This is a genomic window from Bradyrhizobium mercantei (genome assembly GCF_001982635.1).
Taxonomy (GTDB): domain Bacteria; phylum Pseudomonadota; class Alphaproteobacteria; order Rhizobiales; family Xanthobacteraceae; genus Bradyrhizobium; species Bradyrhizobium mercantei.
Map to the genome: position 1 here is coordinate 630860 of NZ_MKFI01000004.1, position 230686 is coordinate 861545.

Sequence of the window (230686 nt, forward strand, 5' to 3'; positions counted from 1 at the left end):
CCGGCACCATGCTCGGCGGCTCGGTCGTGGTGGAGAGCGTGTTCTCCCTGCCCGGCCTCGGCCGCCTTGCTTATGAGTCGGTGGTGCAGCGCGACCTCAACACCCTGCTCGGCATCGTGTTCGTGTCGGCGCTGCTCGTCATATCAGTGAACTTCGTCGTCGACCTGCTCTACGCGCGGCTCGATCCACGCATCGCGGCGGAGGGCTGACGATGGACGCGGTGAAACGCTATTTCCGCAGCCCGGCCGCGGTGATCGGTCTGATCCTGCTGCTGCTCGTGATCGCGATGGCGATCAGCGCCGGCTTGCTCTATCCGCGCGATCCGCTCGCGCTGGCCGGCCGCCCGCTGATCTGGCCGTTCTCCAACCCGCGCTTCCTGCTCGGCACCGATAATTCCGGCCGCGACATCGCCGCGCAGATCTTCTACGGCGCGCGGATTTCGCTGCTGATCGGCGGGGTCGCCACCGTGATCGCGATCCTGATCGGCATCCTGGTCGGCGCCTTCGCCGGCTATTACGGCGGCTGGGTCGACAACGTCCTGATGCGGATCACCGAGGCGTTCCAAACCCTGCCGAACTTCGTGCTGCTGCTGGTGCTGGTCGCGGTGTTCGGCTCGACCCTGACCACGGTGACGATTGCGGTCGGTGTGGTGTCGTGGCCGGCGCCGGCGCGGCTGACCCGCGCCGAGTTCCTGTCGCTGCGCAACCGCGAATTCGTGCAGGCCGGCAAGACGCTCGGCATGAAGGACGTCCAGCTCATCCTCGGCGAGATCCTGCCCAACGCGCTGCCGCCCGTCATCGTCTATGCCAGCGTGGTGATGGCGGTCGCGATCCTCTTGGAGAGCGCGCTCGCATTCCTGAGGCTGTCAGATCCCAACGTCGCCTCCTGGGGCAATCTGATCGGGCTCGGCCGCGATGTGCTGCGGGTGCAATGGTACGTCTCGGCGATCCCCGGCATTGCGATCCTCGTCACGGTGCTCGCGGTGTCGCTGGTCGGCCAGGGCCTCAACGATGCGCTCAATCCGAGGCTGAAGAGCCGATGAGCGAGACCGTCCTTTCCCTCGACGCCCTGACGGTGCGCCTGCCCAAGGGTGCCGACCGGCCGCATGCGCTGTCCGACGTTTCGCTTTCAGTCGCGTCGAACGAAATCCTCTGCGTGGTCGGCGAATCCGGCTCCGGCAAGTCGATGATGGCCAACGCCATCATGCGGCTGCTGCCGAACGAGGTGACGATCGAACGCGGCCGGATGATGTTCGACGGCCGCGACCTCTGCGCCGCCGATCCGGCCGAGATGCGCGAGGTGCGCGGCGCCGGGATCGCGATGATCTTCCAGGAGCCGATGACCGCGCTCAACCCGCTGCGCACCATCGGCGACCAGATCGGCGAGATGTTTGCGATCCACACCGGCCTGTCGAAGGCCGAGATCAATGCGCGGGTGCAGGCCCTGCTCGAGGACGTCCGCATCCCCGACCCGAAGGCCGCGGCAAAGGCCTATCCGCACGAGCTGTCCGGCGGCCAGCGCCAGCGCGCCATGATCGCGATGGCGCTCGCGCTCGACCCGAAGCTTTTGATCGCGGACGAGCCGACCACCGCGCTCGACGTCACGACGCAGGCGCAGATCCTGAAGCTGATCCGCGATCTGCAGCAGCGCAAGAAGACGGCGGTGCTGTTCATCACCCATGATTTCGGCGTGGTCGCCAAGATCGCCGACCGCGTCGTGGTGATGCAGCACGGCGCGATCGTCGAGCAGGGCACGGCCGACGCGGTGCTGAACGATCCGCAGCATGCCTACACCAGGCAGCTGATCGCAGCCGTGCCGCCGCTGACGGCGCCGCCGCCGCGCATCCTGTCCGGCAAGGACATCCTGACTATCGACGGGGTTTCAAAAACCTACCGCACCGGCGGCTTCCTCGGCCGCGGCGCGCGGATCACCGAAGCGGTCAAGAACGTCTCGCTGCATTTGCCGCGCGGCGCGACGCTCGGCATCGTCGGCGAATCCGGTTCGGGCAAATCGACGCTGGCACGCTGCATCGTGCGGCTGATCGATCCCGACACCGGCTCGATCGTGCTCAACGGCAAGGACTGGGCGAAGCTCGGCCGCGACGATGTCAGGCGCGAGACCCGCCACATCCAGATGGTGTTCCAGGATCCGTTCGCCTCGCTCAATCCGCGCCGCAAGGCGGCCGAGTTGGTGGCGCAGGGACCGATCGTGCACGGCGCCGACCGCGCGACCGCGATCGCGGAAGCACGAAAACTGTTCGAGCTGGTCGGGCTCGACCCGTCCGCCGGCGACCGCTACCCGCACGAATTCTCCGGCGGCCAGCGCCAGCGCATCGGGCTGGCGCGAGCGCTGGCGTTGAAACCGGACGTGCTGGTCGCGGACGAGCCGGTCTCGGCGCTCGACGTCTCGGTGCAGGCGCAGGTCTTGAGGCTGCTCGCCGAACTGCGCCAGCAGCTCGGCCTCTCCATCATCTTCATCACCCACGACCTGCGCGTGGCCGCGCAGATCTGCGATGTCGTCGCCGTGATGAAGGACGGCGCCGTGGTCGAGCAAGGGCTGACCGCCGAGGTGTTCGGCAAGCCGCAGCATCCCTACACGCAGGCGCTGCTGTCGGCGATTCCCGGCGGCAAGTTCGCGCGCGAGCACTCCACAGCCGCCGAGTAGCCGGGGACGTGGGGCACGCAAAGCGCCATACTCCGCCGCTTGCGGCTTGGCTCACCGCGCAGCCGGAAACGCTTCAGCAAGCCTGACACCGTATCGCGGAAGCCGATCATACCACGGTCCGGTTCCCGGGTCTCGTGCTAGACTTAGAGACGCGTTACGATCTCCGACCGCGCGGGCGGTGCGTTGGGAAGCGGTTTGGCGGTTGCCGGAGCGGTCGTCCGGCCGACTGGCTCCCTCTCGAACGGGGACTTAGGCTCGCCGGGTCAAGTTGATATTCGCTCCGGCGCGCCCAAAAGGTGATTAATTTTATCCTGAAGGTGTCGTTCCGGCTTTCGCTTGCTCGACTGGCTGTTGGCGATTCAGCCCATGCAGAGGAGCAACGAAAATGCAGTATCTGTTGAAGCAACGAATTATCGAAAGTAACGGTATCCACCTCAATATCGCTGAGCAGGGCGAAGGACCGGTCGCATTGCTGGCCCATGGCTGGCCCGAATCCTGGTACTCGTGGCGACATCAATTGGGCGCCCTTGCCGCAGCGGGCTTCCACGCCGTAGCCCCGGATATGCGCGGCTATGGCAAGAGCGACGCGCCCGAGGCGATCGACAAATACACGCTGTTTCATCTCATCGGCGATATGGTCGGCGTTCTCGACGCTCTCGAGGCAGAGAAGGCGGTAATTGTCGGTCACGACTGGGGGGCTATCGTCGCTTGGCAGGCGGCGCTGCTGCGGCCAGACCGCTTCAGGGCTGTGGCGGCTATGAGCGTCCCGTTCTATCCACGGGGCATATCGCTTCGAACCGCGCTCATGCCGCGCACGGAACACGCGCGGTTCTACATGCTTTACTTCCAGGAGCCAGGACTCGCCGAAGCGGAGTTCGGACGCGATCCGCGGACCACTTTACGCAACCTGCTGTTTGCTGGGTCGGGCGATGGTGTGGCACTCGCACGAGCCGTCCAGGCAAGCGGCGGGCCGTCAGAAAATTTCGCTATGGTCCCGAACGGCGGTGAATCCCTGCGAGGTTCCGGCGCACCGGCAGCATTGCCGTCTTGGATCACCGAAACGGACATCGACTTTTATGGACAGGAATTCAGGCGAACCGGCTTCCGCGGAGGCCTGAACTATTATCGCAACATCGATCGAAACTGGGAACTGCTCGGCGCGATGGCGGGCCTGCGGGTTTCGGTGCCAGCGTTATTTATGGCCGGCGATCACGACCTGGTGATTTCCTTTCCCGGCACCGAACAGGTGCTCGCCAACCTCAAAAACCTCGTTCCCGGTTTGCGCGGTATTAAGCTGCTGGCAGGCTGCGGCCATTGGACCCAACAGGAGCGGCCTGAAGAGGTCAATGCCGCGCTCTTGGAATTTCTTAAATCGCTGCCGGATCACGGATGACGGAGCATGATCCGGACCGAGTTAGCGCAAAGTGTATGGCGGTTTTCCGAAAAGCATGCCCTCGGGCCCGACCCGAGGGATCATGCTCCGACAAAAACATGGAGCGGGATGACGATTCAAAGAAACGTCATCCCGCTCTAGGACGCGCGGGTGAGAAAAATCGGCAATCCCCGCTTGTTGCCATAGCTGGGCCGGTAGCGCGTCGTGTTGTATGTGCTGGCGACGTCCAGTTTGCGCGGCCCAAGCCTGGCGTCGGGGATGGGCACGAGGTCGTAGCGGCCATCGACCAGCGCCGACATGAGGCCGGACTTGCCTTCCAGGATGGCATCGTAGGCCATGTTGCCGAACGTCAGGGCGACAAGCTTGTCGATGAAGTCGGGATCACCCGATCGCAGATCGTAGGTGAGGTCGGAAACGATGGTCTCCTCGCCCGCGCGACGCTTGATCTCGTCGGCAAGCGCTTCGGCCACGCTCGCCTTCTTGCGGTGACCGTAGGCGTCAGGCTCGCCGTATTCCTGCACCTTGTAACCTTCCCACTCGGCCCCCTCGCTGAGGACGATCAGCGCATAATTGCTCGGGTTACCGCGCTTGTCCTCAATCAGCAACTGGATCAGTCTATCGAGATTGACCTTGAATTCGGGTATGGCGCATCGGATCGAGGTCGCGTACGCGGTGTAGAGCGCGGTAAATCCGGCATCGCGGCCGAAGATCCGGAAAATGCCGATCCGTTCGTGCGACCCGACCGTGGTGCGTTGTCGCTGGATGGCATCGCTGGCGCGGGTGATCGCGGTCGAAAATCCGATGCAATACTCGGTGTTGCGGACGTCGTTGTCCATCGTCTTCGGAATGGCGATGATCTTGACGCCGAGTCCGTTCAGCTTGTCCGCGTAGCTCAGCGTATCATCGCCGCCGATCGCGATCAGGTGCTCGATACCAAGCTCCGAGAGGTTCGTCAGCACCTGCTTGGTGAGGTCCCATGTCCCGGTTGCGGTACCGTCCTTGCTACTTGCCGAGAGTGGCAGGTCCTGGCCCGCGAGATGATCGGGTAGCTTTTTCATCTTGGATGGGTTGGTGCGGCTCGAGTGGAGCACGGTGCCGCCGCGCCGGTCGATGACGCGGGTATTTTCGCGGTTCAGCGGGATGATGTAGTGGGACTTGCTCGCCGGGTCGTCGAGGTTCAGGTGTGTGAGGGCCTCCCAGCCGCGGCGGAGACCGACAACCTCGATGTCGTCCTCGCTGCCGCGATATGTCACGCTCTTGATCACCGCGTTGAGGCCGGGCACGTCACCGCCGCCCGTGAGAATACCAATGCGCTTCCTCGCCATGCCCACCTCCCAGGACTCGGTATATGGCAATAACGCCTGCGTCGCGTCGGGGTTTCCACAACACTATCCGCCAACGGCGGAATCCTCGTGATCGCGGCGCTCCACCGGACCAGTTTGGGCTCCCATTCTTCGAAGCGCAACGTTGGTCCGCGCTCACCTTGACCGGCGCGAGGCGAGGAGACGCTCCGCCCAGCGCAGCAACTCGAAGCGATCGCCCCTGACCAGGTCCTGCGCATCGCGCTGCCGGTACAGCACCAGCATCCAGGGCGCGAGCTTGCGCAGCAATCCATGCGCCACGTACTGCACCGGCTCGGTGAACGGCAACGCCAGCTCGCTGTCCGGCACGCCCTGCACGGCCTTCGCCAATTCGCGGCCGAGCGGGATCGTCAGCGCGACGGCGCGGCCGTTGCATCCGGTCCAGCCGTAAGCGTTCGGTCCCAGCTTGTGCATGCGGGGCAGGAAATCCGCGGTCATCCCGACATAGCCGTTCCAGACATAGTCGAAGGAGACATCACCGATCTGCGGCCACAGCCGCTGCAACCGCTCGGTCACCCGCGCCTTCAGCCGCCCGGTCTTGTCGCCCGGGCCGAGCACGGCGCCGCCGGTGACGAGGCGATTGCGGGCGTCGTAACGCGCAAAATACAGCTCGCCATGGGTGTCCGACATCGCCTGCCGGCCGGGGATGATGGTCTTGCGGACATTGTCCGACAGCGGCTGCGTCGCCATCTGCCAGGACAGCACCGGCATCACCTCGGTCGCGATCTCGGGCACCAGCGATTTTGCGAACTCACCGCTATAGGCGTTGGTGGCGACGACCAGCGCACGGCCGGAGATCTCGCCCTTCCCGGTCTTCACCACCCAGCGATCGCCGCGGCGCTCGAAGGCGAGCGCAGGCGAACGGGCATAAATCCGCGCACCGAGGCCGAGCACGGTGCGCGCAAGGCCGCGCGCCAGCGCCAACGGATTGACGTGACCGCCGGTCCTGTTCCAGAAACCGCCGTACCAGGCGTCAGAGCCGAGCATGTCCCTCGTCTGATCGCGCGACAGCAACTCGACCGGTGCGCCGAATTTGGACCATTGCTGCACCCGCCGCTCGGCGATCTTGATCCGGCCCGGCGAATGCACCGGCTGCACCCAGCCGGCCTGCTCCTGTTCGGCCTCGATATTGTAGCGCTTGACGACCTCGAACAGCATGGACGCGCTGTCGCGCAGCATCGCGACGAAGCGCTCGCCGGCCGCGCCGTGCCGCTTGATGATGTCGTCGGGATCGGGGCGCGACAGCGTCGGGATCACCTGGCCGTTGTTGCGGCCCGAGGCGCCCCAGCCCGGCTCCGCAGCCTCGACGATCGCGACGTCGACATTGGCCTCGCGCAGATGCAGTGCAGTCGACAGGCCCGTGAAGCCGCCGCCGATGATGACGACGTCGGCCTGCTGCGCGCCGGTCAGTTCAGGGCAGTCAGGGCCGGATGGCGTCGCTGCGGCCCAGAGCGAATTGGGCCAGCGCACGGCATTGCTGCTCATCATGATCCTTTCTTGCGGGTGCCCGGTCATTCTGCTTAGCTTTAGAGCATGATCCGGAAAAGTGCGTAGCGGTTTTCCGAAAGAGATCATGCTCGAGCAACGTCTCTTATTCCAGCCGGGAAGACAACACGTGGCACTCAAGAACGTCATCGGAATCGATCACGCCGTGGTCATGGTCAAGGACCTCGACAAGGCCGCCGAGAATTACAAGCGGCTCGGCTTCACCGTATCGCCGCGCGGCACCCATAGCGCGCACATGGGATCGGGCAACTACACCATCATGTTCGACCCCGACTACATGGAATTGCTCGGCGTGCTGACGCCGACCGAACACAATGCGCCGGCGCGCGCCTTCCTCGAGAAGCGCGGCGAGGGCATCGAACGGATCGCGTTCACCGCGGTGGATTCCGCCGCCGGTGCCGAGGAGATCCGCGCGCGCGGCTATGCGCCGATCGGGCCGACCGATTTCGAGCGCCCGGTGACGCTCCCGAACGGCACGGTCTCCGCAGCGAAATTCCGCACCTTCCAGTGGCCGACCGCGGAGGCGCCCGGCGGCGTGCGCATCTTCGCCTGCCAGCACAAGACCCGCGAGACGGTGTGGATCCCTGAACTGATGACGCACGCCAATGGGGCAAAACGTCTCAAGCAGGTGCTGATCGTCTCGCCCGATCCCGCAACCGACGCCGGCCATCTGTCGAAGATGATCGACATCGCAATCAGGAACGACGCCGATGGCGCGGTTGTGGTGCCGTCCGGCGGCGACCGCGCCGACTTCGTGTTCCTGACCAGGGAGCAACTCGGCAAGCGGTATCCCGGCGTATCGCTGGATGGCCTGTCCGAGCGCGGTGGCGCCGGCCTCGTGATCGCGGCCGATCTTGCCTTAACCGAGAAGGCGCTCGGCGCAACCGGCGTGAAGAGCAGTGGCGGCATCACCGTGCCGCCGGCTGCCGCGAACGGCACCCTGCTCGCCTTCGTCAAGGCATAGTTGCCATTTTCCCGTCATCCTGAGGAGCGCGTCTCGAAGGATAGACGGCCCGGCTGATGGCCGTACATCCTTCGAGGCTCGCTCCGCTCGCACCTCAGGATGACGGGTTTAGGAGGATGCGCGCCGCTGCATTATGCAGCGGCGCCGTGCGTGCCGGCTTTGGCGCACGCGTTGAGCCGCTTGAGCATCGATGCGATTTTCGATCGCATCAATGCTGTTACTGCATCGATTGACGTACGATCCGTCCGCAAAACCGCTGTTCACTTTTCCGGATCATGCTCTAGTATCTCTTCCAAACAAGAAAATCGTCCTGGGGAGAGCAACATGTCGCATCACCTGATCTCGCGCCGGCAGATGCTGGCGGGCACGGCCGCCGCGGGTGCGGTCGGATTGACCGGATTTCCGGCGCGCGCCGAGGTCAACTGGAAGAAATATTCCGGCACCACGCTCGAAGTCAGCCTCGCCAAGGGACCGCGCGGCGACAATCTGCAAAAATACATCAAGGAATTCACCGAGCTCACCGGCATCAAGGTCGAATCGGAACAGGTCCCCGAGCAGCAGCAGCGCCAGAAATGCGTGATCGAGCTGTCGTCGGGCAGACCGAGCTTCGACGTCGTGCACCTCAGTTATCACGTGCAGAAGCGGCAATTCGAGAAGGCCGGCTGGCTCGCCGACATGTCGCCCTATCTCAGGGATCCGAGCATGACGTTGCCGGACCTCGTCGAGAGCGATTTCTCCGCGGCCGGCCTGCAATATGCGCGCAACGACAAGGGCCAGATGCTGTCGCTGCCGTGGTCGGTCGACTATTTCATCCTCTACTACAACAAGGAGCAGTTCCAGAAGAAGGGCGTTGAGGTCCCCAAGACGCTGGACGAGATGGTGGTCGCCGCCGAGAAGCTGACCGACCCGAAGGAAGGCGTCTACGGCTTCGTCGGCCGCGGCCTGCGCAACGCCAACATGGCGATGTGGACCAACTTCTATCTGAACTATGGCGGCGAATTCCTCGATGCCAAGGGCAACATCCTGACCGATGGCCCCGAGGCGATTGAGGCCACCAAGCTCTATCAGCGGCTGCTGACGAAATGCGCGCCGCCCGGCGTCGCCGGCTTCAACTGGATGGAGTCGATGGCCTCCTTCACCCAAGGCAGGTCGGCGATGTGGATCGACGCCGACGGCTGGGCGCCGCCGCTGGAAGACCCGGCCGCCTCGCGCGTCGTCGGCAAGGTCGGATATACGCTGGTGCCGGCCGGCCCGAAGGGCAAGTTCTCGTCGACCTATGGCGACGGCGTCGGCATCGCGGCCGCGAGCAAGAACAAGGAAGCCGCCTATCTGCTCTGCCAATGGGTGGTCTCGCGCGGACAGGGCGCGCGCCTGCTGCAAGCCGGCGGCGGCGTGCCGTTCCGCAACTCGATCGTCGACGATGCCGAGGTCGCCAAGGGCGTCAAGACCAAGGAATGGCTGCAGTCGGTGGTGGACTCGGCCAAGATCTCCAAGCTCGGCCTGCCCGTCATCATCCCGGTCGCCGAATTCCGCGACATCGTCGGTGCCGCGCTGACCGCGACGCTGTCGGGCGCCGATCCCGCCACCGAGCTGAAGAAGGCGCACGAGCAGTTCCGCCCCATCCTGGAGCGTAGCGAAAAAGCGTGAGCGTGGTGACACAAGCCTCGCCGGCCGCAACCGAGGATGTTGCGCCGGCGCGTGAATGGCGTCCGCCGTCCTATTGGCCGTTCGTGATCCCGGCGCTCGTCGTGGTGCTGGCGGTGATCGTGTTTCCGTGGGTGTTCACGATCTGGATGAGCCTGCAGGAATGGAAGGTCGGCTCGCCGACCGTCTTCGTAGGCCTCGCCAACTATCTGCGGCTGCCGACCGATCCGCGCTTCGTCGAGGCGGTCGGGCATACGCTGTCCTACACCGCGCTGTCGGTGCTGCTGCCGCTGGTGTTCGGCACGCTGGCGGCGGTGGTGTTTCACCAGAAATTCGCCGCGCGCGGTTTCCTGCGTGGCATCTTCATCATGCCGATGATGGCCACTCCCGTGGCGATCGCGCTGGTGTGGACCATGATGTTCCACCCGCAGCTCGGCGTGCTGAACTATCTGCTCTCGCTGGTCGGCCTGCCGCCGCAGCTCTGGGTGTTCAACCCGACGACGGTGATTCCGTCGCTGGTGCTGGTCGAGACCTGGCAATGGACGCCGCTGGTGATGCTGATCGTGCTCGGCGGCCTCGCCGCGATCCCGACCGAGCCGTATGAGAGCGCGCAGATCGACGGCGCCAATTTCTGGCAGGTATTCCGCTTCATCACGCTGCCGCTGATCATGCCGTTCCTGTTCATCGCCGGCATGATCCGCATGATCGACGCGGTGAAGAGCTTCGACATCATCTTCGCGATCACCCAGGGCGGACCGGGCTCGGCGTCGGAAACCATCAACGTCTATCTCTACAGCGTCGCCTTCGTCTATTACGACCTCGGCTACGGCTCGGCAATCGCGGTGGTGTTCTTCCTGCTGATCGTGGCGCTGGCGGCGCTGCTGCTCTACTTGCGCAAGCGCCTGCTGTGGACGTCGGAGCTCGGGGGCGAGGCATGAACCCGCGTCAGATCCTCGGCCAGATCGGACTGTGGCTGTCGGTGTTCGTCATCGTCTCGCCGGCGATCCTGTTCTTCCTCTGGATGGCCTCGCTGTCGCTGAAATTCGAAATCGACAACGCCTCCTATCCGCCGGTGTTCTTCCCGGAGCATATCGCCTGGAAAAACTACGCCGACGTGTTCGCCTCCAACCGCTTCCTGACCTATTTCACCAACAGCCTCGTCGTCACCGGCTGCGCCACGGCGCTTGCGATGCTGGTCGGCGTGCCCGCCGGCTACGGCATTGCGCGGATGGCCGCGCACAAATCGGCGATCGTGATCCTGATCGCGCGCATCACGCCGGGCCTGTCGTATCTGATCCCGCTGTTCCTGCTGTTCCAGTGGCTCGGCCTGCTCGGCACGCTGGTGCCGCAGATCATCATCCACCTCGTGGTCACGGTGCCGATCGTGATCTGGATCATGATCGGCTATTTCGAGACCACGCCGCTGGAGCTGGAGGAAGCCGCGCTGATCGACGGCGCGACGCGCTGGCAGGTGTTCCGCCATGTCGCGCTGCCGATCGCGAGGCCCGGCCTTGCGGTCGCCTTCATCCTCGCGGTGATCTTCTCATGGAACAACTTCGTCTTCGGCATCGTGCTGGCCGGGCGCGAGACCCGCACGCTGCCGGTCGCGGTCTACAACATGATCTCGTTCGACCAACTGAGCTGGGGCCCGCTCGCCGCCGCCGCATTGATCGTGACGGCGCCTGTGCTGCTGCTCACCGTGCTGGCGCAGCGGCAGATCGTCGCCGGGCTTACCGCCGGCGCGGTGAAGGGCGGCTAGGCACGCCTGCCGAACGACGTCCGCATCATCGTCAGAAGCGGACAAGAGAGGCGCACTTGGTCATGTCGCCAAGGGGCCAAAAGCGGAAGAACCTGGTTGGGACCTAGGTCGGGGCACCGCACGAGCTCGACCTGCACATCTCCTCTTCATCGTCCCTGCTTTGCTCGGCCATTCCAGATCGCGACCGCACCCGCGAGCAACACAGCGGCCGATATCACCAGCGAGACATGTGCGCCTGCAATGAACGCGTCGTCCCCTCCGACCAGCGAGCCGAACAGGGCAACACCAAGCACGCTGCCTGTTTGCCGCGTCGCGTTCAGCACGCCCGCGGCGATGCCGGATCGCGACTTCTCGACACTGCCGAGCAACGTGGAGGTCAAGGACGGCACGAGCAGGCCGAGCCCGCCGCCGAGGACCATGAGCTGAGCGCCGATCGCGGCGTAGCTCGTGCCTGCGGCGATGGGCAGCAGTGCAACGCAGCCCGCGGCCGTGATCACGCAAGCCAGCGCAATGGTTTGCGGCGCGCCGAGGCGCTCGCTGACCGACGCGGTGATGAGGTTGGCGGGCAGCACCATGCCCATCATGGGCACGAAGGCGAGGCCCGTTGCGAACGGCGACCAGCCATTGACCTCCTGGAAGTAGAGACTGAGCACGAAGATCAGGCCGTAGAAGGCGATGTTGAAGAGGAGCCCGACCAGCGCGGTCAGCGCGAACATGCGATGGCGGAACAGCGATAGCGGCAGCATCGGTTGTGGCGCGCGCGCCTCACGCCATACGAACAGGAGTCCGATCACGGCCGCTGCCGCGAAGCCCATAATGACGAGCGGATGGCTCCAGCCGAGAGCGCCGCCTTCGATCAGAGCGCCGGCAAGCGTGCCGAGGGTTGCGATCGCCGCGATCTGTCCCGGCAGATCGATCTCGCGCTGCGCCAGCCGCGGCGTCTCCTCGGCATAGCGCCAGGCGAGCCAGAGGCCGGCGGCGCCAATCGGCAGGTTGACGAGAAAGATCGCGCGCCATCCGACCAGCGCGATCAGCGCCCCGCCGACGAACGGCCCCGAAGTCAGTGCGACGCTCGCACCTGCAGCCCAGAAGCCGACCGCGCGGCCGCGCGCCCTCGGATCGGTATAGGCGTGATTGAGCAGCGTCAGCGAGTTCGGTACCAGGATCGCCGCCGCCAGGCCCTGCACGGAGCGTGCGGCGATCAGGAACATCGCCGACGGGGCCAGTGCGCAGGCCAGCGAAGCCAACGTAAAGATTGCAAAGCCACCTATGAATATCCGTTTGGCGCCAACGCGGTCACCGAGCGCGCCGGAGGTCAGAATGAAGGCGGCGAACGCGATGGTATAGGCCGTCACCACCCATTGCAGTTCGGCGACGCTACCGCCGAGCGAGGTGCCGATGCTGCTCAGCGCAGTATTGACGATGGTGATATCGAGCTGCACCACGCCAAGGCCGAGGCTCGTCGCGGCAAGCGCCAGCGCCGTCGCGAGAGGCGAACGGGACGACGTGTTGCCGGTGCCGGCCTGTTCCGGCCGCCTCGTGTCGAGCGAAGTTGTTTGCATTGATCATACTCAGTTTTCTGTGAGAATTTGGCGGCTCGGAAAAGCCCGCTTTGCGATCATCATTCGATGCCGATCGAATATTCGGAGCCGCGGGGGACGATATCCTTCGCCTATCGCGGCACTTGCTTTCGCCGGGCCTATCGGCGTCGAGGCAACTTATGTCCGGTGATCGAACCAGTCTCGCGGAAACACTACGGTCTTGGCCGAAGTATTCGTGCTTGGCGCTGCGTCCTCGTCGAGGTAGGAGAAACACATGGACACGGGACCCAAAATCGCCCAAGTCGCGGCACTCATCGGCGATCCGGCGCGCGCCAATATGCTTAGCGCGCTGATGGATGGTCGAACGTTGACCGCCTCGGAACTCGCCTATGTATCTGGCGTGGCGCCGCAGACAGCGAGCGGCCATCTTGCCAAACTCAGCGACGCCGGATTGCTCGGGCTCGAAAAGCGGGGCCGCCGACGATATTTTCGCCTGGCCTCTCCGGCCGTCGCGCGCGTGCTGGAAGGTCTCATGGTGGTGGCGCAGGAAGGCCCTGCCCGGCAGCGCAATCTCTGGCGCGGCGGAGAGACGCTCCGACACGCGCGCACGTGCTACGACCACATGGCCGGCCGCATCGCCGTCGCAATCGCCGATCGACTGGTCCAACAGTCGTTCATTCTGCTCGATGAGGATGGCGGACAACTCACCGATGCTGGTCGGTCATTCTTCGATGAGGTCGGCGTCGATCTTCGCCTCACCTCCAAGCGCCGAGTGTTCTGCCGACCTTGTCTCGACTGGAGCGAGCGTCGGCCGCATCTGGCCGGGGCGGTGGGCGCTGCTATTCTTCGTCACGCCTTCGAGCACGATTGGGTCGAGCATGTCCGGGATAGCCGCGCGCTCGTCGTGACTCCTGCTGGCGTTAGAGAACTCGCCACAGCGTTCGGCATTAGGGGCGCGCCCCCAACGGACGGCCGCGATGGGCCCGTAGCATCACTGTCCCGAAGCCGGGTAACGGTTATCCCGGTTGAGTCGGCGTCCCTTGGACGGAGGTAGCATCAGCCGCTTCGACCGCGGTTACTGTCCGTGTCTCTGCGGCTTGGAGAACTGTTTGAACTACGTGATCGAATTCGACATCTCCGGGCTCGCAAGGCGAGCCGACGCGGCCTCCGAGAACAACCGCACCCGGCGCCATCACGTCTGAGGACGCTGAAATCTACATCTTGTCGATGATCGACGAAACGCCGGCTTCGGACGCGCTATCCTTGGCCGCCGCAGCAACAATCGCGGGGATGACGTCCTCGGCACGATCAACGACAATCGGTTGAAGCAGGTGGTCTCTGTGAAGGAAGCCTGCGCTGCGTATGTGGTCCAGCATAGCCATCATCGGCGTCCAAAAACCTTTGATGTTCACCAGGACCATCGGCTTGCGGTGCTGCCCAAGCTGGGCCCACGTCATGATTTCCACGATTTCTTCGACGGTGCCGATGCCGCCCGGAAGCGCCACGAAGGCATCAGAACGCTCGAACATTCTGTGCTTGCGCTCGTGCATGGTGTCGGTGATCGTCAAGTCTTCGAACATCTCGAGCGCATCGGTCGTCGTTTCCCAGTTTGTGAGAAATCTCGGAATGATCGCGCCGACCTTGCCGCCGTTATTCAGTGTGCCGCGCGCGACCGCGCCCATCACACCATGGGTTCCGCCGCCGTAGATCAGCGTCAATCCCGATGCGGCAAGGGCGTGTCCCAAGCGTTCGCCTGCCTCAACGTAGGCAGCATCGTGACCGGGCGAGGAACCGCAATAGACGCAGACTGCTTTGATCTTGTTCATGTGGCGGATAAACGCGAAGCACAGCCATAGCGTCAAGCTTGTTCTTGCTCGCCAGGGTCCGCCTTGGGACACCGCCACGTCGCAGGAACGCGCCCTATTGGCGGCCGCAGCCGGGTCGTGTACCCATAGAATGAGAGGCCGAGAAAGGCGCGGGTGATGTTCCGCTCATCCTCCAACCGTTGCCCAAAGCGTGCATCGCGGAAGCTCCAGCCGGGTCATGAGCCGACGGACGTCCGGACCAAAGTCATTCGGCAACTTCTGCTTCCTGAACGTCCCCTCGCCTTCCTCCGCCGTCAGATCGTCGAGCCGCTCGATACCGGCCGGGCGACAGGCCGTGGCGCCGATGGAACAGTTTCGAAAACGCCGCCGCTGTCTCGTAACCGACCCGGCTCGCAATTCGTGCGATCGGCTCGTCGCTGGTCTCAAGCAGGAACGCCGCTTCTGCCATCCTGCGTTCGATGACGTAACGATGCATGGACTGGCCGACGAGCCTGGTGAAACGGGCTGAAAATGCCGAACGGCCGAGCCCCACGCGCTGGCCGAGGTCGCTCAGCGTCCAGGGCCGCTCCGGGTTTTCGTGAATCAGCTTGAGCGCTGGTCCGATATGCGGATCAGAGATGGCCCCGAGCCAGCCGCCTTGTCCGGGACTGAGAGACGCGATCCAGCTTCGGAGCACCTCGACAAAGAGGACTTCCGTCAATCGCGAAAGCGCGACGCGTTGACCGGGACGCTCGGTCGCGGACTCGGTCATCAAGCGGCGCAGGATTGCTTCAAGCCAACCACTGTCCGCCGATGGCTTCAGCAAGAGCACGGGTGGAAGCAACTCCAGCACGTTGCCAAACAGCGGCCGCGACACCGTGAAATTGCCGCAGAGCATGGCCGAGAGCGGCTTTGCACGGCCACCGTGACGAACGAAGCCAAGACGCGGTGACGATCGATCGATATCGATAATCCGCAGAGGCTCGGCCCGGCGATCCGAATAAAACACATGGGGCTCTCCGCGCGTGACGACGACAAAGTCGCCCCCCGTCATCTGGATGTCCTGCCCCTGTCCGACCGCAAGGGTCGCTGAGCCCTGGCTGAGATAGTGAAACAGAGCGTAGGGACGCTCCGGCAGCTCAAGACGCCAGGGATGGCCCAGCTCGAAGTGAAAGAGCAGCGTCCCGCTGAGACGAACGCGATCCAGCACCTGGGCGAGGATGTCCATGCCGCCGAGATTAGACCTGCGGACGATCGGACACAACATCCGGACGATTGATCTCTATCGTCCGAAAGGGCCGTGGAATAGGTCATGTCACCGCGGGCCGACGTCACGTGCGGCAACCATTTCGCCAGCGGCAGATGGAGAACCGCGACCTTGCTGGAAACGCCTGCCCATCCCCCCGGACCATGTTCGTCCGATACGCCAACAGGAACAATCGATGCGAAATCTCCTCCTCTCAGCCGCCACCATCCTCCTGGCCGGATCGACAATGGTCGGCGCGGCCAATTCCGCCGAACTGCCCAAGGGGGCGGCCCACAACATCGTGCTCGTGCACGGCGCTTTCGTGGACCAGACGAGCTGGCAGCCGGTTGCCGATATTCTCACGAAGAAGGGCTACAACGTCACGCTCGTCGAAAATCCGCTCACCTCCCTTGCCGCCGACGTCGATGCGACCAAACAGGCGCTCGCGAAGCAGGACGGCAAGACCGTTCTGGTCGGCCACTCATGGGGCGGCGTGGTGATCACGCAAGCCGGCAACGATCCCAAGGTGTCGGCGCTGGTCTATGTTTCCGCCTTCGCGCCGGAGGTCGGCGAATCCCTGGCGTCACTGGCAAAGGCGGGCCCGTCGACGGAAGGCGGCAATGCGATCCATCCCGACGCGAAGGGCAATCTGTACATCGATCCCAAGGTGTTTCCGTCGGCTGTCGCGGCCGACCTGCCGCCGGAAATCGCTGCGCACCTGGCCAACTCGCAGCTTCCGTTGAACCACGTTGCGTTCGAAGCCCCCGTCGACATTGCGGCCTGGCACGACAAGCCGACGTTCTACGTCATCAGCACGAAGGACAAAGTCATCGCGCCGCAGGCCCAGAAGTCGTTCGCAGCCAGGATGAAGGCGCAGACGACGGAAGTCGCCGGCAGCCATGCCTCGCTCGTCGTCCATGCGAAGCAAGTCGCTGAGGTCATCGAAAAGGCAGCGCTCGCGAAGTGAGGGTACCGCTCCCGGCGCTTTCGCGCCGGGAGCACGCCTGCTCGCTCACGGGAATGCAGAACGCATCGGACCGCGATAGCGCAAGCCAGCCGACGCCGCCGAAGCGCCAGCGACCTCTTGGAGGAAAGTCCCGGTCGCTGCGCCACACCGGTCTCCCCACTCGATCATCTTATGCCAGGCATCCGGAGGATGACATGACTCAACTCGACATCGCGAGCCAACACGCCGCCACGCTCGAAGCCGCGCCGACCCGTTACATCGAAGGCCACGGAATACGCTTCGCCTATCGCCGCCTCGGCCCGGCTACCGGAACGCCGCTGGTTCTCCTGCAGCACTTCTCGGGCAACATCGATGCATGGGATCCCTCAGTCGTCAACGCTCTCGCCACGGATCGCCCGGTCATCGCGTTCGACAACGCCGGCGTCGGTCGCTCGACCGGCCAAACGCCTGACAATATCGCAGCGATGGCGAAGGATGCAGTTGCTTTCATCGATCTGCTCGGCATTTCCGAGGTCGACCTGCTGGGCTTTTCTCTCGGCGGCTGCGTCGCCCAACAGATCGCCGCCGATCACGGACGGCTGGTCCGCAAGCTCATTCTCGTGGGCACCGCGCCGAAAGGCGGAGAGGAACATCTGCTAGCTGTCCTGCATCAAGCGTTTTCCCAAGCCGATGCGCCGGACCCCCGCCTGCCGCTGTTCTTCACGAATTCGTCGGCCAGCCGGTCGTCGGGCCTGTCATTCCTGGCGCGGACGAAGCTACGTAAAGACGATCGGGACACCGATAACGGCAGCGCGGTAACCGATCCGCAGGCCAAGGCGTTGATCACCTGGTGCGCCACGCCTGATCCTGAGCACGCCATTCTGCGCGCCATCCGTCAGCCCGCTCTTGTGGTCAGCGGCAGCCACGACACCATGCTGCCCGCAAGCAACGCCTACGCAATGTTCAAGGAACTCAGCAACGCTCAGCTGATCCTCTATCCCGATTCAGGGCACGGCGCCCTGTTTCAGTACCACGAGATGTTCGTCAGCCACGTCCGCACTTTCCTGGATGCACAGCCGGCGGCTGCATGACACCCCGCGCGTTTCGACGCGATGGGACGCGCTTATCCCAGAAAGCTGTTACGGAGGGACAAATGACAATCGCTAAAATCGAGGTGGAGCGTTTTAGCCTGACGAGCCCAAAACCATTCGACGCTGTTGTGGCCGCGTTCAAGTCGGCGATCGGGCAACCCAACATGGTCGACTTCTTCAAGGAGACGAGGGCGACAAATTCCTTCCCGGATTTGGCGCGCGTTGTACAAAGCGGTCTCGGCCGAACGGACCTTATGCTCTTCGCTGAGTTCGACCTAGGCGACATTCTGCGCCGCGAAACTGGGTCCAAGTCGCCGAAGATCATGCGTTTTGTGGTCGGCAACCCGCTCATCATGAAAGAAATGGTCAAGCACGTGCCCGATGCCGGATCTTACGCTCCAGTCACAGTGCTTATCGATGAGCGTCCCGATGGCGTGCACGTCTCCTATGACAAGATGGAAAGTTATTTGCGGCCCTATGGCAACGCGGAAGCACTTGTCGTCGCCCAAGATCTCGATGCGAAAGTCACGACCTTGCTACGCGAATGTGCAGGCTAAAACGTCCCGGACGTCTTCGGCGAACGGAATTGAGCAACTGGTACGAACGCGGGTGTTGTCATGACGAGAGCCGGACGTTGGAAGGGAAATTTCCGCATGTATAGGGCACTTCTTATCACTGCCTTGGCTCTGTCCAACGGAGATGTCACGGCCGCTCCCGCCGTCGGCAGAGAGCCGCTGGATGCTGCGACCCTCGGCGCGATAAGATCGAAGTTCGGCAGGCTGATGGAATTGGCCAACAGGCACGATTTCAAGGCGCTGCATGGGATGTTCTGGCAATCGCCCTCGACTCTGTTGGTGGCCAAGAGCGCGATCCAGTCCGAGGGGAACTGGGCCGGTTTTTGGGGCAACGAGGCGATTGATCAAAAGCTTCATGATATCGGCACCTCCGGCCCGGTCGTGCTTGAGCCGGATTATTCGAAGCTCAGAGTCGTCGGCCTGACGCGCGATGTCGCCGAGTCCTACGTGCCGATGAACATCACGGTCTCTTATGCGGGGCAGGATGGAACGCCCAGGCCGTTTCTGATGATCATCAATTGGCTTCGCGTCGGAAAGGATTGGAAGATCGCTTCCGAAATCATTCTGCCAGTGCCCCCTGCCCCCGCCGCGAAGGGCTAGGCACTTCGACCCGGCCACGGCTGCGCGCCAATGAGTCCTCCTCATCAGCTCGGTCGTTTACCCAAAACTCCGCTCGCCGAACGACGTCCGCATTTTCGTCAGAAGCGGACAACAGAGGCGCGCTTGGTCATGTCGGCTTTGCGCCACGAGCCGACATTCAGGTGCGTTGCGCTCTGCTATGCAGCGGGCACGCCCGCAATCTCAAGTCCATCTCCGAGGCATGACATGAATCTAGGAGTAAATGGCCATGCGCGCCTCGCCTGCGACGCGGTCAAATTGGGTTCCTTCCGCGTGAGCTGCCGACCCATGCGGCGCGCTTCTGCACGGGCGCCGGTCAAGGCAACGGATGCCACGGCAATCCGCTGCGCCCAGTGAGAGTCCGGATAAGCCTCAACACCGCTCCGGACCCATAGCGCTGCGCGATCGTAGCGCTCGGCAGCGAAATGAGCGCAGCCCATACCGATACAGGTAATGTGCCGCAGGGGCTCAAACGGCATGAGATGAAGCGCGATCCTGAGTTCACGGATAGCTCCATCGCTGTCCCCAAAATAAGCCGACATCCAGCCGCGACGAATCCAGGCGTAAGCCAACCACGGATCAACTGCCAACGCGCGTTCCAATCGCCGGTCCGCCGCTTCAAGCTCGTGGAGTAGAACGAGCGCGCCGCTGCTGAGCGTCAACGTCAAGCCATCATCCGGAGCAAGTTCATAGGCCTCCGCGGCGAGTCGGGATGCACGATTACGATCGACCTCGGGAGTCGCCGCAAAATCATGGGCCGCACGCTGCGCCCAACACCAACCGGCGATCGCCTTGGCCAATCCATAGTTGGGCGCGAGCTCTTGGGGACGGCTCAGCTTTTCGAGCGCCGTGTTGCATTGCGCCTGTTCGACCGCGAAAGCGAAAGGCAGGGCATCCAACGTCAAGCGGATCGCCTCGTCAACGTCGTGGTCGAAGGTCGTTGTTGACGATTTCTTTCCACGCTGGATAGTTGCTGAAGGCAGCTCACCAAAAGCCTTGCGATATTCGGCCGCAAACCGTCCGAGCTGACTGAAACCATTGCCAAGCGCAACGGCCGTGACCGTAACGTCCGGTCCCCGACGAATGAATTCCTGGCGCGCCCTTGCCAGCCGCATGCGGCGCACCCAACCGAGCGGCGTCGTACCGAGAAACATCTTGAAATGTGTCTCCAGAGTCCGAGGGCGAGCGTCGGCGACCTGGGCAAGAAGATCGAGTTGGACAGGTTCGGAAAGGTGACCGCGAAGCCAGCTTAGCGCGCGCACGAGGTCCGCCGGCAAAGCACTGGAGAATGCCCGCACGTGCGACATTCCGAAATCGTCGTCACCTCCGGTCATTGGATCGACTACTCTCGAGCAGGACCGCTTCACGAACCGAACGATAATGCGTTTTCGGCGATTTTTGAATATCGACGCGGAAACCGCATAGCCGAGCAGCGCGACGTGCCACAGTCTTTCCGTGCGTCGAGTTCCTATCGCCAGCACTGCGGCGAAAAAGCCCTCGGAGAAGCGCTATGATGCCCAATTGGTCCAATTCGAGACATGCGACTTTGGTGTGTGCTGCTGCCATCGTGTGGGTGGCACTGACATCATCGCCGGCCTCAACACAGCAATTTGAAGTCAAGCCAATCGCTGAGAAGAAAATTCAGCAATTGCCACCCGGCCCATTGTTCTGGCGAGTTTATAATTTCCCCACACTTGACGATGCAAAGGCTGCGGCTGGCCCGACCGGACTTGCAGCCGAAGCGGACGGAAAGGCTTGGCTGTTCACGCTCGGTGCGAAGGGCGGATCGTCACCAGCAGGCGCCAAACCTGTTGCGGAGATTGGGCCAGTGCCGTCCATTTCTGCGCCAGAATACCTGCTGCGCATTGTTAGTTCCAGGGGACCGCCCGGAGCCAAGACGCCGATCCATACGCATCCGGGATCCGAAACATTCTATGTGTTATCTGGTGAACTCAGCCAAAGATCTCCTCAAGGCATGAGCCGTGTTGAAGCCGGACGGTCAATGCCCGGACACGGCCCCGGTATGCCAATGGAGGTCTCCAGCAGTGGCAGTAGCGATCTGCGGGCTCTGGTGATGTTCGTGCTGGATGCCACTAGGCCGTTCTCGTCGCCGGCCAAGCTCCCGGAATCTGCTGACGAGGCTCCGCCCGCCACACAGCAGGCTGAAGCCGTAAAGACCGTGACTGCAAGGGACATGGTCGGGAGTTGGTTGCTTGAATCGGATATCAGCACCACCCCCGATGGCCGCGAACTTTTGCCTTTTGGCCCGACACCAAGAGGCATCGCGATGTTTAACTCGGATGCTCGTTTCGCAATCGTGCTCTCACGCCCTGACCTTCCGAGATTCGCTTCCGACAACCGCATGCGGGGAACGGCTGAGGAGAACGAGGCCGTCGTACACGGAAGCTTCGCTTTCTTCGGCACCTACTCGGTAGCAGACGGCATCATCATTCAGCATATTGAAGGCGGAACGTGGCCGGGGTGGGTTGGAACCGATCAAAAGCGAACGATCACCTCTTTTGTGAAGGACGAACAGACATGGACGACTGTTCCGTCCTTCGGGGGAAGGAGCGAACTTCATTGGAGCCGCACGAAATAACCTGCAAAAAGCTGCCGCCGGACGTTTGCGCGATGTCACCTTTGGGTCACAAGGCGATATCCCCGACGTCGGGTCGTGTGTCTGCTCGTCCCTGAAAGCGGTCGCCCCAAAGTTATGAGTGCGACGCAAGAGGCAACGCGCCTTGTTCGCAGCCGCAGCCTGATTTCATCTTGCCTTAGCCAGCGAGCGCCTCCAGCACCGCCGCAGCCTCGGCAACCCAGCCGAAAATGCCGCCCTGGGCCTTGATCATCTTCAGGCCCATCTCGTGGAATTCCGGGAAGTAGGACGCGCAGCCGTCCGAGATCACGACGCAGCGGTAGCCGCGGTCATTGGCCTCGCGCACCGTGGTGTTGACGCAGACTTCGGTGGTGACGCCGCAGACCAGCAGATTCTCGATGCCGAATTTTTGCAGGATGTCACCGAACTCGGTAGCGTAGAACGCGCCCTTTCCGGGCTTGTCGATCACGATCTCGCTGTCGAGCGGATAGAGCTCGGGAATGATGTCGTGCCCCGCTTCGCCGCGGATCAGGATCCGTCCCATCGGCCCGGGATCGCCGATCCGCAAGGACGGCGCGCCGCGCTCGAGCTTCGCCGCCGGCGCGTCCGAAAGATCGGGCAGATGGCCCTCGCGGGTATGGACCACGAGCAGGCCTGCGTCGCGCACCGCCGCGAGCACCGCGGCGATCGGCTGTACCGCGCGGGCAAGCCGGCTGACGTCGTTGCCGAGCGTCTCGCCGAAGCCCCCTCGCTCCATGAAATCGCGCTGCATGTCGATGATGACGAGCGCGGTCTTGCTCCAGTCGAGCGTGATCGGCTCCGGCTCCGCCGCGATTGTTCCCGTGCTCGCCATCCCGCTCCCCTGCCAAACTCCGCCGGTTCAGTAAAGCAAGCGATGTGCCGGCGCACAATCGGCTGAGCAGGATGCTACTTGAAGAAGTGCACGAGACCGATGCTCAAGCCGAGCAGCAACATGAGCGACAGCGTGACGGCCGCCGTCACCCGGCCGCCGACGGTCGAGAGCACCCGCACATCGACGCCGAGCCCGAGGGCCGCCATCGAGACGACGGTGAGGATCGCCGCCGTCTTGGTCACCGGCGCGATCGCGATGTCGGGCACGAGCTGGAACGAGCGCAGCGCGGCCAGTACCAGGAAGCCGATGATGAACCAGGGCACCAGCTTGAACGGGCTGAGCGAGGCAGCCTTCGTCGCACCTTCCTTGCGCCGGCGCGCCACGAACAGCGAAAGCGCGACCACGATCGGGCCCAGCATCAACACCCGCACCAGCTTCACCAGGGTGCCGATCTGGGTCGAGACAATGCCGGCCGGCACGGTCGCGGCCAGCACCTGCGGCACGGCATAGACCGTGAGGCCGGCGAGGATGCCGTATTGCGTCGCGGTCAGCTTCAGGAGCGGAATCAGCAGCGGCAGACCGAGCACCATCAGCACGCCGAGAATGGCGGTGAACGAGATCGACGAGGCGATGTCGTCGCCATCGGCCTCGATCACGGGCGCCACCGCCGCGATCGCGGAATTGCCGCAGATCGAGTTGCCGCAGGCGATCAGGATCGCGAGCTTGGTCTTGAGCCCGAGGATCCGGCTGAGACCATAGCTCACCGCCAGCATGATCACGACGGTCACGGCGATGGCGCCGATCAGGAGCCAGCCCGACGCCAGGATCGCGGCGAAACTGATGGATGCGCCGAGCAGCATCACCGCGACCTCGAGCAGCTGCTTGGCACTGAAGGCGATCCCCGAACGCCAGCGCTCCGACGGTTCCCAGGCGGTCCGAACCGCCATGCCGAGCAGGATCGCGACGACCAGGGCCTCGATATAGGGGTGGTCGAAAATCCGCTCTTCGGCGGCCTGGATGCCGAGCGAAATGACCGTAACCACTCCGCAGAGCAGAATGCCGGGAATGAGCAAGATGATGCGCTTCAGCGCCCCCTGCCTCTCGCCCTGGTCTTGTTCTTGTTCCGGCACGAAATCCTCTTTTCGGAGAAGATTTTATGCGCCAGAGCGCGCCTCTTGGCTAATATCTTTTCGGACTGCCCCGATAGAGAGAAGTTATGTCCCTCAACCTGCATCTGCTCCGCCTGTTCGCGGCCGTGGCGAGAACTGGAAGCTTCTCCCGCGCCGCCGACCTCCTGCACATCAGCCAGCCGGCGATCTCCAAGGGGGTGCGGGATTTCGAGCTCCAGGTCGGCTGCCGGCTGCTGGACCGCACGCCGAAGGGGGTGCGGCCGACCCGGGAGGGTGCGGCGCTGGCGCGGCATGCCGAGACCCTGTTCGCGGCCGAGCGCGCCGCCGAGGACGAATTGCAGGCGCTGCGCAACCTCGACAGCGGCTCGCTGCGGATCGGCGCCAGCACCACGATCGCGACCTACATGATCCCGGAATATCTCGGCGTGTTTCACCGCGCCTTTCCCGGCATCGACCTGCACGTCGTGAGCGCCAACACCAGCGACATCGCCACGCTGATGCTGGGGCATGAGATCGAGATCGCCCTGGTCGAAGGGCCGGTCGAGGACGAGAACCTGAGCAGCGAAGCCTGGCGCACCGATGTGATGGTGCTGATCACGGGCCCGGATCACCGCTTCGCGGCCACTGCCGCCCCGATCGACGTCCGGCTGCTCAATGACGAGATCCTGATCGTGCGCGAGCCCGGTTCCGGCACCCGCGAGGTGGTGGCGCAGGCGCTCACCGCCCACCGCGTCGAGCCGCAGCGGACGCTGGAGATCGGCAGCACCGAGGCGATCAAGCAGGCGGTGGCGGCCGGTGTCGGCGTCGCCATCGTGTCGATCGCGACGATCGACGATCAGGTGAAGCTCGGAAAGCTGAAGGTGATCCCGATCAAGGGCGTCCATATCGAGCGCACGCTGTGGCAGCTGAAATCGCCCGGCCGGCTGGACGTGCCGGCGGCGGTCGCATTCGAGGGGATCATTCGGGAAGCGCGAGCCGTGAAGACGGCGCCGCGGTTGCCGGCGGCTAGAGCGCGGCGAACAGACCCTGCGCCCAGGCAACGGCATGCTCGAAGCTGAACACGCCGGGCTCGAAATAGACGGCGCGCGCCAGCACGATGCCGACCACCAGCACCCAGAACACGCTGGTGCCCGCGGTCTTCAGCCATTTCGACACGCCCTCGTTCGCGGCCGAAGGATCGACCGCGGGGACCGGCTCGCCGAAGGGATCAAAAGCGGATTGGCTCATCGTCGTGACCATCAGGGAATACCGTGACAATGTCGCGACGACGGGGGCAGAAGCAAGGGTCATGGAGTGCCTTTTGCGCCGGTTGCGTGGAAGGACGTTTTCCGGCCCCCCTGGCCAGGGAGTATTTCCTTCTCGACGCCCGAATCCGGCCCTCAACTATCGGTCGCGCGCTGCGGCGCCAGGCGTGGCAGCGTGATCCGCACGCTGGTCCCCATCCCCGGGGCGCTCTCGAGATGGAGCTCGCCGCCCAGCCGGTTCGTGACGATGTTGTGGACGATGTGGAGGCCGAGCCCGATCCGGCCGATGTCGCGGCGCGTGGTGAAGAACGGATCGAAGGCCTGCCGCAGCACGTCGCGGTCCATCCCGCAGCCATCATCGGCGAACAGGATTTCCACCTGGTCCGCGCCTAAGGCCCGCAGCCGGATCGTGATGGTGCCGCCCTTGCCGTCCGGAAAGGCGTGTACGATCGAATTGACGAACAAATTGGTCAGCGCCTGGCCGTAGGGCCCGGGATAGCTGTTCATCGCCAGACCGGACGGGCAATCGACCTCGAGCGCCAGATTGTTCTTCGGCAAGGCCGGGCGCAGGTTCGAAAGAACCTGCTCGGTCACCTCGCCGAGATCGAACCGGCTGCGATCGAAATAGCTCGGATCGACCGCCACCTGCTTGAACGACTGCACCAGATCCGCCGCGCGCTTGAGGTTGCCGACCAAGAGCGACGACGCGCTTTCGACGACCTCGATGAAGTCACTGAGGCTTGACCGCTTCAGCTTGCCGCGCGCCGCCTCGGCGGCGAAGTCGGCGCATTTCTGCTCCAGCACCGAGGCGACCGTGAGGCTGGTGCCGACCGGGCTGTTGATCTCGTGCGCGACACCGGCCACCAGCCGGCCGAGCGCCGCGAGCTTTTCCGCCTCGATCAGCGACGCCTGGGTCTCCTGCAGATGATGCAAGGCCTGCTCGGCGGCGTCGCGCGCGGCGCGGATCTCGCGCTCGCTGCGCTTGCGATCGGTGATCTCCTCCGCCGCCACGTTGACGCCGACGATGCTGCCGTTCGGTTCGCGTTGTGGGTGCCAATGCGTGATCCAGCAGCGCTCGTCATTGTGGCCCGGGCGCTGGCCGTAAACCTCGACGCCGGTCACGGGCTCGCCGGTCTCCATGATCGAGCGAACGATATCCTCGACCGCGGTGGCCAGCGCGGGCACGCAATCATGCACGGTGCGTCCGAGATGGCCTTCGACCGAAATGCCGCAGATCTCGGTGAGCCGCTGGTTGATCTGAAGATAGCGGCAATCGGGAGAGAGGTAGGCGAGACCGATCGGTGCAGTGTCGTAGATCAGCTGCAGCGCCGGTTGTTTTGGGAACTGAACGTCGTGGACGACGGACGACCTCATGTCCTTTCCCCCCGTAGCGGCCAAGTCTAGCCGCTCACGATGTTCCCGCAATAGCTGAGCCGAGCCGGCAGCGACGGTCAGCTCTGTCCGAATTCGGCACGGGTCGGCGGCGACGGGCGGACTTAAAGCCGGCGCGACGTCGCTGCCAGGCACGGCAGCTTCAGCTATTCACTGTATCGTGCGGTCGGAAATTCTCGACCAGGCGCAGCAGCACCCGCGCGCCGGTGTCGGCGTCGGCGAGTTCGACGTGCTCGGCGGGATTGTGGCTGATGCCGCCGCGGCAGCGCACGAAGATCATGCCGATATCGGCGACGTCGACCATCGCCATGCCGTCATGCCCTGCCCCGCTCGGCAGTTCGAACACGGCGTATCCCTCGCCAGCTACCGCCTCGGCGATCTGCGCTTTCAGCCACGGCGCGCAGGGCACGCTGCGGTTCTCGTGGGTGACGTCGATCTGAAGTGCGACCTCGCGTCGCGTTGCGATCGCCTCGATCTGCCGCACGATGTCGGCGACGGCGCGCTTGCGATGCATGTCGCTCTGCGAGCGGATGTCCATCGTGAAGGACACCTTGCCGGGGATCACGTTGGTGGCGCCCGGCATCGCGTTGACATAGCCGACGGTGCCGACGAGGCCGGCTTCGTCGCTCTTGCAGAACTGCTCGATCGCAACGATGCATTCCGCGGCACCGGTCAGCGCGTCGCGCCGCAACGGCATCGGCACGGTGCCGGCATGGCCGGCCATGCCGGTGAGGTTGGCGGCGAGCCTTGTAGCACCTGAAATCGCGGTGACGACGCCGACCGGCAGCGCCTTCTCCTCCAGCACGGGCCCCTGCTCGATGTGCAGCTCGACATAGCCGAGCAGCTCGCGACGAGCGCGCGCCGCCTTGCCGATATGATCGGGATCGAGGCCGAACTGGATCAGCGCGTCGCGCATCGAGGTGCCGGCGCGATCACGGGTGTTGAGCACGCTCTCGTCGAAGGTGCCGGCCACCGCGCGACTGCCGAGCAAGGTCGAGGCGAAGCGCACGCCCTCCTCGTCCGCGAAACCGACGATCTCGATTGCGAATGGCAATCGCTTGCCGCGCCGGTTCAGATCGGCGACGCAGGCAATCGCGGTGATGACGCCGAGCGGGCCGTCCCATCGGCCGGCATCGCGCACGGTGTCGTAATGCGAGCCGAGCATCAGCGCCGGCAGGCCCGGCCGCTCGCCCTCGTAGCGGCCGCAGACATTGCCGATCGCATCGAGATGCGCGCTCATACCGGCCTCGCGCATCCAGGACAGGATGAGATCGGCCGCCTTGCGATGCTCGTCGGTGAGGAAGACACGCGCCAGGTGCTCCGGCGTCTCGGAGATCGCCGCGAGCTGATTGATCCGCGCCACGATCTCGTCGCCAAGGGGAGACGGATTCGAAGACGGATTCTTCTCGCTCATGCTGTTTCCCATCAGTCCAACCCGGCGCCGCAGCCCGCTTCACTCGTAGCAGGCCCGATCCGATTCACCAGCCGGCAATCGCGCCTGGTGCGCCAAACCCTGATCGGCGCCCAGCCCGCTCCCGGCCGGTTAGCGACTGCTTAACGGTATTGCATACAACAGCGAATGATCGCACACAAATTAGGCAAATCTAATCTGCGCGGGTTCCGAACCCGATCATGTCTGTTGTCATTCTCATTCATATTCAGATAGTTAGGGAATGGTGACTGCCAAGCACGCTCTGGCACGAAGCTTGCGACACTCCCTTCAAGCGCCGCTGCCGGGCGGCTGCGACAAGGACAGGCGGGCCGGCCCGCCGGAGGGAGCAGGCGATGGATTTTGGCAGGATTTCAAGACGGCATTTATTGCAGGGAAGCGCGGCGCTGGCGCTCGGCAGCACGCTCGGCATTCGCGGCGCGGCGGCGGCGGAAACCACGGTCGGCTTCATCTATGTCGGGTCGCGCGACGACTACGGGTACAACCAGGCCCACGCCCAGGGCGCTGCCGCGGTGAAGAAGCTGCCCGGCATCAAGGTGGTCGAGGAAGAGAAGGTGGCGGAGACCGATGCGGTCGAGAAGACCATAGAGTCCATGGTCAATCTCGATGGCGCCACGCTGCTGTTTCCGACCTCGTTCGGCTACTACAACCCGCATGTCGTCAAGATGGCGACCAAGTTTCCCAAGCTGCACTTCGAGCATTGCGGCGGGCTCTGGTCGGACAAGGACCCGAAGAACGCCGGCAGCTATTTCGGCTATATCGACGAGGCGCAATACATCTCCGGCATCGTCGCCGGCTATTCGACCAAGAGCGGCAAGCTCGGCTTCGTCGCCGCCAAGCCGATCCCGCAGGTGCTGCGCAACATCAACGCCTTCACGCTCGGCGCCCGCCTCGCCAATCCGAAGGCGACGACGCAGGTGATCTTCACCGGCGACTGGTCGATGCCGGTCAAGGAAGCCGAGGCGACCAACAGCCTGATCGACCAGGGAGTCGACGTACTGACCTGCCATGTCGACGGCCCCAAGACGATGGTCGAGAACGCCGCGCGGCGCGGCGCGATGGTGTGCGGCTATCACGTCAACCAGTCACCGCTGGCGCCGAAGGCCTATCTCACCGGCGCCGAATGGAATTGGGAGGCGCTGTATCCGAAATTCGTCAAGATGATCACCGCGGGCGAGGCGATCCCGAATTTCTATCGCGGCGGCCTGAAGGAGGAGATCGTCAAGGTCTCGCCCTATGGCGAGATGGTCTCGGCGGAAGCGCGCAAGCATGCCGACGACGTCAAGGCCAAGTTCATGTCCGGCGAGTACACGATCTTCAAGGGCCCGCTCGTCGACAACAAGGGCAAGACGGTGATTGCGTCCGGCACCGATCGCGGCCAGCAGGATCCCGAACTCGAGAAGATGGACTATCTCGTCGAGGGCGTGATCGGAGCCACCGCGTGACGACCGAGGCGGCGGAATCGGTGGGGGCGGCCGGCGTTGCTCCGGCCGCCGATGCCGGGTTCGTCCAGCGCTACGGCGCGAGCATCGAATACATCCTGATCCCCGCCGCCGCGCTGATCGGCGCGCTCGCGGTGTTCGGCGGCTTCATTGCGCTCTACGGCAAGAACCCGCTCGACCTCTATTTCTACATGTATTACGGCGCGTTCGGCACCGCCTTCTCCTGGCAGAACACGCTGACCCGCGCCGCACCCTTGATCCTGACCGCGCTGTGCACGGCATTGCCGGCGCAGCTCGGCATGGTGATCATCGGCGGTGAAGGCGCGCTCCTGATCGGCGCGCTGTCGGCGACATCGGCTGCGCTGGCGCTGCAAGGCGCGGCGCCGATCGTGGTGCAAATCGCGATGGTGATCGCGGGCATGATCGGCGGCGGCCTCTGGATCACGCTGTCGGGCGGCTTGCGTCAGTATCGCGGGGTCAACGAGACGATCTCGAGCCTGCTGCTGGTCTATATCGCGCTCGCGATCCTCAACCATCTGGTCGAGGGGCCGATGCGCGATCCGGCGAGCCTCAACAAGCCGTCGACACGCGAGATCGGCGCCGCCAACATGATCGGCAGCATTCCCGGCACCGACGTGCATTGGGGGCTGGTGTTCGGCCTCGTCGCGGCGGTGGCCGCCTACATCCTGATCTATCATACCACGTTCGGTTTCGCGGCGCGGGTCGCCGGCGGCAACATCCGCGCCGCCAAGATCGTCGGCCTTTCCGTCGGCAAGCTGATCCTGACCGTCTGCTTCCTCGCCGGCAGCTGTGCCGGGCTCGCCGGCATGATCGAGGTCGCGGCGGTGCAGGGCCGCACCAACGCCAACCTCGCGGCAGGCTACGGCTTCACCGGCATCCTCGTTGCGTTCCTGGCGCGGCAGAATCCGCTTGCGATCATTCCGGTCGCGATCCTGCTCGGCGGCATCTCGGCCTCCGGCGGCCTGTTGCAGCGGCGGCTCGGCCTGCCCGACGCCTCGGTGCTGGTGCTGCAAGGCATCATCTTCGTGTTCGTGCTGGCAAGCGACGCGCTCTACGGGCGCATCGGCTTCCCCAGGGGAAAGTCCTGACATGGCGGACGCATCGCTCGGGCTCTGGACCGTCCCGCTCGCCGTGTTCGGCGGCGCCATCCGCGTCTCGACGCCGTTTTTGTTCGTCAGCCTCGGCGAATGCATCACCGAGCGAAGTGGCCGCATCAATCTCGGCCTCGAAGGCACGCTGGTGATGGGCGCAATGAGTGCCTACGGCATCTCCTACCTCTCCGGCTCGCCATGGCTCGGCGTGCTCGCGGCCGGGATCACCGGTGCCTTGTTCGGCGCGCTGCATGCCGGGATCTGCTCGCTGCCGCGCGTCAACGACATCGCGGTCGGCATCGCCCTGATGCTGCTCGGCACCGGTTTGGCCTTCTTCCTCGGCAAGCCGCTGATCGAGCCGACCGCGGCACGGCTGCCGGCGATCGATTTCGGCTGGTGGAGCGACATCCCGCAGGTGCGCGCGGCGCTGCGCATCAACGTTCTGTTCCTGATCGGCGTCGCGATCGCGCCGCTGCTGTACTGGGCGTTCAGGAGCACGCGCTGGGGCCTGTTGATCCGCACCGCCGGCGAAAGCGCGGATGCGGCGCGCGCGATGGGCCATTCCGTGCTGCTGATCCGGCTGCGCGCCACCATGGTCGGCGGCTTCCTCGCCGGCATCGGCGGCTCGTTCCTGTCGCTGTTCTATCCCGGCAGCTGGAACGAAGGCCTCTCCTCCGGACAGGGTATCACGGCCGTGGCGCTCGTCATCTTCGCGCGCTGGGACCCGATGCTGTGCCTGTGGGCCTCGCTCGCCTTCGGCGGCGCCGCCGCCCTCGGGCCCGCGCTGCAATCGGTCGGCATCACCTCCGGCTATCATCTGTTCAACGCCGCGCCCTACATCCTGACCTTGGCGATCATGATCATCACCTGCTCGCCGAAGCGCACGCTGACCGGCGCGCCCGCCGAATTGTCCATCACCCGATAGCCAGCGAGATCATTCATGCCCGAGCGCTTCATCAAGTCCGAGCCCTACGCCTGGCCCTACAATGGCGACCTGCGGCCGCAAAACACCGCGCTCATCATCATCGACATGCAGACCGATTTCTGCGGCGTCGGCGGCTATGTCGACAAGATGGGCTATGACCTCTCGCTGACTCGGGCGCCGATCGAGCCGATCAGGAAGCTGCTTGCAGTAATGCGCGCGCAGGGCTTTCACATCATCCACACCCGCGAAGGCCACCGTCCTGATTTGGCCGACCTGCCCGCCAACAAGCGCTGGCGCTCGCGCCAGATCGGCGCCGGGATCGGCGATCCCGGCCCGTGCGGCCGCATCCTGGTGCGCGGCGAGCCGGGCTGGGAGATCATTCCCGATCTCGCGCCGCTGCCGGGCGAACCCATCATCGACAAGCCCGGCAAGGGCTCGTTCTGCGCCACCGATCTCGAACTGATGCTGCGGCTGCGTGGGATCGAGAACATCGTGCTGACCGGCATCACCACCGACGTCTGCGTCCACACCACGATGCGCGAGGCCAACGATCGCGGCTTCGAATGCGTGCTGGTCGAGGATTGCTGCGGCGCGACCGACAAAGGCAACCACGATCACGCGCTGAAGATGATCAAGATGCAGGGCGGCGTGTTCGGCGCGGTGACCAAATCCGCCGACCTGATCGGGGCGCTGTCGTGATCATCGGCGAGCCGCCGGCACCGTCAGGCGCGTTCGGCGTCGACGCCATCGCTATGACGATGCGGTTCGGCGACTTCCTCGCGCTCGACAATGTCGAGCTCAAGGTGCGCCCCGGCTCGTTCCACGCCCTGCTCGGCGAGAACGGCGCCGGCAAGAGCACGCTCGTCAAATGCATCATGGGCTATTACCACGCCACCGAAGGCGACATCCTGGTCGGCGGCCGCCAGCAGAGCATCGCCAATCCGAAGGACGCGCATGCGCTCGGGCTCGGCATGGTCTACCAGCATTTTACACTCGTACCCGCGATGACGGTCGCGGAGAACCTGGTATTGGCACGCGACGACGTGCCGGCCGTCGTTGACTGGCGCAAGGAGAAGAAGGAGCTCGAGGCCTTCCTTTCGCGGATGCCGTTCAAGGTGCCGCTCGACGCCAAGGTCTCGGACATCTCCGCCGGCGAACGGCAGAAGTGCGAGATCCTCAAGCAGCTCTACCTGAAGCGCCGCTTCCTGATCCTGGACGAACCGACCTCGGTGCTGACCCCAGGCGAAGCCGACGAGGTGCTCGGCATGCTGCGTGCGATGGTGGTCGCGGGCGAGCTCACCATCCTGATGATCACGCACAAGTTCCGCGAGGTGATGGCCTTTGCCGACGAAGTGACGATCCTGCGCCGCGGCAAGCTCGCCGGCACCGGCAGGGTCGCCGATCTGACGCCCGACGAGATGGCCCGCACCATGATCGGCGCCGAGCAGCTGACGGTGCAGCCGCCACGCACCGGCGAGACCGGTGCGCCGCGGCTCGAGCTCGACAAGCTCACTGCGCTTGACGATGCCGGCGCGATTGCCGTGCACGGCGTGTCGCTGACGGTGAAGAGCGGCGAGATCGTCGGCATCGCCGGCGTGTCCGGCAACGGCCAGCGCCAGCTCGTCGAGGTGCTGGCCGGCCAGCGCGAAGCCGAGGGCGGCGTGATCCGCGTCCAGGGCGAGACCTATGCGGCGAGCCGCGAGGAGATGCGCCGCCACAGGATGTCGTTGCTGCCGGAGGAGCCGCTGAAGAACGCCTGCGTCGGCGGCATGAGCGTCGCCGACAACATCGCGTTCCGCGAGTTCGATCGCGCCCCGTTCGCCCGCGGCGGCTGGTGGCTGAACCGCGCGGCCTTCGGCGCCGACGCCGAGCGCAAGATCAACCGCTACAAGATCAAGACCCGAACGCCGGAGACGCCGATCGCGGCGCTATCGGGCGGCAATGTGCAGCGCGCAGTGCTGGCGCGCGAGCTCTCGGGCGACGTCGAGGTGCTGATTGCCGCCAATCCCTGCTTCGGGCTCGACTTCGCGGCCGTAGCGCAGATCCACGCCGAGATCATGGCCGCCCGCAACCGCGGCGCCGCGGTGCTGCTGGTCAGCGAAGACCTCGACGAACTGCTGGAGCTGTCGGACCGGCTGGTCGTGATGTTCCATGGCGCCTTTGTGCACGAAGCCCGCGCCAGCGAGGCCGACCTCACCGAGATCGGCCGGCACATGGCAGGTCACTAGGACGCGGACTCTTGCGCTATGACGGCCCGATCAACCTCTCCTGGCCGGACGGCGCTTCTTGCCGAGCATCTTCACGTCGGCCGCGGCCGTGGTCGCGCTCGTTAATTCGCCGCTCGGAAGCCGCGACAGCAAGCGGCGCGCGTTGTCCTCGCAATCGACACCGTCGGGCTTGGTCTCGATGTCCTTGATGAGCTCGACGAGTCCCGCCTTGCTCTGCGCGAGCCGAGCCTGCAGCGCCTCGATCTCCTTCACCTTGCCGTGAAGGCTTTCGAGGAGTGCGTCGTGCTCCCACGTGACCAGGTCGGGCGGCACCAGCGCCCGGATCTCGTCGAGGCTAAATCCGGCCTGCTGCGCGGTGGCGATCAGGGCGAGCATCACCACCGCCTCGGGCGGATAGCTTCTATACCCGTTCGGCTGCCGATCGACGGTCTTCAGCAGGCCAACCCGTTCGTAGAACCGGATGCGCGAGTGACTGAGGCCGCTGCGCGTCGCCAACTCCCCGATGTTCATCTTTGAAATCTCCCCCAAGAAGGGCTTGACCCTAAACTTAACTTAAAGGTTATGGTTTGTCCAAATCTTTCCAAGGAGATCCCTCATGTCGTTGTTTTCACCGCTCACGCTGCCCGGCGGCGCCGAGATTCCCAACCGCATCGCCAAGGCTGCGATGGAAGAAAATATGGCCGATCACGACCACGCACCCTCCGAGGGGCTGCTGCGGCTCTACCAGGCGTGGGCCGAGGGCGAAGCCGGGCTGATCATCACGGGGAACGTGATGGTCGATGCCCGCGCCATGACCGGCCCCGGCGGGGTCGTGCTGGAGAGCGACCGGCACCTCGATCGCTTCGCGGCTTGGGCAAAGGCCGGACGCTCGCGAGGCGCGCAGTTCTGGATGCAGATCAACCATCCGGGACGACAGACACCGGCCGCACTTGGCCAGAACACGCTCGCGCCGTCCCCGATCGCCCTCGACCTCGGCGCACAGTCGAAGCGCTTCCCGGTGCCGCGCGAGATGACAGCCGCCGACATCGCCGACGTCGAGCGCCGCTTCGTCGTCACTGCGACGCTTGCCGAGCGCGCCGGCTTCACCGGTGTGGAAATCCATGCCGCGCACGGCTATCTGCTCAGCCAGTTCCTCTCACCCCTCTCTAACCGGCGGCAGGATCGTTGGGGCGGCAGCCTGGATAACCGCGCGCGACTGCTGCTCGACATCGTGCGCGGCGTCCGCGCCGCGGTAGCCCCCGGCTTTGCGGTCGCCGTCAAGCTCAATTCGGCGGACTTCCAGCGCGGCGGCTTCTCGCCGGATGATGCCAAGGCCGTTGTCGCCATGCTCGCGCCCCTCGGCGTCGACCTTGTCGAGCTGTCCGGCGGAAGCTACGAGGCGCCCGCGATGATGGGCTCCTCGCGCGACGAACGCACGCTCGCGCGCGAGGCCTACTTCCTGGAGTTCGCCCGCGACATCGCCGCCGTCGCGACGATGCCGCTGATGGTCACCGGCGGCATCCGCCGGCGCGAGGTCGCCGAGAAGGTCATCGACAGCGGCGTCGCGATGGCCGGCATCGCAACCGCGCTCGCCATCGAGCCGGATCTGCCTCGCAACTGGCGTCTCGGTCGGGTCGACGTGCCGTCACTCAAGCCGATCGCATGGAAGAACAAGCCCCTTGCCGCCACGGCGCACATGGCGGCGGTCAAGTACCAGTTGACCCGTCTCAGCCACCGGCGCCGCACGGTTCCCGGCGTTTCGCCGATCTGGGCGCTTATCGTCTCGCAAATCGACGCCAAGCGGCGGGCCAAGCAGTACCGTCACTGGATGCAGGCGATGGCCGCCGCTTAACGAGCACGCGGCCTCAAGCAAGTCACTGATTGCGCGCCGGCGCGGCCGTTCGCTGCCGTGCTGGCGCGCCGCGCAGGAACGCCCGGCCGAAATCATCGACGGCGGGCGCCAGGATCGCCCGATCCCGCGGCAGCGCTTCCGGCATCTCGTCCCGAATGAACGCCAGCAGCTTCTCGCGGATCTCGCAGCGCAGGTCCCAGGACTGCGGCGCGTTCCGCGCGCTGACCAGCGCGCGCAGCTCGATGGTGCGCGGATGGGTATCGATCACCTGCAGATTGACGACCGCGCCATCCCAGAGCCGCGAGTCCTTGGCCACCTGCTCCAGCCTTTTGCGAATGGCCGGCACGTCGGCGCTGTAATCCACATGCAGCGCGATCGCGCCGATCAGAGATTGCGCGTCGCGCGTCCAGTTCTGGAACGGGCGCTCGATGAAATAGGACAGCGGCACCACCATGCGCCGCCAGTCCCACAGCCGGATCACGACATAGGTCGAGGCGATGTCCTCGACCCAGCCCCATTCGTTCTCGATGATGACGGCATCCTCGATCCGGATCGGCTGGGTGACGGCGATCTGCACGCCGGCGATCAGATTGCTGAGCAAAGGTCTTGCCGCAAGGCCGACGATCAGGCCGGCGGCGCCGGCCGAGGCGAACAGGCTGACGCCATATTGCCTGACCGAGTCGAACGTCATCAGCGCGGTGGAGACCGCGATGATGACGATCAGCGTATCGGTGACCCGCTTGAAGACGCGCACCTGGGTGACGTGCTTGCGCGCCAGAAAATTCTCGGCAACGTCGAGACGAAATTTATCGAGATATCGGGCCGACGCCATATCGACGGCGCGGATCGAGATCCAGCCGACCAGCGCGATCACGGCGACACCGAAGAGATGGCTGAGCGTCTGCCGCAGCAGATCGTCGAGCGGGGCCAGCGGCAACACCAACGCAGCGGCAACCAGACAGAGCGCCAGCCGTGACGGCCCCGACGTCCGGTCAAGCAGCTGCGGCGCGACCGAGTTCTGCGATCCGACCATACGGTGGACGAGACGCTGCGCGATCGAGTGAACGACCAGCGCCGCGGCGATCGCAGCCGTGATCAGGACAAGACCAAACACCCAATCCGGAACCCAACGAAACGTGTGTTCCAGTTCGACCAGGACATCGCGCATGAAACCCGCCTGCTCCCGCATTGCAGGCCGCTAACGCACGGAACCCGGGATCGCTTCTGACATCCGTGCAATGCAGCAATTCATCCGATGCAACTCGCTCGGATGTCCGGGATATCGGCGTCAAATCGGTGGACGTGGAACCGTCGCTAGCAGATCTCGAACGCGTCCGCGGCGAGATGCTTCAGATTGGCGTGCCAATGCTCGGCGATCTGAAGCCTCGTCGGCACCCAGACGTGCTCGTGCTTGCCGATGTAGTCGAGGAAGCGCATCAGCGCGGCGGCGCGGCCGGGACGGCCGACCACGCGGCAATGCAGGCCGACCGACATCATCTTGGGAGACGTCGCGCCTTCGGCATAGAGCACGTCGAAACTGTCCTTCAGATAGGTGTAGAACTCGTCGCCGCCGCCGAAGCCCTGGGCGTTGATGAAGCGCATGTCGTTGGCATCGAGCGTGTAGGGGATCACGAGGTGTGGTTCGGTGCCGGCTGCCTTGATCCAGTACGGTAGATCGTCGGCATAGGAATCGCAGAGATAGCGCAGGCCGCCGGCCTCCATCAAAAGCCGCAGCGTGTTGATCGAGGAGCGGCCGGTGTACCAGCCGAGCGGCCGCGCGCCGGTCGCTTCGGTATGGACGGCGATGGCACGCGCGATCTCCGCGCGCTCCTCGTCCTCCGACATGTCCTTGTGCTCGACCCAGCGCAGGCTGTGGCTCGCGATATCCCAGCCCGCCTCCTGCATCGCGGCCACCACATCCGGATTGCGCTTCAGCGCCATCGCGACGCCGAACACCGTGGCCGGCAGCTTCCGCTCGGTGAACATCCGCCACAACCGCCAGAAGCCGGCGCGCGAGCCATATTCGAACATGGTCTCGATGTTGGCGTGGCGCTGACCGACCCAGGGCTGCGCGCCCAGCACATCGGACAGGAACGCTTCCGAGGCGCGATCGCCATGCAGGATGTTGTTCTCGCCGCCCTCCTCGAAATTGACCACGAACTGCACGGCGACGCGCGCAGCGTCGGGCCATTTCGGATCGGGCGGCGTACGGCCGTAGCCGCGGAGATCGCGCGGATAGCGGGCCTCGGTCACATCAGACTTCCTCGAAGCGGATGTTCTGCGCGCCCTTCCACAGCACGGTCTTGCCGAAAGCGGTGAGGTTCTCCAGCCCCGAGGTCAGCGTTATGAAATGATTGCCGGCGAGCTGGCCCATCTTGCTCGCGAAATGCACGCCGCCATAGGCGAGCAGGATCTCGGTCTCGCTGATGCCGCCGGGATAGAGGATGATCTGGCCCGGCGCCGGATAGCTGGTGTGGTTCTCGTAGGAGACACCGAAATCGAGATCGCCGAGCGGCATCCAGACGCCCTCGCCGCTCCAGCGCACATGGATCGCCTGGCTCTCGAACGGCATCGCCTTGCGGAAGGCGGCGACCGTCTTCGGCGCGAGCTGTTCCTCGAAGCGGGCGTCAAAGGTGAAATCGCCGGCGCGGACAATCAGTTTGCTCATCGAACTCTCGTGGGCTGGAAGAAGTGACGCCCCAACCATTGCCGCCGGCCCGCGCCGGACGCAAGGCCGATTCCGGCGGGAGACGGCGGTTTTTCGCCGCTTGACGGTCCCGCAACGCAGATTTGAGCAAAGTTGCGTTGCGGCTCGCGTGCCCGTTTGCGAGCCTCCGAGGATACGACAAGGATACGTCAAACAGGGTGACTAGATGACAACAAGCAGTCTGCACGGACATGTGGCGCTGGTGACCGGCGGCTCGCGCGGCATCGGCGCCGCGATCGTCAAGATGCTGGCGGACGCCGGCGCCGCCGTCGCGATCAATTATCGCGAGCGATCGGCCGAAGCGGAGACGCTGGCGAAAGGCATCACGGCCGCCGGCGGCCGGGCCGTCGCGATCGCCGCCGACGTCTCGGAAGCGGCCGCCGTCACGGGCCTCGTCGAGCGCGCCAAATCCGAGCTCGGCCCGGTCGACATCCTCGTCAACAATGCCGGGATCGCGATCGTCCGGGGCGTCGACGACCTCACCGAAGAGGATTTCGACCGCACCATCACGGTCAATCTCAAATCGGCATTCCTGTGCACCCAAGCCGTGCTGCCGATGATGCGCACAAGGAAATGGGGCCGCATCGTCAACATCTCCTCGGGTGCTGCGCGCGGCGGCGGCTCGATCGGCCCGCATTACAACGCATCCAAGGCGGCCATGGAGGGCATGACCCGCGGCTATGCCGCGCGCCTCGTCAAGGAAGGCATCACCGTCAATGCCGTGGCGCCGTCGCTGATCGAGACCGACATGATGAAGGGGCAGAGTGGCCTGGTCAGCCGGATCCCGGTCGGCCGTTTCGGCACCGCCGAGGAGGTCGCGCAGGCCGTGATGCTGCTGGTCAACAATCCCTATATGACCGGCCAGACCATCGCGATGAGCGGTGGCATGGCGTTCAACTAAAGCGTTTTCAAGCGAAGTGGAGGCCGGTTCGCGTGAAGAAAACGCCTCAAACAACAAGGCTCATTGTCTTGACCGGATCGCAGGTTTGCCCTACGGCTTGCCGCATGAACCGCTCGATCCTGACCGCCAATTTCTGGTGGCTCGCCGACTGACAGGCGGGCCGAACGCGTTCATGCATTTTCGGGGCCGCCGCATCGGGCGGCCTTTTTCATGTCATCAACCCGCATGTGGCGTCCCCATTCAACCGAATGGAGACAACCCATGTCCAAACCGATCATCCTCACCGGCGACCGCACCACCGGCCCGCTGCATCTCGGCCACTACGCCGGCTCGCTCCGCAGCCGCCTTCAGTTTCAGGACAGCCACACGCAATTCCTGCTGCTCGCCGACATGCAGGCGCTGACCGACAATGCGCACGACATCGGCAAGGTCCGCCGCAACGTCATCGAGGTTGCGCTGGATTATCTCGCCGTCGGGATCGATCCCGGGCGAACGTCGATCTGCCTGCAATCGCAGCTTCCCGCGCTCGCGGAATTGTCGATGCTCTATCTCAACCTCGTTACCGTCGCGCGGCTGGAGCGCAATCCCACCATCAAGGACGAGATCCGCGCGCGCGGCTTCGGGCGCGACATCCCGGCGGGCTTCCTGTGCTATCCTGTGGCGCAGGCCGCCGACATCACGGCGTTTCGGGCGACCGTCGTCCCGGTCGGCGAAGACCAGGCACCGCTGATCGAGCAGACCAACGAGATCATCCGGCGCGTCAATGCGCTCGCCGGCCGGCCGCTGCTGCCGGAGGCCGAGGCCATCATTCCGCGCGCGGGACGGCTGCCCGGTGTCGACGGGCGCGCGAAGATGAGCAAGTCCGCCGGCAATGCGATCCCGCTTTCGGCCTCGCCCGATGAAATCTCGGCCGCGGTGCGTGCGATGTTCACCGATCGCGATCATCTGCGCGTCACCGATCCCGGCAAGGTCGAGGGCAATGTCGTCTTCACGTATCTCGACGCGTTCGACGACGATCACCAGGCCGTCGAGGAAATGAAGACCCGCTATCGGCGCGGCGGTCTCGGCGACGTGACCGTCAAGCGGCGGCTTGAAGACATCCTGCAAGCCCTGATCGCGCCGATCCGGACCCGGCGTGCCGAGCTCGCGACCAATCGCGACTATGTCGCCGATGTGATCCGGCATGGAACCCTGCAAGCACGGGAGATCACCGAACGCACCAGGAGCGATGTGATGGCAGGACTGGGCTTGTTCCAGCTCTGAATCCTGTCATCAAACCATGGCAGGAACTGTGCTTGGCTGGAGCAGTTGTCCGTTTGAGCATGATCTCCGCGCAAGCGCCTTTGGCGTTTGTCGCGAGGGAAAACCGCTTCGCACTTTTCCGGATCATGCTGTGGCGAAACCGGATTTGGAGCTTGTCGTGATCGATCCGAAAACGCTTCTCGAACGCGCCGCGCAGCTGACCGATCAGGCCAAGGGCGAGGAAGATGCCGGCATCCGCGAGCGGCTGCTGCGCATGGCCGAGCATTACCGCGATCTCGCCGCGCACGAGGCCTGGGCGCATGAAAACCCGCCATCGGTCGGCGCGCTCACGGATGCGCTCGGCGGTCGCGCGCATTGATCGCGCAAAGCGACGTTCTCCGTCAGCTCACGCGAATGCGATAGCCGAGCGACTGACGCGCGCCGGGCGCGACATGCATCAGGCCGGGCTTGTCGGCGAACTCGCCGTCGAACTCCCCAGGGCTGGCAAAACCGTACCATGGTTCGATGCAAAGGAACGGAGCCCCGCCAACCTTCGACCAGACGCCAAGCTCGCGGAAGCCGCGCCAGGAGATTTCGATCGCCGGGCCTTGCGTGGCTGCTGCCGGGCCCAGGGTCGCCGTGAAGAGGACCGATGTACTTGCGATCTGATCGAAGATCATCGCGTCGTCATCGAACAGCTCCTCCAACAGCGCAAGCGTTCTGCCCTTGACCGGATTGGGTTCAGGCTGCCGCCGCATCAATCCATCCTTCAACCGCCGGATCGGCGCGGATTCAGTCTTGCCGAAGGTCAGCGTGTAAGCCTCCTTCGGCAGCCCCGGCACCAGCGGCCAATTGAACGCGGGATGACCGCCGAGTGAGGCGGGCAACATCTCGTCGCCGGTGTTGATGATCTCGAAGCCGACCTCGAGATCGGCGCCATCAACGGTGTAGGTGACCTCTAGCCTGAACGCGAAAGGATAGCGCGCCCGGGTTTCCGCATCGTCTGACAGCGCGAGCTTGCAGGATCGCGGCCCCTGCTCCAGCCAGGCAAAGCGGCGGTCCCGCGCAAAGCCGTGCTGCGTCATCGGATAGGTCTTGCCACCGTGGCGCAGCGTGTCGTTTTTCAGCCGGCCGACGATCGGGAACAGGATCGGCGCATGGCGCGGCCATTGCGGGCCGGCCTGCCACAACAGTTCCCTCCCCTCGGCGTTGCTGAGCGACGACAATTCAGCGCCCTGGGCCAGGATGGTCGCGGCGATTCCATCGCCGCGCAGGGTGTGACTGTCGCTCATGTTTCGCCTCGCCGGGTTGCGCTCTGCCCTGACACGAGATGTTCGATCATGGTGAAGCCGTCAACCCCGAAGCGATGGGGCCGCCCGCGTGCGGCGGCCCCAAACCTCAAGCCTACCCGGCGATCTTGGAGAAATCCGGCGGGCGTCGCTCGGCGAAGGCGGCAAACGCCTCGCGAGCTTCCGCGCTCTTCAATCGCTCCTGGAAGATTTCGCCCTCGCGCGCCATCTGCGCGCTGATCCTGGCGGGGTCGCGCATCAGCGCCTTGGTGTGCTGGAGCGAGCCGAACGGCCGCTTCGCGAGTGCATCCGCCGCTGCGCGCGCCTTGGCGCGGAGATCCGCGAGCGGCACCAAGGCATTGGCGAGACCGATCGAGACCGCAGTCTCCGCCTCGACCGGCTCGCCGAGCGCGAACATCGCATAGGCCCGCGCATAGCCGATGCGCTGCGGCAGCAGATAGGTCGAGGCCGCCTCCGGCACCAGCGCCAGATTGACGAACGGCGTGATCAGCCGCGCGGTCGGCGCGAGATAGACGAGGTCGCAATGCAGCAGCATGGTGGTGCCGATGCCGACCGCATTGCCCTGCACGGCCGCAACCAGCGGCCGCGTCGCCTTGGCAAGGGCGGCAAGGAATCGCGACACGTGGCGTTCGCCCTGCACGCCGCGCGATACCGCGGCAAAATCGGCGAGATCATTGCCTGCGGTGAAGCTGTCGCCATCGCCCTGGAGCAGCACGGCGCGGATCGAGGAATCGCTTTCCGCGCTCTCGAGCGCGTCAGCCATCGCGCCATACATCGCGTTGGTAATCGCGTTCTTCTTGTCCGGACGCGCCATCGTCACGGTCAGAACGCCATTGTCCAGCGCCACAATCACTTCACTCATGTCTCACTCCTCTGATTGCTACTCGTTTGACGCGTTTTCTTCACGCGAACCGGAATTCGCTTCGCTTGAAAACGCCCTAGACATCTTTCGGAAATTTCTCTTGCAGGCTGGTCAGCCAGCGCGACACCACGTCGATCTCCGCTTCCGAAAATCCGTCCATCAGGCGGTTGTTGATCACCCTGGTCCGCGTCGCGGCGCGCTTGCCGAGCTCCTGCCCCGCCACGGTCAGATGAAGCCGCTGGCTGCGCCCATCCTCGCCATCGCGCCGGCGCTTCACCAGGCCCGCACGTTCCATCCGGTCGGCGAGTCCGGACATCGCCGACGGCACGATGTCGAGCGCCTGCGAGACGTCGCCGATCAGCGCGCCGTCGTTGCGCCCGAGAAAGAACAGCACGCCGGCCTGCGCGGACGTCAGATCGTGCGTCGCCGTTTCCTGATCGATGGCGCGCTGCAGCCGCCGATAGGCCACGGTCAGGAGGAAGATCAGCCGGTGTTCCGCTCTCATGCTGCTGTTATATATTTCGCACGCGAAATATCAAGATAATTCGTACGCGAAATATCCGGCGGTCCGGCGCCTGCGGCGGAGCAAACCCCGCAGATTGACCGGAATGGGCCCGCCGGTTGCGACATTTTGATCGCGTCGCCGGATCGTTGCACTGGGGCGCAGCAAAAAACCCTTGATCGATATCGATCAAACGGGAAATCTTTCCGCCCGGGAGCCGCCGGTTGCGGCGCGACTCCGGCGGGGTCACGAGAGTGTCATGACGTCAGCGGCAAGTCCGGACAGGGAGCGCGTTGTCCGCCCGAAGCGGCCGCGCCATCTCAGCGAGGCCATGCGTTGTGAGACCGCGTTTCGGCTGATCCTGTCGGAATGCCTCGAGGAAGTCTCGACCAACCACGAGGCCATGAGCTCCGGCGATCCGGCCGCGCTCCACCAGACCCGCATCGCACTGACGCGGCTGAAGGCCGCGATCGCCTTCTACGGCCCGATGGTCGCGGACAGTGAATGGACGCGGTTGAAATCCGAGCTGAAATGGCTGCGTGCCCATCTCGGCGCAGCGCGCGACCTCGACGTCGCGATCGACAACAGCAAGGGCCTGCCCGAGGAGCACATGCTCCAGACCGCGCGAACCGACGCGTTCGAGGCGCTCAGGGAGGCGCTGCAAAGCGACCGCTACTGGCAATGGTTCGACGGCATGTGGGACTGGATCGGCAGCGGCCCCTGGACCACGCGGCAGAACCGCCGTGCCGCGCAACGGCGGGCCGTGCCGGTCGCGGTGTTTCACGCACGCCGGCTGGCGCGGTGGCACGGAAAACTGTGCCAGAAGAGCCGCGGGCTGCAGGGTATGGGCAAGAACAAGCGCCACCGGGTTCGCCTCGCCAGCAAGCGGCTGCGCTACGCCATCGAGTTCTCGGAAGGCGGATTGCCCGCCGACGTCTATGCATCGTGGCGGACCGTGCTGAAGCATCTGCGCAAGGGCCAGCAGCTGCTCGGCGAATTGAACGATGACGAGGTCCGTCGCAAGCTGTTCGAGACTGCCGATGCGATTGCGCAGCGCGCCCAGGAGCGCAAGGCCAAGCACCAGCGCGTGCACGAGCGCAAGCGCAAGAGCCGGCTGCTGCGCCGCGCCGCGGACGTCTACCGGAAGATTGCCGAATGAACGCAACTCTTCCCTCTTTCGCAGACAGCGTCCTCGCTGGTTTTCTTCATCTCGTTCCCGGTGGTCATCACCATGCCTGACGGCTCCTCTACGGCGCACCTGTATCGTCCCAAACTCGTGACCACGCTGACCGAAGGTTACGGGCTTGGCGCCTTCCGCCACGACGTGATGGCCGGGCTGACGGTGGCAGTGGTGGCGCTGCCGCTATCGATGGCGATCGCGGTGGCCTCCGGCGTGACGCCGGAGCGCGGACTGTTCACGGCGATCGTCGGCGGCTTCCTGGTCTCGGCACTGGGCGGCAGCCGCTTTCAGATCGGCGGCCCGGCCGGCGCCTTCATCGTGCTCGTCGCGGCAACGACCGCGAAGTTCGGCGTCGAGGGCCTGCTGCTCACCGTGCTGGTGTCCGGCTTGATGCTGACGCTGATCGGCGCGTCGGGACTTGGCTCGCTGATCCGCTACATCCCGCATCCCGTCACTGTCGGCTTCACCTGCGGAATTGCGGTCACCATCCTGGCGAGCCAGCTGCGTGATCTCGGCGGGCTGACGCTTGCAGGTGCCGAGCCCGGGCCGTTCCTGCCGAAGCTCGCGGCGCTCGGCCACGCACTACCGACCCTGAACTGGTCCGCGCTTGCGGTCGGCGCCGGCTCGGCGGCAGTGATCTTCGTGCTGCGCGCCTGGCGGCCGAACTGGCCGGCGATGCTGATCGCGATTGCGATCGCGTCGGTCGCGGCGCTGCTGCTGCACCTGCCGATTGAGACCATCGGCAGCCGGTTTGGCGAAATACCGCGCGGCCTGCCGGTGCCGCATCTGCCGGCCTTCTCATGGGACCTGCTGCTGCAAATCCTGCCGGCATCGCTGTCCTTCACGCTGCTCGGCGGCGTCGAGAGCCTGCTCTCGGCGAAAGTCGCCGACGGCATGACCGGCCGCAAGCACCGCTCCAACATGGAGCTGGTGGCGCAGGGCATCGCCAACGTCGCCTCCGCGTTTTTCGGCGGCATCAGCGTCACCGGCACGATCGCGCGCACCGCGACCAACATCCGGGCCGGCGCGCGCAGCCCGCTATCCGGCATGCTGCATGCGGCGTTCCTGCTCTCATTCATGATCGTGGCCGCGCCGCTTGCGAGCTACATTCCGCTGTCGGCGCTGGCCGGCGTCCTCGTCGTCGTGTGCTGGTACATGGCGGAGAAAGAAGCGTTCGTGCAGCTGATCACGAACCGGCGCGCGGCCGCGGTGCTGCTTCCGACCTTTGGCCTGACGGTTTTCGAGGACCTGACGTTCGGCATCATCTCGGGATGCGTGATCGCGGCGCTATTCGCCGTCTTCGATCGCTGGCGGCGGCGCGACACCAATTAGCCGCTGTCGCGCAGCACCAGCTCGAAGCCGAGATCGATCCGGCGCTCGCCGCCGCGCTCCAGCGTCAAGGTCGCCGCGGTGCGGCCGATGGCGTCGCCATGCACGCTGATCGTGCTCAATGTCGGCGAGATCAGCCGGCCCATTTCGAGATCGCCGAGGCCGATCACGGCGACCGGCTGCGCCGATGCCGGCCCGTCGCGCAGCAGCCCGGCCTTACGCAGCCCCGACATGAAGCCGATCGCATGCGCATCATTGGCGGCGAACACCGCGTCGACGCCGGGCAGGCGTGCATGCGCCGCCACACTGCCGGAATCTTTGCGGTCCAGGATCAATCTGCGCGGCTCGGCAAGACCGCTCGCCAGCGCCTCGTCCCTGTAGCCGAGCCAGCGGCGCGTGCCGCGCGGATCGTCGCCGCCGATGAAGGCGAGCTGCGCGCGTCCCTGCGCAACCAGATGCTTCGCGACGGCGACACCGGCTTTGTAATTGTCGAAGCCCGCGACCGCGTCGATCGGGTTTGCCGGCAGATCCCAGGTCTCGACGATCGGGACGCGCGCGTTGCGCAGCAGGCGACTGCCCTCCTCCGTCGCCGGCGAGCCGACCATGATGATCGCCTCGGGGCGCCGCGACAGCAGCGCCGCCAGCATGCGGTCCTCGCGCGCCGCGTCATAGCGCGACTGCGCCAGGATCACGGAGAAGCCGAGCGGCTCGAGCTTGTCGGACAGGCCCTGCACCGTGTCGGCGAAGATCGAGTTGGCGATGGTCGGCACCAGCACGCCGACCGAATTGGTCCGCGCGCTCGCCAGCGCACCGGCCACCAGGTTCGGGATGTAGCCGAGATCGCGCATCGCCTGCTCGACCCGCGCCCGGGTCTCCGGCGCAACCAGGTCGGGCATCCGCACCACCCGGCTCACCGTGATCGAGGAGACGCCGGCGCGCTTGGCCACCTCTGACAGGGTGGGCGCGGCACCGGGCGGGCCGGTCGCGGGATCGGTCAGTTCGGAGCTCATGACGGGAGCCTGCACGATTCCAGGTTGCCAAGCCATGATGTTAGCGCTAGCATTACCTCATGTTAGCGCTAACATGGAACAAAAAGGGAGAAACGGCATGATTTCGGACGAGCAGGCCCAGGCATACAAACGCGACGGGGTGATCGTGGTCCCCGAGGTGCTCAACCAGGAGACCCTCGCCAAGGTGCGCACGGTGCTCGCGGAGCTGGTGGCCGGCGCCGCCAGCGTGACCGAGCACACCGACGTCTACGACCTCGAGCCGGGCCATACGCCGGAGACCCCGCGGGTCCGCCGCATCAAGGCGCCGCACAAGGTGCACCCGATCTTCGACGAGATCGTCCGCAGCCCCGCCGTGATCTCGATCCTGACCAGGCTGATCGGCCCCGGGCTTCGCCTGCACGGCTCCAAGCTCAACATGAAGTCGGCACAATACGGCTCACCGGTCGAGTGGCATCAGGACTGGGCGTTCTATCCGCACACCAATGACGACATCCTCGCGATCGGCGTCTTGCTCGACGATTGCGATATCGAGAACGGCCCGATGCTGGTGACGCCGGGCACGCACACCGGCGACACGATGTGGGATCATCACGGCGAGGACGGCCACTTCGCCGGCCTGATCGATCCGGACCAGATCGAGGGCGACATCAAGCGCGCGGTGCCCTGCATGGGCAAGGCTGGCAGCATGTCGTTCCATCACGTCCGCGCGCTGCACGGCTCGGCGACCAACACCTCGAACCGGCCGCGCAACCTGCTGCTCTATGAAGTCGCCGCCAGCGACGCCTGGCCGCTGATGGGCGTGAAGGATTTCGACGAGTTCAACAGCCGCCTGCTGGCGGGTCCGCCGGTGGTCGCGCCGCGGCTGACCGACGTGCCGGTGCGGATGCCGCTGCCGCCGGCCAAGCGGCAGGGATCGATCTACGAGACCCAGTCGGCGTCGAAGAAATCCTACTTCACGCGCGCTGCCTGAAGACGACGACAATGCCCGCGGCCACGCCGCGGGCATTGCTGCTTTCACGAGCATGATCCGGAAAAGTGGGCACCGGTTTTCCGAAAGATCATGCTCAAGAGAAGACCATAAAAACAGACACAACGGGGAAACGAATGACCAAGATGGCAGATGGCGCCAGCAAATCGCGCCTGCGTGTGATTCTTGCAGCCAGCATCGGCTCCGCGCTCGAATGGTACGACTTCTTCCTGTACGGCACCGCCGCCGCGCTGGTGTTCGGCGAATTGTTCTTTCCAAAGAGCGATCCTGTGGTCGGCACGCTGCTGTCGTTCCTGACCTTCGGTGTCGGCTTCGTGGTGCGGCCGTTCGGCGGCCTGTTGTTCGGCATCCTCGGCGACCGCTATGGCCGCAAGCCGGTGCTGGTTGCCACGCTGCTGATGATCGGCATCGGCACCACCGCGATCGGCTTCCTGCCGACCTATGCGCAGATCGGCATCTGGGCGCCGGTGCTGCTGGTCGCGATGCGCGTCATCCAGGGGCTCGGCGCCGGCGCCGAGTATGGCGGCGCGGTGATCTATCTGGTCGAGAACGCGCCGCCGAAGCATCGCGGCTTCTGGGGCGGCTTCGCGCCGCTCGGCGTCTCCGTCGGCAATCTGCTCGCCGCCGGCGCCTTCGCGCTGGTGACGATGCTGCCGCGCGAGGATCTGATGAGCTGGGGCTGGCGCTTGCCCTTCCTGGCGAGCTTCCTGTTGATCGTCGTCGGCATCTTCGTCCGCATGCGCATCACCGAGACGCCGGTTTATACCGAGGCGGTGGTGGCGCGCGGCAAGGTCGAGAGCAATCCCGCGATGGAAGCGTTGCGCCAGCACCCGCGCAACTTCCTCGTCGTGCTCGGCGCACGGATGGCCGAAAACGGGCTCGGCTATTTCTTCCCGGTGTTCGGTCTGAGCTACGTCATCACGACGCTCGGCGTGCCGAAAGCCGAGGCGCTCAGCGCGCTGATGCTGGCGTTCACGGTCGAGCTGTTCGCGATCCTCGGCTTTGCGGCCTTGTCTGACAGGATCGGACGGCGGCCGGTCTACATGTTCGGCGCGCTGGCCGGCGTGGCGCTCGCCTTCCCGTTCTTCTGGATGGTCGGCACCAAGGAATGGATCATGATCGCGCTCGCCTTCATCCTGGCGCGCGCCGTGGTGACGGCGGCAATGTTCGGGCCGCAGGCGGCGTACTTCGCCGAGCTGTTCCCGCCGCAGCGCCGTTTCGCCGGCTTCGCCTTCGCCCGCGAACTCGGCTCGCTGCTGTCGGGCGGCCCGGCGCCGTTCGTCGCCACCGCGCTGGTGGCGGCTTACGGCACCTGGTGGCCGGTCGCCTGCTACGCGATGTTCCTATCGGCCTGCACCGTGGTCGCGATCTGGATCGGGCCCGAGACCTATCAGGAGAACATCGCCTCCGACGCAAGCGAACATGCCGAGCTGCCCGCGGCGATCCCGGCGCGGGCCTGATCGGTGGCGCAGCAACTGCGTGTCCTGCAGTCGCTCTGGGCAATGGAGCGGCGGCTGGAAGATGAGGACGAATGGCCGCTGCAAACCCAGCTCGCGATGATCCGCGATGCCGGGTTTGACGGCGCCGGCGTGCGCTTCATCGATCCGGCCTTTGCGCACGAGGTGACGAGCTTCCTTCGCGCGCATGGCATGATCTGGCAGGCGCAATGCTACCCGAAGAGCGTCGACGACCTGAAGCCGGTGCTCGAGCTGGTTGCCCGGCTCGGCGCCGATCATGTCAATTTGCAGCCGGACGTCCGACCGCGCCGGCTCGCCGATTGTATTCCCCTGCTCGAGGGCTGGCGTCGGCTCGCGGCCGAGGCCGGCGTCGCCGTGCATGTCGAGACCCATCGCGACCGCATGACGACCGACCTGTTCTTTATGCTCGACCTGCTCGATTGCTTCCCCGATCTGCGGCTGACCGCCGATCCCTCGCATTACCAGGTCGGTCGCGAATTCGCCTGGCCGGTCGACGACGCCAACCACGCGATGATCCATCGCATCCTCGACCATGCCTGGGGCATCCATGGCCGCATTGCGAGCCGCGAGCAGGTGCAGATCTCGCTCGGCTTCCCGCAGCACCAGGGCTGGGTGTCGCTGTTTATGGATTGGTGGGACTACGGCATGCGTTCCTGGCGCAAGCGCGCCGGGCCCGATGCGACCCTGACCTTCCTGTGCGAGCTCGGTCCGCCGCCCTATGCGATCACCGGTCCCGACGGGCGGGAATTGTCCGACCGCTGGCAAGACGCGCTGGTCATGAAGGACATGATCCGCACGCTGTGGGATCGCATTGCAAGCGAGCCGCAAGGCCCGCTCCAGCGTTGATTCAGACGAGCCGCGGCGGCATTCTGACGTGACATGCCGCTCAGACCTCCGCGAGGACCCCTGCGCAACCACCGGGCCGATCCGCTTCGACGCCTCGCGCGCGTCGTCGTGCCGGCTATTGCCACCCTCCTCTGCACGACGGTGATCGCAGCGGAACGGACGCTCGATGTCGCGACCATGCCGCGCGTCGCGACCATCGACCCACGCTTCCAGTCCTACAACATCGAAATGGTCGAGGTGACCGGCGGGCGGTTCTGGAAGCCCTATGGAGCCGGCGGCGCAAAGGTGGACCGGTTCGCCGCGCGCCCGCCGATCGATCTACACGACGGCAGGCTGCGCAAGCTCGCAGCCGCCCTCTCGCCTGCATATCTGCGCGTCAGCGGAACCTGGGCCAACAGCACCTTCTTTGCGGATTCCGGGACGCCACCGGCTGCCCCGCCGGACGGCTTCAAGGGCGTGCTGACGCGACAGCAATGGCTTGACGTGATCGACTTCGCGCACGCCGTCGGCAGTCTCATCGTCACCTCCTTTGCGATCAGCGCGGGCGCGCGTGACGCTGCGGGGCGATGGAATCCCGACCAGGCGCGGCGCCTTCTCACCTTCACGCGATCGGCAGGCGGCCAGATTGCCGCGGCCGAGTTCATGAACGAGCCCGATCTGCCGGCGATCGGCGGCGCGCCCGACCGTTACAGTGCGGCGGCCTATGGCCGGGATTTTGCCGCGTTTCGTGCCTTCATGCAGGCAACCGCGCCCGACGTGAAAATCCTCGGCCCAGGCACGATCGGCACCGGCGCGGAGGCTCGCGCGCGCTTCGCCGTATCGGCGGAAGGTGTCGGCGCGGTCTCCTATCATCATTACGGCGCCCTCTCGGCGCGATGCGGCGGCGATCGCACGGCGAAGCAGGCCTTGTCGGACGAATGGCTGGCGCGAACCGGCAAGACACTCGCCTTCTACCAATCGCTGCGCGACCGGCTTGCGCCGGGCAGGCCGGTCTGGCTGACCGAGACCGCGGAGACCGCATGCGGCGGCAACCGTTGGGCGGCGACCTTCACCGATACGTTCCGCTACCTCGATCAACTCGGGCGGCTCGCCAAGGCCGGCGTACAGGTGGTGATGCACAACACGCTGGCCGCGAGCGACTATGGGCTGCTCGACGAGCGAACGCATCTGCCGCGGCCGAACTACTGGGCCGCGCTGCTATGGCGACGCTTGATGGGAACCACCGTGCTCGATGCCGGCGTGCCCGGGCAGCCCGGCTTCCATGTCTATGCGCATTGCGCGCGCGACATCCCTGATGGAATAGCCCTGCTCGTCATCAACAATGATCGGCTAGCGGAGCACAAGCTGACGCTGTCAGACACTTCGCAACGCTACACGCTGGCAAGCGCATCGCCTGCCGACGGCAACGTGCAGCTCAATGGCGGCACGCTGGCGCTTGGGGCTTCCGACCAGATTCCCACCCTGAATGGCGACGCAGCCGCGGCAGGAACGGTCGTCTTCGCGCCCGCAACGATCACGTTCCTGACCGTTGCCAACGCGGGCAACGCCAACTGCCGGTAGCGAGACGACGTCGCCTTACGCCGCGTCGCGGCTGGCGTCGGAGGACGCCGCCGGGCGTACTACCAGATGGCCGAGCATGATCGCGGTCATCAGCCGCTCCATCTCGAGCCATGCAGTGACATGCGACATGGTCGGCCGGCCACCGAGCGCGAGCTGATTGACGTCGTCGACCGCCGTCAGACCGCGCGGATAGAATTCGCGAAAGATCACGCGCTCGGCCAGGCCGTCGACCAGGCGGAAATTCAGCGTCTTCGACAGCTCGCTGAGGGCTTCGCCGACCAGGCGCTTGTTGCGCGAACCGAGCGTGGAGAGACGGTTGCGCAGCACCACCCATTCGAATGCCGGCTGATCGTTTGCGCTGCGCTGGCGCCGCGCCTCCTCCACCATCTTCGAATAGTGGCTGATGCCGGTGACCTTGAATTCGTTCGGATCGACGGTGCCGAGCACGTCGAAGTCGATGAAGCTGTCGTTCAGCGGCGTGATCAGCGTGTTCGCCAGCGAATGCGTGAATGTCGTCAGATAGGTGTCATGGCCAGGGCAATCGATGACGACGAAGTCGTGCGACCTACCGAGCCGCTCGACGATCTCGGCAAGCGCGCTGCGCCCGAGCGTCTCGACCTCGCTGCTCCTGCCGCTCACCGTCTCGAAGCACATATGCGTCGGAACGCCGAGCTCGAGCGAGGACTCCCGCGCCCAGTCGCGGCGATTCTCGACGTAGTGCGTCAGCGATTTCTGCTTGTTGTCGAGATCGATGGTGGCGACACGCTGACCCGCCTTGATCAGCGCGACGGCGACGTGCATGGCAATTGTCGACTTGCCAGAGCCGCCCTTGTTGTTTCCTACAACGATTACGCGTGCGTTTGTCATGGGAATCCCTATCGGACGCTTGAGTCAACGCAGGACGAAATGGAATTTAATGAATGATTCGAATCTCCCTGATTCGACGAATCTCGACAAGAGTCGTCGCAACATCGACGTGATCGAAATTCAGCCGGTTGCGACAACATTGTCACAACCGTACTGGGTGCACGTATCGTGAACGCAATGCACGTTTCAGGGACTAGCGCCCCGGGGACTAGCGCCCCTGAAACACGGCCGCGCGGCGTTCCACGAACGACTTGATGCCCTCGGCCGCATCCGACGTGTTGAGCACGCGTTCGCGGATTTGCGGAATGATCGCAATTGCCGCCTGCTCACCGGCTTCGATGAACTTGCGGCCCGCCTCCTTCGTCACCTGGATTCCAAGCGGCGCATTGCGCGCGATGATCGCCGCGAGCGCCATCGCGCGTTCGATCTGCTGACCGGCCGGCACGACCTCCTGCACGAGGCCGATCCGATGCGCCTCAGCCGCGGAGAACTCGTCGCACAGCAGCAGGTGATACATCGCATCGCCCCACCCGGCGCGGCTGATGTAGCGGAAATGCGCGCCCGCCAGCGGCGCGATGCCGCGCTTGGCTTCCATCTGGCAGAAGCGGCTGTCGTCCGCGGCAATGACGATGTCACCGGCCAGCATCATCTCGATGCCGACGGTGAACACGATGCCCTGCACCGCCGTGACGATCGGCTTCCGGCACCGCTTCGACAATCCAAAGGGATCGACGTTGCCCTCCGGCAGCGGCTTGCGGCTCGCCGTCGGGCCGAAGAATTTCGGCATGTCGAGACCGGCCGTGAAGCTGCCGCCGGCGGCACAGAGCACGCCGACCCAGAGGCCATCGTCATTGTCGAGCAGCGTCAGCGCGTCGGACAGTTCGGCCATCATCTCCGGGCTGAAGGCGTTCTTCTTCGCGGGATTGTCGATGATGATCTTCAGGATGCGGTCGTGCCGCTCGTGGCGGACCCGCCCTTCGCTCGCGCTGCCGGACATCTGTTCCTCCCTGCTTTGTGACTGAATATTTTCTGGATGATAGTTGTCATCCAGATGCATGATGGTCATAATCCAGAACGAGAGTCAAACAGGGGCACTGTGAGATGGGCCATTCCCAGGCCGACAAGGCCAGGAGCCGTGAGCGCATTCTGAACGAGGCGGCAACGCAGATCCGCGACAAGGGGCTCGAGGCGCTCAGCATCGGCGGCCTGATGCAGCAGGTGAAGCTGACCCATGGCGGCTTCTACGGACACTTCGCCTCGCGTTCCGAGCTGATCGCCGCGGCGCTGGAACAGGCGCTGAATGCAGGCGAAGCGTCGGCGCACGCCGCGCGCGATCCCGACAAGCCGGTCAGCATCAACGCGCTGGTGCGGAGCTATCTCAGCCGCAGCCATCGCGACCAGCCGAAGTCGGGCTGCGCGATCGGCGCACTGATCTCGGATGTCGGCCGCGCCGACGCGCAGTGCCGCGCGGTGATGGAGCCGCACATCGAAGCCTTCATCGCCAAGGTCGCCGAGACGCTCGGCGACGATGACGACAGCAACGCGGTCGTCGCCGTCAGCGCGATGGTCGGCGCACTCGCGATCTCGCGGGTCCTCACCGATCAGAAGCGGTCCGACGCGGTCTTGCGCACGGTGCGCGACGGCATCGTCGCGATGGCGTCAGACGAATGATTGCGCCCGCGCCGCGGGCACCTTGATGGAGCGAGCCATGAACGACCGATCCACCCTCGAGCCGACGGCTGTGCAGGGCAGCGTGCTGATATCAGGCGTCGGCGCATCGAACGGCCTCGGTGCCGCGATCGCGCGACGCTTTGCGGCCGGCGGCTATCCCGTCGCGATCGCCGGGCGCAACGCCGAGAAACTGGCTGCAACCGCCGCGGAGCTCGCGGCTGACGGCGCCAGGGTCACTCACGTCGTCGGCGATGCCTCCAGCGCAGCCGACGTTGCGCGTTTCGTCGAGGCTGCGCAAAAGCTCGCGCCGCTCGCGATGGCCGTGCACAATGCGGGCTCCAACCGGCCCGCCCCGTTCCTCAAGGTCAGCGAGCAGCGCTTCGAGGAGCACTGGCGCGAACACGCGCTCGGCGGTTTCCAGCTCGCGCAGGCCGCGATCCCTGCCCTGCTGGCGCGCGGCGGCGGCACGCTGGTGTTCACCGGCGCCAGCGGCTCGCTGCGCGGCAAGGCCAACTATTCACCCTTCGCCGCCGCCAAGGCCGCGCTGCGCGCGCTGGCGCAGAGCGTGGCGCGGGAATTCGGGCCGCAGGGCATTCATGTCGGTCACGTCGTGGTCGACGGCGGCATCGAGGGCGATCGTCTGCTGAGCATACGCCCGCAATTGAAAGACGATCGCGGGCCGGATGGCATGCTGAACATCGCGGCGATCGCCGAGGCCTATTGGGTCCTGCATCACCAGCATCGCAGCGCCTGGACGCTGGAGCTCGACCTGCGGCCATGGGCGGAGCAGTTCTGACGGGCACCGCGCCGCCGTCATTCTCCGAGGGAAATGGGTTGCGATCCGCCGAAATCTTGTCAGGCTATGCGACAAGATCCGAGACGATCGCACCCCGTCCCAGGAAAAGGCCATGTCGCAGCCCACGCCGATCCTGCATCATTTCGATCAGTCGCCGTTCTCCGAGAAGATCCGCATCATCTTCGGATTCAAGAAGCTCGCCTGGAATTCGGTGCGGATTTCCCGGATCATGCCGCGGCCGGACCTGATGCCGATGACCGGCGGCTATCGCCGCACGCCGACGATGCAGATCGGCGCGGACATCTATTGCGATACCCAGATCATCATCCGCGAGCTGGAGCGGCGCTATCCGGCGCCGACACTGTTTCCCGCAGGCAATGCCGGCATGCCCTGGGCACTCGGCATGTGGACCGACCGGCCGTTCTTCCAGAACGCGGTCAACCTGGTGTTCGGCTTCATCGGCGACAAGGTGCCACGGGATTTCATCGAGGATCGCGAGAAGCTGCGCGGCGGCAAGTTCGACGTCGCTGCGATGACCGCGGCGCTGCCGCAGATGCGCGACCAGTTCCGCGCCAATATCGACTGGATCGAGGCGCAACTCGGCGACAACAGGCCGTGGCTGTTCGGCGAGTTCAGCCTGGCCGATGTCAGCGCTTATATGAACGTGTGGTACGCGCGGCAGAGCCTCGCCACGATGGACGAGCTCATGAAGCCGTTCCCACACGTCGCGGCGTGGGAGCAGCGCATCCGCGCCATCGGCCACGGAATGCGCACCGAGATGTCGTCGGCCGACGCACTCGAGATCGCGGCGAAGGCGCGGCCGGAATCGCCCGTTGCCGCCGACCCCGCGGATCCGAACGGTCGCAAGCCCGGCGACATCGTCGCCGTGATGCCGGACGACTACGGCAAGATCCCGGTGCGCGGCGAGATCGTCTCGCTGTCGGCGCAGCACATCGCGATCCGCCGGTCCGACGAACGCGCCGGCGAGGTCGTGGTGCATTTCCCGCGCGCCGGCTTCCTGGTCGTCCCGGGCTGATCGCCACAGGCACGGCCACCGGCTGCACCCGGGCGGGTCTGGAAACCCAGCGTTTCGCGGCGTGACCTTGCCGGGCCACCGAACCGGCAATACCTCACGGCTATCTCCAACCCAAGGCTCCACAGCGCAGGCTTGCGGACATCTCCGCAGCAACACGACCTCTCGGCCTGCGTGCGATGGGTGGCCCGTGGCGGATGCTCCGCCACGCCGACAAACTGGACTATGTGATGACGACCTCCGTCGAATTCGGGCTCGATACATTTGGCGACGTCACCAACGACGCCGCCGGCGCGCCGCTTTCCCACGCCCAGGTAATCCGCAACGTCGTCGACGAGGCGGTGCTGGCCGATCAGCTCGGGATCGATTTCATCGGGCTTGGCGAGCACCACCGGGCCGATTTTGCGATTTCCTCCCCCGAGACCGTGCTGGCGGCGATCGCCGCGCGTACCAAGGACATCCGCCTCGGCTCGGCGGTGACCGTGCTGAGCTCGGACGACCCGATCCGCGTTTTCCAGCGCTTCGCCACCGTCGACGCGGTCTCGAACGGCCGCGCCGAGGTGATCCTCGGCCGCGGCTCGTTCACCGAATCGTTCCCGCTGTTCGGCTTCGACCTCAGGCAATACAGCGAGCTGTTCGAGGAGAAGCTCGATCTGTTCACCGAGCTCCTGAAGCAGGAGCCGGTGACCTGGCAGGGCAAGTTGCGGCCGCCGCTCAAGGGCCAGTCGGTCTATCCGCCGGTCGAGCACGGCCGGCTGAAGACCTGGATCGGCGTCGGCGGCAGCCCCGAATCGGTGGTGCGCGCGGCGCATTACGACCTGCCGCTGATGCTTGCCATCATCGGCGGCGATCCAAAGCGCTTTGCGCCCTATGTCGACCTGCACCAGCGCGCCTACCAGCAGTTCGGCCGGACGCCGCAGCCGATCGGCGTGCATTCGCCGGGCTATGTCGCCGAGACCGACGCGCAGGCCCGCGAGGAGCTGTGGCCGGACTACAAGGTGATGCGTGACCGGATCGGCAAGGAGCGCGGCTGGCCGCCGATGAGCCGCGACGAGTTCGTGGCTGAGGCCGAGCACGGCTCGCTCTATGTCGGCGCGCCGGAAACCGTGGCCCGCAAGATCGCGGCGACGGTGAAGGCGCTCGGCGCGGCACGCTTCCAGCTGAAATACTCGGCCGGCCCGCTGCCGCACGAGAAGCTGATGAAGAGCATCGAGCTCTACGGCAGCAAGGTGGTGCCGATGGTGCGCGACATGCTCGCCGCCTGACGGCGCGCGGTCGCATCACAAAGCAAAACCCCCGGCGTTTTGGCGCCGGGGGCTCTGTTAGATCACAATCAGATCAACCGGAATTACCAGTTGCGCTGAGCGCGGAGCAGAAGGGTGTAGGTGTTCTGATCCTTCAGCTCGTACACAGTGCCCGGCTTGCCGATGCCGGCGCTGCCGGGATAGGTGATCGTGCCGCCGAAGCTCTGATCCAAGCGGGTGTAGGTGAAGTCTGCCGAGAAGGTCAGGTTCTTAACCGGGGTCCACTGGGTCTGCGTGCCGATCTGGGCGATGTTGTAGTCCGGGTTGCACGAGGTCAGGCCGGCGGTGCCGAACACGGCGCCGAACGAACCGCCAACACCATTGCCGGCCGGGCCGCAGATGTAGCCCTTGGCAGTGCTGTTGTAGTTAACCTGGGCCCAGGCACCGTAGATGCTGGTGTTCCAGTTCGGGTTCCAGTTGTGCACGTAGGCACCGCGGAAGCCGTAGGTCGTGATCAACTGCTGCGAACCACCGTTGATGAACACGGAGTCGGGCGCAATGCCGAGGCCGATGCTCTGGTAGGCGCCGGGAACGTTGGTTCCGCCGAACACAGTGGCCGCACCAGCCAGGCCCGCGAGGTCCTGAATGTTGTAGCGGGTCGCACCGTTGGTGTAGACACCCTGCAAGTTGATGGTGTCGCCAGGTCCGGTCGGGATGTTCTTGATCGACAAGGCCAATTGACCAGCCCAGCCCCACTTGTCGTCCGGATGACCGGTCAACTCAGTGCCGCCGTAGTAGGCCGCGTGGTTGTCATGCGCCGCGAACGACGCCTGGAACAGACCCCAAGCCTGATCGACGCGCAGCATCGCGACGAGGTCCGGAGCGATCGTGCCGGCATAGTCGGCGGTGCCGAACGGGCCGAGCGCGCCCGGAGCGACGCCGAGGTTGTTGACGCCAGCCTGATAGTACTGGGTCTGATCCTGAGCCGACAGTGACAGCGACACGCCGTTGCCGAACTGCGCGGTGTAGGTGAACTGGTTCACACCAGTGACCGAGCCGCCGCCGCCGACGAGACCGTCGAAGCTGTTGCCCGGATAGGCCGTCCACGGAGCCGAGAACTGCGAGACCGCCTTACCGATGGTGAAGCCGGCGAACTGGATGAAGGCGTAGTAGACGCCGACCGTACCAGCCGCAACCGCGCCAGCGTTGGCGTTGTTCGGTGCCGAAGCCGCGCCGATCGCCGAGTAGATGGACGTGCCGTTGCCCTGACCGACGTAGCTGTCCGTGGTCCAGCTGAAGGTCGCATCGAAGAAGGTGCGGACCACGCCGTACTCGGTCGCGGTGCGCGTATCGATGTTCAGGTCTTCACGAGAGCGCCAGGTGTAGCCGTTGGTGAAACGGTTGTTCGCACCGGCGGGGCCGCCCGTGTTGCCGATCGCGTCGACGTTGCCGTTCGCCACGACGTCCACGCGCAAGTAGCCGCCCAGCTTGATACAGGTGTCGGTGCCCGGGATGTAGTAGAAACCGGGACCATACAGGGAGCAAACCTTCACGTACTCGACCGCTTTGGCCTTGACGGGAAGATCGGCCGCCTGAGCTCCGCCGACCGCGACGAGAGCCGCCGCCGAGCCGAGGATAAGGCTCTTAACCATCTTCATGTTAAACCTCCAAGTTGCTCTATCTCAGGGAAGGTTCCGGATCCGCCGGGTAAAACACCCTCAGGTTGGTTCCCTTTGTCCCTTAAATCCCCGCTCAGTCGCTTCGCGCCTTCGGACACACCCGCATGAACGCGAGGGACTTAAGCGAACCACCTAAAACGGGACGACCTTGGGATGCCCCCCTCCGTCGCAGTTCCATATGAGACAGAAGGCCCCCGATCACGCAACAAAAGACCGCTCGGTTTGGGTCGAGTTGCGGCTGTTTTCGGGCAAATGTTGCACAAATATCACGGGCAATTGAACCGCGACGCGCCCGCAAGCTGTTGAAATATATGTAGAATATTTAAGTTACCGTTGGCGGGCACAAGTTTGGGCAACACCGGGCGGAACGGTGTGCAAAACGGGTAGTCCTACGGATAAAGCGAAATTCGCAGCCGGTTTCGGCGCCGCTGATTCCGGCTCCTTCGGCCAGATTCTGGTCAGAAAATACCGTTATCTGAACGACATAGCCTGCCCCGGATACCGCCGACTCGCGCCTGGAAGGGGGCATTCCGATGGCTCGGACGAGGCCAGGAGACGGCGGGCGGACCGCGCGATGTGAGTAGCGAAGCTACATGTCAGAGAGATGTCAGCGCGTCTGATCGGACCCGAGCCGCCGGCGCAGCGTCGCACTCACTCGTCCAAAATATCCAGGAGATCATCGATCCGCTCGAAGGGCGGCTCGTGCGTCTTGTCGGAGTAGAAGACGCGATCGCCGTCGCGCTGGAGCGATCGTGCCCTGGATTTCGGCAACCTCCCGGGCAGGAACGTCGCCGCGACCGCCTCCGGCCCGACGTCGAGCCTCACGATGCCACGCCGCTTGCAATCGATCCTGAGTCTTGCCGCCGCGAAGAAATCGCGGGCCGCCGCTGGCAGTCTGCCGAAGCGGCGCGAGGTCTCTTCCTCCAGATCTTCCAGATCGTCTTCGCTGCGGCACCGGGCGGCGCGGCCATAGATTTCCAGCCGCATCGATTCCGACTGCACATAGCTCCTGGGCAACAGATCCTCGAGCGGAAGGTTGAGATCGGGCACCCACAGATCGGCGGCCCGGTCGTTGGTCTTCTCCGAGGCCTGTTTGAGAAGGTGGCTGTAAAGCACGGGACCGAACACCTGGACGTGACCGGTTTGCCGCTCGGACAGCAGATCGCCGGCGCCCCGGAGATCAAGATCGCGCTCGCTGATGGCGAAGCCGGCGCCCGGCCTGCTGAACTCCTCGAGAACCGCGAGACGCTTGCCGGATTGCTCCGAGCTGGATTCGGTCAGCATGTAGGCGAAGGCGCGCGTTCCGCCGCGCCCCACCCGCCCCCTGAGCTGGTGGAGCTGCGCCAGACCAAACTTTTCCGGCCAGCAGACCACGATGGTGTTGGCCCGGGGAATGTCGAGGCCGCTTTCGACGATGTTGGTCGCCAGCAGCACGTCCGCCTCGCCTTCGACGAAGCTCATCATCCGGTCGTCGAGTTCGTCGGCAGGCAGCCTGCCGTGCAGGCACACGATGCGAAGCTCCGGGGCGACCGCCTGCACGCGCGCCAATAGCGGTTCGAGATCCTGGATCCGCGGGCAGATCAGGAAGCTCTGCCCGTGCCGTCGCTGCTCGCGCAGCAATGCTGCGGCAATCGCGGCGTCCGACAGCGGCGCGATCTTGGTCACGACCGGCAGCCGATGAACCGGGGGCGAAGCGATCACGCTGAGATCCCGGAAGCCCGCAAGACCTGCCGCAAGCGTGCGCGGGATCGGCGTGGCGCTCATCCAGAGCGTATGGACACCCTTGGCCAGGCCCGAGAGCTTCGCCTTCTCCGCCGCGCCGAAATGCTGCTCTTCGTCGACAATGACCAGACTCAGCTTGGCGAATTTCACGTCCTTCGCCGCGATCGCCTGCGTGCCGACCACGATCTTTATCTTGCCGCTGCGCAGGCCTTCCTTGGTTTCCCTCATTTCCTGCGCCGACGTCGCGCGCGACAGGCTTCCCACCTCGATGCCAAGCGGCGCGAAGCGCTTGCGGAACGTCGCGACATGCTGCCTCGCCAGAACGGTCGTCGGCACGACGACGGCAATCTGCTTGCCCGACAGGGCAACCGCGGCCGCCGCGCGCAGAGCAACCTCGGTCTTGCCGAAGCCGACGTCGCCGCAGACCACTCGATCCATCGGATGCCCCGAGGCGAGATCACCCAGCACGTCCCGTATTGCCTTCGCCTGATCGGCGGTCGTGAAATATGGGAAGCGTGCGACGAACCGCTCGTATGCGGGACCGGGAGCGACCAGCCTCGGCGCGCGCCGGCGGCGGCGCTGCGCGATATGCTTGGCAAGCGCCTTGGCGGCGGTCTGAATCTCCTGCTCCGCCTTGGTGCGCCGCGCCCACCACGTGCTGCCATCGGCCCTGTCCAATGCCAGCCTGCCGAGCTCCGCCGCATACGGCCAGATCAGCGCAAGATCGGCGGGCGGCACGAGCACGGCGTCGTCCCCTGCAAATGTCAGCCTGATCATCTCGCGAGATGATCCCTTCGCCATGTCGAAGGTCTGCAAGCCATCGAGCACGGCGAGACCGCGCTGCAGATGAACGACGACCGCGCCGCGCTCCGGCACGTCCGGATGATCGAACGCCGCACTCCAGGCCCTGGCCATCGGCTGCGGATGATGCGCCCGGCTGCCGAGCACGTCGGTCGCCGTCACCACGACAAGCGGCTTGCGGCCGGCACCGATGAAGCCGGTGTCGAAATCGGCCAACAGCGCCGCTTCGCCGCCCCGCCCCTTCGCCGCCTCGTTCCAGTCGGTGAAGCGCTCCGCCTTGATCCCGCTCATGCGCTCCATTGCGCGCAGGTCGTCCTCCACCGCCGCGACGAAAAGCAGCCGCGATCCGGCGCGCTCGGTGTCGGCGACAAAGGCGCGAAGCGCTTTTCGCGACGAGGTGACCTTGGAGAAATCAGGCGTAGCGATGAACGCCGCCTTTCGCGGAAGCACGCTCATGCGCTTGGTCAGCCGCTTCCAGTCGGCGGGCGCAAAATACTCGCGCTCGATCTCCCGGCGGCCGGCAGCCTCCCTGATCGTGCTCAGCCAGCTATCGGCGTGGCCCGACACGCCAGCGTCCGCGATCCAGCGCGCGCGCTCACAATAATCCGGCAGTGCCGCGCGCTGCGCCCGCTTGCCTCCGAGCGCGATCCGTTCGGACATCGGATCGATCAGCAGTTCCTGCGTATCGAAGACGACGTCGTGTTCATTCGGATCGACGCCCGCGATCCTGCGGATCACGCCACCGGAATGCTCGATCCTGAACGGCCCGAGCGCGCCGGCGGGAAACACCTCGAACGTCATGCCGTGGAACAGGACGCTCCCCGGAAAATCCGCCTCTTCGTCGAGATCGTATCCGAGCGCTTCCAGGCGATCCTTGAGATCCTGCTCGGCATAGCGCGCGCCCACCTTCAAGCTGATGCTGAGGCGCGCCCAGCTCGCGGGCAACGGCAACCGCTCCATGATCGCCTCCGCCGTCGACACCAGGAAGACCGGCTTCCTGCTCTTCGCCAGACGCCGCAGCACCGAACTGCGCCGGCCGGCGATCTCGCGCGACGGCTCCAGCCCGTCAAACGGCAAGGTGTTCAGCCGCGGGAATACCAGCACCTCGAGCGAAGGATCGAGCGAATGCAGCACGCTGCCGAGGCGCTCGGCCCTGTTCTCGCTGTCGGCAAGGAAGACGATGCCGTCGCGCCCGGACTTGTTCCATTGCTCGACGAGATGCAGCGCCAGCATGCCGAGCGGCGCGGACGATGAAATCCCGGAACGCGTTACTCCCTTGCTTGTCTTCTTCGCGCCAACCTTGGCACGGGCCTTCTTGGTATTCGCCACGTCAAATCCATCGCTAGTCGTGAGTCCGATCGCCCGGTGACAAGCGTCCCAGGTCGATCGCGGCCCGGTGGCGCCCCCCGACGCACGCGGCCAACGCCCTCCTTACAGTCTCGCAGTCGCGTTGAATAGCGGCGGGGGCGGTATCAATTGCGGCATCGGCATGGCTTGCGCCGGACCGTCGGAGGCGGATCCTTGGATCGTAGCGTTGGCGCATCGCTTCGATGAGACGCCAGAGCGATCGCGTCCGAGAATTCATCCGCCCGAAAAATCACCACGGGCCGACTGCGCATCGCACCAATTCAGATTGTCTAAGGGGTGTGAGCCACATCGGCGCCGATGCCGACGACGACGCGCAGGGCTGTTCGCCTTGCGCGGCGAACAGCTTCGATTGTCTTGAGACGTTCCTGCAGGGTCTTCTTCATCGCCGTCCCATTCCAAAGCCATCGAACAAGACGTTCTGGACATCACGAGGCCGTCAGGCGGTCGCGCGGCGCTGCTGTGTCACGCAACAAAAACAGGGAAGGTTATCATGAAGACGAAATCGTTCGCCGAACGCGTGCTGGGCACGACCTCGCTGGTCGTGTTGTCGGCCGCCGCCATGATCGGAGCCCAGCAACCGGCTGCGGCCCAAACCGGCATCTACGGCGGCGGCAGCACGCTGTCGTCGCTGGCGCTGCGGCAGATCTTCGACTGCTATGCGGGCATGACGCTGGCCAATGACGGCCAGGCATTCTCGCCGAGCTTCTCGACGGGAACGCCGAGCCCGAACCTGCTGCCGACGAGCTGCACCCTGGTCTCGACCTCGGTCGAGGGCCTGTTTGCCGCCGTCGGTTCCGGCAACGGCCAGCGCGCCTACATCGCCGACGATGCGCGCCAGCTGTTCCGCGGCAGCCCGGACTCCGCGCCGGCCATTGTGCGCAAGCCCTCGGCCAAGCCGCCGTTCCGCGACACGGCCAATGCGGCCTTCAAGAGCTATCCCTATCCGCGGCTCGACTTCGCCGCCAGCGACGCGCCGCTCGCCAGTTCGGTTGCAAGCCTGACCACCATCTCGTTCAGCAATTTCCTGCCGTCGACCAATTGGCAGAACACGCTGCTGATCGCCGCCCTGAGCAAATCGGCCACGAGCTTCAACACCACGGCGGTCGGCGCGCCGATCCAGGTCCCGGCCATGGAAGTCCCGGTCGCGATTGCAGTCAACACCGCGAACTCCGCCTCGGGCGTGACCTGGACCAACCAGTCGGCGCTGTCGCCGAACAGCCAGGCCGGCGGAGCGATCCAGCTCTCCGCCGCGCAGCTCTGCGCGATCTTCTCGGCGACCGTGACGGACTGGCACGACACCTCGACGCTGATCCCCGCGCTCGACGCCAACGGCGTGCAGCAGTTCCAGCACTTCTACGACGCCAACACCAACGGCTCGCTGACCCCGGTCGCCTATACCAGCGGCCGGCTGCCGATCAAGGTAGTCTACCGTGCGGATGATGCCGGCGCGAGTTTCATCCTCACCAATTACCTCGCCAACCTCTGCCCGCTGCTCGATCCGACCGGCACCTACAACTACAAGAAGATCTTCACCGGCGTCGGCGTCGGCGGCAGCACCACGGCGAACCTGCCCTCGGGCAAGTTTGTCCGCCTGCTCGACAACATCAAGGCGGTGAAGACCTCCGACCAGAGCGACCCCTATGACGTGGATGACGACGAGGAACGTCCGGATCCGCACTGGATCAGCGCCTCGGGCAGCAACCACGAAGCGCTGAAGATCGGCACGGATCCGCGCTTCGCCGGCCGGATCGGCTATCTCAGCGCCGACTTCACCCAGCCCTATGCGCAGACCGTGACCGAGGAGATCGCCGGCACCACGATATCAGCCGCGGCACCGCTCTCTGCCAGCATCCAGAACGAACGCCAGCGCCTGCTCGGCGTCTATCATCCCGGCCAGGTCGGCAGCAACGGCAAGGCGCAGAACTTCGTCCCGCCGACGCCGACCAATGCCCAGCAGGCGTTCGCCAATCTGAACGCCCCGGACATCTCGAGCAGCTATGATGCCTGGAACCTGTATGCCCAGGTCTATCCCGCCGGCACCGTGCTCGGCGGCGTGACCTATGACGGCCTGTCCGTCATCGGCATCCCGCTGCAGTCGCAGACCGACTATCCGGTCACCGGCGCGAGCTTCCTCAACGTCTATAGCTGCTACAGCGACAGCGCCGGAACGCGGGTGCCTGCCGTGAAGAACTGGCTCGCCTGGTTCTTCGGCGGATCGATCACCGGGCTGCCGAACTACAATCCGGCGACCTCGAACTCAGACGATCCCGGCTATGATCCGAACGTCGCCAAGATCATCCGCAACAACGGCTTCCACGAACTCGACGGCGTGTGGGCCACCAACATCCTGAATGCGTACCTGACCTCGAGCGCGGCCGGCGGTTCGTCGACCGCGATCGCGGCCTACAGCACCTCGGGCACGCAGACCGACGGCTGCACCGGTGTCACCGGCGGCGCGAAGTAACGCCAACAGGAGATCGTGATCCGGGGCGATCCGGGTCACGATCTCCGCGAACAGATCAGCAGCCGGGCACTCGATCGGGGCCCGGCTGTTTTGTTGAGGTGTCAGCTGGCTTTGGCGCTAAAGCGCGATGGGATTAGATTGAATCATCATCGCGCATCAGGCTTTTGTTTGAGCATGATCTCCGCGCAAACGCTCCGCGTTTGTCGCGAGGGAAAACCGCTTCGCACTTTTCCGGATCATGCTTTGGCGGCGCGATGCGCCGCGGCGAGCTCGAAATAGCGGCTGCCCGCCTCGGGGACGATCGCATTCCGGTTGAGCAGATGCTGGATACAGATCGCCGCGAGATCGTAGGAGCCGTAGCAGTGATGCGCGACCAGCGCGAGATGCCTGAGCTGCTCGGCGCTCATCGCGTCGGCCCTGGTGAAATCGCGGACATAGACGGCGTCGGCCTCGAGCAATTGATTGAACGCCTCGTAGGGATTGACGCCGCGCATCGGCCAGATCATGCGCTTGTTGATCCCGATCAGGGCATGCGGAATGAAGCCGTGGCTGCGCAGTTCGAGGTCGATCTCGCCGAACACCGGCTGGTTCTTGTACAGCGGCAGGAACGAGACCTCGGTCTGGATGACGACCGCATCCGCGAGCCGCCGCGGCCCATTCTGGAAGATCGCAAGCTCCGAGCCCTGCACGTCGATCTTGAGATAGTCCATCGCATCGATCTCGCCGATATCGTCGAGCCGGTGGGTCGCGACCCTGGTGTCGGCGATGATGCGGCCCCATTCGTTGAAGCCCTGGAAGTGCTTCAGCATCAACGGATCGGGCTCGAGCAGGCTCGTCATCCCGGGCGCGGCGCAGACACGAAGGCGGGCCTGCTCGCCGTTGCCGACGACATAGGGCAGATAGGTTTCGAGCTCGCTCTTGCGGGCATTCAGTTCGGCCAGCGCCTCGCGCTGCGGCTCGAAGCCGAACAACCGGCACAGGCGCTTCTTCAGCAGCGGCATGTACGGCGGATCTTCGGTCGGGTTCGCCCCAATGTCGACGACAGCCGTGAGGCGCTCAGACACAAGGAGTGCGGCCAGCGGGTCGCGCTCCGCAGACGAAGCTGACGGCGGAGGCGCGGCCGACTGAAGGGACGTCATCAGGGTTGCTGCTGTTCGCCGCGGCGACGGCGCTCGTCGTCGCTGCTGTTGGGATTCTGGCTGCCGCCGCCTGCCGGCGCCGCGTCATCGCCGCCGCTGCCGCCATAGCCCAGCACCTCGACGATCACGATCGACGGCTGGTCGTTGGGCTTGCTCGGCGCCGGTTGGCCGGCCTGCTGGGTCGCCGCGGTCGCGTTGGTGGTGACGGCGGCAAGCGTGGTGCTCGGCGTCGGCGTGAAGGCGAGGCCCGTCACCGTGCCGGTGGCCTGGACGTTGAACGCGTTGAGCACGACCAGCGCCACCAGCGTGATGTCGTTGCCGCGGATACCTGCGGCGCCGAGGTCGATGGTGCCGCGCGGCGCCACCAGCGTGACGTTGCTCTTGGTCGGGTCCTGGCCGGGCAGCGTCACCAGCGCGGCGATGCCGGCGCCCGTCACGAGGCCCTGCGGATTGACGTAGCAGTAGCCGCCAACGGTGCAGATCTCGCTGAGCGCGGGGCTCGAGACATAGGTCTTCGGTCCGGCGCCGGCGCTGATGTCGCCGTTGGCGGTGAACAGGCCGATGTCGCCGCCCTGCTGGGTCATGATGCGGCTCTGGTTCACCAGGATCGAGTCATTGGCGAAGGCACGGATGCTGCCGCCGCCGAGCGTCAGGATGCCCTCCTGATTGGGACTCAACACATCGAGCGAGGAGTGACCGACGGTGATGCCGCCGCCAGGCCCGACGATGTTGATGTCGCCGCCCATCTGGGTCTCGAGCACGGAGGCCGCGACATTGAACTTGCCGGTCGCGATCTTCGGCGCGGCCTTGCCGTCGACGCTCAGGCTGTTGTCGGTGTAGCCGTAGCCGGCCGGGAACAGAGTCGAGATCGCGGTATAGGCGCGGGCGTATTGACCGAAATACGGACTCGCCGAATTCTTGTAGTCCTTGCCCACCTGGATCAGGAAATCGAGGAAGGCGCGATTGACGAGCAGCTGCTGCCGCGCCGGCGACAGGCCCTGGAAGGTGGCCCAGGCCTGATCGCGCGGCTGGCCGAGGATAGCCGCGATATCGGTGAGGAAATCGATGCCGCCGGTGCCGGCATGCGCCGGATCGACATAGTCGGCGATCGCCGCCGCATAGTTGATGCCGGGCTTGACGCCGAACAGCAGGTCGAGCTCGGCGCCCTGGGACGGCAGATAGGGCTTGAGGGGATTGTTCAGCGTGAACGCACCACCGACCGCACTGCCGTTGCCGATCGTCGCGACGCCGCGCGTCGTGGCGCTTGGCGGAGAATCCGATGGCGCGAACGGACCCAAATCATGCCCGGCCTGCAGCACGAAGGTGCCGGGGCCGTAGAGAAGATAGGAGCCGCCGACCAGATCATTGCCGGCGGCGATGCTGGTGACATCGGTCGCGTTGTTGTTCTGGCCAATGAAACTGAAGCTGACATTCGGAAGCGGCGTGCCGTTGCTGGTCGTCGAAACGCCGCCACCGGGCGCGATCCCCGCATAGATGTTGTTGCCGGCCTCGATCCGGGCCGGCTTGATCAGCGTGAGCGTGGAGCCAAAACCGGCGTCGGCGTTGACGCCATAGATATCCTTACCCGCCGCGATGACGGCCTGGACCGGATCATTCGCATGTAGTGCTTGGGTGAGGGTCGCCCACGGCAGCCCGAGCGGATTGATGGAGTTGGAAGCTAACGTGGTTTGATCACTGATAGTGGATGAGCCGATGTATCGCGCGATGCTGGGATCAAGATCAGGCATCGCAAGACCCGCCCCTAGGTCGATGGTTCCTGCGGCGACGAGGTTGACGGTGCCGGTGTTGGTGGGCACCAGGTTACCCACGTCTGTTTTGCTAAGTGTCAGATTTCCGGTGAGGGCGGCCAGATCGAGGGTAGCGGGAAGCAGCAGCCCGACGATCGAGGGGTTCGCAGTTCCTCCGAGCACGACATTGCTAGGGTCGGCATTGTGCACAAAGAGTCCGGGGACAGAGGCTTGTGCAACAGTTGGAGCCGTCACATCGCCGGTGAGACTCGTCAGCGAAACGCCGCTGTTCGGGCCATAGCTGGTAAAAAAGTTACTCCAGGCGAAGTTGTTCTGCTGAGAGTCCACGCCAGGCAAGAATCGCGTAGGATCGACCTGTATCCCGAGATTTAGTGGCAATGAGGCGGGATCGTAGACGTTGCCGAGCGTCACCGAGCCACGCGCGGCTACGGTAATGAAACCGTCCTGCACCGCTAGCAGCAAGGGTAGCGCGTACGTGCCGGCAACGGTGTTCCCAGAGAGTGCAATGCCAAGTGTCGGAAGTCCCTGGTTCAACGGATTGCTGGTTGTTGCCTGGACCGAACCACCCACCCGGATCAGGCCAGCACCGCGGCCGACCAGGAAATCGCTGCTCAGAAGGTCGCCGCCGGCTGTCACGCTGAGATTGCCGCCGCCGTAATAGGTCGCCTTCGGCGGATTGGCCGCAGTGAAACCGCCACCGACCACCAGCGTCTCCGGCAACGACGCGCCGATATCGATGATGTCGGCGCCGGCCGACAGCGTGATGTTGCCACCGCCCAGCGCACCGAAGCCCTGGTGGAAGGTGGCGTAGTTGACCCAGGCCGCGGTCTGGCAGGCAACCGAGCCCGCCGCCGCGCAAGCCGCGAACGGCGTCGCCGTGCCATTGGAAACACCGTAATGGATGTACCAGTCGCTCCACATCTGGCCAGTCGAGCCGCCGGCGACGCCGAACTGGCTGCCGTCGAGATCGATCGGCATCTCGATGCCGATGATCGAGCCGCCTGCGGTGATCGTGATCGCGCCACCGCCCGTTGGCCACGTCGGCGTGCTGACAAGACCATTCGGATTGAGGATGTAGCCAAGAGGCAGTGTGGGAGCACTGAAATCCGCCGGTGTGGCCGTGGCAGCGCCGGCCGTATAGACTGCCCCCGGTGCCAACTGGTCGCGCAGTTCGACATTGCCGGCGGCCGCGATCGCAATGGAGCCTGTTCCGGTGCGCACGATCGTTGGGATGTAGATCGTGCCTCCACCTGCAAGGTTTGTTTGGGAGTTCAGATAAGAGGTGTGGCCGTCGACGGAGACATTGCCCGTAACCGTCGGGGGCAACGACGACAAGGCGATCACGGTGTTGGGATCGACCGGCGGTGTATTCCCGGTGAAGGCCGTGCCAGCAACGATGCCGTACGAGAAGCTGCCCTTGCCGCTCACAGCCGTCGACATCAATTGCGACGCCGCTGTGGTGTTGTAGACGATGCTAGGATTCCCACCAGGTGGATTGTAGGCCGCCGGATTGTTGGCAATGCGGTCGGCTGGAGGCGTCGGGTCTCCCGAAGGCACATAGGTCCCCTGCACACTGGTGTAGGCCGGGGGCGGCGCTGGTGGCGTCACCGCGATGGCGGCAAGCGCGCCGTTACTGAAGTCAATTCCCGCCGCATAGTCCAGGCCCGCCGCCAGGCTCGTTCGGGGAACGAAAATGGACAATCGATCCTTACCGCTGTTCACCAGATCGATATTGATGACACTGAGAAAATAGGCCGTCCACTTTGTCGCATAGTCTCCCGTCAAGGCGATTATGTTGCCGGTCCCCGTATTGGGCAGCAATCTAACAACGCCGTTGGTTAGATCGTAGTACTGCGTCGATGTGGTGGGTGCAGCCGGGATCAAATTAGCTGACGGATTCAGCTGCGTGTTGCCCACTTTGGGCGTGATCGTGTTGGTGTAGGATACAAAGTCAGCATAGGACAGCACGATCCCGCCAGACGCCGAGACGCCGGTGGACGGGTTGATCCCGTTGACGTTGACCCCGAGCAACTCGGTTTCGTAGGCACGGAACATCCTCAGGTACTGCGAATAGTACAGGTTGTACTGATCGATCACCGCCGGATCGCTCGACGAAATGACGACCGGCTGCGCCAGCTTGAACTGCAGCGCGAGCGCGTCATAGGCGGCATCCGACAGGCCGAAGAACGCCGCGCTCGGCGAGGCCGTGGGCGCTGAGGGGCCCGACCACGAGCCGCCCGTCTTCACCAGATAATCGGCGATCCCGCTTGAGCTGTAGACCAGATTGGTGCCGTCCGGGAACATGCCGAGATAGGCTTGATAGAGACTCGAATTGATCTCGCTCGCATAGAGCGCGGACGCGTCGCCGCCGCCGGGCGTGTAGTTGACAAAGAAGCCGTCGCTCACCGTTGCGTTGATGTTGACGTTGTTCCTCGCTTGCAGCACCAGCGAGCCGGGTTCGCCGCCGGCCGCCGTGCGATAGACCAGCGAGACGTGGCCGGATGCATCGACGCTGCCGGCGCCGAGATTCCAGTTGCTGGCGACCGTGATGTTGCCGTTGTTGATGTCGAGGCTCGGATTGATCAGGTCGATCTCGGGCCGCACATGCATGCCGCCGAAGCCCGCGCCGCTTCCCGCAGGGGTCACGGCGAGGTTCTGGACGAAGCTCGCCAGCGTGTTCTGATAGAACCCGACGTGATCGTCATTGGCCAGCGAGACGATGAAGATATTTCCGGTCGCGAGCGGCGCCTGCGGCGTCGGCGCCACGATCGGATTGCCGTTCGGATCGGTGGTGCTGCCGTCCTGATAGGTGCCCGGCAGCGGATTGCCGGCCGCGTCGAACCATCCGGCCGGATCGATGATGCCGTCGAAATGCTTCGTGCCGGTCGAGCTGTCGGTGGTGCTCCACACCGCGTAGGGATTGAGCACGACGCCCTTGCCGATCGGATTGCCGCCGCCATCGACCACGCCGACGACGGTGCCGCGGAAATCGACGTTGACGGTGTTGTTGGCAAGGATCGGCGCGCGGATGATGACCGAGCCGCCGGAATTGTTGATGTTCGCCCCGCCCGGCCCGCCGCTGACGTTGAACAGCGCGCCCGCCGCGACGCTGATCGCGCCCGAGCTCGACATGTTCTGATAGCCGTAGGTGGCGTTGACCGTGCCATCCGGCGTGCCGGTGGTGCCAAGCGTGATGGTGCCACCGGTCTGCACCAGGCTGGCAGCGGCGTAAGCAGGATCGGACGGATCGCCTGCGGCGTAGGACGCGTTGAGCACTGCGCTGCCGCCGATGCTGACGCCGCCGGTGATGACAGTGCCTGTGGCGACGCCAGCGCCATACAGCGCGATCTGGCCGCCGCTCGGCCCGCTCGCATCGATGGTGCCGTTGACGATTACGCTGCCATTGTTCGCAACCAGCAGCACCTTGCCGGAGTTGAGCGTCTGGCCGGCCTCGATGCGGATGTCGCCAGTGCCGAGACGCACCGAGAAGCCGCCGGTGAACGCCGTGAGCGGCAGGCCGGCGGCGCCGCCGATGCTTGCTGCCTGCAGCGTGAAATTGCCGCCGAGATCCTTGAATGCCGCGCTGCCGTCGAGCGCGCCGTCGAGCGTCGCGGCGTTTGCAGCCAGGATCGACACCGAGCCGGCAAAGCCGCGCCCGGCCCCGGCAACACTGACGGTGGCGCCCTGCCCAACGATCACGTTGCCGGCTGTCGAGGCGAGTTGGACATCGCCGCCCGGTGCGTCCTGCACCACGTCGAGGATCGTGATGCGCGAGCCGGACGCATCGATGACAGCGCCGCTCCCCAGCACCACGTCGCCGGCGGTCGCGGTCAGACTGACCTTGCCGGACAGCGCCTGGATCGTCGCACTGTCGGTGATCGACGCGCCCGCGATGGCGAGCACACCGCCGATGTTGCTGGCGACGCTGGCCGGCTTGGTGCCCGCGCCGGTGACCAGGCTGACATTGCCGAGCGTGCTCAGCGATTGCGTCGCGCCGCTGTTGACCACGATGGCCGGCGCGGTCAGCACCATGTTCGCGGCGCCACCGCCGCCGCCCGAGAACGTCACCGTGGGCAGGCTCGAATAGCCGGTGCCCGCATTGGTCAACGTCACCCCGGTGACGACGCCGCCCGACACCGTCGCCGTGGCCGCCGTGGTCGTGCCCGTCGTATTGGTGCCGCTGATCTTGATGGTCGGGGTGCTCAGGTAACCGTCACCCGGATTGGTCACGTTGATGCCCGTCACATTGACGACGGCCTGCGCCGTCGTGCCTGCGCCGCCTGCATTGGCGAACGAGAACGTCGGCATGCTGGTATAGCCGGATCCCGGATTGGTTACGGTCACGCCGACCACGCCCAGCGACGCGGTAAAGTCCGCACCGCCATCGCCCGTGGCGCTATCGATCGAGATGAAGTCGACATAGCCGGGGAAGCCCGACCCGGACGAGGTGAGCTTGACGCCGGTGACCGCGCCGCTGGAATTGACGACGGCGGTGCCGGTCGCAGTGATCGGGTTGCCGTTATTGTCGGTTCCGAACACCGTGACCGGATCGCCGTTGCTGTAGCCCGAACCGCCGCTGACGACGGCAACACTGACCACGCCGAGCGATGCGACCGCCGCGGCGCCGGATCCGCCGCCGCCCGAGATGATCACGTCGGGGATGCCGAAGTAGCCACTGCCGGGGTTCGCGATCGTCACGCCGCCGATATTGACCGTCAGTGCGCCCGTCGCGACCGCCCCCGAATCCAGCGTGCCATTGCCGTTGAACGCCACCGCCGTGCCGGCATTGAAATAGATCTGGCTGAAGCCGCCGAGATGCTTGGTGCCGACATCCTCGGTGATGACCTGCGATGCATTGAGCGTGAGCGTGCCGCCCGCGCCGCTGATGCCGGTTCCGGTAGCGCCACGGGTGTTGGCGAGATCGATGTTGGTGGCGTTGACCGTGGTGTTGCCGCCCTGCCCGTACAGACCGGCGCTGTCGAAGGTCAGCGTGCCGATCGGATGCGCGGCATCGCCGATCTGCAAACCGCTCGCGTCATAGAGATTGATCACGGTCGCGCTGCGCAGACGGACCGAGACGGCGTCGTTGAAGTTCGCGAGCACCGCCGAGTTCAGCACGATCCCGCTGGTGCCGCCGCCGATGTTGATGACCGATCCGGCGATGTCGTAATTCCTGGCGTTCAGGCTGGCATCGGAGGCAAGCGCGCCGCTGCCGCTGGTGTCGAGCGTCAGCGCGTTGCCACCGTCGATGACCGCGCCGGCACCGACCGAGAATGCCCCCAGCGGCGTCGGGCTGCTCGGCGGCGGGGCGTCGCCCGTGTACTGTCCCGGCACATAGAGCCGGCTGACCTTCACCGTGCCGCCGTTGGAGACACGCAGCAGCGCGCCGTCGCCGCTAGTGAAGAGATAGCTGCCATCGGACTGCTTGACCGGCAGCGCGCCGATCGTGATGTCGCGGTCGGTGCCGGTGGGCACTGCGCCGACCGCCCTGACCACGCTGCCGTCACCGATGACAAGCCCCCTGCCGGTGACAAGGCCACCGTCGCCGGCAAGCGAGACGAGGACCAGTTCGGGCCCGGTCAACGGATGCGCCGCGTCGGTCAGGATCTCGAGATTGAGCGCGCTGGCGGTGATGTTCTGCACGCCATCGACGATCTTCGCCGTGCCGCCGATCAGCACCGATGACGCCCCGAGCCCGCTGATCTGGTCGGCATTGAGCACGAGATAGTTCACCGCACCGGTACAGCCGGGCGCGCTGCCGCTGAGGCAGTCATCCGCCGGCACGGTCTTGTCGGCAGCGAGCACCAGGATGTTGCTGCCGCCGATCTGGACCTGGCCGCCGCCGCCGACGAGGCCCGGCGCGAGAGCGCTGGTGCCCGGCGCGAAGCGGTTGGTGCCGGCAAGGTCGAGCGAGTTGATGGCGCCGAGCACCAGCACACCGCCGTCGATCGGCAGCGGGGGCGGCGCCTTGCCCGCGGCGAGCGCCTGGTTGCGGAAATAGGTCGTGCCCGAGGTGATATCGATCCGGGAATATTGCGACCACACCGCTTGCGACTGCAGCTGGAACACCGCCGATTGCGACGAGCGCGCGCCGGTCAAACTGTTGCCGAGCGTGCCGGTGACGTATTGCGAGCCGTCCGCAGCGGAGCTGTTGGCAGTCGCATTCGGATTGACGTTGTTCGCAACCTGGACGACGCGGTAGGCGCCAGGCAGCGTTGCGTACATTCCCGGCAGCAGCGTGTAGGTGCCGGCGGGGATGCCGCTGCCGGCGCCGATCGTCACCGACTGGCCTGGCGCGATCGCGTTGGCGAACGGCTGCCTGGATCCGGCCGGGGCCGTCGCATTGGTGCCGGCCGGAATCACCAGGCCGGAATAATATGGAGCGAAGGCGAGATTGGAATCGTAGGCCGCAACACTCGCCGAATAGGTCGGGACCAGGGCATAGACCTGACGACCGTCGGCATAGGTCGATGTGATGCTGCCGTTGGCGAGATTCTGCTGGTAGGTCGCGAGCACGTTGCGGCTGCCGCCGGTGCCCGCGACGAACTCCGTCGCATAGATATCGCCGCCGCCGTTGAGGTCGAGCACGGCGCCGGATTGGGTCGCCACATCCGTGCCGAACAGGCTGATCGATTTGCCGGGCGGCGCGGCGAGCACCGGCGGCACGATGGCTGTGCCGTTGGTATTGCCCTGATACCAGGTGGTGCCGTCGATGGTGTAGCCGTCGGGGATCACGAGGTCCGCCGCCGAGACGGAGGTCAGGCTGCCCGAGGTCAACGTCACGCGCTCCGTCGGCGTGAACGTATCCGGCGCAAAGGAAACGCCGGATGCATTCTTGATGGCCCGCGCGAGGTCGGCCGGGAGGTCGGCGCTGGTCCGTACGCCGACCACGATGTTGCCAAGCGGCGCCCACAGCGTGCCACCCTGCACAATGGTCTGCGCACTCAGCACGATACTGCCGCCGGCCGAGAGTGGCGGCGTAGCCACCCCGTTCTGGGCGGTAGTGATGATGCCGGTGGGGCCGGTCGACATCAGCAGGAACCCAGTGTTGCTGACCGGATAGATCTCCGCCGCCCGCAGCGTGAGATTGCCTGGAACGACCAGCGCCCCGCCGAAGATCGTCTCTCCTGAGCCAGGACCGCCATCGATGAAGCCATAGTAGTTCGGCAGCAACCGGATGGCGCCGGCGCTGGTGAGATTGGTGTCCGCAGCACCGTCGACGAAGATTGCTCTCTCGAGGTCGATCCATTGCGCCGTAACGTTCAACGTGCTGGTACCAGTCGCGACAACCGGCGGACCGCCGTCCGTTCCAAACCCGACCAGACGAACGTAGCCAGCGTTCAGATTGACCGTGGATGCGTCGGCTAGCCCGAAGTGTCCGCTGCGCGAGTAAAGGGTCAGGGCGCCAGGGATCGTGATGTTGACCGAACCGTCGAATGCAATCGTGCCCGCATTGAGCGTCACGGAATCAAAGCCGCTGTTGCTCAGCGTATCGGCGCCGATGAAGGCGCCCGGCGCCGCCGACGCGCCCGAAGCCGGCAGGTTGGATGCGACCACGCCGGGCCGCTCCACCACGATCGTATCCGGCGTCGGCGGAGCGCCCGGCACGGTGTTGTTGATGACACCGATGGTCAAACTGCCTCCGGCCGCCAGCGGCGCGCCGCCGGCTGCATCGACGGTGCCCGCAAAATAGATCGTCGTGCCCGACAATTGCAGGCTGCCGCCATTGCTCCACGCCGCCTGCCCGGCGAAGTGCGGCCCGAAACCGCCCTGCGGCAACTGGATCAGGTTGCTCTCCGCGGTCACGGCAGCGCCCTGCAAATTGAACTGAGCGCCCGGCTCCGCCACCAAGGTCGTAGCCAAGAGCGTGATGGTGCCGCCGTCGCGCACCGTGCCCGTCGAGTAGGTGACGACCTGCGGATTGGGCACGAACACGCCGCTGACATCGAGCACGGCGGTCGCAGCGACGCGCACCTCCGTGCCTGTCGCGGTGATGCTGCCTGCGGGCGCAACGATGCTGCCGAGAATATCGGCCGTCGCAACCGGATTCAGCGAGACCGTGGCCAGCGGATCGGTAACGATGGCAGCACCGCGATCGATCAGGACATTCGTCCCGCCCAGCGACAGGCTGACCGGCTGGCGCAAACCATCGGGCAGTACTGCCAGCGACGCGAAGTCGCGCACCCGCGCGCCGGTCGGAATCTGCACCTCTCGGCCCGACAGCACCGCGGTCGGCTGCTGTTGCAACAGCAGCTGCGTGCCGGCGGTCACCGTGGTGCCGCCATAGATGTCGGTCAGGGTGTATTGGGAGAAGCCGCCACTGGTGAAGAATGACGGCGGAAGAACCAGCCGACCGGCCTTCGCGTCCGATACGACCATGCCCGCGACGGGCGTTCCGCCTTGGAGGGCGATGGCGTTTGCCGTATTCGTGGAAACATACGACGTCACGTCCGCGGTCGCGCCGTCGACCACAATGGTCGAGGCCTGCAATGTCAGCGTGCCACCGCCATCGAAGCCGCCTGCGTAGATGGTGCCGCCGAGCAGCACACTGGCCTGGTTGGGATGGTTGACGGTGCCATCAGGATTGGTGCCGTGCGGGAGGACGTTGAAGTCGGCCGACTTGCCGTTATCGCTGCCCAGGTTGCCAGAGAAGGCGCCAGCATAGGTCATCAAGGTCAGACTGCCGCCCTTGCCGACCGGTAGTCCATCGGCGCCGGTTTTGACTTTGCCGGTGGTATCGACATAACCGCCACCAGAAATGTCGATCACACTGCCGGGCGAAAGCACAATGCTCTGAGTGATGTCGACAAAGGCTCCATCCCCTAGAGTCGGTCCGTTGCTAGCGGAAATGGTCGAGATGCTCACGCTGCCGCCGTTGACGTAGGCGCGCCCCTCGAGCTGATCCGCCGACAGGCCGCTGTCGTTGACCCAGCGACCGCGCACGTCGAGCACCGCATGTGGTCCGATGACCACGGCCGGAACCGGCGGCTGCGCCGGCTGCTGCTTGGTGGGATAGGTGAAGCCGGTGAGGCTGATCTGGCCGGCGGGCGCGCTGAGCGTGCCGTCGATGGTGGCGACGTTGTCCAGCGTGATGCTGCCGCCGGGCCGAACCGACAGGGTGGCATTCGTCGCCATGTCGAGCCGTTGCGCGCCCTTGATCGAGATCGCGCCGAGCGATGCATTGGAGAGCACGTCGGTGAAGATCGGAAACACGCTGTTGGCGAGCACCGGCGACCAGTTCGACGCGTTGGCGAAGTTCAAGCCGCTGGCGCCATACGGATCCGGGCCGGCATCTGCCTGTGGCAGGAGCACCACGTTGTTCTGGTTGCCGGTCCCTGTCTGAGCCGTGAAGGTGACGCTCAGCGAGGCGCCCTTCGGCATCTGGTCGGCGGGCGCCAGATTCGACGATCCCGCCAGCGCGCGCTGGCGGCTGCCCGCCACGACATTGCCGATGATGTCATTGACGATCGGATTGATCGCCGCGACGGTGACCGAGCCGGCATTGGCGCCGGTGATGTAGCTCGCCTCATAGTGCGTATTGCTGCCGCCGCCCCACGGACTGAGATAAATCTCGGTCAGCTTCGTATCGACGACGCCGTTGACCTTGTGCAGCACCGTGAAGCCATTGCCGATACCGACATAGGCGATGCTGGGATCGGCGCGGCCGATGTCGTAGAGGCGCCCGTCGGCACCGAGCAGGCGCGTGGTGCTGATCGTGCCGCCGGTATACTGCACATAGCCGGCCGACACGTTGATGGCCGCGCCCGGCTGCTGCACGACATTCTTTCCCGACGTCGTGAAGTTGCCGCCCGCGGTCAGGATCTGGTCGATGCTCTGCGGGATCAGGCCGACATAGCCGGCAGCATTGAGCAGCGGCGAGCCGACCCACTGCACACCGTCGGCGCGGGTGCCGCTGAGCCGCGCATCGATGGTCACGGTCTTGCCGATCAGGCTCTGGGCGAGCGGGCTGTCCGCCACCTCGGCCGCGGTGACGAGGATGCTGATCTGGTTGATCGACATCGGCAGCGTGACGCCGGCGATGCCGGAGAGATCGATGGTGCTGCCCTGCTCGAGCAGGACCGTGCCGCTCGTGGCGACGGCACTGGAATTTGCGACGGCGCCGGCTTGAATGTTCAGCGCCGCGCTCGGCGCCTTGATCAGGGCGCCGGCGCCGCCCGCGCCGCTGCCCTGCACGTCGACGCTGCCCGCCGCAGTGATATTGATCTGCGGCTGCAGCACGGCCTGGAAGTACGGCGCGTTGCTGGCGCCATTCGCCGATGTGGTGGAGTTGAGCGTCGCCGTCGGCAGCGTTCCACTGGTCTCATCCGGCAGGATCGCCGTGAGGCTCGCCGACCCCAGCACGATATTGCCGTCGGTTCCGGGTATGCATGCGCCCTGCACGCAAACCGTCGTCAATTTGATCGAGCCGGTGCGCGTGGTCGCCGTGCTGGCGACGATGCCCCCGAGTTGGTTGATCGACCCGCCGACCAGCGTGATTGCACCGGAGTTGGACACCAGCAGCCCAGTGGCCTGGTTGGTGACCACTCCGGACTCTGGGCCAGTGGGTTGCGCGCCGGAGACCGCGCCGGCGGTGCCGGTGAGGACTTGCATCGCCGTCTGGGTGCCGACCGCAGTCGACAACGGCGTCGCCAGGGTGACTGAACTGTCGGAAGCAAGAATGATCTGGCCATTCCTTGTGGTGATTGCACCTGCGTTATTGACGCCGCCGTCAGCGAGCAACGCTACATAACCGCCGTCGCCATTCGTGCTCAGCTTGCCCGTCGTGTCGATGATCGCACCGGCCTGGACCGTGACCTTTCCACCACTGCCCTGGTTGAAGATCGTGGCTCCCGAAGCCGAGTTGGCGGGAACGCCGGCGGTCAGCGGGTCGCCGAGCAGCGAGAACAGCCCGCTCTGCAGGAACCCCTGATAGTTGCTGCCGCTCAGCTTGGACGGCAGATCCAGCGACGAGGCGATCAGCGTGTGCACGTTGATCTGGCTGGTGCCGCCGAAGATGATGCCGCTCTGGTTGATCAGATAGACCGCGCCGTCGGCCTTGATCGATCCCAGGATCTGGCTCGGCACCCCGGTCGATGCGATCTTGTTAAGCGCCGCCCAGTTCGCGTTGCCCTGCTGGTTGAAATTGACCGTCGTGTTCCTGCCGACATTGAACGATTGCCAGTTCAACACCGCCTGAGCCTGGGTCTGGTCGATGTTGACCGTAGTCTGGCCGCCGCTGCTGGTTTGCGTCGGCGTGTTGGCGCCGACCCAGTTGCTGACGGGATTGGCAACGCCGGACGCCGCAAGGCCGCTGTTCGGCACCAGGCCACCGGCGTTGAGACCGTTCGGCACCGCGCTCGGCGCGCTCGCCGCAAGCCCGCGCGCCACGCTCTGGGCCGCCTGCAATGCCTGGATCGCCTGCGCCGCGCGCGTCATCGACGCTTGCGTGTTCTGCGCCGCCTCCTGCGCCTGCTGGGCGGCAGCCTGCGCCGCGCTTTGCGCGGCCTGCGTGGCCGCCGGACTCACACCGCCCCATATGCCGAACGGGCGCGCCGCCACAGGTGAGGTCATTGCGATTGCGATCGAACTGACGCCTGCGAGCAACAGGCCACGGCGCGAGGTCGAGCGAGGGAGCAAATCCATGCGGGCCTTCCAATGCAGTTGGTGATGCGAAACGATCATCACGCAACAACGCACCGGCCAGCCTGCAACCAGTTGGCCCGATGCCGACAACTCGATGAAAAGCGCGCAACCCAACTGGCGCGGCCGCCCGGGGCGGACACGCCCGACAGTTCGGGACGCCTCTCCTGTTCTTAAGACAGTTTGAGCCGGGCTAACGCGAAGCAATTTCGCAAAAAAGTTTTAACCTCGCGATGGAACTCAACCTCGGCGCGAACCGGCAAACTCACCCGCCCGGCCAAAAGCAACGGCGAGTCAATTGCTTGGCGATGCGGCCTTGGTCTGCCGGAGCGGCCGCTCGACGGGCTTCGAGGGCTTCGCCGTGGTGGTGAACAAGGCGAAATCCACCGAGCGTTCGCCCTGCTTGAGCACCAGCCGGCGCGGCTCGATCCGCTCGACCTTCCAGCCGCTGACGTCGTCCCCCGCACGCACACGCACCACCTTGTCGCCCTTACCCGCGGCGCGGATGGCGGCTTGGCCGTCGCCGTTCTCGCTGACGATGCCGAGCACCACCACACTCGGCGGCGGTGGCGGAGGAGGCGGCGGTTCCTGCCGCGCCACCGGCGCGACCGGTTTGGCAGGCAGCCGCCGCAGCGGCGAGAACAGCGGCTTGTCCCTGGTTGCGCTCAGCTGTTCCAGCGGCTGGAGCTCCACCGGATTGTCGACGACGACCTCGTTCCCCGCCAGCTGCTCCGCAGCGCGAGCAAGCTGCGCACAAACAAGGAGCACAACGATCATCAACATCCGCAATGCGATCGACATATGCTGCTGTCCATTTATCCGCGCCGTCCGCGCGCACCAGCGTCGACTGATCGTCATCACCGCGTGCGACAATCAAACTGCGCCAGGCGCGCGCGCGTTGCAAGCCTCCTCGGCATCCGGCACGCAAAGTGCGACGCATCGCAACCTGTATGCGTCAACTCTGTGAAGGTGAATCACAGCCGGGCATTGTCGCCATGCGTCGCAGCAGAGCTGCTGTTACGACCGCGTCATCCAAGCCGCACACACTCGCGGCGTGCAGTAGACGGCTTGTTGCCGACGCTGCGGCTTCCAATCGACACCAAGTCCGTCGAGACGAAACACATCGGTATCAAAGACGTGGCGTCATGCGTTCGAGTCGCATCCGTGCCGGCCTCACGCCGTTGCTGCTCGGCGCCCTGTTCCTGGCGCTGGATTGTATTTTGACGTGCAGCACCGGGGCCGGCCAGGCGCTCGCTGCGTGCGAGCTGCGCTCGCGCGGCGGCGCGATCAAGCGCGTGGTGCAGATCGAGCTCGACAACGTTCACCTGCGCCGCGACAACCCGAACGTACCTTCGGACCTCGAGCAGATGCCGCATCTGCGCGACTTCCTCGCGCGTGACGGCCTCATCGCAAGCAACCATCAGACCTCGCCGCTGGCACAGACGGCGCCCGACGCTCTCACTATCCTGACCGGCTTGCACGGCGACCGCATGGGCGTACCGATCGGCAACAGCAGCGCCGCGTTCCGCAGCGACGGCAGCGTCGGCCTTGCCAGCGCCTTTTCCTATTGGACTGCGAGCAGCGGCGACGGCAAGCCACTGATGCTGGCTGACACCGGCAAAACCGTGCCCGCGCCGTGGGTGCCGTTCACCGCCGTCGGCTGCGACGTCGGCGCGTTCGCAACGACCGGCCTGACGCTGCAGCAGATCGGCCCCGAGATCGTGGCCACACTCGGCGCCTCCGACGCGCTCGCCGCTGTCAGCGATCCGCGCAAGGCACGCAGCGATCTCCTTGGCATTGCCATTCATTGCGCCCGCGGCAGCGCGTTGTGCAGCAACGGCCACGCGCGTTCCGATCTGCTGCCCGATGAGCCCGGCGGCTATGCCGGCTTCAGCGCGCTGCTCGGCAACCGTCATGTGCAGCCGGTGATCTCGCCTGATGGACCGGTCATGGATCTGGACGGCGATGTCATTGACGACGACGCAGGCCGTCCAGGCTTTCCCGGCGCATCGGAGACGACGGCCGCCCAGTCGCTCGGCTATGCCGCGGCGATGCTGGAGGCCGGCGTAGCGGTGGTCTATGTCGGGATCGGTGACGCACACAGGCCGTCCACGGCGCGACGGCGCGCCTTCGGCCCCGGCGAACGCGACCATGTCGCAAGGCTCGCCGCGGATGACGCGGCCTTCAAGGCCTTTCTCGACCGGCTCGCCGCAAGCGGGATCACCACGCGCAACACGCTGTTCATCATCGTGCCCACGGGCAACGACCGCTTTGTCGGCGGGCCGCCCAGCCCCGCCGCGTGCGATGGCCTCGCGGTGCCTTGCAGCTACGGGCCGATCGGCGCGATCGGCATCGCCGTCGATCGACTGCTCGCCACCGAGCGGCGCAACGTCACCGCATTCGATGTCCAGGCCGGCAACGCGCCGCCGTTCTACATCCGCGGCAATCCGCTTCCCGCCGATCCGCTGACGCGCACGCTCGCCCAGGACATCGGCAAGCTCGGCGCCATCAACCCGGTGACCGGCAAGAGCGATCGCCTGACATCGATGGTCGCCGATCGCGCGCAGATGCAGCTCATGCACATGGTCACCGCGAGCCCCGCGCGCACACCGCACATCATCATGTTCGCCGATCCCGATTACCTCATCCGGACCGCCGCCAGCCGGACCGACTGCGCACAGCCGCCGGCCTGCGTCGCGGTAGATCCCGATACGGCGTGGGTGCGCGGCTACATCGCGCAGATTCTGGGCGGCAGCTGGTTCGGCATGGCCGGGCCTGGTGTCGCGCACCTTGGCGAGACGGCGGACATTGCCTCGCACCAGGCGGACCTGCGGCCCACTTTGCTGGCACTGCTCGGGCTGACCGATCGCTACGTCCACGACGGCACCGTGCTCGTGGACACACTCGAGGCGGGGGCGCTGCCAACGGAGCTCGCGAACGATCGTGCGACCTACGTGGCACTGGCACGCGCCGGCAAGACCATCAATGATCCGCTCGGCCAGCTCGGACGCAACAGCCTTGCCTTTGCGACCCAGGCCATCAAGGGCGGCGATGCCGGCTACCAGCGCTATCTTGAGACGATCGGCGCGATCACCACCAGGCGCGACGCACTGACACGCGAGATCAACGCGCAGCTCGACGGCGCAGCTTTCGCGCATCGGCCGATCAATCCGTCCTACGCCCGGGCGCTGATCGGTCGCACCGAGGCACTGGTCAACGAGGTCGAGGAGCTCGCCGGCAACAGCCTGGCTCCCGCCGATCGTCCCTGGAAGGCGGCAAGCGATGCGCATTGACAATCGGACTGCCGCCGGCACCGCCACGTTCCGGCACCGCGGACAAGGGAGAACCATCGTGCAACGTCTTCAACGGCTCCGTCTCCCACGCACGGCATCGATTTCCGCAGTCACCGGCACATGGCTTGCGCTCGCCGGCCTGCTCGGCGGCTGCATGATGGACAAGAGCATCGATCTGCCTGGCCGCGATCAGGTCACGGACCCGATCCGCGATGCCGATCTGCGCGCCCGCTGGAGCGGGCCGGTCGGCGGGACGTCCGGCGCAACGGCATCCACGCGGACGCAGCCCATGGTGTTTCCCGGCGCCGATCAGGATCTCGCGCCGTCGCCCACGCAGCGAGACGTCAGCACGACGGCAACGACGCGCGTGGCGAGCGCGGTCGACGGCGACGTCGTCAGCGAGAGCGGCGGTATCGAGCTGAACTTCGACAACGCCGATATTCCGACAGTGGTGAAATCGGTGATCGGTGACAGCCTCGGGATGAACTACGTCGTCGACCCGCGTGTCCAGGGCGTGATCACGCTGGCCTCCGCGCAGCGGATTCCGCGCAAGGACGTGTTGCCGATCTTCGAGAGCGTGCTGCGGATGTCGAATGCGGCGCTGCTGCGCGAAGACAATCTGATCCGCATCGTGCCGTTGCCGGAAGCCGCCGGCGCCGGTGTCTCGGTCGTCGGCGCGGGACAACCCGGCTACGGCGTCTCGATCGTGCCACTGCGCTTCGTCTCCGCCGCGGCGATCGGCAAGACGGCGGAAAGCTTCCTGTCGCGGCCCGGCGCCGTGCGGGTCGATCAGGCCCGCAACGTGCTGTTGATCCAGGGGACCGCGTCCGAGCGCCAGGCCGCGCTCGCCGTCATCGGCACGCTCGACGTGGAATGGCTGCGCAACCAGTCGGTCGGGCTCTATCCGCTGAAGTCGACCGCGCCGGAGACCATGATCCGCGAGCTCGAGAAAGTGTTCGACACCGCCGATGGCGGACAGGGCCAGGGCGTGATCAAGTTTCAGCCGGTGTCGCGCATGAATGCGGTGCTGGCGGTGAGCAAGAACAGCAAGGTGCTGGAACGCGCCACCCAATGGGTGCGGCGGCTGGACCGCTCCGACCCGACCGGCACGACGGTGCGGGTCTACAGCCTGCGCTTCGGCAACGCGCGCAGCATCGCCCGCATCCTCAACGAGATGTTCGTCGGCCGCAGCTCGCAATCGGCCGGTGACAGCCAGACCAGCGCGACTGCGCCCGGGCAGAGCGGCACGACGTCGCGGATCGACTCGCTCGGCAGCGGTACGCTCAGCAGCAACAATAACAACACGCAGGGCACCACCGGCGCGACGGGCGGCAGCACCGATGCTTCGGGTAATGCCAACAAGACCCAGGTTGGATTTGGCGATCGCAAGGACGACGACCAGGACGCGCCAGGCCCCGGCGGCGGGACGGGCCTGGGCTCGCTGCCACGCGGCGTCTTCCAGAATGTCCGCATCACCGCCGACAAGTCGACCAACGCGATCATGGTCTACTCCAACCAGGAGGATTACGTCGTGATCGAGCGCGCGCTGGAGCAGCTCGACCGGCCGCGGCTGCAGGTCGCCGTCGACGCGATGGTTGCCGAGGTCACGCTGACGAACCAGCTGCAATATGGCGTCCAGGCCTATCTGACCAGCGCGAATGCCGGCGCCGGCCCCGACAAGGGATCGGTCGGCCTGTTCACCGCCGCGCAATCGGCGACACAAACCGCCCTGCTCTCGCGCGTGCTGCCCGGGTTCAACGCGCTGCTCGGCGCCGAAGCGAATCCCAAGCTGGTGCTGAATGCACTGTCCACCCTGACCACCGTCAAGGTGCTCTCGGCACCCTCGCTGGTGGTCGCCGACAACGAGCCCGCGATCCTCGAGGTCGGCGATCAGGTACCGATCTCGACCGGCAGCACCGTCACCGGGCTCAACGTGGTGAGCAGCATCAGCCGGCAGAACACCGGCATCATCCTGAAAGTGCTGCCGCATGTGCACCCGAACGGATCGATCGAGCTCGAGATCGAGCAGGAAGTCTCCAACGTCGTCAATCCCGCCGGCGCTAGCGCCCAGAACCTGACGCCCACCATCTCGCAGCGGCGCATCCACTCCACGATTGCCACCAGCAGCGGCCAGACCGCGCTGCTTGGCGGCCTCATCAAGGAGGACGACGAGCGCACGGTGTCCGGCCTGCCCGGCCTCAACGAGATCAAATATCTCGGCGATCTGCTCAGCCAGAAGAGCGACAGCAAGACCCGCTCGGAGATCATCGTCTTCGTCACCACCAAGATCGTGCGCAATCCTCACGATGCCCAGGTCGTTGCAGAAGAGTTCCGCGAGCGCCTCGACAGCATGCGGCGCGCACCGACGACCTTCGATGCGCAGGCGGCGCCGCCGGCCGGCACGCGCAAATGAGCCGAGGCCGCCGATGGCGATGGTTTCATCCATACTGAGGGCCCTGGGAGCAGCGCTCTTCAGCACGGCTGCGACCGCCGCCGAGCTGAGCAGCGTCACACTGCAGGGCGACGTCACCATCGTCGTGCTCAGCGGCGACGTCGCGCAGGGCGACACCGAGGCCGCGGAAGCACTGATCAAGGCCGCCAATGACGGCAACCGCCTGATCTCGGCGATCCGGCTCGATTCACCGGGCGGCAGCCTCGCCGAGGCGGTGAAGCTCGCCGGCCTGATCCGCCGGGCGAAGCTGCCGACCATCGTCGCGGCCGGATCGCGCTGTGCATCGGCCTGCTTCATCGTGTTCGCGGCGGGAAACGAGAAATTCGCGAGCTATGAAGCCGCGATCGGCGTGCACGGCGTGTCCGACAAATTCGGCCACGAGACCGCGCAAACCGAAGAGGCCACGATCGCCATGGCCCGCATCGCCAGCGGGTTCGGCGTGCCGCCGCGTGTCATCGGACAGATGGTGACGACGCACGCCCACGAGATTGCATGGCTGACGCCCGATGATCTGCGCGCCATGGGCGCCATCATGACCGATCGGCCGGGACGCCGCGTCCCGCCGCCGGCATCGCCCGACGATCGATGGCTTGCGGGGCTGGACACTCAATCGGAAGACAGAACGAATTCGCAACCGGCCGATCAACGCCCAACCGAGCCCGCCGGCAAACCCGGCCGGCACGCATTGCCTGGGCAAAGAAGATAAGCCGCGCCCTCGCCGCAGCATCACTCGTTGCTGGCAGCGCTCGTCAGCTTGTCCAGGGAGATGTCGCCGGCGGTCCCGCTGCCGCCCTCCTGACCATCCGAGCCGTAGGAGAGGATGTCGTACGCCTCGTGTTCACCGGGGGCCCGATAGATATAGGGATGGCTCCATGGGTCATTGGGAAGCGTGCCGCCCTTCAGGTAAGGACCATTCCAATTGGCCGCGCCCGAGGTCCGCTGCACCAGCGCTGTGAGCCCCTCCGCGGTCGATGGATAACGGCCGGTATCGAGCTGGAACAGATCGAGCGCGCTCGCGAAGCTGCGCATCTGGATCTTGGCCGCCTTGACCTTCGATTCACTCAGGTAGCTCAGCACGCGTGGGCCGACCAGTCCCATGATCAAGCCGATGATGGCGATGACGACCAGCATTTCGACGAGCGTAAATCCCCGCTCGCTTTGCCGCGTCTTGTCCCGGTCGATACGCCCGGAGGTAAGGATGGAGTTTTGCTTCGACATCGCTGTTGGTCCAATGAGTCACAAGGCCGAGAGCCGTCACGCGTCTCGTCGACGCTCTGCGAATAGTTCCGGGCGCCTCGATTGAGGCGCCCGGCCGTGTCATGTGCTTGATGCGATCGGGCTACGACGCCGTTGGGATTGCGCCGTCCGCGACTGCGCAAGCTTACTTGGCGCCGCCGCTGGCGCCGTTGGCGACATTCAAGCAGCCGTTTGCCTGAGTAGCGGCCGCAGCAGCGATGTTGGTCGTGTTGCTGCCCCAGTACTGCTTCTGGATGTTGCGCACATAGGTCACCGGCAGCAGGTGGAAGCCGGCGTTCTCGGCCACCTGCGCGACGTCCGGATCGCCCGCGTCCGCACCCGCGAAGTACCAGGTCAGGAAGTTGACGAGGTTGGTGACGCGGTTGGTATCGGCCTGCACGTTGTAGCAGCTGTACAGGTCGAGGAAGGTGGTGCCGCTGAGCGGATAGGCATTCAGCCTGTTCGTGAGGGGCAGCACCGGCAGGCCGGTCACCGTCACGCCGGACTGGGTGACAGTACCGAACACGTTGGCGTAGATGTTGTAGTCGTTCCAGGTCCAGGTCGTGGCCGGCGTCTTGAGGCGGGTGTCACCCCACGCGGCGGCGGCAGCGTCCGGCGTCGGTGCGATGAACTCGAGGGTCGTCGGCGTCGCGTTGTTCGGAACATAGGTGCCGGCACCGCGCAACTGCTCGTTCTGCAGAGCCGCCGAACGGGGAGCAGCGATCGTCCCAACCTGGGTGGTGTAGGGCTGGGTGAAATCGGCGCTGACGTATCCGATGCGGCCCGCATTGCCGCTGCTGGTGCTGATCGCCGATGCCACGCCGCCGCTTCCGGTTGCGCTGATCCAGGTGTTCGTCGTCACCGTCGTCGACGCAGACCACGGACCGGAGCCGCGGACGGCGTCGATGCGGGCGATCAGGTTGGCGAAGGTGGTGCTCGGCAGGGTCGTGGTGTTGAAGATCGACTTGTAGCCGAACGCGCCGGTGGAATCGAGCAGCGGGCAGACCGCCTTGAGATAGTTGGTCAGGATGAAGCTCGTGCCGCTGCCATCGCCGCGATAGACGATGCGGATCGGCAGCGAGGAGCTCGAGTAGGCCTGCAGCGTGCCGCTGCTGTTGGCGTTCGCGTAGTTGAAGGCCGCGAGCACCTGCGTGCCGGCGTTGTTGAGGTACGGGATCTTGTTGGCGGTGACATCGTTCCAGTCGGTCACGAGGCCGGTGAAGATCGCGCACATCTGCGCCGTGGTGAGCTGGATGGCCGCGCCCTGGTTGGCCTGGGTGCCCGGCGTGGCACCGGTGCCGGCGACCGCCGAGTTCACGGTCATCGTGCTGGTGTTGACACCGATCGCGACGTTGACTTCGAAGGCCGGGACCTGGATCGGGTTGCCGTACACCGTGGTGTTGTAGGCGACCGAGGCGGTCGAGGTGCTGTTCAGCGTGATCTGGGTCGGCGCGCCGCCGGTGGTGGTCCAGCTTTGCGTCGGGTTGAAGCTGACCGACGACGTGGTGAGCGCGGCCAGCGTGGTGCCGAGCGGCGAGTCCGACAGGCCGATATCGACGCGCGGATACGGATAGCTGCCGAACTTGGTCGCCGGGCTGCCCGGATTGGCGAGGTCGATCATCGCGGGCTGGTTCGCCGGCAGCGGGTTCGCGATCAGGATGTTGGCCGACGCGTTCGGCGTCACCGTGCCGTTGTACCACTGCTGCGGATTGTTGGTGAGGAAGCCACGGACGCCGTTGCCGCTACCGACGCCGGCATACATGCCCTGAACCGGCACGCTCACCAGCGTGCAGGTGGTCGGCAACTTGCCCGGTCCCGTGGAGGACGAGAACGCGAAGCCGTCGGGATAGCTGGTGCCGGAGCCGACGATGCCGCCCATGTAGCAGTCGAAGATCTGGCGGAAGGCTTCCGAGGCGAGCGTGCTGCCGCCCGCGTAGATGCCGGCAGTGGCGGTGGAGGCCTGCGCGTTCGCGGGCGTGATGGTCGAGGACGCAAGCAGGGCCAGCACCGAAGCGGTGCCGAGCATGTATTTGGACGATTGCATTTTCATTGCGCTGTTCCTGTGGGGTTGATCACCACCGGCACATCGTCATCGCGTCGTCATAAGAGCGCAAAGTAATCTTCAAACTATATGAAGTTTATTTTGCTACCTGATCCTGGATTCGTGGAATGAATCCAAGTTTATACAAGTATCTCTTCCGTCGACGTCATGTCTCCGCCGCCGATGATTGACTTCACGTCTGATAGACAATTCGACGATCGGCTTAGCGCAGGGATTATTTTCGATCAGTCTCCGAAAAACATCTTGGCAATACCTCGCTCGATGCTCTATGGACTCTTCGTCCGATGGCTCGCTGTCTGATCGCAAACTATCTCTAGAGCAATCTTCGCGTGCCCCTCATTCAAGCGAGGCCTCCCACATGGAAGACAACTCGAGCGGGCGACTTGCGATTCGTGTGGGGCATGGCGGCCATGCAATTTTGGCGCGCCCGCCGGCCAGCGGCAGCTATCCATCAACCGACCTGAAGCGGGCGCAGGCGCTGCATCAGGAAGGCGTGGCGCACGCGCGGCAGGATCGCTGGCGCCAGGCATTGCGCGCATTCAATGAAGCCGCGCGGCTCGCGCCCGACCAGTCCGGCTTCAATTATTGCAAGGGCGTTGCGCTGTGCCGGTTCGATCGGTTCGACGACGCGCGCGAGGCGTTCGCCGCGGAACTCAGGGTGACACCGACCCATGCGCCGGCGCTGGCCGAGATCGGCACCTGCCTTGCCCGGACCGGACGTACCCGCGACGGTATTCCCTATCTCCAGGATGGACTGCGCATGCTGCCGAACATGCCGCTGGCGCAGTTCAGCCTCGGCCTGGCGCTGCTGACCGAGAACCGGCGCAGCGAGGCGCTCGCGGCGCTGGACAAGGCGATCGAGCTCGATGCCGGATATGGCGAAGCCTATCGCACCCGCGGCCTCGCTTATGTGATGGACGGACAGTTCGACAAGGCGGTCGACGATCTCCGCGCCGCCTCGACCATCGACAGCGACAATTACAAGGCGATCATCGAGCTCGGGATGAATTTCGGCATCGCCGCGCGCGACCAGCAGGCGGCAAGGCTGTTCGAGATCGCCGCCGACAGCGCGCCGAACGTGGCGCTGCCGCAATATCTCTATGGCCACTTCCTGATCAATCACCGTGCCTTCGAGCGCGGGCTGGTCTATGTCGACCGCGCGCTCGCCATCGATCCGCTGCAGGCCGAGCATCATGTCGGCCGCGGCTTCGGTTTGCTCGGACAGGGCCGCATCGAGGAAGCGGTCGCGGCCTACCGGCGCGCCGGCGAGCTCGATCCCGGCAGCGCCGGCATCGCCGGGACCGTGCTGTTCGCGCTTCAGCACAAGCCGGGCGTGACGCGCGACGAATTGCTGCGCGAGCACAAGCGATGGGCGACACTCTACAGGCCGAGCGCGCCGCTCAACCGTCTCGATTTCACCAACCCGCCGGATCCGATGCGCAAGCCGCGGCTTGGCCTGGTGTCGGCGGACCTGCACCGGCATGCCGTCTCGTTCCTCGTGCTGCGCGCCTTCGAGGCCCTCACTGCGCTCGGCTACGAGATCTTCTGCTACAAGACCGACAGCAAGCGGCAGGACGACGACTTCAGCGAGCGCTACAAGGACATCTCGCTTTCCTGGCGCGACGTGTCCGGGATCGACGACCCCGCGCTGGCACGGCAGATTGGCGAGGACGGCATCGACATCCTGTTCGATCTTGCCGGTCATACCGCCGGCAACCGTCTCTCGCTGTTCGCCACGCGTGCGGCGCCGATCCAGCTCAGCTGGGCCGGCTATGTCGGCACGGTCGGGCTCGACACCTATGACGGGCTGATCGCAGATCCGGTAGAGATTCCGCCAGAGCATGACGCGAGCTATGTCGAGCGGCCGATCCGCCTGCCCGACTGCTATGTCTGCTATCACCCGCCTGCGAAGGCTCCCGAGGTGCCCGCGCTGCCGAGCCAGGGCGGCAGCCGCTTCACCTTCGGCTGCTTCAACCGCCCGGCGAAGCTCAACAGCGAACTCGGCAAGGCCTGGGCGCGCATTCTCGAGCAAGTGCCGGATTCGCGCATCCTGATGGTCTATGGCGGTCTCGGCGAGGCCAGCACGCGCGACGCCGTCTACAACATACTCGGCCAGGGCGGCGTCCCGCGCGAGCGCGTCGAGCTGATCGGCGAAACCGAGCAGGACAAGCTGCTTGTCGCCTATGGCGAGGTCGATCTCGCGCTCGATCCGTTCCCCTATTCCGCCGGCGTCACGACGCTGGAAGCGATGTGGATGGGCGTTCCCACCGTGACCTTCGTCGGCGATACCTTCGCCGGCCGTCACTCGGCGACCCACCTCACCGCGGCCGGACTGGGCAGCTTTTGCGCGCACAGCATCGACGACTACGTCGCCATGGCAGTCGGCTGGACGCAGCGCCGCGACGAGCTCGCCGAGTTGCGCCGCAGCCTGCGCGACCGGGTTGCCGCCTCGCCGCTCTGCGACGCGCCTCGTTTCGCCGACAATCTCTCGCGCGAACTGATGAAGCTCTGGGCGGAATGGTGCGAGGCCCGCACGACCAATGCGGCGGCTTGACCGCGATCGCGGGCGGGTCGGCCAGCAGCGTATTCGGCCGCGATATCGCAAACGACGGGCAGGCCGATAGTCAAAGGGTGCATCGATGTCGAAAGCAGGGATCAGCGAAGCGCAGGCAATGCGCGCGGGACTAGCGATGCTGAATCAGGCTTCGTCCGAACGGCGCGCGGAATTCATCCAGACCGTCTTGGACCGCGCCCTCGCGCTGTTTCGCGACGGCCAGCTCGACAGTGCCGACGTGCTGCTCGAAACCATGCAGGACGAACCTCTGGTGCGCTCGCATGTCCTGCACGTCCGCGGCGTGATCGCGCTGCAGCGGGAGGAGGATGAACGGGCGCTGGAGCTGATCGAGGAAGCGATCAGGCTCAATCCCGCCGACGGTGAGGCCCATGGCAATCTCGGGGTCCTCCTGCTCAAGGGCCGCCAGTATCCGCAGGCGCTGGCCGCCTACACTGCCGCGCTGACGCTGCGGCCGGACAATGCCCCCGCGCAGCTCGGCCTCGCCCGCGCGCTGGCGATGCTCGAGCTGAGCGATTTCGCCGACGATGTCTTCCGCGACCTGATCGCGGGCGCACCCGACTATATCGATGCGATCGTCGATTTCGGGTGGCTGCTCAGCGACACAAACCGGCACGACGCCGGCGTCGCATTGCTGCGCGATGCGCTGGCGCGCTATCCCATGCGCACGGAGCTGCGCACCGTGCTTGCCGTCTGCCTGTTCGGCATCGGCGACTGGTCGGCCGCCTGGGCGGAGTACGAGGGGCGGCTGTCGGATCCGCGTGTCAACAAGCATCTGATCCCGACCGACCGGCCACGCTGGCAGGGCGAGGACCTCGCCGGCAAAACCATCCTGCTGCAGTCCGAGCAGGGCTTTGGCGACACCCTTCAGTTCGTGCGCTATGCGTCGCCGGTGAAAGCGCGCGGTGGCCGCGTGATCCTGCGGACGCCGCAGGTCCTGCTGTCCCTGATGCAAACCGTTGACGGCATCGACGATGTCGTGAGTGACGAGATGCCGGTCCCGGCATTCGACATGCACGTGCCGCTGCTGTCGTTGCCGCTGATCTTCGATACCCAGGTCGACACCGTTCCGGCGGCAATTCCTTATGTCGCCCCCGATCCGGATCTGGTCACGCGATGGCGCGAGCGCCTTCATGACAATTTTGGCGACAATTCCGGTCGCGGCATTTCGGTCGGCCTGGTCTGGCAGGGCAATCCCGGCCATCTCAACGACCAGCGCCGCTCGATGCGGCTCGACCTGCTGCGCCCCCTGCTCGGCTGTCCGGGCGTGCGGTTTGTGAGCCTGCAAATCGGCCGCGGGCGTGAGCAACTCGCCGACTTCGACAGTCGTATCCTTGATGCCGGCGCACACATCGACGCGACATCGTTTGCCGACGCGGCGGCAATCATCGCCAATCTCGATCTCGTCATCTCGATCGACAGTGCCATCGCGCATCTGGCCGGCGCGATCGGCAAGCCGGTCTGGATCCTGCTCGCCAATGGCAGCGACTGGCGCTGGCTGCGCGATCGCAACGATACGCCGTGGTATCCGCGAGCCCGGTTATTCCGGCAAACGAAGCCCGGCGATTGGCCCGAGGTGATCGCCCGGCTGAACCCCGAGCTCAGGTCGCTCGCCGGCGCCGGGTCCGGGTTGCCGGCTGAGCGGACCATCGACCCGATCGTGAACTCTGCACTCAAGATGACGGTCCCGCTCCCCGAGAACGACACGTTGATTTGCGATGCGCTGTTCGTCGAGGCCTGCCGCCAGCATCGCGCAGGCAAACTGGATCGCGCCGTGAAACTGTTCGAGCACGTCCTGTCGCTCGATCACGGACACGTCAACACGTTGTGCAATCTCGGTGCGATCGAGCTCGGCCTCGGCCATCATGAGCGCGCGAACACACTGTTGCACACCGCGGTGACGGCGGCGCCTGAGCTGGCGCCGGCGCGCATTGCGCTCGCCGACGCGCTGATCGCCGCGCACAGGACCGAGCAAGCGGTTGCTCAATACCGCAAGGCGATCGAGCTTGCGCCGACCAGCGTCGATGCTCACGCGGCGTACGCAAATGCGCTGCGAAAACTCGGCAACGACGCACAAGCGAGCGGCATGCATGCCGACATGCAGAAGCGCCAGCTTCATCAACATTACCGCAAGGCCCTGGAACTCGCGCCCACCAGCGATGCACTGCATGCACGATATGCACTCGCATTATGCGAGCTTGGCGATCTCGACAATGCCATGCTGCATTTCCTGGCAGCGACAAGGATCAATCAGCAACAGTCTTCGGAATTCTATGAAGCGCTTGGGCGGGCATGCGCCGCACGCGGCAATTCGCAGGGCGCCGAAATCAGCCTGAAACACGCAGTCGCGCTCGATCCGCAGCGCCTGACCGCCCATTGCGCACTTGCCGACCTCTATCTGATGCTCGAACGTCCCGACGAAGCATCGGCAAGTTTTCGTGAAGCGCTGGCGCTCGATGCGGGAAGCGCGGCAGCCTTGCATGGAATTGAACGGGCGCGAACGGCGCGGCGGAACGCGGTCGTCAGCGGACTATCATGACATGCATACCGTTGCCGGCGAACCGAGTGATGCTTGTGCGGGGCTCGTCGTCCACGAGATAGCTTGCGCTCACGCGATCATCGCTGCCGCGAGCGCAACACGCTCGTCACGTGTTCCCTGCGCAAGTCAATTCAGCATCATCGACTGCGGCAGGGCGCGTCGCGAAGTGAGCACTCGTTGTAGTTTCATTTCCATGTCACCAAGCGCGGATAGAAGTGTCGCGACCGAATTGAAACGTGCCGATTGCCGCGGTTGGGGATGGGGCCCCTGGAATGAGCGACACCAATCGAACGGCGTTGCTCGCGCTCCTCGTCACAAGCTACGACGATCTCAAACAACGTTTGACGCGGCGAACCGGATCGGCGGATCTCGCCGACGAGGCCTTGCAGGATACCTTTCTGCGCCTCAGCAAGGCCGACGGCATCGGACCCGTGCGCGATTTGCCTGCATATCTGTTCCGCGTGGCGATGAGCGCCATCAGCAACCGGCGCGTTGCCGAGCGGCGGCGGCGCACGGTGCCACAAGCCGATACGCTGTTCGACCTGCCGGACGAAACTCCCGGCCCGGACCGCATCATCGAGGCGCGCTCCGAGATCAATGCGCTCCGGCGCGCCATCCAGGAACTGCCGACCCGTCGCCGGGAGATCTTCATGGCGATATGCGTTGAAGAAATCCCGTTGCAGCAGGTGGCCAAGCGGTTCGGTGTCAGCGTTCGCACCGTTCAGGTCGAGATCAAGCAGGCGCTGGTGCATTGCGCGATATGCATCGATCGGAACGCGCAGATGCCGCGGGTTGCGTTTCGGCGCCGAAGTGCATTCAGCGAGCGGGACCGCGCTGCGCTGCTTCCGACCGGCAATGGCGACACGGTGCTTGTCCGACGGTTGCCGTTGGGCGGCAGCAGGTGACGTGCGATGGCAATGCTAGCGCGTGACAGCAATGCGCCGGCGACACCAGCCGCAGCGCCGATCGACTTCATGGCGTATCTCGCCGGCAAGGGCGCGCTGCGCGACGGCCAGAAGGACGAAGCGGCTGGTCGCACCCGCAACGGCGACGGCTCGGCCGGTCATGTCGACTGGAGCGCCGTGACCAAGCTGACGCCGTCGGCGCTGGCCGACGAGCTCGCCGGCTTCTACCGCTGCGATCGAGTTCGCCGCGACGATCTGGTGGACGGGCGCTTTGCCGGCGGCGAGATGTCGACCCGGTTCCTCAAGGAGGAACGCCTGTTTCCTTACGAGAGCGCGGGCGGGACATTGCGTCTCGCGCTGGCCTCGCCGATTGACGATGAGACCTTGCGCGCGGTCGAACTCATGCTGCGCCGGCCGGTCGCGCTTGCGGCGGCCACCGCCGATGATCTGGAAGCCGCATTGTCGTTGCGGCTCGAGCCGGACCAGCCGGGCGATGCGCCGCAGGCCGGAACCGGCGCCGGCGAGGACGATCTCGACAATCTGCGCGACCTCGCGCGCGGCGCGCCGGTGGTGCGGGCGCTGGACGACCTGCTGCGCCTGGCCGTCGAGCAGCGGGCAACCGACCTGCATATCGAGCCGGCCGGCAATTTGCTGCAGGTTCGGCTGCGCGTCGACGGCATGCTCAAGAACGTGCCGGCGCCGCCAATGGCGATGGCCAAGGGCATCCTGTCGCGCCTCAAGATCATGGCCGGGCTGAACATCACCGAGCGCCGCCTGGCGCAGGACGGACGCGCGCACATCCTGGTCGGCGGCAACGAGATCGATCTGCGCGTCGCCACCATGCCGACCATGCACGGCGAATGCGCCGTCATTCGATTGCTGCGCAAGGGAGCCGGCCTGGTCTCGCTCGACCAGATCGGTCTCAGCGCGCATCACGAAGCGGTTCTGCGCAAGGCGTTGCTCGCACCTTACGGCATGGTCATCGTCACGGGCCCGACCGGCTCCGGCAAGACGACGACGCTTGCGGCATCACTCGCGGTCATCAACGAGCCCACCCGCAAGATCCTGACCATCGAGGATCCGGTTGAGTATCAAATCCCGGGCATCACCCAGACCCAGGTGCACCCGGGCATCGGGCTCACCTTTGCATCGGCGCTGCGCTCCTTCATGCGGCTCGACCCCGACGTCATCATGGTCGGCGAGATGCGCGATTCCGAGACCGCCCATATCGGCGTCCACGCCGCGCTGACCGGCCATTTGGTGCTGACGACGCTGCACACCAACACCGCCGCGGGCGCTGTGACGCGCCTGATCGATATGGGGATCGAGAGCTTCCTGCTGGCGTCGTGTGCGCGGGTGATCGTGGCGCAGCGCCTGGTCCGAATCCTGTGCGACCACTGCAAGCAACGTTACACGCTGTCGGCGGCCGATATCGCCGCGGACGAGCGCTATGCGGCACTCGGCATCGAGGCCGGCGAAGTGGTCTGCCGGCCCAAGGGCTGCGACTGGTGCGGCTCGACCGGATTCCGCGGACGCAAGGGCGTATTCGAGATCATGGAAATCGGCCCGGCGCTGCGCCGGTCGATCGGCCCGAAGACCGATGCCTCCGACCTCGAAGCCGTGGCCCGGCGCGCGGGCATGACGTCCATGACCGAGGACGGCGTCGCAAAGCTGCGAGCCGGCCAGACCACGCTCGACGAAATCTTCCGCCTGACCATGAGCCTGTAGGAAGGTCATGCCGCACTACCGCTACCGCGCGTTGACCAAGGCCGGCGAGATCATCCTCGGCGACGTCGATGCGCACTCGCGCGAGGAGGTGCTGCGGCGCATCGAGTATCTCGGCCATTTGCCGGTCGAGGCCGAGATCGCCGGCCGCACGGCGCTACGCGCGGGCATTTCAAGCGGCAGCCTGCCCCGGCAACGCGAACTGACCACCTTCCTTCGCCTGCTCGCCTTGCTGCTGCGCTCCGGACTGACGCTGGAAGCCGCGCTGCAGACGCTGGAGGAAGATACCAACAAGGCGGTGGCCCGCTTTGCCGGCGGGCTGCGCTCGGCCGTCTCGGGGGGTGACGGCTTCGCCGAGGCGCTGGAGCGCCACAACCAGATCATCGAACAGATCTACATCGCGATGGTGCGCGCCGGGGAAGCCTCCGGCAAACTGGAAGTGGTGCTGCGGGCGATTGTCGAGGACCGGACCCGGCGCGAGCAGTTGTCGCAACGGATCTCGGGAGCGGTTCGCTATCCGATGTTCCTGGTCGGCTCGGCGCTCGTCATCCTCTTCTTCTTCCTGCTCTATGTCGTGCCGCAGTTCGAGTCGGTGTTCTCGGAGCTGCGCGGAAAGCTCAATTCGGGCGCCGCGTTCGCCCTCACGATGTCGACCTGGCTGCGCGCTCATCTCAACACGTTTCTCGGCAGCTGCGCCGGCGTGCTGCTGCTGGGTTGGCTGATCCTGCGCCAGCCGGCGGCGCGAGCCTCGTTGATGGCCGTGCTCGGCACCATTCCCGGCGTGTCCGGCCCGATGCAGGATCGCCGCACCGCCCGTTTCATCGGCACGCTGGGGCTGCTGGTCGAGAACGGGGTCGCGCTGCCGACCGCGCTGAAGATCCTGCGCGACATCATGACCGAGCCGCGCTACGCGGCGGCGGTCGAACAGGTGCACGAGCAGGTGCGCAACGGCCGGCGGTTCATCGAGGCGCTGTCGGAGAGCGATCTGGTGCCGCCGCTCGCAGTCCGCATGCTGCGGGTCGGCGACGAGACCGGAGATCTGTCGGCGATCGCGCAGCACGCGGCCGACCTCTATGAGCAGCGGCTCGCGATCGGCCTCGACCGGCTGATGGGCGCGATCGGGCCGATCACCATTATCGTCGTCAGCATCGGCATCGGCACGCTGATCGTCTCGATCATGAGCGCGCTGCTCAGCATCACCGAGCTTGCGATGTAGGGCTGGCCCATGGCGCGAACGACGATCACCGGTTCGGCTGCAGGCTCCACGCTGATCGAGATGATGGCGGTGATGCTGATCATCGCGATGCTGGCGTCGCTGGTGGTGACGTCGGTTCCGGGCACGGGGCGCAGCAAGCTGAAGGCTCTTGCGCTGCAGACCGCCGCGCTGCTCCGACGCGAACGGCTTGCGGCGATTCTCACCGGGCAGAGCCGCCGCGTGTCGCTCGACGGAACTGCGCGGACGATCGTCGGGCAAGCCGGCACGATCGCGATCCCCCGCGACGTCCTGGTCGATGTGACCGGTGTGGACGAATTCTGGTCGGGACGGCGGGCGGTCGTGCGGTTCGAGCCCGATGGCGCTTCAACCGGCGCGGTGTTGAGATTCTCGTGGGAGAACGTGCGCTATGAGGTGGACGTCAACTGGTATAATGGCCGCGTTGCGGTCGATCTGCCCTGAACCGCGCGCGGCGCAGGCAGGGTTCACCTTGATCGAGGCGCTGGTGGCATTGGCGCTGCTTTTGGCGTTCGTGTCGGTGCTCGGCCCGCATTTATTCTACGCGCGCCGCATCGCCGACAGGATCGACGGCCGCGTTGCGGCGCAGGTCTTGCTGCGCACGATCCTCGATTCCCCGGTCGACCGCTCCCTCCTCGCAAACGGCACGCGCGACGGTGAGACCGCTGGACTGCGCTGGTCAGTCACGTCAGAGCCGATGTTCGTCGATGCCATGGCAGTGCGGCGGAACGCGCCGGCCACTGCTGCGTCGGACAAGAAGGAAGAGCCCGGCTCCAAGCGTCCGAACTGGATCGCCTATCATCTCGTCGCAACGGTGTCGTGGGCACCCGGACTCATGGTCAGCGCGGATACGCTGCGGCTCGGATTGGGAGCCGACGAATGAGCGCCGCCCTTCGATTGATCACCCGCGCGGCGCCCGGCTTCACGCTGATCGAGGTGCTTGCCGCGCTCGCGATCGGGTCCGCGGTGATTGCCGCGACCGCCGTGCTGGTCAACAACGTCGCGCTGAACTTCGATCGCAGGACAGGTCTGGTCGGCAAGACGGATCAATTGCTGCTCGCGGTCGACCGCCTCGCCGCGGACATCGGATCGGCCCGGCCGGTGAAACAGGGGGACGGCGCGGATGCCACCGCCGCCTTCAATGGCGATGCGAGCCAGCTGACGTTTGTCACCGGAAGCAGCGCGGGTGGCGGCCAGAGTGAGGAGGTGGTCAGCCTGCAGGTCGAGGAGACCGACGGTATCAGCCGACTGGTCCGCCGCCGGGCCCGGTGGCACGGACACCGCACGCCGTTCGCAAACGTCGCGCTGCGGGATCCCGTCCGCGTGATCGAAGGCCAGGTCGATATCGCATTTGGATTCGGAAGTCCCGCTCCGGATGGCACCACGTCCTGGAGTGCGACATGGATCGGACAACCGCTGCTGCCGCGGCTCGTGCGATTGACCATCCACGACCGCGCGAGCGGTGCCGACCTGCTGCCCGGTGTTCAGTTCGCGCTGCGCGCCGATGCACCGATCGGCTGCGCCCAGCCCGGCGTCAATGCGGAATGCGTGACCGGCAAGTCCGCATCGCCGAAGGATGCGCCGGCGAAGGATCCGCCGGCCGGAGCACGCCGATGAGCGGCCGGCATAGGCAACGTGGCATGGTTCTGCTCGCCGTGCTGTGGGCGATCGCGCTGTGTGCCGCCCTCGCCATGGCGACGTCGACGACGTTTCGCAGCCTCGCAGGCATCGTCCGCATCGACCGGGATCGCGTGCAGGCCGATGGGCTCCTGACCGCGGGCCTTGAGGCCGCCGCCGGGATTGTCACGACACGGCGCGATGCTCCGCTGATCGAGCGCAGCACCACGCTGACATTCGCGACCGGGTCCGTTCAGCTGACCGTCAGCGACGAGAGCGGCCGGATCGACATCGGACGGGCGCCGGTCGAACTGTTGACCTCCCTGCTCCACTACGTCGGAGCCGATGACGACGATGCCGTCATCGTGGCGCAACGGATCGTCGCGCTTCGCGACGCCACGGCACAGGCGCGACCGAACGAGGCGCAGGCACGGCCAAACGATGCAGCGACGAAACCAGCCGCGCCGGCCAAGCCTGACCAGCCGCCGGCAGCGCCCGCTCCGTTCACCGACATCGGGCAGATCGCCGATACTCCCGGCATGCAGCCGCAATGGATGGCGGCGATGGCACCCCTCATCACCGTCTACGGCGGCGAGACCGTCAATCCGCTCACCGCGCCGGTCGCGGTGCTGCGGGCCTTGCCGTCTTTCGATGCCGAGCGGATCGACGCCTTCCTCGACATGCGGAGCTCGCCGTTCGTCGATCCCGATCGCCTCACCTTCCTGCTCGGCGCAGCACAAAAATACCTGAAGGTGCAGCAGACGCATGTGGTCGCGGTAAGCCTCGTCGCCGGCACGACCGACGGATATACCGCGGCGGCCAAGGCGTTCATCGTGGCGCTCCCCGAAGACAAGCAGCCGTATCGGGTTCTGGCCTGGACCCCGGTATCGCGCTTCGCCAACACAGGCGCCGTTGCATCGTTGGAGGCGCGCTGATGAACATCGACGTGATCATGCGACGCTGGATCGACATCCTCGCCCGCCTTTGGCTCGGCTGGCAGGAGCGTCGCCGCGCCCGGCAATGGATGCGGATCAGCAGGGAGGCCGGCAAATGGGTGCTCGAGGGCGCGAAGAACTCGGCACGATCGACCTTCGCGACGGGGTCGGCAGGCATCCCGCTGCCGGACGAGATCGTTCGCGCCGCGCAAAAATCCTTCGTCATTGTCGAGCTTCCGGCCGGTGACGTGGTCGCGCGCTCGATCAACGTCCCCGCGCAGGCGCGCGACCTCCTGGCCGGCATCGTGCGCAATCAGATCGAACGGCTGTTTCCGTGGCGAGCGAGCCAGGCCGCCTATGGCTTCAATGTCGCGGCCGGCGAAGATGCCGGCATCCTCAATGTGCAGGTGCTCGCCACCTCGCGCGCGACGCTCGACGAGGTGTGCGGCGAGCTGAACGCGCTGGGGCTCCGCGTCGATCGTGTCGTTGCCGGCCAGGGCCGCGATGGCGCGACGCCAGCGGTCACGTTGTGGTCGCGGCTCGCTGAGGCGACCGACACCAATCTGTCGCGAACCCGCCGCATGATCGGAGGGCTGCTCGCCGCGGCGGTCTGCCTGACGCTGGCGGTGAACGTCTGGGCCTTCATGGCTGCGGCATCCGCGGACGGCGAGAGCGACGAGGTCGGATCGCGCCTTGCGACGCTGCAGCGTCAGATCAAGGGCAACTCCTCGAAAGAGGCGATCGCCTCGCTCGCACCGGCTGAGCGGGCACGCGCCCTGAAGGAGACGTCGCCGGTTGCCGTGGTCGTCGTCGAGGCCCTGTCGCGCGCCCTCCCCGATACGTCGTATCTCACCGAGCTGAACATGGACGGCGCGACGCTGCGCATCACGGGCCTCGCCGGCGACGCGCCGTCGCTGATCGCGCCGCTCGAACGCTCCGGACATTTCAAGGATGTGCATTTCTTTGCCCCGACCACGCGCAACGCCGACGGCGGACGCTTCGTGTTCCACATCGAAGCGCGCGTCGAGCCGCATGCCAGGATCGATGGAGAGTAGATCGTGCTGAAAGCGAAGCTCAACTTCAACCTCAACTTCGACGTCAACCGTGAACAGGTCTTCGCGGTCGGCGGCTTCTGCGCGTTGCTGCTGATCTGCGCGGTTGCGATCATAGGCGCACTGCAGACGCGGGCCAACGCCCTGCAGCATCTCGCCGAGCAGCACGACCGGCTGGCCGCGCTCGAGGCGCATTCGCGGCCGGCCGCCAACAAGCGTGCACGGGCCCAACGGCTTGCGGCGCCGGCGACCGCGTTCCTGGATGCGTCGACCAGTGGCCTCGCCACGGCGCAGCTGCAGGCCTATCTCTCCGAACTGGTGACGAGCCAGCACGCCGTGCTGGTCTCGTCCGGAGTTCCCGCCGATCGCGACGACAAGAGCGACGCGATCAAGCTTCAAATCTCGCTGAATGCCACGCTCGCTGCATTGCAGACGCTGCTCTATCGGCTCGAAAGCGGCGCGCCCTATGTGTTCGTCGACGCACTGCTGGTGCAGCCCGGGGGATCCACCGAGCGAACGGCCGGTGATCCGGTCCTGAAGGTCAATCTGACGGTGCACGCCTTCTGGCGCCGCCGAACGGCCTGATCGATCGCAACGGCACAGGACTGGCCGAGAAAAGGGATGCTATTCGGCGGCGGCCCTCAACTGGCCGCGGAAGTATCCGATCGTTCGCTCGAGGCCGGCGCTGAGATCAACGGTCGGCTCCCAGCCGAGCACCGAACGCGCCAGCGAAATGTCCGGCTGCCTTTGCCGGGGATCGTCCGACGGCAGCGGCTCGAATACCAACTTGCTTCTTGATCCGGTCATGGCGATGACCTGCTCGGCCAGCTCGCGGATGGTGAACTCCCTGGGATTGCCGATATTGATCGGGCCGGTAAAATCGTTCGGCGTGTTCATGGTCCGGATCATGGCCTCGATCAGATCGTCGACGTAGCAGAAGCTGCGGGTCTGGCGGCCATCGCCGTAGATGGTGATGTCGTTGCCGCTGAGGGCCTGGACGATGAAGTTCGACACCACACGGCCGTCGTTCGGATGCATGCGGGGCCCATAGGTGTTGAAGATCCGCACGACCTTGATCCGCAGGCCGTGCTGGCGCCAATAGTCGAAGAACAGCGTCTCGGCGCAGCGCTTGCCTTCGTCGTAGCAGGAACGCAGTCCGATCGGGTTGACGTGTCCCCAATAGGACTCGACCTGCGGATGGATTTCCGGATCGCCGTAAACCTCCGAGGTTGAGGCCTGGAGGATCTTCGCCTTCACCCGCTTGGCGAGCCCGAGCATGTTGATGGCGCCGTGGACGCTGGTCTTGGTGGTCTGCACCGGATCGAACTGGTAATGGATCGGCGAGGCCGGGCATGCCAGATTGTAGATCTGGTCAACCTCGACATAGAGCGGAAATGTCACATCGTGGCGCATGATCTCAAATCGGGGATTGCCGATCAGATGCGCGATATTGGACCTGCTGCCGGTGAAATAGTTGTCGACGCAGAGCACGTCGTGGCCCTGCTCGACCAGCCGCTCGCACAGATGCGAACCAAGAAATCCGGCTCCGCCGGTCACCAGCACCTTTGCCACGTCACTCTCTCTTGATGTCCGGGCCTGAAGCCGGTTGCCAAATCCATAGATGTCGACGCGCGGGAACGTAGCCCGCGACGTGCGAGCAATCGCCGCTCTGCGAGCCGAACACCGTCCACTGCGTGACCTTCCAGACTTCGTTGCGGCGAAGCGACGCGCCGGCAAGGACGCAGTTGTTCCAGGGAGCCACCACGAACTGAATGTCGTAACAGCCGGGCGCGATGTGTGAGACGGTATGCAATCGCGACGGAGGCAACGCCGCGGCAAATTGATCCGGCCCCCACTGCCCCGCGCCGCACGGCGAAATGTAGAGATGCTGCAGCGGCGTGTTCGAGGCGTTGACGATGGTGAATTCAGCTGCGTCCGCAGCAGATGAGAGCAGCGCCGCCATCGCCGTCACAACAAGCTGTCGATAGGATGAGCGATGCATGGGAGGCGAACGCACTGCGGACATTTCACTGCAGCTGCCGCGTGGCAGGCAATCGACGATAGCATCGCGCCATTGCAGTTTTGTGGCGTTTCCCGTTGTAATTGTCTTGTCCGCATTGCGCGACATGAATGACTGCGCGCTTTTGTACGTTCACTGCGGGCGATTCAGTCGAGCTTGCGTTTTGCGTTACACAAGATGAGCTGATGCGACGTCGCATAGCGTAAGAGCATTTGATGGAGTGCGACGATTCACGTTGGCCTAACGTGCAAAAATTTTTCGCGCATGGACCGGATTTCAATTCAACATCGAGCGATCTCGGATCTGAGAACGGCGTCATCATGGCGCGGATGCGCGGCAGTCACGCTTGCGATGTCGACCGGCACGCGAGGCGATGTCGATCTGGTCTCCATCGACCTCCACCCCGCACATGATCGCCGTCGCGTCGCCCGACGATCACGCCCCCACGTTTCTCACGCAACGAAGCCGGCCGATTTGAACGCCGCTCAATCGTACCGCGAGGATCGAACCGGCGTTCTTCCCCGACCGGTCTGGAAACCAGCGCGGCCAGAGCCCAGACCAATCGCTTGCTAGGCGCGTCACATGCGACGCAGTCGCTGTCCTGCAGCGGTTGTCCGCTGATGCCTCGGTGCGTTTCGGATCCTACGGTGGAGCTTAGAGCCTCGCCTGAAATATCTGGCGCAAATCACTCAACCGCTCGGCAACGTCGGCGCTTGCCTTGGCAATCCACTCCTGGTGCCCAAGTCCGACCGCGGCTGAGCAGCACCATAATAGTCTTTCTCTGATCGGTAATGGGCCGGGCGTGCGAACGATTAGCAACTCAACTTTATTCCATGCCCCACATGGTCCGTGAGCTAAGCAAGCAGTTGCCGCACCCAAACGGATGTAGCCGATGTTACGGCTGCCACACGAAGCGCTATATCCGAACTGACGACTAGGCTTTCGACCTTCTCAGGACGACATTCTGTCCGGAGGGCAGAACCCGACCGATTCGCGGAGCGATTGCGATGAGGAAGGCTACGATGGATTTTTTGCGGATGTCGGATGGAATCCGGCTGCATCACGTCTCTCACCACGATGGTGACGATGAAGCAGGCCCCGCACCGAACGCCCCGTTCGCGACTGACGCGGTCGGCGCAGATGCGCTGGTTCATGGTTCCGGCCCGCTCGCAGGCCTTGGAGCGCACCCTGTGAGCGCTCACACACAACATCATGACGCCGATCCGGTTCAAGCCAAGCATCCCACCACATCGGAGGGCGGCACCGGCGGCCACGCTTGGGTGAATCCGGACGTTTCGGCCTCCACGTCCGCTTCCGGCGCATCCCATCCCGGGACAGGCATTGCTGCGGTCGAGAGCGGAGCAAACACGGCCGGGAACGGCGGAGACGGCTATTTTTATGGGGGGATTATTTATGCGTCGGTGCTGATTTATGAACCGATCAACATCTCGGTGAGCTTGGGGTACGGGTCGGTCGCCCTGGCCAGCCAGTCCAACAACTTGAATGTGGATCAATCCGCCTTTCAGATGGCCGGCGTCGGCGGATATGGCGGAAACGGCAACATTGCATCGGGAGGAAGCGTCGGCACTTCCTCGGGCTTCGACGTGATCGCTACCGGCGACAACGGCGCTGGAAACGGCGGCAGCGGCTATTTCTCGGGCGCGTTGGTGGACGCTCCCGTGGTGATTTATCATCCGATCAATATTGCGGTGGCGGGTCCGGGGGCCACTGCGCATGCAAGTCAATCGAACACGGTCGACATCGATCAATCGGTCACTCAGGTCGCGGGCGTCGGCGGAAATGGCGGAAATGGCAACGTGGCCAGCGGCGGCAGCGTTATCACGCTCGACCCCAGTTGGGGATCAAACAACGGGTGGAGCATCTCGGACCTTCAAACCGGCGAAAGTCAGGCCGGCAATGGCGGCGATGGCTTGTTCTACGGAGCAATTGTCCATACGTCTTTCGTGCTGTACGACCCGATCAACATCGCAGTGGCGGGCTACGGCGCCAATGTTCAAGCGGTTCAGACAAATGACGCCAACGTGGATCAATCCATCGTTCAAATCGCCGGCATTGGCGGGCACGGCGGGAGCGGCAACGCCGCGGCGGGCGGCCATGCAAGCCTTCTTTCCCATGGCTTGTGGGGCGGCTCCGACGCAATCGCTACCGGCTCGAACGGCGCAGGCAATGGCGGCACCGGATATTTTGCCGGCAATCTGATCGATGTCAGCGTCGCGATCTATGCACCCATCAACATAGCGATTGCAGGTCCCAATTCGGCAGCTGTGGCCGATCAGGTCAACAACGTGTACATCGACCAGAGTGCGGTCCAGATCGCGGGACTTGGCGGGGACGGCGGCAACGGCAATCTTGCGCTGGGTGGTGATCATTCCGCCCATCTTCTGCCGGACCTTCACTTGATGGCATAGAGAAACATCGCGCCGCTCGCGAACTCCTCCGACACTCTGCGCATGCAAGCTCGCCCTGCGAGCCTCCGATGTCGGGTGACGAATGTCGTACTTTCGTATGTAGATCGACCAAACCGGATGGTGTCCGATTTGATATCTATCGCCATCCCGCAAGGGCGGATCAGACTTGCTGCGCGCGTCCGCCTGATCGGGATGGATGCTGCAGGACAGCCAACAGAACGACGGAGGCTCAAATGTTGCCCAAGGCAATTCACATCTCGGATTCGATCGAATTCAAATCGATCAACACCGGTGGTCAAAGTGTCGGAAATGGCGGCGACGGTACCTTCAAGGGAGCTATCATCAGCAAGCCGACGGTCAACTTCGATCCAACGAACAAGGCAGACGGCGCCGATGTGCATGTTAACACCGGTGATCACGTGACTCAGACGGCAGACTGGGACGCCGGCGGTGCAAACGCGAGGGCCTCGGTGCTTTCGAAGGCTCATGGCGGAAGCGCCGAGTCGAACGGAAGTCAGAAATCCTACAGCGGCTACGATACCTCCAAGGTATACGCCAATACGGATGCCACGCAGATCAACAAGCTCGCCGTCGACCAGCACCAGGAGGTCGTGGCCGGCATCGGCGGCAATGGCGGAGACGGCAACGCCGCGCTGGGCGGAGAAGTGAGCTTCCATCTCGATACGTTCTGACCACCGGCTCGTCCGACTGGCAGGACCGGTGGCCACAGCCATCGGTCCTGAAGTTCGAGCACCAATGCCCTCCGATGGCAGATGACGTTGACCATCGGTCAAGTGCGCCGGACCTCGATTTCAGGCGGTGACGATCATGCTGATGCCGCCCATTCGATTGCCCATCCTGCCGCAGATCCGGACGCCACTAAACGCGGCGCTCTGGTCCTGCGCAGGACCGCTCGCTCTCGTATTCGCGTATAGCTGCAGCTACAACCTGCTTCTGTTTGCGCCCTCCATCTATCTTCTTCAGATCTACGACCGCGTGTTGTCGAGCCGGAGCGGCGACACCCTGCTTCTGCTCACGCTCATCGTCGCCATCACAGTGGTTGTCGGCGGCGTGTTCGATGCATTACGACGCGCCGTCCTGGGACGCCTGGGCGCCTGGCTCGACGATCGCCTTCGTCCTTGCGTGCTTTCGGCCGGCCTCGAATCGGCGTTTCGCAGCGATTGGACGCAAGCGTCGGGGGCATATCGGGATCTCGGCGTGCTGCGCCAGTTCGTCGAGGCCGGCGCATGTCCGATGCTGTTCGACGCGCTCTGGGCGCCCTTGTTCCTCCTTGTCCTCTTTCTGATCCATCCCTTGCTTGGCGTGGTGGGCGCCTGCTGCGTCGTCTTCCTGTTCGCGCTGACGGTTGCCGGAGAGCTGGTCACGGAAGACGTTCTGCTCAGGTCCGGCGCCGCGCTGTCCAGAAGCTGCGGCCGCCTCCAGACTGCAGCGGCCAACATCCACATGATCCGCGCCATGGGAATGTTCGATAGCGCTGCACGTATGATCCACCGTGACGCGCAGCACGCGCGCAGAGAGCACGATGTGGCACTCCGGCGAGGCGAGATCGTCATGCTGGCCACGAAGCCGGTCCGCGCGCTGTCGCAGGTCTTGATCATGGGAGCTGCCGCCTGGCTCGTCCTCGATCACGGGAAGAGTCCGGCAATCATCTTTGCTTCCACGCTGATGTTCAGCCGGGCGCTCGCGCCGGTTGAAAGTGCAGTCGCAGGCTGGAAATCACTCGTGACGGCCGTGAGCGCCTGTCAACGGCTCGGCGCACTTCTCGCCGCATTCCCCGCCGCCCGGCAGCACTGCGCGGAGGTTTCTCCGCTGCAGGCGCGAAGCGGCCTCGTCGTCGACAATGTTGACGTAAGGCTTGCGGGGAACGACCATCCTCTGCTGAACGGCGTCTCGTTCAAGCTTATGCCCGGAGAATGCCTAGGCATTATCGGTCCGTCCGGATCAGGCAAATCCTTGCTCGGCCAGGTGATCGCCGGGCTGTCGATGCCAACGCATGGCCGTGTTCTCCTCGACAATACCGACGTCTCACTACTTCGCGAGGGCCGAAACGAGGACCGCGTCGGATATCTCCCCCAAGACATCAACCTGCTCGGCGACACGATCAACGACATCATCGCACGCCTCGGCGATGCCGACCGGCGGAAGGTCGTCGAAGCGGCCAAGCTCGTCGGAATCCATGGGGCGATCATGCGCCTACCGCAAGGTTACGACACGGTGGTTCACAGTGAAACAACCTTCTCGCGCGGGTATCGGCAGCGCCTCGGTCTTGCCCGCGCCTTTTTCGGCAGTCCACGCCTCATCGTTCTCGACGAACCCAACGCCAGCCTCGACTACGGGGGCGAGCAAATGCTGCTGGATGCCATCGAGCGCACGAAGCTCGCAGGCGTCATCCTTGTCGTCGTCACGCACCGGATGGGTCTCCTCGCCGCCACGGACAAGATTGCCATCATGGAAGACGGTGCGGTCGCAGCGGTCGGCGACAGCAAGGACATCTTTGAGCGGTATCTGAGCCGACCCCAAGTTACTTCGCAGATTGCGCCATGATCTGGAATTCTCTCACCATCCGGAAGCTTCCCGCCGTCTCGAGACTTCCCATGATCTGGGCCCAGCTCATGCGAGCGCCGGCGAGCTCCCCGTCCGCCCGGCGATTGGGCGTCGTGGTGACCGCAATCGACGATTTCGAGCCTCTGGAATTTCCATGGTGCTCGACACCCATGCCCACCTCTCCGCGCGGAAGGCTTCGCGCGATCACCGTCGCGGGCAATCTCCTGATGCTCTGCTTCATACTGGGGCTTGGTACATGGGCGAGCCTCGCGCCTCTCGAGAGCGCCGCAATTGCGCCCGGCGTCGTGGAATCGGAATCGAGCCGCAAGACGATTCAGCATCTGGAAGGCGGTATCGTCAGGAAGATCCTGGTCTCGGACGGCGATGTCGTGCGAAGCGGACAAACGCTGATCGCGCTAGACGACACTCGGGCTGGTTCGGAGGTGCAAAGCCTACAAGGTCAGTTGTGGGACGCAACTGCTCGTGACGCACGGCTGCAGGCCGAGCAGCAGAGATTTGAGAGGATCGCAATCCCGGGCACGCTGGAACAGGACAGCAAGCAGAATGGGGTGGCCGCCGCTGCGCTGTCGGCGCAGCAGTTCATTTTTCAGACACGCCGGCAGGTTCATGAGTCGCAGCTTGCGGTCATTCGCGAACGAAGGCTGCAAGTCGAGAGGGAGATCGAGGGTCTCAAGGCTCAGGAGAGCGCCACCGGGCAGCGACTCGACATCGTCCGGGAGGAACTGGACATGGTCACGACCCTCGTCAACAAAGGGCTCGAGCGGCGGCCGCGGCTTCTGAGCCTGCAGCGTGAACTGGCCGATGTCGAGGGTCGCCGAGGTGAGATCACCGCGCAGATTTCCCGCGCCGGGCAGGTCATCAGCGAGCAGCAGGCCACGTTGTTCAAGCTCGAGAGCGACAGGCAGAACGAGATCGCACAGTCGCTTCGTGAAGCACAGAACCAGATATTCCAGCTCCGCGAGCGGTTGCTTGCGGCCAAGGATCAGCTATCGCGAACGGAAATCAAGGCGCCTGTGGACGGCGTGATAACTGATCTCCGGATTCACACAGCCGGCGGCGTCATCGGGCCGGGTGCACCGCTCATGGACCTGGTGCCACGGCAAGACGGCCTCATTGTGACCGCCCGCCTGAGGCCGGAAGACATTGATGTGGTTCACCCCGGCCTCAATGCCGAGGTGCATCTCGTACCGTACAATCAGCGTCGCGTGCCGCGCCTGAAGGGGATAGTCGTGCACGTGTCCGCCGACCGGCTTCTCGACAAGCGTACCGACCAGCCATACTACGCGACGAAGATCCGGATCAACGACGCGCGGATCGCAGAAAACGACATCCGGATCATTCCCGGTATGCCGGTTGAAGTGTTCATCACGACAGGGTGCGGCACGGTCGCGCTTTACGCGCTCAGGCCCCTGCTCGATAGCTTCCGCGGAGCGTTCAGGGAGGATTGATCCTGGTTATGGTCACCGGGTCTCCGGCATTAGGGCGGCCGGCTCGACACCGCGGCTCTGCGCGGGTAACCGGCCGCGCCAACGGAGGACCGCTTCCGTGCGATTGTGGGCAGCACATTTCCTCATGATATGCTGGATGTGCATTTTGACGGTACTTTCCGAAAGGTTCAGTTTGGCCGCAATCAGCTTGTTGGGCAAGCCGAGTTCCAGTTCCGCCAGAACGTGCTGCTCTCGAGGCGTGAAATCGGTCACGCTCCTCTCGATCGCCAGTCCGGCTCCCTCGTTGATCAGATATGCGGATGCTAGCCCGCGGGCATCCGGCGGCTCGAAATCCAACATTTTGTTCATCTCGGCCGCGGGCGACGGCCTGTAGACGCCGCCGACAAGAACGAGGCGTAGGCAAGCGATCGCGATCTCGATTGGTAGCGAGGTAGAAAGAAAGCCACGCACGCCCCGCTGCATCGCGGCCTGCACGGTCGGCTCGTCGTCATGATTGGAAAGAACTGCAACGGCAGCGTTGGGACAGCACTCCGCAACAAAGGCGAGATCGTCTTCAACCGAAGGATCGCCGATGAGCTTGTCCGCAATGCTCAGCACCACGAGACGAACATCTCGGGCTGACGTGCAGTCGAGGCCTTGGACCGTTGCCATGTCAAGGATATCGAGTTCGTCCAATTCCCGCCTGAGAATGTTCATAATGCATGTGCGAAGCAACAGGAGCGGCTCGACGATCGCCAGGACCGGCGGATGAAGCGATTCATTGGACTGCTTTGAGGAGTTGGTTATGTCGTGCATGATTTCCCCGAAATTGAAAGAATTCCTGCGATATTCCCATTTCGCATTGCGTCTCTCGTGATGCTGCATCAATCCTGAAAGCAGTATTGCGAGAGAGTGCCGCGCCGGCGTTGATGCCGTATCCACTTCGGGATCACTTGGCGCCTAGGGTGGAAATTCTTTCCGCTCAAATCGTTTGAGCGCGTACCGCACGGTGACGCAGTCGACGCATTCCTAATTGCAAATATTTCGATACGCGATTGAAGCCGCCGAGCCTGTCTGGCCGCCGACGACATACGCTTCATCTTCCTTCACGAGATACAGAAACGGTCTCTCTCCAGTCTCGCTGCCTGACGCGCTTCTTCCTTTCACGCGCCCGCAAATCGTATCAACGGGGCGCCCAAGCATGTTCTTTCGCATTGCGCGCTTCATATCGCTGAATTCGGCCGATCCTGCGTCGCCCATCTTCGTCGCGACCGTGAGCTTTGCCTTGTCCAGTACAGGATCTGATATGTCCGCAGGGCGTTCCGATCGCGAGACGCTCATCCTCGTCCGTGGGAACGAGGTTTTGGTGAGGTCGGCCGATCGTCGCTTCTTCGAGGATTTCTTGCCGGACACTGCCCTGGTTGCAGAATTCGATTTGACGATCGCAGGATGATCTAGCGACGATGCCGTGGGCACTGGCTGCGCGGGTTGGACGGCCGCAAACCTGTCGAAACAGGGTTGTGACGCGCACCCAAGCAAATACCCGCCGGAAGGCGCAAAACAGCCGAAGCCAATCAAGACTCCCGCCAGCACTCCAACAAAAAGCAGTCCCATCCGATTCCCCTCCTCGGGAGCTCGGCTCGCACTGGTACTAGGACTAATTCCGCGCTGGTGATCTTTATCTGTTGCTCAAAAGCGTTAAACGCTCATTAAGCGCGTGGTTGTTCGGCACCCGCCGGCCCCGGCTGATGAGAGCCTCCACACCTGTGCCGATCACCGCAAAAGGCCGGTCATGAAGGGACTCAGACGAGCTCTTGAGGTATTGGCCCGACTACGAGTTGTCGGGGGCTTAGCGCTAAACCGACTATTGCAGAAGCCCTGTTTTCCTAGAAGGCGAGCCTATGGCCCGACTGCATTTGAAGATCCACGGCGATTCAGAATGAAGAGGGAGCATGTCGGCCAAGCCAAGCGTGCCGGCTCGCCGATTGGGCGCGGGCAGGATTCACGCCGCCGCCCTGGCGCGCTCCCGTTGGGACTTCAGGGTTGCAGTGCCTTCTCGCAAAATGTCGTCCACTCGCCGCCCCTGGGACGCACGGCATCGCAAATGAAGAAGCGCCCCTCGTTGAGGGGACTGACTCGAAAACTCGATGGCTCAGTCACTTACCTCGGTGGCGTCCACACGCGCGCAAAGACCAAATATCGGATCACATGCGCGCTTCCAATGCACGCGGTGCGGATGGCGTACCTCATAGAGGTCGTGGACGCAGAGGGTATCCTCGAAACAAGAAGCCGAGTCCGGTCTTCTGGATCTGACCTGGGATCAGCTCAATCTGGGGAAGCTGAGAATTGGAAAACTCCATGAAGGCGTCCGTGGTTTCGAACATTTGACCCATCAACCCGCGATGCTCTGGTTCAATGATCGAGTAAATGCCGGGTTTGTCGCACGTCCAATATCCTGACCACAGTTCGGTCTTCTTCTCGTCGGGGTCAAAGATAAAGATGAACGCTCCTCCGTCCTCATATATGAGCTCAGCGGGAACGCAGCCGTGTTTGACCAGCGTTTGCAGAACGTGGCAAAACTCATAGCCAAATACGTACACATCAGACTTTAGCTTAACAACTATCGGCTGGTCTGCGTTATCGTACCCGAATGAATCGGTGCTACTTGGCGCTCTAAACACTTTGGTGCCTCCCGAGCTTGCGCTGAAGCGAATTGCTAAGCTGCCGCTCGGGATGAGTGATCCTAGTTGGTCAGCCGACTATCCTCGATGCCCTAAAGAGCACCCGCCGTCCTTGCCCGACGCTCCGAGACGCGTCGTTCCATACCGCGCCGGCGATCCGGCACCGGAACCGGCGGTCTCAGCACGTTGCTCCTTCGCCTAACAAGAATTCTCCGATCAGCTACCCTCCGTTCCGACCCCACTTTTCGATCGGCTCTCCACACCGCGCTCGCAGATCCGACGACCGCTCTCTCCCGGCGGGCGGCATAAGCCCTACGCGCCACCACTTCGCGGAGCGCGAGCCAGATAAACTCACTGTTGGTGGAAAGATATCGCCGCCACAGTTTGCGCGGCTCCATCATCAGCCGCCAGAACCATTCGAGACCAAACGATTGGAATAGCCGAGGAGCCCGCCTGATAAAGCCAGCCAAGACGTCGAAGCTGCCACCTACCCCCAGGATGATAGGCACCTGCAACCGGTCCCGATGGCGTTCGCTCCATACCTCCTTGAAGGGGGACGGCAAACCGATAAAGAGAATGTGGGCGCCGCTCGCACGTATCTCATCGACGATAGCCTCGTGCTCGTCCGGGCCGAAGTAGCCGTTCCGGAAACCGGCGATCTTTAGCTGAGGAAAGCGCACCTCGCAGATGAGCGCGAGCTTTTCGACGACGTTCTGCCGCGCTCCCAGAAAATAGACACCAAGCCCGCTGGACGCAGCCTCCCTTAAAAGCGCTTCCATCAGGTCGATACCTGCCACGCGCTCGGGGATATACTGACCTGACGCTCGTACGGCCCAAACCACCGGCATGCCGTCCGCTACCGTCATGTCGGCCGCGGAACATGCCTGCGCCAATTCCGCGTCCCGCCGCATCAAGCAGAGATGCGACGCATTGATCGTCATGACGACGTGAGAATTGCTCGAGCGGCGACAAATATCGATACAACGCTTCGCCGCCTGATCGAGCGTGACCGCATCGAATTCGACGCCCAACAGGCTCGCGTGTTCCTTCATCTGCTCAACTCCCCCTGCGGCGATCGGCGATCGGCTTGCCACCGGCCCATTTGCTCGGCGTCCAAGCGAGCCGTGGCGGCCTGTTTGCCCAGTCTCAGGCACGCGTGCTGGTAGGTGCGAAGAAAACGTCTGAACTCGGGGTCATTATAGCGCGGCAACCCCTTTGCCCAGCTGCTGAAGTAACCCCAAAGCATCGCGACGCTTCCGATGAACATCGGGTGCGCGCGAAGACGGGAAGCCGCCACCGCCAGATAGTAAAACGGCGAGGTACCCATGAAATACTGACCGAAGCCGGCACGAATTCTGCCCGCCCAGATGCTGTTCTGGCTGGCACCTTGCGGGCGAAGGTGGATGAATCGAATTGGTTCTGAATCCACGCTCTCGGCGATCCAGCCTAGCATTCTGGCGCGGTGGCAATCGATGCCATCCCACATCACCTGTCGCACGAACCCGCCGATCTGCTCGAAGCACGCAACCCGATAGAACTTCGTCATTCCAACCGACATCTCGTCGCCGCAGACCTCGGGCACGAGATCGCCGGTTTGGGGATGAACGAACCAGGGTTTGCCGGAGGTCGTCCCGATACGTGGATTGCCTTCCATCCGCTGGATCAGCAGTTCGAAGTAGCGAGGCGGCAAGTCAAGGTCCATATCAAGCTTGCACAAATAGCCGAAGTCGCTGAGAGGCACTTGATCAAGACCATCATAAAACGCCTCAATCACACCGGGCCCCACCCGCCGGTGGCCTCGGTCTTGGCGGCGCACGACCCGCAGATAAGACAACCGCGCCGCATACTCTTCCAGAATCCGCGGCGTCTCGTCGGTCGATCCATCGTCAACGACTATCCACAGCGCTGGCGGTACCGACTGTGCAGCCACGCTGTCCAGCGTGCGGCGGAGATACGGTCCCTCATCGCGGCAGGGCGAAATCAGCACATAGCTGCGCGGAGGCCCTGACGCACTGCCAAGTTCGTCCACGGATCTACTCACGGTAATATCCTTCGGACCTGACGCCATTCCTGGCCTCGATGGTTCTAAGCTCGAGAGGATCGATTTGGTTGAGTACGATTGTCGACACGCGCTCACGGATGAGCTCCGTTACGGCCAAGGCTTCGAGCACGCTCGTACGCTTGGTCTGACCGCATTCAACAACAAAGACGAACTCGTCGATGAAGCGCTCGATCAGCCTTGCATCAACGACCGACATGATCGGCGCCACCTCCACTACAATGTAGTCATAGGTTTTCCGTGCAACGGCAAGCAGGTCTTCCATTTCCCGCGAACCCAGGAGTTCAGCAGCGTTTGGAAGCCTGAGGGAGCACGCATTTGGCAGGACATCCAGCCCCGAATGCGGCCGCTTGCAGACAAACTCGCCTAGGCGGGCGGGATCCTCCAGCGCCTCGAAAAGCCCAACCTTCGCATCGGGGGCCAGTGCAGTCGTGAGATTCCGGAGATGAAGGTCGGCATCGATCAACAGCGTGCGCGCTCCGGTGGAAGACAATATGAGCGCGGCAAGATTGGCGGCAACGACAGTCTTTCCCTCCTTCGAAACCGCTGACACGACGCCGATGACTTTGCCTCCCGTCGATACGGGCGAACGGTCGAGCATCGCCTTCACATTGCGAAGACCTTCCGAGAAGCGCGAGAACGGGGCAGCAAGGACATGCTCCTCGATCGGCAATTGACCCGCGTAAACAAAGGGCAGTCCGATGCACCGCGTATCGGTCACCTGCTCGACGGCCTTGGGCGTTCGGAACACGTCCGCCATCCATTCACGACCGAAGGCGCAACCTATGCCGAGAAACAGACCAAGAAACGTGCTGCCGGCCGCGACGATGAAAGTTTTCTTTGAACTCTTTGTCAGCGGCGGCACTGCTCTTGCGATGATCTGCGCACTCTGGGCCGGAAGCGTCTCGGCCTGTGCCGCTTCGATCTCCTTGTGCTTTTGCAGGAAGCCACTATACAGGTTGCGCAGCGCCTCGGCAGCACTCTCGAGCTCGCGCAACCGGCTTCCGGTTTCCGCGGAAAGCTTTGCGGCCGTATCTTCTAGTTCTGTCTGTCGTGCCCTGGCCACCTCGTATTCGCTGGCATAGGAATCGGTTATTCGCCCCTCGTCGGACTGGATGGCGGCTTCGACGGCATTGAGCTGCGCGCGAAGCTTGACGACAGCTGTGTGCTTGCGGCCGACGCGAGCTTCCATTTCCGCAAGGCGAGACGAAAGCTCGCGCTTCTGCGTGCGGAGACGTGCAAGCTCGCTGTTGTTGAGCGCGAAATTGATGACTGCGGCTCGCTTGTCATTGAATAGTGCATCCGTCGACACCGCTGACGGAATTCCGTTTGCCTCGGTCCGCTTGATACGATCGAGGCGTTCCTTTGCTTCGACTGCCGCGAACTTGGCATTCATCAACTGGGTATTCAGATTTGCCAGGAGCTCAGTATCCTGCGCGCCCGTGCTGCTGAGGTTGTTGGCCGTCTTGAAGTCCTGCAACGCCTTGTCCGCATCGGCCACCTGCTTCTTCAGCTCGATCAGCCGCTCCTGCAGCCACTGGCTCACCTTCTGCGTTGACTTCAACTTTGCGTCCTGCAAGGACGCCAGATAGCTATCCACGATGCCGTTGGCGATCTTTGCAGCCTTCTCTGCGCTTTGCGACTCGACCGTCACGTTGATAACGTTCGCAACATCCTCACGTGCAATTGTCACGCGCTTCAGCAGAGCCTCGAGAGCCGCCCGTTCAGCAGCCGCCGCAGCCGTGCTGGAGGTCCCGTCGGTGGCGCTCGCAAGCGCGGAGCGGCCGGCAAACTCGCTATCGTTCGCCAGCCCCAGCGAGCGAATAACCGGAAGCAACACTCTGTCGGATGAAAGCACGTAGAGCTGGCTGCCGACCTCCACTTCGTCCATCGTCGGCTGATCTACGATCTTGTTGGTCTGCAGGTAGCGATTGAGACTCCGATCGATCAGGATGCGCGCACTGCTCTTGTACGGCGCCTTCATGACCACGACAGCAGCGACGGCCACCGCCAGTCCCATCAGCAGTCCGACAAGGGGCAACCGCCATTCGCGGCGCAAAACGTCGACGATCTCCCACAAGCCGAATGCGGGGCGGCCTGCCGCCGGAGCGGCGTAGTCTTCAGCAAGCGGCTGGCCGTATTCCTGAATGACCAATTGATTGCTTCTGGTGTCCATGGCTTCGTTTGATCAGTGCGCCGGTTGAGAGAGCGGTGGTGTCGGCCGCGAATGCATCTCGGCATTCGACATAAGATTGACGTTCGCCATTTGCTCAGCTGGCTGTTGCGTCCGACCGACATTCAGAAGATCATGCACGATGAGTTTGCTCGCGCGCCCGTCACCGAACGGATTGGCACCGAGAGACATGGCTTCGTGCTCCTCGGGCACGTCGAGCAGGCGCTCGACGCCTGCGACGATGCGAGCTGGATCGGTGGTAACCAGGCGAGCGACGCCGGCGTCAACGGCCTCCATGCGCTCGCTGGTATCTCGCATGACGAGCACAGGCTTGCGAAGCGCCGGTGCCTCCTCCTGAATTCCACCGGAATCAGTGAGGATGAGATACGAGCGCGTCATGAGATAGACGAACTCGGGATAGTTCAGGGGCTCGATCAGGAAGACATTTCGCGCATCGCGCAGATGATCGAATACCGGCCCGCGCACGTTGGGATTCAGATGAACGGGATACACGATCTGGATATCGTCCCGCCGACTGATTGTCTTCAATGCCTCGCAAATTTGCCGAAACCCGGATCCAAAGCTCTCGCGCCGGTGTCCGGTCACGAGGATTAGCCGCTTCGAGGTATCGAGCCATGAATATTTCATCTCGAGCGACCGGCGCAGCGCGCCCGGTTGAGAGATGTTTGCGGCCATACGAAGCAGTCCGTCGATCACGGTGTTGCCGGTGACAATGATAGCGTCCGGCAGATAGCCTTCCTTCAGCAGCGCCGCACGCGCCCGCGACGTCGGTGCATAGTGCCGTGTCGTAACGACCGCAGTGACCCGCCGATTGGCCTCCTCCGGCCACGGGCTCATGAGATTGCCAGTTCGCAATCCCGCCTCGACGTGCCCGACTCTGACTGACCGGAAGAAGGCGGCAAGTGCAGCTGCCGTACTGGTTGCAGTGTCGCCCTGTACAAGAACAACGTCCGGATTGTAGTCGGCGATTATAGGATCGATTCCGGTCATTACCGCGCTGAACACTTCGCTCAGCGACTGGTTCGGTCGCATGATGTTCAGGTCGTAATCAGCTTTCAGCGAGAAGGCAGACATCACATCATCGAGCATCTGACGATGCTGTCCCGTCACGCAGACGCGCGCATCGATTCCCTCTGCTTCGCCCAGCGCCAGCACAAGCGGCGCCATTTTGATCGCCTCTGGACGAGTACCAAACACACTAAGTATACGCATAACGCCCGACGCCGCCTGTGTTCAAAAATTTTCTGTGTTGAATGATTTTTGCCGTGTCGAAATGATGCGGCACGCTACCGGATTTTCCCGACGCATTCATCGCCCACTTGGACTGCAGGCAGATTTAATGAACTTTATAGCTAATTGTCGGAACTGCTGAGCGCTGGCGCGCGGTTCCAGATTTAACTTTTTCGAGTTAACGCGCACTCAGTGGTTGTCCTGCTCGCAGTCTTCGTCGGGCAATCCCGTACTGGCATTCGCAACCGCGTAGCCGGAATGGCAAGAGGCGCGCAATGAGCCCGCTCGCATTAGCCAATTTCACTAAAACTTGGACTCAACGAGATTGAATGGGCGTATGTGGACTATGTTGATTTGGCGCCATTGGACGTGGCGATCCGCTCCCGGTCGAGGAATTGCGGAGGTTGTGTTGCCGGCACGCCCCGGCATTTAGCAAGTCGGAGGCAACGCCTCGTGGAAGGCAAGGTTCTACTCCTCTCGCAGCGTCGGATTTCCGACCTTGTCGCATTTTGCCTCAGCTATGAGTTCGAGGACAATCTGGCGGCGATGACGGGTGCCGATCGTTTCGATGTTCAGGATCGCGCGGCGCTGGAATTCTCGCGGCGAATCTACAAACTGGCACGCTTCACCTCGGGATCGGCCAAGCTGGCAAGTAGGCTGGCGCTGTATCCGCCACGGCTGCGGCTGCAACGCGATTACGAACTGTTTTTCCCGATCTTCAGCAATGCTTATCAACTCCACGCGCTCGCCGCGATTCCCGACTGGCGCAAACGGTGTCGCAAAGCCGCATGCTTTATCACTGAAGTCTGGGCGGACGACATCCCGGAGTATCTGGTCGAGCTCCTGTCCGGATTTGATCATATATTCATCGGACTGCATCACTGCGTTCCGCGCATCGCGCAAATAGCAGGCCGACCGTGCAGCTATCTGCCGCTGGCGGTCGACGTGGAGCGGTTTGCGCCGAAGCCCGCGCAACTGCGATCGATTGCTGTGTGCAACATCGGACGTCGTTCGGATACGACTCACGCCGCGTTGCTGGCCGGCGCCGGGCGAGAGCGCTTCTTCTACTACTACGACACTGTGGCCGCGAGCGGCTCGAACCGGAAGGAAAGGACGTTCCGGGTCGACAATCCGGAAGAACATCGCATCATGATTGCGAATATCCTGCAGCGCAGCCGCTATTTCATTGCCAATCGCAGCCACGTCAACAACCCGGAGTTCACGGCTGGCCGTGACGAGATCTCCGCACGCTATTATGAAGGAGCAGCAGCCGGGGCGGTGATGATTGGTGAAGCGCCGCGCACCGAAGAGTTTGCGCGGCAGTTCGACTGGCCCGATGCCGTTATTCATGTTCCGTTCGATTCGCCTGACATCTGTCGGATCCTCGAAGAGCTCAACGCAGACCCGGCGCGACTGCGCGCGGTTCAGATCGCTAACGTGCAGGAAGCCGCGCTAAGGCATGATTGGCTCTACCGCATACAGACGGTCTTCGACGTCCTCGGCATTGCTCACACCGACCAGATGAGCGCACGAGCCGATCGCCTGCGCCAGATCGCCGGATCCTTCGATCTGTCGGCAGCCGCTTAAAATCGTCGCTTCAAGTCAAGCGGCAGTGCGGCATTTCCGGCCGTTTATGGTTAACGCCCTGTTAAGCGTCGGCTGCTACATCCCGCAGGGAGGCGATCTTCATTTCATATGATCGCTACGGTGTCGCGAACTTTCGCACCTGCGGACAAACGTCAAGCTGCGTATCCAGGCATGAAACGCTCTAGTCAGCTTTCCTCGGCTCCGGCGGCCATCCTGAATGCGCCGCGATCGCCACGTCAGGCAGACAGGCTTGCTGCACCTTTGCGACGACGTGGCGCCTGGACGCAACTCGTCGAAGCCCGGCTGCGCGAGCCCGTATCTCCGGAGCAAGATCTCGCCGAGCCGCCGAGCAGCCCGACCGACAACCAACCGGCAGGCCCTGCCGACGCTCCGAGCTTGCCGGGCGGCGACCCGACGAATGAGGCTCATCCGCTCCTCGTCCCGGAGGATTCCCCCCAGCCGATCGCGTGGCCACAGGATGACGTCAGTCGGCGCCTGAATGAGGCCGCAGAGAGCATCGGACGCAAGACGATTGTAGACCGGCCCGATGCCGGACCGGATACAGAGTCCGTCGATCCTGCGTTCGAGCCGGGCGATGTTCAGGCGACGGAATGCGGCAACCACACGCAACCAGCGCCGTCGGACTGGCACGCGGAACCAGAGCCTGCCACGTCTGCGTACGCGCCTGGGACAGATGAAGGAGAGGGATTCAGTCCGGCTGCGGATCAACGTTCGGACTTGAGCCCGCCGGACTCGATGCCGCCGGAGTCAACTCCTCCCGAAGTGCCGCCGCAACTGCAACCGCCCATGCACACCAGTGCCGCCGGAGTAGGCTTCGTAGTGCAAGATCCGCGGACCATACTGGTCGAACGGCGGATCGCGGACGAACTTCAGGATTCGCCGCCGGACCGACACTCCGTCGCCAGCGCATGGAAGGCGCGCAACCCTGTTGGGCTCCTCGCTCCGATAACGGCTCTGTTAGCGGTCGGAGCCGGACTACTGTTGTGCGGCAATCTCGTATCCTTGTTCAACGCTAGATCCCACGTAGTCACCAATGGGGAGGCGGCGCCCGTTCAGTCGCCGCCGCAAATTAGACGCAAGCTGAAACCGGCAATTCCCACGTTCGTGCATCGGGCTCCGGTCGAAGCAGCCCCAACCGCACCGCCTACACGTTCGCTGCCGACGACATATGGAGTTTTTGCATCAAGCAGCGGGCGGATGATCCGGCTCGAACCGATGAATATCCGCCTTCCCGACAGCCGGATCGCCGTGGGATTGATCACCAAGCCACCCACCGTTGTGGTGCCGCGGGGCCCGCTTTCGTTTTTCGCATATCAGCGAGAACTGATGACAAGCGCGCCCGACAACGCGCAACTGCGCATCGTCGCCGGCGTGGCGCGGGCACCGTCGTCACCGGCGAGCGGCAAACTGGCGGTCAATAATACCTGGGCGATCCGGTCCGTTTCCGTCGACCTCACCGTAGCCCCGGTCCCTGAAAGCCGCGAAATGGTCGAGTTGCAGCCGGAGAACCCCGATCTCGTCCTCTCGCCCGGCCGTTATCTGCTGGTCTTCAAGAACCAGGCCTACGACTTTGTCGTAGCCGGCGCGGTGACCGACAGGGCTCATTGCCTCGAGAGGGCGGAAACCGAGGACGGCGAAAAGTTCAGCGAGTGCCGCAAGCTGCCGTAATGAAGGAGTGACTCGGCTTCACTGCGGCGGCGACGCGATTGCGGTCGGCGGCAGCTTCGTCGCCTTCGCAGTGGCGGCACCGACACCCGGCTGGCCGGTCTTGCGCCAAAGCAGCAACCCCGCTCCGCCGCCGATCATGCAGATCGCGAGCAGCACGATTTCTCCACGTCCCAATCCACGAGAGATCATCGCGTAGGGCAGCATGCCCAGACCGATCCAGAAGAGCTTCTGCCACTGGTAGGAATCGTACCTCTTGCCAAGATTGCGACGCTTGAACCACAGATCCTTCGCTTCGCGCGAAAACGGAAGAATGCGCCGGCACACCGCCGGCACAAGGCGAAGCGCGAGCAGCAGGGCAAGAAACATCGTCAACGCGACCACGATGCGATCGTCACCGCCCGACAGCAGCCGGAAGACAGGCAGAATGCAAAGACCGAGGCCGATCCTCAGGAATGCCCCGGCGGGCCAAGTATCCAAGTTGATCAGGAAGCGCTCAAAGGCCGTCATCGGTATATCCAGTAATCAGGAGTTGACTTGCAGTCGTCGTACGATGCCGAAATCGCGTAGCACGGACCAGGCGAGTTGCAGCGGCCGCGTGATCCTGAAGACCCCAACCACGACGGTCAGGTAGGCTGTCACACAGATCAAGCTCGAGGCCGGGATTCGCAGCAGCCGTGGCCACTCCTGCAGGAACGCTTCCTGGATCGAGAAGGCGACCGCGACAGCGACGAGCGCAGCAATCGTTTGCGGCGCCGTCGCGCGCAGGACGTCCCCGATTGTGATCCCGACCGGCCTGCCGGCATAGACGAGCGCAGGAACGAACAGCGCAAACATGGTGACGGTATAGGCGATCGTCACTCCGATCACGCCGAACGGCAATCCGGCCGCAAGCGCGATCAATTGGCAGACCGCACTGAAGATACCCCATCGCATCCATCGATCGGGACGTCCGACAGCAACGTGGACCCAACCAAGAGTTCGCTCGATGCAATCGGCAATGCCCCGAATTGCAAGGATGCAGAGCAAGGGGCCCGCGGGAGACCATTTCTCTCCGAGCAGCAAGATCACGATGTCATGGGCGCTCACGGCCAGGGCCGCGAAGGCAGGCCCCGAAAAATAGCAAAGCAGTGACAGCGCGCCTTCCCAGGCGCGCTTCAGCTCGGCCGCACTGTGCTGGAGTTTACTCAGTCCGGAAACCGCGATGTTATGCAGCGGCTCACTGAGAATCGACAGCAAGTTGTTGTAGATCGTGAAGGCATTCTGGAAATAGCCAAGCTGCCCTGCACCGAGGAAATAGCCCATCGCGATCCTGTCCGCCGAGCGGGCGAAATAATCCGTCATGGTGAAGCCGGTAACTCCGAGCCCGAACCGCAACAGTTCCTTGACCATCGGCGTGAGCCTGGGCCTACCCGGTATCCATCGACAGGCGGTCCATGCTCCCGCGACGGTCAACGCCGACGTTATGATCGGCTTGGCGATCAGCGCCCAGTAGCCCCAACCCGAAAGCGCCAGTCCGACGCTTGCAGCACTTCCGATGATGTTTGCCGATATGTCGATCATCGCAATGCGGCGAAACTGCATTGCCCGACGCATCAGCGCATAGTGCTGCGTCGACAAAGCCATCATCAGGAAGGTCACCGACAATGCCAACGCCATGCCCGCCAGCGATGGCTCGCCGAAGGCACGCGCGATCCATCGACCGGACGCAGCCAGCGCGACAGCCAGCACGACGCCGATCAGGACATTCAACCAGAACAACGTGCTGACCTCGGCGCGCGAGATGCTGCTCCGCTGGGCGGATGCCTCGCTCATCCCGAGATCGACGAAAAGGGGCGCGAAGCCGATCAGGGCCAGCATCATGGCCACCAACCCGAAATCATGCGGTCCGAGCAGTCGCGCCAGTACGATCGTCGAGGCCAATTGAACGAAGATATTCAGTCCGCGCGCAGCAATGAACGCGACGCCGCTGTGCAGCGACCTGCGGCCAAGGCCAGAGTATGGCTTGTTATCCGCAAAATACTGATCGGTGCGCTGGTTCCGATGCACGCGTCGTTTCCGTTCAATTCGCCGGATTCTGGCCTTGCGGTACTCGCTCAAGCCAGATTTCCCGCCAGTAAGGATAGATGGCACGAGGGCAGAACCGGCGGCAGATGGCGTAGCGCGCCTCACACACGACGTCTTTCAGGATGATCGCGTCCGTCTTGAAACGGACCATCTTGCACGAACCCTCGTCGATGATCTGCTTTTGGCGCCTCTCGACCTCGTATTCGCGTTCGGTGAACGGGACCATCTCCGGATCGAAGTACAGGCCTCGATTGCGGTAGTTGCAGTCCAGGGTCTCGAGGATGTCCTTGTACGGCTTGATGCGCACGACCTCACCCACCTGCAGATCAAGCCGGGACTGCGGGACCTTGGCACCCTCCGGGACACCGAAGGGCCTGATCGGATAAGGTGCGCCACCTCTCATGCGCTGGAATGTGTCGTAGATCCAGCGCATCGCTGTACCAATGCCCAGCCCTGCTTCAGTGACCGTACGCCAGACCGAGAACGTCAATCCGGCGACGAGCTCCTGCAGCCGAACGTTACCGGAAGCGTAGTCCTCGACATACTGGCGCGGATCCCACCACTTCAGGGGTTGCGTGGCGAATTTTACCTGCGTGTTCTGGCAAACGTAGGTCGGCTCGGTTTCGCCGGCCTTCGGCGGATGCTTGATCGTGCTCCACAGCGTTTCCTCGCTGCAGCCGCCGGAGCTGGACGGCTTGGCTGCGCCACTTGGCGATGGCCTTTTCTCTCCCGCCGGCTTCAACCAGGCGTCCTTCCAGAAGATCAGACAGGCCGCCTCGCAGCCGTCATGAGCCGCGCCGTTGCAGCGGATGTTCTCCAGATGCACCGTATTCAGCATCTTGCGCCCGCCGATGCCGAGAGCGGGATCACAGGTCTTGTGAGCTCGTTTGCCGACGCGAAGTGTCTTGCCGCAATGCTTCAGCATCTCGGGCATGAAGGGCATTTCGTCCAGGCGACCATTGGCATCGAGCGTCGCGAGGATCTCTTCCTTGCTTCTGACCTCCACCAGGTCGCCAGCGCGAAAGACACTTGAGAATAGCGTGCTCATATCGTGCGCCTTCAGATCCATCCTGCAATCAGGAACCGGTTGCGCGACGTCCGCGCCACCATCGTCAAATCAATGTCAACTTTCGCCCGAAAAATGCCTCGGCGAAGCGTTCCGTAGCCCTGCACTCCATGCCCCGAATCCGTGCGAGGCCGCGAAAGGTGTCTGCATCGAACCACTGCTTGGATCGCTGCGTCCCGAAATGCTTGAGCAGCAGTTCAATCTTGCGATCGAGCGCGGCCGCCGACACCGGCATGTAAACGTTGGGTTGACCGAAATCGCCATCCCACTTCGGAATCTCGTATTCCAGGATCTGATGATCGCGAAACGTGTTCCAGGTCAGGCGGCAGACCTGACGATGGTCCTGATGGGCATCGTCCCTGCGATGCGTCAGAATGATGTCGGGTTCGATCCGCCTTTTCAGCGATTCGAACCATTCCTTGATGACCTCGCCCCTTTCCGGGAAAAATCCGTCGGGAAACGACAGCACCTCGACATTCGCGGATGCAGCCTCGCACAGAAAGTCGGCGGCCGATGCTCTGGCCTCGGCCTCCCGTATGGCGCCACCACTCAGAACGCACCACTGCACGTTCAGTTTGATACCGCGCTCGATCAGACCCAGCAGCGTCGCTCCCGCGCCGATTTCGATATCATCCGAATGGGCACCAAGGCACAGGATCGACAGATGGTCCCCGGGCCTGGCAAGCTGCAATGCTTTCATGTCCGTTACGCCGCGCTGGCCACCGACGTGTGGTTCAATCGCCACGGCGTGTCGCCGCGCTCCACCATGTCTTCCAGCACTTGACGATCGCGCAGGGTATCCATGGCGCGCCAGAAACCTTCATAACGATAGGCCATAAGGTGACCGCCCTCGATCAAGCGGCTGAACGGCTCCTGGACGAGTTCTTCACCCTCCTTGATGTAGTCGAAGATCTCGTTGCGGAAGATAAAGTATCCGCCGTTGATCCAGATCTCGGATTCCTGGCTGGAGCGAATCCGCTGCACCGATCCCTGCGCATCGAACTCGGCAAGGTGGAAGCTGATCGGCGGATGGATCGCCACGAAGCAGCCGATCTTTCCGCTTTCCTTGAACTTCTGGATCATGTCAGGCAGCGGCGCGTCGGTCAGTCCATCGCTGTAGTTTGCAAGGAAGATTTCCTCGTCCTGGACGAGATGTCGGACAGCCAACAAGCGCTGCCCGATATTGCGCCACGTCCCGGTATCCACCAGCGAAACCCGCCAGTCCGGCTGATGTTCGCCGATCAGCTCGACCTTCTTGCCGTACTCCGAAATCACGCAGTCGCTGTTCGCCGTCGCACGATAATTGAGAAAGTAGTCCTTGATCACGTTCGCCTTGTAGCCGAGGCACAGCACGAAATCATTGTGACCGTATTGGCTGTAGTACTGCATCACATGCCAGAGGATCGGCTGATGGCCGATCGGGACCATCGGCTTCGGTATGCTCTCCGAATACTCGCGGATCCGCGTGCCAAGACCGCCGCAGAAAAGGACAACCTTCATGGCGCAACCTCACGCGGGTCAATGATCTCGACGTTGGGAATCGGGATGATGAACTTGCACCCCCACTCTCCGACATGCCGCATCTGCGCGACGATTTCCTTCTTCAGATTCCAGGGCAGAATGAACAGGTAGTCGGGACGGACCTCGTCGATGGCTTCGACCGGGAGGATCGGAATGTGCATCCCCGGCGTATAGCGGCCGTGCTTGTAGGGGTTGCGGTCCACCGTGAAGTCGAGGAAGTCGGTACCGATGCCGCAGTAGTTCAGCAGCGTGTTGCCCTTGCCGGGAGCACCGTAGCCGCAGATCCGCGCACCCTTGTTCTTGCTCTCGATCAGGAACGACAATAATTCGCGCTTGGTGCGATGAACACGCGATGTAAACTGCTCGTACTGAGCGATGTCTTCCAGGCCGATCCGGCGCTCATGCGCCAGCAGTGCGGTCACGGCGGCGGAGACGGCGTGACCGGCATCGGCGCGGCAAAGGTAGACGCGCAGCGAGCCGCCATGGGTTGGGATCTGCTCGACGTCGAAGACCTTCAGATCATGCCGTCGCGCCAGGCGGTCGATCGTCACCAGCGAGAAATAGGAGAAGTGCTCATGGTAGATGGTATCGAACTGATTTTCGTCGATGAGCCGCTCAAGGTGCGGAAATTCGAGCGTAATCACGCCCTGCGGCGCAAGCAGGAACGCCATTCCGGCGGTAAAGTCGTTCAGATCCGGAACCTGCGCCAGCACGTTGTTGCCGATGATCAGATCGGCCCGCTTGCCATCCGACACCAGCTTGCGCGCGAGCTCGAGGCCAAAGAACTCGACCATTGTCGGGACGTTCTTCTGCCTTGCGACTTCGGCCACGTTGGCCGCCGGCTCGATTCCCATGACCGGCACGCCAAGCGGCAGGAAGTGCTGCAGCAGGTAGCCATCGTTGCTCGCGATCTCGTAGACGCGGCTCCCGGCACCAAGGTTCAGCCGGCCCTTGATCATCTCACAGTAGCGCCGTGCATGTTCCACCCACGACGTCGAGTAGGACGAGAAGTAGGCATATTCGGTGAAGATATGCTCCGGCTTGACGTACTCCTGGAGTTGCACCAGGAAGCAGGACCCGCAAACCACGGTGTGCAGCGGATAGTACGGCTCCATGGCGTCGGTCTGGTCGGCCGTGAGAAAGCTTTCGCATAGGGGCGACATTCCTAGATCGACAAACGTCGACTTCAACGTCGCACCGCACAGACGGCAGTTTCCGTGAGAAGATCTCGACCGGATCGATTCGAATTTCGAATGCGCGTTCATTAGGGCCGCACCATGAATATAGATTGGTCGAATATGAGATTTCGGCGCTTACGCTGCGCTAGTAGGATCGAGTTCTATCGTATGAAAGCGAACAATATGAAGCGATATCGAGTAACAAGGTAAACCACACCAGATGCTGAAAATTTTAGTAAAATTGTATAGAACTGATCGTCGACAACTTGCCTCTCGGTCGGGAGCTCAGACGTTACATGCGATTTGAAGCAACGGGACTAGACGGAGCGTGGCTGGTCAAACTCGATGCTGCGCACGATGAGCGCGGCTTTTTTGCGCGCACTTTCTGCGAGGACGAGTTTCGCGCGCAGGGGATCGAGACCAGATTCCCCCAGCACAGCATCTCCAGTTCCTCGCGCAAGGGGACATTGCGAGGAATGCACTTTCAGAAAGATCCGCACGGCGAGGTCAAACTTGTGCGCTGCCTCAACGGATCGATTTGGGACGTCATCATCGATCTACGTGCGAACTCGCCGACCTTTCGTCAGTGGCGTGGCTTCGAGCTCTCAGCGGAGAACGGATCGCAGCTCTATATCCCCAAGGGGTTCGCACACGGCTTTCAAACCTTGAGCGACAACGTTCAGGTCAACTACCTGATTTCGGAGTTCTACCAGCCTTCGGCTGCCAGCGGCGTCCGATACAACGACCCGATGTTCGGCATCAGCTGGCCTCTGGCCGTAAGTACGATCTCCGACAAGGACCAAAACTGGCCGCTTCAGGGCGCATGATCGCGCCTAGCATATCGGCGCGAGGAGCTCGTGGCGCTCGAGCACCTTGGCTGTCTTCAGAATGACCGGGAACGGCAGGTCGGCTCGCCTGGCGATATCAAGCAGTGAATGGTGTCCATCGGACAGGTTTAGAATCCAGAGCATCGCCATGTTGGCTGCGGCGGCATCCTTGTCGCCGCCGATCGCGCCATAGAGCCCGCGTCTGCCCAGCTGCGGTTCACCCTTCGGCGACGTGTTACGGTAGCTGCGGTTGCCTTCAAGCAGGTCAATGACTTCGGAAATGATGCGGAAGGACTCCCCGAGGTGCTCCGGCCGAATAAAGCTCAGGTCGTCAGCCGAGGTGTGATACTGGGGGATCGCACCGAAGCGGCTGCGCTGAAACAATCCGACCGGCAGGTTGAACCCGGGCGAACAGTATTGCCGCTCATCATATCCGTAGGGCGAAAACTCCAATATCGTCGGCGTCAGTCCAGAATTCTGCAGCGTATGTATCATCGCACGGTCGATTTCAGCATCGCCCCGCCTGCTCTTCTTGTATGTCGGACCAGCGCCGTCTCCGACCATTGATACCACGAGACCATGCTTGATATGGCGCACACGGTGCTCATTGCGGGCGAGCCAGGTGATCGCGCCGATCGTTCCTGGCACAAACAAAAACCGATAGCTGTATCGCGTTCGCATCCGGGCGATGTGGTTCAGGAGCTCCGCAAGCAGCGCAAGGCCCGAACAATTGTCATTGGCGAGCGAGGGATGGCAAACATGGGCCGACAGAAGCACCTCGTCTTCTGACTCTCCTCGGTGAAAATACTCACCATAGGTCAAGTGTCCGTCAGCGAGGGTCGAGTCGATCACGACCTCGTAGGTATCGTCCCGCAGTTGCTCCAACTGTCGGTGGGCCATGCAGAACGCCCAGTTCTCCTGGTAGTAGGACGTGCGGTACGGGACAAGGTCCGGCTGATCGGGCAACGTGAAGATGTGGGACTTTAGCTCGTCCAGCGGCATCGTGCGGCTCACCGGCACGCTGTAGCTCATCACGTGCAGGTTCGATTCGTTGAAATCGACGACCTTCCGGCCTCGCGGGTCCTTGATGTACGCGTCCCGGATGTTCCATTCACGCGGCACGACCCAATCGAGGACGGGAGTACCGGTGGGCACCTCGTGGATATCAAGAGGAAGCTGCGCGCCGATCTCCCGAAGCGTCTGCCGCACACCGTTGCCCGTAATGCTGCGGCAGATCGGGTAGATCTTCTCCGCAAGCGCGAAAATCTTCGCGCCTGAACTTGCGAGATCGTCTGCCGCAGGCACGCCGTCCTCCTGGTGCGTCAAACCGATCGGCGCCTGCGGGTATCAGGACGCGGCGAGAGCCGACTGCTCGACGTTTGCATGGCGGAGATCCGCATCCAGAATGCCGTCCGCCAGCAGCTTGTTGATGTGACCGATGCGCTGATATCTCGGACCTTCGAACTGCTCGAGCGTGATGCCCGAGGCCTGGTAGGCCTTATAGAGCTGCTCCGCGCCCATCTTCGCATCCCATTGCGGCTTGAACGCCGGCAGCCGGGTTCGGATCTTTTCGAAGCTCACGCGATAGGACCGGGTGTCGGGACCGGCGTCATCGGCAAACTCGATCTGACAGCCAGGGACAACATCGGCGACAATCTTCGCGAGATCGCGGATCTGGTAGTTGTGCGCCGTCTGGCCGACGTTGAACGCCTCGTTGAACACCGCGGCCTCGGGAGCTTCCATCGCCGCGATGAAGGCGCGCGAGATGTCCTCGATGTGAACGATAGGCCGCCAGGGCGTGCCGTCCGACTTCAAGAAGATCTTTCGCGTTGTCACCGCCCAGGCGACGAGATTGTTCAGCACGACGTCGAATCGGAGCCGGGGAGATACTCCATAAGCCGTAGCGGGCCGCAGGTAGACCGGGCAGAATCCGTCGCCGGCGAGGCCGGCGATATCCCGCTCGGACTGCACCTTGGATTCGCCATAGGCCGTTACCGGGTTGAGCGCTCCGGTTTCGTCGATCATCCCTTCGCCGGCCTTGCCGTAATTGCTGCAGGAGGACGCAAACACGAATCGTCGCACACCGGCTTGCTTGGCCAGTTGCGCGAGGCGCACGCTGGCTACATGATTGATCTGGTCAGTAAGCCCGGGCCTGAGGTTACCGAGCGGATCGTTCGACAGCGCGGCAAGATGCAGGACTGCGTCGAAAGCCTTGAGGTCCGCAAGCTCGACGTCGCGCGTATCCTTGCGGATGGCGGACACATCCACGATCGAACCGCCCTCTGCAAATGTGCAGCGAGAATACAGGTCGCTGTCGAGACCCACGACATCGTGCCCCGCGCGCTGCAGCATCGGCGTGAGCACCGTTCCGATGTAACCGAGATGTCCGCTCACGAGAACGCGCATTCTAAACGCCTCCGAATTTGTTCTGCTTTTCGGGCGGCAACCTATTTCAAAACGGCCGGTTGATGCACGTATTTGTAAAAGCTTAGTTAATGGCGGGCTTTGAAAATTTGCAGGAACCATCCCGCTCAAGACGACGGGAAATGGTTAAGCCGGACACGACGATCGTTGACGTCACCCGCGTTAACGCCGGAGGTGAGGCGCCGCAGGAGCGCTTGTGGCATCCTGCGAAGTCGCCGGTGAAGCCGGTAGCGAGCGGTGGAGCGGCTGACGTCGAAACGATTGGCCAATTCTCCGCCGAAGGCCACCACGAACTTGTATCGCGCCTCGTTTTCAATTCCGCCATCGAAATCGAAATGAAGGCCACGCTCATGCGCCAGCTCGATGCCACTCCAGAGCAGCAGGCTCACTGCGCCTGGATGCGCAATGCTCCTGTCCCGTGACGACAGGAAATAGTGCACGAACTGGCGGTCCCAGACGAAGAAGACCTGGGCGTGGACGTTGTTGTTCGGGTCCACCGCCGCGAGGATCTTGCATTGCTGTCGCTCGCTGGCGGCAGCATAGAGACCTTCCAATCCAGAGAGGTCGAAATACGACTTCGCCCCCTCGAGGTTGGCCTGGTAGTATTTCACGAAGTATTTTGCGGACGTGACCTCGCGAATGGCGAGCCGCTCGCGTGCGCGTCGTATCACGTTCTTCGTCTTGTCGCGCAATCCGGACCAAAGCTCGTCCCGGGGGACCGCGCATTTCAGCATGAAGGTCGGATGCGCGCGCACCTCGTAGCCGCACGCGAGGAAAGCGGCCACATTGCTGAATCCGGTGTCGAGCGTCATCTCGACGTGATCGAAATTCGCGACCTGCTTCAGCAGGTCGGTGATGACCGCATGGGCCAACCGCATGCGCGCTTCCGTCTTTCCGGACTGCAGCGTGACCGTCGGTCCGAGAAAGCGCGTAATGTGAGGCATCTCGCAGATGTTCATCCCGCCTTCGGTACGGGCGACGAACCGGAGAGAACCCACAACGCGCCCGCCGCGCGAACAAGTGACTTCGCGCCAGCTACCGGGAGCCAACGCGTTCAGCCACCAATCCTCGTGGAAGACCGACTTGCGCATCAAATTCCTCTTCCGGAGACAACCGGACAGCGAAATACCACCTCGATTAAACCAAAAACGCGGAAATGCCCAACATCTGCGCGGAACGGCTTCTGCTGTAGTTAACGACGGCATTTGAACTACCGAGGCGCTCGCCTAGTTAGCCCCGGAACCCGTCGCTGGTCACGTGACGCATTGACGCAATGTCGCGCCTGTTCGAAACATATTTAATCATGGTCGTACGCCATGTATTCACTGCGAATTTTCGCGGACTGATCCATCCAAATTCGGCTGCACGAACGGCGTGCCGGCGTCATAGCGGGCTTTGGCCGGAAGCACGTGAAGCTTTGTCTCTCCGACCGGGTCCACCCAGGGCCAGGCGTATCCGCGCCCGGCGTCGAAGAACGGGGGGCGGCCTGGGAGGTACATCGACGCAGGCAAAGCGCGATCACCGCTTCCGGAATCCCAATGCGTTGTGTTGGTGAGGTAATCAAAATTGCCATATCGAATCGTCGACATCGCAACCTTCGCGTCCGTCGGATACGGCTTCACGGCGTCCCAGCCGAGCATCCAGACGCCGGGTTTTGCATCGGTGAAGCGGGTTTCATACGACCAGCCGTCCATCTGACCGGGCGCCCCAAGCACATTTCCGATGAAGGACATCCAGTACGAATAGGCCATCAGGCCGGCGGCGCGACGCGGCCCATTGCGGGGCTGCGACATGTCGTCGATCGTCCCGCCAGCCTGATTGTCGAACGCGGCCCGGGTGCCGCGTAGATAGTTGCGGAAGAACGTGTGATAGATGCTGTTGCCGTGCGTGTCGTCGCTGTCGGCGTTCTGTGCGTAATTGCCCTCGAACAAGACGTGATGGGCACCCACCATGTGGCTGGCGTTGAGCCCCGTTTCGATCCAGGCTCCATTCGTATTGATGTAGCCCATGTCCATGTAGTTGTAGCCGACCACCGACCCGGCCCCGGCGGAACGCGCCACGATCAGCTTGTTGGCCCTCACGGCAATTCCATTCTCGATCAGAACTTCCGAGGATCCAGCGGAAAGGCTAATGGCGTAGCCGCCTCCGCCCGGCTGAGCCCAAGCCGCGTCATGCACGTAGAACTCGCGCAACTCGATGCGAAAGGAAGCGTGAACTGCGAAGCCTTCGCCGTGCCAAACCGAATTGTCGACGTTTTTCGCCCACGACGACGCAGCCCAATTGAAGCGAAGATTGCCCACGTCGCCCCCCTTGAGCGCCAGATCTTCGACGCCCGCGTGCTTCACATGCGGCTGCGCGAACCGTGATAGCTGAGCGGCGTTTGCTTTCCGATAACTGATGTGAATTGGAGTCGTGAAGGTGATCTTGGAGCCGGAGACGGCCCTGATCTCCTTGACTTCGGCGACGGGCCGATCGGGTCTCCCGAACCACGATCCTGCGCTTTGTGGCGTCGACGGAAACGCATCGGGTGCAAAGTCATCGACAAACTGAATTGCGGGTTTGTGCTTTTGCCACACAACCCTGAAGTCTTCCGACGCCCAGACCTCCCCTCGCCCCTGCGGGTCGAGACGCCAATCAGCGCCCGACGCCTCGTCAAGCAGCACGATCTGTCCAGGCAGGAAGCCCGCAGCGTCGTCGACCTCGACGGTTCTTTCGCCCTTGATTGCATCATTGCGAAGGTTCGCCGGTCGTACGGCATTGACCGTATCGCTCGTGCTGGAAAATAGCGACGGTCCCACCACGACGAGCGGCGACGGCTTGGCACCGACTGCCGCATTGAAAGGTTTCGCGCCGTCCTGCTTTTCGAGTATCGTCCGATCAGGACCGGAGCCGCGCAGCGTGATTGCCTTGTTGAGCAGCAGGAAATTGCCGCCATTGATCAGAAACCGTCCCGGAGCCAGTTGCACGACCTGCCCTAAAGGACATGCGTTGATTGCGCCCTGGATTGCCGCGGCGTCATCGAGTGTGCCGCCACGAGGCGACAGCGTCGCGCAGATGGTTTTTCGGAAGGGTATCCCACCCTCGGCCATCAGGCCGGGCTGCCAGGTCGTCGCGCGATCCGAGGGCAGTATTGCCATCGAATCGAGAGCAAGTGCGGACGAATGGCTTGAGCATGCAACGAAGATCATCGTTGCAGCCAAGCACTGCCAAGGCCGTCGCTTGGCCGTTCGCAGCGTCTGGCGACCAGGGTTGCGCCGCGTCGCGATGACCTTCCTGTTGAACATGCATCCTCTGACTTGCAGTGCCGAGCCGGTTGGCCTCGCGCGCGCTAGCGTGACCTCACGACGTTGACGGGTATGGACGGCGGCTTGGGCCGCGGCCCCTGGATGCGACGTATTGCCGGATGCCGCGCCCTACCCAGGGCGACCGCGGGACGCGTCTGCCCCCAATATCTGGCGGCTTCGACCGCAGCGATGACGAACACGATCCAGAGCATTTCGAAGCCGCGCATCCACGTGCTCTCGAGACCGTTGGTAATGGCAACGTAGAGAACGATCGACAGCAGGATCCATGCCCGCGAAAAATCAAACCGCGCCAGGCGACCAATGCCGTTTATCGTCGCAAGGATGAATGCGACAAGCAGGAAAAATCCCGCATAGCCAAGTTCAAGCAATGTGTCTTCATATCCATTGTGGGCGTTAGGCATGTCCTTTACCCAGCCGGGCGCTTCCACGATGCTCGGTGCGTCGGGCCCAACCAGCCAGAACGATTGGTAACCCCAGCCTAGCAGCGGCTTCTTGGCGATTTGTAGATTTGCAAAATCCCAAATGATGGTACGGCCAGTGAAGGTCGAATCGCCATACAGAATGTACGATACGCGATTCATGCTGAAGCCCGTGACGAACGAAAAGACCATCCAGCAAATCGGTATCGATACGACAATCACCCACACCGGAACGCGCGTAGCCTTGGAAAGCTTGAGCAATATCCAGGCTAGCATCGGAACAGCCACCGCAAGGGCAAGCGCCGTCTTTGAATTGCTCAGCAGCAGCAGCGCAACACACATGAGCGCGGTAACGATGCCGAGAATCCGTCGCTGTCCGGAATGAAGCAACTCATGAAGCGCAAGCAGGAATGCAACGGCAGCGCATTCACCCAGATAGTTCTTGCCCGAGAAATAACCCGGGTAGCCCCATGTGGCGAACTTCACGTCGATCGGCGGCCTGCCCATGACGAATAGCACGTTCAGGACGGCAGCGATGAAGAAGCACCAGAACAAGCCGCGCAGCAGATCGGTCGATCGAGTTGCAACGATCGCCGGGAGCGCGATCGAGGCAATGATCATGGCCTGCTGCATAAATCTGATCAACGAAGCCTCCGGCTTGAACGCCCAGGCAACACTCGCTCCCGCCAGCGCAAGATAGGCAAACAACATGATCAGGATCGGCGGAAAGCGAAGTCGCGACCGATTGCGCAGCGCAACGACGAGCGCGATTGCGGACAGGATCGGCCAAAAGATCTTGCTCTCGGGTCGAGCTTCCAAAAGACACGCCGAGTCGGTCGGACTGCAGGTCACGAGGATCAGCGGAAAGGCGATCGTGGCATAGACGCATGCCAGCAGCGGGATGATCGCGTATCCGTCGATGACCCGGCCGGACGGAGCCGCCAAGCCTGGTCGCTGCGAACGCAATACGGCTTCGTACATGCTCGGTGCCCGTCAACTCCGGTCGCGAAGGCCGTCCTAGCACGCCGATCGTTAATCGCCTGTCTTGCCCAATCGCGGGGCCGCGCAGCGATACGAGCAGCTTCTCGATGGCACTGGCGGCAACATGTCCTCAGGCGGCTCCGAACACCAAGGAATCTGTCAAACTTCCTGAATTTTTATAGTGAACGCTTCGTTAACGCTTGTCCCCTAGCGTGGCGCACGGAGCGGGCTGTTTCGTCTGGTCACTTGATATTCCGGGAATTGCAGATGCCACGCAAGTCCATGTTTGCTCGCGCAGATTTCTTCCGGGCCCGCGCCCGGCAGTGCGGCTGTGCAGGCGAAGCGGCGCCGATTGCAAGCTGCGGCCAGGCAAGCTCGACGAGCAAACCGACGTTTACCAAGACTGCATTCATTAATCTTCGTTAACCAGGGCCCAATGTCGTGCCGAGAACCGCAGGCGAGAGCAGTCAACGAACGTCGTGCCTGACCACTCGCGAAGTGGCGTCGGCGCGTTCGCCTGGCAATTCCTCGCGTCTCGGTGGCTGCCTGTTGGGCGCCCTGGTCATCACAACGACCATCGCGCTCGCCGGCTGCTCGACCATGCCGACCTCGGGACCGGCAAGCTCCTACGTCCGCGCGGGACAGACCGACCCTGATAGCGTGCACTATGCTCTGGTGCGCCTGACGGCCGACACCGAGAGGGTGTTGGTGCGCAACTCCATGCGGATCGACCGCGTTTTCACGGATCGCCGCCCGCCGCCCGAGATTCGCTTTGGCATCGGCGACACGGTCAGCGTAACGCTATTTGAATCGATGGCCGGCGGCCTGTTTACGCCGACCGAAGCCGGAACACGTCAGGGAAATTACGTCACGTTGCCCAATCAGGCCGTGAACTACAAAGGCAACATCACGGTGCCGTACGGTGGCTCCATCCGCGCCGCGGGCCGCACCCCGGATGAAGTCCAGAACGCCATCGTGAAGTCGCTGGAGGACCGTGCGATCGAACCACAGGCGGTGGTTGCGCTGGTGGATCAGAAGGCGACTTCCATCAGCGTGTTGGGCGAGGTCAACACGCCTTCGCGCTTGCCGGCAAGCGCCAGCGGCGAGCGGCTGCTCGACATCATCACGCGCGCAGGCGGCCCCAAAAATCCCGGCTTCGATACCTGGGTGGCCCTCGAACGCGAAGGACGGCACGGTACCGCACCGTTTGGATCGCTGCTCAGCCAACCGGCAAACAACATCTTTGTTCGTCCGCAGGATACGGTCTACGTATATACGCAGCCGCAAACCTTCCTCGCGATGGGCGCCTCCGGGCAACAGGGACAGTTCTCGTTTGGAGCCTGGCGCCTGTCACTGGCCGAGGCTATGGCGAAGGCCGGCGGTCTCAAGGATGATCACGCCGACCCCGGGTCCGTGTTTATTTACCGTGGAGAACCGCGCGAAGTCGCCAAGCAGCTCGGCGTCGACTGCACGCCGTACAGCGGGCCCCTCGTCCCCGTTATCTATATTCTCGATTTGAGAGATCCCGGCGGCTACTTCATCGCGACACAATTCGAGATGCGGAATAAAGATGTCATCTTCGCATCCAATGCAAACTCTGTCGAAGCGACCAAGTTCATGACTTACCTTCGAATGATCATCGGCACCGTAAGCGATCCAATCGTAACCGGTATCGATGTCTACACGCTCAAGGGGCTCGCCACCGGCACCATCTCCGGCGCGACAACCGTCGTTACGTCGTCCCGATGACAACCATCGGCCTGGCGGAACCGGCTCCCGCGGCACGTGTGCTGCCGGCGACCGAATCCGCCGAGGCAACTGCCCGGGACCAGTGGCCCCGCCTTCAGGGACACATTCCTGCGCTCGACGGAGTGCGGGGACTTGCCATCGTCATGGTGATGCTGCTGCACTTCGTCGGCAACACGTTGCCTACCAACGCTGTCGAGAAGATCGTCGTCGGAATCACCAACTACGGCTCCTACGGCGTCGAGCTGTTCTTCGTCCTGTCCGGCTTTCTCATCACCGGCATCCTCTATGATTCACGTGAGGATCCCAGCTTCTTTCGCAATTTCTACATACGGCGAGTGCTGCGCATTTTTCCGCTCTACTACGGCGTACTCGCGCTGGTCTTCTTCGTCGCTCCGCTTCTAGCTCCACTGCGTGGTCCGTCCCTCGATTATCTGATCGATCGTCAGGCCTGGGCCTGGCTGTACGGGGTCAACGTCTACATCGCATTGAGCGGTGACTGGTCATTCTCGTATCTGGAGCATCTCTGGTCGCTTTGCATCGAAGAGCATTTCTATTTCTTCTGGCCGCTCGTCGTATATCTGGCCGCCAGGCAACCCAGAAAGCTGATTGCGATCTGCCTCGGCCTGTCGGTTGCTGCGATGCTCGCCCGCCTGGGCGGCTCCCTGGCCGGACTTAGCTGGTGGACGACCTATGTGCTGACACCGTTTCGCCTGGACGGCTTGGCCCTCGGCGCCTTTCTGGCCGTGCTCGCCCGGCAACCGCGCGGACTTCAGCGACTTGTAGGTGCCCTGCCCTACGCCGCGATCGCTGCATTCGCCTTGCTTTCCCTGACGTTCATCTGGACGCGCCTGGTAACCGCCGACCAAGGCCTCGCTGTCGTCCTTCCGGTTCGGTCTTCCATCATCACCGTGCTGTTGGCCTGTCTCCTGGTCTGGGCGCTGGTTGCGCCAAAGCATTCCCTGGTATCACGGCTCTTCTGCAGCCGGCCGCTGATGTTTCTTGGGACCTATAGCTACGGCCTGTACGTCTACCATCATTTCATATCGTACTATCTCGTGACTCATCGAACCGAACTGGTGCTCGGCGGATGGCTCGGTTCTCACAGTGCCGCCGTTGCAATTCAGGCGACAGCGGGCGTGCTCGTCTCGCTGGTGATCGCCTATCTGAGCTATGAATTGGTCGAAAAGCGCTTCCTGCAACTGAAGCCGTTGTTCAGCGCTCGGCGCCCCGTCGCTACTGGCGACGCTGTGGTGCCGTCCCATCCGCACCGCAACTGATGGCGAGTCTGGTACGGTAAAAGCTCTCGAGCGCGCGAGCTGCTGAACTCCAGGCGTACTTGCTCTCCGCCAAGCGTCTTGCCGCGCGCCCGAGATCCGAGGCGCGATCGGTATCGCTCAGCAAATCGCCGACACGGGCGGCAAAGCTCCCGACATCGTCCGCGATCACGATGTCACGATCCGGCACGGCCTCAATCCCCTCGGCGCCCAGGGTCGTCGAGACGATTGCCTTAGCCATAGCCATCGCTTCGACAATCTTGAGCCGCGTCCCGCCTCCTAGTCGCAGAGGGACGACGACGACCGCGGCCTCGGCAAGATGCGGTCTCAGATCCGGCACAAATCCAGTGAACTCGATGCGGGGACTTGCCAGCGCCAACAAAGCGGGGGGCGGCGACCCGCCAATGATCTTGCAACGCGCATTCGGATGACTGGCCGCGATGCTGGGCCATATATCATTGACGAAGTGGATGACACCGTCGACGTTCGGCGCATACGACAAAAGGCCGAAGAATACGACAGTGCGCCCGTCGGGCTTCGGATCGTCGGCACGCGGGCGATAGAACTCGATATCCGCGGCGTTGGGAATGACGGCTGTGGTGACCTCCGGCACTTCTTCGAGCAGCCGTCGTTCGTCCGCTACGCTGCACAAGTACACGCCATCTGCGTCACGATAGGTCCCGAGTTCCTCCCTCCGAAGCTTGCGCCAATTGACTTCGGAATAAACGCGACGAAGCAGGCTGTCGCCACCTTGAGCGTACTGGCGAGCGAGGTCGTAATCGATGTTATGAGAGTCCACGACCAACACCGGGAGGTTCGCTCCGGCTGGCGCCTTGCGCAGCTCGTAGTGACCAAGGAATGTGAACTCGAGATTAACCACGTCGAAGCGCGTCGACCCAAGCAAGTCGTCCAGCGTCTGCCGCACTACGTCTGCCGTGATTCGCAAGCGCTCGAAGCTGAGGGGCGACACCAGGGAACGCAGCTGAAGCAGGCGCTTCGGCATCCCATCGCGACCAAGCGGATTGCGCACGAGCACCACTTTGCGGCAGTAGGCCTGCATGGCAGTTCGGCATTCTTCAATGTCGTGCTCGGCATCCACGAGCATGACTGCCGTTAGATCATGGCGCTGGGCCAGTTCTGTCATCAAACCGTGCATGCGCGCCTGCGCGCCTATGCGCGGCGGGCTCGCAGGCATCTGTGAGACAAAAAGAACGTTTAAGCGGTCTGAGTGCATCGATCCGAACCTGCCTGCCGACGTCGACAGGCGCTGAGATGCTCGCTGGGAACCCACATTCTCACAGCCTGAATTACTCAATGCTTAAGCTGGAGCTTAGCGTTAACGGTTGGCCGCTCCTCTTAACGAAACAATGATAGAAAGGCGGGACGTCCATTTATCCGGTTCGGTTTTCGACGTAGAAGCATTGCCGAAGCAGCCTTGGTAGCTCCTCCGCGGCGTCACCTCGTGCGGGCTAGCTCAAGCCGCAAAGGCGACGATTGAATGTGCGGTATCTCGGGTATTATCGGCCGGCTTGACGAAAACAACCGGGCTGCGCTCGCTCGGATGAGCAAGGCCATGATCCATCGTGGGCCGGACGGCCATGGCACGTGGACCTCGACGCCGGATGCTCGCGGCTGGGGTGTCATGCTCGATCACCGCCGCCTCTCGATCCTTGATCTGTCGTCGACCGGCGCCCAACCGATGGTGGATGACACAACCGGACACGTGATTTCGTTCAACGGTGAAATCTACAACTATGTCGCCTTGCGCAAACGTCTCGAGGGCGAAGGGCAATCGTTTCGGTCCAGCGGCGACACCGCGGTCATGTTGCGAGCACTCGGCCTGCATGGCCTGAAGGCAGTTGGATGGCTGCGCGGCATGTTCGCATTTGCAAGCTGGGATCCGCTGCAGCGACGGCTTCTGCTTGCGCGCGACCAGCTCGGCATCAAGCCGCTCTATATCGCGCAGTCCAGCGACCCGAACGCAACCTGGTCGCTGATATTTGCATCCGAACTGCGTGCATTGCTGGCCTCAGGCTTGCTCGGAACGCCGCGTCTTGATCCGCAGGCGGTTGCGAGCAGCGTCTGGAACGGCTTTGTGGTCGGTCCTCGCACCGCCGTTCAGGGCGTTGAACTGCTCGCGCCAGGTCACTGCGTCGAGTTCGACGGGACAGGCCGTAAGGTAAACGAGGACGATTTCTGGCGTATCCCCGGAGACTCGCCCAAACCGACAATGGACGAGGCGACGCTTGCCTCGATCCTCGAAGAAGGCATGAAGCTTCACCTCGCCAGTGACGTGCCGCTCGCGATTTTCCTGTCGGGCGGCATCGATTCCTCCGCGATGGCGAATCTCGCGCAACGGACCGCTGACGCTCCGGTCCATACGTTCACGCTCGCGTTCGAGGACCAGCAGCTCAACGAAGCGCCGTTCGCAAGACAGACCGCTGCGGCAATCGGCACTCAGCATCACGAAGTGATGTTGACCGAGCAGCGGTTCGTCGACAGTCTGGACGACGCCCTCGACAGTCTCGACCAGCCAACCTTCGATGGACTGAACGCCTATTTCATCTCCCGGGCGATTCGCGAAGCAGGCTTTACCGTCGCGCTGTCAGGAACCGGCGGCGACGAGCTGTTCGGCGGGTATCCGACCTATCGCGATCTTCCGATCCTGCAGCAGTGGTGTCATCGGGGCCGCGCATTTCCGAGACAATGGCAAGCCAAGGTTGCAGCCTTGTTGACCTGGCCGATGCGACGATCGTCACACCCCGTGCCGCCTCAAACGCGCTGGGCGAAGCTTCCGGACATGGTCGATCGCAGCAAAGATTTGCTGGCGCTATACCAGATGGCCTACGCGCTCTTCCTGCCCGGATTTCAAGGTGAATTGCTTGCACCGGATTTCGCGGGTGCGCTTGCGGACGGCCTTCCCGACGCGATGCGCCGGCGGCTAAAGACCGAAACGGCAGGCCGTACCGCCGTTTCCGCCATCAGCGTCATGGAACAACGTCTCTTCCTGGGCGAACGCCTCCTGCGCGACAATGATGCAGCAAGCATGGCCAGTTCGCTCGAACAGCGCGTGCCGCTGGTCGATCACGTCTTGTTCGAAAGCGTCGACGCCCTGCCGGACCAGGCGCGATATCACCCCTTGGGGCGTAAAGATATGCTTCGGCGGATCGGATTGCGCGGGCTCGATCCTGCGATCTTCGAGCGCCCGAAGACCGGCTTTGTCATGCCCTTTGACCGGTGGATACGCCGCGGATTGAAGGATGCGATGGACCGGACGATGCGCGATCCGCAGGCGATCGCACCCACAGGCCTAAATCCCGCGGCGGTCGAACGACTTTGGCGCGCCTTTCTCGACGGAGCGCCCGGCATGTACTGGTCGCGGGTCTGGTCCATCTACGCGTTTGTCCGTTGGTGCCACCGCAACGGCGTCTACAAATGAAGAACGATAGTGTATCGGCCTGGACGACGTAGGAACTCGCCACCTTGCCGGCACCTTCACTGAATTCCTCGCCGCTCACTCTGACCGTTCGTCCAATCGATAGCGTCGAACGCGAGTCCTCGCTTCAGCATCTCCGCCTCAAGATCGCCGGCATGCCGCTTCCATTCGGTCGTCGACCGGACTCGGTATTTTGGGTCTTTGCCGCTTGCCTCGCATTCATCGTCGGCCTCGAGCGCGCCGCGGATGGCCTCATATATCATCCTCAGGCTGGCATCGGTGATCATACCGCAGGCCATCGGTTTCAGTGTCTCGATCTGATCGAAGTTTCTGCTCATGACCATTGTCGATCCTCATCTACACGCGCTAGCGTGACTTTGATGAATTCGATCTCCTCGCTCGGGGGATCGATCACGATCGACGGCATGAACGCCTGGCATGCAGGGCAGTTGGACATCATTCAGCAAGTGCTGACGATGGTGCCTCAGCTCTTCCAAGGCTTGGCGATCCTTCGACGAAATGTTGCCGGCAACAATCTGCTCGATGGCCTTCATCGGAAATGCGCTTTATAAAAATTAGCATAACTGCAATTTTTCTAGTAAACTTGCCAAATAGCTTCCTGACAAGAGCCCCGCCGTTGTCCTCGCGCGCTAGCGTTAAAGCTCGTTCCGTAAATGCCCGAACACTTCGGTTCGCATATAAGTTGCATCGAGCCAGCGCCTTCACCCAAGAGATGATCCGTCGCTAGTCGGAATCGGGCTGAAAGCGAACTAGTAAGTTCGATCGGACCAAATCGAGTCTCGGGCTAACGATCTACCTTGCACCGGCCATCATTCGGCCGGCGGAGGGAGCGATGCGAAGAGATAAGAATCCGCCGTGACCAAATCGCATGGCTCTCCGATCAGCCGGCACCGTCCTGGTTAGGAACACTTGCAGCAGGGGAATTAGGAACACTCCTCAGCATGAGGAAGCAAATCGGCCTGCCCAACGAGTTCAGCCTTGACGCCTGCCGGCAGGGGGGCATGACCGAGCTTGAAGAGGCAGAACTCACCGAGGGCCAAGGTCGAGCCCTATCTGCGCACCGCACCCGGGAGAGCTATGCCGGGTGTGCCAAACGGACCGAGGCGCCGATGTTGTCGGCGACCCGGAAACGGCACGCCCACATGCTTGCGAACCAAGCGGCAACAGACGTTCAGAATGCGGCTGCTAGCGCCGTTCAGAACGACAGATCGGAACCAACTAAAATCGCATGAAATATCAATGCGTTAAGTTGGCTGGGGCGGGAGGGATCGAACCTCCGAATGGCGGAATCAAAATCCGCTGCCTTACCGCTTGGCTACGCCCCAACGCGCCGATCGAAGGCCTCGCCGGTCTATAGGGTGAGTCCCGTCATTTCAACTGGCCGGCGATCGAAAAGGCACGAAAGCCGCAGGATGATGAAGGCGCTCCCAATATAAAGCCACGCCACGGTGACCGAAACAGACCGCGCGATGTCCGTTCGGACTGTTGAGAGGCCGCCGGTTTCATGGGATGACAATTTGCAAACGCCTCGTCGGGAGTAACGCCATGACCTACCGTGCGCCGATCAACGATATCCTGCTGTCCCTCAATCACGGTGCGGGGCTCGCTGCCGCCGTCGAGGCCGGCCATTACGGCGATTTCGACGGCGATATCACCGCTGCGGTCCTGGAAGAAGCCGGCAAGTTCGCCTCCGATGTGCTGGCGCCGCTGAACAAGGTCGGCGACGAGCACGGCATCAAGCTCGACAACGGCAAGGTGACGACCGCGCCGGGCTGGCCCGATGCCTATCAGCGCTGGACCGCGGCCGGATGGAACGCGGTGTCCGGCCCGGAAGCATTCGGCGGCCAGGGCCTGCCGCTTGCGATCAACGCCGCCTGCACCGAGATCTGGAGCGCGTCGAATGTCGCGTTCGGCCTCTGTCCGCTGCTGACGCTGTCCGCGATCGAGGCGCTCGACGCCCATGGCAGTGCCGAGCTGAAGAAGATCTATCTCGAGAAGCTCGTCACCGGCGAATGGACCGGCACGATGCAGCTCACCGAGCCCAATGCCGGCTCCGACGTCGGCGCGCTGCGCACCCGCGCCGAGCGCGCCGCCGACGGCACCTACCGCATCAAGGGCACTAAGATCTTCATCACCTATGGTGAGCACGACATGACCGACAACATCGTGCACTTCGTGCTCGCACGATTGCCCGATGCGCCCGCCGGCACCAAGGGAATTTCGCTGTTCCTGGTGCCGAAGTTCCTGGTCAATGCCGACGGCTCGCTCGGTGCGCGCAACGACATCCACGCCTCCGGCGTCGAGCACAAGCTCGGCATGCACGCCTCGCCGACCTGCACCATGACCATGGGCGACAAGGGCGGCGCGATCGGCTTCCTGATCGGCGAGGAAAACGCGGGCATGCGCTGCATGTTCACGATGATGAATCAGGCCCGCCTCGGCGTCGGCCTCGAAGGCGTCGGTATTGCCGACCGCGCCTATCAGCAGGCGCTGGCCTATGCGCAGGAGCGCCGGCAGGGCAAAGCACTGGGCCACAAGGGCGACGGCATGGATCCGATCATCGTGCATCCCGACGTCAAGCGCATGCTGATGCAGATGCGCAGCATGACGGCGGCGGCGCGCACGATCTGCTACGCCACCGCGGTCGCGCTCGACGTCTCGGTGCGCGCCAAGGACGCCAAGGTCCGTGCCGACGCGGCCGCCCGCGGCGCGCTGCTGACCCCGATCGCGAAAGCGTTCTCCACCGACATCGGCAACGAGGTTTCCTATCTCGGCGTGCAGGTCCATGGCGGCATGGGCTTCATCGAGGAGACCGGCGCCGCGCAGCATTACCGCGATGCCCGCATCACCTCGATCTATGAGGGCACCAACGGCATTCAGTCGATCGACCTCGTCACCCGCAAGCTCGGCGCCAATGGCGGCGCCTCGGTGTGGGCGCTGCTCGATGAACTCGCCACCACCATCAAGCAGGTCGAGACCTCCAACGATCCGGCGTTCGGCACGACAGGCTCAAAACTGCGCGACGCCCATGCCGCGCTCGAGCGCACCAGCAAATGGCTGCTCGAAAGGCTCGCCTCCGCACCGAACGAGGCGCTCGCCGGCGCAACACCTTATTTGCGGCTGTTCGGCGCCACGCTCGGCGGCTGCATGCTCGCCGGCGAGGCGCTCGCCGCCAAGGCCAATGGCGAAGCCGAGCCGCAGCGCTATGTCGCCCTGGCGCGCTTCTTTGCCGAGAACATCGCGGTGCAGGCGCCGTCGCTGGAGAAGACGGTGACGGAGAGCGCCGAAGCGGTGACCGGCGCGGACGCCGTGCTGGCGGGGTAATTCAACAGCTCTCGTCGCTGTCATTGCCGTGTTCGCAGCACACGCGTTTGACGCACCCGTGCGCCTCATACACCGCCGTCGTCCCTGCGAAAGCAGGGACGACGAGGGGGATCGTGCTCGATCCCATCTGTCAAAACAGCTTGTTCAGTGTCATCGCCCGGTCGAGCCGGGGGCTGACAGGTGATGATGGGGCTCGCGCCGTCGGGCAAATCAGTGATCGCGAACCTGGCGCGGGGCAGGCCTTGCGCGGAGCCGACCGCCTCTTTTTGCTGTCGCCGGCTCGGTCGGACGCGTGATCGGGAACGTCTTGCGCATATGCGCGGCCAGCATCGCACAATAGTCAGTGGCGAAACGGGGCAAGGGACGCCGCTTGTCCCATGAGATGGTCAGGGGCTCTTGCAACACGCGGCGCCGGTGCATGAGACCGGCAATTCGTACGTCGTAACGCCAGCACTGAAGTTGGGAAGGAACGATCGCTACGCCGTGCCCTGCCTCGGCGAGCGCCAGCAAGGTGTGCGGGCTGCGGCTCTCGAACATGATCGTCGGTTTCAGTCCGGCCATGCGGCTTGCTGCATCGAAGGCGCGGCGAAATCCGAACCCGCTGTCCAGCAGCAGCAACGGAAACCCGGCGAGGTCGGCGATCTCGATGCTACGATGCGGACCAAGCGGCATCGCGGGATGGCAGGCCGCCAGCAGCTGCACAGGCCCAAGCGGAAGGCTGCCGAAGTGCTGCTCGTTCAGCCTGACCGCGTGCAGCAGGTTCTGCCCGAGATGGATCTCCCCGCGTTCGAGCATCGTCAATATTTCGCTGCCGGTCCCCTCCCTGATCCTTATCTCGACCTTGGGGTATCGCTCCGCGTATCGGTGGAGAAACGGCGACAACACGCTTTCGATGTGTTGCGGCGACCCGGCGATCCTGAGAACTCCCGTGTCTCCCTGGCGGAGCAGCTGCGCCTGCTCCTTCAGCGAACTGACGCTGTTGAGCAGCAGCCGGCAGCCCGCGATCAACTGCTCGCCTTCACCGGTCAACAGCAGCCGGCGCCCGACCCGGTCGAACAGCCGCAGGCCGAGCTCCTGCTCGAGAGCGATGATCTGCCTGGACAAAGCGGGTTGGGCGATGCGCAACCGCATCGCTGCCTTTGAGACCGTGCCGAGTTCGGCCACGGTCACGAACGTGAGGGCCTGTCGAAGGTTCATGCTCCCTTATACCACTAGGGCATAGGATTTGAGAGAATATATGCATTGGACATTATCGGGAGCGCCGTGGAGAGTGCTCTCAGGTTGCTGCTTGCGGCACAGGCATCAGGAGGTCCGCATGAATTCGCGATGCAAGATCGGTCTGGTCATGTTGACGTGCGCAGCCTTCGGTGCGCTCGGCAACGCAGCACTCCATGGCGAAGCAAGACCGCCCGCCTATCTGATCGGTCAAATCGACGTCACCGATCCCGATGGTTACGCGAAGGAGTATCTCCCGAGGGCGCGGGAGATCATCAAGGCACATGGCGGCAAGCTGGTCGCGGCTGCAGGCGCGGCGGCGACGGGCTCGCAGGTCGTCGCCGTTGATGGCAATCCACCGAAGCGCGTCGTCATCTACATGTATCCGAGCATGGAGGCGCTTTGGGCCTGGCGAAACGATCCAGCCTATGTGCAGGTTCGAGCCGTCGGCGAGAAATACGCCAGCTACCGCACATTTGCGGTCGAGGGTTCTGTCCCGAACTAGCTCCGATCGGCGACGCACCGAATGTCGACAGCCGCGACTTGCATCCCGTGCAAGCTAGTTTCGAAACACCAGACAGCGCCCGCCGATCGCCTCTAGTCGTGCGCACAGCTGGTTGGCTCGCTCCCGGGTCGTCTCGGCGACCCGGAGCAGATACCAGGTGGCCGAACCGGGCCCGGCCATATGCGATCTCAGAACAAGCGGCGCGCGATCGCCAAGCACGGGCGCAAATCGTTTCTGAAGTTGCAGGTAATCGGCAAGGACCCTGGATTGCGAGGGGCCGCCGGCCAATTGGAGGCCCCAAGGTCCCCACGCGGCTTGCTTGGCGATTGTGACCGATTCCTTTGGCGCCGCAGGAAGCGCCCTGATCAGCATGCCGCGCACGATGTCATCGCACGCCATCGCAGCGTCGGTGTGAACCCGATCCTCCACCGAATTCTGCGCCCATTCCTCGGCAGACTTGCCGGTGATGATCCTGACATAGGCGCGTGTTTCGCCCGGCAGGTTTCCACGTCCCGCCAGCCAATCCTGAACGCGCCGTGGACCACCATTATAGGCAGCCGCAGCAAGGCCGAGATTGCCGAACTGCTCACGCAGTTCGCGGAGCCAGCGCGCCGATTCCTCCAACGCAGGCAAGGGCTCGAACGGATCAGCCAGACCGCGCCAACGCGCGGTGCCAGGCATGAATTGGGCGATACCCTGGGCACCGGCCGGACTGATCGAGTTGGGATCGAAATTGCTTTCCTGCCAGATCAGCCGGACGAAGAAATCGGGCGGCAGGCCGTTCTTTAGTGCGGCCTCCTCCAGCGCCTTGCAGTATTGCCGCGGCCCATCAGGCTTCGAACTCGTTGGTGTTGGCGCCGGAGACGGAGCGGATGAGGATTGCTGGTTCGACGCCGACCGATCGGCCGCAGCATTCTCGCCGACGCCCGGATTCGGACGAGCTGTTTCCGTTTGCGCGGGCTCGGCGTGTTGCGCGGCCGGCGTCACCGCCGGATTGCCGATGGGTTCGGCGCCTGCCACACGGACGAACAGCAGAATGCAAGCCGAGCCGATGGCCGCTCGTCGAAATCGATGAACCCGCCGCGGCCTGGAAAGCGACTGCATGAAGCGATCATCAAAACGAAGTATCTGTCGGCGCGATCATAGCATCGGCGCCGCCTGGCGGGCAGGAAATTTGCCGTCCAAAGCGCGATGAGATTGGGCTGATTCATCATCCCGCTTTGGCACATTGTTAGAGCATGATCTTTTCGGAAAACCGCTTCGCACTTTTCCGGATCATGCTCTAGCGGTCGGACAGGCTGCCGACGATCGACGCCCGGCGGGACAGCTCAATCCAGTTGCCATCGGGATCGAGGATCATGGAAATCCGCGCGACCTCGCCGAGCGTCACCGGCGCGAGGCCTTCGCGCACGCCTCTGGCGCGCAGCTCCTCATGCACCGCGTCGATATCGGCAACCTGCAACGTGATGTAGCGCCAGCCCCGCGCCTGCCGCGTTTGATCGACGCTTGCGGCGCGGTCTTCCCTGAGCAGGATCAGACTGTCGCCGAGGCGAAACGCCGGACCGCCCGACCATGATTGCTCGGCGAAGCCGAGGACGTCGCCGTAGAACCTGCGATGCGCGGCAAGGTCGCGCACGGCCATCGCGACGGCGATCTGGGTGATGCCCTCGTGCCCGGGCCTCACCAGGCAAACGCCGTTGCCGTCGGGATCGGCCATGCGCTGCGGCGTTTCGACGCCCTCCCGCGCAACGATCAATTCGCGATAGCCGCTCGGCGCCGCATCGGGCAGCGGCTCGACATGATGATTGAGCTTGATGACCGAACCATGCGCGTCGTGCCGGTACTGCTTCTGCCCGCGCCGGACCGGCAGCACGTGATCGAAGCGAAGCCCGGCCTCCTGCTGCCAGAATTGCAGCATCGGCTCGAGATTGTTGGTGGAAAGGCCGACGTCGATCGCGTTCTTCGCCAGTTGCATGTCCGGTCTCCTCAGCCGCCCTGCGCTCTCGCAGGCTGCTCAGTCCGGGAAGCGATCGCCAAACATCGGCAGGCCGCTACGCGACTGGGCGCGCGTCGCCTCATCCTGAATGACATCCCAGTGCTCGGCAAGGATATCACCCTCCATGCGCACGATATCGGCGACGACCCAGGCGGTCGGCAGGCCAATACCGCTGAACCGACCGTGCAGAATGACGAAGTCGCCGGTCGCCGCCGCAAGGTGGTTCTCGTAACGCAGCGTCGCGGGCAAGCCCCTGACCAGTTCGAACAGTCCTTCCCGGCCGGGCGGAATGTGCGCGCTGTGTTGGATGTAGCGCGGCGACCAGAGCTGCTCGGCGGCCGCGTATTCGCGCTTGTTGAACAAGGTATCGAATGCGTTCAGGACGATCCGGACGCGGTCTTCGGGCGGTACGCTCATGGTCATGCTCCTTGCCAGGGGAGGCTCGGGCTATTTCCGCAGCAGCGGGATCTGCAGATTGGTCGGCCGGTTCTGCTCGGTGTCGAAGCCGCGGCCGTCGACATTGCGGGCGCCCCAGAACAGGAGGTCGCCCCTGAGATAGACCAGATCGTATTCCATGAAGTTGGCGCCTTCCCTCAGCGCGAAGGGCGCAAACGATTTACCGAAGATGCTCTGCGGCGCGTGGACCGCCCACGGCGCGTAGCCGGCGGAGGCAACCGTGTTGAGGACATCGGCAAAACCTTGCGCCAGCGGCGTCACCTCATAGGCCTCGTCCGCGACGAAATCGACTTTCTGTGCGCCCGGTGCAATCGGATGCGCGCCCTGCCACTGCATGTGCCCGACAATCCTGATCCGCGCCAGCGGCACCTTGCCAAGGGGATCGGCAGAGTTGACGACGACAAGCTCGAAGCGATCGGAGGATTGATAGGTGAAGGCGCGCTTCAAATAGAACGGTTTGATCGAGCCATCCGGATTCTTGCTCGGCCGGATCTCGGGCGCGATGCTTTCCCAATTTCCGGCAAGTGCCTGCTTGATCGTCGCGACATCGGTATCCATGGTGCTCGTCCTTGGTTGGGTGCCCGGAGATTGCGCGACGGCGCGGCCAAGCCCTGTCAGCATCAGCAGCGACAACAGCAACACTCCAGGACCTGTCCGCATGCATCCGCTCCGGCTCGGCGATGCCCGGAGACCCTGCCTGCAAGGCAGAGCCCACATCGGGAACGTGCTTGGCTATAGACGGCGCTAGCCGGTGTGAAAAAGACTTTGTAGGCTGGCCCCATGCCTGCGAGAGATGGCAATGAAACCTGGCCCATTGTGATAGGGAGACCGTGATGGAGCTCCGGCATCTGCGCTACTTCGTCGCCGTGGCCGATGCCGGCAGCCTGACCGTTGCCGCCGAACAGAAGCTCCACACCTCGCAACCATCGCTGAGCAGGCAGATCCGCGATCTCGAGGAGGAAGTCGGCGTCCAGCTGTTGAACCGCGGCGCGCAGGGCATCGAGTTGACTGCGGCCGGCAAGGCGTTTCTCGATCATGCCCGCATGGCGCTGTTGCAGGCGGAGGCCGCCAAGGAAGCCGCGCTGCGCGCTGCGCAGCCGCCGAAGCCCGTGTTCTCGCTCGGCTTCCTGTCGGGTGCCGAAATCGATCTGCTGCCCGAGGTGAACCGCATCCTGCGCGAGGAGTTTCCCGGCATCGACATCCGCCTGTCGAGCGACTACTCGCCGTTACTCGCCAAGGCCTTGCTGCGACGCAGGCTCGATGCCGCCTTCATGCGGATGGAGGAGAGCATGGAGGATATCGCCTGCAAGCGCGTGCGCACCGATCCGTTGGTGTTCGTGTTTCCGCGCGACCATCGGCTGGCGGCGCAACTTGCTGTCGCGCCGGAAGACATCGCCAACGAGACGTTCTATTTGCCGTCCAAATCGGCACCGGCCGTGCGCCGCGTCGTGCTGGAGTATTTCAACCGCGCCGGCGTCGATCTGAGGCCGGAGCACGAGGTACATAATGTCGTGCACGCGATCTCGATGATCACCTCGACGCATGCGGTGATGCTGCTGCCGGCCTACACGGCGCGTTACCTGCCCGACACCATCACCACCCGCCCGGTGCAGGGCGAGGCGCCGACGCTGGATCTCATGCTCGCCTATCACAAGGCCAACAAATCCCCGATCCTGAAGCACCTGCTATCGCGGGTCGGCCGGCTGGCCGCGGCACCGGCGTGAAACACTCAATCCAGTGAGGACCGACATGCCGGCGAACCTCGTTCAGACCTTTCGCGCCTTTGCCTACAACAATGCCTGGGCCAATCATCGCCTGCTCACCGCCTGTGCCGGTCTCAGCCAGGCGGAGTTCGCGGCTGCGCGCACCGGGTTCTTCCCGAGCCTGCAGGCGACGCTGAACCACATCCATGTCATCGACCTGTTCTACGTCGATGCGCTCGAGGGCGGCTGGCTCGGGCCGAAGGCGTGGGCCAACGAAGTGCCCTACCCGTCGGTTGCCGCATTGAAGAGCGCGCAGCACGTGATCGACCAGCGCCTAATCGCGCACTGCGATGCGCTGACGCCTGAACGGCTCGATGAAGATGTCAAAGTCAATCGCGACACGTCGGTGCAGACCGAGCGGCGCGACCGCCTGTTGATGCATCTGTTCCAGCACCAGATCCATCATCGCGGCCAGGCCCATGCGATGCTCTCGGAGACCACCGTCAAGCCGCCGCAGCTCGACGAATTCTTCTCGGCCGGCGAAGCGCCGCTCCGGGCCGCCGAGTTCAGCGAACTCGGCTGGAGCGAAGCAACCGTCTGGGGCGGCTGACTGCGCGCGGTTCCGCCCGCCATCGGACGGATGGGGAGTGGTTCCCGAACCGGAACGAGGTCTTGAATACCGGCAGCTCCACGCTCACCTGTGGTGAAACGTGGGGAACTCTATCCAATGCCTTTCGCCAATCATCGGGGCCAGCGCATCCATTACACCGTCGAAGGATCCGGGCCGCTGATCGTGCTGCAGCACGGCCTGCTGCTCGACGCTGCGAGCTGGAAGCAATGCGGCGTGGTCGACGCGCTTGCCGATCGCTTTCGCGTCGTCTGCGTCGATTCGCTCGGACACGGCCTGAGCGACAAGCCTGCCGATCCGGCCCTCTATAATCAGGCCCAGCGCGCCGGCGACGTCGTCGCGGTGATCGACGATCTCGGCGACGCGCGCGCCCATGTGGTGGGGCATTCGATGGGCGGCTGGGTCGCGGTCGGCGTCGCCCGGTTTTTCCCGGCGCGGCTGGCGTCGCTGGCGATCGGCGGCTGGGACTTTCTCAGCGGGTTGCCGCGCGGCAATGCCGGCCCGCTGACCTATGGCGCCTTCATCACCTTTGCCCGCCGCACCGTGCCGGAGCTCGCCGAATGGGTGACGCCGGATCTCGAGGGCGGTGTGCGGGCCTGCTTCAATGCGCTCGGCCAGGTCGACGGCGCCAAGGACGCCGTGCTGTCCTCGCGCGTGCCGGTGCTGCTCTGGAACGGACAGGACGACGGACCGCACGCGCCGATGCAGCGCTTCGCCGCGGAGAACGGCCTGTATGCGATGTCGGTCCCCGGCGATCATCTCGGCGCGCTCTTGCAGCACGGCGCCGCGATCGGCCGCGGCATCGGCTCGTTCGTCGGGCGCGGCTAGAGCGGCGCACACTCCAGGCACGCGAGACGGCGGCTTCCCCGGCCGAGACGCCGGGATGGCAAATTCCGGTTAACTGCCCTGCGCGGTTCTCATGCGCGCGCAGGGGGAAAAGCGATCCAGAACGCGCCAGGACACTTGGGGCTTGCACGGGATGATGTAGGATAGCGGCACGACCTTTACCGGCGACGATGCCGGCCGACCCTGGGACCGCTTGATGACCGCGCATGTCATAGTGACCGACGAAGCCGCCACGCGCGTGATCCGGTTGCGCAGGCCTGAGAAGAAGAACGCAATCACCCAGGAGATGTTTCGCTCGATCAGCGATGCGATCGACAAGGCGCAGAACAACCCGAAGATCCGCTGCCTGATCATCACCGGCGGCTCCGGCGTGTTCACTGCGGGGAACGACATCGAGGACCTGCTCGCGCAGGGCACCTCGACCGGCGAGACGCCGGCCGCCTCCGACCTGGTCAAGTTCCTGTATTCGCTGGCCCACAATGTGAAGCCGATCATCGCCGCCGTCGACGGCGTCGCGATGGGCATCGGCACCACCATGCTGTTTCATTGCGACTATGTGCTGGCCAGCAAGACCGCGCTGTTCTCGACGCCGTTCTCCAATTTCGGCCTGGTGCCGGAAGGCGCCTCCAGCCTGCTGATGCCACGCATGATGGGCCACCAGCGCGCCTTCGCGATGCTGGTGATGGGCCGCACCATGTCGGCCGACGACGCCCGCGTCGCCGGCTTCGTCAACACCGTGGTGGCGCCGGGACATGCCGAGGTCGAGGCGCACAAGGTGGCGCGCGAGATCTGCGCGCTGCCGGCCGAGGCGGTAGCAATCTCGCGGCGCCTGATCCGGCTGCCGCCGGAGGACGTCACCCGCCGCATCGAGCAGGAGAACCATCTGTTCAGCGAGCGGATGCGCTCCAAGGAGGCGATCGACGCCTTCAGGGCCTTCATGGCGCGCACGAAGGATTGAAGCGAAGCGTCGGGATTGAAACGAAGCGTCGCAAAATTGTAGTGGCGTCGCGCCATGATCGTGTGTTCCATGATTGTGTAAGCCTTGGACAGGTCATGAGACAGCCCCGCCTTACGCCACTCGCCGCGCTGTGCGCGCTTGGCCTCGCCGCAACTGGCCCCTGCCTGGCGCAGGACACCGCGCCGGTCGACTTGCGCATTCTCGCGATCAACGATTTCCACGGCTATCTGCGGCCGCCGCCGGGCGGCATCCGCATCACCGATCCTGCCGATGCGGCCAAGAAGATCATGGTGCCGGCCGGCGGCGCCGAGCGCGTGGCCACTGTCGTCAAGCAGCTGCGCGAAGGCCACAAGAACAACATCTTCGTTGCGGCCGGCGATTTGATCGGCGCGAGCCCGTTTTTGTCGGCGATGTTCCATGACGAGCCGACCATCGAGTCGCTGTCGATGATGGGGCTTGCGATCTCATCGGTCGGCAATCACGAATTCGACGAGGGCAAGGACGAGCTGCTGCGGATGCAGAATGGCGGCTGCCACCCGGTCGACAAGTGCCAGGGGCCGCATCCCTTCCTAGGGGCCAAATTCCGCTATCTCGCCGCCTCCACGATCGACAAGGCGACCGGCAAGCCGGTGTTTCCGCCCTACGAGATCAAGGAATTCGACGGCATTCCGGTGGCCTTCATCGGGCTGACGCTGAAAAACACCCCGAACCTGGTGTCGCCGGCCGGCGTGGCCAGCCTCGACTTCCGCGACGAGGCGCAGACCGTCAATGCGCTGATCCCCGAATTGAAGGCAAAGGGTGTCGAGGCGATCGTGGTCCTGATCCACGAAGGCGGCTTTCCAACCGGCGATTACAATGAGTGTCCGGGGATTTCCGGACCGATCGTCGACATCGTCAAGAAGTTCGACAAGGCGGTGGACGTCGTGATCTCCGGCCACACCCATCAGGCCTATGTCTGCGAGATCGACGGACGTCTCGTCACTTCAGGCGACAAATACGGCACGCTGGTCACCGCGATCGATCTCAAGCTCGATCCGAAGACCCATGACGTGATCAGCGCCAAGGCCGACAACACCATCGTGAAGATCGCCGGTACTGCCAAGGATCCCGAGCAGAGCGCGCTCTTGGAATCCTACGACCGGCTGGCCGCGCCGATCGCCAACCGCGCGGCGGGCTCGGTCACGGAAACATTGTCGCGCACGCCCGGCGAGACCGGCGAAAGCGTGCTCGGCGATATCGTCGCCGACGCGCAGCTCGCTGCGACCGCCTCGGAGCCGAATGGCGGCGCGGTGATCGCCTTCACCAATCCCGGCGGCGTGCGCACCGACATCGTCAAGCGCGAGGACGGCGCGGTCACCTATGCCGACATCTTCGCAAGCCAGCCGTTCCGCAACCAGCTCGTGACGATGACGCTGACCGGCAAACAGGTCAAGGACGCGCTGGAGCAGCAATGGGCCGACCCGAAGCGGCCGCGCGCCCTGCAAGTCTCGAAGGGCTTCGCCTATGCGTGGGATGCGAGCAAGGGTGACGGCGCGCGCATCATCGCCGCGAGGATGTCGCTCGACGGCAAGCCGATCGACCCGGCCGCGAGCTACCGCGTCACCGTAAACAATTATCTCGCCGAGGGCGGCGACGGCTTCACCGTGTTCAAGGAAGGAACAGCGCAGCAGTTCGGCATCTACGACGTCGATGCGCTCTATGCCTACTTCAAGGCCAACAGCCCGGTCGGCCCGGCGGCCGGAAAGCGGATCGAGCGGATCAATTGATACTCCGCTTCTGTTCCCTCGTCATTGCGAGCCAACGGGTCGGCGCAAAGCGCCGCCCGATGACAGGCTCCGCGAAGCAATCCATCGGTCCGCGTACGCGGTTACATGGATTGCTTCGTCGCTTCGCTCCTCGCAATGACGTGGAATGAGCTGGACTTTTGGCTCCTCGAACGGCCGCCGTCCCGAAAAGGTGAGGACCGGCTTGTAGCGGGGCCTTTCCGGTAGGCCGGTAACCGCCTACATTAGGCCCTCCTCGCACGCGCCTCCATTGCGCCGGGAAATTGCATGACACTGCTTCTGACGCACACCGCCTGCCTCGACCATCTGACCCCTCCCGGACATCCCGAACGCCCCGACCGGCTGCGTGCGGTCGCCGAGGTGCTGGGTCAGGATCGCTTCAAGGCGCTGGTGCGCGACCTCGCGCCGGAGGGTGACCTCGACACCGTGCTGCTCTGTCACGGCGAGCACTATGTCGGCGAGCTGCGCCACATCGCGCCGACCTCGGGCATGATCTATATCGACGGCGACACCTCGATGTCGCCGGGCACCTGGGAGGCTGTGATGCGCGGCGTCGGCGGCGCGGTGGCGGCCACGGATGCGGTGATGGAGGGCAAGCACCAGAACGCCTTCGTCGCGGTCCGCCCGCCCGGCCATCACGCCGAGAAATCGACGCCGATGGGCTTCTGCTTCTTCGACAATGTCGCGATCGCCGCGCGCCACGCGCAGCGCAAATACGGCATCAAGCGCGCCGCGATCATCGATTTCGACGTCCACCACGGCAACGGCACCCAGGATATCTTCTGGGCCGATCCGACCGTGATGTACTGCTCCACGCACCAGATGCCGCTGTTTCCCGGCACCGGAGCTTCGGGCGAGCGTGGCGAGCACGACACCGTCGTCAACGCGCCGCTGGCGCCCGGCGACGGCGGCGCCAAGTTCCGCTCCGCCTTCGAGAACCTGATCCTGCCGCAGCTCGAGAAGTTTTCTCCCGAACTCGTCGTCATCTCGGCGGGCTTCGACGCGCATCACCGCGATCCCTTGGCCTCGATCAACCTCACCGGCGAGGACTTCGGCTGGGTCACGCGCAAGCTGATGGATCTCGCCGACAGGAGCGCCGGCGGCCGGGTCGTCTCCGTCCTGGAGGGCGGCTACGACCTCGAGGGCCTGAAAGAGTCGGTGGCATCTCACGTCACCGCATTGATGGGCGCCTGAATCCCCGCCACAATACCCCCGCAAAAATTCGATTGATTCTGCGCCGGGGCGAGCATGGCCTGCGACAGGTCATGTTTGGACGACAAGATCAGGTTGCGATCTGATCCACGCAATCGGGAACGCAAAGAATGGCCGAAAACACTCAAGCCGACGTCAAGAAGCTGACCTTTGAACGCGCGATCGAGGAACTCGAATCGATCGTCAAGCGGCTCGAGGACGGCAAGGTGCCGCTTGAGGAATCGGTCGCGATCTACGAACGCGGCGAGGCGCTGAAGCGGCGCTGCGAGGAATTGCTGCGTCAGGCCGAAGCCCGGGTCGACAAGATCACCACCGACGCCTCCGGCCAGCCGAACGGCACCGAGCCGCTCGACGTTCAGTAACGCCGCCGGGCGCGCCGACCACCTCGATCATGCGACAGAATGTCCGCCAGGGTGGACGATTGTTGCTGCGCATTTCCGACGATCCACCACGCCGCGGGGCGCCCGCGGCGGCCGGGTGCCGCTGCGAATCAGGCCGATCCGGACCGGCCGGCTGCCGCTAAAATAGCCAGATCGGAACCCGGCTCGGGCTCCAACCATTGAAAAGTCTAGGTTTTTCAAGGCAACGCATAGGAACCCTGCGCGCCCTATCGGGTTGGCTTTGGTTACGGCTTTGGTGTAATGCTTCCAGTTCTATGGGCATTTGAGGGTGGCGGGCGGCCCGAATTATTCGGGCGGCATGCACCTCAAATGGTTCGACAAAACTGAACCGGGACGGGTGAAGAGCGACCAAGGTGATGCGTATCACGTGGTCCAATCCGGAGTGAATCTACGCTTACAACCAGGCACGGTCTGCCGGGGGGGCACCCGATGTCTGGCATTCGCTGCGCGATGTGCGCGCCAACCCATCTCGCGTCGGGCGGTTCGTTCCGACAGGCAAAAATTGGAAATTCGCTGTGACCACATTTAGTAAAACGCCGCTTCTTGACACTATTCACACGCCGGATGACCTGCGCAAGCTGAAGGTCGAGCAGGTGCGGCAAGTTGCCGACGAGCTCCGCCAGGAAACCATCGACGCCGTGTCGGTGACCGGCGGCCATTTCGGCGCCGGCCTCGGCGTGGTCGAGCTGACCACCGCCATCCACTACATCTTCGACACCCCGCGCGACCGCCTGATCTGGGACGTCGGCCACCAGGCCTATCCGCACAAGATCCTGACCGGACGCCGCGACCGCATCCGCACGCTGCGCACCGGCGGCGGCCTTTCCGGCTTCACCAAGCGCACCGAGAGCGACTACGATCCGTTCGGCGCCGCGCACTCCTCCACCTCGATTTCGGCCGGCCTCGGCATGGCCGTGGCGCGCGATCTCTCCGGCGGCAAGAACAACGTTATCGCCGTGATCGGTGACGGCGCGATGTCGGCGGGCATGGCCTATGAGGCGATGAACAACGCCGGCGCGATGAATTCGCGCCTGATCGTGATCCTCAACGACAACGACATGTCGATCGCGCCGCCGGTCGGCGCGATGAGCGCCTATCTGTCGCGTCTTTATTCCGGCAAAACCTACCGCTCGCTGCGCGAGGCTGCCAAGCAGATCAACAAGCGCCTGCCGAAGATCCTCGCCAACCGCGCCAACCGCGTCGAGGAATATTCCCGCGGCTTCATGATGGACGGCGGTACGCTGTTCGAGGAGCTCGGCTTCTACTATGTCGGCCCGATCGACGGTCACAATCTCGACCATCTGCTGCCGGTGCTGAAGAACGTCCGCGACATGGAAACCGGGCCGATCCTGGTCCACGTCGTGACCCAGAAGGGCAAGGGCTACGGCCCGGCCGAGGCGTCCGCCGACAAGTACCACGCCGTCGTCAAGTTCGACGTCGCCACCGGCACCCAGGCCAAGGCCAAGCCGAATGCGCCGGCCTACCAGAACGTGTTCGGCCAGAGCCTCGTCAAGGAAGCCGAGAAGGACGACAAGATCGTCGCCATCACCGCGGCGATGCCGTCGGGCACCGGCGTCGACATCTTCAACAAGGCGTTCCCGGACCGCACCTTCGACGTCGGCATCGCCGAGCAGCATGCGGTGACCTTCGCCGCCGGCCTCGCCACCGAAGGCTACAAGCCGTTCTGCGCGATCTATTCGACCTTCCTGCAGCGCGGCTATGACCAGGTGGTCCATGACGTCGCGATCCAGAGCCTTCCGGTCCGCTTCGCGATCGACCGCGCCGGCCTGGTCGGCGCCGACGGCGCGACCCATGCCGGTTCGTTCGACAACGCCTATCTCGGCTGTCTGCCGAACATGGTAATCATGGCCGCCGCCGACGAGGCGGAAATGGTCCACATGGTGGCGACCCAGGTCGCGATCAACGATCGTCCAAGCGCGCTGCGCTATCCGCGCGGCGAAGGCCGCGGCGTCGAGATGCCGGAAGTCGGCGTTCCCTTGCCGGTCGGCAAGGGCCGCATCATCCGCGAAGGCAAGAAGGTCGCGCTGCTGTCGTTCGGCACCCGCCTCGCCGAGTGCGAGAAGGCGGCCGACGAGCTCGCCGCCCACGGCCTCTCCGCCACGATCGCCGACGCGCGCTTCATGAAGCCGCTCGACGAAGAGATGATTATGAAGCTCGCCCGCGACCACGAAATCCTGATCACGATCGAGGAAGGCTCGATCGGTGGCTTCGGCTCGCATGTCATGCAGTTCCTGTCCGACAATGCGATGCTCGACAGCGGCATGCTCAAGTTCCGCTCGATGATCCTGCCCGACGTGTTCCTCGACCATGACTCGCCGGCGGCGATGTATGCCCGCGCGGGTCTCGACGCCAAGAGCATCGTTGCCAAGGTCTTCGAGACCCTCGGCAAGGACTACAAGACCGAGACCGTCAAGCTCGCTTAATCGCCTTCCACCTCTCCCCACCGGGGAGAGGTCGGATCGCGCGAGCGATCCGGGTGAGGGGGTGAGGTCCCATGAAAGTGCATAACCCCTCACCCGCGCCTCCGGCGCGACCTCTCCCAATGGGAGAGGTTTCAAGTCGATCTTGTTCTGGGCAAGTCCATGAAAATCTATCTGGCAGGTCCTGACGTGTTCCTGCCGGATGCCGTGGAGATTGGCCGCCGCAAGGCGGAGGTTTGCGCCTATCACGGGCTGACCGGGCTGTATCCGCTGGACAACAGCATCGATCCCACCGCCGCCGGCGCCTCGCTCGCCATCTTCAAGAGCAACGAGGCGATGATGGAGTCTGCCGACGCCATCATCGCCAATTTGACGCCGTTCCGCGGCCCCAGTGCCGACGCAGGCACCGTCTACGAACTCGGCTACATGGCGGGACGCGGCAAGCTGTGCCTCGCCTATTCGAACGATCCCACGTCCTACGCCAATCGCGTGGCGCGGCTGAGCCAAGTCGTGCCGGCATCCGACGGGCGCCTGATCGACGCGGAGGGGCTGACGGTGGAAGAGTTTGGACTGCCGGACAATCTGATGATGATGCACGCGCTCGATGTGCACGGCAGCCCGCTGGTGACGCCGCGCGAGCCGGCGGCCGACCTCTGGCACGACCTCACCTCCTTCGAGGCCTGCGTGCGGCTCGCCGCCGCGCAGCGCCGGCAGGCTGCCAAGTGAGCAAGCAAGTGACCAAGGCAGGCGACAACGACAACGCGGCCGGCAAGCGCATCGACGTGCTGCTGGTCGAACGCGGCCTGTTCGAGAGCCGTGCGCGGGCGCGGGCCGCAATCGACGCCGGCCTCGTCACCGCGGACGGCAAGCAGATCGCAAAGGCGTCCGAGATCGTCGCACCCGGCGCCGTGCTCACGGCCGAACCGGCGCATCCCTATGTCTCGCGCGGCGGCGTCAAGCTTGCCGGCGCGCTCGAGCACTATCCGATCGACGTCGAGGGCCATGTCTGCCTCGATGTCGGCGCCTCGACCGGCGGCTTCACCGAAGTGCTGCTCGCCAATGGCGCGAGCCTCGTCTTCGCTATCGATGTCGGCCACGGCCAGCTGCATCCCTCGCTGCAGGGCCATCCGAAGATCGTCTCGATGGAGGAGACCGACATCAGGAACTACGAGGGCAAGCGCCTGCCGGCGCGGCCCGATATCGTCGTGATCGATGTCAGCTTCATTTCGCTGAAGCTGGTGCTGCCGGTGGCGCTGTCGCTGGCGGCAGCCCCGATGCATCTGTTGGCGCTGATCAAGCCGCAGTTCGAGGCGGCACGCAAACACTCCAAGCGCGGCGTCATCCGCAACGCGATGGTGCACCAGGAGATCTGCGACGATATGACAGCCTTTGCCGCCTCGCTCGGTTGCACCGACATCCAGGTGTTCCCGTCATCGATATCGGGCGGCGACGGCAATATCGAATTCTTCCTCGGCGCGCGCCGTGGCTGAAGTCCTCACCATCGACCATGTCGGCCATCGCGGCGACGGCGTCGCGATCGACGGATCGCAGTCGATCTTCGTGCCCTACACGCTGGCCGGCGAAACCGTCGAGGTCGAGGACGTCCCCGGCAACCATCCCGACCGGCGCCGGTTGCTGCGGATCGCGCAGCAAAGCGCGGAGCGCATCGCGCCGTTCTGTCCGCATTTCGGCATCTGCGGCGGCTGCGCGATCCAGCATTGGAACGACGCGCCTTACCGTGCCTGGAAGCGCAACATCGTGGTCGAGACGCTGGCGCAGGCGAAGATCACGGCCGACGTCGCGCCGCTGCTCGACGCCCATGGCGCCGGCCGCCGTCGCATCACGCTGCACGGACGCATGGGCACCCATCAGGTGCTCAAGGTCGGTTTCGCCGCAGCTGGTTCGCACGACATCGTCTCCGTCGATCGCTGTCCGATCCTCGATCCCGCGCTGGACGGCGCGCTCGAGGCGGCATGGGCCACGGCCGAGCCGCTGATCTCGATCGGCAAGCCGCTCGACATCCAGGTCACCGCGACCGTCAACGGCCTCGACATCGATGTGCGCGGCTCCGGCGCGCTGCCGACCAGCCTGATCAGCACTTTGTCTCGGGTCGCGGAGAAACACCGGCTGGCGCGGCTGACGCGGCACGGCGAGCTGGTGCTGCAGCGCGGCTCTCCCGAGGTTGCGATCGGAAAGGTGAAGGTCGTGCTGCCGCCGGGCTCGTTCCTGCAGGCGACAGCCAAGGGCGAGGAGACGCTCGCGGCGCTGGTTCGCGAGCAGTGCGGACGCGCCAAGCACATCGCCGATCTGTTCTGCGGCGTCGGTCCGTTCGCGCTTCGCCTTGCCGAGAAGGCGCGGATCGCGGCCTTCGACAGCGACGCCGGGGCGATCACGGCGCTGCAGAAGGCCGCGCAAACGACGCCGGGGCTGAAGCCGCTGAAGGCCGAAGCGCGCGACCTGTTTCGCCGCCCGCTGATGCCGCAGGAGTTGCGCGACTACGACGCCGTCGTGTTCGATCCACCGCGGCAAGGCGCGCAGGCGCAGGTCACCCAGCTCGCGGCGAGCAAGGTGCCGGCGATCGTCGCAGTGTCCTGCAACGCAGCAACGTTTGCGCGGGACGCAAGGATCCTGATCGATGGCGGCTACAAGATCGCCGACGTCACGCCGGTCGATCAGTTCCGCCACACCCCGCATGTCGAGCTGGTGGCACGCTTCGCGCGCTGAGACGGCGACTATCGCGGCGCGCAAGGTCCTCGCTGTAATCTGCGCATCATGTCCCATGATCCGCTGCTTGCGCGCATCATTCCCGTCCTCGCCGACGTGCCCGGCGTCGCCACCATCGTGCTCGGCGGCTCGCGGGCGCGTGGCACGGCGCATGAAGCCTCCGACTATGATCTCGGCCTATACTACCGGGATGGCGCAGCTTTGGATATCGACCGGCTGCGCGCGGCGGCTACCGGCCTCGTCGACGATCCCGCGGCCGTCCATGTGACGCGGGTCGGCGAATGGGGACCGTGGATCGTCGGCGGCGCCTGGCTTGCGATCGGCGGCCGCAAGGTCGACCTGCTCTACCGCAGCGTCGAACAGGTCACGGCCGTTATCGACGCCTGCCGCAACGGCGAGATCAGCATGCACTACCAGCCGGGCCATCCGCACGGCTTCTGCTCGGCGATCTGGATGGGCGAGGTCGCGCTGTGCCGTGCCCTGCATGACCCCGACGGCCTGGTCGCGGCAATGAAGGTGAGGACGGCGCCCTACCCGCCTTCGCTGCGCGATGCGCTGGTGCGGCGCTTTCAATGGGAAATCCTGTTCAGTATCGAGAACGCCGAACTTGCTTTGCCGCGCGGCGACACCACGCAGATCGCCGGCTGCGTCTATCGCGCGCTCGCCTGCACCGCGCAGGTGCTGTTTGCGCTGAACGGGCAGTATCTGATCAACGAGAAGGGCGCGCTGGCGCAGGCCGCGAATTTCCCGGTGACGGTTCGCGGCCTCGCCGGGCGCGTCGCCGAGGTCTGGCGGCAGATCGGAGCAGCCGAGCACGCGGCTGCATTGCAGGCGTTGCGGATGTTGGAGAGTGAGCTACGGGAGATATCGTAGGGCGGGTTAGCCGAAGGCGTAACCCGCCGCGCCTCCGCGGAACGAATGGTGGGTTACGCCTTCGGCTAACCCACCCTACGAAGCGACATGATCGCTACCGCCCCCAGCGATCCTGCCAGATCTTCTCGCCGATCATGCAATTGACCCGCGGCTCCTTGTCGGCGGTGCGCACGATCGGGCGCTCGGGGGTACGGCCGGCGACTTCGAGCAGCAGCTTGGTGCGGATCGCCTCCTTGAACTTCTCGCGATCCTTGATCGTGACCACGAAGGAGCCGGGCCCGCCGATCACGCAATCCTCGTAATAGTAGTCGAGATTCTCGATATCCATCGTCGAGTAGGACGGCTCCTTCACCATGATCGGCAGCCCGTTGATGACGATGCCTTTGTCGAGCGCAGCATCGCGCGCCGGCGTGATCGGGGTGCCGTTGTTGTTGGGGCCGTCGCCGGAGATATCGATCACGCGGCGCAGCCCGCGATGCGGATTCTCGTCGAACATCGGGATCGCGAAATAGATCGCGCCGGATATCGAGGTGCGCGAGGCGCGGCGCACCGGTGTCTTCATGATTTCGGCGGAGACCGCGTCCGCCGATTCAGGGCCGTCGATCACCCGCCAGGGAATGATGACCTTCTGGTCGTTGGAGGCGGCCCATTCGAAATAGGTGATCGAGATCTTGCCGTTCGGACCGGCCTTCAGCGCTTGCAGGAAATCCTTGGAAACGATCGCCTGCGCATAACCCTCGCGCTGGATCGCGAGCTCGTCCATGTCCATCGAATAGGAGACGTCGACCGCGATGATCAACTCGATGTCGACGCTCGGCGTGGATTCCTTTTCGGCGACGCGATGACCGGGTTGAGTTCCCGGGCCGGGCGCGGCAACACCGGCCACATCGCCGCTGGCCAACATGCCCGCGACAAGCACCGCTCCGATCGAGACATACCAGCGCATTGCGGCCCTCCCGTCGTGTCGTGTCATGGTGACACGCAAATTGCGCGGCGAAAAGCGCAGATATCATCTGTCCTTCACATTCAGGTTAGGCGTGAGTTGAATGCGGCAACACGCGCCGTGCCGCTGCCGCAATGACGCCGTGCAAATCGAACGGTTCCAACATGTGGCGGAAGACGGTATTCTTACGGAGCAATCGCGAGGGAGTGCGATGCCCGATACCGTCGTCAAGCCGAAAACCAGGACCAAGACCAAGGTCGAGCGGCCGCGCCTGCACAAGGTGATCCTGGTCAACGACGACTACACGCCGCGCGAATTCGTCGTCACCGTGCTGAAGGGTGAATTCCGCATGACCGACGATCAGGCCTACAAGGTGATGCTGACCGCGCATCAGCGCGGCGTCTGCGTGGTCGCGGTCTTCACCAGGGATGTCGCCGAGACCAAGGCGACGCGCGCCACCGATGCCGGCCGCGCCAAGGGCTACCCGCTGCTGTTCACCACCGAGCCCGAGGAATAGCGCGCATCACGGCCGCGCCGGCTCGGCCCGCTGGCTCGCCACGATATCCGCGACGACCGCACCCAGCACCAGCGCACCGCCAATGAGGGCGCGCGCTGACGGCACTTCGGCAAACGCCAGCCACACCCAGAACGGCATCAGCGGTGTTTCGAGGGTGGCGATCAGCGACGCCTGCGCGGACGGCAGCAATCTGGAGCCGACCGTAAACAAAGTGAGGCCGAGCCCGACCTGGCATGCCCCGAACATCGCGAGCACGCCGAGATCAGCGCCGCCGACCGCGCCGATCGCCTGCCCGAGCGGCAGGCTGATGACGCTGCCGAGGAAGTTCGAGAGCGCCGCAGCCGCGATCATCGGCGTGCCCCTGTGCCGTCGGATCACCACCGTCATCAGCGAAATCGCCAGCACCATCACGCAGGCAAGCCCGATACCCCTGTAGTCGGTGCTGCCCTCGGCGCCGCTGACGGTGATAGCCACCCCCGTGAGCGCGACGAGACTTGCCAGCAAGGTGCCGGGCCGCGCCCGCTCGCCGAGCCAAAGCCAGGCGATCGCAGCCGCCGCAAACGGCTGCATCGCGATCAGGATCGCGACGTTGGCGACGCTGGTCAGCTGCAGCGCCGGAATGAAGGTCACCATGCCGAAGGTCGACAGCCCGGCCACCAGCCATCCGCTCAAGGGCATCGCGACGAGATCGCGCACGCCGCGACGGCCCTGCACGGCGACCAGGAACAGCGCGATGGCGCCGCCACCGAACAGCCCGCGCCAGAACAGGATGGTCCAGGAATCGAAGTGCAGCAGCCGGGTGAAGAACGGCGCAGTGCTCCACGCCGCAGCTGCCGCCACGACCAGCGCAATCCCCTTGCGGTGCTGCGCGCCCGTGTCAGTCACATCGCACCGATGCTAGCTGGCCGCAGCGACCGGCGCCTCGTCGAACAGGCCATAGACCCGTTCGGCCTTGGCAAATCCCGCGATCGGAAACTCGCCGAGATCGCTCCAGCCGCCGTCATGGATGCCGGCGAAGCGCTCGGAGGCGACGACGGTGCGGCCGAGCCGGCCGGCGATCTTCTCCAGCCGCGCGGCGAGGTTGACCGCCGGGCCGATGCAGGTGAAGTCGAGCCGGTTGCCGCCGCCGATATTGCCGTAGAGCACGCGCCCGAGATGCAGCGCGACGCCGAAGCGGAAGCGCTCGACGGCATCGCCATTGGGAAATTGCAGCGCCTCGACGCCGGCGCGCGATGCCCTCGCGGCATCCAGCACCCGCGAGCAGACCTGCGCTTCGTCGCCGAGATATTCGTCGACCGGAAACACCGCGAGCAGGCCATCGCCCATGAATTTGAGCACCTCGCCGCCATGGTCGCGGATCGCGGTGACCTGGCAGTCGAAATAGAGGTTGAGGATCTCGACGACGGTCTCGGCCGGCAGGCGGTCCGACAGCGCGGTGAAGCCACGCAGGTCCGACAGCCAGATCGCGGCATCCATTGTGTCGGCATGGCCGCGCCGGATCTGGCCGCCCATGATGCGCTCGCCGGCGCGGTTGCCCACATAAGTGTCGAGCAGCAGCGCGGCGGTGCGGCGCAGCGTGATGATCTCGATATAGCGTGACAGCGGGACAGTGATCGAGCGGATCGCATCGAGCTGCTCGTCGGTGAAGCCGCCCGGTTGCTTGGTGGTCCAGCTCGAAGCATTCGGCGGACCGTCGGTATTGATCAGCGGCACGGCAATATAGTCGGTGACGCCTTCGGCCTGCAGGTCCACGACGATCGGAAAGCGCGCGCTGGCGGGGTCGTCTGCCCGTGCGCGCACTTCGATGCCCTTCTTGAAGACGATCGACAGCGGGCTGACGGCATATTCAGGCGTGTCCAGGATGTTGTGATCGACGGTACCGGTCTCGACCTCGGCGCCGGGCTTCCAGTAGAAATGGCGGCCGTAGATCTCGGGATGCAGCGTGCGCACGAACACGCCGATTCGCCACAATGGCAGGCCGGCCCGCACCAGGCGTTCGCAGCATTCCGCCATCATCTGCGGCGGGGTCGGCGCCGATAGCGCGCCGCCGATCATCCATTTGATGATATCCCGAAGCTCTGACGCGTTCATGGCAGTCCCCAAGGCGAGCACCCCGATCCGGTACCGCCATTATATAAGGGATCAGCGCCCGGTCTGCCCGCGGTCGCGCAGAAAATGATCCGCCAGCACGCAGGCCATCATGGCCTCGCCGACCGGCACCGCCCGGATGCCGACACAGGGGTCGTGGCGGCCCTTGGTCAGGATGTCGGTATCGGCGCCCTTGCGGTCCACGGTGCGGCGCGTAGTCAGGATCGAGGAGGTGGGCTTGACCGCAAAGCGCACCACCACCGGCTGACCGGTGGAGATGCCGCCGAGCACGCCGCCGGCGTGGTTGGACAGGAAACGCGTTCCGTTGTTGCCGGTCCGCATCTCGTCGGCGTTCTCCTCGCCAGTGAGCTCGGCGGCGCCGAAGCCGGCGCCGATCTCGACGCCCTTGACCGCGTTGATGCTCATCATCGCGGACGCCAGATCGCTGTCGAGCTTGGCGTAGATCGGCGCGCCGAGCCCCGCCGGCACGCCTTCGGCGACGACCTCGATGACGGCGCCGATCGAGGAGCCGCTCTTCCTGATGCCGTCGAGATAGCTTTCGAAGAACGCCGCCTTGTCCTTGTCGGGACAGAAGAACGGGTTGTTGGCGATCTCGTCCCAGTCCCACTTCTCGCGGTCGATCTTGTGCGGGCCCATCTGCACCAGCGCGCCGCGCACCTTCACTTCGGGCAGGACTTTTCGCGCAATCGCGCCGGCCGCGACGCGGGTCGCGGTCTCGCGTGCGGACGAACGCCCGCCGCCGCGGTAGTCGCGCAGGCCGTACTTCGCCTCATAGGTAAAGTCGGCGTGGCCGGGACGAAACTTGTCCTTGATCTCGGAATAATCCTTGGACCGCTGATCGGTGTTCTCGATCAAGAGCGCGATCGGCGTGCCGGTCGTGACCTGCACGCCGCTTTCCGGATGCGCCATCACACCGGACAGGATCTTCACCGCGTCCGGCTCCTGGCGCTGGGTCGTGAAGCGCGACTGGCCGGGCCTGCGGCGGTCGAGGTCGTGCTGGATCTCCTCCACGGTCAGGGGGATCATCGGCGGGCAGCCGTCCACCACGCAGCCGATCGCGACCCCATGGCTCTCGCCGAAGGTCGTGACGCGGAACATATGGCCGAAAGTATTGAAGGACATGGCGTGTCGTAACGCGCGGGGTCGGCAGCGTCAAACGGGTTTCATGACCTCGAGGACGCGGGCAGCCGGTTGGCCTTAACTATATTTCTGCAGCCCCGCGGCGCCGAACACGTAGACCGCGCCCTGCTCGATATAGAGCTCGGCGGCCGAGGCCGGCGTCTCGAAGCCGAGCGCCACCATCAGCGCCCGCGCCGTGCCGCCATGGGCGACGGCGACCGTGTCCGACGTCACCGAACCGTACCAGTCGGTCATCCGCGCCTGTACGTCGACATAGCTCTCGCCGCCCTCCGGCGCGACCTGCCACTTCTCGGCCAGGCGGCGGGCATAGACGGCAGGGTCCGCAGCCTGCGCCTGCGCCAGGGTCGAGCCTTCCCAGGTGCCGTAGCCGATCTCGCGCAGCCGCGCGTCGAGGGCATAGTCGCCCGGCGCCAGGCCGAGCCCGGCACGCACCAGCTCCATGGTCGCGCGCGCCCGGATCAGCGGGCTTGCGACGAACGGCAGCGTCGTCCTGTCACGGCCGTCGCGCGCCAGGAGATCGGCGAGGATGCGTCCGGCATGCGCCGCCTGGGCGCGGCCGCGCTCGTTGAGCGCGATGTCCTGCGTGCCCTGAAGCCGGCCTTCGGCGTTCCACGCGGTTTCGCCGTGGCGGATGTAGTAGATGGTTGGCACCGGCATTCCCGTAACGGCTGATCCTGAGCTGTCGGGCGCCTCACCACAGGCTTCCACGCCTCGAATTTTCCGGCTCGGAGGTACACCAGCGCTTCGGCTGGCGACAAGCCCAAATCCGCCGCAGCTGAGGCGCTCTGCGCGCAGGTCGTGCAACCGGAATAGCCACGCCGTTAGGGTGTTATGCTGGACAAGGCAGCTCATCGCCGAGACCATCGAAGACTGGATGCATGACCGCGTTTCGCCAAAGTGTCGAAGCCATGATTCCGGCGCTCCGCCGCTATGCGCGGGCGCTGACGCGCGACACCGACATCGCTGACGATCTGGTGCAGGACACGCTGGTGCGGGCGCTGCGCTCGGAGCGGCTGTTTCTCGGCGGCGACGTCAGGAGCTGGCTCTATACGATCCTGACCAATCTGAACAAGAACCGCAGGCGCTCGCTGGCGCGGCGGCCGCCTTTGATGCCGCTGCTCGACAACAATGCCGACGCCAGCGGCACCGAGGCGGAGGGACGCGACATCGAGCGCGCGCTGTCGACGCTGGTCGAAGAGCAACGCTCGGTGCTGCTGCTCGTGATGCTGGAGGGCATGAGCTACCGGGAGGTCGCCGACATCCAGGGCGTGCCGATCGGAACGGTGATGTCCCGCCTCGCCCGCGCGCGCGCCCATGTGCGGGCTTCGATCGAAGGGCAGCGCCCGGCGCTGCGGCGGGTGAAATGATAATGTGCGCGACCGCTGACGTTACGATGAGCGATTTTCGAACAAGATTTGGCAGAGACGACTGATATGACCGACCCGAACATCCCCGTCACCGAAGACGAGCTGCACGCTTACGTCGACAGCGAGCTGCCGGCCGAACGCCGCGGCGATGTCGAGGCCTGGCTCGCCACCCATCCTGACGACGCGGCGCGGGTGCAATCATGGCGCGCGATGGCCGAGACGCTGCATGCGCGCTACGACAGCGTGCTGGACGAGGCGGTGCCCAAGCGGCTCGAGCTCGAGCGGCTGGTGCGCCAGCCGCGCCGCTGGGTCTATGGCGCGGTGGCAGCGACGCTGATGGCCTTCGTCGCCGGCGGCGGCGTCGGCTGGGTTGCGCGCGGCGCATCTGCGACGCCGTCGACCTTCCAGAGCTTCACGCTCGATGCGCTCGATGCGCACCGCCTCTACGTGGTCGAGGTCCGTCACCCCGTCGAGGTGCCGGGCAGCGAGCGCGACCACCTGCAGCAATGGCTGACCAAGCGCTGCGGCTGGGATGTCCGCGCACCGGAGCTCAGCGGGCTGAAGCTGGTCGGCGGCCGCCTGCTGCCGGGGCCGAGCGGGCCGGCGTCGTTCCTGATGTATGAGAGCACGTCCGGGGAGCGCTTCACGGTCTACACCGCCAAGGTGAAGACCGAGGCGACCCAGATGCGCTATGCCGCGCAGGGCAGCGACGGCGCGCTGTTCTGGGCCGATCGCGGCGTCGCCTATGTCGTCAGCGGCGGCACCGACCGCACGCGCCTGACCCAGGTCGCGCAGGCCGTCTACGATCAGATGGAGAAGAGCGGCGGCTGACCTCCCGTAATTTTACGGGAGATCACGCCGTGAAATCGTGCCGTTCCGAGTAAGTGAATCCAGCCTCACTCAGAGTCCCAATTCCGACATCGAAAACTTCGATTCGCGTCATCGACGCGTCTCATTATCGCACCGGATGCTCACGCGAAGATGATCTGCGCCCGATCCGCCGATCGGCGCACGCGGCCTCGATTGGGGTTTTGTGTACCGCGCTGGTCCCCCTCTCGAGGCCGCACTCTTTTTCCGCCATCCGGTCTGCACGCCGCAGACCCGGAATTCGGACGGCCGGTCTTCCTTTGACGCGCTCACGGCGCGGCGTCTACCCCGATAGAGTCCGGGGTAGTTGCAGTTTCGCGTCTTCGCGTCTCTGGGGCGCGCTCCCGGCGGTCAGCCGAGATCGCTGCGCGGATTGTAGGGATTTCGCTCCCGCCACGTCTGCATCAATGCCTCAAGCTCGGCATCGTTCCCGTCGGGGAGGATGATGCGGGTCGTGACATAGAGGTCGCCGACGGCGCCCGGCTTCGACAGCCCCTTGCCCTTGAGGCGGAAGGTGCGGCCGCTCGAGGTGTTCTTCGGGATCGACAGTTCGACCGCGCTGCCGAGCGTCGGCACGCGGACCTTGCCGCCCAGCACCGCCTCGTAGAGGGTGATCGGCAGCTCGATCCGCAGATCGTTGCCGTCGATCTTGAAGAACGGATGCGGCGCGATCGAGATCGTGATCAGGAGATCGCCGGGCGGATGGCCCTGCGCGGTCTCGCCCTGCCCCTTCAGCCGGATCTGCTGGCCTGCGGTGACGCCGGGAGGAATCTTGACGTTGAGCTCGCGGCCGGTTGGCAGGCGGACGCGCTTGTCGCCGCCCCTGACCGATTCCTCCAGCGACACCGTCATGGCGACCGAAAGATCGAGGTCGACGCCGACCCCGCCGCCGTCGAATTCAAACGGACTGGCGCGCCCGGCGCGGGCGCCACCGCCGCTACGCGCGGCGTTGCCGAACATGCTGTTGAGGATGTCCTCGAAGCTGCCGCCACCCATGCCGCCGCCTCCGGGCCCGGAGCGGAAGCTGTACTCGAACCCGCCTGGACCGGCACGCCCGCCGGCGCCGCCGCCAGGAAACCCCTGGAAGCGCGGCTTGCCCTCGGCATCGATCTCGCCGCGATCGAACTGCTTGCGCTTGTCCTCGTCGCCGACGATCTCATTGGCCGAATTGATCTCCGAAAAGCGGGCAGCCGCCTTCGGGTCGTTCTTGTTGTTGTCAGGGTGATGCTTCTTGGCGAGCTTGCGATAGGCGCTCTTGATCGTCGCAGCGCTGGCGCTCCGCTGCACCCCCAAGACCTCATAGGGGTCGCGCATCCGTCACGTCTCCTTCACGGGAAAATCAGTTTGGCCGGGAACCCGTCCGGGCCCACTTTACCTTCATGTGGGGGCTCAGTGGCATTTTTGCAACTAGCCTCCGGTGCCCACTTCGCTTGAAAACGCTTTAATCACCCGGCTTCTGCCGGAACTCTCAGGACTTGCTCCAAGGTTTCAGGCTATGGATTTGCCAGCGACCTTGTCCAGCCTTGCAAGCGGCGCCCTGGAGCCAGGTCTCGGTGGCTCCGTTGACATAGCTGGCAAGGAAATCCCGGCACGTCTTGCCGTCCTCGCCCGAATAGGCCTGCGCCAGCGGCGTCACCGAGCCGCGCGCCCCGGTCTCGGGATTCTCCCAGGGCTGGCTGGAATCCTTGTCGCCCTTGGTCAGCACATCAGAGGCCGCGTTGCGGGCGAAAGCGAGATCGCTGTCGGTCGGCATCACAGCGTTGACCCGGGTCGGGCTGATCGAGCCCGTCACATCCTTGTCGTCCATCTTGGCGAAGGCATCGGTGCGCGACAGGCTGCAGCCGCTGGCGCCGACCCCGATCAGGATCAATGTCACCACCGCGCCCGCAGGGTGGATCGCCGATAGGCCAACGCGCCCCCATGCCCTATATAGGGTGAGTAACGCGCTCTCGGACGCGGGCGGATGCAAATCGGGACTCCTGACATGACCGACACGACCTCCATCAAACACCCGACACCGTTAACATCGGGTGATTTCACCGCGGCGGAGGAGCCGTTTGCCCTGTTCGGCGAATGGTTTGCGGAAGCGGTGAAGTCCGAGCCGAACGACCCGAACGCGATGGCGCTCGCAACCGTCGATGCCGACGGACTGCCCGACGTGCGCATGGTGCTGATGAAGGGCTTCGATGCCGACGGCTTCGTGTTCTACAGCCACATTGCGAGCGCCAAGGGCCGTGAATTGGCCGCAAATCCTAAGGCCGCTTTACTATTCCACTGGAAATCGCTGCGCCGGCAGGTGCGGATCCGCGGGCCGGTGACGCCGGTCACCGATGCCGAGGCCGACGCCTATTTCGCCACGAGGCCGAAGCAGGCGCAGATCGGCGCCTGGGCCAGCAAGCAGTCGCAGCCGCTGGAGAGCCGCTTCGCCTTCGAGCAGGCAATCGCCAAGGCCGGCGCCAAATACGTCATCGGCGAGGTGCCGCGTCCGCCAGGCTGGAGCGGCTGGCGGATCACGCCGCAGCGCTTCGAGTTCTGGCACGACCGCCCGTTCCGCCTGCACGACCGCGTCGAATTCCGCCGCGACGGCGCCGGCAGCACCTGGTCGAAGGTGCGGCTCTATCCCTGAAAAATAGCGACCGTCATGGCCGGGCAAAACTGCGAAGCGCGTCTTCGTGTAAGATGGCCCCGGCCATCGACGTCTTGATCCCAATCGTTCGAAGACGTCGATGCCCGGCACGTCGCCGCGCATGATGAAAATGAAAGAAACCGTCGATGACCCGCCCATCCAATGCACCGCGGCGCACGCTGCTCCTGACCGGCGCGAGCCGCGGCATCGGCCATGCCACGGCGATCCGGTTCTCGTCCGCCGGCTGGCGCGTCATCACGCTCTCGCGGCATGCGTTTCCGGAGGTCTGCCCGTGGGGCGCCGGACCGGAAGACCACATCGAGGTCGATCTCGGCAGCCATGACGACACCGTGCGCGCGATCTCCGAGATCCGGCGGCGGCTCGACAACGACGAACTGCACGCGCTGGTCAACAACGCCGCGATCTCGCCGAAGGCTACCGGCGGCGGCCGGCTCGGCACCATGGACACCGACATCGAGACCTGGACTCACGTTTTCCACGTCAACTTCTTCGCACCGATCATGATCGCGCGCGGGCTGATCGAGGAATTGAAGCACGCCAAGGGCGCGGTGGTGAACGTCACCTCGATCGCCGGCTCGCGCGTGCATCCGTTCGCGGGCGCGGCCTATGCGACGTCGAAGGCCGCACTTGCGGCGCTGACGCGCGAGATGGCATCGGACTTCGGGCGCGTCGGCGTTCGCGTCAACGCGATCGCGCCGGGCGAGATCGATACCTCGATCCTGTCGCCGGGCACCGAGAAGATCGTCGACCAGCAAATCCCGATGCATCGTCTCGGCACCCCGGACGAAGTCGCCAAGATCATTTACGTTCTCTGTACGGAGACCAGCTCTTACGTGAACGGTGCGGAAATCCACATTAACGGTGGTCAGCACGTCTGAGCTTGGGATGAGCCGCTATTTCGCGGAGGGAGGTTTCGAGGCGATCCCGGCCGCCGCCGCGGCCGTACTGGATGGCTTCACTTGTTGCTTCACTTGCAGGCGTAACAACGCAAACGAGGCTTCTGCCTCCGAGGCTTCGGCCTCTCAGTCTGCGTAGAACCGACGCGATTTCTTCTCGGGTTGGCGCAGCGCGACATCGTTCAGCGCGCTGGAGCAGTCGTCTTCGTCCTCGCCATCCAGCAACGCAGCGCCACAGTAACGGCAAAGTCTCGGCGAGATCGCCTGCACCTTGCCTGCTGCGCGGTCCTGTTGATAGCGCGCAAAGTCGATGACGTTACGCCGTGGCGTTATGATCTTCTCAACCATTGCTGTCCTCCGGCTTCGAGGCGGGCGTTATCGCAGACAAATTTCGCCCAAACGTTCAGCGCAACGCTCAAATTTTAGGAGAGGAAATAAGGCAGTTGCCCTAATCCCAAAATGCGACGCGTGCTCTGAAAAAACAGCCGTTACAGCCACTTTTTCCACTTGAAGATCCAGTACGGCACGATCGCCGCAATCAGCATCAGCACCAGCGCGAACGGATAGCCGTGCGGCCATTCGAGTTCCGGCATGAGCTTGAAATTCATGCCGTAGATCGACGCAATCAGCGTCGGCGGCATCAGGACCACCGCCATCACCGAGAACAGCTTGATGATGTTGTTCTGTTCCAGATTGACCACGCCGAGCATGGCGTCGAGCACGAAGGTGATCTTGTTGGAGAGATAGGAGGCGTGGTCGGTCAGTGAGGCCACGTCACGCTGCATGGTCTTGAGCTGCTCGCGCATATCCTTGGACCATTTCACCCCTTCCACGATTGCGGAGAGGAAGGTGACGAGGCGGCCGATCGAGACCAGGCTTTCGCGAACCTTCGAGGTCATGTCGCCCTTGCGGCCGATCGTGATCAGGATTTGGGAATATTGCTTGGCGTGGCCGTGGCGCTCGCTCTCCGGCTCGAAAATGTCGTGCGAGACCTGGTCGATGTCGGCCCCGCAGCGCTCCAGGAGGTCCGCGCAACGGTCGATCACAGCGTCCAGCAGTTCCATCAGCACCTGCTCGCCGGTGATGCCGGGAGCACAGGCGCGGGCCAGCTTGTTCTCGACCAGCGCGAATGGCTTCGGCAGGTCGTAGCGCACCGTGACCAGGCGGTGGCTGGTCAGGATGAAGGTGACCGCCGTGGTGCGCGGCATATCGGTGTCGGATTGGCACATCAGCGTCGCCGTCATGTAGCGCGCGCTGTTCTCGATATAGAGCCGGCTGGAGATCTCGATCTCCTGCATGTCTTCCCGGGTCGGAACCGCGATCCCTGCCAGCTTCTCGACAGCCCGGTCCTCCTCCACCGTCGGGTTCACGAGGTCGACCCAGACCGCGCCCTCCGGCAGCGCGTCGAGGTCGGTGGCGGCGGCCTTCTTGAGGGAAAACTCGGAGGGTACGAACACCGACAGCATCAGGAACTCCGAGATACAGGGCTGGAAACAGGGCTGGCAGGACCCGCCGACTTAGCGCGATTCTGGCTGGCGCTTCATGACCGGGGCATTAACCGGGTATCCATCTTTGTGGCGGCCAAGTGGCGAACAAGAGGGCGGTGACACGGTTCGGACTCGACGACCGTTGCCTGTTTGCACAAAAACCGGTCCCACGCCAGAACAGTTGCGGCAAAAAAGCCACAGATCACGTCCCGCGATGCGGGAAAGCCATCTAAAGTCTGGGAAGAACGACGGGTTTCGGCGATAATGCCACTCATGGAATCGTGGCGTTTGGGGCGTAATGTTGGCGCTTTGAGACGCGGATTTTCGATTGGAATGTAATCATGTCGTCGCTCAAAGTTACCCTCGGGATCCTGGCCGCGGGCCTGATGTTGTCGGGCTGCATGCAGGCCACGACCTACGAGGCAACAAATACTGCTGCCTTCAAGCCGCGTGACAAGGAACTCCTCGCCAAGACCACCTACGTCAAGACGCCGGTGGCCGAACCGTTCCGCCGCGCCATCGTCGAATATCACCGCAAGGAAGCCCCCGGCTCCATCGTGGTCGATTCCGACAACCACTACCTTTATTACGTGCTGAACGACGGCAAGGCGATCCGCTACGGCATCACCGTCGGCGAAGAAGCCATGGCCTGGTCCGGCATTGCCAAGGTCGGCAGCATGACCGAATGGCCGGCCTGGCACCCGACACCCGGTGAGATCTCGCGCCTCGGCGTTCCGACCTTCGTGGCACCGGGCCCGGACAATCCGATGGGCTCGCGCGCGATGTATCTCTACTCGGGCGGCAAGGACACGCTGTTCCGCATCCACGGCACCAACCAGCCGGAATACATCGGTTCCTCGATCTCCTCGGGCTGCATCCGCATGACCAACGAGGACGTCATCGACCTCTACAACCGCGTCAAGCTCGGCACCATCGTCGTGGTGCTGGAGCCGAAGCACGGCGACTCGCCCTACAAGCCGCAGATGGCCTTGCAGGGCGGCGGCAACGTCCCCTTCTGATCCCCGATCACGTCGCAATTGCGATCAAAGGCGCCGGCTTTGCCGGCGCTTTTTTGTTGGCTGCGGCTTGCTCTCGACGCTGCTCCCGGGCGCGGCCGCATCATCTGACACCCGTGCGTCCGGCTTGCCGTCGTCCGCCTTGTCATGTTCCGTCTTGTCATGTTCGGCCTTGGGGGCATCGGCCTTGCCGCCCTCGGATTTGGCGGCGACCTCACGCGGCGGCGCCTCTTCGGGGCGCCCGGCCGGCATGAGCGGCGCGACCTGCGGTAGCGGGTCGTACACGTTCCACTGGCAGATCCGGTAGTCGTTGCGACGCTGCGCCAGATCGAGATGGATGTGATCCTCGTGGTACCAGTCCGAGCCCGGACCGAGCACGGTGGAGAAGCGGGCGCAGACCGAATGCAGCACGGTCTCGCGCAAGGTCCGCGGCACGCTGCGGTCGGTCAGCGAGATCGACTTGCCGTTGGCGAGACCGAAAGCGCGCACATCGAGCGCATTGGCGCGGCCATGCTCGGAGAGCTGCGCGCCGACGATGCGATTGCGGCCGCGACACTCGAACGAATCGAAATTGTCGAGATCGCTGATCCCGCCGCCGAGGCTCTGCGCGAGCGGGGCGATATCGGTGCGGACCCAATCCGCGACCGCAGCCGCCATTTTGCAGCGGAGGATCGCCGCGGGCTTGAGCGCGACCTTGCGCTTGTCGGGCAGTACGATGGCCTCGAGCCGCACCAGATCCTCGCCGCCGCAGCCGCCGGCGCCATGGATATCCGGAATGCTCGGCGCGATCGCGATCTCCTCGGTGAGGGCCTGCCGGCAGGCCGACAGCTGCGGCGCGAGCGGCTCGGCCGGCCTGGCTGCTTCGGCAGGCTTAACGGCTTCGCCAGGCTTAATGGCTTCGCCAGGCTTGGCCGCCTCGCTGGGCCTGGCAGCCTCGGCTGGAGGCTGCGTCTCGGCCGCCGGCGGCTCGGGCTCGGCTGCGGCAGGCGCGTCTGCCGGGCGCGGCTTCGGCAGCGGCACCGCTGAACGGCGAACCACTTTGTGCGCCCGGTGCGGCCTTGTGCCGAACAAGTCGTCCCACGGAAAGCTCGGCGTGCCGCGGGCAGCCTCCGCGGGCTCCGCTTGCATGCCAACGGAAAGCGAAAGGCAAAGCAACACGGCGGCAGCGGTAACCATTGCCGCGCCCCCGCGACGAAACGCGCCATCAGGCCATTTTCGGCTTGCTTTCTCCGCGCTACAGTTCATGTCAGTTCCATGATTTTACTGCCGGCCGTCCAAGATGCCGGCGGATCATGCGTGAGGATCGAGGAGGGATTTGCGTATGCTTGGCTTGATGCAAGATTGGCCCTTGCTGTGCCACAAGATTATTGAGCACGCCGCCAAATATCACGGCACGCAGGAAGTCGTGACGCGGTCGGTCGAGGGCCCGATCCATCGCACCACCTACGCCCAGATCCATGCCCGCGCGCTGAAGGTCTCGCAGAGCCTGGAGCGCGACGGCATCAAGCTCGGCGACCGCGTCGCCACCATCGCCTGGAACACGTGGCGCCACCTCGAGGTCTGGTACGGCATCATGGGGATCGGCGCGATCTGCCATACGGTCAATCCGCGGCTGTTTCCGGAACAGATCGCCTGGATCGTCAACCACGCCCAAGACCGCATCGTCATTACCGACCTCACCTTCGTTCCGGTGCTGGAGAAGATCGCAAGCCAGCTGCCGAGCGTCGAGCGCTACGTGGTGCTGACCGACAAGGCGCACATGCCGCAGACCACGCTGAAGAACGCGGTCGCCTATGAGGACTGGATCGCGGCATCCGACGGCAAGTTCGAGTGGAAGACCTTCGACGAGAACACCGCGGCGGCGATGTGCTACACCTCCGGCACGACGGGCGATCCCAAGGGTGTCCTGTATTCGCACCGTTCCAACGTGTTGCACGCGCTGATGGCCAACTCGAAGGACGCGCTGGGCACCTCCGCCTCGGACACAATGCTTCCGGTGGTCCCCTTGTTCCATGCCAACAGCTGGGGCATCGCCTTCTCGGCGCCGTCGATGGGCACCAAGCTCGTGATGCCGGGCCCGAAGCTCGACGGCGCCTCGGTCTACGAGCTGCTGTCGACCGAGAAGGTCACCCATACCGCGGGTGTTCCGACGGTGTGGCTGATGCTGCTGCAATACATGGCCGCCAACAATCTCAAGCTGCCGGATCTGCAGATGGTGATCTGCGGCGGCTCGGCGATGCCGCGCTCGATGATCAAGGCGTTCCTCGACATGGGCAGCCAGGTGCGCCACGCCTGGGGCATGACCGAGATGAGCCCGCTCGGCACGCTCGCGACGCTGAAGCCGCCGTTCACCGATCGCAGCGGCGAGGAACGGCTCGACATCCTGCAGACCCAGGGTTACCCGCCGTTCGGCGTCGAGATGAAGATCACCGACGATGCCGGCAAGGAGCTGCCGTGGGACGGCAAGACCTTCGGCCGCCTCAAGGTCTCGGGTCCCGCGATCGCCAAGGCCTATTTCCGCGTCGACGCCAATATCCTCGATGATGCCGGCTTCTTCGACACCGGCGACGTCTCGACCATGGACGAGCACGGCTACATGCGGATCACCGACCGCTCCAAGGACGTGATCAAGTCCGGCGGCGAATGGATCTCCTCGATCGACCTCGAGAACCTCGCGGTTGGCCATCCGGCGGTGGCCGAAGCCGCCGTGATCGGCGTCCATCACCCCAAATGGGACGAGCGGCCGCTCCTGATCGTGCAACTCAAGCAGGGGCAGAGCGCCACGCGCGAGGACATCCTGAAGTTCATGGACGGCAAGATCGCCAAATGGTGGATGCCCGACGACGTCGCCTTCGTCGATGGCATCCCGCACACCGCGACCGGCAAGATCCTGAAGACGGCGCTGCGCGATCAGTTCAAGGACTATACCTTCCCGACCGCCGCGGCGTGACGATTCACCCTCCCCTGGAGTGGGAGGGTCGGCTCACATTGAGCAAAGCGAGATGTGAGGCGGGGTGGGGTGATCTCTCCATTCGGGCAGTGCCCGTGCTGAGAGATCAGCGCATTCCATGCACGGCGATCCTCCCCCTCCGGGGGAGGATAAGAACACTGCCCAAATCCCTTGAATTCGCCGCAGGTCCGTGGTCTCACACGGTCATTGGCGGCGGCTGAGGTCGCCCGGGGACATCTCAACCGGCAGATATTTCGACGATGGCGCGCAGGTTTTCCGCTCCCTACCAGCAGGAGCCCGTGTCCGGTCTCGCCACCTGGTCGCGCAACCTCGCTATCTTCTCCGTCGTCGCGGTGGTGGTCTCGATCCTGATCGTCCGGTTCGGGTTCCTGGAGGTCAAGCCGGCGCTGGCGACCTTCTTCGGCGCGCTGGGCCTGGCCGGCCTGTCGATCCTGCTCGGGCTCGCCGCCTTCGCCGCGATCTGGCAGAACGGCACCCGCGGCATGGGCAGGATTCTGCTCGCGCTCCTGATCGACGCGGCGATTCTCGCCTACCCGGCGTACCTCATTTATCAGTACCGCAAGCTGCCGCGGCTCTACGACGTCACCACCGATCCGATCGACCCGCCGAAGTTCGAGGCGCTGGCGCGGCTGCGCACCGGGGAAGGCACCAATCCGGCCGCCTACGCCGGCCTCGCTTCGGCCGAGCGGCAGCGCGCGGCCTATCCGGATATCGAAACCGTCGAACTGGAAACCCCGGTCGACCGTGCCTATGAGCTGACCCTACGGTTGGTCAACCGCCGCAAATGGCTCGTCATCGACGCACGCGCGCCGCAGCCGCCGCGCCGGATCGGACGGATCGAGGCGGTGGCGCGCACGCCGATCATGGGCTTCCGCGAGGACGTCTCGATCCGGGTCACGCCTGATGACGAGGACTCGCGCGTCGATATCCGCTCCGCGTCGCGCTATTTCGACACCGATCTCGGCAGCAACGCCGCGCGGGTCAAGAAGCTGATCGAGGACCTCAACACCGCCGCCGAAAACGACAATTCGAAGCCGGCGAAGAAGGCGGCCCCGGTCGCGCCCAAGGCGCCGCCGGCGAAGACGGTGAAGAAATAGCCCCTATCCTCGTCATTCCGGGGCGCGCGCAGCGCGAGCCCTCAGGTGCGCAATTGCGCACCGGGGAATGACGAATGGAGGAAGGCCTCACACCATCCGGTACGTGCCGCCGATCACCGGATCGCCGTCGGTCGCCACGACGCCGCGCGCGACCAGGTCCTCCAGATGCGCCAGCACCGAATAACCGGCGGCATTGGCGAGCCGCGGGTCGAGCCCGATATAGATCGCCCGCACCATGGTCGGGATATCGGCCTCGCCCTTGCCGAGGCGGTGCAGGATCGAGGCCTCGCGCGCCCGGCGATGCCGCGCCAGGAAGCGGACGTAGCGCGGGCCTTCCGGGATCTCCGGGCCGTGGCCTGAGAAATAGAGCTGCTCGGGTCGCTGCTCCAGCCGTTCCAGCGAAGCCATGTAGTCGATCATCGACCCGTCGGGCGGCGCCACGATCGAGGTCGACCAACCCATCACATGGTCGCCGACGAAATTGATGCTGCGCTCGGTCCACGCGAACGCCAGGTGATTGGCGGTGTGGCCGGGGGTGGCGACCGCCTCCAGCGCGAAGCCCGCGCCCTCGATGACGTCGCCGTGCTTGACCTCGACATCGGGCCGGAAATCGCGGTCGGCGCCCGATTCCGGATTGTGCTTCTCGCTCTCGAAGCGCGGCCGCGAGGCACGGTGCGGTCCCTCGGCGTAGACAGGCGCACCGGTCGCGGCCTTGATCCGCGGCGTGTTCGGCGAATGGTCGCGATGGGTATGGGTGACCAGGATGTGGGTCACGGTCTCGCCCTTGACCGCCTCGAGCAGCGCCCTGGCATGGGCCTCGTCGTCGGGACCGGGATCGATGATCGCGACCTTGCCCTGCCCCACGATGTAGCTGACCGTGCCGGTGAAGGTGAACGGGCTCGGATTGTTGCAGAGGACGCGCCGGACGCCAGGGCGGACCTGCTCGACCACGCCGGGCTTCAGCGGGAAATCGCGGTTGAACGGGATGTCGTCGTTGTCGGCCATGGCTTTTGCCCGTGATATCCGGATTCTCTTTGCCCCCGTCATGCCCGGGCTTGTCCCGGGCATCTACGTCTTCCTTTGCGAGTCCCAAGACGTGGATGGCCGGGACAAGCCCGGCCATGACGGTGATTGGGTGCGGCGTGTCCTTACGAGAACGCCTGGATGCCGGTGATCGCGCGGCCGAGGATCAGCGCGTGGACGTCGTGCGTGCCCTCATAGGTGTTCACCGTCTCGAGGTTCGCGGCGTGGCGCATCACGTGATACTCGATCTGGATGCCGTTGCCGCCGTGCATGTCGCGCGCCATGCGGGCGATGTCGAGCGACTTGCCGCAATTGTTGCGCTTGACGATCGAGATCATCTCCGGCGCCATCTTGCCCTCGTCCATCAGGCGGCCGACGCGCAAGGAGGCCTGCAGGCCGAGCGCGATCTCGGTCTCCATGTCGGCGAGCTTCTTCTGCACCAGCTGGGTGGCGGCGAGCGGCCGGTTGAACTGCTTGCGGTCGAGCGTGTACTGGCGCGCGCGGTGCATGCAGTCCTCGGCGGCGCCGAGCGCGCCCCAGGAGATGCCGTAGCGGGCGCGGTTGAGACAGCCGAACGGACCCTTGAGGCCGGAGACGTTGGGCAGCAGCGCGCTTTCCGGCACCACGACGTTGTCGAGCACGATCTCACCGGTGATCGAGGCACGGAGCGAGAGCTTGCCGCCGACCTTCGGCGCCGACAGGCCCTTCATGCCCTTCTCGAGGATGAAGCCGCGGATCTGATTGTCGTGCGCGGCCGACTTGGCCCACACCACGAACACGTCGGCGATCGGCGCATTCGAAATCCACATCTTGGCGCCGTTGAGCTTGTAGCCGTCGGCCACCTTCTCGGCGCGGGTCTTCATGCCGCCGGGATCGGAACCGGCATCCGGCTCGGTCAGGCCGAAGCAGCCGACCCATTCGCCGGTCGCGAGCTTGGGCAGATACTTCTTGCGCTGGTTCTCGTCGCCATAGGCGTAGATCGGATACATCACCAGCGACGACTGCACCGAGTTCATCGAGCGATAGCCGCTATCGACACGCTCGATCTCGCGCGCCACCAGGCCATAGGCCACGTAGCTCGCATTGGCGCAGCCATATTCCTCGGGCAGCGTCACGCCGATCAGGCCGAGCTCACCCATCTCGTTGAAGATCTCGCGGTCGGTCTTCTCTTCCAGATAGGCCTTGGTGACCCGCGGCAACAGCTTGTCCTGCGCATAGGCCCGCGCGGTGTCGCGGATCAGGCGCTCGTCTTCGGTCAACTGATCGTCGAGCAGGAACGGATCATCCCACTGGAAGCTGGCCGCAGCCGGCTTGTCCTTGGCCTGGGGGCGCACGCTCATGAAACATCCTTTCGCATCGTCTATCGGAAATTGGCGGATAAATTAAAGCGCTATGCTGCCAAGCGCAATTGAATTGGGCGCATGCCGTCCCAGGGGCGACGCGCACGCATCGCGCCCGGAATGACCCGCATCAGACGTCGAACTTCTCGTTCGACACGATCTCGATGCCGAATCCGGACAAACCCTTGTAGTCGTGCACCGACGACGTCAGGTGCCGGATCGAGGTGATGCCGAGATCGCGCAGGATTTGCGCGCCGACGCCGACTTCGCGCCATTGCTTGTTGCGATCGGCTTCCGCGGACTTCTGCTCGCCCACCGGCTGGACCGGAACACCGGCAGCCCCGTCGCGCAGATATACCAGCACGCCGCGGCCGGCATCCTTGAAATGCCGCAACACGGCTTCCATCCGCGCCGGCCCGGTGAAGAGGTCCTTGACGATGTTGGGCTTGTGCAGCCGGGTCAGCACGTCCCGGCCGTCGCCGATGCCGTTGTAGACGAAGGCGGCATGCATGATCTCGTCGAACGGCGAGCGATAGGCGTAGCCCTGCAGCGGGCCGATCGGGCTTTCGGTGGTGAAGGTCGCGACCCGCTCGATCAGCTTCTCGCGGGCCTGGCGATAGGCGATCATATCAGCGATCGTGACGTGCTTGAGCTTGTGGGCGGCGGCGAATTTCGCGACCTGCTCGCCCTTCATCACGGTTCCATCGTCGTTCATCAGCTCGCTGATGACGCCGACCGGCGGCAGGCCCGAGAGCCGGCACAGATCGACCGCGGCCTCGGTATGGCCGGAGCGCAGCAGCACGCCGCCGTCGCGCGCGATCAGCGGGAAGATGTGGCCGGGGCGCGCAAAATCATTGGCGCCGGCATTGGGATTGGCGAGCGCGCGGCAGCAGGAGGCGCGTTCCTCGGCCGAGATGCCGGTGCCGCCATCGGGCTTGTAGTCAATCGAGACGGTGAAGGCCGTGGTGTGGTTGGACTCGTTGTGCGCCACCATCGGGTCGAGCCGCAGCCGGCGGGCGTCCTCGGTGGTGATCGGCGCACAGACAATGCCGGAGGTGTGGCGGATGATGAAGGCCATCTTTTCCGCCGTGCAGAACGACGCCGCGACGATCAGATCGCCCTCGCCTTCCCGATCGTCATCGTCGGTGACGACGACGAGTTCACCCTTCGCAAAGGCTTGCAGCACTTCCTGGATCGTATCGGCCATTGTCCTGACATCTCGCTATATGCAGGCAGTGGATTAGCCGGGTTCCGATGTCAGCGCCAGTATCATTATGCAACCCGCCATGCGTCCGGCAGGCACCGACCGGCAGGCATACCAGGCCGCTTCACCTCTCCCAAAGGGAGAGGTCGGATTGCATCGCCAGATGCAATCCGGGTGAGGGGTTGCATCCCTCGTGAGAGCCAAGCCCCCTCACCCGATTTGCTGCGCAAATCGACCTCTCCCCGATGGGGAGAGGTAAGGACAGCCTTGAGACTGGTGTTACGGCAGCACCTCGCGCCGGTCGCTGAGCTGGGCGTCCAGCTCGGCGCGCTTGTCGTCGAGCAGGCCGGCATCGGCCGCCTCGATCACCGAATAGAGCTCGCCGGCGTCGCTGAGCCGGGTCACCGTCACGTAATCGGCGCCGGCGGCGTAGAGATCATCGACGCCGGTCAAGAGATCGGCGGTGGCGACGATCCGCGCGTCCGGATTGAGGGCGCGGACGTGACGCACCAGCTTCTCATTGTCGGCGCCGACCAAGAGGAAATCCGGCACGCTCAGGATGATGATCTCGGCCTTGCCGATGCCGGCATGGACCAGGGTGTCGACATTGCTGATGTCGCCATAGATCACATGCATGCCGCGGTCGGACAGCGTGCGGAACACCAGCGGATTGAAGTCGATGACGCTGATCTGCTCGAGCAGCGACTGGTTCTGCCGCTCGATCTGGCTGATCAGCGCGCTCGCCGCCCGGAAAAAGCCCAGGATCACGATGCGCCTGATCTCGCCATGTCCGCTCTCGTGCCCGGCCTCGCCGCGTCCCTCGCCCTCCTGGTCGAGGTCGCGCAGCCCGATCCGCTTCAAGGGACCGATCAGACCGCGCACGATCTGATCGCTACGGCCCATCGCGAAGGTCGAGAGCACCGCCAGCACCACGAAGGCGAACGAGGCCGCATTCGCGGTCTCGGTGGCGATATGGTTGGCGGCGACGCCGGTCTGGATCACCACCAGCGAGAACTCGGAAATCTGCGCCAGGTTGATCGCCGGCAGCAGGCTGGCGCGGAGGCCCTGCTTCATCAGATAGAGCGGCGTGAAGGTCGTGACCAGGCGGCTCGCCACCGTGAAGGCCGCGATGACGAGCGCAAGCCAGATCACCGAGAGGCCGGGAATCGGGATCGTCATGCCGAGCGCGACGAAGAACAGCGTGATGAAGAAATCCCGGAGCGTCGTGACCTTGGCGGTGACGTCGAGTGCGTAGGGAAAGGTCGAGATCGAGACGCCGGCGACCAGCGAGCCCATCTCGCGCGACAGATGCAGCCGCTCGGCGATCTCGCCGATCAGGAAGCACCAGGCGAGCGCACCGAGCAGCACGAGCTCCGGCCGGCGCGCGATCTGGTGGAACAGCCGGGGCAGAACGTAGCGGCTCAGCACCAGCGCGGTCGCGACCAGCGCGGCGACGCGGGCGATCGACAGCAGAACGACGCTGACCTGCAGATTGTCGAGGCTCGGCTGCACCGCCAGGAACAGGATCGCGAAGATGTCCTGCAGCACCAGCACGCCGAGCGTGATCCGGCCCGGCAGCGTATCCAGCTCGCGCTTCTCGTAGAGCACCTTGACGATGATGACGGTCGAGGACAGCGCGCAGGCGACGCAGAGATAGATCGCGTCGAACTTGCCGCCGCCGATCGCAAGCCCGATTCCGGCAAAGAACGCGACGCCGATCAGGCAGCCGCCGATCAGCTCGCCGGCGCCGGCGAACAGGATGACCTTGCCGGCACGGATGATCTTCTTGAGGTCGATTTCCAGCCCGATCATGAACAGCATGAAGATCAGGCCGAGCTCGGAGATGACGCTGATCGACTCCTGGGACTTGACCCAGCCCATGCCGAATGGACCAATGAAAAAGCCGGCGATAAGGTAGGCCAGTATCAGCGGTTGCCGGGAGAAATGGGCAAGCAGCCCGAGCCCCCAGGCAAACAGGATACAGAGCGTGATATCACCGACTAGTTCATGCATGCGTCAAAGACTTCCTGTTGCCGCAACCTAGAGGGCCGGGCGTGAGGATCAACAGAGCAATGTGTCACATCCGCGCAGGCGGCATTTTTCTGGCAGTTTTGCTCTGCCTGCTCACCGTGCGCATGACAGAGGCGCTAGCACAATCCCCAGCAAGTATTGAACAAAATTTTGCGAACTCGCTGACAACGGTGCCATCGGAGGGGCTCACGGCGACAGGTGCATTCTACGTGCCGGTGTATTCCAGCGTGTCGATGAGCCAGGGCAAGCTCAGGGCCGATTTCTCGGTGACGCTCAGCGTGCACAACGCCTCCGAGACCAGGCCGCTGGTGCTGAAGCGGATCGCCTATTTCGACACATCAGGCAAGATGGTGGAGAGCTACCTCAAATCGCCGATCGCGCTAAAACCGTTTGCGACCGTCGAGGTCTCGATCGCCACGACCGATACCCGCGGCGGCACCGGCGCGAATTTCGTGGTCGATTGGGCCGCGGCCGGCGAGATCGCGGAACCTGCGGTCGAGGCTCTGATGGTCGGCAGCGTCGGCGCCGGGCACTACGCCTTCATCAGCCAGGGCCGTCCGATCAGGCTGACCGGCAAGAACTGAATTGAACTGACTTCACGGAAGGCCGCTTCCGGCGGGCCTTCTCAACGACAACAACACGGAGCGAAACGTCCATGTCCACCTCAGCCCAGTTCGACTTTGCACCCCTGCTCCCGGCCGGTCTACCTGCGCCGGCCGCGCGCTGGACCGGGCTCGCCAAATACAGCTTCGTCGGCGGCAACAACGATCCCGACCAGGTGCCGGTCGATGGACTGCTGGAAGCGGTCAATGCCGTGCTGAAGCGCGAGGGCAGGAATCTGGCGACCTACAATCTCGCGCACGGGCCACAGGGCTATTTGCCGTTGCGCCAGTTCCTGACCGAGAAGCTGAAGCGCGACGCCGCGATCACCTGCACGGCGGACGAGATCATGATCGTCTCCGGCTCGCTGCAGGCGCTCGACCTGGTCAATCAGACGCTGCTCGCCAAGGGCGATACCGTGCTGATCGAGCAGGAAACCTATCAGGGCTCGCTGAACCGGCTGACCCGGCTCGGCGTCAACGCGGTCGGCATTCCCCTCGACGGCGAGGGCATCCGGATCGATGCGCTGGCGGCTGCGCTCGCCGATCACAAGCGGCGCGGCGTCACGCCGAAATACATCTACACCATCCCGACGGTGCAGAACCCGACCGGCTCGATTCTCCCCGAGAGCCGCCGCACCGAGATGCTGAAGCTGTCGAAGGAATACGGCGTGCCGATCTTCGAGGACGATTGCTATGCCGATCTGATCTGGAACGGCGAACGGCCGCCTGCGATCTACGCCATGAGCACGCATGGCGGCGTGATCCATATCGGCTCGTTCTCGAAGTCGATTGCCCCGGCACTGCGGGTCGGCTTCATCGTCGCGCCGTGGGAGATCATGTCGCGGATGCTGCCGCTGAAGACCGATGCCGGTTCCGGCGCGCTGGAGCAGATGGTGCTCGCGGAATATTGCGCGCCGCATTTTGCGACCCACGTGCCGCGGCTGACCAAGGGCCTGCGCGCCAAGCTCGACACGCTGATGGAGGCGCTGAACGAGCAGTTCGGCACCTCGGCCGAATTCGAGGCGCCGAAGGGCGGCATCTTCCTCTGGGTCAAGTTGCCCGACAATGTCGACACGCTGAAGCTCTACCAGGCGGCGCTCGCCGCCGGCGTCTCGATCAATCCGGGACCGGAATGGTCGACCAGCAAGGCGCATTCCGGCAGCCGGCTGCGCCTCTGCTTCGCCAGCCCCTCGCACGAGCAGATCCGCGAGGGCGTCGCGGTGCTCGCGGAGGTGTGCCGCAAGGAGTTCGGCGTGCCCGCGCGCAGCAGCAATGTGGAGAAGCGCGGCTAGCCGTTCGCGTACGGCAAGATGGATTGCTTCGCTTCGCTCGCAATGACGGATGCCCTGTCCCCGTCATTGCGAGGAGCGCAGCGACGAAGCAATCCATGCCTCCGCTAGCTCGCCCCTACCGCACCGAAAACGGCGCCTGGTAGGGCCGACCGAACGGCACGCCGTTGACCACGGTCTGCACCGGCTTCAGCTGCAGATTGCCGTCGCGCTTGTTGTTGCGGGTGTCGACGAAGGTGACCGGCCCTTCGACGAGATCCATGATCGCGACATCGCCCGGCGCGCCGCGCTGCAGCGTGCCGATCTTCGGGGTGCGGTTGATGATCCGCGCCGGCACCGAGGTCGCCATCGCCACCACCTGATCCAGCGAGGAGCCCATCGCCAGGAACTTGCTCATCACGTTGGGCAGGAACGGAATGCCGGGCGAGTTGCCCGAGAAGACATGGATGTCGGAGGAGATCGTATCCGGCGTGCAGCCCGCGGGGATCGCGATCTCGGCCACGGTGAAATCGAAGCTGCCGCCGCCATGGCCGACGTCGAACAACACGCCGCGCTGCTTGGCCGCAAGCGCCGCCGGCAGCAGCTTGCCATCCTGCACGATGTTGGTGAAGGCACCCGACATGTTCGGCGCCCCGGAATAGGCGTGGGTGAGGATATCGCCCGGGCGCAGCAGATCGAGGATGTCGGACATCAACTCCTTGGTCTCGACGCCGCCGATATGCACCATCATCCGCGCCGGCCAGCCGCACATCTCGCAGGCCAGGATACCGCGCTTCAGCGGTTCGATGCCGTGCTTGAAGATGACGTTTTCCGACATCCGCACCTTGACGCCGATCAGGAAGTCCGGGTTCTCGGCGAGCGCCATCGCGCAGGCCTCGACCTGGGCGTTGTCGATGTTGTAGAGCTCGGCCACCGGGAAGGCCGACAGGCCGTTGTTGGCGATGTGGACGAAGGCGTAGATCCGCGCCCGCGACTGCGCCACGATGAAGCGGCGCAGCGCCGCGAGATTGTTGACGCCGGCATCGCCGGCCGAGACCACGGTCGTGGTGCCCTGGAATTGCACCAGCTCGTCGGCGGGAATGCCGATCGCCGATCCGTAAGGGTAGACGTGGCAGTGCAGATCGACGAGGCCCGGCATTACGAGTTTGCCCGACGCGTCGATGGTCTTGCTGGCACGCGCGGCGGGTATCTCTTCCTCGATCGCCTCGATGAAACCCCAGCGGATGCCGATGTCGCGCTTGCCGCGCAGCGACTGGCTGGGATCGATCACGTCGCCGCTCTTGATCACGAGATCGAACTTGTCGTCGGGCCCCATCGCCGCGGCAGCCGGCCCCGCGATGACAGCAGCAGCGGCCGATCCCGTACCCTTCAAGAAATCCCGGCGTGAAAATTCGCTCACGGCAACGTCCCCCCGAACATTGATTTTTGTGGCGCGATGATGCGTCGGACACGGTGGTTACGCAAGGCCACCTGAACAACCGTTCAGAAAACTCCGCCGGTTCCTGAGGAACGTTTCGATGCCTGCACGGTTTTCTCCCCGCATCATTTGAGGAGGATGAAATGAAAAAGATTGGTTTTGTTCTTGCGGCGATTGGTACGCTTGCGGTAGCCGTCCCGTCGATCGCGAGTGCCGAGACCGTCGTGATCAAGCGCGGCCATCATCATCACTGGGATCGTGGCTGGGGCGCGCGCGCCGAGTTTCGCCATGACCGTGGCTGGCATCGCGGCTGGCATCACGACCGTGACCGCACGGTTGTGATCAGGCGCGACCGCTACTAACGACCAACACAAACGAGACCGACACAACGGAAAATGGCTCCTCGCGGAGCCATTTTTTAATTCTACGTCTTGATCAGATGCTCGTCGGGCTCAATCCCACGCCGGTGCAAAGCCCGGATTGACGCAGCGCATGTCCTTGCGCAGCGCAGCGATCGCCTTGCGGTCTGCATCGTCGAGCTTGACCTTCAGGGCGTCGAGATTCGCCTGCTGGCTTTCGGCGCGCGAGGCCTTCGGTATCGCCGCAACACCGTCCTGGTCGAGGAGCCATTTCAGCGCCACCTGGGCTGCGGTCCCGCCATGCTTGCGGCCGATCTTCGCCAGCGTCTCGTCGGTCGCAAAGCGGCCCTGGGCCAGCGGACAATAGGCCACCAGCGGGATCGATTTCGCGGCAAGATATGTCCGCACCGCCGTCTGATCCAGCATCGCGTGATATTCGATCTGGTTGCAGGCGATCGGCGCCTTGATGTCCTCGACCACGGTCTTGAGCAGCGCGGTGGTGAAATTGGCGACGCCGATCGCGCGGACGCGGCCCTCCTGCTTCAGCTGCATCAGCGTCTCGAACACGGCGGCCAGCTTCATGCTCCGCGACGGCCAGTGCACCAGATAGAGGTCGACGTGATCGAGTTGCAGCTTGTTCAGGCTGGCGTCGAACGCCCTGCGGATCGCATCCGGCGCCAAATTCTCGTGCCAGACCTTGGTGGTGACATGCAGGTCCTTGCGCGCGACGTTGGAGGCCGCGATGGCCGCGCCGATCGCCTCTTCATTGCCGTACATCTCGGCGGTGTCGATGTGGCGGTAACCGAGCCCGAGCGCGCTCTCGACCGCCGTGCGGCAGGCATCGCCCTGCATGCGGAAAGTGCCGAGCCCGAGCTGCGGCAGGCTGATGCCCTGTGTCTGCAGATTGTCCATGGATAGCTCCTGACGCGTGGGACGCCGATGTCATCGACGACGTCACGCCAGCAAATCGGCTGAAGGGAATGAAATTGGCAGAACTGCCGATATCCAGTCTGCCCCCAAAGCGGGCTCGCGGGCAAGGCGCCCGCAATCAAGATGTCGCGACGGGGCTAGAGATCGCTCTAGATGTGCTGCGCCATGATCTGGCCGGGCCGTGCGTCCGGCCACGGCTCGATGTCGACCGACCAGAGATCGTGGTTGTCGACGTCCTTCAGCGTCACCGTCATCACGCCGGTCTTGCCGTCGATGTCGACGCGGCCGAAGAATTGCAGGCCGAAACATGGCGCGAGGTTGTCGCCCTGCTCGGCCGAGCAGCCCTTCTGGTAGATCGCCTTCGGGCCGAAGGTGTTGTCGAGCTCGCCAGGCGACCAGGTGCCGGCATGCAGCGGGCCGGAGACGAACTCCCAGAACGGCTCGAACTCCTGGTACACCGCGCGGTTCGGATCATAGTGATGCGCGGCGGTGTAGTGCATGTCGGCGGTGAGCCACACCATGTTGCGGACGCCGGCGCGCTTCATGAAGGACAGGAGATCGGCGATCTCGTGCTCGCGCCGCTCCGGCGGGCCATCGCCGAGCGCGACCGCATCCAGGCTGACGAGCCCGATCGGCAAGTCGGCCGCGATCACCTTCCATACAGCGTCCGACGCCACTAGCTCCCGCTTCAGCCAGGCGAGCTGGCTCGCGCCGAGAATGAACGCCTGGTCCGGATCGCCCTGCTTGTTCCAGCTGCAATCGCGGTAGGAGCGCATGTCGATGATGAAGACGTCGAGCAGCGGCCCGTAGGAGATCTTGCGATAGACCCGGCCGTCGCGTTCCGGCATCAGCCGCATCGGCATGAATTCGTGGAAGGCGCGGCGCGCCCGCGCCACCAGGCGCGAGCTGCCGTCCGCATCGTAGCCGGTCGCGTCGGCGGTGCCGATCGGCGACCAGTCGTCGGCCACCTCGTGGTCGTCCCACTGCGCGAACATTGGCACCTCGGCATGGAAGGCGCGAAAATGCTCGTCGAGCCAGTTGTATCTGTAGTTGCCGCGAAACTGTTCGAGGCTGTGCGCGACGACGGATTTTTCCTCGGTGACGATGTTGCGCCAGACCTCGCCGTTCGGCAGCGCCTGCTCCGAGGGCACCGTGCAATCGGCATAGATGTGATCGCCGGAGTGGATGAAGAAGTCCGGGCGTTCGTTCAGCATGGTGCGATAGCTACGCAGGCCGCCGCGCGCGGGGTCAATGCCCCAGCCCTGTCCGACGACGTCGCCGGACCAGACGAACGACACCGAACGGCGGTCGGCCGGCGCGGTGCGGAAGTGCCCGATCCGTCGTTCGCCTGAGACGCCGTCGCGGTCCTCGAAGCCGACGCGATAGAACAGGTCCTGGCCCGGCGGCAGGCCATCGAGCAGCAGCTTGGCGGTGAAGTCGCGCTCGGGCAGCGCATCGGCGGTCGCGGTGCGCAGGATGGTGGCGAAGCTCTCGACCGCGGCGCATTCGATGCGCATCCGCGCCGTGCGATTGGCGCGGGCCCAGATCACAGCGGAATCGCTTGCAACGTCGCCGGACTGGATGCCCGCGATCGCGGGCCGATCCGCCGCGCGGCTCAGATAGGGCCTCGCCAGTGCGCCCAATCCCGCCAGCGCGGCCGTGGACGCCGAGCGCACCAGAAGCTGACGCCTTGTGAGGCCTCGCCGCCTCGCGGAGATCGCTGTCGGCATTCAGTAACCTTCGTCGAATCCTGACGAGGGTTTTGCCTGCGCCGTTTGACTCCGGACTTACAGTTTCTTGACTCTGCGCCGACGGTTTTGCGACGGCGGGATGACTCCCGTCATTGCGAGGAGCGCCAGCGACGACGCAATCCATCGCTCAGCACATGCCGAAGCATGGATTGCTTCGCTACGCTCGCAATGACGAATGGGACGAGGTGAGGCCCCTCACCGCTGCCAGTTGCAGATTCCGCCTGTGCGGCAGGGCCAGGTCTGGATACGGGTGTCGCGGGCTTCCGCATCGAGCGGGTTAGAGTGCCGCCGCGCCAGCTTAGCGCGGGCGGGGACGCGCGCGACCGTGCGCTTTCGCTCGGGCGCCGTCACGCGGGTGGTCCGCACCGGCTTCCGCCGCTCGACCTTCGGCTCCTCGACCTGCGGCTCGACGGCTGCATGCTGATCGGGGCCGTGGTCGGCCTTCGCCTCGACTGGAACAGGCTCGAACTGCGCCGGCGGGCCGAGCGGCTTCGGCGACAGCACGGCGCGGGAGAGGTCGAGGCTGAAGAACTCGCTCGGCCGATACTCGTCAGCCAACGCCACGCCGCCCAAAGCCAGGCACGCGGTACAAACAGTTGCAACGAAAGCGCTTTTCAGGACCGTCAAAAGGGCCTCCTGAAATCACTCGAACAGAACAGCCATCATGTAGGGACCCGGCCGCGCGAATCCAGCCGCTGCGGCCAGCAGGGTTACTGGTCAACCAAGGCAACAGCGGAAAGTTCCCCTGCCGCCTGGAGCCCCGTTCCGATGGAATCGGAACGGCGCTATGGGTTCTGTTCGGACGCGTTTTCTTCGCGAACCGGTAGCCACGTCGCTCGAAAACGCTTTGGCCTATTCCGCCGCCTGCGCCAGCGGCTGGCCGATCGCACGCTCCAGCCGCGCGCACTCGGTGCGGTAGCGGGCGACGTTGGCTTCCTTGATGTGGCCATAGCCGCGCACGAGGTCCGCAGCCTTCGCCAGCGCCACGAGGCGCGGCAGGTCGAGCGGCTTCCTGCCGTCGAGATGACGCAGGATCATCGCCGAATACTCGACCGGCAATGCGCGCTCCATCTTGCGCTCGGCGGTGTAGCCGAAGATGTCGAACGCGGTGCCGCGCAAGCCCTTCAGCCCCGCCAGCAGGCCGAACGCCTTGAAGATCCACGGCCCGAATTCGCGCTTCTGCAAGCGCCCGGTGACGGGATCGCGCTGCGCCAGCAGCGGCGGCGCCAGCAGGACCTTCAAACCGGAATTGCCCTCGAACTGCTCCCTCAAGGCCTTCGCAAACTCGCCATCGGAATAGAGCCGCGCGACCTCGTATTCGTCCTTGTAGGCCATCAGCTTGAACAGGCCCTTTGCAAACGCCTCGGTCAGGTCCTGCGAGCCCGGCGCGGCGGCGGCTTCGGCCGCGCGGACGCGCGCGACGTCGTCGAGATAGCGCTTGGCGTAAGCCGCGTCCTGATAGTCGGTGAGGATCTTGGCGCGGAACGCGATCGCCTCGTCGAGCGTCTTCTTCGCTGGAGCGGCACCCGCGGTCTTGAAGCGTGCGGCGCTGACCACGCGTTGCAGATCGTGCGCGGCAAGCCGGCCCCACGAGAACGCGGTCTTGTTCATCTCGATCGCGGCGCCGTTGAGCTCGATCGCCTTCAGGATCGCCTCGACCGACAGCGGGATCGCACCGCGCTGGAACGCAAAGCCGAGCATGAAGGCGTTGGTGGCAATGCTGTCGCCCATCAGCGCGGTCGCCAGCCCCGTCGCATCGAGGATGTCGAGATCGTCGGGCCGAACCGCGCCGTTCAGCGCATCGCGCATCGAGCTGGCCTCGAAATCGATATCGGGATCGATCACGAAGCTCGCGGTCGGCAGCAGGTCGGCATTGACGACGGCACGGGTGACGCCGCGCTCCGCGCGGCTCAGCGCCGGCACGCTGGTGGCGACCACGAGATCGCAGCCGAGGATCAGATTGGCGTTGCCAGGCGCGATGCGAACCGTGGTCAGCATGTCGGATGCCGGCGCAAGCCGGACATGGCTCATGACCGCGCCGTTCTTCTGCGACAGGCCGGTGAAGTCGAGCGTCGAGCAGGCGAGCCCCTCGGCATGCGCGGCCATGCCGAGCAGCGCGCCGATGGTGATGACACCGGTGCCGCCGATACCGGTGATCAGGATGTTGTAGGGGGCCGTCAGTGCGCTCGCAGCCGGCGTCGGCAGGTCTGCGAACAGGGCCTTCGGATCGGCGGCGGTGCGGTCCGCCTTGCGCAGCTTGGGATCCTGCACCATCACGAAGCTCGGGCAAAAACCCTCGATGCAGGAGAAATCCTTGTTGCAGTTCGACTGGTCGATGCGGCGCTTGCGGCCGAGCTCGGTCTCCAGCGGCTGCACCGAGACGCAGTTCGAGGCGACCGAGCAGTCGCCGCAGCCTTCGCAGACGCGCTCATTGATGAAGACACGCTTGGCCGGATCGGGAAACAGCCCGCGCTTGCGGCGGCGGCGCTTCTCGGCGGCGCAGGTCTGGTCGTAGATCAGGACGGTGAGGCCCTCGATCTCGCGCAGGGTGCGCTGCACGGCGTCGAGCTCGCGGCGATGGTGGATGGTGGCGCCGGACGGGAAGTAGTTGGCGGGATATTTGTCCGGATCGTCGGAGACAATCGCAAGCTTCTTGGTGCCCTCCGCCCAGACCTGGTGCGCGATCTGCGACACCGTGAAGCCGCCTTCGGCCGGCTGACCACCGGTCATCGCAACCGCGTCGTTGTAGAGGATCTTGTAGGTAATATTGACGCCGGCAGCCGCTGCCGCACGCAGTGCCAACAGACCGGAGTGCGTGTAGGTGCCGTCGCCGAGGTTCTGGAACACGTGCTGTTCGCTGGTGAACGGCGCCTGCCCGATCCAGCTCACGCCCTCCGCGCCCATATGCGAGATGGTCTGCGTGTTGCGGTTCGGCACCGACAGCGCCATGCCGTGACAGCCGATGCCGGCCATGGCGCGGCTGCCCTCGGGAATCTTGGTCGACGAATTGTGCGGGCAGCCCGAGCAGAAATACGGCGTGCGCGACAGCTTCGCGGCGCCCGTGCCCTCGGCCGGGCGATCGAACGCCTCGAGTTTTGCCAGCCGCTGCTCCAAGAGCGGGCTGCGATGGCCGAGCTTGCGCAGTCGCGCCACCACGGCCGCGGCGACCATGGTCGGCGTCAATTCGCCCTCGCTCGGCAGCAACGGCGCGCCGCTCTCGTCGCGCTTGCCGACCACCGAGGGACGCCTCGCAGCGTCCATGTTGTAGAGGATGCGGACCAGCTGGTCCTCGATGAAGCCGCGCTTCTCCTCGACCACCAGCACGTCCTGCAAGCCTTCGGCGAAGGCGCGCGCGCCGCGCGCTTCGAGCGGCCAGGTCAGCGCCACCTTGTAGATGCGCAGGCCGAGCGCCTGCGCCTCGGCGTCGGTGATGCCGAGATCGGCGAGCGCCTGGCGTAGATCGAGATAGGCCTTGCCGGTCGCCATGATGCCGAGCCGCGCCGGCTTGGAATCCAGCACGATGTGGTCGAACCGGTTGACGCGGGCGAAGGCCGCGACCGCCTCCATCTTGGGCCCGTGCAGCCTGCGCTCGGCGTCGAGCGGCGGATCCGGCCAGCGGATCGCGAGCCCGTCCGGCGGCATTTCGAAATCGTCCGGCGTGATGATCTTGATGCGATCGGGATCGCTGACGATCGACGCCGAGCTTTCCACCGTCTCGGAGATCGCCTTGAAGCCGACCCAGCAGCCGGAAAAGCGCGACAGCGCGAAGCCGAGGATGCCGAGGTCGAGATAATCCTGCAGCGTCGCCGGATTGACCACCGGCATCAGCGCCGAGGCGAACACCTGCTCGCTCTGATGCGCGAGCGTGGACGATTGGCAGCCGTGATCGTCACCGGCCAGCGCGATCACACCGCCGTTCGGCGAGGTGCCGGCCGAATTGGCGTGCTTGAGCGCATCGAGCGAGCGGTCGACGCCCGGGCCCTTGCCGTACCAGATTCCGAACACGCCATCGACCTTGGCGCCGGGGAACATGCCGACCTGCTGGCTGCCCCACACCGCGGTCGCCGCCAGATCCTCGTTGAGGCCGGGAACGAAGGCGATGTCGTGTTCCCTGAGGAAGGATTTCGCCCGCCACAGCGCGTGGTCGTACATGCCGAGCGGTGAGCCACGGTAACCGGAGATGAAACCGGCGGTGTTCAGCCCGTGCGCACGGTCGCGTTCGCGCTGCAACATGGGCAATCGGACCAGCGCCTGGGTACCGGAGAGGAAGATTCGTTTCGTATCCAACCGGTACTTGTCGTCCAGTCCAACTTCCATCAACGCCATCAGTTTCCCCGTCAGTCAAACGCCGGTCCGAACCGGTCTCATTGTTTGATCTTGCGCATGATCATGCATCAGCATGCACTGATTTTGTTATGCATGAACAGCCCCGTTCCATGGCCGCAGCACATATCTCATGTTGCGCATGCGAGGGCTTGTTGCTCTACGAGGCCTTGTTGCTCTGCGAGGCCCTTGTTGCTCTGCGAGGCTTGCCGAACCCCGACATCTTTGAAACGGTGGCGCGCAAAGGGAGACCAAGGATGATTACAGTCGAATCCGCGTTCACGACGGAAGTCGTGGAGAAGGACAATCTGCTGGCGGGTCCCTGGCGCAGCCCGAAGCAGATGCTGCAGGCCCAGACCTACGACTCCCACGCTTCGATCCACGACGATGCCACCGCGCAGAAGCTCGGCTTCCGCGGCGGCACGATCGAGGGGCCGACCCATTTCAGCCAGTTCGCCCCGCTCGGCGAGCGGATCTGGGGCCGCGCCTGGTTCGAGACCGGCTGCCTGTCGGCGCATTACCGCAACCCGGTGTTCGAAGGCGAGGAGGTGCAGGCCCGGATCGAGAAGCCGCAGCCGGGCCAGACGGTTTGCGCGATCGGCATGATCAAGCGCGACGGCACCGAGATCCTGCGCGGCACCGCCTCGATCGATGGCGACGGCACCGAGACGGCGCTGAGCCATCGGCTCGGCGAATTGAAGCCGTTGACCGATCCAGTCATCCTCGCCGACATCAAGGTCGGCATGAAGACGCCCCGGCAGGCGATCAAGATGGATTTCGACCAGAACATGGGCGATCTCTACCCGTTCTCGCTGGCCGACAAGCTCAAGGTGATCACCGAACCCTCGGATGGCTACTACGCCCAGGAGCACAATCCGTGGGGCCGCGCCATCATCCCGATGGAGATGCTGAGCGTGTTGTTCCAGTACCGTGCACGCGAGGACCGGTTGCCGGTCCGCGGCCCGGCCGTCGGGCTGTTCGCCGACCAGGAGATCCGGCTGCTGCGCGGGCCGCTGTTCCCGGGCGAGACCTATTGGGTCGAGCGCGAGGTCGTGGCGCTCTCCGGCAGCAAGCGCACCGAGAGCATGTGGGTGCGCTCGACCGTGTTCGATGCCGACAACGGCGTGGTCGCGACCATGCTGCTGAACGGCGCCAGCATGAAGGACTCCTACGCCAACTACGCCAGCGAACATAAGGCACTCTACGGCTGAAGCGCTAGAGCATGATCCGGAAAAGTGCGAAGCGGTTTCCCCCGCGACAAACGCCAAAGGCGTTTGCGCGGAGATCATGCCCAAACGATAAACCAAAGCGCGATGACGATTTCTCATCGCGCTTTAGCCGCATCTTCCGCAAGCCGCCGAGCCAAGGACAACAACAATGGCCCGCCTGCCCTATCTCGAAGCCGACCAGGTCGCCCCCGAATATCGCGACATGCTCAAGCGCAACACCAATCTGCACAAGCTGCTGGTGAACTCGCCGGACATGGCGCGGGCCTTCAACGGCATCGGCGGCTACATCCGCTTCAAGAGCAAGCTCGATCCGCGGCTGCGCGAGCTCGCGATCCTGCAGGTCGGCTGGCTGGAGAAATCGGAATATGAGTTCACCCACCATGTGAAGATCGGCAAGGAGTTCGGCGTCACCGACGAGGACATCAAAGGCCTGATCGCGGAGACCGACGGCAAGCCATCGCAGCTCGAGCCGCTGGCGAAAGCAATCCTCAGGGGCGCCCGCGAGATGGTACGCGAGCTTGCGATGTCGGATGCGACCTTCGCCGAGATCAAGCAGCATCTGTCCGACGAGCACATGACCGATCTGGTGCTGACGATCGCGTTCTACTGCGCCGTGGTGCGCGTGCTGGCCACCATGCAGATCGATAACGAGCCCACCTACAAAGAGGTGCTGCAACAGTACCCGTTACAGGGAGTGAAGTGACATGCGCCTGCAAGATCGCGTCGCCATCGTCGTCGGCGCCGGCCAGAGCCCCGGCGAGGGCATCGGCAACGGCCGCGCCACCGCGCTGACCTTCGCGCGCGAAGGCGCCAAGGTGCTGTGCGTCGATCACAATCTGGCGTCGGCGCAGGAGACCGTCGACCTGATCGCGGCCAAGGGCGGCACCGCGACCGCCTTCAAGGCCGACGTGACGAAGAACGCCGGCATCGAGGCGATGGTGGCGGATGCGCATGGCCGCTGGGGCAGTGTCGATATCCTGCACAACAATGTCGGCGTCAGCCTCTCCGGCGGCGATGCCGAACTGCTCGACATCACCGAGGAGGCGTTCGACCGCTGCGTCGCGATCAATCTGAAGAGCTGCATCCTCGCCGCCAAGCACGTGATCCCGATCATGCGCGCGCAGCAGCGCGGCTCGATCATCAACATCTCGTCGATGGCCGCGATCACGACCTACCCTTACGTCGCCTACAAGGCAACCAAGTCGGCGATGATCGCCTTCACCGAACAGCTCGCCTACCAGAATGCGCAATACGGCATTCGCGCAAACGTGATCCTGCCGGGGTTGATGAACACACCGATGGCAGTGGACACGCGCGCACGCGAATTCAAGAAGAGCCGCGCCGAGGTCGAGGCCGAGCGCGACAGCAAGGTTCCGCTGCGCCACAAGATGGGCACCGGCTGGGATGTCGCCAACGCCGCGCTGTTTCTCGCGTCAGACGAAGCGAATTTCGTGACCGGTGTCACGTTGCCGGTCGATGGCGGCGCGAGCGTGCGACGTGGTTAATCGAGGTGATTAACCTGTGTGACTATTCGGGATTAATCTCTGTGACGAAATCACGCGTTATTGCGCCGCAATGATTCGAAAAAATTGAAGTATTCCAATGACACGGCGATGTGACGACGCGTCCACATAAATCGAAATCCTGACTCGTTGTGGTCGCACGAAATTCATCTGCGCTCTGTATCTCGCACGCCAAGAACTTCTGGAGTGCCTGAACCGATGAGCGAAGAATTCGAACTCAGACCCGATCAGTGGGATGCGCTGAAAGCGCTGCGGGCTCCCGCAGCAAACCCTTCACGGCTGAACCGGTTCGCCGTCGAGAGCCTGATCACGCTCGGCTACGTCGCCGTGCGCGGCGATTCGTTCGAACTGACGCCCGCGGGCCGCAAGGTGCTGGTCCGCGGTTCGTCACTCTTGCTGCTCGATATCGCAGCCTGATTCCCTTCAAACTGACACGAGGCTTACACACGCGGCATCATGCCGCGTGTGCTTTTCCAGGGATCGTCGCCTCGCCGTGCTGGGTCAGCGGCTTCATGCCGGTCAGCGTGCGCAGCAGCACATAGAACACCGGCGTCAAGAACAGACCGAACACCGTGACGCCGATCATGCCGGAGAACACCGCGACGCCCATCGCGCGCCGCATCTCCGAGCCCGCGCCGGTCGACAGCACCAGCGGCAGCACGCCCATGATGAACGCCATCGACGTCATCAGGATCGGCCGCAGCCGCAGCCGGCTCGCCTCGATCGCGGCCCTGATCGGTGAACGCCCGGCGAATTCGAGCTCGCGCGCGAATTCGACGATCAGGATGGCGTTCTTGGCCGACAATCCGACCAGCACGATCAGGCCGATCTGGGTGAAGACGTTGTTGTCACCCTTCGACAGCCAGACGCCGAACATCGCGGCCAACAGGCCCATCGGCACGATCATGATGATCGAGAGCGGCAGCGCCAGGCTCTCATAGAGCGCGGCGAGCACCAGGAACACCAGCAGGATCGCCAGCGGAAACACCCAGATTCCGGAATTGCCGGCGATGAACTCCTGATAGGTCAGGTCGGTCCATTCGAAAGCGAAACCGGGCGGCAGCGTTTCGGCTGCGATCCGCGTCGCCGCTTCCTGCGCCTGGCCGGACGAATAGCCGGGCGCCGCGGCGGCGTTGATGTCGGACGACAGGAAGCCGTTGTAGCGGATGGCACGTTCCGGACCGGCGCTCTGGCGGACCTTCAGCAAGGCCGACAGCGGCACCATGTCGCCGGACGACGAGCGCACCTTCAACTGCCTGATGTCGTCGGCCCGCGCGCGGAACGGCGCGTCGGCCTGCACATAGACCGAATAGGTGCGGCCGAATTTGTTGAAGTCGTTGACGTAGTAGGAGCCGAGATAGATCTGCAGCGTGTTGAAGACCTCCGTCACCGGCACGCCGAGCTGCAACGCCTTGGTGCGGTCGATGTCGGCGAACAGCTGCGGCACGTTGACCTGGAAGCTCGAGAACACGCCGGCGATCTCCGGCGCCTTCTGCATCGCCGCCATGAACGCCTTGGTCGCGTCATTCAACGCCTCATAGCCGAGGCCGGCACGATCCTCGATCTGCAGCTTGAAGCCGCCGATGGTGCCGAGGCCGTTGACCGGCGGCGGCGGGAACATGGCGATGAAGGCGTCCTGGATGCCGGCGTACTTCTTGTTGAGTGCTGCCGCGATCGCCGGACCCGAGAGCGACGGATCCTTGCGCTCGTCGAACGGCTTCAAGGTCGAGAACACGATACCGGCATTGGAGGAGTTGGTGAAGCCGGAGATCGACAGGCCGGGAAAGGCCACCGAGCTCTCGACACCGGGCTGGGTCAGCGCGATGTCGCTCATCTTGCGGATCACTTCCTCGGTGCGATCGAGCGTCGCGCCGTCAGGCAGCCGCGCGAAGCCGACCAGGTACTGCTTGTCCTGGCCCGGCACGAAGCCCGACGGCACCTGCTTGAACAGCACGCCGGTGAGGCCGATCAGGAGCACGTAGAGGCCGATCACGACGGCCTTGCCATAGATCACCTTGGTGACGGTGCGGCCGTAGTTTTCGGACGACCTGGTGAAGACCTTGTTGAAGCCGCGGAAGAACCAGCCCAGCGATCGTTCCATGACCCGGGTCAGCCAGTCCTTCGGCTCGTGATGCCCCTTCAGCAGCAGCGCCGACAGCGCCGGCGACAGCGTCAGCGAGTTGATCGCCGAGATCACGGTCGAGATCGCGATCGTCAGCGCGAACTGCTTGTAGAACTGTCCGGTGAGGCCGGAGATGAAGGCGAGCGGCACGAACACCGCAATGAGCACCAGCGCGATCGCGATGATCGGGCCGGACACTTCGCGCATCGCCTGGTTGGTGGCGTCGCGCGGCGACAGGCCGGATTCGATGTTGCGCTCGACGTTCTCGACCACGACGATGGCGTCGTCGACCACGATGCCGATCGCCAGCACCAGGCCGAACAGGCTGAGCGCGTTGATCGAGAAGCCGAACACATGCATCACCGCGAAGGTGCCGACGATCGACACCGGGACCGCGATCAGCGGAATGATCGAGGCGCGCCAGGTCTGCAGGAACAGGATCACGACCAGCACGACGAGCGCGATCGCCTCGAGCAGCGTGTGGATCACGGCCTCGATCGAGGAACGCACGAATTGCGTAGGATCGTAGACGATCTGGTACGACACGCCTTCCGGCATGTTCTTCTTGATCTCGGCCATGGTGGCGCGGACGTGGTCGGAAATCTCGAGTGCGTTCGACCCCGGCGCCTGGAAGATCGGAATCGCGACCGCCTGCTTGTTGTCGAGCAGCGAGCGCAAGCCGTACTCGGAAGCGCCGAGCTCGATGCGGGCGACGTCGCGCAGCCGCACCACCTCGCCGGCCGAGCCGGTCTTGACCACGATGTCGCCGAACTGCTCCTCTGTCGACAGCCGGCCCTCGGCGTTGACCGAGAGCTGGAGGTCAAGGCCCTTGACGCTGGGCGAGGAGCCGACCACGCCGGCGGCAGCCTCGACGTTCTGCGCCTGGATCGCGCGGACCACGTCGCTTGCGGTCAGCGCATGCTCGGCGGCCTTCTGCGGGTCGACCCAGACCCGCATCGAATAGTCGCCGGCGCCATAGAGCTGGACGTCGCCGACGCCGTCGATCCGCGCCAGCCGGTCCTTGACGTTGAGCACCGCGTAGTTGCGCAGATACGTCATGTCGTAGCGATTGTTCGGCGACAGCAGATGCACGACCATGGTGAGGTCGGGCGAGCTCTTCTTGGTGATGATGCCGAGTTGGCGCACCACGGCCGGCAGGCGCGGCTCGGCCTGCTGCACGCGGTTCTGCACCAGCTGGGTGGCCTTGTCGGGGTCGGTGCCGAGCCGGAACGTCACCGTCAGCGTCATCGCGCCGTCGGTGGTTGCCTGGCTCGACATATAGAGCATGCCCTCGACGCCGTTGATCTGCTCCTCGATCGGCGTTGCCACCGTCTCGGCGATCACCTTCGGATTGGCGCCGGGATAGGTCGCGCGCACCACGACCGACGGCGGCACCACGTCGGGATATTCCGAGATCGGCATCGCCACCAGCGAGATCAGGCCGGCCAGGAAGATCAGGATCGATAGCACACCGGCGAAGATCGGCCGGTCGATGAAGAATTTTGAGAGATTCATGGCTCCGCCCCCGCGTGCAGCGCCTAGCGCTGCACGACGTGCTGGTTGGTTTCAGTGGATGCCTGCTGCATGCCGCGCGCGCCCATCTCGGCGACTTCCATCTTCAGAAGTGCGCCGGGACGCACGCGCTGCAGGCCGTTGACGACGATGCGGTCGCCGGATTTCAGGCCGGCGGTGACGATCCGCAGGCCGTCGACCGCGCCGCCGAGCGTGACGGAGCGATAGACGGCGCGGCTGTCATCACCGACCAGCATGACGAACTTCTTGTCCTGGTCGGTGCCGACCGCGCGCTCGTCGATCAACACCAGCGTCTGCTGCTTGGGCTGGCCCATGCGCACGCGGGCGAATTGGCCGGGGATCAGCCGGCCGTCATCGTTCTTGAACACGGCGCGGACGCGGATCGTGCCGCTCTGCCCGTTGACCTGGTTGTCGATCAGCTGGATGTGCCCCTTGGCGCTGAGGCCGCCCGACGTCACCATGTCGACCGGGATCTGGTCGAGATTGCCCCGCTTGCCGGAGGCATCCGCGATCGAGTTCAGCGCGCGCAGCACCACTTCCTCGTCCGCATCGAAGCTCGCATAGATCGGATTGACCGAGACCAGCGAGGTCAGGACCGGCGACGAGGTGCCCGCCGCGACGAGATTGCCGACCGTCACCTCGATCCGGCCGACCCGGCCATCGACCGGCGCGCGGACCTCGGTGTAGTCGAGATTGAGCTTCGCGGTCTGCAGCGCGGCTTCGGCGGCCTTGACGTTGGCGACCGCCTCGCGATTGGCATTGTCGCGCTGGTCGAAATCGCGCTTGGTGACGATGTTGTTGCCGACCAGCTGCGCGCCGCGCTCGACCTCGCTCGTGGTGAACACGACGCGGGCCTTGGCGGCCTCGAGCTGGGCCTGGGCGCGGTCGACCTCGGCCGTGTAGGGCGCGGGATCGATCTTGAACAAGATGTCGCCGGACTTCACCAGCGCGCCCTCGGTGAAGTTGGTCGACAGGATCGCGCCCGCCACCCGCGGCCGGAGCTGGACGCGGTCGACGGCCTCGAGCCGACCCGAGAAGTCATCGAACAGGGTGGTTGGCCGTGGCTGGATCACGGCGACCGTGACCGGAACCGCCGGCTCGGGGGCGGCCGCGGTGGCGGTCGCCTGGGCGGCATGGAAATAGTGACCGGTCGCGATCGAACCGGCCACCGCGAGGGCGCCAAGGATCACGACACCGCCGACGACGCGTCGGAAACGGCCGGAACGGGGATTTTGGGTTGACGAGGGCATTCACGCGCTCCAGATATCTGTAGTGTTCACTACAAATGTGGAGCTAGACGCCGGTTCGCAAGATACTTATGTATCGAGCACTACGAATTATTATCTCATTCATGGGGAAATGGGAAGTCGCGGGAAAAACATCACGTGCAACAAGAGGATAAGCCAGGGACAATCCGACATAGAAACGGGCCCCGGCTTACGGAGTAACGAGAAATGGGAATGGGACGCCCCCGCGCTTTCGACGCGGACGCCGCTTTGGACCGGGCCATGGACGTGTTCTGGCGCCACGGTTACGAGGGCGCGACGATCGCGCAGCTCACCGAGGCGATGAGCATCAATCCGCCGAGCCTCTACGCCGCCTTCGGCAGCAAGGAAGGCCTGCTGAAGGCTGCGCTCGACCGTTACACCGAAAAGCGCGACGCCTGGATGGACAGGGTGGTCGATGCCCCGACCGCGCACGAGGTGGCCGAGCGCTTTCTGATGGAGCATGCGGACGCCCAGACCGACCCGGCCAACCCGCCCGGCTGTCTGCTCGTCCAAGGGGGCCTGGCCTGCGGCACCGGCTCGGAGAACGTTCCGTTTGAACTGGCGGCGCGTCGCACCCGCACCGAGGACCAGTTGCGCGAACGCTTCGTTCGCGCCAAGGCCGAAGGTGACCTCGGCGAGAGCGTCGATCCAGCCACGCTAGCGCGTTATCTGTCCGCGGTGACATCAGGAATGTGCGTGATGGCCTCCTCGGGCGCCGACCGCGAGGCGCTGCGCGAGATCGCGGCGGTGTCGCTGAAGGCGTTCGAGGAACAGACGAAGGGCTGAGTCACCCTTGGCGTCACCACATCGTCTGGCGCGCGCGCTCCGGCCATTCGCGATCGTACTTTTCTCCACCGACCGTGTGCTCGCTCATCTCGGCGAGAATCTGGCCCGGCGTCGGCAAGGTCTTCGGATCGACCTGCTTGTCCGGATTCCAGAGCTCGGAGCGCACGATCGCGCGGGCGCACTGGAAGTAGATCTCTTCGACGTTCATCACGATGACCGTGCGCGGCGCCTTGCCTTCCATCTTGAAGGAGGCGAGCAGCTCCGGCTCGGCCGTGACATAGGCGCGGCTGTTGACGCGCAGCGTGCTGCCCGAACCCGGAATCAGGAACAGCAGCCCGACGCGGGGATCGCGCACGATGTTACGCAGCGAATCGCAGCGGTTGTTGCCGCGGCGATCCGGCATCATCAACGTCTTCGCATCATGGATACGCACGAAGCCCGGCAGGTCGCCGCGCGGCGAGCAATCGAGCCCCTCGGGGCCGGAGGTCGCAAGCGACACGAATGGCGACTTCTCGATGAGCACACGATAGAGCGGCGTCACGTGATCGGCGACCTTCACGGTCGACGCGTCGTTCGGGAAACCGTAGATCGCCTCAAGCTGCTCGATCGTAGAGATCACCGACATCAGTGCTGTTCTCCTTTGTGGCTCGTCGTCACTACTCGTCCCAGCGTTCGCCCTTGATGATGCGGACAAGCTGTCGCGCGTGGTATTCGGCGGTGCCGGAATTGACGATGGTGAAATCGGGCGTCGAGGTGCTCTCTTCGACGGTGCGGGCCAGCCGCTGCGCGAGCAGGCCGTCGCTGCTGCGCGCCCGCGCGGCCAGCCGCGCCGCCAGCACGTCCGGCGGCGCCGTAACCGACACCACGATGGGATTGGCATAGTTGCGCCGCGCCGCCGCGATCACCGTGCGCGAGACATTCGCGATCACGGTGCGCCCGGCGCGGATCTCGTCGTTGATCGCCCGCGACAGCGCGTAGCGATGGCCGTGCGCTTCCCAGTGCATCGCATAGTCGCCGCCGGCGGCTGCGCGCTGGAAATTCTCCGCGCTGACCTCTTCATTGTCTTCCGACACCGAGGCCTGGCGGGTGATCAGGCGGCGGGGAAACACGACGTCGCGATCATCGGCGCAGGCCGCCTTGGCCAGCCCCAGCAGCGTATCCTTGCCGGCGCCGCTCGGGCCGACCACCAGGATCAACCGGCCGGGGCCGATTGCGGCGCGCTGCCCGGCGATGACGGACGCGTCGGTCACGCGACCCTCCCCCCTTCGCGCCAGACGCTGCGCACGACCGGCAGATCGCGCGCGACATGAACGCGGATCAGGTCGGCGCGCCTGCCGACCGCGATCTCGCCGCGATCTGACAGACCGACCGCTTCGGCCGGGGTCTTGGTCACGGTACGGACGGCGGAGGCGAGATCGATCGCCGGCACGTGCCGCGGCAATTGCAGGGCCGCCATCAACAGGCTGGACGGGATGTAGTCCGACGACAGGATATCGAGCATGCCCTCATTGGCCAGATCAACGGCGGCGATATTGCCGGAGTGCGAGCCGCCGCGCACCACGTTCGGCGCGCCCATCAGGATGTCGATGCCGGCCGCGTGCAAGCCGCGCGCGGCTTTCATCGTGGTCGGGAATTCCGCGACCGCAACCTTGTCGTTGACGGCGTCGACCACGTTTTCCTCGGTGGTGTCGTCGTGGCTCGCCAGCGGGATCCTGTACTCATGGGCCAGCGCGACGATCGCGCGGGTGTTGGCGACCGCATATTCCTTCTGATAGGCGAAGCGCCGTGCGAACAGTACATCGAGCTGGGCATCGGTCATGCCGCCGCCCTTGCCGCGGTAGTAGTCGCGCAGCTTGACCTCGTCGCGGAACTGGCGCTGGCCCGGCGTATGGTCCATCAGCGACATCAGCCGCACGTCCGGCCGGTCGATCAGCTCCTTGGCCTCGGCGACGACGTCGGGCATCGGCACCTCGCAGCGCAGATGCAGGAAGTGATCGGCGCGCAGCAGGTCCTCCTCGCGCGCCGCCGAGATCGCCGCCGCCAGCACGCCGGCACGGCCGTCGACATCCTCGGCGCCGTCCTCGCGCCAGACCCGCAGCGAATCCAGCACCGTGGTGATGCCCGAGGTCGCGAGCTGCCCGTCATAGGAGATCACGGCGGCGACCGGATTCCAGAACACCTTCGGCCGCGGCACGTAGTGCATCTCGAGATGGTCGGTGTGCAGCTCGATCAGCCCGGGCATCAGGAGGTCGCCGGCGGCGTCCTCGGCAGCCTCCGGCGCCCTGCCCTCGCCGAACTCGGCGATCTTGCCGTCGGCAATCGCGACCCAGCCCTGCTCGATCACGCGATCGGCGAGGACCAGCCGGGCGTTGCCGATGATGCTGTCTTGCTTGGCGGTCATTTCAAAAGGTCCTTCAGGCAGCGGCAGCGAACGAGGTCACGTCGACGATACGGTCGGCGATCAGATGACGGATTTCGTCGTCATGGACAATCGCGACCATCGCGACGCCCTTGGTCTTTTTCTCCGCAATCAGCTCGACCACCACTGCGCGATTCGCCGCATCGAGCGAAGCGGTCGGCTCATCCAGCAGCAGGATCGGCAGGTCCGAGATGAAGCCGCGCGCGATGTTGACGCGCTGCTGCTCGCCGCCGGAGAAGGTCGAGGGCGGCAGGGTCCAGAGCCGCTCCGGGATGTTGAGTCGGCGCAGCAGTTTTCCGGCCCGCTCGCGGGCTTCCTCGCGCGGCACGCCGTTGGCGATCAGGGGCTCGGCGACGACGTCGATCGTCGCCACCCGCGGCACCGCACGCAGGAACTGGCTGACATAGCCGATGGTGGAGCGGCGGATGCTCAGCACCTGGCGCGGCTCCGCAGTGGCGAGGTCGATCACCTTGCCGTGGTGGCGGATGTCGATCCGGCCGCTGTCGCAGCGGTAGTTGCCGAAGATCATCTTCAGGATCGAGGATTTTCCGGCGCCCGACGGGCCCGACAGCACCACGCACTCACCCGGATCGGCGTGGAACGAGACGCCGCGCACCACGGGCAGCTCGACGCCGCCCTGCAGATGCATGGTGAAGGTCTTCTCGGCGTTGGCAAGTTCGATCATCGCGGTCATTGGCAAGCTCATGGCGGCAGAATCGAGGAAACGAGCAGCTGTGTATAGGGCTCGCGAGGATCGTCGAGCACCTGGTCGGTGAGGCCGGTCTCAATGACTCGGCCGCCCTTCATCACCATCACGCGATGCGACAGCAGGCGCGCGACGGCGAGATCGTGGGTGACGACGATGGCGGCTAGTCCAAGCTCGCTGACCAGATTGCGCATCAGATCGAGCAGGCGCGCCTGCACCGAGACGTCGAGGCCGCCGGTCGGCTCGTCCATGAACACCAGCCGCGGCTCGGTGACGAGGTTGCGCGCGATCTGCAGCCGCTGCCGCATGCCGCCGGAATAGGTCTTCGGCGCATCGTCGATGCGGCCGACATCGATCTCGACCCGCTCGAGCCAGGTCGAGGCGGTGTCGCGGATACGACCGTAGTGATTCCAGCCGACCGCCATCAGCCGCTCGCCGACATTGGCGCCGGCCGAAACGCCCATGCGCAGGCCCTGCGCCGGGTCCTGATGCACGAAGCCCCAGTCGGTGCGGAACAGGAAGCGCCGCTCCGCTTCGCCGAGCTCAGCGAGATCGCGCAGCACGCCGTCGCGCATCCGGTAGGACACCCGCCCCGCGCTCGGCGCGAGCTGCGCCGAGAGCAGTTGGAGCAGCGTCGACTTGCCCGAACCGGACTCACCCACGATCGCCAGCACCTCGCCGGGATAGAGCGCAAACGAGACGTCGCGGCAGGCCGCGAGCCGGCCGTAATTCTTGGCGAGCCCGTCGGCCACCAGCAACGGCTGGTCGTTGTCGAGGCTTGCGAGCTCAGACATGCGCCTTCTCCTTGTGCGGCGCCGCGCTCTCGGTGCCGTGGTGGCCGGCCGCCTGGCGCTGCTCGCAGAAGTCGGTGTCGGAGCAGACGAACATCCGCCCGCCCTTGTCGTCGGTGACGATCTCGTCGAGATAGGAGTTGTCGGCGCCGCACAGCGCGCAGGGCGCGTTGAAGCGGTAGCGCGTGAACGGGTGGTCCTCGAAATCCAGCGAGACCACGGTGGTGTAGGGCGGGATCGCGTAGATGCGCTTCTCGCGGCCGGCGCCGAACAGCTGCAACGCCGCGCAATTGTCCATCTTCGGATTGTCGAATTTCGGCGTCGGCGACGGGTCCATCACGTAGCGCGCATTCACCTTCACCGGATAGGCGTAAGCGGTCGCGATGTGGCCGAAACGCGCGATGTCCTCGTAGAGCTTGACATGCATCAGCCCGTATTCGGCGAGCGCGTGCATGCGCCGCGTCTCGGTCTCGCGCGGTTCGAGGAAGCGCAGCGGCTCAGGGATCGGCACCTGATAGACCAGCACCTGCCCGGCATGCAGCGACGCCTCGGGAATGCGGTGGCGGGTCTGGATCACGGTCGCATCCGTCGTCGAGGTCGTGGTCGCGACACCCGCGGTCTTGCCGAAGAACTTTCGGATCGAGATTGCGTTGGTGGTGTCGTCGGACCCCTGGTCGATCACCTTCAGCACATCCTCGGGGCCGAGGATCGCGGCCGTCACCTGCACGCCGCCGGTGCCCCAGCCATAGGGCATCGGCATCTCGCGGCTTGCAAACGGCACCTGATAGCCGGGGATCGCGATCGCCTTCAGGATCGCGCGGCGAATCATCCGCTTGGTCTGCTCGTCGAGATAGGCGAAGTTGTATGTCGGCGCGTTCATTCCGCGGCCTCCCGCAATTCCGGAGCCTGGTTGGCTTCGGCGAATTCCTGCCGCAGCTTGCGCAGCAGGCCGAGCTCCGACTGGAAGTCGACGTAATGCGGCAGCTTGAGATGTTCGACGAAGCCGGTCGACTGGACGTTGTCGGAGTGCGACATCACGAACTCCTCGTCCTGCGCCGGCGCCGCCGCTTCCTCGCCGAGCTCGCCCGCGCGCAGCGCGCGGTCGACCAGCGCCATCGACATGGTCTTGCGCTCGCTCTGGCCGAAGGCGAGGCCATAGCCGCGGGTGAAGCACGGCGCCTCGGTGGTCGAGCCCTTGAACTGGTTGACCATCTGGCATTCGGTCAATTCGATCGAGCCGAGCGGCACGGCGAAGCCAGCGTCCTCGGCAAAGAACTCGACCTCGACCTCGCCGAAGCGGATCTCGCCGGCGAAGGGATGGTTGCGGCCGTAGCCGCGCTGCGTCGAATAGCCGAGTGCGAGCAGGAAGCCTTCATCGCCGCGCGCGAGGTTCTGCAGCCGCAGATCGCGATCGGCTGGGAAGCTCAGCGGCTCGCGCGTGAGGTCGCCGACCACAGCGTCAGAATCGGCCTGCGGCGAGGATTCGATCAGGCCGTCGCGGCCGAGAATGTCGGTGACCCGGGGCGTAGCCGCCTGCGAGGCGTCCGCGGTCGTCGGCTGCTCCGGCACAAAACCTTCCGCAAGCTGCGGATCGAGCAGGCGATGGGTGTAGTCGAAGGTCGGGCCCAGGATCTGGCCGCCCGGCACGTCCTTGAAGGTCGAGGAGATGCGGCGCCGCACCTGCATCTCGCCGGTGTTGACCGGCTCGGTGGCACCGAAGCGCGGCAGCGTAGCGCGGAATGCGCGCGCCAGGAAGATCGCCTCGATCATATCGCCGCGCGCCTGCTTGATCGCCAGCGCCGCGAGCTCGCGGTCGTACAGCGAGCCTTCGGTCATCACGCGATCGACGCCGAGCGCGAGCTGCTCGGAGATCTGCGCCAGCGTCACCTCGGGCACATCGCGATCGCCGCGCCGCTCATGCGCGAGCAGGCGATGGGCGTTCTCGATGGCGCGTTCGCCTCCCTTGACGGCTACATACATCGCTCACACTCCGCTTGCGATCAGGCGCGTGGTGCGCGGGATCGCGACGATGCTGTCGTCATGGACCAGCACGACATCGATGCCGCGCGGGAACAGGGCCTCGTTGATCGACAGCCGCTGGAACAGATCGCGCGGCTTGATCATCGCCTGCAGCAGCGCGCTGCCGTCGATGCCGGGCCCCTTCAGCTCGAAGGCCGGCCCCTGCGTCAGGCTGTCGACCTGCAGGATCAGCGTGGTCGAACGGTCTGGATATTCGCTGCTGCCGAACGCGAAGCGCTCCAGCGCCGGCAGGTTCGCGGCATCGCCGATCAGCGCGAAGCTCGCGATCGAGGAATCCGAGATCACCGGCGCGCTGGCGTGAAACTTCAGCCAGCGTGCGACATCAGGCGTCGCCGACATCGCGGCGTCGAGCCAGATCGGCGTGTCGTGATCGAACAGCGTCAGCGCGATCGCGGCCGCGCCGCGCATCATGCCGGCCGGCGTTCCGACGCTGGCGGCGACGCGCTGCACGCTGCCCGGGCGCGCCATCGCATCCATCACGGAACGGAAAGTGGATTGCGCCGACAGCACCTTGTCGGCAAAGCCTGCGGGCATTTCGGCAATCGTCGTCATTGCATCATCCCTCACCGCGCACCATCGTGTAGAAATCGACCCGCGTCGCCGCGGTCTCGGCAGCCTTGCGGCTGCGTTCGGCGTTCATGGCGGCACGCAGCGGTGCGATCACCTTGGCCTCCACCTCGCCGGACAACTCCACTGACTGCACCATGGCGTCGCACAGCGCGATCATCTGCGCCTTCTTCGCATCGCGGCCGAGCGTGTAGCCGAAACCGACCTCGCCGGTCGCAAGCCGCACCGCGGCGCGCGACACTGTCGCCTCGCCGAGATTGAACGGCGCGCCATCGCCGCCGATCCGTCCGCGCACCATCACAAGGCCGTTTTCCGGCTCGCGCAGGTTCTCATGCGCAGGCAGCGCGATCGCCGCCAGCCGGCCTGCGATGTCGGCGGCGGCGGAGTGCGCCAGCACGCTCATCGCGGCCTTGCGCTGGGCCTGTTTACTGTTGGGTCCGGTCGAACTCATGAGCAACCTTGTCTGCATCAAGTTGTCTATGATAATAGACAACTTGATAGCGGAGCGCCATGACTGTTTCGTGACAAACCAACGATTTCTGGTATCACCGCGACATGAGCATGCAGGAAAGTTCCGGCGTCGCCTTGTGGCGGCAGGTCGCCGACGGCATCGAGCGCGGTATCGCTGACGGCCGCTTTGCCGCGGGCGAAAAGCTGCCGGGCGAGATGGAAATCGCCGAGACCTACCGGGTCAACCGCCACACCGTACGGCGGGCGCTCGCCGCCTTGGCCGAGCGCGGCCTGGTGCGCGCCGAGCGCGGCAGCGGCACCTATGTCGAAGCCCAGCGCCTCGCCTATCCCTTGCGCTCACGCACCCGATTCTCCGAGATCGTCGGCGCCGGCGGGCACGAGCCGCGCGGCCAGTTGATCGAGGCAAGCAGCGACATCGCCAACCGCGAGATCGCGCGTGAACTCGGCCTGAAGATCGGCGCGCCGCTGATCCGGATCGAAGCGGTGCGGCTCGCCGACCGGACACCGATCTGCGTTTCCACCACCTGGCTGTCGGCCGAACGGTTTCCCGATGCCGGCAACGTGTTCGCCAACGTCCACTCGATGACGAAGTTGCTCGGGCATTACGGCGTCAAGGATTACCACCGCGCCTCGACCCGCATCACCGCGGCGATCGTTGATGCGACCGACGCCGCACGGCTCGATCTGCCGCTGGGCCGGCCGGTGCTGGTGGTCGACGCGACCGACGTCGACATGCTGGACCAGCCGCTGGTGACCAAGCGCTCGCGCTTTGCCGCCGAGCGCGTTGAGTTTCTGGTCGAGAACGGCTGAGAGTGCCGCCACACAAATAGTGCACCTCTCCCCTTGTGGGAGAGGTCGGATCGCATCGTCAGATGCGATCCGGGTGAGGTATATCCCCGCGAACACATCGTCTTCTGAGTTCGCCGAAAGATACCCCTCATCCGGCGCCGTAGCCGATGCCAAGGCACGGCGTCCTTCCAGAACACGGCGGCCAAAGGCCGCCTACGCCACCTTCTCCCACAAGGGGAGAAGGATTGAGCGCGCGGCGGCCTAAACTACGGCGCGCTGGCCGATGATGGCAAAGCGCAGCTTGCTGGAGATGAAGTCGATCGCGGCGACCGCGATCAGGATCATCAGGATCAGGAACGACACCTTCTGCCATTCCAGCACGCGGATCTGCTCGGCAAGTTGCAGGCCGATGCCGCCGGCGCCGACGATGCCGATGATGGTGGCCGAGCGGGTGTTCGATTCGATGAAGTAGAGCACCTGCCCGGCGATCACAGGCAGCACCTGCGGCAGCAGGCCGAAGCGGATTTCATGCAGCGCGTTGCCGCCGGAGGCGCGGATGCCCTCGACCTGCTTGCGGTCGGCCGCCTCGATCGCCTCGGAAAACAATTTTCCGAATGCGCCGAAGTCGGAAACCATGATCGCGAGCACGCCGGCGAACGGGCCGAGCCCGACGACATTGATCCAGACCAGCGCCCAGATCAGCGTATCGACGCCGCGGATCGAATCCAGGAAGCGGCGCACCGGAAAGCGGATCAGGTTCGAGGGGATGATGTTGCGCGCCGCCAGCAGGCTGACCGGCAGCGCGAACAGCGCCGCAAGCGTGGTGCCGAGCAGCGCGATCGACAGCGTCTCACCGAGCGCCTGCATGTAGAGCGGGAACGACGAGCCGGGGTTCGGCGGGATCATCATCATGGTGATCCAGCCGAGTTGGCTCATCCCCGTGATCAGCTTGGTCGGCGAGAAGTCGAGATCGACCAGGCCGTAGACGAAGATCGCCAACGCCACCGCGATCATGGCCGGCATCGCCAGCCGTGCCGACGCGGGACGCTCGAAGACGCCGGGGTATTTCGAACGCAGCTCGGCGGTGTCCGGCTTCGGCATCTGGCTCATCGGCGGCTCTCCTTGCCGAACAGCCGGCCGCGCAGCCAGCCGGTCGAGATGTCGATGATGAAGACGGTAACGATGATGGTGATGAGGATGGCGCTGACGTCGGAATAGTAGAATTTGCGGATCGCGACCACGAGCTCCTGGCCGATGCCGCCGGCACCGACGAAGCCCATCACCGAGGCCTCACGCACATTGATCTCGAAGCGCAACAGCGCATAGCTCGCGTAGCCTGCCGAGACCTGCGGCAGGATCGCGAAGCGCATGCAGGACAGCCAGCTCGCGCCGGTTGAGCGGATGCCCTCGACCGGCTTCATGTCGGCATTCTCGACGATCTCGGCAAACAGCTTGCCGAGCGCGCCGGTGGTGTGGATCGCAATCGCCAGCACGCCGGCCATCGGCCCAAGGCCGAACGCGATCACGAAGATCAGCGCGAACACGATGCCGGGCACGGTGCGGGCGAACTCCAGCAGGCGACGGACGATGAAGCGCACCCACGGGCCCGGCGAGGTGTTCTGGGCGGCGAAGAAATTCAGCGCAAACGCGAACACGGCGCCGGTCAGCGTGCCGACATAGCTGATCAGCAGGGTCTCGCCGAGCATGCGGAGCCATTTCTTCAGGCCCCAGAACCACTCCACGGGATTGGTCCAGACCCGCGCACCGGAATCCAGCGTCAGGATGCGGTCGAAATAGCTGAGGAAGTTTCCGAAGTAGGTGAAGAAGGTGTGCAGGTTCACTTCGGCGCCGAGCGCCGCAATGAACAGCGCCGCGCAGAACACCGCCGTCGCCACCGTCGCCTTCAGCCGCTTGCGTGCAACCGCCTTGCGATAGGCATCGGTCAGCGTCGCCAGTTGCTGCGCTGGAAGGATGGAAATGGCGGTCGCCATCGATGCGGGCCAGTCTGCTCGAGGGATGAACGAAAAGGGCCGGGTGTCGAAACCCGGCCCGATTCAGCGACGATGTGCGGTCAGGACGCCTTCTTGCGCAGGGCGTCGACGAACTTGATCAGCTCGATGGTCTTGTCGTAGTCGGCATTGGTGACCGGCTGCCACGGCAGGTTTTTGCCGTCGGACAGCTTCTTGAAGGCTTCCGGATCCTTCTTCGGCATGTCGAGGAAGGCCTGCTTGATCTTCGCCTTCATGTCGTCGGGAAGGCTCTCGAGATAGGCATAGGGCGAGTTGATGATCAGGTCGGACTTCACGATGATGCGGAAGTCCTCCTTCTTCAGCGGCGTGCCGTCGCTCGACTTCACCATGTTCTTGGCGAGCATGCGGGTCAGGTTGGAATCGTCGTCGGCGTTCCACCAGTTGGCGGCGACATCGACGGTGCCCTGCGCCAGCGCGAGCACGGCGTTCTCATGGCTGCCGGTGAACACGACCTTGGAGAAATAGGTCTCCGGGTCGATACCCATCGCGTTCAGCTTGAAGCGCGGCATGTTGTTGCCGGAAGTCGAGTTGGGATCGACCAGGCCGAGGTTCTTGCCCTTGAGGTCTTCGACCTTCTGGTACGGGCTCTTGGCGAGCACGTAGAACACCGAGTAGTAGCCCTTCGAACCGTCGGCATTGACGTCGATCACGAACGCGTCGGTCTTGACGCCGGTGAGACGGGCGCGAGCGAACGACGCCGGGCCGTAATAGCCGATGTGGATGTTGCCGGCGCGCTGGCCTTCGATGACGGCCGCGTAGTCGTTGGCGACGCGCAGGTTCACCTTGATGCCGAGCTCCTTGGAGAGATACTCGGTGAGCGGGCCGTAGCGTTCGGTGACGCCGGAGCCGTTTTCGGCAGGGATCACGGCGAAGGTGATCTCCGGGTACTTGGCCTTCCAGTCCTCGGCCGAAGCCGAGCCTGCGAATGCCAGCGCGGCGGCGCCGGCCAGAATGATGCGACGAGTGATCATGGTTACCCCTCTTTGGTGCAGTTACGCCTGTTGGCCGGGAGAAATGCCCGGTTGCCCTGTTTTTCGGTAATGCGACGCTCAGGCCGCGGCAGCGGTGCCGAGAGCCGGAGCAGTTGCGCCGTCGGACGCAGGCAGCGGCGCCGCGCCGATGACGTCATTGGCCTCGAGGTCATAGAGCTCTCGGGCGATATGATCGGTGAGCGCCGCAGGCGCTCCGTCGAACACCACGCGTCCCGCCGCCATGCCGACCAGGCGATCGCAATAGGTGCGCGCGAGATCGAGCGAGTGCAGGTTGCACAGCACCGTGATGCCGAAATGCTTGTTGATGCGCAGCAGCGCATCCATCACGATCTTGGTGTTGCGCGGGTCGAGCGAGGCAATCGGCTCGTCGGCAAGGATGATGTCGGGCTCCTGCACCAGCGCACGGGCAATCGCGACGCGCTGCTGCTGACCGCCGGAGAGCTGGTCGGCCCGCTGAGCCGCGAGCTGGGCGATGTCGAACTGCTCGAGCGCTGACAGCGCGAGCGCCCGGTCCTGCTCCGGCCAGACCTGCGCCAGCGAACGCCACGACGGGATCTGCGCAAGCCGTCCCATCAGCACGTTGGTCAGGACGTCGAGACGGCCGACCAGATTGAATTGCTGGAAGATCATCGCCGAACGCGCCCGCCACTGCCGCAGCGCCTTGCCGCGCAGCGCGGTCACGTCGGTGCCTTCGAACAGGATACGGCCGGAGGTCGGATCGGCGAGACGGTTGATCATCCGCAGCAGCGTCGATTTGCCGGCACCGGAGCGGCCGATCACGCCGACAAAGCTGCCCGGCGCGATCGAGAAGGATGCGTTATCGACTGCGGCTTTTGTGCCGAAACGGCACGTCAAACCTTCCACCACCAGCATGTAATGCTCCAACCGCGTCGCGTTGGGCCATCGCTATCCCCGGCGTTTTACAGTTATGTGACGGCACCACTGCGGTGCGGCGATCGTCCACACCCCTCCCTCACCGTCGCTTGCCGTCATCGCAACGTCATGATGTTGTCATCAAGCATCCGGAAGACGAGCGCGCATCCCCCAGAAGCGAAAGAATTGCGGAGGCCCTGATGGCCGGAAAATCACTCTCGGTTGTGCCGACCGTCGACCCGACCGCGTCGGTTCGCGAGAGCAAGCTCGGCAAATATACCGAGGTCGGCGCGCGCACGATCCTGCTTGAAGTCAGCATGGATGACTATTCCTACGTCGTGAACGACAGCCAGATCACCTACACGTCGATCGGCAAGTTCTGCTCGATCGCGGCGATGACCCGGATCAATCCCGGCAACCACCCGATGCACTGCGCGACGCAGGCGCATTTCACCTACCGCGCCAGCGCATATTTTCCCGGAGAGAGCGACGACACCGAGTTCTTCAACTGGCGACGTGCGCATCACGTGCATATCGGCCATGACGTCTGGATCGGTCACGGCGCGATTTTACTGCCGGGCAGGAATGTCGGAACCGGCGCCGTGATCGCCGCCGGCGCGATCGTGACCAAGGATGTCCCCGCCTACACCATCGTTGCCGGTAATCCGGCGCGGCCGGTGAAGCGGCGCTTCTCCGAGACGACAGCGGATCGCCTCATCGCGCTCGGCTGGTGGGACTGGGATCACGAAACACTTCGCCGTGTGCTGCCCGACTTTCGCAAGCTCGCGGTCGAGGAATTCCTCGACAAGTACGAGGCCGAGGCCGTATCCCAATCACAGAACCAACAACGGAGCGCCGCATCGTGACTGACATCTTCATTGAAGGCGGGCGCACGCTGGTTGACGGCGCGCTGGTCGAGACCTCGCTGCGGACCGCGGGCCGCGACATCGGTGCGCTCGACGCCGAGCAGGGTCGCGCCGCGCTCCACATCGACGCCAGCGGCCTCCTGGTGCTGCCCGGCATCATCGACCTGCACGGCGATGCGTTCGAGCGGCAGATGATGCCGCGCCCGGGCGTCGACTTCCCGACCGACGTGGCGTTGATCGACAGCGACCGGCAGGCGATCGCCAACGGCATCACCACCGTGTTCCATGGCACGACCTGGTCGTGGGAGCCTGGCCTGCGCAGCGCGGAGAATGCGCGCAAGCTGCTCGACGCGATCGAGGCGCTGCGGCCGCAGCTCGCCGCCGATACCCGCTTCCACCTGCGCCACGAGACCCACAATCTCGAAGCCGAGGCCGAGATCATTCAATGGCTCACCGAAGGCCGCATCGACCTGTTCGCCTTCAACGACCACAGCAACGTCAAGCCGACGAAGCGCAACCAGTCGGCCGAGCGCGCCGGGCTTTCGCTTGATGCCTTCAACGAGCTGCTCGATCGGATCGTCGCGCGCCGTCCCGAGGTGCCCGCCTCGATCGCACGGCTGGCTGCCGCCGCGCGCGCGGCAAACATCCGCATGCTCTCGCACGACGACAACAGTCCGGCGATGCGTCAGGAGTTCCGCACGCTCGGCGCCACCATCGCCGAATTCCCGGTCAATGTGGAGACCGCGCGCGATGCTGCGGCCGCCGGCGACTTCATCGTGTTCGGCGCGCCGAACGTGGTGCGCGGCGGCAGCCACACCGGCTGGACCAAGGCATCCGAGATGATCGCGCAGGGCCTCTGCTCGGTGCTGGCGTCTGACTATTACTATCCCGCGCAATTGCTCGCTGCGTTCCGCCTCGCCGCCGACGGCATTCTGCCGCTCACCAAGGCCTGGGACCTGATCTCTTCGGCACCGGCGCGCGCGGCGGGACTCGCCGATCGCGGCGTGCTCGCTGCGGGCCGCCGTGCCGACATCATCGTCGTCGACGACAAGGTGCCGATGCGGCCGCGCATCGTTGCCGTGATCTCAGCCGGACGGCTGGTGCATCTGGCTGACGCGAGCTGCCTCGTTCATTCGCTCGCGCCGCGCAAGACGGTTGCGGCGGCGTAGCCCAGTCTCATGACCTCCACTCCGCGCTACGCGATCTACTACGCGCCGTCCCCGGACAGCACCCTGCACCGCTTCGGTTCGAGGTTGCTCGGCTATGATGCGGTTGATAGCAGCGACCTGCCGTTTCCCGATGGCGTCGCGCCTGACTGGCGCGAGGTGACGGAAGATCCGCGCAAATACGGCTTCCATGCCACGCTGAAGGCGCCGACCGCGCTCGCCGACGGCAGGAACGAGATCGAGCTGCTCGAGGCCTGCGCCGCCTTCGCCGGCCGCGCGCGGCGCATCCCGGTGATCGCGCCGGTGGTCGATGCTATCAGCGGCTTCATCGCCGTGATTCCGGCCAGCCGCTCGGATGATCTGCAGCAGCTTGCCGCCGACTGCGTCACCGAGTTCGACGCGTTCCGCGCGCCACTGACCCCTGCGGATCGCACCCGGCGCAAACCCGAACGGCTGACCGCGCGGCAGTGCGACTATCTTGATCAATGGGGCTATCCCTACGTCATGGAGGAATTCCGCTTCCACATGACGCTGACCGGGCGGCTGAGCGACGAGCGGCGCGGCCTGATCGTGGCGCAGCTGCGCGAGCGGTTCGCGGCGATCGATCTCACGCGACTCGCAATCGACCGCATCGCGCTGTTCAAGCAGCCGGATCCCGCATCCCGATTCCGCATCATCGGAAGCTGGCCGCTGCGCGCGTAACGGCGGCCGCTACTCGTCGACCCTTGTGCGGGCGATGATCTCGGCGGCGCCCTTGTCCAACAGCTCCATGCCGACGGCGCGGCCGAGTTCGCGCGGGCGATCCGCCGGTCCGCGCCGCGTCACCTCGATGAAGCCGGCGCCGGCCTCGTCGAGCACGGAAGCGCGCAGCGTCATCTCGCTGCCTGCAAGCGTGGCGTGGCCGGCGATCGGCGAGTTGCAGTGGCCGTTGAGCACCCACAGCACCTCGCGCTCGGCCTCGGCGGCAAGCCGCGACGGCGCATTGTCGATCCCGGCAAGCCGCGCCCGCGTCGCCCAGTCGGTCTCGACGCATTCGACCGCGACGATGCCCTGGCCGACCGCCGGCAGCATCTCGCCGACGGAGAAATCGTGCGCGATGCGCGCGGTCATGCCGATGCGCTCGAGGCCGGAGCGCGCCATCACAAGCGCATCCGCCGGCCCGACCTCGCCGCCATCGGGCAGCCGCTGCTTGTCGCCGCGATCGAGCTTGGCAACGCGCGTGTCGGCGGCGCCGCGATAATGGATCACGGTCGCTTCCGGAAACAGCCGGCGCAGATAGGCGGCGCGGCGCACCGCATTGGTGCCGATCATGAAGCCCTTGCCGCGCGCGGCGCGGATCGTGTCGAGCGACAGGCCGGGGCGCAACACGAGGCTGTCATTGGCGGCATCGCGCGGCAGCATGGCCGCGATGACGAGCCCCGGCGTCTCCTCATTGCCCGGCACGTCCTTCAGCGAATGCATCGCCGCCTGCAGCGTGCCGGCGCGCATGGCTTCGCGGATCTCGGCGACGAAGGCGCCGCCCTTGCCGCCGTGCCGCAACAGCTTGCTGGTCTGGTCCTGGTCGCCGCGGGTCTCGAACTTGACGATTTCGACGGCAAGGTCGCCTGCCGAGGCGCGCAGCAGCCGCGCGACCTCGTCCGTCTGCGCGAGCGCCATCGCGCTCTTGCGCGTCCCTATCCGCAAAACCTGTCCCGACACGAAAGCTCCGCTGGTGGTCATCAACGGCTGGGGATTAGAACAAAAGGCCAGTTAAAACAACGGTTTTTGCCCCAGCTCGCCCCCGCTCAGGCAATATCCTCAACCAGCGCGACGCCGGCGCCGCGCATCGCCGCCGTGGCTGATGCAAGCGAACCGCCGAGATCGATGGCGCGGCAACCGGGCAGCACGACCACCGTCTCGAAGCCGAGCCGCCGCGCATCGAGCGCCGAATATTGCACGCAGAAATCCGTCGCGAGCCCCGCCATCACGACGCGCTTCAGGCCGCGCTCGCGCAAATAGCCGGCGAGCCCGGTCGGCGTCTTGCGGTCGTTCTCGAAGAAAGCCGAATAGGAATCGATCGCGCTGCGGAACCCCTTGCGGATCACGAGCTCGGCCCGGTCGGTGGCGAGGCCGGGATGAAACGCGGCACCCGCGGTACCCTGGATGCAATGATCCGGCCACAGCGTTTGCGGCCCATAGGGCATGGTGATCGAGGAGAACGGCGCCGCGCCCGGATGCGAGGTCGCAAACGAGCTGTGGCCCGCCGGGTGCCAGTCCTGGGTCAGCACGATATGGTCGAAGCGCCCGGCAAGCTGGTTGACCGCCGGCACGACGGCATCGCCGTCGGCAACCGCCAGCGCGCCGCCCGGGCAGAAATCGTTCTGCACGTCGATGATCAGCAACAGATCGTCGGGCGCAATCTTCATCAGGTGCCGATCCGCAGCGACGCACGCAGCTTGCGCAGGCAGGCGATCACCGACAACGCAGTGATGCGGCCGGTCTTCGGGTTCTCCGACGGGATGTTCTCGATCATCATCGAGAACCGCGCGGAGTCGGAATCGACCTCGATCCGGTGGGTGTTGCGCGTCACCGTCGGGTCCGCCCAGATCTCGACCCTGGTGCGGTCGGGGCCGATGCCGGCGAGCGACAGCGCCACCGCGACGTTCAGGTTAGCCGGAAAGCCCTTGGCGGCGTCGCGCGCGGTCCCTTCGAAGATGCGCAGCGGCTCGGTGATGCCCTCGATCTCGATGTTGTTCTCGACCAGATGCGGCGCGCCGACGAGGCCCGCAACCGGCTTCCGCGTCACCAGCCTCGCCGAATGAATGGTTCCGATCGCAGCCGCAGTCACCGCATCGAGCCCGATCAGCGCGCCGGTCGGCACGATGATCTGGCCGCCATGCGCCCGCGCGAGATCGACGAGGTCCTCGTTCTGCAACAGCGCGCCGACGCTGAGCACGACCGCGGTCTTGCCGCGCTCCACCACCGGCGCCACGATCGAGCGCACCACCTTGCTCGGCGCGCACTCGACCACGACGTCGGCAACGTCGGCGAGCTGCTCGATCGGCACCAGCTTCGGCGCTGACTTGAGCTCAGCGACCCAGCCGCGGTGCTTGTCCGGGCTGTTTGCCGACACCGCAACCAGCGTCAGGCCGTCGATGCCCTGATCGAGCGCCTTGACGACGTCGGTGCCGATCGCGCCGAGACCGGCGACCGCCACCCGCAGCTTTGCCTTACCGTCTGCCATCATTTCCCGCCGGCGAGCATCTTGACCAGGCGATAGAGATACTCCTCGCCCTCGTAGAACGATTTTACAAGCACCCGCTCGTCCTTGCCATGGTTCCGGTTGTCATCGACATCGGCGCCGAGCCCGGAATGGCCGTAGGTCGGAATCCCGGCATTGCGCAGGTAGCTGCCGTCGGTCGCGCCGGTGCTCATCACGGGGACGATCGCCGCCTCCGGCCAGAACTCCTTCGACAGCTTCTCGATCGACCCCATCACCTCCTCGTTCAGCGGCGACGGCGGGCTCAGCACAGCCTTGCCGGTCGGGGTCACCTCGATCTGCTTGTCGGCAAGCACGCGCTCGATCGCGGCCTGCACGCCGTCGACCGGCTCGCCGGGCAGGATCCGGCAATTCACCTTGGCGGTCGCCAGCTGCGGCAACGCGTTGATGGCGTGGCCGCCTTCCAGCATGGTCGCGACGCAGGTGGTGCGGAGCTGGGCATTGTAGCCGGGCTTGTCCGACAGCCGCGCCAGCGCCGCCGGGTCGGGCTGCGGAGCCAGGATCGCCCTGATGTCGTCGGCATTCTCCTTGCTCTCGGTCTCGGCGGTCTTGGCGAAATAGATCCGCGTCGTCTCGTTGAGATTCATCGGGAAGCTGTAGTTGGAGAGCCGGACGAGGCCTTCGGCGAGGCGATAGATCGCGTTGTCCTTGCGCGGCAGCGACGAGTGGCCGCCGCGATCCTTCACCGTGAGCTGGTAGCCGACCGAGACCTTCTCGCTGGTCTGCACGCTGTTGCGGATCGCCTTGCCGTTCTTCAGGCCGACGCCGCCGCCTTCGTTGAGCGCGAACTCGGCGTCGATCAGGTCGCGATGGTTCTTGATCAGCCACTGCATGCCGAGAGCGTTGGAATCGAGGATCTCCTCGTCGGTCTCGAGCGCCACGATGATGTCGCGATCGGGCTTGTAGCCTTCCTTCTTGTAGCGGATCAGATTGGTGATGAAGGCGGACGCCATGTATTTGTCGTCACTCGAGCCGCGGCCGTAGAAATAGCCGTCCTGCTCGGTGAGCTTGAACGGATCGACCGTCCAGTCCTCGCGAAGCGCGGGGACGACGTCGATATGGGCGACCAAAAGGATCGGCTTGCGCGCGCCGGAGCCGTGCAGCCGCGCCACCAGATTGCCCTTGTGCGGCGCCGGCGAGAACACGTGCACGTCGCTCTCGGGGAAGCCCGCCGCGCGGAGCCGCGCGCCCATCGCCTCCGCCGCCTTCTGGGTATCGCCGGTCGCGGTGGTCGTGTTGATCTCGACCAATTCCTGGTAGATGCCGCGGGCGAATTGCTGCTGCTCGGTCAGTCCCTGCGCGCCGGCGCCGGACGCTAGCAGGATCGGAGCGCACGCTGCCGACAACAGCAGCGAACGAACCATGTTTCGGGCCTTGTGCGACATCGTGCTCTCCCAGAATTCCACCACCTGATTGGAGATGAATTCAGACAGGCGACAAGCGCTTTGGCAAGACGGCGAGCCCTTCAATTTCCGCGCGCATGCTCCGCGCTTTCGCGCACGCTATTTGGAGTCCTTATTTAGCTTCCTTATTAGCATCCTTGGCCGCGATCACCTCGATCTCGACCAGGAAGCCGGGATTGGCGAGAGCCGCGACGCCGACCACCGAGCGCGCCGGCAGGTTCGGCTGGCTGCCGCCGAAGAACTGGGTGTAGCCCTCCATGAAGGCCTTGAAGTCCATCGGCGCGGATGTGGTGTAGACCAGGAACACCTGCATCTTGACGACGTCGCCCATGCCGAGCCCCTGGCCTTCCAGAATGGCCTTGATGCGGTTGAGCACGCCGACGGTCTGGGTCTTGGTGTCGCCATAGGCCTGCGGGCTCGACGGATCGGCGTCCTTGTTGGCGACCGGCGGCACCTGGCCGCTGACATAGACCGTCGTCGTGTTGCCGGTGACGGTCACGGCCTGCGCGATCGGGAATGTCGAGTTGGGAATCGGATGCCTGACCACGTCGGCACAGGCGACGGTCGCCATTGCCGACAACGCGGCGCCCAGTGCGATCCCGATGAACTTCATCAAACTCTCCCCAAATCACTCTTGTTTTGACGCGTTTTCTTCGCGCGAACCGGTGCCCACTTCGCCCGAAAACGCTTCTCGTTGTCAGCGGCGGGCGTCCTGGACGTCCTTGGTCGTCACCGCGTCCTGATAGTCGTTGCCGAAGTGCGTCCGCAAATAATTCACAACGGCGGCGACTTGACCATCGGTCATCATGTCGCCGAACGCCGGCATGCCGCGGCGGCCGTTGACGACGAGGAAGATCGGATAGCTGCCGGATTCGAGATTCTTGTTCCCGGCGAGCGACGGGTAGGTGCCGGCGCCGCTGGCGCCTGTCGCATCCGGCATGTGGCAGCCCTGGCAGACATTGGCGAACAGCTCCTCGCCGGTCATCTCCACGAAACGGTAGCCCGAGGAGAAGGTGCGCTTGCCCGCGCCACCATCCTGCCCAAGGGCCGCGGTTGCCGACAGCAGCGCCAGCGCGGCGATCGCAGATGTTCCTGTTCGCATCATCAGGTCTTCACCACGCGTTCGTGCAATCGGGTAATGGCATCGAGCGCGGACAGGATCGCGCCCTCCTGCCAGGCCGGCAGCCGCGAAGCGTGCTCGCCCGCCAGGGCGATGCGGCCGTCGATCTGGCAGAGATTGCGGTAATGCTGCGCCCGCCCGGCCTCGGTCCATTCGCCGGCGCAGCCGAGCGTGAACGGTACCCGATGCCAGGCCACCGCGACGCCGTTCTCGAATTCGCTTTTGTACTGCGGATGGATCTTGGAGCCGAATTCGACCGCGCTGGCAACCCGCTCGGCCGGCGTCATCGCGGTGAACTCGAAGGAATTGGCGCCCTCGTACAGATAGGCGCCGAGCAGGACGCCGCGGCCGCCGCGATTGAAGCCGTAGTTCGGGTAGCCGATATTCCGGATCGGCAGGTCGGTGTAGCTGATGCCGCCATAGATCGCGTCGTCCTCCTCCCAGAACCGCCGCTTGAACTGCAGCCCGACCTTCACCGAGGCGGCATAGGGCAAGGAATCGATCGCGCTCTTCATCGGCGCGCCGACATCGAGCGGCAGCTGGCTCAGGATCGGCAGCGGGATGGTGCAGATGCACCAGTCGGCGGTCGCCTGCTGCACCGCGGACGAATTGGCCGTATCGACATAGCTCACGGTGACGCCGGAGCTGCTCTGCTGGATCTGCGTCACCTTGGCGTTGTAGCGGATGAGATCGCCGACCTCGCGTACGAACGCCTTGCCGATCATGTCCATGCCGCCGACCGGCTGGAACATGGTGGTCTGGAAATCGTAATGCGCAAAGCTCTGCACGTAGCGCCACATTCGCGACCGCAACAGCTCCTGCAGCGGGATCGGATCGCTGGGCAGCGGGTCGGGCATCAGGCCGCCGCCGGGATCGCGCGCATAGCCGCGGACATCGGCGGAGCGGAGGTTGGCATTGTACTTGTAGTCGCGATCCAGCGCGCCCCAGTCGCGCAACGCCTGCAACAGGATCTCCTGATCCTCCTTGCTGACGGTCTCGTCGAGCTTGCCCTGCTGGGCGACTTTGGCGAGCAACTCCGACACGCCGCCCTGGAAATCCGCCTTGATGCTGCGAAAGCGCTGCGGCTTGCCCTCGAATGCACGCGTCGCGTGCAGATAGGCGTTGTGGTTGAGCTGGATGAAGGGTTCCAGCGTCACATTGAGCCGGCGGCAGTAATCGAGCAGCGCGCGGTGATGATAGGGAATCCGCCACGGGCCGGGATTGAGATAGAGCCCCTGCTCGAACTGGCAGGTCTGCTTGAAGCCGCCGAGCTCGGTAAAGCTGTCGCCGCCGCGGATCGACCAGTTGCGGCCGCCGGCGCGGCTGTTGAATTCGAGGATCTGGACCTTGTAGCCGGCCTTGCGCAGTTCCAGTGCCGCCGTCATGCCGGCAAGCCCCGCGCCGAGAATCAGCACCGAAGCGCCCTTCACGTCGCCTGCGAGCTTGAGCGGCCCCTTGTAGGCGGACTCGGATGCGAAGCCGAGGCTCGTCATCGCGTGATACATCGCCGAACTGCCGGCGATGGTCCCGATCAGTGCCAGCAAATCCCGCCGCCTGATCACAGATTCGTTCTGCACCCGCGTTCACCCAGCCACTGGTTTCGATGGTGAAAGGAAACGGTTGACGCGATCCGTGTCAAGAAAGGGCACACGCTTCCACATGCACCCACACGCGCTTTTGATGCGTGACGCGACCGATCCATCACACCACACGCTCGCGATGCACGCGCCGGCAATCCATCTCGAAATCGAGCCCGACCACCGGCGGCCGGTCGAAATGCCAGGTCAAGCCGTTGCGCAGCACGCCGCGGCTGCCGAGCTCGCTTTCCAGCACCGGATAGGCGTCGTGCACGGTGTAGAGCTGCACCGCGGTGGTGTCCCGCCACGAGCCATTGAGCGCGCTCATCCGGCGTTCCATCTCGCCAAGCACGAATTTCGCCTTCGCCAGGATACCGGCCGGACTGGTGTCGCCGGGAGCGACGGTATGATCGCGATAATTGGCCTTGCCTTCGACCGACTCGCCGCTTCCGGCCACGACGAAGCTCGCCGGTGCATCCTTCGCAGCCGGCACCGTGTACGAGAAGGCGTGGAAGCTCGGCTCGCCGGGCGGATCGAGTTTTGGACAGACATTGCTGCGCGCCACCGGATTGACGCCGTCGCGCATCACGCCCCAGGCGATCAGCGTCTCGATGTAGATCTCGTTGAAGGCCCTGAACCCGTCCTCGGTGAACGGCGCCGGCGAACGCAATTCGCAGGCGCCGAATGCGGTCAGCGGGCGGCCGGTGGTCTTGATGATATCGGCGATCGTTTCAAAGCTAGCTTTCAGCGGCACCGGTTCAGAGAACCTGACGCGCTCGATGGCAAAGCCGGGCAACGCGGCGATGCCACAGGAATACTGGCTGACGCCAGGCATGAAGCGGTAGCCGCCGTCGGAAGCCTCGATGGTGCTGGTCATGGTGCCTCTTGATGTGGACACAGTGATGCGCTGTCACGATGACGTCGCGGGATGCAGGATACACGCGAACGGCCCGATTTCATCACCGCCGTCGTCCTGGTGAAAGCCAGGACGACGGCGGAGTTCTCGATTCAAAACGTCAACATCGGTGTCATCACCCGGCTTGACCGGGCGATCCAGTATTCCAGAGGCAGTCGTTATTGACCCGAGAGGCCGCGGCGTACTGGATCGCCCGGTCAAGCCGGGCGATGACAGCTGTAGGTGGGGACACAGTTTCGCGTTCTCGCGACATGAATCGTCCGAGCTTTGCATTTCGTTTCGCCGCTCTGAAATCAGAGGGCGCAGGGAAAGCCGGGTGCCGATCGCACCCATGGGCCCCGTGCAAAAGGTAGAAAGCACGGGGATAGGACCACAGGTGTAACCGGAAACAACCCGGCTTTCCCTGCGCGATGGGTTACGGCTTACTTCGTGCTCTCCCCGGCGAGACTTGGCTTTGTTGTCACCGTCTCCGCAACGCGCACTGCGCAATTCGAGAGACACCTGCCATTAGGGCGTCAGGACCACACGACTTCACCGTCCGCCTCATGCGCACTCGTCAGTTGCGCAATCGGCGTCCACCGCATCTCGACCCGCGTTCGTGACGACCGCGAAGCGCCCCTCGTGCCGGGCGAGACTTCGGATTAATAGCATTGAGTCACTATTCTGATAAAGCGAAATATTTTTGCCGTGGGGCCTTGACGCGTTTTTGCTGAGTTGCCCGTCGGGCACTCTGTACGTCGCAATTGCAAGGGACGCACCGACGGAAGGGCTCCCTCCCCCCTTGCGGGGGAGGGCTGGGGAGAGGGGTGCCACACGGCAGGCTCTCTCCGAATTCGTCACGGCATGCAGGCGATGCAATTGGGCGGTTAGCGCCCTCATCAGTCATCACTCCCGGGGCCACCCCTCTCCCCACCCTCTCCCGCAAGGGGAGAGGGAGCCGGAGAGGCGTGCTCACCTCACCGGTCGCTTCGGATTCTCGGTTCGCGAGCTCCCGGGTACGCACCAGAGAATGACGAAAGAACGATCGCCTCAGTGCGCCTTGGCAACGTAGGGGCAGCCGCCTTCATCGAGCGGACGGAAGGCCTGGTCGCCCGGCACCGTGGCGAGATATTCGTAGAGATCCCACTTGCTCTTGGACTCTTCCGGCTTCTTGATCCGCATCAGATACATGTCGTGCACCATGCGGCCGTCCTCGCGCACCACGCCGTTCTGGGCGAAGAAATCATTCACCGGGGTCTTGCGCATCTGCGCAATCACGGTTTCCGAATCCACCGAGTTGGTCGCCGCGACCGCCTTGAAATAGTGCCGCAGCGCCGAGTTGACGCCGGCCTGGTAGGCGGTCGGCATCGCGCCATGCCGCTTGAAGAACTCCTGGGCGAAGGCGCGCGTCTCGGGTGTACGATCCCAATAGAAGGAATCGGTGAACAGCAAATCATGCGCATGCGCGAGCCCAAGCGCCGGCACGTCCGTGAGCGTCACCTGCAATGCGACGACCTGCATGCTGGCGCGGATGTTGAACTCGTCGGCCTGCGACACCGCGTTGCGGAAGTCGGAGCCGGCATTGGCGAGCGCCAGGATCTTGGCGCCGGAGGATTGGGCCTGCAGCAGGAAGGACGAGAAATCGGCGGTGTCGAACGGATGGCGGACGGCGCCCAGCACCTTGCCGCCGGCCGATGTCACGGCCTTGCTCGCATCGCGCTCCAGCGCCTGGCCGAATGCGTAGTCCGCGGTGAGGAAGAACCACGGCGTGCCGCCGCGCGCCACCACCGCCTTCGCCGTCGCGTTCGACGAGGCATAGGTGTCGTAGGTCCACTGCACGCTGGTCGGCGAACATTGCTTGCCGGTGAGGTCAGACGAACCGGAGCCCGAGATCAGGAACAGCTTCTTGCGTTCGCGCGTCACCGTCTGGATCGCCAGCGCCACCGCGGAATTGACGCCTTCGGCGACCACGTCGACACCCTTGTTGTCGATCCAGTTGCGCACGATGCCGGTCGCCACGTCGGGCTTGTTCTGGTGATCCGCCGAAATGATCTCGATCTTGCGGCCGGCGACCGTGCCGCCGATTTCCTCCGCGGCCATCTGTGCCGCGATCACCGAGCCCGGACCGTTGCCGTCGGAATATTGCCCGCTCATGTCGGTGATGATGCCGACGCGCAGCACGCCATCCTCCGCGCGGGCCGCACCGGCAGCAAAGGAGAGACACGCGGCAGCAATTGCGATCAGGAGATGCGAGCGTTTCGTGATGGACATTTCTTTCCCAGAGGTTCGGATGGTTCGGACGATCTCCTGAAGGAATCAGGGATTGCCGACAACCCCGCGCGTCAGCATGGCGCTCTGCGATTCAGCCCGGAAATTCCATGAGAAGGAACACAACCGAGGCGCCGACATTCACGCCTCACCGATCATGCGAACGCCGCGACGAGATTTCGCCGCGGCGTGCCCTGGATCATACGATTGGATGATGCGTTGCCGCGTCGGGATCGCCTCAGCGGCGCTCCCACAACTGCCTTGTCAAAATGCCGGCCTTGCGCTCGATCGCCTCGGCGGCATCGAGGCACATGTCCTCGCGATAGCGCGAGCCGACGATCTGGACGCCGACCGGCAATCCCTCGTGCAGGCCGACCGGCACCACGGCCGCCGGCAGACCCAGCACGTTCATCGATGAAATGAAGCGCAGGTCGTTCCAGAACAACTCCTTGACGCGCTGGTCGCCGCCGAGATCGGCGTTGACCTCCGGCGTCTTGCGCACCGTGGTCGGCATCAGCACCAGCGGATATTGCTCGAGGAAGGCCATCCAGTTCCTGATGTGGCGCGAGCGCTCGGCGATCGCCTTCATGTAGCCGGCCTGGTCCAATTGGTTGGCCAGCGCGATGAAGCCGTGGAACGTCTTCTGGAAGTCGGCGCTGGAGGTCGCCAGCATCTGGTCCTGCAGCAACACGCGGGTCTCGGTCATGATCAGGTCGCACCAGAGCTGCCAGACCTTGTTGAGATCAGGGACCTCGACCTCGCTGACCGCGTAGCCGGCATCGGCCAAATGGTCGGCCGCCTTGCGCTGGAGTGCGATCACGCCGCGATCGGTCGCCATGTCCTCCAGGATCTTTGCAAGCGCAACCTTGATCGGCGCGGCAGGCTTCGGACCCGTGAGCGGCGCCGGCACGTACCAGGGATCGCGCGGGTCGCGCTGCGCCATCACCTCGAGGCCGAGCCGGACGTCGGCAACGTGGCGTGCCAGGGGTCCTTGCGACGACATGAATTGTGCCATCAGCGGCCGCTCTGCCGTGGCCGAGGGATTGAACGCCGGAATGCGGCCCTGGGTCGGCTTGATAGTGGCGATGCCGTTGCAATGCGCCGGCCAGCGCAGCGAGCCGCCGATGTCGTTGCCATGCGCGATGGTGCCGATGCCGGCCGCGATCGACGCGCCGGCGCCGCCCGACGAGCCGCCGCAGGTGACCTCGGCGTTCCAGGGATTGCGCGTCAGGCCGTGCAGCGGATTGTCAGTGAAGCCGCGCAGCGAGAATTCCGGCGTGTTGGTCAGGCCGATGATGATGGCGCCGGCCTTCTTGAGATTGGCCGTCACCGGCGAGTCGCCCGGTGCGATATTGTCCTTGAAGGCGACCACGCCGTTCGAATTGGCCTGGCCCTCGACGTCGATGTTGATCTTGATCGTGACAGGCACGCCGTGCAGCGGTCCGACGGCGCCGCCGCCGCGCTTGCTGGCAGCCAGCGCCTCGTCCGCAGCCTTGGCGGCCTTCATCGCGGCGTCGCCGAGATCGACGACGACGGCGTTCAGCGCCGGGTTGGCCTCCCGCTTGCGATCGAGATGCGCGCGCACCACCTGCTCCGAGGTCGCCTCGCCATTCCTGATCGCCGCAGCCGTCTCCACGGCGGACCATTGCCAGATCGGTGCATTCGTCATGTCTTCCTCCGGTTGTTTCTTGCTTGGTTGGTTCAGTCGAGCCGCAGCGGCTGGTAAAACACGTGCTGATCGATACGCCGGTCTTCCGGAGGAACGACCACGGCCTCGGCGCTCAGCACATGATCGAGCATCACGCGGCGGGCGCGCGCCGCATTGCCGGAACGAAACGCAGCCATCAGGCGCTTGTGAAACTCGATGTTGTCGCAGGTGAAGCTCGACGGGATTTGCTCCGTGCCGAGTTGGCCGATCAGATGCCGGATCGCCTCGTTGATGAAGCGGCACACCAGGCCGAGCAGCGCATTGGGGCAGGCCTCGATCAGGATGTCGTGGAAATCGATCTCCGCGTGGCGGTGATGCTCCCAGTCCGTAAGTCCGCCGGGATGATGCTCCTGGACTGCAATCGCCCTGTCGAGCGCGGCAAAATGCGCCGGCGTGAGGTGACCGACCACGCTGAAGGCGAGCTCCGGCTCGATCAGGCGGCGGATCTGGTAGATCTGCGCAATGCTGACCGATTGAAAATAGAAGTAATTGCTGAGCAGGCCGACGATCCGGTTGATCGACACCGGCGCCACCCGCGCGCCGCCGCCGGGCCCGGTGGTGTTCTGCACCAGCCCCTGCACTTCCAGCGATTTCAGCGCCTCGCGGATGGTCGAGCGGCTGCAGCCGAACATCGCGATCAGTTCGCTCTCCTGCGGCAGCCGGTCGTTCGGCTGCAAGCCGGC

Annotated in this window: 195 protein-coding genes, 1 tRNA gene and 1 pseudogene (2 of these 197 cut by a window edge); 96 read left to right on the forward strand and 101 right to left on the reverse strand. The window is 64.4% G+C overall.

Annotated features, from left to right (window positions below; genetic code table 11):
* The 4 genes from BI327_RS21005 to BI327_RS21020 all read left to right on the forward strand — a co-directional run.
* A protein-coding gene (locus tag BI327_RS21005) for an ABC transporter permease (RefSeq protein ID WP_076862675.1) crosses the window boundary here: on the forward strand, positions 1 to 209 show its 3' end. 769 nt of this gene lie to the left of the window's left edge; only the last 209 of its 978 coding nucleotides appear in the window; its start codon lies beyond the left edge, outside the window; it ends in the stop codon at positions 207 to 209.
* 2 nt (positions 210 to 211) lie between these two features.
* On the forward strand, positions 212 to 1042 hold the full coding sequence (locus BI327_RS21010; RefSeq protein ID WP_016843116.1) for an ABC transporter permease: 831 nt from the start codon (positions 212 to 214) through the stop codon (positions 1040 to 1042).
* Positions 1039 to 2664, forward strand: coding sequence for an ABC transporter ATP-binding protein (locus BI327_RS21015; protein ID WP_076862676.1), 1626 nt, complete (start codon positions 1039 to 1041; stop codon positions 2662 to 2664). Before BI327_RS21010 ends, BI327_RS21015 begins: the two co-directional genes overlap by 4 nt.
* Positions 2665 to 3049: 385 nt before the next feature.
* Positions 3050 to 4057, forward strand: a complete 1008-nt coding sequence (locus BI327_RS21020; RefSeq protein WP_083742170.1) for an alpha/beta fold hydrolase — start codon at positions 3050 to 3052, stop codon at positions 4055 to 4057.
* Between the two features lie 137 nt (positions 4058 to 4194).
* On the opposite strand, the gene BI327_RS21025 is transcribed toward BI327_RS21020, so the two are convergent.
* Positions 4195 to 5382 carry a 6-phosphofructokinase gene (locus BI327_RS21025; protein WP_076862677.1) on the reverse strand — a complete coding sequence of 396 codons (1188 nt, stop codon included), beginning with the start codon at positions 5380 to 5382 and terminating at the stop codon, positions 4195 to 4197.
* Between the two features lie 153 nt (positions 5383 to 5535).
* Positions 5536 to 6903 (reverse strand): NAD(P)/FAD-dependent oxidoreductase, encoded by a 1368-nt coding sequence (locus BI327_RS21030; protein ID WP_076863135.1) that lies wholly within the window; start codon positions 6901 to 6903, stop codon positions 5536 to 5538.
* Between the two features lie 130 nt (positions 6904 to 7033).
* Between BI327_RS21030 and BI327_RS21035 the strand changes: the two genes are divergently transcribed.
* The 4 genes from BI327_RS21035 (at position 7034) to BI327_RS21050 (ending at position 11291) form a co-directional block, all read left to right on the forward strand.
* Complete coding sequence (locus BI327_RS21035; protein WP_076862678.1) at positions 7034 to 7888, forward strand: VOC family protein; 855 nt, start codon at positions 7034 to 7036, stop codon at positions 7886 to 7888.
* A gap of 324 nt (positions 7889 to 8212) precedes the next feature.
* Positions 8213 to 9535: an ABC transporter substrate-binding protein gene (locus BI327_RS21040; protein ID WP_076862679.1), complete on the forward strand. Its 1323-nt coding sequence runs from the start codon at positions 8213 to 8215 to the stop codon at positions 9533 to 9535.
* On the forward strand, positions 9532 to 10470 hold the full coding sequence (locus tag BI327_RS21045) for a carbohydrate ABC transporter permease (RefSeq protein ID WP_076862680.1): 939 nt from the start codon (positions 9532 to 9534) through the stop codon (positions 10468 to 10470). The genes BI327_RS21040 and BI327_RS21045 overlap by 4 nt, the downstream gene beginning before the upstream one ends.
* Entirely contained in the window at positions 10467 to 11291 is an 825-nt protein-coding gene (locus tag BI327_RS21050; protein ID WP_076862681.1) for a carbohydrate ABC transporter permease, read from the forward strand. Before BI327_RS21045 ends, BI327_RS21050 begins: the two co-directional genes overlap by 4 nt.
* Positions 11292 to 11437: 146 nt before the next feature.
* Here the strand turns inward: BI327_RS21050 and BI327_RS21055 are convergent, their stop codons facing one another.
* Positions 11438 to 12853: an MFS transporter gene (locus BI327_RS21055; RefSeq protein ID WP_076862682.1), complete on the reverse strand. Its 1416-nt coding sequence runs from the start codon at positions 12851 to 12853 to the stop codon at positions 11438 to 11440.
* A 253-nt stretch (positions 12854 to 13106) separates the two neighbouring features.
* On the opposite strand from BI327_RS21055, the gene BI327_RS21060 reads away from it, so the two are divergent.
* The gene (locus BI327_RS21060) at positions 13107 to 13886 is read left to right on the forward strand and encodes an ArsR/SmtB family transcription factor (protein ID WP_076862683.1); all 780 of its coding nucleotides are present in this window, start codon (positions 13107 to 13109) and stop codon (positions 13884 to 13886) included.
* A gap of 160 nt (positions 13887 to 14046) precedes the next feature.
* Here BI327_RS21060 and BI327_RS21065 read toward each other — a convergent pair whose 3' ends face one another.
* Positions 14047 to 14658 (reverse strand): LOG family protein, encoded by a 612-nt coding sequence (locus BI327_RS21065; protein ID WP_076863137.1) that lies wholly within the window; start codon positions 14656 to 14658, stop codon positions 14047 to 14049.
* A 244-nt stretch (positions 14659 to 14902) separates the two neighbouring features.
* Positions 14903 to 15865, reverse strand: coding sequence for an AraC family transcriptional regulator (locus tag BI327_RS21070; RefSeq protein WP_076863139.1), 963 nt, complete (start codon positions 15863 to 15865; stop codon positions 14903 to 14905).
* 214 nt (positions 15866 to 16079) lie between these two features.
* Here BI327_RS21070 and BI327_RS21075 point away from each other — a divergent pair, with 214 nt between their 5' ends.
* From BI327_RS21075 to BI327_RS21090, 4 genes are all read left to right on the forward strand, one after another.
* The gene (locus tag BI327_RS21075; RefSeq protein WP_076862684.1) at positions 16080 to 16850 is read left to right on the forward strand and encodes an alpha/beta fold hydrolase; all 771 of its coding nucleotides are present in this window, start codon (positions 16080 to 16082) and stop codon (positions 16848 to 16850) included.
* A 194-nt stretch (positions 16851 to 17044) separates the two neighbouring features.
* Positions 17045 to 17920: an alpha/beta fold hydrolase gene (locus BI327_RS21080; protein ID WP_076862685.1), complete on the forward strand. Its 876-nt coding sequence runs from the start codon at positions 17045 to 17047 to the stop codon at positions 17918 to 17920.
* Positions 17921 to 17982: 62 nt separating this feature from the next.
* On the forward strand, positions 17983 to 18477 hold the full coding sequence (locus BI327_RS21085) for a DUF302 domain-containing protein (protein WP_076862686.1): 495 nt from the start codon (positions 17983 to 17985) through the stop codon (positions 18475 to 18477).
* 96 nt (positions 18478 to 18573) lie between these two features.
* Complete coding sequence (locus BI327_RS21090) at positions 18574 to 19095, forward strand: hypothetical protein (RefSeq protein WP_076862687.1); 522 nt, start codon at positions 18574 to 18576, stop codon at positions 19093 to 19095.
* A 176-nt stretch (positions 19096 to 19271) separates the two neighbouring features.
* Here BI327_RS21090 and BI327_RS21095 read toward each other — a convergent pair whose 3' ends face one another.
* On the reverse strand, positions 19272 to 20447 hold the full coding sequence (locus tag BI327_RS21095) for a helix-turn-helix domain-containing protein (protein WP_076862688.1): 1176 nt from the start codon (positions 20445 to 20447) through the stop codon (positions 19272 to 19274).
* 176 nt (positions 20448 to 20623) lie between these two features.
* Between BI327_RS21095 and BI327_RS41140 the strand changes: the two genes are divergently transcribed.
* Positions 20624 to 21712: a lipocalin-like domain-containing protein gene (locus BI327_RS41140; RefSeq protein ID WP_083742171.1), complete on the forward strand. Its 1089-nt coding sequence runs from the start codon at positions 20624 to 20626 to the stop codon at positions 21710 to 21712.
* 175 nt (positions 21713 to 21887) lie between these two features.
* Here the strand turns inward: BI327_RS41140 and BI327_RS21105 are convergent, their stop codons facing one another.
* Entirely contained in the window at positions 21888 to 22562 is a 675-nt protein-coding gene (locus BI327_RS21105) for a cysteine hydrolase family protein (RefSeq protein WP_076862690.1), read from the reverse strand.
* A gap of 74 nt (positions 22563 to 22636) precedes the next feature.
* A complete protein-coding gene (locus BI327_RS21110; RefSeq protein WP_076862691.1) occupies positions 22637 to 23692 on the reverse strand; it encodes a YeiH family protein in 1056 nt (351 codons plus the stop codon).
* Between the two features lie 86 nt (positions 23693 to 23778).
* Between BI327_RS21110 and BI327_RS21115 the strand changes: the two genes are divergently transcribed.
* Positions 23779 to 24750, forward strand: coding sequence for a LysR family transcriptional regulator (locus BI327_RS21115; protein ID WP_076862692.1), 972 nt, complete (start codon positions 23779 to 23781; stop codon positions 24748 to 24750).
* Here BI327_RS21115 and BI327_RS21120 read toward each other — a convergent pair.
* The 3 genes from BI327_RS21120 to BI327_RS21130 form a co-directional block, all read right to left on the reverse strand.
* Positions 24698 to 24982, reverse strand: coding sequence for a hypothetical protein (locus BI327_RS21120; RefSeq protein WP_245334882.1), 285 nt, complete (start codon positions 24980 to 24982; stop codon positions 24698 to 24700). The two genes, BI327_RS21115 and BI327_RS21120, sit on opposite strands and share 53 nt — an antisense overlap.
* A gap of 89 nt (positions 24983 to 25071) precedes the next feature.
* Complete coding sequence (locus tag BI327_RS21125; protein WP_076862693.1) at positions 25072 to 26310, reverse strand: ATP-binding protein; 1239 nt, start codon at positions 26308 to 26310, stop codon at positions 25072 to 25074.
* A 160-nt stretch (positions 26311 to 26470) separates the two neighbouring features.
* Complete coding sequence (locus BI327_RS21130) at positions 26471 to 27742, reverse strand: allantoate amidohydrolase (protein ID WP_076862694.1); 1272 nt, start codon at positions 27740 to 27742, stop codon at positions 26471 to 26473.
* A gap of 371 nt (positions 27743 to 28113) precedes the next feature.
* On the opposite strand from BI327_RS21130, the gene BI327_RS21135 reads away from it, so the two are divergent.
* From BI327_RS21135 to BI327_RS21155, 5 genes are read left to right on the forward strand one after another with little or no spacing between them, the layout of a single operon-like run.
* Entirely contained in the window at positions 28114 to 29223 is a 1110-nt protein-coding gene (locus BI327_RS21135; protein ID WP_076862695.1) for a BMP family ABC transporter substrate-binding protein, read from the forward strand.
* The gene (locus BI327_RS21140; protein ID WP_076862696.1) at positions 29220 to 30329 is read left to right on the forward strand and encodes an ABC transporter permease; all 1110 of its coding nucleotides are present in this window, start codon (positions 29220 to 29222) and stop codon (positions 30327 to 30329) included. Before BI327_RS21135 ends, BI327_RS21140 begins: the two co-directional genes overlap by 4 nt.
* A 1-nt stretch (position 30330) precedes the next feature.
* Complete coding sequence (locus BI327_RS21145; RefSeq protein WP_076862697.1) at positions 30331 to 31257, forward strand: ABC transporter permease; 927 nt, start codon at positions 30331 to 30333, stop codon at positions 31255 to 31257.
* A 15-nt stretch (positions 31258 to 31272) separates the two neighbouring features.
* Complete coding sequence (biuH, locus tag BI327_RS21150; protein WP_076862698.1) at positions 31273 to 31956, forward strand: biuret amidohydrolase; 684 nt, start codon at positions 31273 to 31275, stop codon at positions 31954 to 31956.
* Positions 31953 to 33485 (forward strand): ABC transporter ATP-binding protein, encoded by a 1533-nt coding sequence (locus BI327_RS21155; protein ID WP_076862699.1) that lies wholly within the window; start codon positions 31953 to 31955, stop codon positions 33483 to 33485. The genes biuH and BI327_RS21155 overlap by 4 nt, the downstream gene beginning before the upstream one ends.
* Positions 33486 to 33515: 30 nt before the next feature.
* Here the strand turns inward: BI327_RS21155 and BI327_RS21160 are convergent, their stop codons facing one another.
* Complete coding sequence (locus tag BI327_RS21160) at positions 33516 to 33995, reverse strand: MerR family transcriptional regulator (protein ID WP_076862700.1); 480 nt, start codon at positions 33993 to 33995, stop codon at positions 33516 to 33518.
* Between the two features lie 85 nt (positions 33996 to 34080).
* Here BI327_RS21160 and BI327_RS21165 point away from each other — a divergent pair, with 85 nt between their 5' ends.
* A complete protein-coding gene (locus BI327_RS21165) occupies positions 34081 to 35316 on the forward strand; it encodes an NADH:flavin oxidoreductase/NADH oxidase family protein (RefSeq protein WP_076862701.1) in 1236 nt (411 codons plus the stop codon).
* A 22-nt stretch (positions 35317 to 35338) separates the two neighbouring features.
* Here the strand turns inward: BI327_RS21165 and BI327_RS21170 are convergent, their stop codons facing one another.
* The 3 genes from BI327_RS21170 to BI327_RS21180 all read right to left on the reverse strand — a co-directional run bounded on the left by BI327_RS21170 (position 35339) and on the right by BI327_RS21180 (position 37984).
* Positions 35339 to 36484 carry a mechanosensitive ion channel family protein gene (locus tag BI327_RS21170; RefSeq protein ID WP_076863143.1) on the reverse strand — a complete coding sequence of 382 codons (1146 nt, stop codon included), beginning with the start codon at positions 36482 to 36484 and terminating at the stop codon, positions 35339 to 35341.
* A 146-nt stretch (positions 36485 to 36630) separates the two neighbouring features.
* Positions 36631 to 37569 carry an allantoinase PuuE gene (gene puuE / locus BI327_RS21175; protein WP_076862702.1) on the reverse strand — a complete coding sequence of 313 codons (939 nt, stop codon included), beginning with the start codon at positions 37567 to 37569 and terminating at the stop codon, positions 36631 to 36633.
* A 1-nt stretch (position 37570) separates the two neighbouring features.
* Positions 37571 to 37984 carry a DUF3830 family protein gene (locus BI327_RS21180; protein WP_050631209.1) on the reverse strand — a complete coding sequence of 138 codons (414 nt, stop codon included), beginning with the start codon at positions 37982 to 37984 and terminating at the stop codon, positions 37571 to 37573.
* Positions 37985 to 38189: 205 nt separating this feature from the next.
* Between BI327_RS21180 and BI327_RS21185 the strand changes: the two genes are divergently transcribed.
* From BI327_RS21185 to BI327_RS21195, 3 genes are all read left to right on the forward strand, one after another.
* Positions 38190 to 38924: an SDR family NAD(P)-dependent oxidoreductase gene (locus BI327_RS21185; protein WP_076862703.1), complete on the forward strand. Its 735-nt coding sequence runs from the start codon at positions 38190 to 38192 to the stop codon at positions 38922 to 38924.
* Between the two features lie 261 nt (positions 38925 to 39185).
* Complete coding sequence (trpS, locus tag BI327_RS21190) at positions 39186 to 40187, forward strand: tryptophan--tRNA ligase (protein WP_076862704.1); 1002 nt, start codon at positions 39186 to 39188, stop codon at positions 40185 to 40187.
* A gap of 157 nt (positions 40188 to 40344) precedes the next feature.
* Positions 40345 to 40545, forward strand: a complete 201-nt coding sequence (locus BI327_RS21195) for a hypothetical protein (protein WP_076863145.1) — start codon at positions 40345 to 40347, stop codon at positions 40543 to 40545.
* A gap of 22 nt (positions 40546 to 40567) precedes the next feature.
* Here BI327_RS21195 and BI327_RS21200 read toward each other — a convergent pair whose 3' ends face one another.
* The 3 genes from BI327_RS21200 to BI327_RS21210 form a co-directional block, all read right to left on the reverse strand.
* Positions 40568 to 41458 carry an aldose 1-epimerase family protein gene (locus BI327_RS21200; protein WP_076862705.1) on the reverse strand — a complete coding sequence of 297 codons (891 nt, stop codon included), beginning with the start codon at positions 41456 to 41458 and terminating at the stop codon, positions 40568 to 40570.
* A gap of 112 nt (positions 41459 to 41570) precedes the next feature.
* Positions 41571 to 42338: an enoyl-CoA hydratase-related protein gene (locus tag BI327_RS21205; protein WP_076862706.1), complete on the reverse strand. Its 768-nt coding sequence runs from the start codon at positions 42336 to 42338 to the stop codon at positions 41571 to 41573.
* 76 nt (positions 42339 to 42414) lie between these two features.
* Entirely contained in the window at positions 42415 to 42843 is a 429-nt protein-coding gene (locus BI327_RS21210; RefSeq protein ID WP_076862707.1) for a MarR family winged helix-turn-helix transcriptional regulator, read from the reverse strand.
* A gap of 256 nt (positions 42844 to 43099) precedes the next feature.
* On the opposite strand from BI327_RS21210, the gene BI327_RS21215 reads away from it, so the two are divergent.
* Positions 43100 to 43999, forward strand: a complete 900-nt coding sequence (locus tag BI327_RS21215; protein WP_245334883.1) for a CHAD domain-containing protein — start codon at positions 43100 to 43102, stop codon at positions 43997 to 43999.
* Between the two features lie 72 nt (positions 44000 to 44071).
* Positions 44072 to 45319: pseudogene (locus tag BI327_RS21220) on the forward strand (SulP family inorganic anion transporter); the annotation flags it as partial.
* Between the two features lie 29 nt (positions 45320 to 45348).
* Here the strand turns inward: BI327_RS21220 and BI327_RS21225 are convergent.
* Complete coding sequence (locus BI327_RS21225) at positions 45349 to 46359, reverse strand: LacI family DNA-binding transcriptional regulator (protein ID WP_076862709.1); 1011 nt, start codon at positions 46357 to 46359, stop codon at positions 45349 to 45351.
* Positions 46360 to 46456: 97 nt separating this feature from the next.
* Between BI327_RS21225 and BI327_RS21230 the strand changes: the two genes are divergently transcribed.
* The 4 genes from BI327_RS21230 to BI327_RS21245 all read left to right on the forward strand — a co-directional run bounded on the left by BI327_RS21230 (position 46457) and on the right by BI327_RS21245 (position 51231).
* Complete coding sequence (locus BI327_RS21230) at positions 46457 to 47329, forward strand: phytanoyl-CoA dioxygenase family protein (RefSeq protein WP_076862710.1); 873 nt, start codon at positions 46457 to 46459, stop codon at positions 47327 to 47329.
* A gap of 134 nt (positions 47330 to 47463) precedes the next feature.
* Entirely contained in the window at positions 47464 to 48807 is a 1344-nt protein-coding gene (locus BI327_RS21235; RefSeq protein WP_076862711.1) for an MFS transporter, read from the forward strand.
* A 3-nt stretch (positions 48808 to 48810) separates the two neighbouring features.
* Positions 48811 to 49671: a sugar phosphate isomerase/epimerase family protein gene (locus BI327_RS21240; RefSeq protein ID WP_076862712.1), complete on the forward strand. Its 861-nt coding sequence runs from the start codon at positions 48811 to 48813 to the stop codon at positions 49669 to 49671.
* 108 nt (positions 49672 to 49779) lie between these two features.
* A complete protein-coding gene (locus tag BI327_RS21245; protein WP_245334884.1) occupies positions 49780 to 51231 on the forward strand; it encodes a hypothetical protein in 1452 nt (483 codons plus the stop codon).
* Between the two features lie 15 nt (positions 51232 to 51246).
* Here BI327_RS21245 and BI327_RS21250 read toward each other — a convergent pair whose 3' ends face one another.
* Complete coding sequence (locus BI327_RS21250; protein ID WP_245334885.1) at positions 51247 to 52032, reverse strand: division plane positioning ATPase MipZ; 786 nt, start codon at positions 52030 to 52032, stop codon at positions 51247 to 51249.
* On the opposite strand from BI327_RS21250, the gene BI327_RS42785 reads away from it, so the two are divergent.
* A complete protein-coding gene (locus tag BI327_RS42785) occupies positions 52031 to 52270 on the forward strand; it encodes a hypothetical protein (protein ID WP_167386894.1) in 240 nt (79 codons plus the stop codon). The two genes, BI327_RS21250 and BI327_RS42785, sit on opposite strands and share 2 nt — an antisense overlap.
* Before the next feature lie 36 nt (positions 52271 to 52306).
* On the opposite strand, the gene BI327_RS21255 is transcribed toward BI327_RS42785, so the two are convergent.
* A complete protein-coding gene (locus BI327_RS21255) occupies positions 52307 to 53095 on the reverse strand; it encodes a crotonase/enoyl-CoA hydratase family protein (RefSeq protein WP_076863149.1) in 789 nt (262 codons plus the stop codon).
* Between the two features lie 104 nt (positions 53096 to 53199).
* Between BI327_RS21255 and BI327_RS21260 the strand changes: the two genes are divergently transcribed.
* The 4 genes from BI327_RS21260 to BI327_RS21275 all read left to right on the forward strand — a co-directional run bounded on the left by BI327_RS21260 (position 53200) and on the right by BI327_RS21275 (position 56863).
* Positions 53200 to 53769: a TetR/AcrR family transcriptional regulator gene (locus BI327_RS21260; RefSeq protein ID WP_076862715.1), complete on the forward strand. Its 570-nt coding sequence runs from the start codon at positions 53200 to 53202 to the stop codon at positions 53767 to 53769.
* Positions 53770 to 53806: 37 nt separating this feature from the next.
* Positions 53807 to 54565: an SDR family NAD(P)-dependent oxidoreductase gene (locus BI327_RS21265; protein ID WP_076863151.1), complete on the forward strand. Its 759-nt coding sequence runs from the start codon at positions 53807 to 53809 to the stop codon at positions 54563 to 54565.
* Between the two features lie 112 nt (positions 54566 to 54677).
* Positions 54678 to 55601 carry a glutathione S-transferase family protein gene (locus BI327_RS21270; RefSeq protein ID WP_076862716.1) on the forward strand — a complete coding sequence of 308 codons (924 nt, stop codon included), beginning with the start codon at positions 54678 to 54680 and terminating at the stop codon, positions 55599 to 55601.
* A 227-nt stretch (positions 55602 to 55828) separates the two neighbouring features.
* On the forward strand, positions 55829 to 56863 hold the full coding sequence (locus tag BI327_RS21275; RefSeq protein ID WP_076863153.1) for an LLM class flavin-dependent oxidoreductase: 1035 nt from the start codon (positions 55829 to 55831) through the stop codon (positions 56861 to 56863).
* 83 nt (positions 56864 to 56946) lie between these two features.
* Here the strand turns inward: BI327_RS21275 and BI327_RS21280 are convergent, their stop codons facing one another.
* Positions 56947 to 58500, reverse strand: coding sequence for a porin (locus BI327_RS21280; protein ID WP_076862717.1), 1554 nt, complete (start codon positions 58498 to 58500; stop codon positions 56947 to 56949).
* A 672-nt stretch (positions 58501 to 59172) separates the two neighbouring features.
* Entirely contained in the window at positions 59173 to 62277 is a 3105-nt protein-coding gene (locus BI327_RS21285) for a DEAD/DEAH box helicase (protein WP_076863155.1), read from the reverse strand.
* A 625-nt stretch (positions 62278 to 62902) separates the two neighbouring features.
* Between BI327_RS21285 and BI327_RS21290 the strand changes: the two genes are divergently transcribed.
* Positions 62903 to 64876 carry a substrate-binding domain-containing protein gene (locus BI327_RS21290; protein WP_076862718.1) on the forward strand — a complete coding sequence of 658 codons (1974 nt, stop codon included), beginning with the start codon at positions 62903 to 62905 and terminating at the stop codon, positions 64874 to 64876.
* A gap of 236 nt (positions 64877 to 65112) precedes the next feature.
* On the opposite strand, the gene BI327_RS21295 is transcribed toward BI327_RS21290, so the two are convergent.
* The 3 genes from BI327_RS21295 to BI327_RS21305 form a co-directional block, all read right to left on the reverse strand.
* Entirely contained in the window at positions 65113 to 66015 is a 903-nt protein-coding gene (locus tag BI327_RS21295; RefSeq protein WP_210191223.1) for an FkbM family methyltransferase, read from the reverse strand.
* Positions 66015 to 79427, reverse strand: a complete 13413-nt coding sequence (locus BI327_RS21300; protein WP_143271669.1) for a filamentous haemagglutinin family protein — start codon at positions 79425 to 79427, stop codon at positions 66015 to 66017. Before BI327_RS21300 ends, BI327_RS21295 begins: the two co-directional genes overlap by 1 nt.
* Before the next feature lie 291 nt (positions 79428 to 79718).
* Positions 79719 to 80225: a hypothetical protein gene (locus BI327_RS21305; RefSeq protein WP_076862720.1), complete on the reverse strand. Its 507-nt coding sequence runs from the start codon at positions 80223 to 80225 to the stop codon at positions 79719 to 79721.
* 344 nt (positions 80226 to 80569) lie between these two features.
* On the opposite strand from BI327_RS21305, the gene BI327_RS21310 reads away from it, so the two are divergent.
* The 3 genes from BI327_RS21310 to BI327_RS21320 are packed head-to-tail and all read left to right on the forward strand — an operon-like array spanning position 80570 to position 85875.
* Positions 80570 to 82717: a hypothetical protein gene (locus BI327_RS21310; protein ID WP_076862721.1), complete on the forward strand. Its 2148-nt coding sequence runs from the start codon at positions 80570 to 80572 to the stop codon at positions 82715 to 82717.
* 58 nt (positions 82718 to 82775) lie between these two features.
* Positions 82776 to 85130, forward strand: coding sequence for a type II secretion system secretin GspD (gene gspD, locus BI327_RS21315; RefSeq protein WP_076863156.1), 2355 nt, complete (start codon positions 82776 to 82778; stop codon positions 85128 to 85130).
* A 13-nt stretch (positions 85131 to 85143) separates the two neighbouring features.
* Positions 85144 to 85875 carry a COG3904 family protein gene (locus BI327_RS21320; protein ID WP_143271670.1) on the forward strand — a complete coding sequence of 244 codons (732 nt, stop codon included), beginning with the start codon at positions 85144 to 85146 and terminating at the stop codon, positions 85873 to 85875.
* Between the two features lie 20 nt (positions 85876 to 85895).
* Here the strand turns inward: BI327_RS21320 and gspG are convergent, their stop codons facing one another.
* The gene (gene gspG, locus BI327_RS21325; RefSeq protein ID WP_076862723.1) at positions 85896 to 86387 is read right to left on the reverse strand and encodes a type II secretion system major pseudopilin GspG; all 492 of its coding nucleotides are present in this window, start codon (positions 86385 to 86387) and stop codon (positions 85896 to 85898) included.
* A gap of 163 nt (positions 86388 to 86550) precedes the next feature.
* The gene (locus tag BI327_RS21330; protein WP_076862724.1) at positions 86551 to 88455 is read right to left on the reverse strand and encodes a substrate-binding domain-containing protein; all 1905 of its coding nucleotides are present in this window, start codon (positions 88453 to 88455) and stop codon (positions 86551 to 86553) included.
* 370 nt (positions 88456 to 88825) lie between these two features.
* Between BI327_RS21330 and BI327_RS21335 the strand changes: the two genes are divergently transcribed.
* The 11 genes from BI327_RS21335 (at position 88826) to gspM (ending at position 101628) form a co-directional block, all read left to right on the forward strand.
* Positions 88826 to 91021 carry an O-linked N-acetylglucosamine transferase, SPINDLY family protein gene (locus tag BI327_RS21335; RefSeq protein ID WP_167386900.1) on the forward strand — a complete coding sequence of 732 codons (2196 nt, stop codon included), beginning with the start codon at positions 88826 to 88828 and terminating at the stop codon, positions 91019 to 91021.
* Positions 91022 to 91157: 136 nt separating this feature from the next.
* Positions 91158 to 93578: a tetratricopeptide repeat protein gene (locus BI327_RS21340; protein WP_076862725.1), complete on the forward strand. Its 2421-nt coding sequence runs from the start codon at positions 91158 to 91160 to the stop codon at positions 93576 to 93578.
* 236 nt (positions 93579 to 93814) lie between these two features.
* Positions 93815 to 94483 carry an RNA polymerase sigma factor gene (locus BI327_RS21345; RefSeq protein WP_245334886.1) on the forward strand — a complete coding sequence of 223 codons (669 nt, stop codon included), beginning with the start codon at positions 93815 to 93817 and terminating at the stop codon, positions 94481 to 94483.
* A gap of 6 nt (positions 94484 to 94489) precedes the next feature.
* Positions 94490 to 96211: a GspE/PulE family protein gene (locus BI327_RS21350; protein ID WP_245334887.1), complete on the forward strand. Its 1722-nt coding sequence runs from the start codon at positions 94490 to 94492 to the stop codon at positions 96209 to 96211.
* Positions 96212 to 96218: 7 nt separating this feature from the next.
* Complete coding sequence (locus BI327_RS21355; RefSeq protein ID WP_076862726.1) at positions 96219 to 97424, forward strand: type II secretion system F family protein; 1206 nt, start codon at positions 96219 to 96221, stop codon at positions 97422 to 97424.
* A 9-nt stretch (positions 97425 to 97433) separates the two neighbouring features.
* Positions 97434 to 97883: a prepilin-type N-terminal cleavage/methylation domain-containing protein gene (locus BI327_RS21360; RefSeq protein ID WP_076862727.1), complete on the forward strand. Its 450-nt coding sequence runs from the start codon at positions 97434 to 97436 to the stop codon at positions 97881 to 97883.
* On the forward strand, positions 97855 to 98322 hold the full coding sequence (locus tag BI327_RS21365) for a prepilin-type N-terminal cleavage/methylation domain-containing protein (RefSeq protein ID WP_076862728.1): 468 nt from the start codon (positions 97855 to 97857) through the stop codon (positions 98320 to 98322). Before BI327_RS21360 ends, BI327_RS21365 begins: the two co-directional genes overlap by 29 nt.
* A complete protein-coding gene (locus BI327_RS21370; RefSeq protein ID WP_076862729.1) occupies positions 98319 to 99056 on the forward strand; it encodes a PulJ/GspJ family protein in 738 nt (245 codons plus the stop codon). Before BI327_RS21365 ends, BI327_RS21370 begins: the two co-directional genes overlap by 4 nt.
* A gap of 23 nt (positions 99057 to 99079) precedes the next feature.
* The gene (locus BI327_RS21375; RefSeq protein ID WP_159450478.1) at positions 99080 to 99991 is read left to right on the forward strand and encodes a type II secretion system protein GspK; all 912 of its coding nucleotides are present in this window, start codon (positions 99080 to 99082) and stop codon (positions 99989 to 99991) included.
* Positions 99991 to 101046, forward strand: coding sequence for a PilN domain-containing protein (locus BI327_RS21380; RefSeq protein WP_076862731.1), 1056 nt, complete (start codon positions 99991 to 99993; stop codon positions 101044 to 101046). Before BI327_RS21375 ends, BI327_RS21380 begins: the two co-directional genes overlap by 1 nt.
* 3 nt (positions 101047 to 101049) lie before the next feature.
* Positions 101050 to 101628 carry a type II secretion system protein GspM gene (gspM, locus tag BI327_RS21385; RefSeq protein WP_159450479.1) on the forward strand — a complete coding sequence of 193 codons (579 nt, stop codon included), beginning with the start codon at positions 101050 to 101052 and terminating at the stop codon, positions 101626 to 101628.
* A 39-nt stretch (positions 101629 to 101667) separates the two neighbouring features.
* Here the strand turns inward: gspM and BI327_RS21390 are convergent, their stop codons facing one another.
* Positions 101668 to 102615: a UDP-glucuronic acid decarboxylase family protein gene (locus tag BI327_RS21390; RefSeq protein WP_076862732.1), complete on the reverse strand. Its 948-nt coding sequence runs from the start codon at positions 102613 to 102615 to the stop codon at positions 101668 to 101670.
* A 1-nt stretch (position 102616) separates the two neighbouring features.
* Positions 102617 to 103171, reverse strand: a complete 555-nt coding sequence (locus BI327_RS21395) for a hypothetical protein (protein WP_143271671.1) — start codon at positions 103169 to 103171, stop codon at positions 102617 to 102619.
* Positions 103172 to 104085: 914 nt separating this feature from the next.
* On the opposite strand from BI327_RS21395, the gene BI327_RS21400 reads away from it, so the two are divergent.
* The 4 genes from BI327_RS21400 to BI327_RS21415 all read left to right on the forward strand — a co-directional run bounded on the left by BI327_RS21400 (position 104086) and on the right by BI327_RS21415 (position 109526).
* Complete coding sequence (locus BI327_RS21400) at positions 104086 to 105492, forward strand: hypothetical protein (RefSeq protein WP_245334888.1); 1407 nt, start codon at positions 104086 to 104088, stop codon at positions 105490 to 105492.
* Positions 105493 to 105725: 233 nt separating this feature from the next.
* A complete protein-coding gene (locus tag BI327_RS21405; protein ID WP_076862735.1) occupies positions 105726 to 106184 on the forward strand; it encodes a hypothetical protein in 459 nt (152 codons plus the stop codon).
* 136 nt (positions 106185 to 106320) lie between these two features.
* On the forward strand, positions 106321 to 108057 hold the full coding sequence (locus BI327_RS21410; protein WP_076863166.1) for a type I secretion system permease/ATPase: 1737 nt from the start codon (positions 106321 to 106323) through the stop codon (positions 108055 to 108057).
* Entirely contained in the window at positions 108054 to 109526 is a 1473-nt protein-coding gene (locus tag BI327_RS21415) for an HlyD family type I secretion periplasmic adaptor subunit (protein WP_083742180.1), read from the forward strand. Before BI327_RS21410 ends, BI327_RS21415 begins: the two co-directional genes overlap by 4 nt.
* 12 nt (positions 109527 to 109538) lie before the next feature.
* Here BI327_RS21415 and BI327_RS21420 read toward each other — a convergent pair whose 3' ends face one another.
* The 7 genes from BI327_RS21420 to wecB all read right to left on the reverse strand — a co-directional run bounded on the left by BI327_RS21420 (position 109539) and on the right by wecB (position 117651).
* A complete protein-coding gene (locus BI327_RS21420) occupies positions 109539 to 110321 on the reverse strand; it encodes a response regulator transcription factor (RefSeq protein WP_076863168.1) in 783 nt (260 codons plus the stop codon).
* 213 nt (positions 110322 to 110534) lie between these two features.
* Positions 110535 to 111119, reverse strand: coding sequence for a hypothetical protein (locus BI327_RS43265; protein ID WP_245334889.1), 585 nt, complete (start codon positions 111117 to 111119; stop codon positions 110535 to 110537).
* A 632-nt stretch (positions 111120 to 111751) separates the two neighbouring features.
* Positions 111752 to 112105: a hypothetical protein gene (locus BI327_RS21430; RefSeq protein ID WP_143271672.1), complete on the reverse strand. Its 354-nt coding sequence runs from the start codon at positions 112103 to 112105 to the stop codon at positions 111752 to 111754.
* A gap of 173 nt (positions 112106 to 112278) precedes the next feature.
* Complete coding sequence (locus BI327_RS21435; protein WP_076862737.1) at positions 112279 to 113238, reverse strand: WecB/TagA/CpsF family glycosyltransferase; 960 nt, start codon at positions 113236 to 113238, stop codon at positions 112279 to 112281.
* Entirely contained in the window at positions 113235 to 114215 is a 981-nt protein-coding gene (locus tag BI327_RS21440) for a glycosyltransferase family A protein (RefSeq protein ID WP_076862738.1), read from the reverse strand. The genes BI327_RS21435 and BI327_RS21440 overlap by 4 nt, the downstream gene beginning before the upstream one ends.
* 4 nt (positions 114216 to 114219) lie before the next feature.
* Positions 114220 to 116421 carry a GumC family protein gene (locus BI327_RS21445; RefSeq protein WP_076862739.1) on the reverse strand — a complete coding sequence of 734 codons (2202 nt, stop codon included), beginning with the start codon at positions 116419 to 116421 and terminating at the stop codon, positions 114220 to 114222.
* A gap of 12 nt (positions 116422 to 116433) precedes the next feature.
* Complete coding sequence (gene wecB / locus BI327_RS21450) at positions 116434 to 117651, reverse strand: non-hydrolyzing UDP-N-acetylglucosamine 2-epimerase (protein WP_076862740.1); 1218 nt, start codon at positions 117649 to 117651, stop codon at positions 116434 to 116436.
* 471 nt (positions 117652 to 118122) lie between these two features.
* Between wecB and BI327_RS21455 the strand changes: the two genes are divergently transcribed.
* Both BI327_RS21455 and BI327_RS21460 read left to right on the forward strand, forming a co-directional pair.
* The gene (locus BI327_RS21455) at positions 118123 to 119256 is read left to right on the forward strand and encodes a glycosyltransferase family protein (RefSeq protein ID WP_076862741.1); all 1134 of its coding nucleotides are present in this window, start codon (positions 118123 to 118125) and stop codon (positions 119254 to 119256) included.
* 1218 nt (positions 119257 to 120474) lie between these two features.
* Positions 120475 to 120945, forward strand: coding sequence for a hypothetical protein (locus BI327_RS21460; RefSeq protein ID WP_076862742.1), 471 nt, complete (start codon positions 120475 to 120477; stop codon positions 120943 to 120945).
* Positions 120946 to 120963: 18 nt separating this feature from the next.
* On the opposite strand, the gene BI327_RS21465 is transcribed toward BI327_RS21460, so the two are convergent.
* From BI327_RS21465 to BI327_RS21490, 6 genes are read right to left on the reverse strand one after another with little or no spacing between them, the layout of a single operon-like run.
* Positions 120964 to 121452, reverse strand: a complete 489-nt coding sequence (locus BI327_RS21465; protein ID WP_076862743.1) for a hypothetical protein — start codon at positions 121450 to 121452, stop codon at positions 120964 to 120966.
* A gap of 15 nt (positions 121453 to 121467) precedes the next feature.
* The gene (locus tag BI327_RS21470) at positions 121468 to 123042 is read right to left on the reverse strand and encodes a lipopolysaccharide biosynthesis protein (RefSeq protein WP_245334890.1); all 1575 of its coding nucleotides are present in this window, start codon (positions 123040 to 123042) and stop codon (positions 121468 to 121470) included.
* A complete protein-coding gene (locus BI327_RS21475; RefSeq protein WP_083742182.1) occupies positions 123005 to 124078 on the reverse strand; it encodes a hypothetical protein in 1074 nt (357 codons plus the stop codon). The genes BI327_RS21470 and BI327_RS21475 overlap by 38 nt, the downstream gene beginning before the upstream one ends.
* A 43-nt stretch (positions 124079 to 124121) precedes the next feature.
* Positions 124122 to 124775 carry a PIG-L deacetylase family protein gene (locus tag BI327_RS21480; RefSeq protein ID WP_076862745.1) on the reverse strand — a complete coding sequence of 218 codons (654 nt, stop codon included), beginning with the start codon at positions 124773 to 124775 and terminating at the stop codon, positions 124122 to 124124.
* Positions 124776 to 124780: 5 nt separating this feature from the next.
* The gene (locus BI327_RS21485; protein WP_076862746.1) at positions 124781 to 125575 is read right to left on the reverse strand and encodes a glucose-1-phosphate cytidylyltransferase; all 795 of its coding nucleotides are present in this window, start codon (positions 125573 to 125575) and stop codon (positions 124781 to 124783) included.
* On the reverse strand, positions 125572 to 126885 hold the full coding sequence (locus BI327_RS21490) for a methyltransferase domain-containing protein (RefSeq protein ID WP_394329875.1): 1314 nt from the start codon (positions 126883 to 126885) through the stop codon (positions 125572 to 125574). The genes BI327_RS21485 and BI327_RS21490 overlap by 4 nt, the downstream gene beginning before the upstream one ends.
* A 185-nt stretch (positions 126886 to 127070) precedes the next feature.
* Here BI327_RS21490 and rfbC point away from each other — a divergent pair, with 185 nt between their 5' ends.
* Positions 127071 to 127601, forward strand: coding sequence for a dTDP-4-dehydrorhamnose 3,5-epimerase (gene rfbC, locus BI327_RS21495; protein WP_076862748.1), 531 nt, complete (start codon positions 127071 to 127073; stop codon positions 127599 to 127601).
* 6 nt (positions 127602 to 127607) lie between these two features.
* Here rfbC and BI327_RS21500 read toward each other — a convergent pair whose 3' ends face one another.
* From BI327_RS21500 to BI327_RS21520, 5 genes are all read right to left on the reverse strand, one after another.
* Positions 127608 to 128927: a DUF4910 domain-containing protein gene (locus tag BI327_RS21500; protein ID WP_076862749.1), complete on the reverse strand. Its 1320-nt coding sequence runs from the start codon at positions 128925 to 128927 to the stop codon at positions 127608 to 127610.
* Positions 128928 to 128948: 21 nt separating this feature from the next.
* Positions 128949 to 130007, reverse strand: a complete 1059-nt coding sequence (locus BI327_RS21505; protein WP_076862750.1) for an NAD-dependent epimerase/dehydratase family protein — start codon at positions 130005 to 130007, stop codon at positions 128949 to 128951.
* Between the two features lie 125 nt (positions 130008 to 130132).
* A complete protein-coding gene (locus BI327_RS21510) occupies positions 130133 to 131116 on the reverse strand; it encodes a GNAT family N-acetyltransferase (RefSeq protein WP_245334891.1) in 984 nt (327 codons plus the stop codon).
* Positions 131117 to 131347: 231 nt separating this feature from the next.
* Complete coding sequence (locus BI327_RS21515; RefSeq protein WP_245334892.1) at positions 131348 to 133309, reverse strand: glycoside hydrolase family 55 protein; 1962 nt, start codon at positions 133307 to 133309, stop codon at positions 131348 to 131350.
* 44 nt (positions 133310 to 133353) lie between these two features.
* Entirely contained in the window at positions 133354 to 134730 is a 1377-nt protein-coding gene (locus BI327_RS21520) for an O-antigen ligase family protein (RefSeq protein WP_245334893.1), read from the reverse strand.
* Between the two features lie 549 nt (positions 134731 to 135279).
* Between BI327_RS21520 and BI327_RS21525 the strand changes: the two genes are divergently transcribed.
* Both BI327_RS21525 and BI327_RS21530 read left to right on the forward strand, forming a co-directional pair.
* Entirely contained in the window at positions 135280 to 136479 is a 1200-nt protein-coding gene (locus tag BI327_RS21525) for a polysaccharide biosynthesis/export family protein (protein WP_076862753.1), read from the forward strand.
* Positions 136476 to 137756 carry an acyltransferase family protein gene (locus BI327_RS21530; RefSeq protein ID WP_076862754.1) on the forward strand — a complete coding sequence of 427 codons (1281 nt, stop codon included), beginning with the start codon at positions 136476 to 136478 and terminating at the stop codon, positions 137754 to 137756. The genes BI327_RS21525 and BI327_RS21530 overlap by 4 nt, the downstream gene beginning before the upstream one ends.
* Here BI327_RS21530 and BI327_RS21535 read toward each other — a convergent pair.
* On the reverse strand, positions 137713 to 138909 hold the full coding sequence (locus tag BI327_RS21535) for a glycosyltransferase family 4 protein (RefSeq protein WP_245334894.1): 1197 nt from the start codon (positions 138907 to 138909) through the stop codon (positions 137713 to 137715). The two genes, BI327_RS21530 and BI327_RS21535, sit on opposite strands and share 44 nt — an antisense overlap.
* A gap of 342 nt (positions 138910 to 139251) precedes the next feature.
* Between BI327_RS21535 and asnB the strand changes: the two genes are divergently transcribed.
* Positions 139252 to 141192: an asparagine synthase (glutamine-hydrolyzing) gene (asnB, locus tag BI327_RS21540; protein ID WP_076862756.1), complete on the forward strand. Its 1941-nt coding sequence runs from the start codon at positions 139252 to 139254 to the stop codon at positions 141190 to 141192.
* A gap of 56 nt (positions 141193 to 141248) precedes the next feature.
* Here asnB and BI327_RS21545 read toward each other — a convergent pair whose 3' ends face one another.
* On the reverse strand, positions 141249 to 141527 hold the full coding sequence (locus BI327_RS21545) for a hypothetical protein (protein ID WP_076863176.1): 279 nt from the start codon (positions 141525 to 141527) through the stop codon (positions 141249 to 141251).
* 42 nt (positions 141528 to 141569) lie between these two features.
* On the opposite strand from BI327_RS21545, the gene BI327_RS42400 reads away from it, so the two are divergent.
* A complete protein-coding gene (locus BI327_RS42400; protein WP_159450480.1) occupies positions 141570 to 141761 on the forward strand; it encodes a hypothetical protein in 192 nt (63 codons plus the stop codon).
* Positions 141762 to 142460: 699 nt separating this feature from the next.
* On the opposite strand, the gene BI327_RS21560 is transcribed toward BI327_RS42400, so the two are convergent.
* Positions 142461 to 142535 (reverse strand) — tRNA-Gln (locus tag BI327_RS21560).
* Between the two features lie 220 nt (positions 142536 to 142755).
* Here BI327_RS21560 and BI327_RS21565 point away from each other — a divergent pair.
* Positions 142756 to 144534, forward strand: a complete 1779-nt coding sequence (locus tag BI327_RS21565; protein WP_076862758.1) for an acyl-CoA dehydrogenase — start codon at positions 142756 to 142758, stop codon at positions 144532 to 144534.
* 210 nt (positions 144535 to 144744) lie between these two features.
* Here BI327_RS21565 and BI327_RS21570 read toward each other — a convergent pair whose 3' ends face one another.
* Positions 144745 to 145731 carry a LysR family transcriptional regulator gene (locus BI327_RS21570; RefSeq protein ID WP_076862759.1) on the reverse strand — a complete coding sequence of 329 codons (987 nt, stop codon included), beginning with the start codon at positions 145729 to 145731 and terminating at the stop codon, positions 144745 to 144747.
* A gap of 118 nt (positions 145732 to 145849) precedes the next feature.
* Here BI327_RS21570 and BI327_RS21575 point away from each other — a divergent pair, with 118 nt between their 5' ends.
* Positions 145850 to 146254 carry a DUF1330 domain-containing protein gene (locus tag BI327_RS21575; protein WP_245334895.1) on the forward strand — a complete coding sequence of 135 codons (405 nt, stop codon included), beginning with the start codon at positions 145850 to 145852 and terminating at the stop codon, positions 146252 to 146254.
* A gap of 54 nt (positions 146255 to 146308) precedes the next feature.
* On the opposite strand, the gene BI327_RS21580 is transcribed toward BI327_RS21575, so the two are convergent.
* The 4 genes from BI327_RS21580 to BI327_RS21595 form a co-directional block, all read right to left on the reverse strand.
* Complete coding sequence (locus tag BI327_RS21580; RefSeq protein WP_083742183.1) at positions 146309 to 147358, reverse strand: lytic transglycosylase domain-containing protein; 1050 nt, start codon at positions 147356 to 147358, stop codon at positions 146309 to 146311.
* Between the two features lie 178 nt (positions 147359 to 147536).
* On the reverse strand, positions 147537 to 148229 hold the full coding sequence (locus tag BI327_RS21585) for a VOC family protein (protein ID WP_076862760.1): 693 nt from the start codon (positions 148227 to 148229) through the stop codon (positions 147537 to 147539).
* A 39-nt stretch (positions 148230 to 148268) separates the two neighbouring features.
* A complete protein-coding gene (locus tag BI327_RS21590) occupies positions 148269 to 148667 on the reverse strand; it encodes a nuclear transport factor 2 family protein (protein WP_076863183.1) in 399 nt (132 codons plus the stop codon).
* 30 nt (positions 148668 to 148697) lie between these two features.
* Positions 148698 to 149366, reverse strand: a complete 669-nt coding sequence (locus tag BI327_RS21595; RefSeq protein ID WP_245334896.1) for a hypothetical protein — start codon at positions 149364 to 149366, stop codon at positions 148698 to 148700.
* A gap of 173 nt (positions 149367 to 149539) precedes the next feature.
* On the opposite strand from BI327_RS21595, the gene BI327_RS21600 reads away from it, so the two are divergent.
* The 12 genes from BI327_RS21600 (at position 149540) to BI327_RS21655 (ending at position 162276) form a co-directional block, all read left to right on the forward strand.
* Positions 149540 to 150430, forward strand: a complete 891-nt coding sequence (locus tag BI327_RS21600) for a LysR substrate-binding domain-containing protein (RefSeq protein ID WP_076862762.1) — start codon at positions 149540 to 149542, stop codon at positions 150428 to 150430.
* A gap of 25 nt (positions 150431 to 150455) precedes the next feature.
* Complete coding sequence (locus BI327_RS21605; RefSeq protein ID WP_076862763.1) at positions 150456 to 151019, forward strand: DinB family protein; 564 nt, start codon at positions 150456 to 150458, stop codon at positions 151017 to 151019.
* 117 nt (positions 151020 to 151136) lie between these two features.
* Positions 151137 to 151865: an alpha/beta fold hydrolase gene (locus BI327_RS21610; protein ID WP_076862764.1), complete on the forward strand. Its 729-nt coding sequence runs from the start codon at positions 151137 to 151139 to the stop codon at positions 151863 to 151865.
* A 214-nt stretch (positions 151866 to 152079) separates the two neighbouring features.
* Positions 152080 to 152841: a crotonase/enoyl-CoA hydratase family protein gene (locus BI327_RS21615; protein WP_076862765.1), complete on the forward strand. Its 762-nt coding sequence runs from the start codon at positions 152080 to 152082 to the stop codon at positions 152839 to 152841.
* A 95-nt stretch (positions 152842 to 152936) separates the two neighbouring features.
* Positions 152937 to 154607: a bifunctional metallophosphatase/5'-nucleotidase gene (locus BI327_RS21620; RefSeq protein ID WP_076862766.1), complete on the forward strand. Its 1671-nt coding sequence runs from the start codon at positions 152937 to 152939 to the stop codon at positions 154605 to 154607.
* 285 nt (positions 154608 to 154892) lie between these two features.
* The gene (locus tag BI327_RS21625; RefSeq protein WP_076862767.1) at positions 154893 to 155819 is read left to right on the forward strand and encodes a histone deacetylase family protein; all 927 of its coding nucleotides are present in this window, start codon (positions 154893 to 154895) and stop codon (positions 155817 to 155819) included.
* A gap of 128 nt (positions 155820 to 155947) precedes the next feature.
* On the forward strand, positions 155948 to 156199 hold the full coding sequence (locus tag BI327_RS21630; RefSeq protein WP_076862768.1) for an exodeoxyribonuclease VII small subunit: 252 nt from the start codon (positions 155948 to 155950) through the stop codon (positions 156197 to 156199).
* A gap of 554 nt (positions 156200 to 156753) precedes the next feature.
* Positions 156754 to 158682, forward strand: coding sequence for a 1-deoxy-D-xylulose-5-phosphate synthase (gene dxs, locus BI327_RS21635; protein ID WP_076862769.1), 1929 nt, complete (start codon positions 156754 to 156756; stop codon positions 158680 to 158682).
* Between the two features lie 159 nt (positions 158683 to 158841).
* The gene (locus tag BI327_RS21640) at positions 158842 to 159405 is read left to right on the forward strand and encodes a nucleoside 2-deoxyribosyltransferase (protein ID WP_076862770.1); all 564 of its coding nucleotides are present in this window, start codon (positions 158842 to 158844) and stop codon (positions 159403 to 159405) included.
* A complete protein-coding gene (locus BI327_RS21645) occupies positions 159402 to 160169 on the forward strand; it encodes a TlyA family RNA methyltransferase (RefSeq protein ID WP_245334897.1) in 768 nt (255 codons plus the stop codon). Before BI327_RS21640 ends, BI327_RS21645 begins: the two co-directional genes overlap by 4 nt.
* Positions 160162 to 161403 carry a class I SAM-dependent RNA methyltransferase gene (locus BI327_RS21650; RefSeq protein ID WP_076862772.1) on the forward strand — a complete coding sequence of 414 codons (1242 nt, stop codon included), beginning with the start codon at positions 160162 to 160164 and terminating at the stop codon, positions 161401 to 161403. Before BI327_RS21645 ends, BI327_RS21650 begins: the two co-directional genes overlap by 8 nt.
* Before the next feature lie 48 nt (positions 161404 to 161451).
* On the forward strand, positions 161452 to 162276 hold the full coding sequence (locus BI327_RS21655) for a nucleotidyltransferase domain-containing protein (protein WP_076862773.1): 825 nt from the start codon (positions 161452 to 161454) through the stop codon (positions 162274 to 162276).
* Positions 162277 to 162370: 94 nt separating this feature from the next.
* Here the strand turns inward: BI327_RS21655 and BI327_RS21660 are convergent, their stop codons facing one another.
* Positions 162371 to 163222 (reverse strand): DUF1194 domain-containing protein, encoded by an 852-nt coding sequence (locus BI327_RS21660; RefSeq protein ID WP_076862774.1) that lies wholly within the window; start codon positions 163220 to 163222, stop codon positions 162371 to 162373.
* A gap of 208 nt (positions 163223 to 163430) precedes the next feature.
* Between BI327_RS21660 and clpS the strand changes: the two genes are divergently transcribed.
* Positions 163431 to 163736 (forward strand): ATP-dependent Clp protease adapter ClpS, encoded by a 306-nt coding sequence (gene clpS / locus BI327_RS21665; protein WP_021076758.1) that lies wholly within the window; start codon positions 163431 to 163433, stop codon positions 163734 to 163736.
* A 6-nt stretch (positions 163737 to 163742) separates the two neighbouring features.
* Here clpS and BI327_RS21670 read toward each other — a convergent pair whose 3' ends face one another.
* The 4 genes from BI327_RS21670 to BI327_RS21685 all read right to left on the reverse strand — a co-directional run bounded on the left by BI327_RS21670 (position 163743) and on the right by BI327_RS21685 (position 167642).
* Positions 163743 to 164621, reverse strand: coding sequence for a DMT family transporter (locus BI327_RS21670; protein WP_076862775.1), 879 nt, complete (start codon positions 164619 to 164621; stop codon positions 163743 to 163745).
* Positions 164622 to 164633: 12 nt separating this feature from the next.
* A complete protein-coding gene (locus BI327_RS21675) occupies positions 164634 to 165827 on the reverse strand; it encodes an adenylate/guanylate cyclase domain-containing protein (RefSeq protein ID WP_076862776.1) in 1194 nt (397 codons plus the stop codon).
* Positions 165828 to 165878: 51 nt separating this feature from the next.
* Positions 165879 to 166967, reverse strand: coding sequence for a chorismate synthase (gene aroC, locus BI327_RS21680; RefSeq protein ID WP_024580648.1), 1089 nt, complete (start codon positions 166965 to 166967; stop codon positions 165879 to 165881).
* Positions 166968 to 167042: 75 nt separating this feature from the next.
* Entirely contained in the window at positions 167043 to 167642 is a 600-nt protein-coding gene (locus BI327_RS21685) for a histidine phosphatase family protein (protein WP_076862777.1), read from the reverse strand.
* A gap of 221 nt (positions 167643 to 167863) precedes the next feature.
* Between BI327_RS21685 and BI327_RS21690 the strand changes: the two genes are divergently transcribed.
* Together BI327_RS21690 and BI327_RS21695 are read left to right on the forward strand one after the other, a co-directional pair.
* Positions 167864 to 168352, forward strand: coding sequence for a sigma-70 family RNA polymerase sigma factor (locus BI327_RS21690; RefSeq protein WP_021076763.1), 489 nt, complete (start codon positions 167864 to 167866; stop codon positions 168350 to 168352).
* Between the two features lie 66 nt (positions 168353 to 168418).
* On the forward strand, positions 168419 to 169183 hold the full coding sequence (locus tag BI327_RS21695; RefSeq protein ID WP_076862778.1) for an anti-sigma factor family protein: 765 nt from the start codon (positions 168419 to 168421) through the stop codon (positions 169181 to 169183).
* 387 nt (positions 169184 to 169570) lie between these two features.
* Here the strand turns inward: BI327_RS21695 and BI327_RS21700 are convergent, their stop codons facing one another.
* Both BI327_RS21700 and BI327_RS21705 read right to left on the reverse strand, forming a co-directional pair.
* Positions 169571 to 170533 (reverse strand): DnaJ C-terminal domain-containing protein, encoded by a 963-nt coding sequence (locus BI327_RS21700; RefSeq protein ID WP_076862779.1) that lies wholly within the window; start codon positions 170531 to 170533, stop codon positions 169571 to 169573.
* 154 nt (positions 170534 to 170687) lie between these two features.
* Complete coding sequence (locus tag BI327_RS21705) at positions 170688 to 171095, reverse strand: RT0821/Lpp0805 family surface protein (protein WP_076863184.1); 408 nt, start codon at positions 171093 to 171095, stop codon at positions 170688 to 170690.
* A 108-nt stretch (positions 171096 to 171203) separates the two neighbouring features.
* On the opposite strand from BI327_RS21705, the gene pdxH reads away from it, so the two are divergent.
* Both pdxH and BI327_RS21715 read left to right on the forward strand, forming a co-directional pair.
* Positions 171204 to 171845, forward strand: coding sequence for a pyridoxamine 5'-phosphate oxidase (gene pdxH, locus BI327_RS21710; RefSeq protein ID WP_076862780.1), 642 nt, complete (start codon positions 171204 to 171206; stop codon positions 171843 to 171845).
* A gap of 146 nt (positions 171846 to 171991) precedes the next feature.
* A complete protein-coding gene (locus BI327_RS21715; protein ID WP_076862781.1) occupies positions 171992 to 172744 on the forward strand; it encodes an SDR family NAD(P)-dependent oxidoreductase in 753 nt (250 codons plus the stop codon).
* A gap of 144 nt (positions 172745 to 172888) precedes the next feature.
* Here the strand turns inward: BI327_RS21715 and BI327_RS21720 are convergent, their stop codons facing one another.
* Both BI327_RS21720 and BI327_RS21725 read right to left on the reverse strand, forming a co-directional pair.
* Positions 172889 to 173110, reverse strand: coding sequence for a hypothetical protein (locus BI327_RS21720; protein ID WP_076862782.1), 222 nt, complete (start codon positions 173108 to 173110; stop codon positions 172889 to 172891).
* A gap of 140 nt (positions 173111 to 173250) precedes the next feature.
* Positions 173251 to 174228, reverse strand: a complete 978-nt coding sequence (locus tag BI327_RS21725) for a magnesium transporter CorA family protein (RefSeq protein WP_076862783.1) — start codon at positions 174226 to 174228, stop codon at positions 173251 to 173253.
* A gap of 362 nt (positions 174229 to 174590) precedes the next feature.
* Here BI327_RS21725 and BI327_RS21730 point away from each other — a divergent pair, with 362 nt between their 5' ends.
* Positions 174591 to 175268, forward strand: coding sequence for a L,D-transpeptidase (locus tag BI327_RS21730; RefSeq protein ID WP_076862784.1), 678 nt, complete (start codon positions 174591 to 174593; stop codon positions 175266 to 175268).
* Between the two features lie 24 nt (positions 175269 to 175292).
* Here BI327_RS21730 and BI327_RS21735 read toward each other — a convergent pair whose 3' ends face one another.
* Positions 175293 to 176510, reverse strand: coding sequence for an extensin family protein (locus BI327_RS21735; RefSeq protein ID WP_076862785.1), 1218 nt, complete (start codon positions 176508 to 176510; stop codon positions 175293 to 175295).
* Between the two features lie 76 nt (positions 176511 to 176586).
* On the opposite strand from BI327_RS21735, the gene BI327_RS21740 reads away from it, so the two are divergent.
* Positions 176587 to 178215: a fatty-acid--CoA ligase gene (locus BI327_RS21740; RefSeq protein ID WP_076862786.1), complete on the forward strand. Its 1629-nt coding sequence runs from the start codon at positions 176587 to 176589 to the stop codon at positions 178213 to 178215.
* Positions 178216 to 178475: 260 nt separating this feature from the next.
* A complete protein-coding gene (locus BI327_RS21745) occupies positions 178476 to 179333 on the forward strand; it encodes a DUF1499 domain-containing protein (protein ID WP_076862787.1) in 858 nt (285 codons plus the stop codon).
* Between the two features lie 87 nt (positions 179334 to 179420).
* Here the strand turns inward: BI327_RS21745 and BI327_RS21750 are convergent, their stop codons facing one another.
* From BI327_RS21750 to BI327_RS21765, 4 genes are all read right to left on the reverse strand, one after another.
* Entirely contained in the window at positions 179421 to 180338 is a 918-nt protein-coding gene (locus tag BI327_RS21750; protein WP_076862788.1) for an MBL fold metallo-hydrolase, read from the reverse strand.
* Between the two features lie 143 nt (positions 180339 to 180481).
* A complete protein-coding gene (locus tag BI327_RS21755) occupies positions 180482 to 181696 on the reverse strand; it encodes an acyl-CoA dehydrogenase (protein WP_050402375.1) in 1215 nt (404 codons plus the stop codon).
* 130 nt (positions 181697 to 181826) lie between these two features.
* The gene (ribB, locus tag BI327_RS21760; protein WP_076862789.1) at positions 181827 to 182903 is read right to left on the reverse strand and encodes a 3,4-dihydroxy-2-butanone-4-phosphate synthase; all 1077 of its coding nucleotides are present in this window, start codon (positions 182901 to 182903) and stop codon (positions 181827 to 181829) included.
* Positions 182904 to 183179: 276 nt separating this feature from the next.
* Positions 183180 to 184913: a cation:proton antiporter gene (locus tag BI327_RS21765; protein ID WP_076862790.1), complete on the reverse strand. Its 1734-nt coding sequence runs from the start codon at positions 184911 to 184913 to the stop codon at positions 183180 to 183182.
* Between the two features lie 59 nt (positions 184914 to 184972).
* On the opposite strand from BI327_RS21765, the gene BI327_RS21770 reads away from it, so the two are divergent.
* A complete protein-coding gene (locus BI327_RS21770; RefSeq protein ID WP_394329876.1) occupies positions 184973 to 185515 on the forward strand; it encodes a DUF3124 domain-containing protein in 543 nt (180 codons plus the stop codon).
* A 71-nt stretch (positions 185516 to 185586) separates the two neighbouring features.
* Entirely contained in the window at positions 185587 to 186825 is a 1239-nt protein-coding gene (locus BI327_RS21775; RefSeq protein ID WP_076862791.1) for an aminotransferase-like domain-containing protein, read from the forward strand.
* 115 nt (positions 186826 to 186940) lie between these two features.
* Here BI327_RS21775 and BI327_RS21780 read toward each other — a convergent pair whose 3' ends face one another.
* The gene (locus BI327_RS21780; protein WP_076862792.1) at positions 186941 to 188221 is read right to left on the reverse strand and encodes an amidohydrolase family protein; all 1281 of its coding nucleotides are present in this window, start codon (positions 188219 to 188221) and stop codon (positions 186941 to 186943) included.
* 161 nt (positions 188222 to 188382) lie between these two features.
* Between BI327_RS21780 and BI327_RS21785 the strand changes: the two genes are divergently transcribed.
* Positions 188383 to 188601, forward strand: a complete 219-nt coding sequence (locus tag BI327_RS21785) for a hypothetical protein (RefSeq protein WP_076862793.1) — start codon at positions 188383 to 188385, stop codon at positions 188599 to 188601.
* 90 nt (positions 188602 to 188691) lie between these two features.
* Here BI327_RS21785 and BI327_RS21790 read toward each other — a convergent pair whose 3' ends face one another.
* The 4 genes from BI327_RS21790 to BI327_RS21805 form a co-directional block, all read right to left on the reverse strand.
* Positions 188692 to 189510, reverse strand: a complete 819-nt coding sequence (locus tag BI327_RS21790) for an aldo/keto reductase (protein ID WP_076862794.1) — start codon at positions 189508 to 189510, stop codon at positions 188692 to 188694.
* Positions 189511 to 189677: 167 nt separating this feature from the next.
* Positions 189678 to 191258 carry an alkaline phosphatase D family protein gene (locus BI327_RS21795; RefSeq protein ID WP_076862795.1) on the reverse strand — a complete coding sequence of 527 codons (1581 nt, stop codon included), beginning with the start codon at positions 191256 to 191258 and terminating at the stop codon, positions 189678 to 189680.
* A 216-nt stretch (positions 191259 to 191474) separates the two neighbouring features.
* Complete coding sequence (locus BI327_RS21800; RefSeq protein WP_076863188.1) at positions 191475 to 191843, reverse strand: hypothetical protein; 369 nt, start codon at positions 191841 to 191843, stop codon at positions 191475 to 191477.
* A 288-nt stretch (positions 191844 to 192131) separates the two neighbouring features.
* Positions 192132 to 195605: an indolepyruvate ferredoxin oxidoreductase family protein gene (locus tag BI327_RS21805; protein WP_076862796.1), complete on the reverse strand. Its 3474-nt coding sequence runs from the start codon at positions 195603 to 195605 to the stop codon at positions 192132 to 192134.
* A 254-nt stretch (positions 195606 to 195859) separates the two neighbouring features.
* Between BI327_RS21805 and BI327_RS21810 the strand changes: the two genes are divergently transcribed.
* The 4 genes from BI327_RS21810 to BI327_RS21825 all read left to right on the forward strand — a co-directional run bounded on the left by BI327_RS21810 (position 195860) and on the right by BI327_RS21825 (position 198771).
* The gene (locus tag BI327_RS21810; protein ID WP_076862797.1) at positions 195860 to 196813 is read left to right on the forward strand and encodes a hypothetical protein; all 954 of its coding nucleotides are present in this window, start codon (positions 195860 to 195862) and stop codon (positions 196811 to 196813) included.
* A 166-nt stretch (positions 196814 to 196979) separates the two neighbouring features.
* On the forward strand, positions 196980 to 197534 hold the full coding sequence (locus BI327_RS21815; protein WP_076862798.1) for a carboxymuconolactone decarboxylase family protein: 555 nt from the start codon (positions 196980 to 196982) through the stop codon (positions 197532 to 197534).
* Between the two features lies 1 nt (position 197535).
* Entirely contained in the window at positions 197536 to 198336 is an 801-nt protein-coding gene (locus BI327_RS21820; RefSeq protein ID WP_076862799.1) for an SDR family NAD(P)-dependent oxidoreductase, read from the forward strand.
* Positions 198337 to 198552: 216 nt separating this feature from the next.
* On the forward strand, positions 198553 to 198771 hold the full coding sequence (locus BI327_RS21825) for a hypothetical protein (protein WP_028334528.1): 219 nt from the start codon (positions 198553 to 198555) through the stop codon (positions 198769 to 198771).
* 37 nt (positions 198772 to 198808) lie between these two features.
* On the opposite strand, the gene BI327_RS21830 is transcribed toward BI327_RS21825, so the two are convergent.
* Positions 198809 to 201991 (reverse strand): efflux RND transporter permease subunit, encoded by a 3183-nt coding sequence (locus tag BI327_RS21830; protein ID WP_076862800.1) that lies wholly within the window; start codon positions 201989 to 201991, stop codon positions 198809 to 198811.
* Between the two features lie 23 nt (positions 201992 to 202014).
* Positions 202015 to 203259: an efflux RND transporter periplasmic adaptor subunit gene (locus tag BI327_RS21835; protein WP_076862801.1), complete on the reverse strand. Its 1245-nt coding sequence runs from the start codon at positions 203257 to 203259 to the stop codon at positions 202015 to 202017.
* A gap of 204 nt (positions 203260 to 203463) precedes the next feature.
* Here BI327_RS21835 and BI327_RS21840 point away from each other — a divergent pair, with 204 nt between their 5' ends.
* A complete protein-coding gene (locus BI327_RS21840) occupies positions 203464 to 204063 on the forward strand; it encodes a TetR/AcrR family transcriptional regulator (RefSeq protein WP_076862802.1) in 600 nt (199 codons plus the stop codon).
* A gap of 13 nt (positions 204064 to 204076) precedes the next feature.
* Here BI327_RS21840 and BI327_RS21845 read toward each other — a convergent pair whose 3' ends face one another.
* From BI327_RS21845 to phnG, 9 genes are read right to left on the reverse strand one after another with little or no spacing between them, the layout of a single operon-like run.
* Complete coding sequence (locus tag BI327_RS21845) at positions 204077 to 204688, reverse strand: pyridoxamine 5'-phosphate oxidase family protein (RefSeq protein ID WP_076862803.1); 612 nt, start codon at positions 204686 to 204688, stop codon at positions 204077 to 204079.
* Between the two features lie 31 nt (positions 204689 to 204719).
* The gene (phnN, locus tag BI327_RS21850) at positions 204720 to 205313 is read right to left on the reverse strand and encodes a phosphonate metabolism protein/1,5-bisphosphokinase (PRPP-forming) PhnN (RefSeq protein WP_076862804.1); all 594 of its coding nucleotides are present in this window, start codon (positions 205311 to 205313) and stop codon (positions 204720 to 204722) included.
* Positions 205310 to 206464 (reverse strand): alpha-D-ribose 1-methylphosphonate 5-triphosphate diphosphatase, encoded by a 1155-nt coding sequence (locus BI327_RS21855; RefSeq protein WP_076862805.1) that lies wholly within the window; start codon positions 206462 to 206464, stop codon positions 205310 to 205312. Before BI327_RS21855 ends, phnN begins: the two co-directional genes overlap by 4 nt.
* Before the next feature lie 13 nt (positions 206465 to 206477).
* The gene (gene phnL / locus BI327_RS21860; protein ID WP_076862806.1) at positions 206478 to 207176 is read right to left on the reverse strand and encodes a phosphonate C-P lyase system protein PhnL; all 699 of its coding nucleotides are present in this window, start codon (positions 207174 to 207176) and stop codon (positions 206478 to 206480) included.
* Positions 207177 to 207184: 8 nt separating this feature from the next.
* The gene (gene phnK / locus BI327_RS21865; RefSeq protein WP_076862807.1) at positions 207185 to 207982 is read right to left on the reverse strand and encodes a phosphonate C-P lyase system protein PhnK; all 798 of its coding nucleotides are present in this window, start codon (positions 207980 to 207982) and stop codon (positions 207185 to 207187) included.
* Positions 207975 to 208859, reverse strand: coding sequence for an alpha-D-ribose 1-methylphosphonate 5-phosphate C-P-lyase PhnJ (locus BI327_RS21870; RefSeq protein ID WP_076862808.1), 885 nt, complete (start codon positions 208857 to 208859; stop codon positions 207975 to 207977). Before BI327_RS21870 ends, phnK begins: the two co-directional genes overlap by 8 nt.
* Entirely contained in the window at positions 208856 to 209959 is a 1104-nt protein-coding gene (locus BI327_RS21875) for a carbon-phosphorus lyase complex subunit PhnI (RefSeq protein ID WP_076862809.1), read from the reverse strand. Before BI327_RS21875 ends, BI327_RS21870 begins: the two co-directional genes overlap by 4 nt.
* A 3-nt stretch (positions 209960 to 209962) precedes the next feature.
* Positions 209963 to 210571 carry a phosphonate C-P lyase system protein PhnH gene (phnH, locus tag BI327_RS21880; RefSeq protein WP_076862810.1) on the reverse strand — a complete coding sequence of 203 codons (609 nt, stop codon included), beginning with the start codon at positions 210569 to 210571 and terminating at the stop codon, positions 209963 to 209965.
* Positions 210572 to 210575: 4 nt separating this feature from the next.
* On the reverse strand, positions 210576 to 211037 hold the full coding sequence (phnG, locus tag BI327_RS21885; protein ID WP_076862811.1) for a phosphonate C-P lyase system protein PhnG: 462 nt from the start codon (positions 211035 to 211037) through the stop codon (positions 210576 to 210578).
* 104 nt (positions 211038 to 211141) lie between these two features.
* Between phnG and phnF the strand changes: the two genes are divergently transcribed.
* Positions 211142 to 211867: a phosphonate metabolism transcriptional regulator PhnF gene (gene phnF, locus BI327_RS21890; protein ID WP_076862812.1), complete on the forward strand. Its 726-nt coding sequence runs from the start codon at positions 211142 to 211144 to the stop codon at positions 211865 to 211867.
* Positions 211868 to 212107: 240 nt separating this feature from the next.
* Here the strand turns inward: phnF and phnE (BI327_RS21895) are convergent, their stop codons facing one another.
* The 4 genes from phnE (BI327_RS21895) to phnC all read right to left on the reverse strand — a co-directional run bounded on the left by phnE (BI327_RS21895) (position 212108) and on the right by phnC (position 215741).
* Positions 212108 to 212956: a phosphonate ABC transporter, permease protein PhnE gene (gene phnE, locus BI327_RS21895; protein ID WP_076862813.1), complete on the reverse strand. Its 849-nt coding sequence runs from the start codon at positions 212954 to 212956 to the stop codon at positions 212108 to 212110.
* A complete protein-coding gene (gene phnE, locus BI327_RS21900; protein WP_076862814.1) occupies positions 212953 to 213837 on the reverse strand; it encodes a phosphonate ABC transporter, permease protein PhnE in 885 nt (294 codons plus the stop codon). Before phnE (BI327_RS21900) ends, phnE (BI327_RS21895) begins: the two co-directional genes overlap by 4 nt.
* An 80-nt stretch (positions 213838 to 213917) precedes the next feature.
* Positions 213918 to 214847 (reverse strand): phosphonate ABC transporter substrate-binding protein, encoded by a 930-nt coding sequence (gene phnD, locus BI327_RS21905; RefSeq protein ID WP_076862815.1) that lies wholly within the window; start codon positions 214845 to 214847, stop codon positions 213918 to 213920.
* A 78-nt stretch (positions 214848 to 214925) separates the two neighbouring features.
* The gene (gene phnC, locus BI327_RS21910) at positions 214926 to 215741 is read right to left on the reverse strand and encodes a phosphonate ABC transporter ATP-binding protein (RefSeq protein ID WP_076862816.1); all 816 of its coding nucleotides are present in this window, start codon (positions 215739 to 215741) and stop codon (positions 214926 to 214928) included.
* A 200-nt stretch (positions 215742 to 215941) separates the two neighbouring features.
* Between phnC and BI327_RS21915 the strand changes: the two genes are divergently transcribed.
* Genes BI327_RS21915 through BI327_RS21925 form a run of 3 tightly spaced genes read left to right on the forward strand, consistent with a single transcriptional unit; the run spans position 215942 to position 218475 of the window.
* Complete coding sequence (locus BI327_RS21915; protein ID WP_076862817.1) at positions 215942 to 216607, forward strand: chloramphenicol acetyltransferase; 666 nt, start codon at positions 215942 to 215944, stop codon at positions 216605 to 216607.
* Entirely contained in the window at positions 216604 to 217776 is a 1173-nt protein-coding gene (locus tag BI327_RS21920; protein WP_076862818.1) for an alpha-D-ribose 1-methylphosphonate 5-triphosphate diphosphatase, read from the forward strand. Before BI327_RS21915 ends, BI327_RS21920 begins: the two co-directional genes overlap by 4 nt.
* A 9-nt stretch (positions 217777 to 217785) precedes the next feature.
* A complete protein-coding gene (locus BI327_RS21925) occupies positions 217786 to 218475 on the forward strand; it encodes a DUF1045 domain-containing protein (RefSeq protein ID WP_076862819.1) in 690 nt (229 codons plus the stop codon).
* A 9-nt stretch (positions 218476 to 218484) separates the two neighbouring features.
* Here the strand turns inward: BI327_RS21925 and hemC are convergent, their stop codons facing one another.
* The 8 genes from hemC to cnbZ all read right to left on the reverse strand — a co-directional run bounded on the left by hemC (position 218485) and on the right by cnbZ (position 226009).
* Positions 218485 to 219492, reverse strand: a complete 1008-nt coding sequence (hemC, locus tag BI327_RS21930) for a hydroxymethylbilane synthase (RefSeq protein WP_076862820.1) — start codon at positions 219490 to 219492, stop codon at positions 218485 to 218487.
* A gap of 65 nt (positions 219493 to 219557) precedes the next feature.
* Positions 219558 to 220178: a bifunctional nicotinamidase/pyrazinamidase gene (pncA, locus tag BI327_RS21935; RefSeq protein ID WP_076862821.1), complete on the reverse strand. Its 621-nt coding sequence runs from the start codon at positions 220176 to 220178 to the stop codon at positions 219558 to 219560.
* On the reverse strand, positions 220178 to 220996 hold the full coding sequence (locus tag BI327_RS21940; protein WP_076862822.1) for an aspartate dehydrogenase: 819 nt from the start codon (positions 220994 to 220996) through the stop codon (positions 220178 to 220180). The genes pncA and BI327_RS21940 overlap by 1 nt, the downstream gene beginning before the upstream one ends.
* Complete coding sequence (locus tag BI327_RS21945; protein WP_076863190.1) at positions 220996 to 222417, reverse strand: M20/M25/M40 family metallo-hydrolase; 1422 nt, start codon at positions 222415 to 222417, stop codon at positions 220996 to 220998. Before BI327_RS21945 ends, BI327_RS21940 begins: the two co-directional genes overlap by 1 nt.
* Positions 222418 to 222547: 130 nt before the next feature.
* A complete protein-coding gene (locus BI327_RS21950) occupies positions 222548 to 223048 on the reverse strand; it encodes a Rid family hydrolase (RefSeq protein WP_076862823.1) in 501 nt (166 codons plus the stop codon).
* A gap of 84 nt (positions 223049 to 223132) precedes the next feature.
* Positions 223133 to 223540: a c-type cytochrome gene (locus BI327_RS21955; RefSeq protein ID WP_076862824.1), complete on the reverse strand. Its 408-nt coding sequence runs from the start codon at positions 223538 to 223540 to the stop codon at positions 223133 to 223135.
* Entirely contained in the window at positions 223540 to 225132 is a 1593-nt protein-coding gene (locus tag BI327_RS21960; protein ID WP_076862825.1) for an NAD(P)/FAD-dependent oxidoreductase, read from the reverse strand. Before BI327_RS21960 ends, BI327_RS21955 begins: the two co-directional genes overlap by 1 nt.
* Before the next feature lie 124 nt (positions 225133 to 225256).
* Positions 225257 to 226009 carry a 2-amino-5-chloromuconate deaminase CnbZ gene (cnbZ, locus tag BI327_RS21965; protein WP_076862826.1) on the reverse strand — a complete coding sequence of 251 codons (753 nt, stop codon included), beginning with the start codon at positions 226007 to 226009 and terminating at the stop codon, positions 225257 to 225259.
* Between the two features lie 51 nt (positions 226010 to 226060).
* Here cnbZ and BI327_RS42405 point away from each other — a divergent pair, with 51 nt between their 5' ends.
* Complete coding sequence (locus BI327_RS42405) at positions 226061 to 226213, forward strand: hypothetical protein (protein ID WP_159450481.1); 153 nt, start codon at positions 226061 to 226063, stop codon at positions 226211 to 226213.
* Positions 226214 to 227077: 864 nt separating this feature from the next.
* Here BI327_RS42405 and BI327_RS21970 read toward each other — a convergent pair.
* The 3 genes from BI327_RS21970 to BI327_RS21980 form a co-directional block, all read right to left on the reverse strand.
* Positions 227078 to 228298, reverse strand: coding sequence for an ABC transporter substrate-binding protein (locus BI327_RS21970; RefSeq protein ID WP_076862827.1), 1221 nt, complete (start codon positions 228296 to 228298; stop codon positions 227078 to 227080).
* 235 nt (positions 228299 to 228533) lie between these two features.
* Positions 228534 to 229964, reverse strand: coding sequence for an amidase family protein (locus BI327_RS21975; RefSeq protein ID WP_076862828.1), 1431 nt, complete (start codon positions 229962 to 229964; stop codon positions 228534 to 228536).
* Positions 229965 to 229996: 32 nt separating this feature from the next.
* Positions 229997 to 230686, reverse strand: the 3' portion of a protein-coding gene (locus tag BI327_RS21980) for a FadR/GntR family transcriptional regulator (protein ID WP_076862829.1). 105 nt of this gene lie beyond the right edge of the window; the window shows 690 of its 795 coding nt (coding positions 106-795); its start codon lies beyond the right edge, outside the window; it ends in the stop codon at positions 229997 to 229999.

Excerpts from the sequence above, each read along its gene's own strand:
- BI327_RS21010 (WP_016843116.1), top strand. The coding sequence starts at position 212 with ATGGACGCGGTGAAACGCTATTTCCGCAGCCCGGCCGCGGTGATCGGT.
- BI327_RS21015 (WP_076862676.1), top strand. The coding sequence starts at position 1,039 with ATGAGCGAGACCGTCCTTTCCCTCGACGCCCTGACGGTGCGCCTGCCC.
- BI327_RS21020 (WP_083742170.1), top strand. The coding sequence starts at position 3,050 with ATGCAGTATCTGTTGAAGCAACGAATTATCGAAAGTAACGGTATCCAC.
- BI327_RS21025 (WP_076862677.1), bottom strand. The coding sequence starts at position 5,382 with ATGGCGAGGAAGCGCATTGGTATTCTCACGGGCGGCGGTGACGTGCCC.
- BI327_RS21030 (WP_076863135.1), bottom strand. The coding sequence starts at position 6,903 with ATGAGCAGCAATGCCGTGCGCTGGCCCAATTCGCTCTGGGCCGCAGCG.
- BI327_RS21040 (WP_076862679.1), top strand. The coding sequence starts at position 8,213 with ATGTCGCATCACCTGATCTCGCGCCGGCAGATGCTGGCGGGCACGGCC.
- BI327_RS21050 (WP_076862681.1), top strand. The coding sequence starts at position 10,467 with ATGAACCCGCGTCAGATCCTCGGCCAGATCGGACTGTGGCTGTCGGTG.
- BI327_RS21055 (WP_076862682.1), bottom strand. The coding sequence starts at position 12,853 with ATGCAAACAACTTCGCTCGACACGAGGCGGCCGGAACAGGCCGGCACC.
- BI327_RS21060 (WP_076862683.1), top strand. The coding sequence starts at position 13,107 with ATGGACACGGGACCCAAAATCGCCCAAGTCGCGGCACTCATCGGCGAT.
- BI327_RS21065 (WP_076863137.1), bottom strand. The coding sequence starts at position 14,658 with ATGAACAAGATCAAAGCAGTCTGCGTCTATTGCGGTTCCTCGCCCGGT.
- BI327_RS21070 (WP_076863139.1), bottom strand. The coding sequence starts at position 15,865 with ATGGACATCCTCGCCCAGGTGCTGGATCGCGTTCGTCTCAGCGGGACG.
- BI327_RS21075 (WP_076862684.1), top strand. The coding sequence starts at position 16,080 with ATGCGAAATCTCCTCCTCTCAGCCGCCACCATCCTCCTGGCCGGATCG.
- BI327_RS21080 (WP_076862685.1), top strand. The coding sequence starts at position 17,045 with ATGACTCAACTCGACATCGCGAGCCAACACGCCGCCACGCTCGAAGCC.
- BI327_RS21085 (WP_076862686.1), top strand. The coding sequence starts at position 17,983 with ATGACAATCGCTAAAATCGAGGTGGAGCGTTTTAGCCTGACGAGCCCA.
- BI327_RS21090 (WP_076862687.1), top strand. The coding sequence starts at position 18,574 with ATGTATAGGGCACTTCTTATCACTGCCTTGGCTCTGTCCAACGGAGAT.
- BI327_RS21095 (WP_076862688.1), bottom strand. The coding sequence starts at position 20,447 with ATGACCGGAGGTGACGACGATTTCGGAATGTCGCACGTGCGGGCATTC.
- BI327_RS41140 (WP_083742171.1), top strand. The coding sequence starts at position 20,624 with ATGATGCCCAATTGGTCCAATTCGAGACATGCGACTTTGGTGTGTGCT.
- BI327_RS21105 (WP_076862690.1), bottom strand. The coding sequence starts at position 22,562 with ATGGCGAGCACGGGAACAATCGCGGCGGAGCCGGAGCCGATCACGCTC.
- BI327_RS21115 (WP_076862692.1), top strand. The coding sequence starts at position 23,779 with ATGTCCCTCAACCTGCATCTGCTCCGCCTGTTCGCGGCCGTGGCGAGA.
- BI327_RS21120 (WP_245334882.1), bottom strand. The coding sequence starts at position 24,982 with ATGACCCTTGCTTCTGCCCCCGTCGTCGCGACATTGTCACGGTATTCC.
- BI327_RS21125 (WP_076862693.1), bottom strand. The coding sequence starts at position 26,310 with ATGAGGTCGTCCGTCGTCCACGACGTTCAGTTCCCAAAACAACCGGCG.
- BI327_RS21130 (WP_076862694.1), bottom strand. The coding sequence starts at position 27,742 with ATGAGCGAGAAGAATCCGTCTTCGAATCCGTCTCCCCTTGGCGACGAG.
- BI327_RS21135 (WP_076862695.1), top strand. The coding sequence starts at position 28,114 with ATGGATTTTGGCAGGATTTCAAGACGGCATTTATTGCAGGGAAGCGCG.
- BI327_RS21145 (WP_076862697.1), top strand. The coding sequence starts at position 30,331 with ATGGCGGACGCATCGCTCGGGCTCTGGACCGTCCCGCTCGCCGTGTTC.
- biuH (WP_076862698.1), top strand. The coding sequence starts at position 31,273 with ATGCCCGAGCGCTTCATCAAGTCCGAGCCCTACGCCTGGCCCTACAAT.
- BI327_RS21160 (WP_076862700.1), bottom strand. The coding sequence starts at position 33,995 with ATGAACATCGGGGAGTTGGCGACGCGCAGCGGCCTCAGTCACTCGCGC.
- BI327_RS21165 (WP_076862701.1), top strand. The coding sequence starts at position 34,081 with ATGTCGTTGTTTTCACCGCTCACGCTGCCCGGCGGCGCCGAGATTCCC.
- BI327_RS21170 (WP_076863143.1), bottom strand. The coding sequence starts at position 36,484 with ATGCGCGATGTCCTGGTCGAACTGGAACACACGTTTCGTTGGGTTCCG.
- BI327_RS21180 (WP_050631209.1), bottom strand. The coding sequence starts at position 37,984 with ATGAGCAAACTGATTGTCCGCGCCGGCGATTTCACCTTTGACGCCCGC.
- BI327_RS21185 (WP_076862703.1), top strand. The coding sequence starts at position 38,190 with ATGACAACAAGCAGTCTGCACGGACATGTGGCGCTGGTGACCGGCGGC.
- trpS (WP_076862704.1), top strand. The coding sequence starts at position 39,186 with ATGTCCAAACCGATCATCCTCACCGGCGACCGCACCACCGGCCCGCTG.
- BI327_RS21200 (WP_076862705.1), bottom strand. The coding sequence starts at position 41,458 with ATGAGCGACAGTCACACCCTGCGCGGCGATGGAATCGCCGCGACCATC.
- BI327_RS21205 (WP_076862706.1), bottom strand. The coding sequence starts at position 42,338 with ATGAGTGAAGTGATTGTGGCGCTGGACAATGGCGTTCTGACCGTGACG.
- BI327_RS21210 (WP_076862707.1), bottom strand. The coding sequence starts at position 42,843 with ATGAGAGCGGAACACCGGCTGATCTTCCTCCTGACCGTGGCCTATCGG.
- BI327_RS21215 (WP_245334883.1), top strand. The coding sequence starts at position 43,100 with ATGACGTCAGCGGCAAGTCCGGACAGGGAGCGCGTTGTCCGCCCGAAG.
- BI327_RS21225 (WP_076862709.1), bottom strand. The coding sequence starts at position 46,359 with ATGAGCTCCGAACTGACCGATCCCGCGACCGGCCCGCCCGGTGCCGCG.
- BI327_RS21230 (WP_076862710.1), top strand. The coding sequence starts at position 46,457 with ATGATTTCGGACGAGCAGGCCCAGGCATACAAACGCGACGGGGTGATC.
- BI327_RS21235 (WP_076862711.1), top strand. The coding sequence starts at position 47,464 with ATGACCAAGATGGCAGATGGCGCCAGCAAATCGCGCCTGCGTGTGATT.
- BI327_RS42785 (WP_167386894.1), top strand. The coding sequence starts at position 52,031 with ATGGCAATTGTCGACTTGCCAGAGCCGCCCTTGTTGTTTCCTACAACG.
- BI327_RS21250 (WP_245334885.1), bottom strand. The coding sequence starts at position 52,032 with ATGCACGTCGCCGTCGCGCTGATCAAGGCGGGTCAGCGTGTCGCCACC.
- BI327_RS21255 (WP_076863149.1), bottom strand. The coding sequence starts at position 53,095 with ATGTCCGGCAGCGCGAGCGAAGGGCGGGTCCGCCACGAGCGGCACGAC.
- BI327_RS21260 (WP_076862715.1), top strand. The coding sequence starts at position 53,200 with ATGGGCCATTCCCAGGCCGACAAGGCCAGGAGCCGTGAGCGCATTCTG.
- BI327_RS21265 (WP_076863151.1), top strand. The coding sequence starts at position 53,807 with ATGAACGACCGATCCACCCTCGAGCCGACGGCTGTGCAGGGCAGCGTG.
- BI327_RS21270 (WP_076862716.1), top strand. The coding sequence starts at position 54,678 with ATGTCGCAGCCCACGCCGATCCTGCATCATTTCGATCAGTCGCCGTTC.
- BI327_RS21275 (WP_076863153.1), top strand. The coding sequence starts at position 55,829 with ATGACGACCTCCGTCGAATTCGGGCTCGATACATTTGGCGACGTCACC.
- BI327_RS21280 (WP_076862717.1), bottom strand. The coding sequence starts at position 58,500 with ATGAAGATGGTTAAGAGCCTTATCCTCGGCTCGGCGGCGGCTCTCGTC.
- BI327_RS21285 (WP_076863155.1), bottom strand. The coding sequence starts at position 62,277 with ATGCTGGCGCTGCATCTCGTCGAGCAATGGAACAAGTCCGGGCGCGAC.
- BI327_RS21290 (WP_076862718.1), top strand. The coding sequence starts at position 62,903 with ATGAAGACGAAATCGTTCGCCGAACGCGTGCTGGGCACGACCTCGCTG.
- BI327_RS21295 (WP_210191223.1), bottom strand. The coding sequence starts at position 66,015 with ATGACGTCCCTTCAGTCGGCCGCGCCTCCGCCGTCAGCTTCGTCTGCG.
- BI327_RS21300 (WP_143271669.1), bottom strand. The coding sequence starts at position 79,427 with ATGGATTTGCTCCCTCGCTCGACCTCGCGCCGTGGCCTGTTGCTCGCA.
- BI327_RS21305 (WP_076862720.1), bottom strand. The coding sequence starts at position 80,225 with ATGTCGATCGCATTGCGGATGTTGATGATCGTTGTGCTCCTTGTTTGT.
- BI327_RS21310 (WP_076862721.1), top strand. The coding sequence starts at position 80,570 with ATGCGTTCGAGTCGCATCCGTGCCGGCCTCACGCCGTTGCTGCTCGGC.
- BI327_RS21320 (WP_143271670.1), top strand. The coding sequence starts at position 85,144 with ATGGCGATGGTTTCATCCATACTGAGGGCCCTGGGAGCAGCGCTCTTC.
- gspG (WP_076862723.1), bottom strand. The coding sequence starts at position 86,387 with ATGTCGAAGCAAAACTCCATCCTTACCTCCGGGCGTATCGACCGGGAC.
- BI327_RS21330 (WP_076862724.1), bottom strand. The coding sequence starts at position 88,455 with ATGAAAATGCAATCGTCCAAATACATGCTCGGCACCGCTTCGGTGCTG.
- BI327_RS21335 (WP_167386900.1), top strand. The coding sequence starts at position 88,826 with ATGGAAGACAACTCGAGCGGGCGACTTGCGATTCGTGTGGGGCATGGC.
- BI327_RS21340 (WP_076862725.1), top strand. The coding sequence starts at position 91,158 with ATGCTGAATCAGGCTTCGTCCGAACGGCGCGCGGAATTCATCCAGACC.
- BI327_RS21350 (WP_245334887.1), top strand. The coding sequence starts at position 94,490 with ATGGCAATGCTAGCGCGTGACAGCAATGCGCCGGCGACACCAGCCGCA.
- BI327_RS21355 (WP_076862726.1), top strand. The coding sequence starts at position 96,219 with ATGCCGCACTACCGCTACCGCGCGTTGACCAAGGCCGGCGAGATCATC.
- BI327_RS21360 (WP_076862727.1), top strand. The coding sequence starts at position 97,434 with ATGGCGCGAACGACGATCACCGGTTCGGCTGCAGGCTCCACGCTGATC.
- BI327_RS21365 (WP_076862728.1), top strand. The coding sequence starts at position 97,855 with ATGGCCGCGTTGCGGTCGATCTGCCCTGAACCGCGCGCGGCGCAGGCA.
- BI327_RS21370 (WP_076862729.1), top strand. The coding sequence starts at position 98,319 with ATGAGCGCCGCCCTTCGATTGATCACCCGCGCGGCGCCCGGCTTCACG.
- BI327_RS21375 (WP_159450478.1), top strand. The coding sequence starts at position 99,080 with ATGGTTCTGCTCGCCGTGCTGTGGGCGATCGCGCTGTGTGCCGCCCTC.
- BI327_RS21380 (WP_076862731.1), top strand. The coding sequence starts at position 99,991 with ATGAACATCGACGTGATCATGCGACGCTGGATCGACATCCTCGCCCGC.
- BI327_RS21395 (WP_143271671.1), bottom strand. The coding sequence starts at position 103,171 with ATGTCGCGCAATGCGGACAAGACAATTACAACGGGAAACGCCACAAAA.
- BI327_RS21400 (WP_245334888.1), top strand. The coding sequence starts at position 104,086 with ATGGATTTTTTGCGGATGTCGGATGGAATCCGGCTGCATCACGTCTCT.
- BI327_RS21405 (WP_076862735.1), top strand. The coding sequence starts at position 105,726 with ATGTTGCCCAAGGCAATTCACATCTCGGATTCGATCGAATTCAAATCG.
- BI327_RS21410 (WP_076863166.1), top strand. The coding sequence starts at position 106,321 with ATGCTGATGCCGCCCATTCGATTGCCCATCCTGCCGCAGATCCGGACG.
- BI327_RS21415 (WP_083742180.1), top strand. The coding sequence starts at position 108,054 with ATGATCTGGAATTCTCTCACCATCCGGAAGCTTCCCGCCGTCTCGAGA.
- BI327_RS21420 (WP_076863168.1), bottom strand. The coding sequence starts at position 110,321 with ATGCACGACATAACCAACTCCTCAAAGCAGTCCAATGAATCGCTTCAT.
- BI327_RS43265 (WP_245334889.1), bottom strand. The coding sequence starts at position 111,119 with ATGGGACTGCTTTTTGTTGGAGTGCTGGCGGGAGTCTTGATTGGCTTC.
- BI327_RS21435 (WP_076862737.1), bottom strand. The coding sequence starts at position 113,238 with ATGAAGGAACACGCGAGCCTGTTGGGCGTCGAATTCGATGCGGTCACG.
- BI327_RS21445 (WP_076862739.1), bottom strand. The coding sequence starts at position 116,421 with ATGGACACCAGAAGCAATCAATTGGTCATTCAGGAATACGGCCAGCCG.
- wecB (WP_076862740.1), bottom strand. The coding sequence starts at position 117,651 with ATGCGTATACTTAGTGTGTTTGGTACTCGTCCAGAGGCGATCAAAATG.
- BI327_RS21460 (WP_076862742.1), top strand. The coding sequence starts at position 120,475 with ATGATCCGGCTCGAACCGATGAATATCCGCCTTCCCGACAGCCGGATC.
- BI327_RS21465 (WP_076862743.1), bottom strand. The coding sequence starts at position 121,452 with ATGACGGCCTTTGAGCGCTTCCTGATCAACTTGGATACTTGGCCCGCC.
- BI327_RS21475 (WP_083742182.1), bottom strand. The coding sequence starts at position 124,078 with ATGGATCTGAAGGCGCACGATATGAGCACGCTATTCTCAAGTGTCTTT.
- BI327_RS21480 (WP_076862745.1), bottom strand. The coding sequence starts at position 124,775 with ATGAAAGCATTGCAGCTTGCCAGGCCCGGGGACCATCTGTCGATCCTG.
- BI327_RS21485 (WP_076862746.1), bottom strand. The coding sequence starts at position 125,575 with ATGAAGGTTGTCCTTTTCTGCGGCGGTCTTGGCACGCGGATCCGCGAG.
- rfbC (WP_076862748.1), top strand. The coding sequence starts at position 127,071 with ATGCGATTTGAAGCAACGGGACTAGACGGAGCGTGGCTGGTCAAACTC.
- BI327_RS21505 (WP_076862750.1), bottom strand. The coding sequence starts at position 130,007 with ATGCGCGTTCTCGTGAGCGGACATCTCGGTTACATCGGAACGGTGCTC.
- BI327_RS21510 (WP_245334891.1), bottom strand. The coding sequence starts at position 131,116 with ATGCGCAAGTCGGTCTTCCACGAGGATTGGTGGCTGAACGCGTTGGCT.
- BI327_RS21515 (WP_245334892.1), bottom strand. The coding sequence starts at position 133,309 with ATGTTCAACAGGAAGGTCATCGCGACGCGGCGCAACCCTGGTCGCCAG.
- BI327_RS21520 (WP_245334893.1), bottom strand. The coding sequence starts at position 134,730 with ATGTACGAAGCCGTATTGCGTTCGCAGCGACCAGGCTTGGCGGCTCCG.
- BI327_RS21530 (WP_076862754.1), top strand. The coding sequence starts at position 136,476 with ATGACAACCATCGGCCTGGCGGAACCGGCTCCCGCGGCACGTGTGCTG.
- BI327_RS21535 (WP_245334894.1), bottom strand. The coding sequence starts at position 138,909 with ATGCACGGTTTGATGACAGAACTGGCCCAGCGCCATGATCTAACGGCA.
- asnB (WP_076862756.1), top strand. The coding sequence starts at position 139,252 with ATGTGCGGTATCTCGGGTATTATCGGCCGGCTTGACGAAAACAACCGG.
- BI327_RS21545 (WP_076863176.1), bottom strand. The coding sequence starts at position 141,527 with ATGAGCAGAAACTTCGATCAGATCGAGACACTGAAACCGATGGCCTGC.
- BI327_RS42400 (WP_159450480.1), top strand. The coding sequence starts at position 141,570 with ATGAATTCGATCTCCTCGCTCGGGGGATCGATCACGATCGACGGCATG.
- BI327_RS21565 (WP_076862758.1), top strand. The coding sequence starts at position 142,756 with ATGACCTACCGTGCGCCGATCAACGATATCCTGCTGTCCCTCAATCAC.
- BI327_RS21570 (WP_076862759.1), bottom strand. The coding sequence starts at position 145,731 with ATGAACCTTCGACAGGCCCTCACGTTCGTGACCGTGGCCGAACTCGGC.
- BI327_RS21575 (WP_245334895.1), top strand. The coding sequence starts at position 145,850 with ATGAATTCGCGATGCAAGATCGGTCTGGTCATGTTGACGTGCGCAGCC.
- BI327_RS21580 (WP_083742183.1), bottom strand. The coding sequence starts at position 147,358 with ATGCAGTCGCTTTCCAGGCCGCGGCGGGTTCATCGATTTCGACGAGCG.
- BI327_RS21585 (WP_076862760.1), bottom strand. The coding sequence starts at position 148,229 with ATGCAACTGGCGAAGAACGCGATCGACGTCGGCCTTTCCACCAACAAT.
- BI327_RS21590 (WP_076863183.1), bottom strand. The coding sequence starts at position 148,667 with ATGAGCGTACCGCCCGAAGACCGCGTCCGGATCGTCCTGAACGCATTC.
- BI327_RS21595 (WP_245334896.1), bottom strand. The coding sequence starts at position 149,366 with ATGCGGACAGGTCCTGGAGTGTTGCTGTTGTCGCTGCTGATGCTGACA.
- BI327_RS21600 (WP_076862762.1), top strand. The coding sequence starts at position 149,540 with ATGGAGCTCCGGCATCTGCGCTACTTCGTCGCCGTGGCCGATGCCGGC.
- BI327_RS21605 (WP_076862763.1), top strand. The coding sequence starts at position 150,456 with ATGCCGGCGAACCTCGTTCAGACCTTTCGCGCCTTTGCCTACAACAAT.
- BI327_RS21610 (WP_076862764.1), top strand. The coding sequence starts at position 151,137 with ATGCCTTTCGCCAATCATCGGGGCCAGCGCATCCATTACACCGTCGAA.
- BI327_RS21615 (WP_076862765.1), top strand. The coding sequence starts at position 152,080 with ATGACCGCGCATGTCATAGTGACCGACGAAGCCGCCACGCGCGTGATC.
- BI327_RS21620 (WP_076862766.1), top strand. The coding sequence starts at position 152,937 with ATGAGACAGCCCCGCCTTACGCCACTCGCCGCGCTGTGCGCGCTTGGC.
- BI327_RS21625 (WP_076862767.1), top strand. The coding sequence starts at position 154,893 with ATGACACTGCTTCTGACGCACACCGCCTGCCTCGACCATCTGACCCCT.
- BI327_RS21630 (WP_076862768.1), top strand. The coding sequence starts at position 155,948 with ATGGCCGAAAACACTCAAGCCGACGTCAAGAAGCTGACCTTTGAACGC.
- BI327_RS21640 (WP_076862770.1), top strand. The coding sequence starts at position 158,842 with ATGAAAATCTATCTGGCAGGTCCTGACGTGTTCCTGCCGGATGCCGTG.
- BI327_RS21655 (WP_076862773.1), top strand. The coding sequence starts at position 161,452 with ATGTCCCATGATCCGCTGCTTGCGCGCATCATTCCCGTCCTCGCCGAC.
- BI327_RS21660 (WP_076862774.1), bottom strand. The coding sequence starts at position 163,222 with ATGCGCTGGTATGTCTCGATCGGAGCGGTGCTTGTCGCGGGCATGTTG.
- clpS (WP_021076758.1), top strand. The coding sequence starts at position 163,431 with ATGCCCGATACCGTCGTCAAGCCGAAAACCAGGACCAAGACCAAGGTC.
- BI327_RS21675 (WP_076862776.1), bottom strand. The coding sequence starts at position 165,827 with ATGAACGCGTCAGAGCTTCGGGATATCATCAAATGGATGATCGGCGGC.
- aroC (WP_024580648.1), bottom strand. The coding sequence starts at position 166,967 with ATGTCCTTCAATACTTTCGGCCATATGTTCCGCGTCACGACCTTCGGC.
- BI327_RS21685 (WP_076862777.1), bottom strand. The coding sequence starts at position 167,642 with ATGCCGGTGCCAACCATCTACTACATCCGCCACGGCGAAACCGCGTGG.
- BI327_RS21690 (WP_021076763.1), top strand. The coding sequence starts at position 167,864 with ATGACCGCGTTTCGCCAAAGTGTCGAAGCCATGATTCCGGCGCTCCGC.
- BI327_RS21695 (WP_076862778.1), top strand. The coding sequence starts at position 168,419 with ATGACCGACCCGAACATCCCCGTCACCGAAGACGAGCTGCACGCTTAC.
- BI327_RS21700 (WP_076862779.1), bottom strand. The coding sequence starts at position 170,533 with ATGCGCGACCCCTATGAGGTCTTGGGGGTGCAGCGGAGCGCCAGCGCT.
- pdxH (WP_076862780.1), top strand. The coding sequence starts at position 171,204 with ATGACCGACACGACCTCCATCAAACACCCGACACCGTTAACATCGGGT.
- BI327_RS21715 (WP_076862781.1), top strand. The coding sequence starts at position 171,992 with ATGACCCGCCCATCCAATGCACCGCGGCGCACGCTGCTCCTGACCGGC.
- BI327_RS21720 (WP_076862782.1), bottom strand. The coding sequence starts at position 173,110 with ATGGTTGAGAAGATCATAACGCCACGGCGTAACGTCATCGACTTTGCG.
- BI327_RS21725 (WP_076862783.1), bottom strand. The coding sequence starts at position 174,228 with ATGCTGTCGGTGTTCGTACCCTCCGAGTTTTCCCTCAAGAAGGCCGCC.
- BI327_RS21730 (WP_076862784.1), top strand. The coding sequence starts at position 174,591 with ATGTCGTCGCTCAAAGTTACCCTCGGGATCCTGGCCGCGGGCCTGATG.
- BI327_RS21735 (WP_076862785.1), bottom strand. The coding sequence starts at position 176,510 with ATGAACTGTAGCGCGGAGAAAGCAAGCCGAAAATGGCCTGATGGCGCG.
- BI327_RS21740 (WP_076862786.1), top strand. The coding sequence starts at position 176,587 with ATGCTTGGCTTGATGCAAGATTGGCCCTTGCTGTGCCACAAGATTATT.
- BI327_RS21745 (WP_076862787.1), top strand. The coding sequence starts at position 178,476 with ATGGCGCGCAGGTTTTCCGCTCCCTACCAGCAGGAGCCCGTGTCCGGT.
- BI327_RS21750 (WP_076862788.1), bottom strand. The coding sequence starts at position 180,338 with ATGGCCGACAACGACGACATCCCGTTCAACCGCGATTTCCCGCTGAAG.
- BI327_RS21755 (WP_050402375.1), bottom strand. The coding sequence starts at position 181,696 with ATGAGCGTGCGCCCCCAGGCCAAGGACAAGCCGGCTGCGGCCAGCTTC.
- ribB (WP_076862789.1), bottom strand. The coding sequence starts at position 182,903 with ATGGCCGATACGATCCAGGAAGTGCTGCAAGCCTTTGCGAAGGGTGAA.
- BI327_RS21765 (WP_076862790.1), bottom strand. The coding sequence starts at position 184,913 with ATGCATGAACTAGTCGGTGATATCACGCTCTGTATCCTGTTTGCCTGG.
- BI327_RS21770 (WP_394329876.1), top strand. The coding sequence starts at position 184,973 with ATGTGTCACATCCGCGCAGGCGGCATTTTTCTGGCAGTTTTGCTCTGC.
- BI327_RS21775 (WP_076862791.1), top strand. The coding sequence starts at position 185,587 with ATGTCCACCTCAGCCCAGTTCGACTTTGCACCCCTGCTCCCGGCCGGT.
- BI327_RS21785 (WP_076862793.1), top strand. The coding sequence starts at position 188,383 with ATGAAAAAGATTGGTTTTGTTCTTGCGGCGATTGGTACGCTTGCGGTA.
- BI327_RS21790 (WP_076862794.1), bottom strand. The coding sequence starts at position 189,510 with ATGGACAATCTGCAGACACAGGGCATCAGCCTGCCGCAGCTCGGGCTC.
- BI327_RS21795 (WP_076862795.1), bottom strand. The coding sequence starts at position 191,258 with ATGCCGACAGCGATCTCCGCGAGGCGGCGAGGCCTCACAAGGCGTCAG.
- BI327_RS21805 (WP_076862796.1), bottom strand. The coding sequence starts at position 195,605 with ATGGCGTTGATGGAAGTTGGACTGGACGACAAGTACCGGTTGGATACG.
- BI327_RS21810 (WP_076862797.1), top strand. The coding sequence starts at position 195,860 with ATGATTACAGTCGAATCCGCGTTCACGACGGAAGTCGTGGAGAAGGAC.
- BI327_RS21815 (WP_076862798.1), top strand. The coding sequence starts at position 196,980 with ATGGCCCGCCTGCCCTATCTCGAAGCCGACCAGGTCGCCCCCGAATAT.
- BI327_RS21820 (WP_076862799.1), top strand. The coding sequence starts at position 197,536 with ATGCGCCTGCAAGATCGCGTCGCCATCGTCGTCGGCGCCGGCCAGAGC.
- BI327_RS21825 (WP_028334528.1), top strand. The coding sequence starts at position 198,553 with ATGAGCGAAGAATTCGAACTCAGACCCGATCAGTGGGATGCGCTGAAA.
- BI327_RS21830 (WP_076862800.1), bottom strand. The coding sequence starts at position 201,991 with ATGAATCTCTCAAAATTCTTCATCGACCGGCCGATCTTCGCCGGTGTG.
- BI327_RS21835 (WP_076862801.1), bottom strand. The coding sequence starts at position 203,259 with ATGCCCTCGTCAACCCAAAATCCCCGTTCCGGCCGTTTCCGACGCGTC.
- BI327_RS21840 (WP_076862802.1), top strand. The coding sequence starts at position 203,464 with ATGGGAATGGGACGCCCCCGCGCTTTCGACGCGGACGCCGCTTTGGAC.
- BI327_RS21845 (WP_076862803.1), bottom strand. The coding sequence starts at position 204,688 with ATGTCGGTGATCTCTACGATCGAGCAGCTTGAGGCGATCTACGGTTTC.
- BI327_RS21855 (WP_076862805.1), bottom strand. The coding sequence starts at position 206,464 with ATGACCGCCAAGCAAGACAGCATCATCGGCAACGCCCGGCTGGTCCTC.
- phnL (WP_076862806.1), bottom strand. The coding sequence starts at position 207,176 with ATGACCGCGATGATCGAACTTGCCAACGCCGAGAAGACCTTCACCATG.
- phnK (WP_076862807.1), bottom strand. The coding sequence starts at position 207,982 with ATGTCTGAGCTCGCAAGCCTCGACAACGACCAGCCGTTGCTGGTGGCC.
- BI327_RS21870 (WP_076862808.1), bottom strand. The coding sequence starts at position 208,859 with ATGAACGCGCCGACATACAACTTCGCCTATCTCGACGAGCAGACCAAG.
- BI327_RS21875 (WP_076862809.1), bottom strand. The coding sequence starts at position 209,959 with ATGTATGTAGCCGTCAAGGGAGGCGAACGCGCCATCGAGAACGCCCAT.
- phnH (WP_076862810.1), bottom strand. The coding sequence starts at position 210,571 with ATGACGACGATTGCCGAAATGCCCGCAGGCTTTGCCGACAAGGTGCTG.
- phnG (WP_076862811.1), bottom strand. The coding sequence starts at position 211,037 with ATGAGTTCGACCGGACCCAACAGTAAACAGGCCCAGCGCAAGGCCGCG.
- phnF (WP_076862812.1), top strand. The coding sequence starts at position 211,142 with ATGAGCATGCAGGAAAGTTCCGGCGTCGCCTTGTGGCGGCAGGTCGCC.
- phnE (WP_076862813.1), bottom strand. The coding sequence starts at position 212,956 with ATGAGCCAGATGCCGAAGCCGGACACCGCCGAGCTGCGTTCGAAATAC.
- phnE (WP_076862814.1), bottom strand. The coding sequence starts at position 213,837 with ATGGCGACCGCCATTTCCATCCTTCCAGCGCAGCAACTGGCGACGCTG.
- phnD (WP_076862815.1), bottom strand. The coding sequence starts at position 214,847 with ATGATCACTCGTCGCATCATTCTGGCCGGCGCCGCCGCGCTGGCATTC.
- phnC (WP_076862816.1), bottom strand. The coding sequence starts at position 215,741 with ATGCTGGTGGTGGAAGGTTTGACGTGCCGTTTCGGCACAAAAGCCGCA.
- BI327_RS21915 (WP_076862817.1), top strand. The coding sequence starts at position 215,942 with ATGGCCGGAAAATCACTCTCGGTTGTGCCGACCGTCGACCCGACCGCG.
- BI327_RS21925 (WP_076862819.1), top strand. The coding sequence starts at position 217,786 with ATGACCTCCACTCCGCGCTACGCGATCTACTACGCGCCGTCCCCGGAC.
- hemC (WP_076862820.1), bottom strand. The coding sequence starts at position 219,492 with ATGACCACCAGCGGAGCTTTCGTGTCGGGACAGGTTTTGCGGATAGGG.
- pncA (WP_076862821.1), bottom strand. The coding sequence starts at position 220,178 with ATGAAGATTGCGCCCGACGATCTGTTGCTGATCATCGACGTGCAGAAC.
- BI327_RS21940 (WP_076862822.1), bottom strand. The coding sequence starts at position 220,996 with ATGGCAGACGGTAAGGCAAAGCTGCGGGTGGCGGTCGCCGGTCTCGGC.
- BI327_RS21945 (WP_076863190.1), bottom strand. The coding sequence starts at position 222,417 with ATGTCGCACAAGGCCCGAAACATGGTTCGTTCGCTGCTGTTGTCGGCA.
- BI327_RS21950 (WP_076862823.1), bottom strand. The coding sequence starts at position 223,048 with ATGAAGTTCATCGGGATCGCACTGGGCGCCGCGTTGTCGGCAATGGCG.
- BI327_RS21955 (WP_076862824.1), bottom strand. The coding sequence starts at position 223,540 with ATGATGCGAACAGGAACATCTGCGATCGCCGCGCTGGCGCTGCTGTCG.
- cnbZ (WP_076862826.1), bottom strand. The coding sequence starts at position 226,009 with ATGACCAGCACCATCGAGGCTTCCGACGGCGGCTACCGCTTCATGCCT.
- BI327_RS42405 (WP_159450481.1), top strand. The coding sequence starts at position 226,061 with ATGCAGGATACACGCGAACGGCCCGATTTCATCACCGCCGTCGTCCTG.
- BI327_RS21970 (WP_076862827.1), bottom strand. The coding sequence starts at position 228,298 with ATGTCCATCACGAAACGCTCGCATCTCCTGATCGCAATTGCTGCCGCG.
- BI327_RS21975 (WP_076862828.1), bottom strand. The coding sequence starts at position 229,964 with ATGACGAATGCACCGATCTGGCAATGGTCCGCCGTGGAGACGGCTGCG.